Origin of the sequence: Pseudoalteromonas pernae, from assembly GCF_039831865.1 — a bacterium.
Classification (GTDB): Bacteria; Pseudomonadota; Gammaproteobacteria; order Enterobacterales; family Alteromonadaceae; genus Pseudoalteromonas; species Pseudoalteromonas pernae.
In genome coordinates, this window is sequence record NZ_JBDODM010000001.1 from 115,343 (window position 1) to 346,028 (window position 230,686).

Annotated in this window: 200 protein-coding genes and 1 tRNA gene (2 of these 201 cut by a window edge); 112 read left to right on the forward strand and 89 right to left on the reverse strand. The window is 44.6% G+C overall.

All coding sequences use genetic code 11. The features are described from left to right. Together sbcB and V1358_RS00530 are read right to left on the reverse strand one after the other, a co-directional pair. Positions 1-566, reverse strand: partial view of an exodeoxyribonuclease I gene (gene sbcB / locus V1358_RS00525; protein ID WP_347389490.1) — the start only. Its footprint begins 874 nt before the window's first position; only the first 566 of its 1,440 coding nucleotides appear in the window; it begins with the start codon at positions 564-566; the stop codon falls past the left edge of the window. Between the two features lie 311 nt (positions 567-877). Next, positions 878-1,603 carry a substrate-binding periplasmic protein gene (locus V1358_RS00530; RefSeq protein ID WP_347392250.1) on the reverse strand — a complete coding sequence of 242 codons (726 nt, stop codon included), beginning with the start codon at positions 1,601-1,603 and terminating at the stop codon, positions 878-880. A 350-nt stretch (positions 1,604-1,953) separates the two neighbouring features. Here V1358_RS00530 and V1358_RS00535 point away from each other — a divergent pair, with 350 nt between their 5' ends. The 4 genes from V1358_RS00535 to V1358_RS00550 all read left to right on the forward strand — a co-directional run bounded on the left by V1358_RS00535 (position 1,954) and on the right by V1358_RS00550 (position 12,662). Further along, positions 1,954-2,511 (forward strand): DUF922 domain-containing protein, encoded by a 558-nt coding sequence (locus V1358_RS00535; RefSeq protein WP_347392251.1) that lies wholly within the window; start codon positions 1,954-1,956, stop codon positions 2,509-2,511. Between the two features lie 152 nt (positions 2,512-2,663). After that, positions 2,664-4,709, forward strand: a complete 2,046-nt coding sequence (locus V1358_RS00540) for a winged helix-turn-helix domain-containing protein (protein ID WP_347392252.1) — start codon at positions 2,664-2,666, stop codon at positions 4,707-4,709. A gap of 582 nt (positions 4,710-5,291) precedes the next feature. Continuing rightward, positions 5,292-9,044 carry a S8 family serine peptidase gene (locus V1358_RS00545; RefSeq protein ID WP_347392253.1) on the forward strand — a complete coding sequence of 1,251 codons (3,753 nt, stop codon included), beginning with the start codon at positions 5,292-5,294 and terminating at the stop codon, positions 9,042-9,044. Between the two features lie 132 nt (positions 9,045-9,176). Further along, positions 9,177-12,662, forward strand: coding sequence for a S8 family serine peptidase (locus V1358_RS00550; RefSeq protein WP_347392254.1), 3,486 nt, complete (start codon positions 9,177-9,179; stop codon positions 12,660-12,662). 36 nt (positions 12,663-12,698) lie between these two features. Here the strand turns inward: V1358_RS00550 and V1358_RS00555 are convergent, their stop codons facing one another. From V1358_RS00555 to V1358_RS00570, 4 genes are all read right to left on the reverse strand, one after another. Further along, positions 12,699-13,235 (reverse strand): DUF2937 family protein, encoded by a 537-nt coding sequence (locus tag V1358_RS00555; RefSeq protein ID WP_347392255.1) that lies wholly within the window; start codon positions 13,233-13,235, stop codon positions 12,699-12,701. Positions 13,236-13,243: 8 nt separating this feature from the next. Beyond that, positions 13,244-13,942 (reverse strand): lytic transglycosylase domain-containing protein, encoded by a 699-nt coding sequence (locus V1358_RS00560; RefSeq protein WP_347389487.1) that lies wholly within the window; start codon positions 13,940-13,942, stop codon positions 13,244-13,246. Between the two features lie 120 nt (positions 13,943-14,062). Next, positions 14,063-15,409, reverse strand: a complete 1,347-nt coding sequence (gene astB / locus V1358_RS00565) for an N-succinylarginine dihydrolase (RefSeq protein WP_347392256.1) — start codon at positions 15,407-15,409, stop codon at positions 14,063-14,065. 48 nt (positions 15,410-15,457) lie between these two features. After that, complete coding sequence (locus V1358_RS00570) at positions 15,458-15,667, reverse strand: hypothetical protein (RefSeq protein ID WP_347389485.1); 210 nt, start codon at positions 15,665-15,667, stop codon at positions 15,458-15,460. A gap of 583 nt (positions 15,668-16,250) precedes the next feature. Here V1358_RS00570 and V1358_RS00575 point away from each other — a divergent pair. The 7 genes from V1358_RS00575 to V1358_RS00605 are packed head-to-tail and all read left to right on the forward strand — an operon-like array spanning position 16,251 to position 28,180. Next, entirely contained in the window at positions 16,251-16,550 is a 300-nt protein-coding gene (locus V1358_RS00575; RefSeq protein ID WP_347389484.1) for an isoamylase early set domain-containing protein, read from the forward strand. A gap of 9 nt (positions 16,551-16,559) precedes the next feature. Beyond that, positions 16,560-18,548: a 4-alpha-glucanotransferase gene (gene malQ, locus V1358_RS00580; protein WP_347392257.1), complete on the forward strand. Its 1,989-nt coding sequence runs from the start codon at positions 16,560-16,562 to the stop codon at positions 18,546-18,548. After that, on the forward strand, positions 18,541-20,760 hold the full coding sequence (glgB, locus tag V1358_RS00585) for a 1,4-alpha-glucan branching protein GlgB (RefSeq protein ID WP_347392258.1): 2,220 nt from the start codon (positions 18,541-18,543) through the stop codon (positions 20,758-20,760). Before malQ ends, glgB begins: the two co-directional genes overlap by 8 nt. Beyond that, positions 20,753-22,840 (forward strand): glycogen debranching protein GlgX, encoded by a 2,088-nt coding sequence (gene glgX / locus V1358_RS00590; RefSeq protein ID WP_347392259.1) that lies wholly within the window; start codon positions 20,753-20,755, stop codon positions 22,838-22,840. The genes glgB and glgX overlap by 8 nt, the downstream gene beginning before the upstream one ends. 5 nt (positions 22,841-22,845) lie before the next feature. After that, positions 22,846-25,332, forward strand: coding sequence for a glycogen/starch/alpha-glucan phosphorylase (locus V1358_RS00595; protein WP_347392260.1), 2,487 nt, complete (start codon positions 22,846-22,848; stop codon positions 25,330-25,332). 1 nt (position 25,333) lies between these two features. Then, entirely contained in the window at positions 25,334-26,623 is a 1,290-nt protein-coding gene (gene glgC, locus V1358_RS00600) for a glucose-1-phosphate adenylyltransferase (protein ID WP_347392261.1), read from the forward strand. Positions 26,624-26,650: 27 nt separating this feature from the next. Then, on the forward strand, positions 26,651-28,180 hold the full coding sequence (locus V1358_RS00605; RefSeq protein ID WP_347392262.1) for a glycogen synthase: 1,530 nt from the start codon (positions 26,651-26,653) through the stop codon (positions 28,178-28,180). Positions 28,181-28,192: 12 nt separating this feature from the next. Here V1358_RS00605 and V1358_RS00610 read toward each other — a convergent pair whose 3' ends face one another. The 6 genes from V1358_RS00610 to V1358_RS00635 all read right to left on the reverse strand — a co-directional run bounded on the left by V1358_RS00610 (position 28,193) and on the right by V1358_RS00635 (position 31,968). Continuing rightward, positions 28,193-29,227, reverse strand: coding sequence for a GGDEF domain-containing protein (locus V1358_RS00610; protein WP_347389477.1), 1,035 nt, complete (start codon positions 29,225-29,227; stop codon positions 28,193-28,195). Positions 29,228-29,448: 221 nt separating this feature from the next. Continuing rightward, on the reverse strand, positions 29,449-29,892 hold the full coding sequence (gene fur / locus V1358_RS00615; RefSeq protein WP_347389476.1) for a ferric iron uptake transcriptional regulator: 444 nt from the start codon (positions 29,890-29,892) through the stop codon (positions 29,449-29,451). 130 nt (positions 29,893-30,022) lie between these two features. Beyond that, complete coding sequence (gene fldA / locus V1358_RS00620; RefSeq protein ID WP_347389475.1) at positions 30,023-30,550, reverse strand: flavodoxin FldA; 528 nt, start codon at positions 30,548-30,550, stop codon at positions 30,023-30,025. 14 nt (positions 30,551-30,564) lie between these two features. Next, positions 30,565-30,843: a LexA regulated protein gene (gene ybfE / locus V1358_RS00625; protein WP_022946544.1), complete on the reverse strand. Its 279-nt coding sequence runs from the start codon at positions 30,841-30,843 to the stop codon at positions 30,565-30,567. A 2-nt stretch (positions 30,844-30,845) separates the two neighbouring features. Beyond that, positions 30,846-31,067, reverse strand: coding sequence for a DUF2788 domain-containing protein (locus tag V1358_RS00630; RefSeq protein WP_347389474.1), 222 nt, complete (start codon positions 31,065-31,067; stop codon positions 30,846-30,848). Between the two features lie 124 nt (positions 31,068-31,191). Then, positions 31,192-31,968: an alpha/beta fold hydrolase gene (locus tag V1358_RS00635; protein WP_347392263.1), complete on the reverse strand. Its 777-nt coding sequence runs from the start codon at positions 31,966-31,968 to the stop codon at positions 31,192-31,194. Between the two features lie 191 nt (positions 31,969-32,159). On the opposite strand from V1358_RS00635, the gene seqA reads away from it, so the two are divergent. The 7 genes from seqA (at position 32,160) to V1358_RS00670 (ending at position 40,097) form a co-directional block, all read left to right on the forward strand. Then, positions 32,160-32,720, forward strand: coding sequence for a replication initiation negative regulator SeqA (seqA, locus tag V1358_RS00640; RefSeq protein ID WP_347392264.1), 561 nt, complete (start codon positions 32,160-32,162; stop codon positions 32,718-32,720). A gap of 10 nt (positions 32,721-32,730) precedes the next feature. Further along, on the forward strand, positions 32,731-34,368 hold the full coding sequence (gene pgm, locus V1358_RS00645) for a phosphoglucomutase (alpha-D-glucose-1,6-bisphosphate-dependent) (RefSeq protein ID WP_347392265.1): 1,638 nt from the start codon (positions 32,731-32,733) through the stop codon (positions 34,366-34,368). A gap of 95 nt (positions 34,369-34,463) precedes the next feature. Then, on the forward strand, positions 34,464-35,498 hold the full coding sequence (gene astE / locus V1358_RS00650) for a succinylglutamate desuccinylase (protein ID WP_347392266.1): 1,035 nt from the start codon (positions 34,464-34,466) through the stop codon (positions 35,496-35,498). Between the two features lie 290 nt (positions 35,499-35,788). Continuing rightward, a complete protein-coding gene (locus tag V1358_RS00655) occupies positions 35,789-37,006 on the forward strand; it encodes a thiamine pyrophosphate-dependent dehydrogenase E1 component subunit alpha (protein WP_347392267.1) in 1,218 nt (405 codons plus the stop codon). Next, positions 37,006-37,983, forward strand: a complete 978-nt coding sequence (locus V1358_RS00660) for an alpha-ketoacid dehydrogenase subunit beta (RefSeq protein ID WP_347392268.1) — start codon at positions 37,006-37,008, stop codon at positions 37,981-37,983. The genes V1358_RS00655 and V1358_RS00660 overlap by 1 nt, the downstream gene beginning before the upstream one ends. Before the next feature lie 11 nt (positions 37,984-37,994). Continuing rightward, positions 37,995-39,575: a dihydrolipoyllysine-residue acetyltransferase gene (locus tag V1358_RS00665; protein WP_347392269.1), complete on the forward strand. Its 1,581-nt coding sequence runs from the start codon at positions 37,995-37,997 to the stop codon at positions 39,573-39,575. A 159-nt stretch (positions 39,576-39,734) separates the two neighbouring features. Further along, positions 39,735-40,097 carry a DUF805 domain-containing protein gene (locus V1358_RS00670; protein ID WP_347392270.1) on the forward strand — a complete coding sequence of 121 codons (363 nt, stop codon included), beginning with the start codon at positions 39,735-39,737 and terminating at the stop codon, positions 40,095-40,097. 293 nt (positions 40,098-40,390) lie between these two features. On the opposite strand, the gene V1358_RS00675 is transcribed toward V1358_RS00670, so the two are convergent. Further along, a complete protein-coding gene (locus V1358_RS00675; RefSeq protein WP_347392271.1) occupies positions 40,391-42,019 on the reverse strand; it encodes a M28 family metallopeptidase in 1,629 nt (542 codons plus the stop codon). A 108-nt stretch (positions 42,020-42,127) separates the two neighbouring features. Between V1358_RS00675 and V1358_RS00680 the strand changes: the two genes are divergently transcribed. The 3 genes from V1358_RS00680 to V1358_RS00690 are packed head-to-tail and all read left to right on the forward strand — an operon-like array spanning position 42,128 to position 44,928. Next, on the forward strand, positions 42,128-42,958 hold the full coding sequence (locus tag V1358_RS00680; protein WP_347392272.1) for a DUF3025 domain-containing protein: 831 nt from the start codon (positions 42,128-42,130) through the stop codon (positions 42,956-42,958). After that, positions 42,936-43,727, forward strand: coding sequence for an ABC transporter ATP-binding protein (locus tag V1358_RS00685; RefSeq protein ID WP_347389463.1), 792 nt, complete (start codon positions 42,936-42,938; stop codon positions 43,725-43,727). The genes V1358_RS00680 and V1358_RS00685 overlap by 23 nt, the downstream gene beginning before the upstream one ends. Beyond that, a complete protein-coding gene (locus V1358_RS00690; RefSeq protein WP_347389462.1) occupies positions 43,720-44,928 on the forward strand; it encodes an ABC transporter permease in 1,209 nt (402 codons plus the stop codon). Before V1358_RS00685 ends, V1358_RS00690 begins: the two co-directional genes overlap by 8 nt. A gap of 75 nt (positions 44,929-45,003) precedes the next feature. On the opposite strand, the gene V1358_RS00695 is transcribed toward V1358_RS00690, so the two are convergent. From V1358_RS00695 to V1358_RS00705, 3 genes are all read right to left on the reverse strand, one after another. Next, positions 45,004-46,260: an SLC5/6 family protein gene (locus V1358_RS00695; RefSeq protein ID WP_347392273.1), complete on the reverse strand. Its 1,257-nt coding sequence runs from the start codon at positions 46,258-46,260 to the stop codon at positions 45,004-45,006. Between the two features lie 189 nt (positions 46,261-46,449). Continuing rightward, positions 46,450-48,009 carry a peptide MFS transporter gene (locus V1358_RS00700; protein ID WP_347389456.1) on the reverse strand — a complete coding sequence of 520 codons (1,560 nt, stop codon included), beginning with the start codon at positions 48,007-48,009 and terminating at the stop codon, positions 46,450-46,452. Positions 48,010-48,113: 104 nt separating this feature from the next. Continuing rightward, entirely contained in the window at positions 48,114-48,914 is an 801-nt protein-coding gene (locus tag V1358_RS00705; RefSeq protein ID WP_347392274.1) for a UDP-2,3-diacylglucosamine diphosphatase, read from the reverse strand. A 45-nt stretch (positions 48,915-48,959) separates the two neighbouring features. Between V1358_RS00705 and V1358_RS00710 the strand changes: the two genes are divergently transcribed. Next, positions 48,960-49,394, forward strand: coding sequence for a hypothetical protein (locus tag V1358_RS00710; RefSeq protein WP_347392275.1), 435 nt, complete (start codon positions 48,960-48,962; stop codon positions 49,392-49,394). Positions 49,395-49,643: 249 nt separating this feature from the next. Continuing rightward, a complete protein-coding gene (locus V1358_RS00715) occupies positions 49,644-49,877 on the forward strand; it encodes a DUF333 domain-containing protein (protein WP_347389453.1) in 234 nt (77 codons plus the stop codon). Between the two features lie 68 nt (positions 49,878-49,945). Here the strand turns inward: V1358_RS00715 and V1358_RS00720 are convergent, their stop codons facing one another. From V1358_RS00720 to V1358_RS00735, 4 genes are all read right to left on the reverse strand, one after another. Continuing rightward, positions 49,946-51,673 (reverse strand): proline--tRNA ligase, encoded by a 1,728-nt coding sequence (locus V1358_RS00720; RefSeq protein ID WP_347392276.1) that lies wholly within the window; start codon positions 51,671-51,673, stop codon positions 49,946-49,948. A 74-nt stretch (positions 51,674-51,747) separates the two neighbouring features. Then, positions 51,748-52,455, reverse strand: coding sequence for a tRNA (N6-threonylcarbamoyladenosine(37)-N6)-methyltransferase TrmO (gene tsaA / locus V1358_RS00725; protein ID WP_347392277.1), 708 nt, complete (start codon positions 52,453-52,455; stop codon positions 51,748-51,750). 84 nt (positions 52,456-52,539) lie between these two features. Next, the gene (locus tag V1358_RS00730; RefSeq protein ID WP_347389450.1) at positions 52,540-53,016 is read right to left on the reverse strand and encodes an acyl-CoA thioesterase; all 477 of its coding nucleotides are present in this window, start codon (positions 53,014-53,016) and stop codon (positions 52,540-52,542) included. A 113-nt stretch (positions 53,017-53,129) separates the two neighbouring features. Next, positions 53,130-54,776 (reverse strand): electron transfer flavoprotein-ubiquinone oxidoreductase, encoded by a 1,647-nt coding sequence (locus tag V1358_RS00735; RefSeq protein ID WP_347392278.1) that lies wholly within the window; start codon positions 54,774-54,776, stop codon positions 53,130-53,132. A 231-nt stretch (positions 54,777-55,007) separates the two neighbouring features. On the opposite strand from V1358_RS00735, the gene V1358_RS00740 reads away from it, so the two are divergent. The 3 genes from V1358_RS00740 to V1358_RS00750 all read left to right on the forward strand — a co-directional run bounded on the left by V1358_RS00740 (position 55,008) and on the right by V1358_RS00750 (position 57,081). Continuing rightward, complete coding sequence (locus tag V1358_RS00740; protein ID WP_347389448.1) at positions 55,008-55,760, forward strand: electron transfer flavoprotein subunit beta/FixA family protein; 753 nt, start codon at positions 55,008-55,010, stop codon at positions 55,758-55,760. Then, on the forward strand, positions 55,757-56,683 hold the full coding sequence (locus V1358_RS00745; protein ID WP_347392279.1) for an electron transfer flavoprotein subunit alpha/FixB family protein: 927 nt from the start codon (positions 55,757-55,759) through the stop codon (positions 56,681-56,683). The genes V1358_RS00740 and V1358_RS00745 overlap by 4 nt, the downstream gene beginning before the upstream one ends. Positions 56,684-56,769: 86 nt before the next feature. Continuing rightward, entirely contained in the window at positions 56,770-57,081 is a 312-nt protein-coding gene (locus V1358_RS00750) for a DUF2845 domain-containing protein (RefSeq protein ID WP_347389446.1), read from the forward strand. 49 nt (positions 57,082-57,130) lie between these two features. Here V1358_RS00750 and asnS read toward each other — a convergent pair whose 3' ends face one another. Then, entirely contained in the window at positions 57,131-58,528 is a 1,398-nt protein-coding gene (gene asnS, locus V1358_RS00755) for an asparagine--tRNA ligase (RefSeq protein WP_347389445.1), read from the reverse strand. Positions 58,529-59,065: 537 nt separating this feature from the next. Between asnS and V1358_RS00760 the strand changes: the two genes are divergently transcribed. Next, positions 59,066-59,500 (forward strand): ATP-binding protein, encoded by a 435-nt coding sequence (locus V1358_RS00760; protein WP_347392280.1) that lies wholly within the window; start codon positions 59,066-59,068, stop codon positions 59,498-59,500. Between the two features lie 69 nt (positions 59,501-59,569). Here the strand turns inward: V1358_RS00760 and bioA are convergent, their stop codons facing one another. Further along, positions 59,570-60,868 carry an adenosylmethionine--8-amino-7-oxononanoate transaminase gene (gene bioA, locus V1358_RS00765; protein WP_347392281.1) on the reverse strand — a complete coding sequence of 433 codons (1,299 nt, stop codon included), beginning with the start codon at positions 60,866-60,868 and terminating at the stop codon, positions 59,570-59,572. 96 nt (positions 60,869-60,964) lie between these two features. Here bioA and bioB point away from each other — a divergent pair, with 96 nt between their 5' ends. The 5 genes from bioB (at position 60,965) to htpX (ending at position 65,644) form a co-directional block, all read left to right on the forward strand. Next, positions 60,965-62,008 (forward strand): biotin synthase BioB, encoded by a 1,044-nt coding sequence (gene bioB, locus V1358_RS00770; RefSeq protein ID WP_347389442.1) that lies wholly within the window; start codon positions 60,965-60,967, stop codon positions 62,006-62,008. Next, positions 62,009-63,130 (forward strand): aminotransferase class I/II-fold pyridoxal phosphate-dependent enzyme, encoded by a 1,122-nt coding sequence (locus tag V1358_RS00775; protein ID WP_347392282.1) that lies wholly within the window; start codon positions 62,009-62,011, stop codon positions 63,128-63,130. Further along, positions 63,127-63,870 (forward strand): methyltransferase domain-containing protein, encoded by a 744-nt coding sequence (locus V1358_RS00780; RefSeq protein WP_347389440.1) that lies wholly within the window; start codon positions 63,127-63,129, stop codon positions 63,868-63,870. The genes V1358_RS00775 and V1358_RS00780 overlap by 4 nt, the downstream gene beginning before the upstream one ends. Further along, on the forward strand, positions 63,867-64,547 hold the full coding sequence (gene bioD, locus V1358_RS00785; protein ID WP_347389439.1) for a dethiobiotin synthase: 681 nt from the start codon (positions 63,867-63,869) through the stop codon (positions 64,545-64,547). Before V1358_RS00780 ends, bioD begins: the two co-directional genes overlap by 4 nt. A gap of 239 nt (positions 64,548-64,786) precedes the next feature. Then, positions 64,787-65,644 carry a protease HtpX gene (gene htpX / locus V1358_RS00790; RefSeq protein ID WP_347389438.1) on the forward strand — a complete coding sequence of 286 codons (858 nt, stop codon included), beginning with the start codon at positions 64,787-64,789 and terminating at the stop codon, positions 65,642-65,644. Between the two features lie 30 nt (positions 65,645-65,674). Here htpX and V1358_RS00795 read toward each other — a convergent pair whose 3' ends face one another. Next, on the reverse strand, positions 65,675-65,872 hold the full coding sequence (locus tag V1358_RS00795) for a hypothetical protein (RefSeq protein WP_347389437.1): 198 nt from the start codon (positions 65,870-65,872) through the stop codon (positions 65,675-65,677). 74 nt (positions 65,873-65,946) lie between these two features. Here V1358_RS00795 and V1358_RS00800 point away from each other — a divergent pair, with 74 nt between their 5' ends. Then, the gene (locus tag V1358_RS00800; RefSeq protein WP_347392283.1) at positions 65,947-66,426 is read left to right on the forward strand and encodes a GNAT family N-acetyltransferase; all 480 of its coding nucleotides are present in this window, start codon (positions 65,947-65,949) and stop codon (positions 66,424-66,426) included. Between the two features lie 76 nt (positions 66,427-66,502). Beyond that, positions 66,503-68,449 carry an alpha/beta hydrolase family protein gene (locus tag V1358_RS00805; RefSeq protein WP_347392284.1) on the forward strand — a complete coding sequence of 649 codons (1,947 nt, stop codon included), beginning with the start codon at positions 66,503-66,505 and terminating at the stop codon, positions 68,447-68,449. Between the two features lie 27 nt (positions 68,450-68,476). Here V1358_RS00805 and V1358_RS00810 read toward each other — a convergent pair whose 3' ends face one another. Beyond that, entirely contained in the window at positions 68,477-69,013 is a 537-nt protein-coding gene (locus V1358_RS00810; RefSeq protein ID WP_347389434.1) for a TetR/AcrR family transcriptional regulator, read from the reverse strand. A gap of 482 nt (positions 69,014-69,495) precedes the next feature. On the opposite strand from V1358_RS00810, the gene purE reads away from it, so the two are divergent. From purE to V1358_RS00830, 4 genes are all read left to right on the forward strand, one after another. Then, positions 69,496-69,978, forward strand: coding sequence for a 5-(carboxyamino)imidazole ribonucleotide mutase (gene purE, locus V1358_RS00815; RefSeq protein ID WP_347389433.1), 483 nt, complete (start codon positions 69,496-69,498; stop codon positions 69,976-69,978). A gap of 13 nt (positions 69,979-69,991) precedes the next feature. Beyond that, positions 69,992-71,131 (forward strand): 5-(carboxyamino)imidazole ribonucleotide synthase, encoded by a 1,140-nt coding sequence (locus tag V1358_RS00820; RefSeq protein ID WP_347392285.1) that lies wholly within the window; start codon positions 69,992-69,994, stop codon positions 71,129-71,131. Positions 71,132-71,264: 133 nt separating this feature from the next. Next, positions 71,265-72,482: an endonuclease/exonuclease/phosphatase family protein gene (locus tag V1358_RS00825; protein WP_347392286.1), complete on the forward strand. Its 1,218-nt coding sequence runs from the start codon at positions 71,265-71,267 to the stop codon at positions 72,480-72,482. 206 nt (positions 72,483-72,688) lie between these two features. Beyond that, positions 72,689-75,178 carry a S9 family peptidase gene (locus V1358_RS00830; protein ID WP_347392287.1) on the forward strand — a complete coding sequence of 830 codons (2,490 nt, stop codon included), beginning with the start codon at positions 72,689-72,691 and terminating at the stop codon, positions 75,176-75,178. Positions 75,179-75,203: 25 nt separating this feature from the next. On the opposite strand, the gene rrtA is transcribed toward V1358_RS00830, so the two are convergent. Continuing rightward, positions 75,204-75,716: a rhombosortase gene (gene rrtA / locus V1358_RS00835; RefSeq protein ID WP_347392288.1), complete on the reverse strand. Its 513-nt coding sequence runs from the start codon at positions 75,714-75,716 to the stop codon at positions 75,204-75,206. A gap of 161 nt (positions 75,717-75,877) precedes the next feature. Between rrtA and ggt the strand changes: the two genes are divergently transcribed. Both ggt and V1358_RS00845 read left to right on the forward strand, forming a co-directional pair. Further along, complete coding sequence (ggt, locus tag V1358_RS00840; protein WP_347392289.1) at positions 75,878-77,641, forward strand: gamma-glutamyltransferase; 1,764 nt, start codon at positions 75,878-75,880, stop codon at positions 77,639-77,641. Between the two features lie 159 nt (positions 77,642-77,800). Continuing rightward, positions 77,801-79,519 (forward strand): NAD-dependent malic enzyme, encoded by a 1,719-nt coding sequence (locus V1358_RS00845; RefSeq protein ID WP_347392290.1) that lies wholly within the window; start codon positions 77,801-77,803, stop codon positions 79,517-79,519. A gap of 47 nt (positions 79,520-79,566) precedes the next feature. Here the strand turns inward: V1358_RS00845 and V1358_RS00850 are convergent, their stop codons facing one another. Continuing rightward, entirely contained in the window at positions 79,567-79,767 is a 201-nt protein-coding gene (locus V1358_RS00850; RefSeq protein WP_347392699.1) for a hypothetical protein, read from the reverse strand. Here V1358_RS00850 and V1358_RS00855 point away from each other — a divergent pair. The 3 genes from V1358_RS00855 (at position 79,689) to V1358_RS00865 (ending at position 82,211) form a co-directional block, all read left to right on the forward strand. Then, positions 79,689-80,762 (forward strand): sensor histidine kinase, encoded by a 1,074-nt coding sequence (locus V1358_RS00855; RefSeq protein WP_347389426.1) that lies wholly within the window; start codon positions 79,689-79,691, stop codon positions 80,760-80,762. The genes V1358_RS00850 and V1358_RS00855 overlap by 79 nt on opposite strands. After that, complete coding sequence (locus V1358_RS00860) at positions 80,759-81,586, forward strand: LytR/AlgR family response regulator transcription factor (RefSeq protein WP_347389425.1); 828 nt, start codon at positions 80,759-80,761, stop codon at positions 81,584-81,586. Before V1358_RS00855 ends, V1358_RS00860 begins: the two co-directional genes overlap by 4 nt. A 172-nt stretch (positions 81,587-81,758) precedes the next feature. After that, positions 81,759-82,211, forward strand: a complete 453-nt coding sequence (locus V1358_RS00865; protein WP_347389424.1) for a helix-turn-helix domain-containing protein — start codon at positions 81,759-81,761, stop codon at positions 82,209-82,211. A gap of 56 nt (positions 82,212-82,267) precedes the next feature. On the opposite strand, the gene V1358_RS00870 is transcribed toward V1358_RS00865, so the two are convergent. Both V1358_RS00870 and pyk read right to left on the reverse strand, forming a co-directional pair. After that, positions 82,268-83,257 carry an ATP-dependent 6-phosphofructokinase gene (locus tag V1358_RS00870; protein WP_347392291.1) on the reverse strand — a complete coding sequence of 330 codons (990 nt, stop codon included), beginning with the start codon at positions 83,255-83,257 and terminating at the stop codon, positions 82,268-82,270. A 38-nt stretch (positions 83,258-83,295) separates the two neighbouring features. Continuing rightward, positions 83,296-84,732, reverse strand: a complete 1,437-nt coding sequence (gene pyk / locus V1358_RS00875) for a pyruvate kinase (RefSeq protein WP_347392292.1) — start codon at positions 84,730-84,732, stop codon at positions 83,296-83,298. A 441-nt stretch (positions 84,733-85,173) separates the two neighbouring features. Here pyk and gnd point away from each other — a divergent pair, with 441 nt between their 5' ends. Then, complete coding sequence (gene gnd, locus V1358_RS00880; protein ID WP_347392293.1) at positions 85,174-86,547, forward strand: NADP-dependent phosphogluconate dehydrogenase; 1,374 nt, start codon at positions 85,174-85,176, stop codon at positions 86,545-86,547. An 80-nt stretch (positions 86,548-86,627) separates the two neighbouring features. Here the strand turns inward: gnd and ansA are convergent, their stop codons facing one another. Next, positions 86,628-87,638: an asparaginase gene (gene ansA, locus V1358_RS00885; RefSeq protein ID WP_347389420.1), complete on the reverse strand. Its 1,011-nt coding sequence runs from the start codon at positions 87,636-87,638 to the stop codon at positions 86,628-86,630. 85 nt (positions 87,639-87,723) lie between these two features. Further along, a complete protein-coding gene (gene sppA, locus V1358_RS00890) occupies positions 87,724-89,589 on the reverse strand; it encodes a signal peptide peptidase SppA (protein ID WP_347392294.1) in 1,866 nt (621 codons plus the stop codon). Positions 89,590-89,799: 210 nt separating this feature from the next. Between sppA and V1358_RS00895 the strand changes: the two genes are divergently transcribed. The 8 genes from V1358_RS00895 (at position 89,800) to V1358_RS00930 (ending at position 96,190) form a co-directional block, all read left to right on the forward strand. Next, on the forward strand, positions 89,800-91,770 hold the full coding sequence (locus V1358_RS00895) for an FAD-dependent oxidoreductase (protein ID WP_347392295.1): 1,971 nt from the start codon (positions 89,800-89,802) through the stop codon (positions 91,768-91,770). 135 nt (positions 91,771-91,905) lie between these two features. Continuing rightward, on the forward strand, positions 91,906-92,592 hold the full coding sequence (locus tag V1358_RS00900; RefSeq protein WP_347392683.1) for an HvfX family Cu-binding RiPP maturation protein: 687 nt from the start codon (positions 91,906-91,908) through the stop codon (positions 92,590-92,592). A 72-nt stretch (positions 92,593-92,664) separates the two neighbouring features. Further along, on the forward strand, positions 92,665-93,216 hold the full coding sequence (locus tag V1358_RS00905; RefSeq protein WP_347389417.1) for an NAD(P)H nitroreductase: 552 nt from the start codon (positions 92,665-92,667) through the stop codon (positions 93,214-93,216). A gap of 183 nt (positions 93,217-93,399) precedes the next feature. Beyond that, a complete protein-coding gene (locus V1358_RS00910) occupies positions 93,400-93,777 on the forward strand; it encodes a hypothetical protein (protein ID WP_347389416.1) in 378 nt (125 codons plus the stop codon). A 60-nt stretch (positions 93,778-93,837) separates the two neighbouring features. Then, positions 93,838-93,928 (forward strand) — tRNA-Ser (locus tag V1358_RS00915). Positions 93,929-94,009: 81 nt separating this feature from the next. Further along, entirely contained in the window at positions 94,010-94,378 is a 369-nt protein-coding gene (locus V1358_RS00920; RefSeq protein ID WP_347392296.1) for a hypothetical protein, read from the forward strand. A 91-nt stretch (positions 94,379-94,469) separates the two neighbouring features. Further along, a complete protein-coding gene (gene bamJ, locus V1358_RS00925) occupies positions 94,470-95,087 on the forward strand; it encodes a BamJ family beta-barrel-assembly machinery protein (RefSeq protein WP_347389414.1) in 618 nt (205 codons plus the stop codon). A gap of 215 nt (positions 95,088-95,302) precedes the next feature. Then, the gene (locus tag V1358_RS00930; protein ID WP_347392297.1) at positions 95,303-96,190 is read left to right on the forward strand and encodes a GGDEF domain-containing protein; all 888 of its coding nucleotides are present in this window, start codon (positions 95,303-95,305) and stop codon (positions 96,188-96,190) included. On the opposite strand, the gene V1358_RS00935 is transcribed toward V1358_RS00930, so the two are convergent. After that, positions 96,191-96,694 (reverse strand): DUF2062 domain-containing protein, encoded by a 504-nt coding sequence (locus V1358_RS00935; RefSeq protein ID WP_347389412.1) that lies wholly within the window; start codon positions 96,692-96,694, stop codon positions 96,191-96,193. A gap of 102 nt (positions 96,695-96,796) precedes the next feature. Here V1358_RS00935 and V1358_RS00940 point away from each other — a divergent pair, with 102 nt between their 5' ends. From V1358_RS00940 to tcdA, 7 genes are read left to right on the forward strand one after another with little or no spacing between them, the layout of a single operon-like run. After that, complete coding sequence (locus tag V1358_RS00940) at positions 96,797-98,935, forward strand: DNA internalization-related competence protein ComEC/Rec2 (protein WP_347392298.1); 2,139 nt, start codon at positions 96,797-96,799, stop codon at positions 98,933-98,935. A gap of 59 nt (positions 98,936-98,994) precedes the next feature. Beyond that, positions 98,995-100,740 (forward strand): lipid A export permease/ATP-binding protein MsbA, encoded by a 1,746-nt coding sequence (gene msbA, locus V1358_RS00945; protein WP_347392299.1) that lies wholly within the window; start codon positions 98,995-98,997, stop codon positions 100,738-100,740. After that, positions 100,737-101,729: a tetraacyldisaccharide 4'-kinase gene (lpxK, locus tag V1358_RS00950; RefSeq protein ID WP_347392300.1), complete on the forward strand. Its 993-nt coding sequence runs from the start codon at positions 100,737-100,739 to the stop codon at positions 101,727-101,729. The genes msbA and lpxK overlap by 4 nt, the downstream gene beginning before the upstream one ends. Next, positions 101,730-101,927 carry a Trm112 family protein gene (locus tag V1358_RS00955; RefSeq protein ID WP_347389408.1) on the forward strand — a complete coding sequence of 66 codons (198 nt, stop codon included), beginning with the start codon at positions 101,730-101,732 and terminating at the stop codon, positions 101,925-101,927. After that, on the forward strand, positions 101,915-102,664 hold the full coding sequence (gene kdsB / locus V1358_RS00960; RefSeq protein WP_347389407.1) for a 3-deoxy-manno-octulosonate cytidylyltransferase: 750 nt from the start codon (positions 101,915-101,917) through the stop codon (positions 102,662-102,664). The genes V1358_RS00955 and kdsB overlap by 13 nt, the downstream gene beginning before the upstream one ends. Then, positions 102,661-103,326 (forward strand): TIGR01621 family pseudouridine synthase, encoded by a 666-nt coding sequence (locus V1358_RS00965; RefSeq protein WP_347389406.1) that lies wholly within the window; start codon positions 102,661-102,663, stop codon positions 103,324-103,326. The genes kdsB and V1358_RS00965 overlap by 4 nt, the downstream gene beginning before the upstream one ends. A 4-nt stretch (positions 103,327-103,330) precedes the next feature. Further along, positions 103,331-104,131: a tRNA cyclic N6-threonylcarbamoyladenosine(37) synthase TcdA gene (gene tcdA / locus V1358_RS00970; RefSeq protein WP_347392301.1), complete on the forward strand. Its 801-nt coding sequence runs from the start codon at positions 103,331-103,333 to the stop codon at positions 104,129-104,131. Here tcdA and V1358_RS00975 read toward each other — a convergent pair. The 3 genes from V1358_RS00975 to V1358_RS00985 form a co-directional block, all read right to left on the reverse strand. After that, positions 104,128-104,544 carry a SufE family protein gene (locus V1358_RS00975; protein ID WP_347392302.1) on the reverse strand — a complete coding sequence of 139 codons (417 nt, stop codon included), beginning with the start codon at positions 104,542-104,544 and terminating at the stop codon, positions 104,128-104,130. The genes tcdA and V1358_RS00975 overlap by 4 nt on opposite strands. After that, a complete protein-coding gene (locus V1358_RS00980; protein ID WP_347392303.1) occupies positions 104,541-105,752 on the reverse strand; it encodes an aminotransferase class V-fold PLP-dependent enzyme in 1,212 nt (403 codons plus the stop codon). Before V1358_RS00980 ends, V1358_RS00975 begins: the two co-directional genes overlap by 4 nt. A 114-nt stretch (positions 105,753-105,866) precedes the next feature. Next, the gene (locus tag V1358_RS00985; RefSeq protein ID WP_347389402.1) at positions 105,867-107,153 is read right to left on the reverse strand and encodes a citrate synthase; all 1,287 of its coding nucleotides are present in this window, start codon (positions 107,151-107,153) and stop codon (positions 105,867-105,869) included. A 425-nt stretch (positions 107,154-107,578) separates the two neighbouring features. Between V1358_RS00985 and sdhC the strand changes: the two genes are divergently transcribed. The 10 genes from sdhC to V1358_RS01035 all read left to right on the forward strand — a co-directional run bounded on the left by sdhC (position 107,579) and on the right by V1358_RS01035 (position 118,820). Beyond that, positions 107,579-107,956, forward strand: a complete 378-nt coding sequence (gene sdhC, locus V1358_RS00990; protein WP_347392304.1) for a succinate dehydrogenase, cytochrome b556 subunit — start codon at positions 107,579-107,581, stop codon at positions 107,954-107,956. Continuing rightward, on the forward strand, positions 107,947-108,294 hold the full coding sequence (sdhD, locus tag V1358_RS00995) for a succinate dehydrogenase, hydrophobic membrane anchor protein (protein ID WP_347389400.1): 348 nt from the start codon (positions 107,947-107,949) through the stop codon (positions 108,292-108,294). The genes sdhC and sdhD overlap by 10 nt, the downstream gene beginning before the upstream one ends. Further along, positions 108,295-110,067 (forward strand): succinate dehydrogenase flavoprotein subunit, encoded by a 1,773-nt coding sequence (sdhA, locus tag V1358_RS01000; protein ID WP_347389399.1) that lies wholly within the window; start codon positions 108,295-108,297, stop codon positions 110,065-110,067. A gap of 11 nt (positions 110,068-110,078) precedes the next feature. Further along, entirely contained in the window at positions 110,079-110,795 is a 717-nt protein-coding gene (locus V1358_RS01005) for a succinate dehydrogenase iron-sulfur subunit (protein WP_347389398.1), read from the forward strand. Between the two features lie 113 nt (positions 110,796-110,908). Beyond that, positions 110,909-113,722: a 2-oxoglutarate dehydrogenase E1 component gene (locus V1358_RS01010; protein ID WP_347389397.1), complete on the forward strand. Its 2,814-nt coding sequence runs from the start codon at positions 110,909-110,911 to the stop codon at positions 113,720-113,722. Positions 113,723-113,732: 10 nt separating this feature from the next. Beyond that, a complete protein-coding gene (gene odhB, locus V1358_RS01015) occupies positions 113,733-115,229 on the forward strand; it encodes a 2-oxoglutarate dehydrogenase complex dihydrolipoyllysine-residue succinyltransferase (protein WP_347392305.1) in 1,497 nt (498 codons plus the stop codon). Positions 115,230-115,411: 182 nt separating this feature from the next. Further along, positions 115,412-116,578 (forward strand): ADP-forming succinate--CoA ligase subunit beta, encoded by a 1,167-nt coding sequence (gene sucC / locus V1358_RS01020; RefSeq protein ID WP_347389395.1) that lies wholly within the window; start codon positions 115,412-115,414, stop codon positions 116,576-116,578. Further along, a complete protein-coding gene (gene sucD, locus V1358_RS01025; protein ID WP_347389394.1) occupies positions 116,578-117,450 on the forward strand; it encodes a succinate--CoA ligase subunit alpha in 873 nt (290 codons plus the stop codon). Before sucC ends, sucD begins: the two co-directional genes overlap by 1 nt. A 220-nt stretch (positions 117,451-117,670) precedes the next feature. Further along, positions 117,671-118,417, forward strand: a complete 747-nt coding sequence (locus V1358_RS01030; protein WP_347392306.1) for a substrate-binding periplasmic protein — start codon at positions 117,671-117,673, stop codon at positions 118,415-118,417. A gap of 163 nt (positions 118,418-118,580) precedes the next feature. Beyond that, entirely contained in the window at positions 118,581-118,820 is a 240-nt protein-coding gene (locus V1358_RS01035) for an RNA recognition motif domain-containing protein (protein ID WP_347392307.1), read from the forward strand. Between the two features lie 108 nt (positions 118,821-118,928). Here the strand turns inward: V1358_RS01035 and V1358_RS01040 are convergent, their stop codons facing one another. The 9 genes from V1358_RS01040 to V1358_RS01080 all read right to left on the reverse strand — a co-directional run bounded on the left by V1358_RS01040 (position 118,929) and on the right by V1358_RS01080 (position 130,238). Next, positions 118,929-121,715, reverse strand: coding sequence for a M16 family metallopeptidase (locus V1358_RS01040; protein WP_347392308.1), 2,787 nt, complete (start codon positions 121,713-121,715; stop codon positions 118,929-118,931). A 265-nt stretch (positions 121,716-121,980) separates the two neighbouring features. Then, positions 121,981-122,640: a CoA transferase subunit B gene (locus V1358_RS01045; RefSeq protein ID WP_347389390.1), complete on the reverse strand. Its 660-nt coding sequence runs from the start codon at positions 122,638-122,640 to the stop codon at positions 121,981-121,983. Positions 122,641-122,651: 11 nt separating this feature from the next. Beyond that, positions 122,652-123,353 carry a CoA transferase subunit A gene (locus V1358_RS01050; RefSeq protein ID WP_347389389.1) on the reverse strand — a complete coding sequence of 234 codons (702 nt, stop codon included), beginning with the start codon at positions 123,351-123,353 and terminating at the stop codon, positions 122,652-122,654. Positions 123,354-123,374: 21 nt separating this feature from the next. Continuing rightward, positions 123,375-124,289: a hydroxymethylglutaryl-CoA lyase gene (locus V1358_RS01055; protein ID WP_347392309.1), complete on the reverse strand. Its 915-nt coding sequence runs from the start codon at positions 124,287-124,289 to the stop codon at positions 123,375-123,377. Then, the gene (locus V1358_RS01060) at positions 124,289-126,247 is read right to left on the reverse strand and encodes an acetyl/propionyl/methylcrotonyl-CoA carboxylase subunit alpha (protein WP_347392310.1); all 1,959 of its coding nucleotides are present in this window, start codon (positions 126,245-126,247) and stop codon (positions 124,289-124,291) included. The genes V1358_RS01055 and V1358_RS01060 overlap by 1 nt, the downstream gene beginning before the upstream one ends. Before the next feature lie 3 nt (positions 126,248-126,250). Beyond that, entirely contained in the window at positions 126,251-127,027 is a 777-nt protein-coding gene (locus tag V1358_RS01065) for an enoyl-CoA hydratase-related protein (RefSeq protein ID WP_347392311.1), read from the reverse strand. A 9-nt stretch (positions 127,028-127,036) separates the two neighbouring features. After that, the gene (locus tag V1358_RS01070; RefSeq protein WP_347389385.1) at positions 127,037-128,644 is read right to left on the reverse strand and encodes a carboxyl transferase domain-containing protein; all 1,608 of its coding nucleotides are present in this window, start codon (positions 128,642-128,644) and stop codon (positions 127,037-127,039) included. An 8-nt stretch (positions 128,645-128,652) separates the two neighbouring features. After that, on the reverse strand, positions 128,653-129,828 hold the full coding sequence (locus tag V1358_RS01075; RefSeq protein WP_347389384.1) for an isovaleryl-CoA dehydrogenase: 1,176 nt from the start codon (positions 129,826-129,828) through the stop codon (positions 128,653-128,655). A 5-nt stretch (positions 129,829-129,833) separates the two neighbouring features. Next, on the reverse strand, positions 129,834-130,238 hold the full coding sequence (locus V1358_RS01080; RefSeq protein ID WP_347389383.1) for a MerR family transcriptional regulator: 405 nt from the start codon (positions 130,236-130,238) through the stop codon (positions 129,834-129,836). Positions 130,239-130,529: 291 nt separating this feature from the next. On the opposite strand from V1358_RS01080, the gene V1358_RS01085 reads away from it, so the two are divergent. The 9 genes from V1358_RS01085 (at position 130,530) to V1358_RS01125 (ending at position 140,524) form a co-directional block, all read left to right on the forward strand. Beyond that, complete coding sequence (locus V1358_RS01085; protein ID WP_347392312.1) at positions 130,530-131,723, forward strand: thiolase family protein; 1,194 nt, start codon at positions 130,530-130,532, stop codon at positions 131,721-131,723. Positions 131,724-131,786: 63 nt separating this feature from the next. Continuing rightward, entirely contained in the window at positions 131,787-133,277 is a 1,491-nt protein-coding gene (locus V1358_RS01090; protein WP_347389381.1) for a CoA-acylating methylmalonate-semialdehyde dehydrogenase, read from the forward strand. 63 nt (positions 133,278-133,340) lie between these two features. Next, complete coding sequence (locus tag V1358_RS01095; RefSeq protein WP_347392313.1) at positions 133,341-134,498, forward strand: acyl-CoA dehydrogenase family protein; 1,158 nt, start codon at positions 133,341-133,343, stop codon at positions 134,496-134,498. A gap of 8 nt (positions 134,499-134,506) precedes the next feature. Next, the gene (locus V1358_RS01100; RefSeq protein WP_347392314.1) at positions 134,507-135,283 is read left to right on the forward strand and encodes an enoyl-CoA hydratase; all 777 of its coding nucleotides are present in this window, start codon (positions 134,507-134,509) and stop codon (positions 135,281-135,283) included. After that, positions 135,283-136,416 carry an enoyl-CoA hydratase/isomerase family protein gene (locus V1358_RS01105; protein ID WP_347392315.1) on the forward strand — a complete coding sequence of 378 codons (1,134 nt, stop codon included), beginning with the start codon at positions 135,283-135,285 and terminating at the stop codon, positions 136,414-136,416. The genes V1358_RS01100 and V1358_RS01105 overlap by 1 nt, the downstream gene beginning before the upstream one ends. 9 nt (positions 136,417-136,425) lie before the next feature. Continuing rightward, on the forward strand, positions 136,426-137,313 hold the full coding sequence (gene mmsB / locus V1358_RS01110; RefSeq protein ID WP_347389377.1) for a 3-hydroxyisobutyrate dehydrogenase: 888 nt from the start codon (positions 136,426-136,428) through the stop codon (positions 137,311-137,313). Between the two features lie 2 nt (positions 137,314-137,315). After that, positions 137,316-138,089: an SDR family oxidoreductase gene (locus V1358_RS01115; RefSeq protein WP_347392316.1), complete on the forward strand. Its 774-nt coding sequence runs from the start codon at positions 137,316-137,318 to the stop codon at positions 138,087-138,089. A 156-nt stretch (positions 138,090-138,245) separates the two neighbouring features. Further along, positions 138,246-140,045: a N,N-dimethylformamidase beta subunit family domain-containing protein gene (locus V1358_RS01120; protein WP_347392317.1), complete on the forward strand. Its 1,800-nt coding sequence runs from the start codon at positions 138,246-138,248 to the stop codon at positions 140,043-140,045. A 14-nt stretch (positions 140,046-140,059) separates the two neighbouring features. Then, entirely contained in the window at positions 140,060-140,524 is a 465-nt protein-coding gene (locus V1358_RS01125) for a hypothetical protein (RefSeq protein WP_347392318.1), read from the forward strand. Positions 140,525-140,579: 55 nt separating this feature from the next. Here V1358_RS01125 and V1358_RS01130 read toward each other — a convergent pair whose 3' ends face one another. After that, a complete protein-coding gene (locus tag V1358_RS01130) occupies positions 140,580-142,322 on the reverse strand; it encodes a hypothetical protein (protein WP_347392319.1) in 1,743 nt (580 codons plus the stop codon). Between the two features lie 161 nt (positions 142,323-142,483). On the opposite strand from V1358_RS01130, the gene V1358_RS01135 reads away from it, so the two are divergent. Both V1358_RS01135 and rmf read left to right on the forward strand, forming a co-directional pair. Then, positions 142,484-144,301: a protein kinase domain-containing protein gene (locus V1358_RS01135; protein WP_347389374.1), complete on the forward strand. Its 1,818-nt coding sequence runs from the start codon at positions 142,484-142,486 to the stop codon at positions 144,299-144,301. A 475-nt stretch (positions 144,302-144,776) separates the two neighbouring features. After that, positions 144,777-144,947 (forward strand): ribosome modulation factor, encoded by a 171-nt coding sequence (gene rmf / locus V1358_RS01140; RefSeq protein ID WP_347389373.1) that lies wholly within the window; start codon positions 144,777-144,779, stop codon positions 144,945-144,947. Between the two features lie 41 nt (positions 144,948-144,988). Here the strand turns inward: rmf and fabA are convergent, their stop codons facing one another. Continuing rightward, on the reverse strand, positions 144,989-145,504 hold the full coding sequence (fabA, locus tag V1358_RS01145) for a bifunctional 3-hydroxydecanoyl-ACP dehydratase/trans-2-decenoyl-ACP isomerase (RefSeq protein ID WP_347389372.1): 516 nt from the start codon (positions 145,502-145,504) through the stop codon (positions 144,989-144,991). Positions 145,505-145,744: 240 nt separating this feature from the next. Between fabA and V1358_RS01150 the strand changes: the two genes are divergently transcribed. The 3 genes from V1358_RS01150 to V1358_RS01160 are packed head-to-tail and all read left to right on the forward strand — an operon-like array spanning position 145,745 to position 147,891. After that, entirely contained in the window at positions 145,745-146,602 is an 858-nt protein-coding gene (locus tag V1358_RS01150; RefSeq protein ID WP_347392320.1) for a 6-carboxytetrahydropterin synthase, read from the forward strand. Beyond that, a complete protein-coding gene (locus V1358_RS01155; protein WP_347392321.1) occupies positions 146,595-147,458 on the forward strand; it encodes a M23 family metallopeptidase in 864 nt (287 codons plus the stop codon). The genes V1358_RS01150 and V1358_RS01155 overlap by 8 nt, the downstream gene beginning before the upstream one ends. Then, positions 147,451-147,891, forward strand: a complete 441-nt coding sequence (locus V1358_RS01160; RefSeq protein ID WP_347392322.1) for an acyl-CoA thioesterase — start codon at positions 147,451-147,453, stop codon at positions 147,889-147,891. Before V1358_RS01155 ends, V1358_RS01160 begins: the two co-directional genes overlap by 8 nt. A 183-nt stretch (positions 147,892-148,074) precedes the next feature. Here the strand turns inward: V1358_RS01160 and V1358_RS01165 are convergent, their stop codons facing one another. The 13 genes from V1358_RS01165 to V1358_RS01225 all read right to left on the reverse strand — a co-directional run bounded on the left by V1358_RS01165 (position 148,075) and on the right by V1358_RS01225 (position 163,434). Next, positions 148,075-149,391 (reverse strand): Na+/H+ antiporter family protein, encoded by a 1,317-nt coding sequence (locus V1358_RS01165; protein ID WP_347392323.1) that lies wholly within the window; start codon positions 149,389-149,391, stop codon positions 148,075-148,077. Between the two features lie 3 nt (positions 149,392-149,394). Further along, a complete protein-coding gene (locus V1358_RS01170; RefSeq protein ID WP_347392324.1) occupies positions 149,395-151,332 on the reverse strand; it encodes a transglutaminase TgpA family protein in 1,938 nt (645 codons plus the stop codon). Further along, positions 151,325-152,311, reverse strand: coding sequence for a DUF58 domain-containing protein (locus V1358_RS01175; RefSeq protein WP_347392325.1), 987 nt, complete (start codon positions 152,309-152,311; stop codon positions 151,325-151,327). The genes V1358_RS01170 and V1358_RS01175 overlap by 8 nt, the downstream gene beginning before the upstream one ends. A 1-nt stretch (position 152,312) precedes the next feature. Beyond that, positions 152,313-153,221 carry an AAA family ATPase gene (locus V1358_RS01180; RefSeq protein WP_347389365.1) on the reverse strand — a complete coding sequence of 303 codons (909 nt, stop codon included), beginning with the start codon at positions 153,219-153,221 and terminating at the stop codon, positions 152,313-152,315. A 5-nt stretch (positions 153,222-153,226) separates the two neighbouring features. Next, the gene (locus V1358_RS01185) at positions 153,227-153,607 is read right to left on the reverse strand and encodes a response regulator (protein ID WP_347389364.1); all 381 of its coding nucleotides are present in this window, start codon (positions 153,605-153,607) and stop codon (positions 153,227-153,229) included. 350 nt (positions 153,608-153,957) lie between these two features. After that, positions 153,958-154,971: a patatin-like phospholipase family protein gene (locus tag V1358_RS01190; RefSeq protein ID WP_347392326.1), complete on the reverse strand. Its 1,014-nt coding sequence runs from the start codon at positions 154,969-154,971 to the stop codon at positions 153,958-153,960. A 176-nt stretch (positions 154,972-155,147) separates the two neighbouring features. Beyond that, on the reverse strand, positions 155,148-157,028 hold the full coding sequence (locus V1358_RS01195) for a monovalent cation:proton antiporter-2 (CPA2) family protein (protein WP_347392327.1): 1,881 nt from the start codon (positions 157,026-157,028) through the stop codon (positions 155,148-155,150). A 218-nt stretch (positions 157,029-157,246) separates the two neighbouring features. After that, positions 157,247-157,639 (reverse strand): MAPEG family protein, encoded by a 393-nt coding sequence (locus V1358_RS01200; protein ID WP_347389361.1) that lies wholly within the window; start codon positions 157,637-157,639, stop codon positions 157,247-157,249. A gap of 116 nt (positions 157,640-157,755) precedes the next feature. Next, entirely contained in the window at positions 157,756-158,466 is a 711-nt protein-coding gene (locus V1358_RS01205) for an SIMPL domain-containing protein (protein ID WP_347392328.1), read from the reverse strand. A gap of 117 nt (positions 158,467-158,583) precedes the next feature. Next, positions 158,584-160,140, reverse strand: coding sequence for a SulP family inorganic anion transporter (locus V1358_RS01210; RefSeq protein ID WP_347389359.1), 1,557 nt, complete (start codon positions 160,138-160,140; stop codon positions 158,584-158,586). Between the two features lie 140 nt (positions 160,141-160,280). Continuing rightward, positions 160,281-160,739 (reverse strand): Lrp/AsnC family transcriptional regulator, encoded by a 459-nt coding sequence (locus V1358_RS01215; protein WP_347389358.1) that lies wholly within the window; start codon positions 160,737-160,739, stop codon positions 160,281-160,283. A 68-nt stretch (positions 160,740-160,807) separates the two neighbouring features. Beyond that, positions 160,808-161,449 (reverse strand): MBL fold metallo-hydrolase, encoded by a 642-nt coding sequence (locus V1358_RS01220; protein ID WP_347389512.1) that lies wholly within the window; start codon positions 161,447-161,449, stop codon positions 160,808-160,810. Positions 161,450-161,664: 215 nt separating this feature from the next. Further along, entirely contained in the window at positions 161,665-163,434 is a 1,770-nt protein-coding gene (locus tag V1358_RS01225) for a M14 family metallopeptidase (RefSeq protein WP_347392329.1), read from the reverse strand. A 121-nt stretch (positions 163,435-163,555) separates the two neighbouring features. On the opposite strand from V1358_RS01225, the gene V1358_RS01230 reads away from it, so the two are divergent. Next, complete coding sequence (locus V1358_RS01230) at positions 163,556-164,383, forward strand: SDR family oxidoreductase (RefSeq protein WP_347392330.1); 828 nt, start codon at positions 163,556-163,558, stop codon at positions 164,381-164,383. 63 nt (positions 164,384-164,446) lie between these two features. Here V1358_RS01230 and rplT read toward each other — a convergent pair whose 3' ends face one another. The 4 genes from rplT to thrS form a co-directional block, all read right to left on the reverse strand. Continuing rightward, positions 164,447-164,806 (reverse strand): 50S ribosomal protein L20, encoded by a 360-nt coding sequence (gene rplT / locus V1358_RS01235; RefSeq protein WP_022944198.1) that lies wholly within the window; start codon positions 164,804-164,806, stop codon positions 164,447-164,449. A 15-nt stretch (positions 164,807-164,821) separates the two neighbouring features. Next, positions 164,822-165,022: a 50S ribosomal protein L35 gene (gene rpmI / locus V1358_RS01240; protein ID WP_022944197.1), complete on the reverse strand. Its 201-nt coding sequence runs from the start codon at positions 165,020-165,022 to the stop codon at positions 164,822-164,824. Positions 165,023-165,230: 208 nt separating this feature from the next. Further along, positions 165,231-165,791, reverse strand: a complete 561-nt coding sequence (gene infC / locus V1358_RS01245) for a translation initiation factor IF-3 (RefSeq protein ID WP_347389355.1) — start codon at positions 165,789-165,791, stop codon at positions 165,231-165,233. A 63-nt stretch (positions 165,792-165,854) separates the two neighbouring features. Further along, on the reverse strand, positions 165,855-167,765 hold the full coding sequence (gene thrS / locus V1358_RS01250) for a threonine--tRNA ligase (protein ID WP_347392331.1): 1,911 nt from the start codon (positions 167,763-167,765) through the stop codon (positions 165,855-165,857). A 238-nt stretch (positions 167,766-168,003) separates the two neighbouring features. On the opposite strand from thrS, the gene V1358_RS01255 reads away from it, so the two are divergent. The 4 genes from V1358_RS01255 to V1358_RS01270 all read left to right on the forward strand — a co-directional run bounded on the left by V1358_RS01255 (position 168,004) and on the right by V1358_RS01270 (position 171,623). Beyond that, the gene (locus tag V1358_RS01255; RefSeq protein ID WP_347389353.1) at positions 168,004-168,444 is read left to right on the forward strand and encodes a DUF3010 family protein; all 441 of its coding nucleotides are present in this window, start codon (positions 168,004-168,006) and stop codon (positions 168,442-168,444) included. A gap of 73 nt (positions 168,445-168,517) precedes the next feature. After that, positions 168,518-169,057 (forward strand): manganese efflux pump MntP, encoded by a 540-nt coding sequence (locus V1358_RS01260; protein WP_347389352.1) that lies wholly within the window; start codon positions 168,518-168,520, stop codon positions 169,055-169,057. A gap of 163 nt (positions 169,058-169,220) precedes the next feature. After that, positions 169,221-171,065, forward strand: a complete 1,845-nt coding sequence (locus V1358_RS01265) for an ABC transporter ATP-binding protein (protein ID WP_347392332.1) — start codon at positions 169,221-169,223, stop codon at positions 171,063-171,065. A gap of 105 nt (positions 171,066-171,170) precedes the next feature. Next, positions 171,171-171,623, forward strand: a complete 453-nt coding sequence (locus V1358_RS01270; RefSeq protein WP_347392333.1) for a hypothetical protein — start codon at positions 171,171-171,173, stop codon at positions 171,621-171,623. A gap of 45 nt (positions 171,624-171,668) precedes the next feature. On the opposite strand, the gene V1358_RS01275 is transcribed toward V1358_RS01270, so the two are convergent. The 7 genes from V1358_RS01275 to lrp all read right to left on the reverse strand — a co-directional run bounded on the left by V1358_RS01275 (position 171,669) and on the right by lrp (position 179,785). Continuing rightward, the gene (locus V1358_RS01275) at positions 171,669-172,718 is read right to left on the reverse strand and encodes a peptidase M42 (protein WP_347392334.1); all 1,050 of its coding nucleotides are present in this window, start codon (positions 172,716-172,718) and stop codon (positions 171,669-171,671) included. Between the two features lie 172 nt (positions 172,719-172,890). Continuing rightward, positions 172,891-174,186 (reverse strand): serine--tRNA ligase, encoded by a 1,296-nt coding sequence (serS, locus tag V1358_RS01280; RefSeq protein WP_347392335.1) that lies wholly within the window; start codon positions 174,184-174,186, stop codon positions 172,891-172,893. 8 nt (positions 174,187-174,194) lie between these two features. Next, positions 174,195-174,578 carry a fluoride efflux transporter CrcB gene (gene crcB, locus V1358_RS01285; RefSeq protein WP_347389347.1) on the reverse strand — a complete coding sequence of 128 codons (384 nt, stop codon included), beginning with the start codon at positions 174,576-174,578 and terminating at the stop codon, positions 174,195-174,197. Continuing rightward, entirely contained in the window at positions 174,565-175,851 is a 1,287-nt protein-coding gene (locus V1358_RS01290) for a replication-associated recombination protein A (protein WP_347392684.1), read from the reverse strand. The genes crcB and V1358_RS01290 overlap by 14 nt, the downstream gene beginning before the upstream one ends. A gap of 46 nt (positions 175,852-175,897) precedes the next feature. After that, entirely contained in the window at positions 175,898-176,545 is a 648-nt protein-coding gene (gene lolA, locus V1358_RS01295; RefSeq protein ID WP_347392336.1) for an outer membrane lipoprotein periplasmic chaperone LolA, read from the reverse strand. Positions 176,546-176,567: 22 nt separating this feature from the next. After that, the gene (locus V1358_RS01300; protein WP_347392337.1) at positions 176,568-179,183 is read right to left on the reverse strand and encodes a DNA translocase FtsK; all 2,616 of its coding nucleotides are present in this window, start codon (positions 179,181-179,183) and stop codon (positions 176,568-176,570) included. A 119-nt stretch (positions 179,184-179,302) separates the two neighbouring features. Next, positions 179,303-179,785: a leucine-responsive transcriptional regulator Lrp gene (lrp, locus tag V1358_RS01305; protein WP_347389344.1), complete on the reverse strand. Its 483-nt coding sequence runs from the start codon at positions 179,783-179,785 to the stop codon at positions 179,303-179,305. Positions 179,786-179,928: 143 nt separating this feature from the next. Between lrp and ald the strand changes: the two genes are divergently transcribed. Then, entirely contained in the window at positions 179,929-181,050 is a 1,122-nt protein-coding gene (gene ald, locus V1358_RS01310; protein ID WP_347392338.1) for an alanine dehydrogenase, read from the forward strand. A 75-nt stretch (positions 181,051-181,125) separates the two neighbouring features. On the opposite strand, the gene pssA is transcribed toward ald, so the two are convergent. Next, positions 181,126-182,451, reverse strand: coding sequence for a CDP-diacylglycerol--serine O-phosphatidyltransferase (pssA, locus tag V1358_RS01315; protein ID WP_347392339.1), 1,326 nt, complete (start codon positions 182,449-182,451; stop codon positions 181,126-181,128). Positions 182,452-182,707: 256 nt separating this feature from the next. On the opposite strand from pssA, the gene trxB reads away from it, so the two are divergent. The 4 genes from trxB to infA all read left to right on the forward strand — a co-directional run bounded on the left by trxB (position 182,708) and on the right by infA (position 185,422). Continuing rightward, complete coding sequence (gene trxB / locus V1358_RS01320) at positions 182,708-183,661, forward strand: thioredoxin-disulfide reductase (RefSeq protein ID WP_347392685.1); 954 nt, start codon at positions 182,708-182,710, stop codon at positions 183,659-183,661. 31 nt (positions 183,662-183,692) lie between these two features. Further along, on the forward strand, positions 183,693-184,424 hold the full coding sequence (gene aat / locus V1358_RS01325; protein ID WP_347392340.1) for a leucyl/phenylalanyl-tRNA--protein transferase: 732 nt from the start codon (positions 183,693-183,695) through the stop codon (positions 184,422-184,424). Continuing rightward, complete coding sequence (locus tag V1358_RS01330; RefSeq protein ID WP_347389340.1) at positions 184,402-185,112, forward strand: arginyltransferase; 711 nt, start codon at positions 184,402-184,404, stop codon at positions 185,110-185,112. Before aat ends, V1358_RS01330 begins: the two co-directional genes overlap by 23 nt. Positions 185,113-185,203: 91 nt before the next feature. After that, positions 185,204-185,422, forward strand: coding sequence for a translation initiation factor IF-1 (infA, locus tag V1358_RS01335; RefSeq protein WP_023401681.1), 219 nt, complete (start codon positions 185,204-185,206; stop codon positions 185,420-185,422). 84 nt (positions 185,423-185,506) lie between these two features. Here the strand turns inward: infA and clpA are convergent, their stop codons facing one another. Together clpA and clpS are read right to left on the reverse strand one after the other, a co-directional pair. Further along, complete coding sequence (gene clpA / locus V1358_RS01340) at positions 185,507-187,780, reverse strand: ATP-dependent Clp protease ATP-binding subunit ClpA (RefSeq protein ID WP_347389339.1); 2,274 nt, start codon at positions 187,778-187,780, stop codon at positions 185,507-185,509. A gap of 28 nt (positions 187,781-187,808) precedes the next feature. Then, positions 187,809-188,117 (reverse strand): ATP-dependent Clp protease adapter ClpS, encoded by a 309-nt coding sequence (gene clpS, locus V1358_RS01345; protein WP_440589688.1) that lies wholly within the window; start codon positions 188,115-188,117, stop codon positions 187,809-187,811. Between the two features lie 209 nt (positions 188,118-188,326). Here clpS and cspD point away from each other — a divergent pair, with 209 nt between their 5' ends. The 9 genes from cspD (at position 188,327) to V1358_RS01390 (ending at position 197,099) form a co-directional block, all read left to right on the forward strand. After that, a complete protein-coding gene (cspD, locus tag V1358_RS01350; RefSeq protein ID WP_347389337.1) occupies positions 188,327-188,548 on the forward strand; it encodes a cold shock domain-containing protein CspD in 222 nt (73 codons plus the stop codon). A 292-nt stretch (positions 188,549-188,840) separates the two neighbouring features. Next, positions 188,841-191,063: an NADP-dependent isocitrate dehydrogenase gene (locus V1358_RS01355; RefSeq protein ID WP_347392341.1), complete on the forward strand. Its 2,223-nt coding sequence runs from the start codon at positions 188,841-188,843 to the stop codon at positions 191,061-191,063. Positions 191,064-191,120: 57 nt separating this feature from the next. Continuing rightward, a complete protein-coding gene (locus V1358_RS01360) occupies positions 191,121-191,771 on the forward strand; it encodes an rRNA large subunit pseudouridine synthase E (RefSeq protein WP_347392686.1) in 651 nt (216 codons plus the stop codon). Then, positions 191,764-192,198 (forward strand): NUDIX domain-containing protein, encoded by a 435-nt coding sequence (locus V1358_RS01365; RefSeq protein ID WP_347392342.1) that lies wholly within the window; start codon positions 191,764-191,766, stop codon positions 192,196-192,198. Before V1358_RS01360 ends, V1358_RS01365 begins: the two co-directional genes overlap by 8 nt. A gap of 73 nt (positions 192,199-192,271) precedes the next feature. Beyond that, entirely contained in the window at positions 192,272-193,372 is a 1,101-nt protein-coding gene (mnmA, locus tag V1358_RS01370) for a tRNA 2-thiouridine(34) synthase MnmA (RefSeq protein ID WP_347392343.1), read from the forward strand. A 1-nt stretch (position 193,373) separates the two neighbouring features. After that, positions 193,374-193,976: a high frequency lysogenization protein HflD gene (gene hflD / locus V1358_RS01375; protein WP_347392344.1), complete on the forward strand. Its 603-nt coding sequence runs from the start codon at positions 193,374-193,376 to the stop codon at positions 193,974-193,976. Between the two features lie 66 nt (positions 193,977-194,042). Beyond that, positions 194,043-195,410 carry an adenylosuccinate lyase gene (purB, locus tag V1358_RS01380; protein WP_347389331.1) on the forward strand — a complete coding sequence of 456 codons (1,368 nt, stop codon included), beginning with the start codon at positions 194,043-194,045 and terminating at the stop codon, positions 195,408-195,410. A gap of 79 nt (positions 195,411-195,489) precedes the next feature. Next, complete coding sequence (locus V1358_RS01385; RefSeq protein WP_347392345.1) at positions 195,490-196,632, forward strand: JmjC domain-containing protein; 1,143 nt, start codon at positions 195,490-195,492, stop codon at positions 196,630-196,632. Between the two features lie 8 nt (positions 196,633-196,640). Beyond that, on the forward strand, positions 196,641-197,099 hold the full coding sequence (locus V1358_RS01390) for a GNAT family N-acetyltransferase (RefSeq protein ID WP_347389329.1): 459 nt from the start codon (positions 196,641-196,643) through the stop codon (positions 197,097-197,099). Here the strand turns inward: V1358_RS01390 and V1358_RS01395 are convergent. The 5 genes from V1358_RS01395 to V1358_RS01415 form a co-directional block, all read right to left on the reverse strand. After that, entirely contained in the window at positions 197,083-197,499 is a 417-nt protein-coding gene (locus tag V1358_RS01395) for a DUF4826 family protein (RefSeq protein ID WP_347389328.1), read from the reverse strand. The genes V1358_RS01390 and V1358_RS01395 overlap by 17 nt on opposite strands. A gap of 99 nt (positions 197,500-197,598) precedes the next feature. Further along, entirely contained in the window at positions 197,599-198,831 is a 1,233-nt protein-coding gene (locus tag V1358_RS01400) for a lipoprotein-releasing ABC transporter permease subunit (RefSeq protein WP_440589859.1), read from the reverse strand. 8 nt (positions 198,832-198,839) lie between these two features. After that, positions 198,840-199,538 carry a lipoprotein-releasing ABC transporter ATP-binding protein LolD gene (lolD, locus tag V1358_RS01405; RefSeq protein WP_347392347.1) on the reverse strand — a complete coding sequence of 233 codons (699 nt, stop codon included), beginning with the start codon at positions 199,536-199,538 and terminating at the stop codon, positions 198,840-198,842. Further along, positions 199,531-200,739 carry an FtsX-like permease family protein gene (locus V1358_RS01410; protein WP_347392348.1) on the reverse strand — a complete coding sequence of 403 codons (1,209 nt, stop codon included), beginning with the start codon at positions 200,737-200,739 and terminating at the stop codon, positions 199,531-199,533. The genes lolD and V1358_RS01410 overlap by 8 nt, the downstream gene beginning before the upstream one ends. 113 nt (positions 200,740-200,852) lie before the next feature. Beyond that, positions 200,853-201,752 carry a LysR substrate-binding domain-containing protein gene (locus V1358_RS01415; protein WP_347389324.1) on the reverse strand — a complete coding sequence of 300 codons (900 nt, stop codon included), beginning with the start codon at positions 201,750-201,752 and terminating at the stop codon, positions 200,853-200,855. A 92-nt stretch (positions 201,753-201,844) separates the two neighbouring features. Here V1358_RS01415 and V1358_RS01420 point away from each other — a divergent pair, with 92 nt between their 5' ends. Together V1358_RS01420 and fghA are read left to right on the forward strand one after the other, a co-directional pair. Further along, positions 201,845-202,972 (forward strand): S-(hydroxymethyl)glutathione dehydrogenase/class III alcohol dehydrogenase, encoded by a 1,128-nt coding sequence (locus V1358_RS01420; RefSeq protein WP_347389323.1) that lies wholly within the window; start codon positions 201,845-201,847, stop codon positions 202,970-202,972. Between the two features lie 9 nt (positions 202,973-202,981). Next, positions 202,982-203,830: an S-formylglutathione hydrolase gene (fghA, locus tag V1358_RS01425; RefSeq protein ID WP_347392349.1), complete on the forward strand. Its 849-nt coding sequence runs from the start codon at positions 202,982-202,984 to the stop codon at positions 203,828-203,830. Between the two features lie 9 nt (positions 203,831-203,839). Here the strand turns inward: fghA and V1358_RS01430 are convergent, their stop codons facing one another. Together V1358_RS01430 and V1358_RS01435 are read right to left on the reverse strand one after the other, a co-directional pair. Then, positions 203,840-205,360, reverse strand: coding sequence for a BCCT family transporter (locus V1358_RS01430; protein WP_347392350.1), 1,521 nt, complete (start codon positions 205,358-205,360; stop codon positions 203,840-203,842). Positions 205,361-205,516: 156 nt separating this feature from the next. Continuing rightward, positions 205,517-207,412 (reverse strand): beta-ketoacyl synthase, encoded by a 1,896-nt coding sequence (locus tag V1358_RS01435; protein WP_347392687.1) that lies wholly within the window; start codon positions 207,410-207,412, stop codon positions 205,517-205,519. A gap of 127 nt (positions 207,413-207,539) precedes the next feature. On the opposite strand from V1358_RS01435, the gene V1358_RS01440 reads away from it, so the two are divergent. Beyond that, positions 207,540-208,535 carry a GlxA family transcriptional regulator gene (locus V1358_RS01440; RefSeq protein WP_347392351.1) on the forward strand — a complete coding sequence of 332 codons (996 nt, stop codon included), beginning with the start codon at positions 207,540-207,542 and terminating at the stop codon, positions 208,533-208,535. 27 nt (positions 208,536-208,562) lie between these two features. Here the strand turns inward: V1358_RS01440 and V1358_RS01445 are convergent, their stop codons facing one another. Together V1358_RS01445 and msrA are read right to left on the reverse strand one after the other, a co-directional pair. Then, the gene (locus V1358_RS01445) at positions 208,563-209,939 is read right to left on the reverse strand and encodes a mechanosensitive ion channel family protein (RefSeq protein ID WP_440589852.1); all 1,377 of its coding nucleotides are present in this window, start codon (positions 209,937-209,939) and stop codon (positions 208,563-208,565) included. A 219-nt stretch (positions 209,940-210,158) separates the two neighbouring features. Continuing rightward, positions 210,159-211,460 carry a peptide-methionine (S)-S-oxide reductase MsrA gene (msrA, locus tag V1358_RS01450; RefSeq protein ID WP_347392352.1) on the reverse strand — a complete coding sequence of 434 codons (1,302 nt, stop codon included), beginning with the start codon at positions 211,458-211,460 and terminating at the stop codon, positions 210,159-210,161. A 108-nt stretch (positions 211,461-211,568) separates the two neighbouring features. Here msrA and V1358_RS01455 point away from each other — a divergent pair, with 108 nt between their 5' ends. The 6 genes from V1358_RS01455 (at position 211,569) to V1358_RS01480 (ending at position 220,621) form a co-directional block, all read left to right on the forward strand. Continuing rightward, entirely contained in the window at positions 211,569-212,870 is a 1,302-nt protein-coding gene (locus tag V1358_RS01455; protein WP_347392353.1) for an MFS transporter, read from the forward strand. Between the two features lie 73 nt (positions 212,871-212,943). Then, positions 212,944-213,606, forward strand: coding sequence for a 5-oxoprolinase subunit PxpB (pxpB, locus tag V1358_RS01460; protein WP_347392354.1), 663 nt, complete (start codon positions 212,944-212,946; stop codon positions 213,604-213,606). Next, entirely contained in the window at positions 213,606-214,544 is a 939-nt protein-coding gene (locus V1358_RS01465) for a 5-oxoprolinase subunit C family protein (RefSeq protein WP_347392355.1), read from the forward strand. The genes pxpB and V1358_RS01465 overlap by 1 nt, the downstream gene beginning before the upstream one ends. 262 nt (positions 214,545-214,806) lie before the next feature. Then, positions 214,807-216,474: an asparagine synthase B gene (asnB, locus tag V1358_RS01470; RefSeq protein WP_347392356.1), complete on the forward strand. Its 1,668-nt coding sequence runs from the start codon at positions 214,807-214,809 to the stop codon at positions 216,472-216,474. 158 nt (positions 216,475-216,632) lie between these two features. Then, on the forward strand, positions 216,633-218,798 hold the full coding sequence (locus V1358_RS01475; protein WP_347392357.1) for a S46 family peptidase: 2,166 nt from the start codon (positions 216,633-216,635) through the stop codon (positions 218,796-218,798). A gap of 248 nt (positions 218,799-219,046) precedes the next feature. Continuing rightward, positions 219,047-220,621: a BCCT family transporter gene (locus V1358_RS01480; protein WP_347392358.1), complete on the forward strand. Its 1,575-nt coding sequence runs from the start codon at positions 219,047-219,049 to the stop codon at positions 220,619-220,621. 49 nt (positions 220,622-220,670) lie between these two features. On the opposite strand, the gene V1358_RS01485 is transcribed toward V1358_RS01480, so the two are convergent. The 8 genes from V1358_RS01485 to trhO all read right to left on the reverse strand — a co-directional run bounded on the left by V1358_RS01485 (position 220,671) and on the right by trhO (position 230,450). After that, on the reverse strand, positions 220,671-221,378 hold the full coding sequence (locus tag V1358_RS01485; protein WP_347389312.1) for a 3'-5' exonuclease: 708 nt from the start codon (positions 221,376-221,378) through the stop codon (positions 220,671-220,673). Further along, the gene (locus tag V1358_RS01490; RefSeq protein WP_347392359.1) at positions 221,378-223,273 is read right to left on the reverse strand and encodes a DUF294 nucleotidyltransferase-like domain-containing protein; all 1,896 of its coding nucleotides are present in this window, start codon (positions 223,271-223,273) and stop codon (positions 221,378-221,380) included. Before V1358_RS01490 ends, V1358_RS01485 begins: the two co-directional genes overlap by 1 nt. A 90-nt stretch (positions 223,274-223,363) precedes the next feature. Further along, entirely contained in the window at positions 223,364-226,450 is a 3,087-nt protein-coding gene (locus tag V1358_RS01495) for an efflux RND transporter permease subunit (protein ID WP_347392360.1), read from the reverse strand. A 2-nt stretch (positions 226,451-226,452) separates the two neighbouring features. Then, entirely contained in the window at positions 226,453-227,466 is a 1,014-nt protein-coding gene (locus tag V1358_RS01500; protein WP_347389309.1) for an efflux RND transporter periplasmic adaptor subunit, read from the reverse strand. 171 nt (positions 227,467-227,637) lie between these two features. Continuing rightward, on the reverse strand, positions 227,638-227,772 hold the full coding sequence (locus V1358_RS01505) for a hypothetical protein (protein WP_347392361.1): 135 nt from the start codon (positions 227,770-227,772) through the stop codon (positions 227,638-227,640). A gap of 90 nt (positions 227,773-227,862) precedes the next feature. Further along, the gene (locus V1358_RS01510; protein WP_347392362.1) at positions 227,863-228,192 is read right to left on the reverse strand and encodes a hypothetical protein; all 330 of its coding nucleotides are present in this window, start codon (positions 228,190-228,192) and stop codon (positions 227,863-227,865) included. Further along, positions 228,189-229,349, reverse strand: a complete 1,161-nt coding sequence (locus V1358_RS01515; RefSeq protein ID WP_347392363.1) for a serine hydrolase domain-containing protein — start codon at positions 229,347-229,349, stop codon at positions 228,189-228,191. The genes V1358_RS01510 and V1358_RS01515 overlap by 4 nt, the downstream gene beginning before the upstream one ends. A 114-nt stretch (positions 229,350-229,463) precedes the next feature. Next, positions 229,464-230,450 carry an oxygen-dependent tRNA uridine(34) hydroxylase TrhO gene (trhO, locus tag V1358_RS01520; protein ID WP_347392364.1) on the reverse strand — a complete coding sequence of 329 codons (987 nt, stop codon included), beginning with the start codon at positions 230,448-230,450 and terminating at the stop codon, positions 229,464-229,466. Between the two features lie 166 nt (positions 230,451-230,616). Between trhO and V1358_RS01525 the strand changes: the two genes are divergently transcribed. Further along, a protein-coding gene (locus V1358_RS01525) for a DEAD/DEAH box helicase (RefSeq protein WP_347392365.1) crosses the window boundary here: on the forward strand, positions 230,617-230,686 show its start. 1,280 nt of this gene lie beyond the right edge of the window; only the first 70 of its 1,350 coding nucleotides appear in the window; its start codon is at positions 230,617-230,619; the stop codon falls past the right edge of the window.

Below are 230,686 nucleotides of genomic sequence, written 5' to 3' on the forward strand. Positions count from 1 at the left end.
ATAGTGGCTTTCACGTCACTCAGTGCATCGTGCGCATCGGCATGTTCAATACCATTAGCCTTGGTTAAATCTTCAAGACGAAAACTCACACTGCCATCTTCTTTTCGTGGCCAGTTGATACCTTCTGGGCGCAGTGCATAGCATGCACGCACCAGATCGATTATGTCCCAACGGCTGTTGCCGTTTTGCCATTCACGGGCGTAGGGGTCAAAAAAGTTACGATAAAAAGTGTAGCGACTAACTTCATCGTCAAATCGAATGCTGTTGTAGCCGGCCACGCACGTGTTTGGCTGGCTAAATTCTTCGTGGATTTTGCTGATAAAGTCAGCTTCACATAAACCATGACGCAGTGCATGCTGTGGTGTAATACCGGTGACTAAGCATGCTTGAGGATGCGGTAAATAATCTGGCGCAGGACGGCAATACTCAATCAGCGGCTCACCAATAATGTTCAAATCCAAGTCGGTGCGAATGCCAGCGAATTGGCTTGGACGATCTTTTTGTGGGTTTGCACCCCAAGTTTCGTAATCGTGCCAGTAGATTGTGGGCTGGTTGTTATCATTCATATTATTTTGCCTCTATTACTTTGCACTGGTCCATTCGCAACCAGATTAACCGTGTCACGGGTAATCATTATTCTTATTAAGCCGATGCTATATCGCCCTTAGATGATGATTGGAAACAATCGTTTTCTAAGTGCCTAATAACTTTGGGCATGATAAACGTTTTAGGAGGTGAAATCGAGGGATCACAATGGTGACACACTAAAAGCTCGGGTTTTAAACACGAACAGAAGGAAGTGATTTGTTATTCATCGTGAAGTACTAGTGTGGAGGCTATACGGAATTTACATGTGCTAATTGTATATTCTTAAGCGTTACTCGTTACTTGGAATAAACGCCTTCTTAATACTGAGTAATTCACCGGACTCTTTGAGTAATGTTAGCTGCTCATTGAGCAGGGCAGCGCGTTTAGCATTTTCAGCATTGTCGCAAAACTGAAATTGCAAAGGGGCTTTGCCCAATTGCAATTCGATGAAACGGAGGTTATCCCTAAGTTGATTATCGTTGTTGAATAGTGTTGTTGCGACATTACGGTCCATTACCGCCAACCTACGGCTATCAGGTGATGGTCTTAGTAGAGAGCGCAACATTTCCCTTTCGTTGTAACGGTCAGAGCGAATAATTGTGCCGCTATCGAAATAGCCTTGAAGCGCTGGATAGCTGTAGCCAATGTGAGCAATTAGTTCATGGCCAACTAAATCCTCAATGTCTTCGATATGATGATAATCTTCGTTATTCGCGATGAGTACGTCTTCAATCTCAATAATCGGGTGTGACCACAAATACTCATCGGGCGCGTCGCTATAAAGAGCCGATTCCATTCGCGCGTCCACACTGCATTCTTGTAGGGCCTTTAGTGAACGTTTTTCGGGTAGAAATTGAAATTCCATTGTGATCCCAGCGTTTTGTGACGCGCGTTTGATTGATTCAACCAATATTCCTGTAACTTTGGATTCATTGACTATGACATAGGGTGGGTATCCCGCGTCGGGAAGAGCCACTACTAGAGGTTTTTCAGACGCAATGGCGTTAAAACTCATTGCCAATGCGAATGCGCAAACCAAGTTTCGAGTGGATAAAGCGGCTTGTTTTAGACAGTTCAAAATCAATAACTGTTCCGTAATCAATTACAGGGGGGAATACCTATTTCCATCCACCTCCACGTCCTTAAACTTACAAGTCTGAGTTAATATTAGCCGAACAATTTGCTATATGGAGTGATTTCCTTAAATAGAAACAAAGCGTTATAGCAAAGATATATTTCAGTAGTGTGAATAATTAATTCTGTGCGGCTTTTTACTTTGTAATAAAAATGTCTGGTCGGCGTGGTATAAAGCCGTTTAGCCATCTATTATTGAACACTTATCAAAACGTACTTTAAGGAATAACAGTGCGATTCATACTCATATTTCTAGTATCATTTTCGGCAAATGCTGAACTCGAAGTGATTGAAAAAACGAGCAACTATCCAGTCATTGCTGACAGCATAACCGACCTAAAAGCGGCGCTAGATACAGCGTCACCCGCGAAAATAGACGACGATGTGGTACATGCCAGCACCACTTACGACATTGATTTTCAGTTCAGATTTAACAGCCGCTCACGTGTGTGTGAAGTAAACAAAGTCACGACTACATTAGGTTTACAATACACATTGCCAAAACTCGACAGCCAAAATGACGAAGTAAAAAAGGTGTGGTCTAATTGGTTTCCGAGACTGGCACAATACCAACATCAAAAGGGCGAGTTAGTAAAAGCTGCGGCGCGGTCATTGGATGATCAACTGACGAACTTACCTGAGGTAGGAAAGTGCCAAAAGTTGAAGAATCAAGCTGAAGAATTAGCTGCGAAGACTAAAAATGAATTAGCCACTCAGTTGAGATTATTAGATCAAAAAACTGACTTTGGTCGCACCGAGCATGCTTGGTTGAAAGACCACCTTCAGTAAATTAATGTTATTCACTGTAAAAATGTGTGTATTACGTTGTTTTTTTATTCAATTAACAACTTGTTTTCACCTGTACCGATAGGAATCGTAATTACATCTCGTATAGAATGGAAGCCATGTAAAGATAAAGCCTGTATGCATATTACGCTTTTATGAGTTTGACTAATCACACAACACGTAATGACTTTATCATCGAAGATGTGCGTTTTATGCCGTCTCAATCATTGCTAGAAAAAGACGGTAAACAGGTCAAACTTACAGCAAAAGCGACTGAGTTATTGTTATTGTTCTTAAGCAGTAAAGACAATTTAGTCGATTTTAATCATGCTATCTCTAGTATCTGGAATGATAATGAAGAAGTGGGCAAGAAAGGCTTTACCAATGCAGTCTGGATGCTGCGAAAAGGGTTTAAAGAAGTTGGGCTAGAGCGTGATATTTTCGAGTCGATCCCCAAAGTTGGCTACCGCTTTATTGCCAAGTACACAGAGCAGCCCAACGCCAAAAGACTCGCTGGTTTTGAACTACGCTTTGTAGTCGCAGGTGTTTTGTTAATAGGCGTACTGTGCTTATTTTACTTCCTCTTTTTAAATAACCAAACCAATCAGTGGCAAAACACAGCTGTCCACGGACTAACTCGAAGTACTAACTACGAAGGGGTAGAGGAGTTTCCCAGTATTTCGAACAGTGGCCAGTATCTGGCATTCTCATGGATTCAAGAAGGTGAGTTCAGTCAGATTTATATCAAGGATTTACTCAATGCAGACACGCCACTGCGTTTAATTTCAGCGGGCAAAGGAAAAGAAGTCTCACCAGCTTGGTCTCCCAATGATAATTACATAGCTTATGCGCGCATTAACGAGCAAGGAGCGTGTGACGTTATTCGTAATGATATTCTTCTCGATCAAGAGGCTACATTGGTTGAAGATTGCTATTACTTACCCTATCGGCGGGTGATAGAGTGGTCTGATATATCACCGAATAGGCTTATTTATTCAAAACAGCTTCAAGACCGCGTTGCGTTATTTGAATACAATATTGATAGTGAAAAGCAGCACCAAATAACATTTCCTGAAGTGGGCCAAATCGACTTTTCACCGAGAGTGCTGGGCGAAAAGGTTTATTTCGTGAGAGACACTCATTCTCCACTTGGAAGTATCATCAAAGTCACTAATGGCGACCAAACGTCGAGTCGCATCGGTCGTGATATATCGGGAGTGTTAAGTTTAGACGTAGACAAAACCTCACACACTTTGGTCGCAACTCACAATGAAGGGTCTCAGTTCAAAGTAACGGCGCTGGATATGCATGGGGCCACCCGCACACAACTAAGCGCAGGCAAACTATCTTCTAATCTTGATTACTCTGTGATACATAACAGTGTGTTTGCTGTAGAACACATTTCAAAAGAATACGTAGCTATGCTCGATCTCAGTTCCGGCAGAGAGCTTGATACTGTGTCATCCAGCTCAAGAGATATTTATGGTGAATACGATGCTGTAACTCAAGCCTTTGTTTTCTTGTCAAACCGTGATGAGCGTTGGGGTGTTTGGAAAAAAGGTGCTCGCCAGAGTGTTAACATCACCGAAAAATATGGAGAGGCTTCAATACCGCGTATCCATCATGGTACAGGTAAAATATTGGTCAAGATTAGCGAATCCAAGGATGCTGGGCTGTATGTCTTTGCTAACGATACCCATCATGTGATATCCGACATTGAACCCGAAGTGTATGGGTGGTCTTCTGACAGCAACACTATTTACTACAGTGCAACCCATAGCGAGGGTTTAGGTATTCTTAGTTATCATATTCCCAGTGGAAAGTTGGTACCGATGACCAATACCGGAGAAGCTTATGCCCAGGATTTAGATGAACACACTGTTGTTATGTCTCGATTCAACGAAAATGGCCTGTGGCTGTTTGATAAGAGAAATGGTGAAATGTCGTTATTGACTCGAGAACTGGATAAGTCTGATTTTGGTGCATTTTACGCATCTGCTGGTGATATCTATTTTTTGAAGAGGACTAAAACTGAAGATCAAATAGTAAAAATATCAGACTATCTTAGTACCGTGGTTCAGCGCTTCCCTGCAAACTCTATTCGTAAGTTTTATGGCATAGCAAAAGGAGAGGGGAACACTGCAATTGTCACCTTTAAACTTGCTAATCAAGCAGATATATATCAATACCGAGTCCAATAACGCGCGATTTAGGGCGATGTGATACGTTACTGTTTGAATGTATTGGACCGGCATCTCTATTCATATAATCCGTTGTCTCTCTTGCACTCTTTTGGGTGGTTGCTTACTCCCCGAGTAAGCTAGAAGTTCCTCGTCACTTTTAGGCTATCCGAGCAACAAGCATTCCCGCAATCATCTTCCAGATGTCTGCTTGTTGGTACTCGCTCGTTTACTTATGTACTTCATTTCCACTTAATACAATAAAAGTCGCTTAACACTACAGAGCCAAAGGTGACCATGCTTTAAGTAAAACACCTTATTCATACAAATAGACGCTCAAATGTTTTGTAATTGAAGTGTAATTAATTTCATTGTTTGAGGTGTAGCTCTTAATTTTCTATCTCTTAAGTATCTGAAAATTATGAATTAGATTTATATTAGATAACTTTAAATATCGCACAATGTGATCCTTTGTAATTAGAGAAAGATTAGATTTTATATGGATTGCTTTAGATTTGGACAGTCCGTAATAAATGTCCTGTTTGTAATAAAGTCGTTAACTTTTTTGCAGGCCTCAAACCCTACAAACTATAAACAGGAGGCATGATGATTTTTAAGAAGAAGGCAATTGCACTTTTTGTAAGTTCATTATGTATACATGGCGCTTTTGCAGCCACACCGAATTCGAATGATATCAAGCATGTTGAATCGATTAATAACAACCAACAAGAACAACACCAACAGCAATATACAATTACTTTAACTGACCAAAACCAAGGCGGTTCACCAACACACCGTGTAATTGAGCAGCAAAACGAACTAATCAATTATATAAGAGTGTTGGACCCTACATCACGTTTACAAGCACGAGCTAAAATTTTAGGCAATTTTATTAGTGTCACTGCATCAGTAGATTTAGTTGAAAAATTACAGGGGCATGAGTCAGTTGCGTCTATAAGCGCCACAGACGTCGAATATACGCCCCTTGTGCAAAAACAACGACTTCATGCACATGTTAGTAATGATGTTGAAACAGAAAATGTTACTCAACTCACACCTTACAATAATGATGAGAATGCCGGTGAAGGAGCAAGTGTCGCAATCATTTCAACAGGGGTTGATTACACTCTAAAATTGTTTGGTGGGAGTGGCGAGCTTGGTGATGACGGCGATGACAACACTCCTCCGCCAAGTGGGAGTTACCTAGAAGCATTAGAAAATGGCGCTATAGAATATGACGGCTTTCCTACCGATGTAATTCAAGGAGGTTGGGACTTTGCAGGAGAAAATTTCGGTAATGATGCGAACCCCATTGATCAATATTACCAATATGAAAGCTGGAATGGTTGGGTTTACCCGACTGGTTTAGGCACAAAGCTTGCCAGTATAGTGCATCAACTTGCTCCAGGTGCCGCTATTCATGCGTATAAAGTTTACAACGTTGATGAGAACCGCGGTCGTGGGCCGAGTTTAACGCAAATTGTGGAGGCAATAGAGCATGCGCTGGATCCTAACCAAGACGGCGATACAAGCGATCATCTTGACGTTGCGCTTATAGATGGCGCAGGGGCAGCTGGCTTCTATGCTCCAGATGGAACAGCGTCATTTACTCTTAATCAGCATTTGTTAGACAAAGCTGCGGCGTTAGGCCTTACAATTGTTACTGATGCTGGTGGCCTTGCTCAGTGGTCTATGTATGAAGAAGCAGAGCAAAAACATAGGTACTGGCTGTCATCCAACGCATCCGTAACTAGCTCGATTGCGGTAGGGTCAATTCAAAATGAGGATGACGTGTATCGTGTTTCTGACTTTTCACCAAAAGGACCAGTAAGGGGGTCGCAAGCCCTTAAGCCCGAAATAGTAAGTATGGGTGAAGACCAACCCGTTGCATTAATCACTCAGCCTCTGCATAGTAATCCTGAAGCAACAACCGATACTAAGTTTATCTTAGACACTGGTAGCCAGCTGGCAGCGGCACGAATTGCGGCCGCAGCGGCAGTCATTAAAAGCAAGTTCCCATCTGCTGGACCGGCAGAAATTAAGGCAATGCTAGCAAATACGGCGCACAATTCTGGAATTTTAGAATCTGAAAGTGAGCTTGAAGCAGAGTTGTACTCTGTTGGGCACGGCATCGAAGATGTTTCGTCGGCGACGAATACCGCAATTTTCGCGTGGGATGCGCACACTTATCAACCATACCTTCAATTTGGTACACATGAAGTATTGGAAACTAAGCACTTAGTGAAAAATATCACTGTACGAAACGTTACTGATGAAGTGCAAACTTACACTGTGTCCTATGACGCCTTTGGAGAGGTTAGTAGACTTGATGGCGTAACTATATCGCATCCGCAAACGATCAGTGTCCCTGCAAACCAAAGCATTACTTTCGCAGTGGCTGTTGATATTAATGCGGAAATGCTTAACCCATGGCCGTTGAGAAGTGCTGGGGACTTCACTGATGAGAACCTAAAGCGTACCGAACTTAATGGTTACATCACGCTAGCTAAAGAAGGTTACCCAGATGTAAAGCTTGGCTGGATGCTACGTGCGAGAGCAGCATCTAATCTTCTCAAGAAGCCGAATACCGTCGAATACCCTATATATTTAGGCTTCGACCCAGATACGTATCAAACTCAATGGGAGCATTTAGATTTCGCAAGAGAGCAATTTCCAGACGGTGAATATGGCAGTGCTGGTTATACGGCATATATGACTTCAATTGTTAATGAATCTCGCACGGAATCTACGTTTAATGCGTACCCTGTAGTCATTCATAAAAACCACATATCCGAAGACAAAAAAGCGCTCAATGGGCATTTTATTCAAACAGTCGGTGCATCTGTTACTGATGAACCATTATGTGAAGTGTCGGGTAAAAAGTTTTCATTGGCTGTACGTCTTGATAAACCGGCTAACACGACTCTTGCTAATTATATGGACAAAGTGCAAGAAAGGTTGTTCTTCTACGACATATTCCACGAATCAGTAGTAGAGGAAAACGGTTGGGATGATGCATTCAATGGAGCGTTTATTTACGACGAAGCAAAGCTGTTTAATCAGCCCTATGTATCTATTAATGAGCATGGCCAACCACAAACTTACCTTATTGATTACAATAAGGAATACAATTGGAATGAGCCGCGAGGCCGAATTGTAAAATCAAGTTTACCAACCTTGTTCACAAGCGATGGTCGAAACATTGTGTCGCAATTTTGTTTAGAAGATACATTTCACCATGAGATAGACAGTGTCGAGGATTTTGACCAAAACCTAGGCATTCATATTGAGACAGATCGTGATAGCGGCAGAGGCCCAGGTGAGCCGATGGCGCAAATTAATCCTGTCAAAGGCGGGTATGTAAAGTCTGAAACTGTGTGCAATGACTGGGGCTGGTGTTCTGAGCAAGTAACAGACACCCGCACATTAGTTTCGTTTTCAGACGCGAGCATTGAGCCAAATGAAGCATCATGGTTGTCTAGCTACACAGCACAGCCCGGAGAAGAGATAAATATTGTCGCTATTAAAAAACCAGAGATGGGTTTTGGCGGATTATCGACAGATTCGTTGGCAAATGACTCCTTACCTAAATTCTTAGTATTGAGCGAGAATGATGACTATGGACAGCTAGGCTATGCTGGCTATCAAGACGATGATGGCAGCATTATTGCCGATGTGCGCCAAGGTCAAGTGTTCAGTGTCGCAGAAAATGTAGAGTCGGGCACGGTAATTGGGCAATTAGAATTCGATACGTATGGATTCTTTACCTATCCAAATGGCACGAGAGAAACCTTGCAGGTTGACCTAGTAAGTGTTGCTCCTAATTCGCCATTTCACATTAACGATAACTATGAATTGGTTGTCGCTAACCCTGAAGCATTTGACTATGAAAACAATACTCATCTCGTAGTTAAAGCGGTGACTCGCCAGAGTAACAACATAGGCAAGACAGCTGAAGTACTGGTAAATATTATTAACCAAAACGATATTGCACCATCAGTTAACTCTGAGGTTGCGGCAAACCTGCAGTCGATAGATGTTCAGGTGAACAGTGAAGGTGAGGCCTTAATTGAAATTTCGTTTGATGGCCTGTTTTGGGATAGTGAAGGTGACATGTTGACTTACTCTATTGAGTCGAGTTTACAAGGGCTAAGCCTTTCTGGGACTGACCTCTCTGGCGCAATCAACCAAGCCGGTACACACGCTATCACCATTACTGCATCTGATGGTGTTAGCCAAGCGAGTCATACGATCTCAGTCATTGTCGCTGAAATGCCAAAAGAGAAAAGCAGCGGTGGCTTTGGTCTCTTTATCCTACTAGTTAGTAGTTTCCTTCTTTTTAATCGTCGCAAATAGAGGAGTATTAGGGGGCCTAGTCTACTAGGCTCCCTGATTTTATTGCTTATGAAATTAAAAAAACCACTCATACCTTTTGTTTACGTATGTGCGGCTACCCATCTAGGAACGCATGCGCTTGTAAATTCAGACGTGCAACTTAACGCTCAAAATTCAAAAGAGCAGTACCTGATTGATAGCAAGTCTTACAAGCAACGTAACGATAACCTGTACTTTGTAGTGATGAAAGAACCCTCTCTAGTTAGCTATTTGTCAGAGAGTTCATCGCCTTCTATTTTGTCCGGTGAATACAAAAATAATTCAGAATTAAATGTCCATTCACCAAGTGCTCTTGCTTATAAAAATGAATTGGCAAAAAAGCAACGTAGTTTAATCAACACCATGAATAACGCACTGGCAACAAGTGTTCAGCCGACGCATAACTACCAAACAGCAGTTAATGCCATTGCAGTGCACTTAGATAATGAGCAAGTGTCGTTCCTAAAGCGCTCAGAGCAGGTCTTGAGTGTCGAAAAAGTAGGTTTGCATCATATTAAAACAGCAACAGGGCCTGAGTTCGTGGGCGCAAGAAGTGTTTGGCAAGGAGATAATGAGCATCAAGGCACTATGGGAGAAGGAGTCACTGTAGGTATTATCGACTCAGGTATTAATGCATTACACCCATCGTTTGCTGATGTTGGTGGAGACGGTTATGACCACACTAACCCATTAGGAGAAGGAAACTATTTAGGGGATTGTCAGCAATATCCTAAATTTTGTAACGACAAACTGATTGGCATTATCAGCTATCCACAAATCATTGATAGCTACCCTGAAATCGTTAACACAGAGCTAGAGGATATCCAGGATAAAGTTCACGTTGGCTATGACTTCAATGGACACGGAACGCATGTTGCTTCAACTGCCGCTGGTAATGTTGTCAAAAACGTTAACAGGCGTCTAGTAGTTGAAGACACAAGTGGAACAATTTCAAAGCCCAGTGCATATAACTTCGAAAGTATTAGCGGTGTAGCACCACACGCTAATATCGTGTCTTATCAGGTATGTAACGAAAATGGTAGCTGCTTCCCTGAGCTTGCTATAAAGGCGATTGAACATGCTATTGAAAATAACATTGATGTTTTAAATTACTCTGTAGGGGGCGGCGCAAGAAACCCTTGGGGGACGGCTGACGCACTTGCATTTTTGAATGCACGCGAGGCAGGTATTCATGTTGCCGTTGCTGCTGGCAATGCGGGGCCAAGCCCAGAAACCGTTGGCTCACCAGGTAATGCCCCATGGGTGACAACCGTTGCAGCCTATACTCATGACGCCGATTTTACCGATAAAAGTTTAAGCGGGTTTTCTGGTGGGGAATCAGTTCTGTCCAAGATGACTGGAAAAAGCGCCACTGTTGGCTATTCTGCTTCTGTTGTTATCCCCGAAGATACGCAGTGTCTGGCGCCATTTGAAGCAGGTACATTTGACGGAGAAATTGTCGTATGTGAACGCGGAGAAATAGCACGTGTGAGCAAAGGCATCAACGTTGAGGCAGGTGGTGCTGGTGGTTTAATTCTGATTAATGTGGACAATGGTGCGGACAACCTTGTTGCGGATGCACACGTACTGCCCGCTATTCATTTGTCCGCTGAAGATGGTGCAGAGTTAACTCAGTGGTTGTCATCAGGAAACGAGCACTATGCTACTATTGGCGCAGCGTCATTAACTCGCAACCCAGAGCTCGGGGATATAGCAGGGGTATTTTCTTCTCGCGGGCCAAATATTCCATATGCTGGTGTACTTACTCCTGATATCGCAGCACCGGGTGTTGATATTCATGCCGCTTATGCTCAGGACAAACCTTTTTCAGAGAACGCAGAGCAAATTGCCTACGCACCATTGTCGGGTACATCGATGGCAAGCCCGCATGTTGCAGGGGCGCTGGCGTTAATTAAAGCGACTCACCCAACTTGGACGCCATCACAGGCGCAGTCAGCGATAATGTCGAGTGCACATGCGCTGACTTACAAAGATGATGACTTTGATGGTACTAAAGAACGTTCAACTCTTTTTGACCACGGAGCAGGTAGCTTACGTGTAAACCAAGCTATTAATGCCGGCTTATTACTCCACATAGATAAGCAAGATTACTTAAATTCAGACCCAGAATTAGGTGGTACACCCAAAGATTTGAATGGTTCGTCTATTGTCTTGGAACACTGTATATCGCAGTGCACGTGGACACGAGAAGTTGAGGCGACAAAAGATGGTACTTGGAGTGCACGCTACGACTACATCACTCCTGGCTTTGATTTATCTGTGACTCCCTCCAGTTTTTCACTGCAAAAGGGCCAAAAGCAAACGCTAACTTTTACTACTGCCGCAAATGCAGACCTAGCGAGTGAGTGGACACACGGTTATGTTGTGTTCAGCGCGAACAATGTTGAAATCAGTGATACGCACTTTCAAGTAGCAACACGATTTAAAGCCGGTGAAATTGCTTCTGAGGTTTCCGCGACGCTGAATAATGTCGATAATACGCTTGTTATTGAAGATGTATTTACATCAGGCTCGTCAGATTTGCAGGTAAGAGGGCACGGCCTTGTCAAAGCACGACAAGCGACCGGCAGTGCGAGTGGCGCAGATTCGAACTCTGAAAGGAATAGTCCAGCTACAAATTTGCATACTGTCTTTTCACACCCGATCACAGTAAAGCCTTATACAAAGCGCTTGATAGTTAATGTGGCGAATACAACCGCACCAGATATTGACCTGTACGTCGGTATAGATGAGAACAATGATGGTGTTCCAGACGCTACGGAAATGTTCTACTCATTGTTGTGTGTAAGTGGCAACGCTGACTCCAACGAGCAATGTGAACTAGAAAATCCACCAACTGGCAATTATTGGCTCGTGGCTCACAACTACCAGGGTACAACGCCGGGTTTGGAGGATGAGGTTGTTTTGGAATACGCACAGGTTACTTATTCACCCGAGCCGACCTTATCTATTGCCGCCCCGAGTGATGTAAAGACGAATGAGTATTTTGATATCGAGGTTGAAGTGGCTGGCTACCTTAAGGAAGACAGCTTAGAAGCGCTTAAAGAGGGAGAGTCTTATTATGGAATAATTGAAGTAGGTACTCGCCCTGACTTAGATATTAATGTAGGCACAACGCTGCTTAAAGTGAAAGGTAAGGCACCTCAGGAGGTGAATACCGCGCCTATTGTCGTAAACCCAATTACTGATGTTCAATATCAGCTGCAATCAAACTCGGTAGTGCTGGTTGAGATAGATGTTGCAGATGTTTTTGACGATGAGCAACAGGATGAACTGACCCTGAGTGTTTCAGGCGCTAAGCAATTAAGCATTCAAGAACAAAAACTCACTGGTTCGTTCGACGCAGCAGGCACCTACAGCATTGTATTGACTGCATCAGATGGGCAATTAAGTACGTCAACACAGTTTGAGTTAGAGATACTGGCAGCGCCGATTGTTGCTCCTCCCGCCCAAGAGGTGCCTCAATCAGGTAGCGGTGGCAGCGTGTCTATTTGGTTAATGATGCTTATCGCATTTTTAACTAGGGTAAGACAAGCGAAGCATTATCACTCTCGGTATGAGGTTGGCTCTCAGATATAAGTTGATTTGGTTTCCCAACTTATGCAAAGCGTCTCATTATTGAGGCGCTTTTTTAATAAAAAGTCCAGTCATTGCCCGTTGCAATAACAACACAACAAGCAAAAATAGCGCCTCAATCGTCCAACTGACCAGCAGTGCAAAGACTACTGAACTGACGAGAGCTTCGGTATCAAGTTGTATCTGTGGCGTATAGTTGTTCCATACTTGTTTAGAGATGCTGAGAATAGGTGATTTGAGTAAATGAACGTAAGGGTGCGTGTCAAAATCATCTAAGGCCGCTTCAAGTTCGTTTTCACGCTCAAGCAGCAAGGCTAGGTTTTCACCGCCTTTGGCATAAACAGGATCATCGCTTTTTTGATAATGCGCGAGCAGCTTCTCCACCGAGCCGTCAAAGAACTTCTTTGCATCTCGCTCAAACGGCGCCATATTTAATTGCGCTTCAGAATAGGCGCTTCGTAATGCATGGCCATAGTCATTTTTAAAACCAGGTACTTGCAGGCCAACCAGTGCTGCGATAAAAAACACACAGAGTCTCAGGTAGTTACGACACCACCTAACAAAGTCGAACATCATAAATAAACTTACGGAACAGTGAGAGATGTTTCCAGTGTGTCATCGATAGCGATAAATTGCGAGGGCTCTAACCCAACGTGATCGATGTGTTGGCGATAGCGTCCACGAAGAATATCAACCCGTTGCACGAACGCTTCCGTTTGTCTAAAAGGCGGCACTCCACCGTAATGCACAACGTTACTCGGTCCAGCATTATATGCCGCCGCAGCGAGTTTACTGTTGCCTTTAAAGCGTTTTAAAAGTTCGGCAAAATACGCAGCGCCCGCGGCGATATTCGCGCCGGGATCAAACGGATCGTCTACGTTAAACTCTTTGAGTAACAACGGCATCAGCTGCATCAGCCCTTTGGCACCCTTTTCTGATTCCGCTTTGGGGTTGAAACCCGACTCGGCGTGAACAATGGCTTTTAGCAAGGCTAAATCAATACCGTGTTCAAGTGCCGCTGAACGCAGGTGCTCATGATACTTGTCAGTATGAAGAGGCGTGCGATGCCAATCTGCCAACTCAACGTCACATTCATCGCATTTGATTTTGATAATTTGAAAGCCACTGACTTTAGGTTTTACGTCAGTGAATACGGCAACACCATCTTCATTTAGGTAATGATAGACGGTGGTTTGCGCGCAGAGAGGAAAGGAGGAGCCAAACATCAAGATAATAGCCATAGTGGCTTGATTTTTAAGCAACAAGGACATTGTCTTTACCATGGCATCCTCTCGGTTTTTGACCCAAGTTAAAGACTAGCACAAACTCATAAATTAGGATGAGAAAACAATGTACATAAATGTAAAGTGTCTTCTCATCAACGAGTTAAGGTGAATTATTTTTTATATTTGAAAATCATATATCGACCCTAGCGCCATAATTTGCGTTAATTCATCCAAAGCTTGGTAACTTTCGCTGATCAACTGAGGATCGCGAAGGTCTTCTAATGTCAGTCTGTCTCTGTAGTGCTTGTTCACCCAAGAGCACAGTGTGAGATAAAGAGTATCATCTAACAAACACTGCGGGTTAACGCCCGTTAGTTCAGCTTGATTCAACACCACACGTAAACGAAGACAAGCGGGACCCCCGCCATTTTGCATGCTTTGTTTAAGGTCCACATAGTGCACTTTTTCGAGCACGTTGCGCTCTACCAGTTGCTGTAAGTAGCGATTAACACTGTCAATACGTTCACATTCACCAGGTGCAATGAGCGCAAAACCACCATTATTAAGGGTGATGAGTTGGCTATTAAACAAATAACTGCCTATGGCGTCATCAATACTTACTTGCTCATTTTCTACTTGAGTAATGATGAGTTGCTCACCTTGAGTCACTTCGCCATAGGCTCTTTTGATGCCATCTAGCGTTTGGCTTTGATTAACAAACGCTTGTTCATGACAAAACAGCATGCGCTCATTACCGACGGCGATAACATCGTTATGAAATACACCCTGGTCAATAACATCAGGGTTTTGTTGTACAAACAGTGATTGCTGAGCGCCAATCTGATGCAATCTCGCAACTGCCTCAGACGCTTCTTTAGTATGCCTAGCGGGAAACTTAGTAGGGGCAGGAGCTTGCGAATTAAACGCTTCTCGCCCATAAACGAATAAATGCAGACCTTTGCCACCGTGTTGAGCGCATAAACGAGTATGATTTGCAGCCCCTTCATCCGCGAAATAGTCATGCATCGGCAAGGCTGGATGGTGACTAAAATAACCTTCATCGGCAAAGGTCGCTTTGAGTATTTTTGAAGTGAGCGGTGCTTCAATGGCACGATGTAATTTATTACTGAGGTTCGCAGCGGTGAAATGAACCTTACCATCATTGGCGTCGGTTGACGGACAAACAGTCGCGGCGTTAGCTGTCCACATTGCAGAGGAAGAAAAGCTGCTGCTTACTAAGGTAGGGTTGTAAGCAAATGCTTTTTCCACCACTTGGCTATCTGTGCCTGTAAACCCGAGTTTGCGTAATAGGTGTAAAGCAGGGCGGGCATGCGGGGCTATAACGCCTTGGGATAACCCTAGGTCGCTCAGCATCTTCATTTTGGCCAAGCCCTGTAGCGCCGCTGCTTTTGGGTTAGAAGGTTGGCTCGCAAAACGTGCGGAGGCCACGTTACCAAAAGATAGGCCTGCGTAATTATGCGTAGGGCCGACTAAACCATCAAAATTTACTTCTTGATACGACATATGTTTCTCTGTGTGGTCCGACTAAAAGAAATACTAAACATGTATTGTTTAGGTGGCTTGGTGCGCAAGAGCCAGTTCAATACGTTGTAATTCATCAAGCAAGCTCTTTCGCTTTTGTGCCAGTGAACGTTTTTCACTGGCATGTTGGCGAATGGTTTTATAAATGTAGCGCTTTGATAAGTGCGTGCGCTCGGCAGCTTCTGTCACCGTTATTTTATGCGATAACAGCAGTGGTAATAGGGGCTCGAGCTTACTCATGGTAGTCACCTCGATTTGGAAACTCATGGATTTGCCACGTGTCTATGTCCAAGTGCCACAGCAAATAGAGGGTATCTAGAATATTTTTCATGATCGTGTTCCTTTGACCTATTGCGGGTGCACTAAGTTAAAAGAAAGTTTCATGCCACTAATTAAAAGAATCTTAAAAACAATCACTTATGTTTTTCATGAGGTTTATGTACGCAATGCAAGCACTATTTTGGTGAGGAATATTTGTGCTCTGCACAGATTTGGACTTTAGTTTGAATTGCTTTATAACACTCAGGTGTACCTATATAAGGTCTATTGAGGTAAGTGATCCGTCCACTTGCAAGTCCCATTAAAAGGGTCAAAGTTGGCACTTATCCTGCTGAGTAGATGAAGTGGATATCCAAAGCTAATGAAAACATGGAGAAATGACCCATTTTGCACCATATTGGAGCAATCAATGCACTGTCATATAGCATCCATATTTCACTGCTAGGCTAATCACAATACTTTGCAAGCACACCGATTTGCTGAGCAGTATCCATAGCACATTGATGTGGCGGTCAAATACACAACCATTGTTTGGAGCCCAACTATGCTAAAGAAGCGCTTTTTTAAAACCAAAGAAGAAGCTGAAGTCACATTTGAATATGCACACCCTGATGCGCAGGAAGTGTCGTTAGTTGCAGAATTTAACGAATGGCAACCTGTTGAAATGCGCTATTCAAAGAAGGATCAAACCTTCAGAACCAAATTACGCCTGCCAAAAGACAGCGAGTTTCACTTTCGCTACTTAATTAATGACGAACAATGGGATAACGACCATAAAGCTGATGCTTATGTTGCTAACGGTTTCGGTAGCGACAATAGCGTAGTATCAACGTTTGCGAGTTAGTGAGAAATAATGGATGTATTTTCACAAGCCTGCTTTCTTATGGGAGTAGGCTATGAATACACGAGCTACGATGGTCAGTTGATGCATTTTGACGATCAGGTTCGTCGTAAGGCGTTAGCAGCAATGGCCATTGATGCCGATGATATTCCGGCTCTTAATACCTTGAATTTTGAACTCGACGCTCAGCCGTGGACACGATTGGTCGATGACATTGTTTTGGTCCAACAACGAGCACCTGTACTGACAATTAAAGTCAAAGAGTCTGATTTTAACGATGCTTCGGCAAACATCTCGTTGATGCTCAACGATCAGAGTAAGCGTTGGCAGTGGCCTTTATCGCAAGGCGCAGTAAGCGGTGATTATATCATTGGCGAGCAGCGTTATTTGCGTATTGAATTTGCAATCGATTTCAAAGAATTATCTGTTGGGTTTTATGATGCCACAGTGAAGTTTGCAGCACAGACTTGCCACACCCAATTATGGTGGGTGCCTGAGCATGCCTATGATGTGCCGTTTCAAAACAAAAAACACCTAGGTATTTCCTGCGGCTTATACACCATTGCCAGCGAACAAGGTGTCGGTATAGGTGATTTTCAAGACCTCGCACAAACTTTGCAATGCGCAGCGAAGAGCGGTGTCGACTACGTATTGCTTAACCCATTGCATTTGTTGGATACCACAGATGTAACGGCGGTTAGCCCTTACAGTCCGGTGAGTCGATTACTGTTGCACCCTTTGTATATTTCAGTGTTGCTTAGCGACGATTGTGACGATGAATTAAAAGAACGTCATAGCTCAGCTCATAAGCAATACCGCGATGCAGATTATGGTCATTGGCTAAATTATGAGGCTGTATATGCGCTGAAGTGGCCGTTGTTAAAACAGCTTTATCGAAATTTCTGCGATTGTGCCAGTGCACATCGTCGGGAACAGTTTGATCACTTCAAGTTCCAATATGCAGCGGCGCTTGCGTCTTTACCAACAGGCAGCGGTGACTTCGAACAGTATCTGCAGTGGCAGGCGTGGCAGCAGCGTAAACATTGTCAAGAAACAGCGCTTCGTAATGGCATGAAAATTGGCTTAATAAACGATCTTGCTGTGGGTGTTACGCGCAGTTCTGGTGAGTTTGAGAATTTCGCTCATCAGTTCACTGATGGCGCAGAAATAGGCGCGCCACCCGATCCATTTGCTCGTCATGGCCAGAATTGGGGGATGCCAGCGCTCCATCCTAAGCGCATGGCACACAAGCATTTTGCCTACTTTAGAAGCTTACTCGCTGCCAACATGCAGGATGTAGGAGCGTTGCGCATTGACCATGTGATGGCGCTGCGTCGCGTGTGGTGGTGCTTGAGCGAGCAACAAGGTTGTTATGTCTATTACCCATTCGAGCATTTGCTTGCTGCGGTGAAGATTCTGAGCCACCAATATGAATGCGCCATCATTGGTGAAGATTTAGGGGTCGTCCCTCACGAGGTACGCGATGCCCTAGCAGAGGCTAATATCGCCTCAAATACGGTGTATTACTTCTGCCAACAACATGATGCATTTATTGAACCCGATCAGCTAAAACAACTGACTTTGTTGATGATTAGTAATCATGATTTACCTCCGTTTGCCAGTTGGTGGCTAGGTGGAGACGTTGACCAAGGTTTGACTCTGAATTTGTTGTCTGAGGCCCAAGCTAGGCAACTAAAAGATGAACGTGTGGTTGTGCAGCAACGATTAATTACATTGTTGAATAACCATGGTTATGCGGTGAGTCTAAACACAGACAGCGCAGAGATTTATACCGCCCTTTGTAGCGTCTTAGCTAAGTCTCCGTGTGTGCTTTTTACACTGCAATTAGATGATTTGGATGCTCAGCAAATAGCGCTGAATGTCCCTGGAACAGACAAAGAATACCCGAACTGGCGTCGCCAATTATCGCAGCATGCAAAGCTGATACTCAGTGGACACAGCGAATTATTAAAAGAATTAAGTAGGCATAGAAATGGTTGACTCTTCAACAGTACACAGTAAACAACCGCCCTTCGACGATGCAGTCGCGGCACTGGAACGCGCAGAAGTAGGTGAACCTAGAAGCTTGCTGGGGCATCAATGCATAGGTGGGAATTGGTACATCATCGCGTTTAAACCAGGTGCGGACAAATTAGAGGTCGTTTTTAGCGAAAAAACCTGCACAGCTCTGCGCTACAAGAACACGGCACTCTTTTACTTGCCTGTGGAAAAAGATTTTAAGCAATATGAGTTAGTGGCAAGTTACCCTCATAGTCAAGTCCGCTCTCGCGATGCGTTTAGCATGCCTCTTGGTCTTAGTGCGGATGATTTATTCTTCTTTCGCCAAGGCGAGGACCAGCACGCCCAGAGACATTTTGGTGCACACCCGATGTCTATCGATGGTATCGCAGGGGTCCGTTTCAGTGTGTGGGCGCCAAATGCAAAGGCGGTAAGTGTATTTGGTGACTTTAATCACTGGGACAAAAGGCAACACCCTTTGACACGCCTTGACGACAGTGGTGTATGGGCGATTTTTGTGCCTAATGTCGAGGTTGGCAGTCGCTATAAGTATCACTTAGTGAGTGCGATTGGCGAGGTATTGGAAAAGGCTGATCCATACGGGTTTGCTGCTGAAAGACCACCGGCAACAGCATCTATCGTTGTAAAGCAACAACACCCAGTCGAGCTTAGCCCAGTAGCTTACGAACAACGCGAAAAGCGTAATGCTATCGATGCGGCAATTAGTATTTATGAAGTGCACTTAGGTTCTTGGCGGCGCAAGGAAGGTAATGAATATTTAAGTTATCGAGACCTGGCCGCTGAGCTAATCCCTTATGTGAAAGACTTAGGCTTTACCCATATTCAGGTGATGCCTGTATGCGAATTCCCATTTGACGGCTCATGGGGTTATCAATGCGTGGGTTTGTTTGCACCAACCGCTCGTTTTGGCTCGCCAGACGACTTTGCGTATTTTTGTGAGCAGTGCCGAGCCGCAGGCCTCGGACTTTTAATTGATTGGGTACCTGGGCACTTCCCGAGTGATCCCCATGGATTGGCGCGCTTTGATGGCACGCACCTGTATGAGCATGCTGACAAACGCCAGGGTTTTCACCCAGATTGGAACACCTATATTTATAATTATGACCGTCAAGAAGTGCGCTCCTTCTTGGTGTCTAATGCAAACTATTGGTTAGAGCAATACGCAGTCGATGGTTTACGCGTAGACGCGGTAGCATCCATGCTTTATCTCGATTACAGCCGTCAAAGTGGCCAGTGGCTACCCAATAAATACGGCGGCCGTGAAAACTTGGGGGCGATAGCTTGTTTGCAGCAAGTAAACAGCGTGTGTTACGCCCGCAATCAGGGAGTTATGATGGTTGCGGAAGAGTCCACAGCTTGGCCCGGTGTGACCCAAAGTGTTGATGGTGGCGGCTTAGGCTTTGGTTACAAATGGAACATGGGCTGGATGAATGATTCGTTGAAATACATGCAACTGGATCCAATTTATAAGAAGTACCATCACCATGAAATGACATTCTCTTTAGTCTATGCGTTCAGTGAGAATTACGTGCTGCCGCTTAGCCATGATGAAGTGGTGCACGGTAAGGGCTCACTGGTCAATAAAATGCCCGGTGACATGTGGCAAAAATGCGCAAATTTACGTGCGTACTTTGGTTTTATGTGGGCCCACCCTGGTAAGAAATTGCTGTTTATGGGTGGTGAATTTGCGCAGGTTGCTGAATGGAATCATGACCAATCATTAGATTGGCATTTACTCGACTTTGATAATCATAAAGGTGTGCAACAGTGGGTGAAGGCCCTTAATACCACCTACCGAAATCACCGTGCCTTATTCGAAAACGACGGTAACGACCAAGGTTTTAATTGGCTGGACGGTAACAATTCCGAGCACAGCATTTATAGTTTTACTCGTATTTCCAAAGATAAAAATCAAAACGTAATTCAGATAGTTAACTTCACACCAACGGTGCACCACGAGTACCGTTTGGGCGTGCCGCATGCAGGCGTTTATAAGGTACTTCTTAATAGTGATCATGCTCAATTCGGTGGCAGTGATGTGCATGTCGTTGCCGATGAGTCGCGGGAGATTGAAGCACAAAAACAGCCTTGGCATGGGCAAGCGCACTCTATTGTGTTGACTATTCCACCTTTGGCGTCTGTGTATTTGCTGTGGGAGCAAGACGGTGAGTAGTTGGACTGCCAGAGCAGGGCATACAAATAAAATGGGCGCGACAGTTAATGAGGCAGGCGTAAACTTTTGCATGTTTGCTCATCATGCCCAGCACGTTTACTTGTGCTTGTATGATCACAGCGGCCACTCTGAGGTAGCGCGTATCGCCTTGTTCAAAGGGGAAGCTGGTCTTTGGCATGTGCAAATCGATGGTATTAGAAAGGGACAGCTATACGGTTACCGTGTAGCAGGAGAGTTTGCACCAGCACTGGGACACTTACACAATGTAAATAAGTTCTTGGTTGACCCATACAGCTATGCGCTACATGGCGAGTATGAAACCAGTGGACGTCATCAAGTTATGGATGAAATGGGGAAAATGTGCCCCTTAGATAACGCTCACTTAATGCCTAAGTCAGTGGTTGTTGAACACACAATTTACCACGGACACAGACCAAATATATCTTGGGCCGACACTGTATTGTACGAGTGCCATGTGAAGGGATGGTCTGCCCGCCATGGTGAAATTGAGCACGACCAGCGGGGTACTTATTCCGCACTGGGCAATGAGGCATTTATCAGTCATGTTAAAGCGCTCGGGGTGACTGCAGTGGAGCTTATGCCAGTACATGAATTCATAAGCGAGCCTTTCCTAGCACCGCTACAACTAAGCAATTACTGGGGTTATAACACCTTAAGCTTTTTTGCTCCGCACCGGGCTTATAGCTCTAGTGAGCAGGCAACAGGTGCAATTAATGAGTTTAAAGCTATGGTCAGCAGTCTGCATGAGCATGGCGTTGAGGTGATCATCGATGTGGTCTACAACCACACCTGTGAGGGCGCACTGCATGGCCCTAGCTGTCACTTTCGTGGCATAGACAACGCCAGCTATTACCGCTTGGATAAACAAGGTCACTACATCAACGACACGGGATGTGGCAATACAGTTGCTATTGAAAAGCCCCATGTACTGCGCTTGGTTCTAGATAGTTTGCGCTATTGGTATGAAGTGATGGGCGTTGACGGATTCCGTTTTGATTTGGGGGCGATTCTAGGGCGCGACAAACATGGTTTTAACGCCCGCCATGCATTTTTTCAATGTATCGCTCAGGACCCTGTTTTGAGTAAGGCTAAACTTATCGCTGAACCCTGGGATATTGGCCCTGGTGGTTATCAATTGGGTGGTTTTAGCGCCCCTTGGCGTGAGTGGAATGACCAATATCGTGATGTGGTACGTCGATTTTGGCGTGGTGATAACGACATGCTCGGTGTGTTAGCAAAACGCTTGCATGGTTCAGCCGACATATTCAAATCCCGTGCGCCTAGTAGCACTATAAATTTTGTGGTTAGTCACGACGGGTACACCTTGGCTGATTTGGTCAGCTATGAGCAAAAGCGTAATGAAGCCAATGGTGAACATAACCGCGATGGGCACAATGCTAATTTCAGTTTTAATTTTGGGGTAGAGGGCGTTACTTCTGACCCTGAAGTTAAGTCACTAAGATTAAAAGCACAGAAGAATCTATTACTCAGTTTATTGCTGTCCAAAGGTGTGCCAATGCTTAGTGCAGGCTGCGAGATGGCCCATTCTCAAGGGGGAAATAACAACGCCTATTGTCAAGATAACGCCATCAGTTGGTTATCTTGGAATGATGTCAGCACATATCATCCATTATCGCTATTTATTAGCGACTTACAGCGCATCAGAAACGCATTTTCTATATTTAAATATGATCAATATGTGCACGACGACGATCCTCGCTTTGACCTCGGTTGGTATCGCCCAAATGGCGACCCCATGCAAAGTGGCGATTGGCATGATGCCAAATTACATACGCTGATTCATACCATAGTTGATAAGCATGCAAATAAGTATGTGTGTTTGGTATTGCACCGCGCTCAGCACGAGCAGGTCATATCGCTACCCAAATTAGAACAGCCGCCCTTTAACCAATGGCATTTGCTGTTAAGCAGTGATGACACCGTCAACACACATGCAGATAACGCTCAAACCCACTTTGAAACGAGCGAAGAAATCACACTGACCCCATGCAGTAGTTGGGTGTTTAGTAATGTTCAATGGCACCAAGTAACAGGATAGAGACGATGACTACACGTACTGTATGCCATCCAGTAGATTGGCAAGACGCGCCATTATTGGACACACAAACGCTAGCCGATGACTTAGCAAGACATTTTCACTACACCTTAGGCCGCGATAAGGTCGGTGAATCTCAGCATTATCTTTACCAAGCATTGGCACTGACCATCCGCGATCGCCTAGTGGCACGCATGCGACAAACGCGAGAAGAGAACGCCAACAAGCGCTCGGTGGCGTATTTATCGCTGGAGTTTCTTATTGGCCGCAGCTTAAACAACGCTATCTTGAATTTAGAGATGGAAAAGGAAGTTAAAGCAGCCCTCGCTAATTATTGTGCTGAACTTGAACGTGTTGGTGAGGCTGAGCACGATGCAGGGTTGGGTAATGGTGGTTTGGGTCGTTTGGCTGCCTGTTTCCTGGATAGTTGTGCGGCGATGGCGTTGCCCGTAACGGGTTACGGTATTCGTTACGAATACGGCATGTTCAACCAGCGAATCGAAAATGGCTATCAAATTGAGCAACCAGATCACTGGCTCCACGAAGGGCACCCATGGGAATTGCCGGCACCAGATAAAACTGTCCGAGTTAAATTCTTTGGTCATGTTGATGTGCACAAGGACCCATCAGGGCGCTTGCACCGCGTTTGGGTTGATACTCATGATGTTTTCGCCGTGCCTTACGATGTGCCTGTACCGGGATGCGGCAATGATGTGGTTAACACCTTACGCTTGTGGAAAAGTGAAGCGACCGACGAATTCGATTTAAGCGAATTTAACGCAGGTGGTTACGCTGAAGCGGTTGCGAAAAAGAACTTGGCCGAGCAAATCTCCATGGTCTTGTATCCAAACGATTCCTCGGAGAACGGTAAAGAACTACGTTTACGCCAGCAATATTTCCTATGCAGCGCGTCGTTACAAGACCGCATCAATCGTTGGATCACCATCAATGGCGAGGATTTCACAGAGTTTGCTGACTACCACGTGTTTCAATTAAACGACACCCACCCGAGTATCGCCGTTGCCGAGTTAATGCGTTTGTTGGTCGATGAACACGAGTTGTCGTGGGACACCGCGTGGGAGATAACCACTAAAACTATGGCGTACACCAACCACACTTTGTTGCCTGAGGCATTAGAGCGCTGGTCAGTGGCATTATTTCAACGTTTGCTGCCACGGCTGATGGAAATTATTTATGAAATTAATGCCCGTTTCCTAGTCGAGGTTGCGAAAAAATGGCCTGGTTGCAGTGACAAACAACGTGCCTTGTCGCTAATAGAAGAGGGTGATTATCCGCAAGTGCGCATGGCGTACCTCGCAATAGTGGGAAGTTATTCTGTAAATGGCGTGGCTGCGTTACATAGTCAGCTTTTACGCGAGCAGTTGTTCAAAGATTTTTATGACCTTTGGCCTGAAAAGTTCAATAACAAAACTAATGGTGTAACACCAAGACGTTGGTTAGCCCACTGTAACCCGAAATTAGCCGCATTGATCAACAGTAAGATTGGTGATCATTGGGTGAAAGACTTCTCGGAAATTAGCCAGTTGCGTCGCTATTACGATGATCAAGCATTACTTAAAGATTGGGCTCAAGTGAAATACGAGAACAAACAAAAGTTATGTGAGTTGGTTGAGAAACAGTGTGGCGTGAAATTTGACCCTCAGATGATGTTTGACGTGCAAGTGAAACGGATTCATGAATACAAGCGCCAACTGTTGAATATCCTCCATGTTATCCACCTTTATCGTCGTATTTGCGATGGCGATACCGAGGGTATGGTACCGCGCTGTGTGCTAATCGGTGGTAAAGCGGCGCCAGGCTATGACATGGCAAAGCAGATTATCAAACTTATTTGTAACGTAGCGCACACCATCAATGACGATCCCAAAGCGCAACCGTGGCTACGAGTGGCATTTTTACCGAACTATAACGTCACGGCGATGGAAACAATTTGCCCTGCGGCTGATTTATCAGAACAAATATCCACGGCCGGTAAAGAAGCCTCAGGTACTGGCAACATGAAGTTCATGATGAACGGCGCGTTGACTATAGGTACGTTGGATGGTGCAAACGTGGAAATGCTTGAAGCGCTTGGCGGCGAACACTTCTTTGTATTTGGTGCCCAAGTGGATGAAGTTGATGCTATTCGCGCCAATTATGACGCTATGAACATCATCAATAACGACAGTAATTTGAGTGCGGTTATCGCACTGCTTGAAAGCGGTCACTTCAATCTTTGTGAACCAGGTATTTTCAACCCAATCGTGAACGTTTTGAAATCAAATTCAGATCCTTGGCTGACGTGTTACGACTTTGCTTCTTACTGCAAGGCACAAGAACAAGTCGCAATAGCTTATCAGGATAAAAACCAATGGACGCAAATGAGCGTGTTAAATACCGCTGCGTCCGGACCTTTTTCGAGTGATCGCACAATTGCTCAATACAGCCAAGAAATTTGGCAGCTACAACACACTATGAACAGCCAAGGAGAATAATATGCCAAGTTATGCAAACCGTTACATCAGTACATTGACACGTGACACCTATGCGTTGATTTTGGCTGGTGGTCGTGGTTCGAGATTGCATGAATTAACTGATTGGCGGGCCAAGCCTGCTGTCTACTTCGGCGGCAAGCACCGTATTATCGATTTCCCACTATCGAACTGTATCAACTCTGGAATTAGACGCGTGGGCGTGGCAACTCAGTATAAGTCGCACTCACTTATACGCCACGTGAACCGAGCTTGGGGTCACTTCAAGAAGGAACTCGGTGAGTCAGTGGAGATTTTGCCAGCATCACAGCGTTATGGGGATGACTGGTATTGTGGGACTGCTGATGCGGTATTTCAGAACATGGATATTATTCGTCATGAATTACCGCGTTACGTCATGATTCTATCAGGCGACCATGTGTATCGCATGGACTATGGTGCCTTGCTAGCGAAACATGTGGAGACAGGTGCTGATATGACGGTGTGTTGTATTGAAGTCGACACTGATGTGGCTGCGGGTGCTTTCGGAGTGATGACTGTTGATGAAGATAACAGAGTGCGTCGCTTTGATGAGAAGCCTGAACAGCCCAATGAAATCCCGGGGAAAGAGGGGCGTTGTTTGGCGTCGATGGGTAATTATGTATTCAATACCGAGTTCCTATTTGAGCAGCTCAAACGTGACGCGCAAACAGAAGGGTCAGGGCGTGACTTCGGTCATGACATTATCCCAGCGATTATCGACAAGCATAAGGTGTTTGCTTTTCCATTTACTGAGCCCAGTCATAATGGAGTAGAAAACTCGGCTGATACCCAACCGTATTGGCGCGATGTAGGTACCCTAGACTCATTCTGGGAAGCGAATATGGAGTTGGTTTCACCCCAACCTAAACTCGACTTATATGACCCAACATGGCCAATCTGGACTTATCAAGAGCAATTACCGCCAGCAAAATTCATTTTTGATGACGAAGATAGACGCGGCATGGCGGTGGATTCAACGGTATCCGGTGGCTGTATTATTTCCGGATCAACGGTCAGAAAATCCTTATTGTTCTCTAACGTTTATGTACATTCATTCTGTGAGATTGAAGAGTCGGTTATCTTGCCAGGAGCCAAAATCAATCGAAACTGTATCATCAAGCGCGCCATTATCGACCGCAGCTGTCAGATCCCTGAAGGTCTGCACATAGGGGTTAACCATGACCAAGACCGAGCGAATGGATTTAGAGTTTCGAAAAATGGCATCGTTTTGGTTACGCGTGATATGCTCACTGCGTTAGCAGAGAAAAGATAACCTATTGATGATATGGCGTAAAAAAAAATGAGTGCAGTATTATTTGTCAGTGCTGAAAGCAGCAGCATTAAAGGCGCAAAAGTAGGTGGAGTGGCAGATGTTGTCGGCGATGTGTCGCTGGCACTTGCTGCTCTGGGTAAAGAGGTGTACGTAGTGTTGCCTCATTACCAATGCCTAGAACTCGAAGAACAAACCTTGTGCGCGCAGGTCAGTGTTAATTTTGCATCGTGTGCACTGCAATTAGACGTGTACCGCGTACTGCAAAAATCAGGTGTGACACATTACGTGATTAGTCACCCCTGGCTGAACAGTGAACAAGTTTATTTTGATGATACCGATGGCCGCCCATTCGCTGGGGATGCCAGTAAGTTTGCGCTGTTTTCGCTTGCCGTGGCAGAAGCAATTACATCGGGCGTATTTGGCAAATTGTCAGTGCTGCATCTGCACGATTGGCACGCGGCATCATTAGCAGTGCTTAGAGCTTACGCGCCGCAGTATCAGCAGCTACAAGAAATATCGACAGTTTACACCGTACATAATCTCGCCTTACAGGGAACTCGTCCGTTTAGTGGCGACGACTCATCACTGCAACACTGGTTTCCTTGGCTTGGTTACGACGGTCAGCGCATTTGCGATAGGCATTATGCGCATTGTTACAACCCTATGCGTGCAGCGCTGCAATTGTGCGACAAAGTACATGTGGTTTCACCGACCTATGTAGAAGAGGTCATGCGCCCTAGTGATCACGAACGTGGCTTTATTGGCGGGGAAGGCTTGGAATTAGACCTGCAACAAGCTCACCAGCAAGGTCGGTTAGTTGGTATCCTAAACGGTTGCGACTACGATAAAGCCTTGCCTGAGTACACCATGGAGTCGCTGTGGCAGCTTAGTGACCGTGCTTTAATTCAATGGATCAGCGCCAAAAGCCAGCTACAGAGTAATCACTATGTCGCTCATCTGCGTGCACAACAATGGCAAACACAGGGCTTAACGCCTTGGTTATGCTCTGTTGGCCGAATAACCAACCAAAAAGTGGCGTTGTTGGGGGAGCATTATCAGGGCAAGCTGGTGATAGACCACGTATTGGAATTACTTGATAAATATGACAAAACCTTTGTGATGTTGGGCTCTGGTGATGCTCATTACGAGCAACTGTTTAATCGCGCCATGGGTAAGCATGATAACTTTCTATTTTACAATGGTTTTGCACTTGAGTTGGGTGACGCTATTTACCAACAGGGTGAATTATTCTTTATGCCGAGCTCATTCGAGCCTTGTGGGATCAGTCAAATGCTTGCTATGCGCAGTGGAACAGCCTGCTTAGTTCACGGTGTGGGTGGTTTGAAAGATACGGTGCTTGACGGTGATAACGGTTTTGTATTTGGCGGCTCTTCTATTGCTACGCAAATCAAGGAGATGCTTACTAAAATGGACAAAGCCTTGGCGATGTACGATAACGAGCCTAGTGAATGGCAACAGCTGAGTAAAGCGGCAAAAGGCAGTCGTTATACATGGCAAGCGGCGGCAAAGTCCTACATCGCACAGCTGTATTCTTAAATAAAAAGCACATTAAAAGAGGTCGACATTGTCATCGTCGGCCTCTGGCTCTTGATTATTGAGTAAGCCTTCATTGAGCAAATCATCAAAGAAGTGCATTTGGTCACGGCCATTATTTTTTGCGTAATACAAGGCTTTATCCGCATTTTCTAAAACACTGATAGGGAAGTCATACGGGCTTATTTTGGCCATTCCGACGCTCACCGTTAGTTGTTCAACAAATGGGAAGGTGATGGAGCGGATATGATCCATAAACGTAGTCATTTTTTCTTTGATATCTTCTTGAAGGCATGGCTCAAAAATCAGCACAAACTCTTCGCCGCCAAAGCGGAAAATAAGATCCGAGGCACGAAAGAAACTGCGCATTTGCTGCGCTAAAATCAATAACACTTCATCGCCACAGACATGACCATAGCTGTCATTCACAAGTTTAAAATGATCGATATCAACCATAGCTAACCACGAGCAGCTTTCGGGATGACGTTTGCGGGCGTTTTTATCTTTGGCGATAACTTTCTTACTCATCACCTGTTTTTCTAGCAACTGTTTGAATCTACTTTCAAATGTTTGTCTATTGAGTAATCCTGTTAGCTTATCTCGCTCATTTTCGTTAAGGATCGTAAGGTAGTTTTCGTAGATTCGGCAAAACGCATTGAGTAGGACTTGCTGGCTGGAGTTAAGTGGTTTAGTCACCAGTTTTATGGCGACAATGGGTTTGTCGAAAATGGATATTGGTAACCAACGTTGCTCAATACCATCGCTGCTTTGCACAGTTATTATACAGGCTGACTGTAAGCAGGAGATGAGTTCCGGCTCAGGTTCTTCTATAAAGCAATTATCTTCCCAGTGATAACGTTTTTCGTCACTAAAATGCAGCACTAAACTGCGTTCGATGATGCGCTGTCCGGAGTCTTGCATATCTTTATACACAGCAATTTCTTTGCATTGTATAAATTCATGCAATGTCGTGACGAGTGAATATTCTAAGGAGTTTACATCGCGCGTTTTCGTTAGCTTTATAACGGAATTAAGTAGTTCTTCTTGCATGTACCTCAGCCTTTTCGCGTCTCACTCATAATCAAATAAAGCAGTAACTATATTAGTTACAATCAATTATAGTAAAGTTAAGCGTATGTGCCGCTTGAATATTAGTAAAATTTTGGCGGCGAGAGTTTGTGCAATTTTTTAGTTCGCGGGCTTTGCAGGGGCTTTGTTTAGACACAAAAAAACCTGCACAAGGCAGGTTCTCATCAACGCTTTAATTGGACTTAGCCATTTTCTGACGCGTATTGCTTACATGCTTCTGTGTCAACACACTCACCGTAAAGATACAAAGAGTGGTTAGTCAGTTTGATACCGTTAGTATCAGCAATCTCAACCTGACGGCGTTCAATTAAGTCATCTTCAAATTCGATAACGCGACCGCACTTCAAACACACTAGGTGATCGTGGTGCGTTGAACCTGAGAGTTCAAATACCGATTTACCGCCTTCAAAGTGGTGGCGTGTAACGATACCGGCATCATCAAATTGGTTAAGTACACGATAAACCGTTGCTAGACCGATCTCTTCGCTATTATCAAGCAGGATTTTGTAGACGTCTTCAGCGCTGATATGTTGGTTATCAGGTGACTGTAGAATCTCTAGTATTTTGATCCGTGGAAGTGTGACCTTCAGGCCTGCTTTTTTAAGCTCTAGATTATGTTCAGTCATTCAACTTGTTCTCAATTATATTTTTTTTGCACTTCGACGATTACTGCCGAGCGCTCGACGCATTTAAAAATTAAGAATAACGTGCTTAAGTGTCAAGTGTAAAGGCAAGTTACACTTGACTGCTTAACTATTAGTCTTCTAGCTCAGAGAGGCACATTTCTTCATGGATTTGTGCACACCATTGCTTAACGCGTTGCTCCGTCAGTTCAGGCTGTCTGTCTTCGTCGATACCTAGACCAACGAAATGGTCGTCATCAGCGAGACCTTTAGATGCTTCAAAGTTGTAACCGTCCGTTGACCAATGGCCGACAACGATTGCACCACGCTCGGTGATGATGTCATTAACCATACCCATAGCATCGAGGAAGTACTCAGCGTAATCTTCTTGGTCACCACAACCGAAAATCGCACACAGTTTGCCATCGAAGTCGATTTCTTCTAGCTCAGGGAAAAAGTCATCCCAGTCGCATTGTGCTTCACCGTAGTACCAAGTAGGGATACCAAAGAGTAGCAGGTCAAATTCTGCAATTTCTTCTTTACTGCTTTTTGCAATGTCGTGCACAGCAACCAATTTTTTGCCGAGCTCTTTTTGGATCATTTTCGCAACGTGTTCAGTGTTACCCGTGTCGCTACCAAAAAATATACCTACACTTGCCATGAATAAATAACCTTTTAAGTATCAATAGCCAATCGTTCTTGCAAAATGGTTTCAATCAGCGCACTACGGCTAATATTTTGCGCATCCGCCATATCATTCAACGCTTGATACAACTCTGATGAAACTTTAAATTCTACGCGTTTAAGCCCTCGCGCTTTGTCACGCTTAAGCTGGTTACGCTTGTTAACCTTTAACTGTAACTCCCTAGGGAGTGGGTTTGTTTTCGGACGCCCCGGGCGTCGCTCATACTCGAATAAATCGAGCGTCGTTCTATCTAGCTCTGACTTGGCCATGGTTATCCCACACCTGCTCCTTGCCAAAACACCTGAATCAGGCCTTTTGCTATAAAACCGGAGCAACCTAAAAACAACACAAGCCAAACTACATAACGGCCGAACTTAGGCACATCGCCTTTTTTCAGTACGTCTTGAATTGCCATGCCGATGAAAAAAAAGATTCCAGCAAGGCCAAAATATAACCCTAGGGTATCGAGTCCAGTGATAAATTGGTCGACCATTTACTGCTACCTATTTGTAAAACGGCGCGTAGTGTAGCACATTAAATCCGAATAATTTAGGCAATAATGTGCTTTTACACCCCAACATTATAGCGGCCTAGCCACCACAAAATATTGATATGGATTAACGTGTTAAAAAATCACCAATGGATTTATTAACGGCTGCCGGTTTTTGTGCGTGAAGCCAATGACCTGCGCCTTGTATCACCTTCGCTTTAGCATTAGGAAACATAGTCGCGATCACTTCACGGTGTTCGCTAAGTATGTAGTCAGAGTCAGCACCTTTGATGAAAAGTGTATCACATAAACAAGAATCATTTACAGTTGGCTGAGCGAGAATATTCTCATATTGTTGGCTAAGGGCGGGTAAGTTAAATAGCCAATACAAAGTACCGTCGTCTGCTTTGGCTAAACTTTTGGCCAAAAATTGGCGCACGCCGGGTTCTTCAATGAATTGACTCATGATTTCATCGGCTTGATTGCGAGATGTGATGTGTGCAGCCGCAACTTCTTCGAGCGCACGAATTATAGCATCGTGTCGAGCATGGTAATTCACCGGTGCGATATCCATAACCACAAGCTTATCGACTCTATTTTGGTGAAGTAGGGCAACTTGCATGGCAATCTTCCCGCCCATTGAGTGGCCAACTAAATGCGCTTTTTCTATTCCAAGCTCATCCATCAAGGCGACAATATCTTGAGCCATTACGTCGTAATTCATAGTGTCACTGTGAAACGATTTACCATGGTTACGCACATCGACGTTGATCACATGAAACATTTCACTAAGTGGTCTGGCAACCACTTTTAAGTTATCAAGTGAACCAAATAGTCCATGAATCACAATGACTGTTTTAGCTTGAGTGGGTTCAAGACCGCTGATTTGATAATTCAATAACATAGATAGCGCCGACATAATCTTATAAAGGTGGCAATTGTGCCCGAGATACGCTGTTTTTGGCAACTAGCGTTAAACACTCAAAAATTTCATCTTTTTACTCGTACCCTTATGTTGTACGCCCTAGCTTATTCAGGTAACTTGGGTATAATTCTGCATTGCATGAAAGACATGGCAGTAACGACAGGAATATCATGAAAAAAATAGAAATAGACGACGAGCTATATCAATACATCGCCAGTAATACGCAAAGCATTGGCGAAAGTGCTTCCACCATCTTACGTCGTTTATTGAATCTGCAAAGTGTAGACGCCTCTGTGTCTGCTCCAGCAAAGGTTGACGAGCCTCAACCTTCGCAAGAAGCGTCAGAATCAGAAGAAGTTGTTGAAGAACAACCTAAGCCCGCACCGCAATCTCAGGGATCTGTGTTCGATATTCTTAATAAAGAAGAATTGGCGATGCAAAAAGGGGTCGTAGGTCGCTTCTTATTCATTCTTGCTGCATTTCACCGTAGTCATAAAAATACTTTTGATAGAGTGTTAAACATTAAAGGCCGTGACCGCCGCTACTTTGCGACCAGCAAAGAAGAGCTTCAGGCTAGCGGTAGCAGTTTGAATCCTAAGAACATTGATGACAGTCCTTATTGGGTAATGACGAACTCAAATACGACGCGCAAGAAAATGATGTTGCACGAAGTAGCACTGGAGCTAGGTTACTCAAAAGAACAAGCAGAGATTATTCGCGACTATTTATAAGGAGCCATGCATGGCCGTTCACCCAAACGCAGGAAAACCAGCAGCACAGTCTCAACTCGTAAATATTCCTAAGTTGATGAGTGCGTATTATCTCCATGAACCTGATGTTGAACAAAATCCAGAGCACCGTGTTGCATTCGGTACATCTGGTCATCGTGGGTGTTCCTTAAATACGCAGTTTAATGAATCACATATCTTGGCAATTACTCAGGCTATCTGTGATTACCGTAAACAAAACAATATCTTTGGCCCGCTATTCTTAGGTAAAGATACCCACGCATTGTCTGAGGCCGCATTTAACTCTGCAGTTGAAGTGCTTGTTGCCAATGAAGTGCAGGTGATCACCCAACAAGACGGTGACTATTCACCGACACCGGTGATAAGCCACGCTGTGGTCTCTCATAATCGCGAAAATCCAAACGAATTGGCCGATGGTATCGTTATTACACCATCACACAACCCACCAGAAGATGGTGGTTTCAAGTACAATCCACCAAATGGCGGTCCAGCTGACACCGACGTAACTAAATGGATTGAAGACCGCGCGAATAAACTATTAGCTGAAGATTTAGTTGAAGTTGAACTGTTCCCATACGTTCAGGCCATTCGCTCGGGTTTTATCAAATATGCCGATCTGAAAACTCCTTATGTTATTGATTTAGTTAATGTTGTTGATATGTATGCGATTGCAAAATCTGGCATTAGCCTAGGCATAGACCCACTGGGAGGCTCAGGCATTAATTTTTGGCCAGTTATTGCCAAAGAGTATGGTTTAAATTTGACGGTTGTGAACGATGAGGTGGACCCTCGCTTTGCCTTTATGCCTTTAGATAAAGACGGCAAAATCCGCATGGACTGCTCTTCACCGTATGCTATGACCAATCTAATTGGTCTTAAAGACCGATTTGATATTGGTATTGGTAATGACCCAGACTTCGACCGTCACGGTATTGTGACAAAAGATGGATTGATGAATCCAAACCATTTTCTAGCAGTTGCTATTGACTACCTAACTACGCATCGTGATTGGGGCAAAGACGTAAAAGTGGGTAAAACGCTCGTCTCAAGTGCCATTATTGATAAAGTGGTAGCCAGTCATGACAAAGAACTAATCGAAGTGCCAGTAGGTATGAAGTGGTTTGTTGATGGCCTTGCCGATAACACAATATGTTTCGGTGGTGAAGAAAGCGCAGGTGCTACGTTCTTGCGAATGGACGGGACTACTTGGTGTACCGACAAAGACGGTTTCATCATGGGACTGTTAGCGGCTGAAATTTTGGCCGTCACAGGTAAATCGCCATCTGAGTACTATCAAGAGTTAGTTGCGAAATTTGGCTCACCGCTGTACAAGCGCATCGATGCGCCAGCGAATGCCCAACAAAAGAACAAACTTAAAGCGCTTAGTGCGGATGATATCACTGCTACAGAGCTCGCAGGCGATAAGATTATTGCCAAGCTAACCCATGCACCGGGTAACGGCGCTGCCATTGGTGGCCTTAAAGTTGTTACTGAAAACGGCTGGTTTGCAGCGCGACCTTCAGGCACGGAAGATATTTACAAGATTTACTTTGAGTCGTTTAAAGGTGAAGCACACCTCGAACAACTAGAAAAAGCAGCAGTCGAGCTGGTGAATAGCGCTATCGCTTAATTGCAAACAATATTTAAAAGCCAGTCTACGGACTGGTTTTTTTCTATCTTTAATTTATTCCTCATTCGTTTATAACGCTCTCACTAAGGAATTTTATGTATTTACAACGATTAAAAGACACTGGTGATTTCCTATCTATCACTCGTGAAAATGAGTTCAGTCTGCCTGCAGAGCAGTTTACGCTTGAGAATGGCACAAATGTAAAGGTCCTTGACACAGGAGTCATCGAATTTACGCCAGCGCAATTTGGCAACAAAGATTTCGTATTTTCTAGCGCTGTACATGGCAACGAAACAGCCCCTATCGAAATCTGTGACGAGTTGATTAAAGGTATTATCCTTGGCGAGTTGACCTTGCGTCAGCGTGTGATGTTTATCTTTGGCAACCCTAAATCAATTAATATCGGTGAGCGTTTTGTCGACGAGAACTTAAACCGTTTATTCTGCGGAAAACACAGTGTAGGCGACGTAACTAATCCTGAGCGAGACAGAGCTAAAAAGCTGGAACAATATGTTGAGCAGTTTTTTACTTGTCCAGGGGAAGGACGCTACCGCGCACATTATGACTTACATACAGCGATCCGCGATTCTAAGAATGAGAAATTTGCGGTTTATCCATTTTTGCATGGCAAACCACATAAACGCGAGCAACTGCAATTCTTGTTAAGTTGTGGCGTGCAAACTGTGCTGCTAATGGCGGAGCCTGCCTCCACTTTCAGTTATTTCTCATCATTTACCTTTGGTGCAGACGCATTCACAGTCGAACTAGGAAAAGTTCGCCCGTTTGGCGAAAATGATATGGCGCGTTTTGCCCAAGCGAAGCAAACATTAACCGCGTTGATCACTCAAGATGAAGTTGTTTATCCAGAGCTTAATGAATCAGATGTAGAATTGTTTTCTGTATACCGCACTATCAACCGTACTAACGAGAACTTTTCTTTTACCTTTGCTGACAACGTTCCTAACTTTACCGGATTCGCAAAGGGTGAGTTGCTAGGGCAAGATGGCGGCCAAGAAATACGTGCTGAGGTAGAAGGCGAAGCAATCATTTTCCCTAATGCGAATGTGGCACTTGGTCAACGTGCGCTGCTTACTGTAATCCCTACAAAACTAACAGATGACTTCGTCTGATCCGACCACTTTGCCTCGTAATTATATTTATTTTCAATAGGTTATGAGGCGTACACGCAACTTGCCACCCTGTGGTTATGAATGATGCAATAATTCAGCTATGATTAGTTGAATAAGCCTTTACGTTGACGTAAAGTGGCGGCAGCATAATTTAAGCTAGGCGTGAACTGTAGAAATATTATTCTACATATGAGCTACAATTGGATTGTTTATTACTTATCCAAGAGTGTTCAAAAAGTAACAATAACAATTCCACGCCCAGCGACATGACAACAAGAGAAGGGAAGGTTATGACTAACCCCAATAATGTTTCGTTGAACATCAGTCACGAACTCGCGTTTATTGATTCGCACGCGCTCAGCATCCCAACTTACCGAGTTCTTAATGAACAAGGCGAGTTGGCACAAGGCGCAACATTACCAGAAATTGATAAAACAACCGCGCTTAGAATTTACGACACTATGCGTTTTATTCGCGCTTTAGATGAGCGCATGCAAGCGGCACAGCGTCAAGGCCGTGTTAGCTTCTACATGCAGTGTCTCGGTGAAGAAGCGGCGGTGACTGCAAGCGCTGCAGCACTGGATGACGCTGATATGATCATGGCACAGTACCGTGAGCAGGCAGCGCTTCGTTATCGTGGTTTTACGCTTGAACAGTTTATGAACCAGATGTTCTCAAACGAACTGGATTTGGGTAAAGGTCGCCAAATGCCAATCCACTATGGTTCACGCGAACTCAACTACATGACGATTTCCTCACCGCTTGGGACACAAATCCCTCAAGCCAGTGGTTATGCGTACGGTCAGAAGATCAAACACATTGATAAAGCAACCGGCGAGCTTGCAAGCACAATCGATAACATCACTATTTGTTACTTCGGTGAAGGCGCTGCGTCAGAAGGTGATTTCCACGCAGGTATGAACATGGCTGCTGTGCATAAATCACCTGTTATTTTCTTTGCACGTAACAACGGTTATGCAATTTCAACGCCTGCAGAAGAACAATTTGCTGGTGATGGTATTGCTTCACGCGGTGTTGGTTACGGCATTAAAACTATTCGTGTTGATGGTGGCGACGCGCTAGCGGTTTACGCTGCAACAAAAGCAGCTCGTGAACACGCAACCACAACAGGCGAACCGGTTCTTATCGAGTCAATTGCATATCGTCTAGGTGCGCATTCTACGTCTGATGACCCAAGCGGTTATCGTTCTAAAGAAGAAGAAGCAAGCTTCCGTGAAAACTGCCCAGTTCAACGCTTCCGCACCTGGTTGCTTGCACAAGGCTGGTTAGACGAAAAAGAAGACGAGCAAACAAAAGATAAAATCCGCGAGCAAATTCTTGATGCGCTTAAAGTAGCTGAAAAAGTGGCTAAGCCAGCTCTTGAAGAGTTAGTAAGTGACGTGTACGACACGCCAATTCCTAGCCTACAAGCGCAGTACGAGCAGCTTAAAGAACACATTAAGAAATACCCAGATGCGTATCCAATAACAGCAGGGAGAATCAAATAATGAAAACAATGAATATGCTCCACGCTATTAACTCTGCGCTGGATATCACCATGGCCGAAAATGACCATGCGTGTATCTTTGGTGAAGATGTGGGTTACTTTGGCGGTGTATTCCGCGCAACGTCTGGTCTGCAAGAAAAATACGGTAAGCACCGAGTGTTTAATACACCGCTAACTGAACAAGGCATTGCTGGCTTCGCCAACGGCCTTGCCGCGTTTGGTGCACCAGCGATTGCAGAAATTCAATTTGCTGACTATATCTTCCCGGCATTTGACCAAATCGTGAATGAATCTGCCAAGTTCCGTTACCGCAGTGGTAATGAGTTCAACGTCGGTAACCTGACCATTCGTACACCATACGGTGGTGGTATTGCCGGTGGTTTATACCACTCGCAATCACCAGAAGCGTACTTTGCCCACACCCCTGGTCTGAAGATCGTTGTACCACGCGACCCATATCAAGCAAAAGGCTTGTTGCGCGCGGCGATTAAAGACGATAACCCAGTGATATTCTTTGAACCTAAGCGTCTATATCGTGCATCAGTAGGCGAAGTACCAGAAGAAGATTACACAATTGAACTGGGCAAAGCTGAAGTTGTACAAGAAGGTAAGGATGTTACTGTACTTGCCTGGGGCGCACAGATGGAAATCATCAGCGCTGCGGCTGAAAAAGCAAAAGAGCAGGGTATCAGTGTTGAATTGATCGACTTGCGTAGCATTTTGCCGTGGGACGTTGAAACGGTAGCCCAATCAGTGAAGAAAACAGGCCGCTTGGTGGTGAGCCATGAAGCGCCTATTACTAACGGTTTTGGTGCTGAGATTGTGGCAACGATCCAACAAGAGTGTTTCTTGCATCTTGAGTCGCCTATTGCACGTGTATGTGGCCTAGATACGCCTTACCCGCTTGCACTAGAAAAAGAATACATCCCTGATGCCTTGAAAGTGTTTGAGGCAATCAAGAACGCAGTTGAGTTTTAAGGGGCACGAACATGGCTAAAGATTTTATTTTACCCGATATCGGTGAAGGCATCGTTGAGTGCGAAGTAGTTGAATGGCTTGTTGCTGTTGGCGATGAGGTCAAAGAAGACCAACCAATTTGTGACGTTATGACGGACAAGGCATTGGTTCAGATCCCAGCGGTACACAATGGTGTGATCACCGAGCTCTACTACGCTAAAGGTGACATTGCCAAAGTTCACGCACCATTATTCGCGATGGATGTTGACGGTGAAGCACCGGCTTCAGAAGCTCCATCGAAAGAAGTTGCACAAACAAGTTCAGCACAGCCAGCGGCGTCAACATCCGCTCTAGAAGACTTTATCTTACCAGATATTGGTGAAGGCATCGTTGAGTGTGAAATCGTTGAATGGCTTGTAACTGAAGGCGATGACATCAAAGAAGACCAGCCTGTCTGTGACGTAATGACTGACAAGGCGTTGGTGCAAATTCCTGCGAAGTACGATGGTAAAGTGATGAAACTTTACTATCAAAAAGGTGATATCGCTAAAGTACACAGCCCACTGTTTCAAATGGAAATTGCAGGCTCTGGTGTAGGCGCGACCGCAGGTGCGACTGCAAGTGCTTCTTCTGACAACGCAACTGAATCACAATCAACGGCACCAGCAACGACGGCAAATGCCAACAAGCCATCGAGCGAGCCTGTAGCGCAAGGTAAAGCGCTCGCTTCGCCAGCGGTGCGTCGTCGTGCTCGTGAACTCGATATTGATATCAGCACTGTCCCGGGCAGTGGTAAAAACGGCCGTGTATTTAAAGAAGACATTGAGAAGTTTGTGTCTAGTAAAGATTCGGCTCAAAGTGCTGCGCCTGCAAACACATCTGTTGCACAGCCTGCACCAGTAAGCGGTGGAACGCGTGTTGAGCCTATCAAGGGCATGAAAGCGGCCATGGCAAAACAAATGGTGGCATCGGTCTCAACTATTCCGCATTTCACATACAGCGATGAAATCGATTTAACTGACCTTATTGCACTGCGTGGCTCGATGAAAGAGCAATACAAACAGCAGGGCGTTAAATTGACGATGATGCCGTTTTTCATCAAGGCATTGTCACTAGCAATCAAAGAATTCCCAGTGCTTAATTCACAGGTGAATGAAGATTGTACGGAGCTGACGTATTTTGACGACCACAACATTGGCATGGCAGTAGACTCAAAACTTGGCCTACTTGTACCAAACGTGAAGCAGGTGCAAAACAAGTCAATTGTTGAAGTGGCAAACGAAGTATCGCGCCTGACTGATAGCGCGCGTGAAGGTCGCGTTTCACCCGCAGATTTAAAATCGGGCACTATCTCAATTTCCAACATTGGCGCAATCGGTGGTACTACAGCAACGCCTATTATCAACAAGCCTGAAGTGGCTATCGTTGCCTTAGGTAAAGTACAACAATTACCGCGCTTTAACGCCAAGGGCGAAGTTGAAGCTCGTGCAATAATGCAGGTAAGTTGGTCTGGCGACCATCGTGTAATTGACGGTGGCACCATTGCACGCTTCAACAACTTGTGGAAAGACTATTTAGAACAGCCTACAAAAATGTTGATGGCGATGAGCTAATCAGGTCACACCAGTTGTTTCTAACATGAAAAAACCAGCTTCGGCTGGTTTTTTTTATTCAGTTATTGAATTATCATCACTTAAGCCTTTGTACATAAGGCAGAAACGGCAAACTCTCATTCGCCAATTGGAATTAACAATAATCAAATAGGACTTACTATGGAATACTTTACAGATGCGCTAAAGCGATACGCTGATTTTACAGGCCGTACTCGCCGCAAAGGCTACTGGATGTTCATTCTTTTTTATCTAATCTTTGCTATCGTTGCGACTGTTATCGATATGGTACTGGGCACAATGTTCGTTGGCACCGTCTACTCGCTAGCACTACTTATCCCTAGTTTAGCGATTGGCGCACGTCGTCTTCACGATACTGGACGCTCAGGTTGGTGGCAGCTTTTGTACTTCTTGCCACTTATTGGTTTCATCGTGCTTATCATCTTCTTCGTACAAGATAGCCAAGACGGTGATAACGACCACGGTCCGAACCCTAAAGAGTTGGGTGGCGAAGCAGCTGCATAAGAGCGGTTTATGCATTGAAGAAGGCTCGACTACTCGGGCCTTTTTTGTGCCTGATAGATCAGGTTAAAGATATTAAATATCCTAACTACTTCATTAATTTACCTTATTTTATCTTCCCCCTAACCAACGGGACATATTTTATTTTGAACATGAAGTAAAATTGAAGCGAAAGGTGAGCGCGGGCGTCTTTGAATTATTTGCAATAAGAGTAGGGTATAAGAGTAGGGTAAATGCAGTGTGGCGCAACTAAGAGTTAGGCCACACTATAGTTTAGAACCAAGTACTAAATAATATTATTTAGATCTTTGGAACTCAGCGTTAGGGTACCACTGTGGCCACTGCGCTTGTTCAGAAATGTCGAAGCCAACTTTGTAGAACAGTTGTAAATCTTGAACAGCACCTGATAAGTCCCACTCATCACGGTAGCGGTCACACGGCTGGTGATAACAACCACGCAACACAAGACTCATACGTTTACGGTATGTTTCAGTTTCTTCATCACGAGCTTCACTGCCGCCACCTGCGTACATTGCAGGCACACCCATGTTCGCAAACGCGAAGTGGTCTGAGCGGTAGTAACCACCTGAACTTGGTTTAGGGTCACCCGACACTACACGGTCCTGCAATTTCGCTGCTTCTGCAAGCATGTTATCAAGCTCAGACTTACCCATACCCACAACACTGATATCTTTAACTTTGCCTAGTAGGTTCAAGCTATCCATGTTGATATTGGCAACGGTTTTTTCCTGCGCAATAACAGGGTTCGCTGCGTAGTATTTTGCACCTAGTAAACCTTGTTCCTCAGCAGTTACCGCCAAGAAGGTCATTGAGCGATCTGGATTGCGTGGCAGTTTTGTAAATGCCTCTGCAACTTCAATCAAACCTGCAGTACCGGTCGCGTTATCATGCGCGCCGTTATAGATTTGGTCGCCTTTACGAGTTTTATCAGTGCCTAGGTGATCCCAGTGTGCAGAATAGATAATGTGCTCATCTGGTTTAACACTACCCGGAAGGGTGGCGATAAAGTTGTTCGACACTGACTTTTTGATTTCACTGTTTACTTCAACACTTGCAGTTAAATCACCCATACCTACGTGGTACGCACCTTGCGCTGCACGTGCTTTGGCAGTGTCAAAGTCTAAGCCTGCTTTTGCAAATAGCTCTTTCGCTACGTCTACAGTCACCCAACCTTCAACGGCCACACGGTCCATATTGTTATTTTCTTTTTGGAAGCCAAATTGTGGGCCACTCCATGAGTTTTCAACAACAGACCAAGGGTAAGAAGCCGGTGCTGTTTCGTGGACGATGATTGCCCCCGCAGCACCTTGACGACTTGCTTCCTCGTATTTGTAAGTCCAACGACCGTAGTAGGTCATTGCGTCGCCTGTAAATAAATCTGGGTTTTTGGTTGCAAAACCTGGGTCGTTAACGAGCATCACCACGGTTTTGCCCTTTACGTCCAACCCTTCATAGTCATTCCAATTGTACTCAGGTGCATTTACACCATAGCCTACGAATACAAGCTCAGAATCTTTGATAGCTTCTTTGGTGCTAATACGGCTGGTGCCCATTACCATGTCTTTTTTGTATTGGTATTGTTTACCGCCGATTTCCAGTGTCATATTCGGGTCAGCTTCAATCGATACCAAAGGAACTTCTTGTAAGAAGCTATCACCATTGCCTGGCTCGAAGCCTAGGGCTTTGAATTGCTCGGTTAAATAAGCTAGCGTTAACTCTTCACCTTTTGATGAAGGGGCACGGCCACCGAATTCATCAGAAGCAAGCGTTTTTATATGCTCGGCAAGTTCTTCTGCGTTGATGCTGTTCCAGCCTGCCATTACGTCGTCATTTGTTATTTGTGTGCTTGCACAGCCGGCCAAAATGCCTGCGCTGAGAAGCGTAAGAGGGATATAGCGCTTCATAGTTTTTCATTTCATTGCTTGAAAGAGTGAACCAGTATAAGGATAGCGATGAAATTTCACCAGTTTTTGCGCTAAACTACGCAAAATTTACGGCTAATACAGACAAGAATGAAACGTTTTACCCCCTTTGAAAACTGGCAGTCTGATTGTTTGCGAACGGGCGCATTTGCAGATTTAAATGCGTTGTTTTCAATTGCTGATTACAGTAATTGGCCGACGCTTAAGGATCTCAATAACCACGAGATCACTAATGTGAATGGTCATACCATTGAATTTATTGATAATGACGAATTCGAAGCAGACGGCCGCTATTACGAAACCTTTATTTACGAGACAGGAAAAGTGCCCACGCGCTTCGAGAATTGGCACGACTTATTTGGTGCCTATATTTGGCAACTGTTTCCGAAAACCAAAGCATTGTTAAACCAACTGCACATCGAAGAAATGGCCAAACAACCATGCAGCCAGCGCAGCAAAAAGCGCAATGCCTTAACGCTTTTTGATGAATGCGCAGTGATTTTAGCTGTGACCGATGATAGTTGGGTAGAGCCGTTTCGGTCACATCAGTGGCAAGAAGTATTCATCGCACGCCGTGAACAATGGCAAAAATCAATCCGAGCCTACACATTCGGTCATGCCAACTATGAGATGTTGACCCAGCCTTTTATAGGGCTAACGGGTAAGGCGCTGTTTCTAAAAGTACCTTCAGATATATTTTGTAAAGATTTACGTGCCCAATACGACTACCTAGATGAACGTCTGTATGAGATGATATGTAAACAGGATGTGTTGGCAGACAATACGGCGTTATCGCCGTTACCGCTTTTGGGTGTTCCTGGTTGGCATGATGACAACAGCAACCCCGAATTTTATGCAAACACGGACTACTTTAGGCCAAAACGAAGGAAGAATAATAATGATAAGAGTGAACGGGCTTAAGAAGAAGTTCAAGCTCACCAAAGATCATAAAAAAGGGGTGTCGGAAGCTAATCAAGATCCGCGCGAAGATAAGGATTACTTTCATTCCGTGCGCGATGTGGGTTTTCATTGTGAGCAAGGCGAGGTGCTTGGTTTACTAGGGCCCAATGGCGCGGGTAAAACCACGACCTTACGTATGTTATCAACGGCATTAAAACCGGATGAAGGCAGCATCGAAGTCGGTGGTGTGGACTTGGTGAAAAAGCCGCTAGCAGGTCGTAAAGCCATCGGCTTTTTGTCTGGTTCCACAGGTTTGTATGGACGCCTCACAGCTAAAGAAAACGTTGAGTATTTTGCCAAGCTGCACGGCATGAAGGGTGAGGAGCTTAAACAACGTTGTGACGAGCTGTTCACCATGCTTGATATGCATAGTTTTCTAGATAAGCGTGCCGATAACCTGTCTACCGGCATGAAACAGAAAACTAATATTGCTCGTGCAGTAGTTCACAAACCTAAGGTGGTTATTCTCGACGAACCCACGACAGGTCTCGATATTATGACCACGCAAACGGTGATCAACTTTATCAAAAGCCTAAAAGAGCAAGGAACACCCGTGGTGTTTTCAACGCACCATCTTGATGAAGTAGCACTATTGTGCGACCGAGTGTGTGTGATTGACCAAGGTATTAGTTGTTTTGATGGCACTTTAGATGCATTTAAAGAGCAGGGCCAAAGCCAAGAGTTGAATCAGGCGTTTTTGAATATTCTTGAAGGACAGCGTCATGTTTGAAGTATTTTTGAAGGAAATTAAAGAACTATTACGCGACAAGAAAACCCTGATGTTTGTCGTGGCACTGCCATTACTGATTTTTCCAGTAATTTTTGCACTTGTTGGATTCTTGGCATCAAAAGCAGCGATTGAAGCAGAGCAAAAAGTGCATACCTATGCCATCGTCAATGCCCAATATGCTGAACCATTTTCAAAAGAAGTGTTTTTTCACAAAAGCTTTAAATCACTTGAAAAAGAACATACTTACACCAGTGTGGAGGATTTAAAAGCAGCTGTTGAAGCGGGCGATATCGATGTTGGTATTTATATTCCACGTGACGCGAAAGATGCGCTGGATAGTGGTGAACAAAGCAAGTGGCAAATCATTTTCAATGATGCGCAAACGATTAATTTCTTGTTTACCAACCTCAAAGAAGTCGCTGATAAATACGCACAGCAACTGCAAAGCGCCAAACTCATTGAGTTGGGGGTCAGTGCAGATGCGCAAAAGGCATTATTACAACCCATCGCACTTGAGAAGGTAAACACCGCTGACCAACGAGAGAATTTAGGTGAAAAGATAGGTGCGTACATTCCTTACCTCCTATTGCCACTGGTATTAACGGGGGCAATGTACCCAGCAATCGACTTGGGTGCAGGTGAGAAAGAACGTGGCACCTTGGAGACGCTTTTACTTACACCGCTGTCGCGTACACAGGTTGTACTCGGTAAATTCCTGACGGTCTTTTGTAGCGGCATTACCAGTGCAATGGTCACGGTGCTCAGCTTTGGGCTATGGATCACCCTAGCGGGGCAGTTTATTGAACTAGATATGCTCAAAGAAGCGTTTGGATCAGTGATGGTTACTGACCTGTTATTGATTTTGTTATTGCTTATTCCTGTAGCCGCTATATTTGGCTCGTTAGCACTGACCATTTCTATTTATGCCCGTAGCTTCAAAGAAGCGCAAAACTACATGTCGCCGCTGTCGTTCCTAGTGTTTATTCCGATTATCGTGGCTATCATGCCGAATATGGAACTAAACGCGAAAACGGCTTTGATCCCTATTACCAACATCTGTTTGGCTATCAAGGAAATTATTAAAGGCACTGTGGATTTAGGCTTAGTAGGTTTAATCTTTGCGGCTACCGTGGTACTTGCTGGCGCGTTATTGGCATTTTGTACTTATTGGTTTAACCGTGAAGAGGTGTTATTCCGTTAGGCAGTCACACGCAGAATGTAAAAAGGGGAGCATCGATGTATATCGGTGCTCCCCTAAATTTTTGTGCCGTTTAATTTAGCCTAACAGGCTATACAGTAATGCAGATACCGCCAGTGCACCCACCAAAAGAATGAAATAAGTACTCGATTTGCCACGATACTGCTTCAGACTCTCTACCTTATAAACGGCAATCATTGGCATAATAAACAGAATCATCGCAATGATAGGGCCTGATATCGCTTCCATCATCCCCAAGATACTCGGGTTGTAAACCGCACATACCCAGATAGCGATAAACATCAACGCCACACCTAATTTATCCGCTTTTTTATGCGTCAGGTTTGAGTGTTTTACCACTAAGCCATTAAAACTTTCACGAGCACCGAGGAAATGACCAAAGAAGGATGACGTAATGGCAACAAATGCCACTAATGGCCCGACATAGGCAAGTATTGGATTGTTATAAGTGTTAGCAAGATAAGAAAGCACCGAAATGTTTGCGTCCTTAGCCGCCTGTAATTGCTCAGCACTGAGGGCGAACACGCAAGAGAATACAAACAGCAACACGAATGTGATTAACATAATGGCTGTGTATTTCAAAATTGCATCTGCCTTAGGACGCGCTTGCTCACCATAGTGTCGACGCTGAGCATTGGCAAAACTTGAAATTGCTGCGGCATGACTAAACGAAAACACGATCACTGGCACCGCAAGCCAAAGGTTGATGGCAAAGTCCGTTGATGCGACGAGTTCTGTGCTGGGCATTTGCCAATTCGGCATAAGGTATAAAGATAATGCGAATAGAATTGCCACCAGTGGATACACTAATATTGCAAATGCGCGCAGCATGAGCTTTTCGCCACCGAGCATCACGGCAACCATGGCCGCTACCAATACTCCTGAAAGCATAATGCGTGGTGGTTGTGCAAAACCAAGTTGGTTAACGGTGAAGTCGTTAACCGTATTGGTCAGACCTACACCGTAAATAAGTAAAATTGGAAAGATAGAAAGAAAATAAAGTAACGAGATAAGGCGACCTGCACCCTGGCCGAAATGTTCTTGTACCACATCGGTAAAGTCGCTATCGCTTCGCCTGGATGACAATACAAACCTTGCTAATCCGCGGTGAGCTAGATAGGTCATTGGGAAGGCGGCCAATGCCATAATGACTAAAGGCCAAAATCCACCAAGGCCCACATTGATTGGTAAGAACAAAATACCTGCACCTACAGCGGTACCGAATAAACTTAAAACCCATTGGGTGTCATGGCGATTCCATGAACTTGTCGCTGCCGATGAAGTGGCGGCCAGCGTATCGTGAGAGGTGTTCATATACTGCTACCTGAAAACTGCATAAATTTCGGCATAATAATACCTAATTTGCGAAGCTAATTCATATTTATGCGTGAATAGGTGTATTTTTATGTAATCGTCGGAGGAGTTGCAGGTTAATAAATGTGCGTTGCAATAAAAAAGGCCCCTAAAATGAGGGGCCTAATGCATTAGTGTAAATTTTATTGATTACACTTTTTGTTCAGCCGGTTGTTCACTCAACATGGCTTCTGAGTCTGTATTGTCATCACCACGTCCAGCGCGCTCCCAATATTTAGCTCTGAAGTTGAACAGCACTAACACAATGCCCACACCGATGCTAAATAGCGCTATTTGCATATATAGCCCTGGGATTTCTTGTACGTTTTCTGGGTCAAAACTACCCGCAAGCAAACCAGAGATGATGTTGCCAATAGAGTAGGTCAATACGAATACGCCCATCATTTGGCCAACATAGCGAGCTGGTGATAATCGGCTAACAGCACTTAGAGCCACTGGGCTTAAGCATAATTCACCAACAGTGTGCAGGAAGTAGGTTGTAATCAACCAATACGGAGCTACACGTAAGCCCTCTGCTGCATACTGTGCGGCGAAGAACATGACTAAGAAACCCGTTGCCATAATAATTAAGCCGACGGCGCATTTAACGCTATAAGAAGGTGTGATCATACGCTTAGCAAGATTAATCCACAGTGCAGCGAAGAATGGCGAGAGAATGATAATGAATAGAGCATTGGCAGATTGGAACCAAGCTGTTGGGATTTCAAAAGTGCCAATCAGGCGGTCTGTGTAATCTCGCGCAAATAAATTCAGTGAAGAGCCCGCTTGTTCAAAGCCAGACCAGAAACACGCAGAGGCGACACACACGAGAAATAGCGCCCACATGCGTTGCTTCTCTGCATCGTTTAACTCACCGAAGAAGTAGATATAACCAAAGTAAACAAAAAACGTGACTGTAAACACTACTGCCACTGAACCAGCCAGCGCGACTGGGTTGATCACTAACCAGCCTTGATAGGTCGCAACGACGGTCAGAGCTGTGCCAGCGATAAATGCAGCAATAAGTGTCCAGGTTAGCGATTGGCCTTTTTTCGAAAGCGGGTTCGCTGGCTTGTCATTGATACCTGCAATGTTAGGTTGCGTTAGGCGATATTGAATAAGGCCTAAGCCCATACCGACAGCAGCTGCACCAAATGCCCAGTGCCAACCCACATTTTCCATGAAGTAGCCACAAACACCGTACCCAATCACCGAACCTAGGTTGATGCCCATGTAGTAGATAGCGTAGCCACTGTCTCGACGCTCGTCTTCAGATGAATACAGCTGACCGACCATAGCACTGATATTGGGTTTTAATAGACCTGTGCCTGTGGCAACAAAGATCAAACCGATAAAGAAAGAACTTGGATGCGGAATAGCTAATATAATGTGCCCGCACATAATGATAATACCGCCGTACCAGACGGTTTTTTGGCCACCAAACAAGCGGTCAGATAGCCAACCACCCGGTAGACCTAAGAAATATACAGCACCCGTGTACAAGCCATAAATAGCAGCGGCTGATGCAACCGTAAAGGCGAGTCCTTGTTCTTGCAGGGACGCAGTCATGAATAAAACTAGCATGGCACGCATACCGTAGTAACTCATGCGCTCCCACATTTCCGTGAAAAAGAGGGTTTGTAACCCTTTGGGGTGACCGAAAAAGGCCGTATCTAGATTAGACTTTTCGGCATTTTGCTCATCAGACATAGATTCACTTCCATTATTGTCGTTATAGTGAGCAGATATTAGTACGTGAATTGCGCGGCAGATGCAACCTTCTGTAAGCGGGTTGCATCATTGCAGGGATGATTTTACGCCGCTTTATCATTGAGATGACGCAGGTTATTGGTTGCCAGCACCTGTTGGGTGTCAGACCAATGTAACAGCTCCATTCTGCCATCTTTGTTTTCGACTAAGGCGGTACAATTTTCAATCCAATCGCCATCATTGCAGTACACAACGCCTTCACAAATACGCAATTGTGGTTGATGAATATGACCGCATACTATACCGTCATAACCACCTTTCTTTGCTTCGTGAATGGCGGCATTTTCGAATGCTTGAATCGCCTCTTGAGCTTTGTACACTCTCGCTTTGATCCATGATGCCAAAGACCAGTATCGGCCACCATAGAGCCGTCGAGCGCGGTTGTGCCAACGATTTAAAAACAGCAAAAAATCATAGGCTGTATCGCCAATAATGCTTATTAACTTGCTGTATCGTGTCGCTGAGTCGAAATCATCACCATGAAGAATCAAAAACCGTTTGTTTTGAGTTGTGATGTGTTCAAACTGACGGTGCACTTCTACGCCCATTAAGGTATCTTGGTCGTATCGGCGTAAGGTTTCGTCATGATTACCGGGGACATAGATAACTCGGGTGCCTTGCTCCACTTTTTCCTTGAGGGCTTCGAGTACCTGATAATGGCTCGGGTGCCAATAGAAGCGGCGCTTCATTGACCATAAATCGACGATATCGCCGACTAAATAAAGTGTTTCGCACTTTATGCTGTTTAAGAAGTCTAATAAGTACGCGGCTTTACAGTCTTTATATCCTAAGTGAACGTCTGATATAAAAACTGCGCGGTAAAAGGTGGTGTTGCTGTTTTGCATGTTCAGTGATCCCCAGAGTAATAATGAAAAGGCTAGGGAGATGTAATGACAGTAAGAAGTCTAAAAAAAGAACAATCAATGACAGTTAAATACTCTGTTACTGTGCTGTCGGCTTTATTACTCTTTGGGTGTCAGACCCACATGGATGATGGTCATAACCATGATGCTCATAACATTGTTGGAGTCGATTTGCTAAACCAAACCAACAGCACGTTAACTGAGGTTAAGTTGCAGGTTGTTGGCCATGGAGGCCAAGTCAGTTGTAATCACATTGAAGTGGCATCTCAATGTGGCACTGGTTTTCCGGTGAAAAATTACAATAGTGAAGCGTTGCAACTCAGCTACCGTCAAAGTAATGAGCCCATAAGCCATTTGTTTACACTTAAGGTGCCGCAAGAGGGCGGTCATAGATACAGAGTGTCCATCCTTATTAAAGAGGGGAAACCAGACGTATCGGTGATCAAAGCAATGTCCCCATAAAGGGGCGGTTCAGTTTGCATTGGTTAAAACAGTGATGGTGAGACCAAGCAAACAGAAGTTGAATGAGTAATACCAATTCTGTTGAGAGTATGACCACAGACAGCGCTGGATGAATCATCGGGTATCAAAGTGTGAATTTGCACAGGTAGTTATTCTACAAAGTAAAATTTCAACACTGTGAAAGTGATATTTATCCTGCTAGAAAGATTAGCTGATTGAATGAATTGGTATAAGATGCAGGAGGCGCTTATGCGTATAATCGCAATAGTATTGTGTGTATTTGGTTTATTAGCATGCCAAGATCAAAGTGAAGAAATGGTCATTCAACAGGACGTTGATATGCAGAATCCAGCTTTAGCATTTTGTGTTCAGCATGGTGGAAAAGTCGTAAGTGAAGGCAGTGCTTTAACGGAGACGTACTTTTGTGAGCTGGAAAATGGCTCGAGAGTTGACGTGTGGGAGTTCTACCGCGACTACCAATAATGGTTCCAAATTCCAAATAAAAAGCCAGTCAACTAGGACTGGCTTTTTTTATCTGTTGCTTGGGCGTGTTACGCGTTTTGTAACTGCTCAACGATTGCAGCAACTGCTGAATCGATATCCAACATCAGTTTTTCACCTGTACGGCGGTTTTTAAGCTCAACTTCGTTGTTATCCAAGTTGCGCTCACCGATAACTAGGGTGTATGGCACACCTAATAGTTCCATGTCATTGAACATCACGCCAGGGCGTTCTTTTCGATCATCAAACAACACGTCTACACCGGCTTTTTGTAGTTCACTGTAAATGCGCTCTGCGATATCTGGAATACGGTGTGACTTGTGCATATTCATAGGCACAATGGCTACTTCAAACGGCGCAATATTTTTTGGCCAGATGATGCCGTACTTGTCATTATTTTGCTCGATTGCAGCAGCAACGACACGTGAGACACCAATACCGTAGCAACCCATAGTCATGATTTGGTTCTTACCATCTTCACCCAGTACACCAGCGTTCATAGCTTGCGAGTATTTTGTCCCGAGTTGGAAAATATGACCCACTTCGATACCACGCTTAATGCTAAGAGTTCCTTTACCGCATGGGCTAGGATCACCTTCTACAACATTACGGATATCTTCAACTTGGTAACCCGTTACATCACGGTCCCAGTTAATGCCGCTGTAATGAACATCATCTGTGTTTGCACCAGCGACAAAGTCAGCAAGTACGGCAGCACTGCGATCAACAATAACAGGCACGTTAAGACCTACTGGGCCTAATGAACCTGGGCGTGCACCCACAACTGCAAGGATGTCTTCTTCTTTTGCCATTTCAAGGGGGGAGAAGACACCGGCAAGCTTTTCTGCTTTTAATTCGTTTAGTTCGTGGTCGCCACGAAGCACGAGGGCTACTAGGCCACGCTCACCTTGCTCGTTCTCTTCACCGTATACAAACAGCGTTTTCACACCACGGTGCGGCTTAACGCCGTAGTGTTCTTTAAGCTCAGCAATTGTTTTTGCCTTAGGCGTATCAAACTTTTGCAATTCTTTAGAGGGTGCAGGGCGTGCTTCATTTGGCGCTACTGCTTCTGCTTTTTCAATGTTCGCTGCGTAGTCACTGCCATCGCTGAACGCGATAGCGTCTTCACCTGATTCTGCTAAGACATGGAATTCATGTGAGAAGCTGCCACCGATTGAACCTGTATCAGCAAGCACTGGACGATAATCTAGGCCTAGACGGTCAAAGATATTGCAGTAAGCTTGGTGCAACTTTTCATAGGTTTGCGCCAAACATTCTTCAGTCAGGTGGAACGAGTAGGCATCTTTCATCGTGAATTCACGAGAACGCATGATACCGAAGCGTGGACGGATTTCGTCGCGTACCTTAGTTTGGATTTGATATAAAGTAATCGGTAATTGCTTGTAGCTGCTAACTTCGCGGCGGATGCAATCTGTGATTACTTCTTCATGAGTTGGGCCCAAAGCAAAAGGACGTTTGTGTCTATCTTCAATACGCAGTAGTTCGGGGCCGTATTGCTCCCATCGACCAGACTCTTGCCATAACTCAGCAGGCTGGATGATGGGCATCAACATTTCAATCGCACCGGCTTTGTTCATTTCTTCGCGAACAATGTTTTCTACTTTTTTTAGTACTTTTACACCGCTTGGAAGCCAAGTGTATAGGCCTGAGGCCAATTTGCGGATCATGCCGGCACGTAGCATAAGCTGGTGGCTTACTACCTCGGCATCTGAAGGTGTTTCTTTCAGGGTCGCAAGTAAATACTGACTGGTACGCATGAAGGTTCCGTTTTGTTATTAGTAAAATAAAATATTGGCGCTAGTTTAGCAGTGCAGCGAGCGTCGGCAAAGCGCTAAAGCGCAGTAATTTGCTCAACATGGTTGTGCTCACCGTCTACATGCCAGCGGATGTTAAAGTCATACAAGGTCATGCCATAAGACTGAACGCCGTCTTTGTTCTTTTTATAAGCCGGTCGAGGGTCTTGTTGCAGTACTTGGGTGATGAATGTGTGCAATTCCAATTCAGGATCTGTCTTAGCGATGAAAGCTAATGCTTCATCGGAAAAGCTGACAGTCATATGCGTCTGTGGGCGGGTATCCGCGAAACCAGCAGATGCGTGTGTCAGAGCATCGGAGTAGGGAAGATAGGGTTTGATGTCGACAACAGGTGTACCATCAAGCAAGTCCACGCCGCCTAAATGCAATACCACTTTTTGACCTTTACATTCTACACCGAGCAATTGAACAGCACTCATGCCAATCGCATTGGGCCTGAATGTTGCGCGTGTAGCGAACACGCCTTTACGCGCGTTGCCGCCGAGGCGTGGTGGACGAACAAGTGCTGAGTAACCTTTATCTGCGGTTTCATGGAAGCGAAACAACACCCAAATATGGCTAAATTCTTCGATACCGCGAATGAATTCTTCATTGTTAAATGGCGCTTCAAGGACGAGCTGAGCCTTCGCTGTGTCAACCAAGCGAGGTTGACGAGGGATCGCAAACTTCTGTTTATAAGGAGAGCGAATATGGCCAATAGGCGTAATTTCTATGGGTGTGTTCACGGCGCTTAAAAATCATTGCTTTGTATCTGCGCGGCAGTGTATCGGCGGCCGCGCGCAATTACAAGCGCCGGGTATCTTCGCAAACTAACCCTTATCCGCTGTTTGTTGCAGGAGATTTTCGGTTTCAATGGCGATTTCTTTCATACGGATTGCATACTTTTCAAGGCGCTTTTGATCATCTGTTTTTGCAACGAACTCAGGTACATCGATTGGGTAACCAGCTTGATCCATAGCCACAAAGCTAATGACGCAATGGTTGGTTTCCACCATATGTTGCGTTTTAGGGTCCCCACAACGAACTTGAATAAATATTTGCATACTGGTTCTGCCAGTGTGGGCAATAGAGGCTTGCACTTCGACTAGCTGGCCAACCAGTACCGGGCGGCGAAACTTAACGCCCGCCACTGAGACAGTGACGCAATAGTGACCACTCCAACCAGCAGCACAGGCATAGCCAGCTTGGTCAATCCATTTCATCACGACACCACCGTGGACTTTACCGCCAAAATTGACGTCTGTGGGTTCTGCTAAAAATCGAAAAGTCACAGATTGTTGAGGCATGTGTGTTCCTATTATTTTTATGTCTTTAGTTTGAGTATAGTAAATGTATGAATTTAAGCACAAAAAAAGGGGCTGACGCCCCAGTTGCAATTTAGGAAATGAGGTTTAGCTCATTACATGTTTGGATAATTTGGCCCGCCTGCACCTTCTGGAGTGACCCAGGTGATGTTTTGGCTGGGATCTTTGATATCACAAGTTTTGCAGTGCACACAGTTTTGCGCATTGATTACAAACTTTGCTTCATCGCCTGAGTTATCCACTTCGTACACACCAGCGGGGCAGTAGCGCTGAGCCGGCTCATCAAAGCGAGTAAGGTTTACCTTAATAGGAATACTTGCGTCTTTGAGTTGTAAGTGGCACGGTTGCGACTCTTCGTGGTTGGTATTAGATAAAAATACCGATGACAGCTTGTCGAAGCTCAGCTCACCATCCGGCTTCGGATACTCAATTTTTGCTGCTTGATCAGCCGGTAGTAGCGTTGCGTAATCCGGTGTGTTGTCTTCAAACTTAAAAGGTAATTTACCGCCGAATAGATTCTGGTCGATGGTGTTATAAGCGCCACCAAAGAATTTACCTAGTTTATGCATTGCAGGGCCAAAGTTACGTGAGCTGTAGAGTTCATCGTACACCCAAGAGGCCTTGAAACGCTCAGCATAGTCCGCTAGCTCTGTGTGTTCTTTGCCATCTTTAATCGCTGCGAAAATACTTTCAGCCGCAATCATGCCTGACTTCATCGCAGTATGATTACCTTTGATTTTGGCGAAGTTCAAAGTGCCGGCATCACAACCTACCAGTAAACCACCAGCAAAATGCATTTTCGGTAATGAATGTAAACCACCTTTTGCGATAGCACGAGCACCGTAGGCTAAGCGTTTGCCGCCTTTGAGTACATTAGCGAATACAGGGTGATGTTTCATACGTTGGAATTCATCAAATGGGCTAAGGTGTGGGTTTGAGTAGTTCAAGTCCACAATCAGGCCTACGACTACCTGATTATCCTCACAGTGATACATGAATGCACCGCCTGTAGTATCACCACTTAGTGGCCAGCCAGTACCATGAACTACTTTACCTTGTTCATGGTTTGCAGCGTCAACTTGCCAAATTTCTTTAAAGCCGATGCCGTAATGCTGCACTGAACAATCTTTATCCAAGGCGAATTGGTTGATCAGTTGCTTGCCTAAGTGACCGCGACAACCTTCCGCGAAAATTGTGTATTTCGCACGCAGCTCCATACCCGGCATAAAGCCCGGCTTTTCGTTACCGTCTTTATCTAGACCCATGTCACCTGTGATAATACCTTTGACAACATCGTCTTCAATGATCACTGATTGCGCAGCAAATCCAGGGAAAATTTCAATGCCTAACTGTTCTGCTTGCTCAGCAAGGAATCGGCATACATTACCCATGGAGACAATATAGTTGCCATCGTTGTGGAACGTTTTTGGTGCCATAAAGTGAGGGATGGTTTTCGCGTTTTGTTCGTCGCTAAACCAAAGGATCTCATCTTTCGATACGGCGGTTGTTACCGGCGCATTGAGCTCTTTCCAATTAGGCAATAGTTCATCAAGTGCCTTGGTTTCAAACACAGCCCCTGAGAGGATATGCGCGCCGACTTCAGAGCCTTTTTCTACTACGCATATCATTAATTCTTGTTGTTGTTCTTGTGCAAGCTGCGCAAGTTTAATGGCGCTGGCAAGACCGCTAGGTCCTGCGCCTACGATCACCACGTCAAATTCCATGGTCTCACGTTCTACCATAATAATCCCCTGCTATTGATGACGGTATAGTGTTACGAAATGCAAATTAATCGTTACACAAAAGATAGTGTGACAAGGTTATTTTAGGTTGACGTTTACGTCAACAGGAAGTAGGCTGATTTCATCAAAATAAATAGGTTTACGTTAACGTCAGGTTTGTGTGTCGTAATAGATAACATGCAGCTTTTAGCAGTTTAGACACCTTATCCTACGTCTCATTTAGGAGCATATATGAAAGTATTAGTGCCCATTAAACGCGTTATAGATTACAACGTTAAGGTACGCGTTAAGGCTGACAACAGCGATGTGGATCTCGCAAATGTTAAAATGGCGATGAACCCATTTTGTGAAATCGCCATTGAAGAAGCGATTCGTTTAAAAGAAGCGGGCAAAGCGACTGAAGTGGTAGCGGTAACCATTGGTGACAAAGCGTCACAAGAACAACTAAGAACCGCCTTAGCGCTTGGTGCAGACAGTGCAATTCATATTGAAAGCGAAGAAAAATTGGATTCATTGCACGTGGCGAAATTGCTTAACAAACTGATTGATGAGCAACAACCTGATCTCGTTATTCTTGGTAAGCAGAGCATTGACTCTGACAACAACCAAACAGGCCAAATGTTAGCGGCACTGCGTGGTTGGCCGCAAGGAACGTTTGCTTCAAAAGTTGAATTAAATGACGGCAAGGTAAATGTAACACGCGAAGTAGACGGTGGTCTGCAAACTGTGGCATTGAATCTACCAGCTATCGTTACCACGGATTTACGTCTTAACGAACCACGTTATGCGTCGCTCCCAAATATCATGAAGGCTAAGCGTAAGCCTCTGGATGTGAAGGTTGCAGCAGATATGGGCGTCGATCTTGCTCCGCGTGTCCAAGTCGTGACTGTGGAAGAGCCGACTCAGCGCCAAGCTGGTGAGATCGTAGCTGACGTAGCAACGCTAGTACATAAATTGAAAACTGAAGCGAAGGTGGTGTCATGAAATCATTAGTTATTGCAGAACATGAGTACGGCCAATTAAAGCCTGAAACAGCAAAAACAATTCATGCCGCTAGCAAAGTAGGCGGCGATATTGACGTGTTGATCATGGGTGAAAACCTCGCTGATGCGGCTAATGCCCTAAGCAATATTGCTGGCGTAAGCCGCGTATTAGTGGCTGATAACGCAATTTATGCGCATCAACTAGCAGAAAACTGTGCTGATCTTGTTGTTGCATTAAGCGAAGGCTATAGCCACGTGTTTGCAAGCGCAACCACCACAGGTAAAAACATGATGCCACGAGTTGCTGCATTGTTAGACAAAGCGCAAATCTCTGACATCATCGATGTTGTTGATGCTCAGACGTTCAAGCGCCCAATCTACGCAGGTAACGCCATCGCAACTGTGAAGTCATTGGAGTCACAGCACATTATTACCGTTCGCTCGAGTGCCTTTGATGTGGCTGACCAGGGGAACAGTGCGCCAATTGAGACCGTTGACCATGTGGTTGAATCTACAAACAGTGCGTTTGTTGCCAATGAACAAACCGAATCTGAGCGCCCTGAGTTGACGGCAGCGGATGTGATTATATCTGGTGGTCGTGGCATGCAAAATGGTGAAAACTTCAAACTACTTGAAGGTATCGCTGACAAACTAGGTGCTGCCATTGGTGCATCACGTGCAGCCGTTGATGCGGGCTTCGTACCAAACGATATGCAAGTGGGCCAAACAGGTAAAATCGTTGCTCCTAACTTATATATTGCTGTCGGTATCAGTGGTGCTATCCAACACTTGGCAGGTATGAAAGATTCTAAAGTCATCGTTGCTATTAATAAAGACCCTGATGCACCTATCTTCCAAGTCGCTGATTACGGCTTGGTAGCTGATTTATTTGAAGTGTTGCCTGAGCTCGAAGCTGCTCTGTAAAACCTCGGTAACTCAAACAAACATTAAGCTTGCGTTAATTCATTTTGACGCAAGCTTTTTTTATTGAATGACGGCAAGGATAGGTTATGAAAAAAGTGATTTTGTTGGCGGGGCTTTTGAGCTCTTCTGTAGTAAACGCTGGGCAAAGTTTTCGTTTGTTAGATGGTGATTTGGTTCATACAGGTATGACAAAAATTGAAGTCCTTGATAAGTTGGGACAACCGTTGATGAAGGATGTAGAAACTGTCGGTGTTGACCAAGGAGAAGGGCTCAAGGGCAAGAAGGTTGAGTCGTGGTCATACCGTTTAGATGGTTCAATTGGCGGTGAATATCTCGTAACGGTAACTTTCAAAGGCGATAAAGCTACGAGCATCAACTCGATTCAAAGAAATAGATAGCTATAAAAAAACCGCTCATGGAGCGGTTTTTTTATGTTTGGTCAAACGCTTAGTAAGTAGCGCTACCTTTGGTACGAGGGAACGCGATTACATCACGTACGTTGCCCATACCTGTTACGTATGCAACTAGACGCTCAAAACCAAGGCCGAAACCTGAGTGAGGTACTGTGCCGTAGCGACGTAGATCGCGGTACCAGCTGTAGTCTTCTTTGTTAAGACCCATTTCTTCAAGACGAGCATCAAGCACATCTAAACGTTCTTCACGCTGAGAACCACCGATGATTTCACCAATGCCAGGCGCTACAACGTCCATAGCTGCAACTGTTTTACCGTCTTCGTTTTGGCGCATGTAGAACGCTTTGATATCACGTGGGTAGTTTTTGATAACAACAGGTGACTTGAAGTGCTCTTCCGCTAAGTAACGCTCGTGTTCTGATTGTAAATCCACGCCCCATTCAACAGGGAATTCAAATTTCTTACCACACCCTTTAAGAATCTCGATTGCGTCTGTGTAATCAACTTGTGCAAAGTCTTTGCTCACGAATTCTTCTAGACGAGATATAGCCGTTTTTTCAATACGTTGAGCGAAGAATTCCATATCATCACGGCGCTCTTCAAGTACTGCAGCGAACACATATTTCAACATGTCTTCTGCTAGTTTAGCGATGTCTTCTAAATCAGCGAACGCTACTTCAGGCTCAACCATCCAGAATTCAGCTAAGTGGCGTGACGTGTTCGAGTTCTCTGCACGGAAGGTTGGACCAAATGTGTAGATTTTCGACATCGCGCTTGCGTAAGTCTCACCGTTTAGCTGACCCGATACAGTTAAGAATGCCTCTTTACCGAAGAAGTCTTCGCTGTAGTCGATGTCACCTTTGTCTGTTAGTGGCAAGTTTTGCATATCAAGCGTAGATACACGGAACATTTCACCGGCACCTTCACAGTCACTTGCAGTGATGATTGGCGTGCTAATCCACATGTAGCCACGTTCGTGGAAGAAACGGTGAATCGCTTGTGATAAACAGTTACGAACACGCGTTACCGCGCCAATGACATTTGTGCGTGGGCGCAGGTGAGCGTGTTCACGAAGAAACTCAATGCTGTGACGCTTTGCAGCCATAGGGTAAGTATCTGGATTTTCTACCCAACCGATTACTTCAACAGACTCTGCTTGGATTTCAAACGCTTGGCCTTGACCTTGAGATGCGACCAATTTACCCGTCACAGACAGTGAACAACCAGCGGTTAAACGTGTTACTTCATCATAATTATTCAGAGTATTTGGCACGACTGCTTGGATAGGATCAAAACTCGAACCGTCATGGACGGCTAAAAACGAAATACCTGCTTTTGAGTCGCGACGTGTACGCAGCCAGCCCTTAATGGTCACTTGGCTGTCCACTGCAACGGCGCCTTTTAATAGCTCGGCGATTGCTGTATGGCTCATTTTCACTCCAATGATTACTTGTGCCAAAGGTGCTTCTTTATTTCAGCGCACCTTAATTATGATGTAAGTTAAGAGGCCTATCTTAACCGCGATTCGGCGAGAAAAAAACTGTCAATTGGCCTGTTTATGAGTTAATTACCTAAAAGTGTTTAATATTTCACCTAAACTTAAAGGGTACAAGGATTTATGGGAGTATCGGACAATGTTACGTGGTGATAGGAGAGGTCCGTTTCAATTAGTGGGTTGGTGTGCAGGTCTCGGTTGGACGATGTTTATCGTGGTGCTGATACTCATTCATTATGGCCGCCCCGAAGTTGATTACGGTATTTTACGTTATTTTGATGTGCAAACACGTGATCATTGGCTGTTGGAACCAAAAAATTGTGCATTAATTTTACTTGGGCTGTGCAGTCTATGCTGTGTTTGTGGCATTATAAGAGCCAGAAAGATAAATAAAATGATGCATCTAGCGTCACTATCCTTAGTCGCATTGGCGTTTTTATGCGTCAGCTTCACGCTAGCTATAGTGAGTGGTTAATGAAACAAGTTGTTATTCTAAGAGGGTTACCGGGTAGTGGGAAAACCCACTATGCACAAAATCTAGCCGATGATTTGGTTGCTGGTGATGCCAGCCAATACTTCATTTGCAGTACGGACGATTTTTTCTTATCAGAAAATGGTGAGTATCAGTTCGATAAACATAAATTACCGCAATACCATAACCTCAACCTTGCTCGTTATATCAAGGCGTTATCAGAGGGGATCCCACTGGTGATCGTTGATAATACTAATATCAAAAAATGGGAATTTGTTGCTTACGTTGAAGCCGCACACGCTTTGGATTACCAAGTAAAAGAGGTGATTGTTGGTGAGGTGAAAGACAAAGCCATGCAACACCTTTATGCGCAGCGAAATACCCACAATGTAGCACTGCGCGCCATTGCGAAAATGGCCTATCAATTTGAATGGTAGTTGCATCATGAGTATCCCAAGTGTTGGGATACTCGATGCTAAGCAAGCATTAAAGCCGAGAGAGTGAAGCTAATAATGTTTACCATCAATTGCTGTGTATATCGCACTACATAACTGTTCAATGTCGTTCTGGCTACTGATAAATGGTGGCATTAGGTAGACAAGTTTCCCAAATGGCCTGATCCACACACCCTGTTTAACGAAGTGTTTCTGAATCTTAGCTACATCAACATTAGTGTTTAACTCAACGACGCCGATCGCACCGAGTGTTCTGACGTCAACCACTTCATCTAGACATAGACACTTTGTAAGCCCCTGTAACCATTGGTTAATATTGGACACTTGTTGCTGCCAGTCATTTTCCAGTAGCAGATTCAAACTCGCATTGGCAACTGCACAAGCTAGCGGGTTACCCATAAATGTAGGCCCGTGCATCAAAACGCCGGCTTCGCCTTCACAAATGCCTCTTGCGACTTTGTCTGTTGTTAAAGTAGCTGCGAGCGTCATATAACCACCTGTTAGCGCCTTGCCAACGCACATGATGTCTGGACTAATATCCGCATGCTCAACGGCGAATAGCTTTCCAGTGCGCCCAAAGCCGGTGGCGATTTCATCGCAAATTAATAGCACATCATAGTGGTCGCATAATTTGCGCACTGCTTTGAGGTATTCAGGGTGATAGAAGTTCATGCCACCGGCATTTTGCACGATTGGCTCGATAATAAACGCGGCTGCATCTTGATGATGCTCAGCAAAGTATGTGTTTAATTCATTCGCCTCTTGCTCATCAAACGACTCTCCAAAGCGGCTTTTTGGTTGTGACACAAAGAGCTGCTGTGGTAAAAAGCCCTGATACATGCTGTGCATCGAATTTACAGGATCGCACACACTCATCGCTGCAAAAGTATCGCCGTGGTAACCCTTTTTCGGCGTCATGATTTTGTGCTTGCGCTGATTTCCTTGGCTAAACCAATATTGAATAGCCATTTTTATCGCGACTTCAACACTCACCGAGCCCCCATCAGCAAGGAACACTTTTTCTAACGGTTCAGGTGTCAGTTCAACCAATTTTTTGCATAGATCAACGGCAGGTTTGTGCGTAATGCCGCCGAACATGACATGACTCATCTGTTGAGTTTGAGACACCAACGCATCATTGAGTTTTGGGTGGTTATAACCGTGTAATGCACTCCACCAAGATGCCATCCCGTCAATCAAAGATTCACCACCTTGAAGATGAATACGAGTGCCGCTTGCATGGGTCACGGGGTAATTTGGCAATGGCTTGGTCATCGAGGTGTAGGGATGCCAGATGTGCGCGCGATCAAATTCCACATCAATGTGATTATCTGTACAATTATTACTCATATGTAAACTTTAAACTTTGGTTTTGCGTTGACAATACTAAGGCAACTCGTAGACTGATACAAAATTTGTTTTAGTGCCCATAATAAAGAGAACTCTATGGAACAGGCCCAAATCCGTCACAACTGGACCCACGAGCAAGTCAAAGCTCTTTTCGAAATGCCATTTAACGATCTGTTGTTTAAAGCGGCGAGCATTCATAGGCAGAACTTCAATCCGAACGAAGTACAAATCTCAACTTTGTTATCGATCAAAACCGGTGCCTGCCCTGAAGACTGTAAATATTGCCCACAGTCAGGCCACTACAAAACAGATCTAGAGCGTGAACGCTTAATGGAAGTTGAAAAGGTAGTCGAGCAGGCGCGTTTGGCTAAACAAAAAGGTGCGACTCGTTTTTGTATGGGCGCAGCATGGTCAGATCCTAAAGACCGCGACATGCCATACATTGAAAAAATGGTTCGCGAAGTAAAGGAGCTTGGTTTAGAAACCTGTATGACGCTGGGAATGCTTGATAACGATAAAGCACATCAACTGCGCGATGCGGGCCTTGACTATTACAACCATAACTTAGACACATCGCCTGAGTATTATCAGCAAATCATTACTACCCGCACTTATCAAGACCGACTAGACACGCTAGACAATGTCCGTGATGCCGGCATGAAAGTGTGTTCAGGCGGTATCGTTGGTATGGGTGAGCAAGCTAAAGACCGTTACGGTTTACTTATCCAACTGGCTAACTTGCCAAAACAACCTGAAAGTGTGCCAATTAACATGCTAGTAAAGGTGAAGGGTACACCGCTTGAGAATGTGGACGATTTAGACCACTTTGAATTCATCCGCACAATTGCTGTTGCACGTATCATGATGCCGAAGAGTTACGTACGATTATCTGCGGGCCGCACGGCGATGAACGAGCAAATGCAAAGTATGTGTTTCTTCGCTGGTGCAAACTCAATTTTCTACGGTGATAAGCTGCTGACAACTGAAAACCCAGAAGCCGACGCTGATATGAACCTGATCCGCAAATTGGGAATGAACCCAGAAAAGGCGCAGGATTACTCAGATGAAGCTTATGAGGCATCGTTAAGTTCAGCGATTGCCGATAAGGCAGAATCAGAGCTATTTTACGAAGCGAAATAAATGGCCTTTGACTTTATAGATGACGTTTTAAGCCAACGCAATGCGCAACATTTGTTGCGCCAACGGGTCGTGGTCGAAAACGTCACTGGGCGCGCTATCACTGTTGCTGGCAAAGCATATTTGAACTTTGCCTCAAATGACTATCTTGCGCTCGGCGATAAGCCCTTAGCTGGACATAATGAGCGCTCTGGCTCGCATAGTTCGCCGTTGGTTACAGGTTATCACGCCAGTCATCGCGAGTTGGAAAAGCGATTTTGTGAATTGCTAGGTTACGAGGCGGCAATGTTGTTTGCCAGTGGCTTTAGCGCCAATGTGAGCGTGCTCAAAGCCTTGTTCAATGATGCCCCTGAGGGGTTTATCGTACAAGATAAGCTCAACCACGCCAGCTTGATTGACGGCGGATTGCAATCAAACGCACAAATGCAGCGTTTCAATCATAATAATATTGCTCATGTACAAGCACGATTATCTAAGTCCAAATCATGCAATAAACTGGTTGTTAGCGAAGGTGTCTTTTCAATGGATGGAGATTGTGCACCGATGCAAGAGTTGCGAGCGACCTGTGACCAACACCACGCGTGGTTTATGCTCGATGATGCTCATGGGTTTGGCGTATTAAATGAAGGGCTCGGAAGTGCTCGCGATGTGAAACCTGATATTTTAGTGCTCACATTCGGCAAAGCCATGGCGTGTAACGGCGCTATTGTGTTAGCCAAAAATAACGTGATTGATTTACTGCTACAAGCAAATCGCGATTACATTTATTCAACGGCTGTTTCACCATTGCAATGTGATGTGGTGTCACAACGACTAACCCAATTGCTTAATGCCCACCAAGAGCGTGAACATTTGGCGCAATTGATTTGCTATTTGCGTAAACAATGTGAACACGTTGGCTTGGCATTAATGGCATCCGAAACGCCCATTCAACCCTTAGTCGTTGGCGATAGTGAGAGCGCGTTGGAGATGCAACAGGCATTGCGTAAAAAAGGTATCTGGCTTAGTGCAATACGCCCACCAACGGTGGCTCAAAATACTGCACGATTGCGCATAACACTCAGTGCAGCACACACATTTGAAGATGTTGATACTTTGGTCAGTGCATTGGAGCAGTGTCGATGAGCGCAGCACTTAAATTAAGAACGCAAAACCAATTCTCCAAAGCGGCAAGCCAATATCAAGCCAATGCCCGCGTCCAAGCGTCAAGCAGCTCGATGTTGCTTGAGCGTATAGGTCAAAGAGACTTAGGTGTTTGTTTGGACTTAGGTGCAGGGCCTGGAGTCAATAGTTTTGCACTCCAAGCTAAAAGCCAGCGTTACATAGCGCTGGATTTATCAGCACAAATGCTTGCGCAAATCACACAGCGTAGTGAAAGGGTGTGCGCAGATATGGACGCATTGCCGTTCAAAGATAATGTACTAGACACCGTATTTAGTAACTTTGCGATGCAGTGGTCACAGGATATGAACAGTGCACTGGCACAGTTACATCGTGTATTGAAGCCTGGCGGAAGAGCATTTTTGGCAGTGGTTGCTGAGCACTCATTGCATGAAGTAAAACAAGCGTTTGCAAGCGTAGGGCGCACTGCGATTAATAACTTTAACTCACTGGAACAACTACAGCAGATGGCAACGAGCAGCGGTTTTACACTCGCTTGGGTAGAGCAAAAAGTATTGTTCGATTACTTTAACAGTGCCTCAGAGGCATTGAGAAGCTTATCAGCCATTGGTGCGACTAGCTCTGAGAAAAAGCAAAAGCCTATCACTAAATTAGAATATGCGGGCGTGCTTAAAGCGCTGCAACAGCAGGGCGTCGAGGTAAAACTTAGCTACAACGTCGCCTTTTTGGAATTAGTAAAATGAAACAGTTTTTTATTACGGCAACAGACACAGATGCAGGCAAAACCCATGTAACAAGCTTACTATTAAAGCTCGTTGTTCAGCATAAACGCAAAGCGCTTGGGTTTAAGCCTATTGCCGCAGGTGCAGAAGAGGCGTTTGGTCGTTTGGTTAATACTGACGCACTAACGTTAATTGAAAGTGGCAACACCAATGTGCTTTACGAGCAAGTTAACCCGTTCATCTATGCGCCGCCTATTGCTCCGCACATTGCTGCAAAGCAAGTAGGGGAAGAAGTGACAATCGCAAAACTTCACGATGCGTACGCAGATATTAAAGCAGTGGGCGCTGATGTGCTGTTGACTGAAGGTGCCGGTGGTTGGTTATTGCCAATTAATGATGCTGAGCTCATGAGCGAGTGGGTGAGCGCCGCACAAATTCCGGTAATTTTGGTTGTGGGTATGAAATTAGGATGTTTAAACCATGCATTACTCACCATGGAAGTGTTGGCGCATCAAGGCGTTCATGTTGCAGGTTGGATTGCCAACCAAGTGGACCCAGATATGCACTGCTACGAAGAAAACTTAGCGACGCTCAAAGCGCGATTGCCAGCGCCAATGTTAGCCGAAAGCCCTTATGCTGAAGGCACACCTAAGTTACGTATTCATGGTGCTTTATTGGACACATTAGGCTTGCGCTGAGCATAAATCGTTCATTGATACACACAGTTACATTTACACGTCGCACAAAACTTGAAGTAAAGGGTTTTCGCCTATATATATTCAACTACCATCTGTTGTGAATTTCTCACCATGTTGATTGTCCAATCAAATAACATGTAATACGCAGATGTTCACTTCAAGTTTTGAGTGATGCTATCCATTATGAGTCACCTTGCTGACTCCTAATGAATAATCTTACTCGATTGGAGAAATGTAGTATGAAGCGTGTAGTGCTGTTTTTATTGACCAACTTGGCAGTGATGCTGGTACTTGGTCTGGTATTGTCTATCTTGTTTGCCGTGTTCGGTATTTCATCACGAAGCATTGGCGGTATCCTCGTCATCGCAGCCGTGTTTGGCTTCGGTGGTTCATTTATTTCCCTATTCATGTCTAAGTGGATTGCAAAAAAATCTACAGGTGCCTACGTTATTGAACAAGCGCGCACTGACACTGAACAATGGTTGGTTGCAACTGTTGCTGAACAAGCACAGCAGCGCGGCATTAAAATGCCAGAAGTGGCAATTTACGATAGCCCAGAAATTAACGCCTTTGCGACGGGGCCATCAAAGAACAATTCATTAGTTGCAGTAAGTAGTGGCCTGTTACACAACATGACCAAAGATGAAGCGCAAGCTGTTCTTGCTCATGAGGTTTCGCACGTTGCTAATGGTGACATGGTGACTTTGACGCTCATTCAAGGTGTCGTAAATACCTTTGTTATCTTCCTAGCCAAGATCCTAGCCGGTATCGTGGATAATTTCTTAAATGGTGACGAGGAAGAAGGTGGCAGCTGGACTTATTTTATCTTTGATATGATTTTCCAAATCCTGTTCGGCATTTTAGCGTCAGTGATTGTTGCTTACTTCAGCCGTAAACGTGAATATGCAGCCGATAAAGGTGCAGCAGAGCTCGTTGGTGCCAATAAAATGCGCGCAGCGCTGGAGCGCTTAAAGCATAACCATGAATCTCAATTGCAAGGTTCAATGATGGCATTTGGAATTGCTTCAGGTCGCTCAATTGGCGAGTTATTCGCTTCACACCCACCTTTAGATTCGCGTATCAACGCACTTAAATAATAAAAAGGGGCCAATTGGCCCCTTTTTCAACTAGTTATTTTCTCTCGCCTGTTGGTTTGGCAATAGCTGCTCGACAATCTCTTTTGCGGAAATAGTGTACCTCACACCGCCGAACATCACGGATGTATATTCATCGATTCCAGTTATCCCGGTTAACGTCCAGCCTTCACCCCTTTGTGGGCAATAGACGGTCGTCGTAGGCGGCACCATGATGTGTTGCTCTTGCATATTATTACCCTGTTAAGACTTGTATAACTTGCTAGTTTAAGGCAATAATTCCGCAAACTAAATACCCACTTCATATGTTCATGAATGTCGAGCCCAAGTCGGACTTACAGCTCCGTTTAATAAATCATAAAGATGCGCAAGCAATATTTGATTTATTGTCTTTAGCCCAAGTAGCACAGTTCAATGATTATTTTATGCCGCGCGAAAAAGCCGACGCTCGCGAGTTGATCCAGGGCGATATGGAGATGCAGTTTGAACAAACAGGTTGTCGTCTCGGGATTATTCTCCACACTAAGCTCATCGGCACTGTCGGTTTGTATAACATACACGAAGGTGGTGCTGAACTTGGCTTCGAGCTCCATCCGGATTTTTGGGGGCTGGGGTATATGCAATGCGCTGTAAAAATATTAATGAGTACCTATCACCAATATGTAGATACTGACTTGGTAAGCTTAAACGCTCGTGTGCATGAGCAGAACAGGCGTTGCGGCAGAACCTTACGATCATTAGGTTTTATACAAACAAGTAATACTCAATGGACTAAATCTCTGTAACGTACAACATCCTGATATTTGTGAAAATAAATATATTGGGTACAATGCAACCTAAGTATATAAAAGGGATTTTGTTATGAAACGTCCGATGTTTTTGTTGTCCGTGTTACTTATAATCAGTAACAGTGCGCTTGGTCAGCCTGCACCTAAGCTACCTATAGAAAGTTATGCAAATTTACCGCGTTTTAGTATGGCTGACTTGTCACCGTCCAGTGAGCGGATTCTTTTTCGCATGGTCGAAGATGACAAGGATTATCTGATCATAAAAAACTTGGCTGATAACAAGGTTATTGGTGGAGTTAATCTCGGCGATATTAACCCAAGTAGTGCTTTTTTCATCGACGAAGACAGGGTTGTCCTACAGGTTTATCAACATAAACGCTTACATGGCTATCGTGGACGTCACAATGTAAGTACCGCATTTATTTACCACGTAAAGACCAATAACGTCGTTCAACTTTTGGTTCCAGGTAAAGGCATTTTCCTAGGGCAAACAGGTCTAGGTAAGATTGTTGGCATCTCCGCTGATAAGCAATTTGCTTTTATGCCCGCTTATACGGGCGAAAAGCATGTAGATACGCCCCCTTACTCACTTATGCGCGTCCCGTTAGATACCCAAAAATCACCGCGCCCTCGACTGTGGAAAAGGGGTAACAACCATGTTACCGATTACTTCGTTGATGAACAGGGCGAATTGCTTGCGGTTGAGAGTTACGACAATAAAGCGGACTTGCATGTAGTTAGTTCCTATATCAGCGGTGAGAAGGTTGATATTTTTAAAGAAACCACAGGTCTATTGACGAAAAATTTTGTTGGTTTAACGCCAGATAAAGACGCATTAGTGATGCTCAGAAGTGATGAGCACAATGGAGATAGCTACTATAAAATGTCACTGACAGATGGTTCGGTCTCTGATCCTTTGTTTGTTAAAGAAAACAAAGAGATAGATAGAGTTCTTATGGACTCAGAGCGCGTCGTGTATGGCGTTGAATATGCGGGATTTAAACCAAGCTATGCCTTTTTTGATAAGCGTATAGAGAGCTTATTCGACGCGCTGCAAGAGAAAATGCCAAATAACAGCTTTGACATTCTTGACCACTCAGCAGATTGGGAGAAGATTCTGTTACGCGTAGAGGGAGAGTCAGCACCAGCAGATTATTACCTGTATACCAAAGAGGGATTTCAGTTCTTAGCCAGTGCTAGGCCAAACATAGATCCAGCCTACGTCAATCCAGTCGTTGAAACCTCTTTTGCAGCTGCAGACGGTTTGACGATTCCAACGCTTATTACCCACCCAGTAGGGCATGAGTTAACAACTAAAAAGCTACCGACGATTGTTATGCCACATGGGGGGCCGCAATCACATGACAAAAATGGTTTTGATTGGCTGGCCCAGTTTTTTGCCAACCGCGGTTACCTAGTCATTCAGCCTCAATTTCGCGGCTCTTCAGGCTTTGGCAATGAATTTATCGCTAAAGGCTACGGCCAATGGGGGCGAAAAATGCAAAGTGACCTAGATGATGCTTTGCACGCTTTTATTGCTAAACAATATGTAGATGAAAACCGCGTTTGTATGTTTGGTTGGAGTTATGGAGGCTATGCGGCACTCACGGCCTCTGTTACTGCCCCCCAATTGTATAAATGTATTATTGCTATCAATGGTGTGAGCGACTTAGAAGATATGCTTCGCTCCGAACGAATGGACCATGGTAGCGACCATTGGGTGGTGAATTACTGGAATTTGGCGATGCGCAACGGCGATGCCAACGATGATATACTCAAACAGTTTTCACCAATTAATTTCGTCGATAAGGTGCAAGCGCCCGTTTTGATCATTGCCGGTGACATTGACAAAGTTGTGCCTGTAAGCCAATCAAGGGACATGGTCGATGAACTCAAAGCAGCGAAAAAAGATGTGACTTATTTGGAGTTGGAAGGTGAGGGGCACTCTATCTTGAACAGTAATAAAAGCCGCCTAACAACACTCACGGCAATTGAAACATTTCTCGCTAAACATCTCTAGTGATAAGGTGGCGGGGTTTTCCCGCCATCACAACAAGGCCAGTTTTGAGCTTAAGCGACTCACGAGCTGAGAAGTTTTTACCCCATCACTGTTAAGCCCTTCTAACAGAGTCATGAAATAACAATCAATCATCGCTGCTGCGCGCACTTCATCATAACGTTCACAGCCACTGAACAACGACGTCTTTAACTCTTCCATTTGCGCACTAAAGAAATCTGCTTGCCAAATAAGCCCTTGAAGTAACGTTTTACTAAATTCAACATGTTGCAAATAGAAATCGTAGAGGTGTTGCGCATAGTGGCGCATTTTCAGTTTAGGTTGTGCGAATTCGTCAGTTCTTTTTGCTTGTGCGATAACATCTGTCAGTTGCTCTAGCATCAGCTCTCTTAGTAACTGCTCTTTATTTTCAAAGTGAGAAAACAAAGTGCCATTGCCAATATTGGCGTGGGTCGCTATGTCACGAGTTGAGGTGGCAGCATAACCTTTTGCTAAAAACAAGGTCCAGGCACTTTCCAGAATTCGTCCTCGAGTCGCGAGCTTTTTTGGTGATTGTGGTGTACTCAAGGATACTCCATAAATAGCTTGTTGAGCGCGCTCATATTTTTATCGAGCGCGCTCATTATTTCTTTTGAAAAAATAAAATTATAAAAATCAATAACTAACGTGGCTGTGATTTTACCTGTTATCACGGCTGTTGTTTATTATTGTTAGCTATAGTTATATCTTAAGGTGTTTACCTAGGGCAACCTTGATGTACCACTTGGTACGTATTTTCTACCCTTTGAGTGTTTAAAGCCAAGATGGACGTGCAACACGCCAATGTACTAATACGATGAAATGTCAGTACAATTGCCGCTAAATGGTCATGGATATTTTCGTCATGACTATGTGCTTCTTGACATGCTTTTTCATCCACTTTTTTGTATAATGCGCGGCAAATTTGTTGCCATATACAAATGTGGCGATGGTTTTTGCGTACACCCTGAGGCGATATTGCTTCGCGCAAAGACATTTAATTACGTATCGTTTATACCCGAGGAGTAGCAATGAAAGTAGGTATCATCATGGGGTCTAAGTCTGACTGGCCCACAATGCAACACGCAGCGGACATGTTAGACAAATTTGGTGTTGAATATGAAACCAAGGTTGTTTCTGCACACCGAACTCCTCAATTGCTTGCTGATTATGCTTCTTCTGCAGCCGAGCGCGGCATTAAAGTCATTATCGCCGGAGCGGGTGGTGCAGCGCACCTACCAGGTATGGCGGCTGCCTTCACATCTTTGCCTGTGCTCGGTGTGCCTGTTAAGTCTAAAGCACTTAATGGTGTTGATTCTTTATTATCAATCTGCCAGATGCCAAAGGGTGTTGCGGTAGGTACGCTTGCAATTGGTGACCCAGGTGCAGCCAACGCAGGTTTACTTGCGGCGCAAATTTTGGGTTGTCAGCAACCTGAACTATTGGCAAAAATTGACGCATTCCGAAAAGAACAAACTGAGACTGTTCTAGCCAATCCGAATCCAGCTGAATAAGGGCTGCAGTGAAATGAAAATGTTAGTGTTAGGTGCAGGTCAATTAGCGCGCATGATGGCGTTGGCAGGTACTCCGCTTGATATTCATATTTGTGCTTATGATGTTGGCACAAAACAAGTTGTTCATCCTGTGACAGGTGAAGTGTATGCGCTGAGTCTAGAGCAGGCTATTGCGCAGAGCGATAAAATCACGGCAGAATTCGAGCACATTCCTGCGGATGTTTTGGCATTGTGTGAACAAAGCGGCAAATTCTTCCCTGGTAAACAAGCCATTGAATGTGGCGGCGACCGTGCTAAAGAGAAGGCATTACTGGAAAAAGCAGGCGTGCCAAGCGCACCTTACGTGCTGGTTACCGAGCGAAGTCACTTTGACAGTGCAATCGAAAAACTTGGCTTACCTCTGGTGATTAAAACCTGTCAGGCCGGTTACGATGGTAAAGGTCAGTGGCGTCTAAAAGATGTTGCTGATGCCGATGGTATATGGGCCGAAATGGCCGAGTTTTTAGCCAAAGATGAAGCGCACAGTATTATCTGCGAAAAAATGATTCCATTTGACCGCGAAGTGTCTGTGATTGGCGCACGTGACCATCAAGGTAACGTTGCTATCTACCCAGTGACAGAAAATGAGCACACCAATGGCGTGTTAACTTTGTCGATTGCTGGTGTTGTTGCTCAGAGCATTCAACAACAAGCCATTGATGCTTACACAAAACTTGCCAATGAGCTTGAGTATGTAGGTGTGCTAGCGATTGAATTCTTTGACGTTGATGGTCAGTTGTTAGTCAATGAGATAGCGCCACGTGTGCATAACTCAGGTCACTGGACTCAGCAGGGTGCGTACTGTTGTCAATTCGAAAATCATGTGCGTGCGGTAGCGGGTTTGCCATTAGGCAACACTGAGTTGTTGCAGCCCAGTGCCATGATCAACGTGTTGGGTCAAGCTGCGATTCCAAATGCAGTTTTGCAAACTGCCCAGGTGCGTAGTCATTGGTACGGTAAAGGTGTTAAGCCGGGTCGTAAAATGGGCCACATAAATGTCAGTGCGCCAACTATGCATACATTAGGCGAACGTTTGTCTGAACTAACCGAGGTGTTAGCTGAAGAAGACTATCCAGGCGTCGATGCCTGTGCCAAGCGTCTGATTTTGAATTAACGCCCAATATAATGAAAGCCGAGCATTGCTCGGCTTTTTTAATGCCCATCCGTTTTCAATAAATAATATAAATTCATAATCTTACCTGTTATCTTATTGAGTTCAGGAATCATGTGCTTAATATGGAAAAAGTATGAATCGAGTTTCTCTTTTGGCAGCTGCGTCGTCTTTTACTTTAATTCTGGCTGCCAGTGGGTGCACCAATGTTGACATTGACGAGCAGGTCAGTGCGCAATCGTATCCAACTATCCGTGTGGCGACATTTAATGTCAGTATGGATGGCTCTAATTACGATCAAAACTTCACATCCTTGGAGTCGTCGCCATTGCCACTGTTATTAGCTCAAGGTGAACACCCACAAATTCATAATATAGCCACGATTATTCAGCAGGTTAGGCCCGATGTAATACTTTTAAATGAATTTGATTACACCGAAAACTGGCGTGAAAATGTCGCTCTTTTTCAACGCAATTACCTCGGTGTAGCGCACGGCGACTTGCAACCCATTGAGTACACTTACAGCTACAGCGCTCCGGTAAACACGGGTGTACCGAGTGAATTTGATTTTGACGGTGATGGCAAAAAGACGGCAAAGGCGGGTGACGCCTATGGCTTCGGGTTTTATCCTGGTCAATATGGCATGGTATTGCTAAGTCGATACAAAATTGACGAAGCGTCAGTGCGCAGCTTTATGCATCTCAAATGGCATACCCAGCAAGGGAGCAAAATGCCCATGCTTGATGGTCAGCCCTTCTATGATCAACAAACCTGGCAGGCTGCGAGACTGAGCTCTAAGTCTTTTTGGGATATCCCTATTGATGTAAATGGCAACAAAGTGCACGTATTGGCTTCACATCCGACACCGCCTGTTTTCGATGGCCCTGAAGATAGAAATGGGCTGCGAAATTTTGCAGAAATAAAATTGCTCGCAGACTATATCTCAGCGCAGTCGCCTGCCTATGTCATCGATGATAAAGGTCAGCAAGGGGGGATTGAGCAAAATTCTCGCTTTATAATTGTTGGTGATTTAAATGCAGCCCCACAAGGCGAAAAAGCGCGCCCTGAGGCGATTAATCAGGTGTTACATCACGAAGCAGTAAACGCCAGTCTTATCCCTGCAAGCAAAGGCGCTGCGCACAGTGAAGATACCTCTTATGCAAAGTACTACACGGCAAGTTGGCGCGCTCGTGCTGATTATGTTCTTCCCTCCAAAGCTGGGTTATTGCCTGTGGCGGGTGGAGTGTATTGGCCCCACGATAATGAAGCGGGTTATCAGTTGGTTAGTGATAGAAAGTTATCTTCCGACCATAGATTAGTGTGGATGGATTTAAAAATATTGAAAATCGACTGAACTAAACTGGTTAAAAAATGGTCTACAAGATAATGAAACAGGCTCGTAGCTTGTTTTATTGCTAGCGCAGAGTTTTGGTCAGCATCCTTGCTGACCTTTTTTTATTCCCACCTACCTCGCTTTGTGCGAGTTTTGTCTAAAAAGATTGTCAATTCTCTGGGGATTTTGCTTAAATCCAAGCACCTTGGATTTAAAATTCTAATACTATGTTCCATAAATCTTTACTGGCAGCGACTATCGCGTCGAGTTTTTTATTGTCTGGTTGTAAAAGTACAACACAAGAGTCTGTATCTGCACCTGTAGCGAACACACCGTCGCAACCTGAACAAGTCGTGCAAACACCGGTTAAACCGGGCAGCACTGCTATTACACTTGAACAAGCGATGGCAGATCCGGATTGGATAGGTAATCAACCTGAAAACGCATTTTGGGCTGGCGATTCCAGTGCAGTTATTTTCAATCAAAAGCAACAAGGTACAGTACTGCGAGATAGCTTTGTTCAACAGCTCAAAGCTGATAGTGCATCGCAAGTGGAACTCAAAGACTTACATACACTCGGTGACGCCGATGCCGTATTTAGCCGAGATAAGCGCCTGCAAGCGTATGAGTTCGAGGGAGATATCTTCCTTAAAAACCTTACCAATAACACCTTAATTCAGATTACCAAGACTTCTGCATTTGAGTCATCGCCGCAGTTTTTAAATGACAATTCATTGGTTTACCGCGTCGGCAACGTGTTTATGCACGTTGACTTACAAACCTCGTTGCACAGTGAGTTAGTTAATCTTAAGTTGGAAGATAAACCAGTAAAGATTGAAGACCCGAAGTCGTATATCGCTAAAGAGCAACACAAGCTCATCGATTACGTCGCATTGCAACACAAGAATAAACAAGACAAAGTAAATCGCCAGCAGGCGCTCAACGATGCGAATTCGGCAATGGTTGATGCTAATGTTTACCTAGGTGATAACAAGCGTCTAGTTGACGCGCAGCTTTCTCCAGATGGGACGAAACTGATTGTCGCATTGACTGACACACGCAGTTGGCGCAGTGACAGCGACATCATGCCTAATTACATTACTGATGACGCTACTATCGCTTCTGTGCCGGCACGCCGCCGTGTTGCAGACGCAAAACCTCAAGAAACAGAATTGGTTTACATCGACCTAGAAAGTAAACAAAAGAGTACACTGACATATAACACCTTGCCGGGCTGGGACGAAGACGTGCTTGCTGCAGTTAAAGCAGAAAACTATGCCCGTGAAGGTAAGACCTACAAGTCACAGAAGAAGCGCCGCGAAATCAACTTAATGATGGATTGGGGTTGGGATCAAAGTGCCATCGTTTGGAACAACACAGGTAGCCAAGTTGCCGTAATGCTTGAGGCATGGGATAACAAAGATCGCTGGATTGCGACTGTTGATTTCGCCGCTAAAAAATTGGTTAACCAACATCGCCTACATGATGATGCTTGGGTAAATTACACATTCAATGATTTCGGTTGGTTAAACAATAAAGATACTCTCTATTACCTTTCTGAAGAGTCTGGCTACAGCCATATCTACACTAAGCCACTCAATGGTAAAGCGACGCAGCGTACCAAAGGGCAGTTTGAAGTTTCAAATCTGACTTTGTCTGCGGACGACAACTACCTTTATTACAAAGCCAACCAAAAGCATCCGGGAGTCTACGAGGTATATCGATTAAACCTTGAGAATTCGCAAGTTGAAGCTTTAACTGATCTCAATGGCATGACCGATTATGTACTTAGTCCAGATGAGAGCAAGGTGTTGCTAACGCACTCTACCGTGATGACGCCACCTGAGCTTTTTGTTATCGATGCTACGCCAAACAGTGAAGTAACACAGCTCACTCATACTGTGTCAGACCAATTCGTTGCAACTAAGTTAGTCGCGCCGAAAATCGTTGCTGTGCCTTCAAGTCATGGTGAACAATCTGTTTATGCCAAAGTGTATTACCCGACGGACTACCAAGAAGGTGAAACAGGCAAAAACCGCAAAGCTGTGATATTCAACCACGGTGCCGGTTACTTACAAAACTCACACTTTGGCTGGTCAGGCTATTTCCGTGAGTTTATGTTCCATTCGTTGCTCGCTAGCGAAGGCTATGTAGTAATGGATATGGACTACCGCGCATCGAAAGGTTACGGCCGTGATTGGCGTACCGCAATTTACCGTCAGATGGGCACGCCTGAGACTCAGGATTTAGTTGATGGTGTGAAATGGATGGCCGAAAACGCGAACGTTGATGTTAAGCGCGTTGGCACTTATGGTGGTTCATACGGTGGCTTCATGACCTTTATGGCATTGTTCACTGAGCCAGAGCTTTTCCAAGCAGGTGCTGCACTTCGTCCGGTAAGTGATTGGGCTCATTATAATGCGCCTTACACGTCAAACATCTTAAATCACCCAGATGTAGACCCAATTGCGTATGAGCGCAGTTCACCAATTTATTTCGCGGAAGGTTTGAACAAGCGACTATTAATCAACGCCCCTATGGTAGATGACAATGTATTCTTCCAAGACGTAGTGCGATTAGTTCAACGCTTTATTGAGCTTGAGAAAGAAAACTTTGAAACAGCGATATTCCCAGTGGAACCACACGGTTTCGTACAACCATCAAGTTGGCTGGATGAATACCGCCGTATTTACAAGTTGTTTGAAGAAACGCTGTAATTCATCGAGTATAAAAAACCCAAGCTTAATGCTTGGGTTTTTTATTTAATAAGAACTCAATTGCGGCAATGGCGAAGCCACTTAACATCCCAAACAAATGTGCCTCTATCGCTACACGCGATTCAATCAATTGTTCCAAGTCAGCGCTAGCACCAATAAACTGCTCATACCCAACTTTGCCAAGTACCCCAATCAAAAGCAGATAACCCGTTTTCTCTTTGTCCTGAATGTCCTTGATAGCACCATAAGCTAGTAGGCCATGTAAGGTGCCACTAAGTCCGACATATATATCGATGTTATCGCTGAAGATGAAAATGAGTCCAGTGCAGGCAAACGACATGGTAACTAGGTAGAGCCAATACTTGGTTACATTAAAAAAGTGGTGATGCAATAACCATAGAGCGCCTACACCGGCCATATTCATTAATAAGTGGGCATAATTACTGTGAACGAAATTACTAGTAAGAATGCGATACCATTGCCCGTCGATAATTGCACTTCTATCAAAACGTAAATCAATGTTAAAGTGCAAGAGCATGATTAGAGTGCATAAAATAATGAGTAATAACGGGGCTAACAGGGTTTTTCTTTTTGTTATTATTGCCAACATGGTGAACCGAATACAGAAACTTTGCTTTGCATATTGTGCCCGTTTAACTTTAAGATGCCAAACAAACAAAGACAAATAAGCAGTGAGTAATGACATTCTCTAAACCATTTTTATCTCTAGCTATCACTCTTCTGCTAAGCACCGGCTGCTCAGCAACAACCTCAACAACTACTCAAACACAAGTTCTCCCAGATAGAGAGCCTGAAGCAACTACCGCTATCGTTGCTAAGAAGCAAATCGTCGGTGAGCGTTATATGGTTGCAGCCGCGAATCCTTATGCTGTGAGAGCAGGGGAAGCAATTCTTGCCAAAGGTGGCAGTGCAATCGATGCTGCAATCGCTGTACAACTTGTGTTAACGCTTGTAGAGCCGCAATCATCAGGTGTAGGTGGCGGTGCCTTTATTCTTCATTACGATAAACAACACAAGAATCTGACTACCTTCGACGGGCGGGAAACCGCACCGGCGTTAGCTACTCCTGAATTGTTCCTAGATGGCAATGGTAAAGCAGTGCGTTGGATTGATGCCGTGGTTGGTGGTCGTTCTGTGGGCGTACCTGGGGTGATGAAAGCGATGGCAGACGCACATCAGCGCTACGGGACCTTAGCGTGGAGTGAGCTATTTAGCGATGCCATTAAACTTGCGGACGAAGGGTTTAAAGTATCACCACGTCTTCATAATTTAATATCGCGTCGGATTAATCCTGGCGTGGAATTAATGCCAGCCGCTAAGCAATATTTTTTCCCTGGCGGCGAAGCGCTAGCTATCGGCACTATCAAAAAGAATCCTGAGCTAGCCAACTTGTATCGCAAAGTCGCTAAAGAGGGCGTGGACGCTTTTTATAGCGGTGAAAACGCCAAAGCGATTGCCAAAGCTGTGCAAAGCAGCCCTATAGCACCTGGTTTGTTGAACGAGGCTGATATCAATGGATATCAAGCAAAAGAGCGAGCACCAATATGTGTTGGCTACCACGCATACCGTGTGTGTTCGATGGCACCACCAAGCAGCGGTGGAATGGCTGTATTGCAAATTCTCAAGCTGCTTGAAGACAAGGACATGGGGAAGTATGAGGCCAACGACCCTCAGGCACTGCACTATTTTACGCAGGCTTCTCGACTGGCATTTGCCGACCGCGAAGTATTTATGGCCGATCCAGATTTCCAACCTGTGCCGACTCAGGCCTTGCTAGAAAGCCAGTATTTAGACCGCCGAAAAAAACTAATCGGCGATACTGATAGCAAGCAACACCATGGCAACCCGGTAACGGGGGTTGCGTATGCTAAAGACGACGCCTTTGAGCTTCCGAATACGAGTCACATATCGATTGTTGATGCACACGGCAATGCGGTGTCGATGACCACTTCAATTGAAATGGCCTTTGGTTCAACGGTAATGGCCAACGGCTACTTACTGAATAACCAACTTACTGACTTTGCCCTCACACCGAAGCGGGACGGTAAATACGTGCTTAACCGAGTGGAGGGAGGTAAACGTCCTCGTAGTTCAATGTCACCAGTGATGGTTTTCAATGAAGATGGTTCATTACGTCTGGTTATTGGTTCACCGGGCGGCAGTCGTATCATTAACTATGTCGCACAAAGTATTATTGGCGTATTGGATTGGGGCATGACAGCGCAAGATGCCATTAATATGCCGCGGATCACCAACCGTAATGATAAAACAACGTTAGAACAAGGGACGCCACTTGCTGAGCTTAAAGCCCAATTCGAGCGTCGTGGCCACACGGTACACATCGGCGATTTAAATTCCGGTATCCATGCGGTAGAAATCATTGACGGTAAACTATACGGTGCCGCTGACCCTCGTCGTGAAGGTATCGCGCTAGGTCAATAGCAGTGCGCTAAATGTTAATGTGTTTTCAGGGGCTTGTTGTTTATTTGCAAACAAGCCCTAAATCCTACAAAGATTGGTCCTACTTGCCGATTTCGGTTTGCATTTTAATACTAAGCAGCAATAATATCAGGCAATTGTATTCTGCGCTTAGTAGGCATCATGACTGATAAATCATCTGCAAAAGAAAACCACACATCTGATCCAAATTATCTTTATATTCCTTACTCTGGTCCGACCTTACTAGAAACTCCGCTATTAAATAAAGGCAGTGCGTTCACACAAAGAGAACGTGAAAACTTTAATTTAGCAGGTTTACTTCCTCCTCGTTTTGAAACAATTGAGGAACAGGTTGAGCGCTGTTACCAGCAGTATTCAAGCTTCAGAGATAATCTGAACAAGCACATTTACCTTCGTGCAATTCAAGATAATAACGAGACACTTTATTATCGTCTTGTTCGTGATCACATCGACGAAATGATGCCAATCATTTATACCCCGACGGTGGGAGATGCGTGTGAGCAATTCTCAGATATTTATCGTAGCTCTCGTGGTCTATTTATCTCTTATGCCGACAGACACAACATCGATGATATTCTGCGCAATGCCACAAAAGGCAAAGTAAAAGTTATCGTAGTGACTGATGGTGAACGTATTCTCGGCCTTGGCGACCAAGGTATTGGCGGAATGGGCATTCCAATCGGTAAATTATCGCTCTATACCGCTTGTGGTGGCATCAGCCCAGCATATACATTGCCTGTGATGCTAGATGTCGGTACCAACAATGAAAAATTGCTGAACGACCCAATGTACATGGGGGCGCGTCATCCACGTATTGGCCAAGAAGAATACGATGAGTTCCTAGATCTATTTATCAAAGCAGTTAAACGCCGTTGGCCAAATGTGATGTTGCAATTTGAAGACTTCGCCCAGCCTAACGCTATGCCACTATTGAAGCGTTACCGCGACGAAATCTGTAGCTTCAACGATGATATTCAAGGAACTGCAGCGGTTACCGTAGGTACTTTACTGGCCGCATGTCGCGTCAAAGGCACAAAATTGAGCGAGCAAAAAGTGGTGTTTGTGGGCGCAGGTTCAGCGGGTTGTGGTATCGCTGAGCAGGTGATCAGCCAAATGGTTGCCGAAGGTATCAGTGATGCACAAGCTCGTAGTCAGATTTTCATGGTTGACCGTTTCGGCTTACTGAGTGAAGGTATGGAAGGTTTACGTGACTTCCAGCAAGCGTTAGTACAATCAACAGACGCACTTTCTCAATGGACTTACAGCGGTGATTACCCATCATTACTAGATGTGATGCACTGTGCAGAGCCGGGTATTTTAATCGGCGTTTCTGGTCAACCAGGATTGTTCACGGAGCAAGTTGTTCGCACAATGTCTGAAAACTGTGAACAGCCAATCATCTTCCCGCTGTCTAACCCATCGAAGCAGGTTGAAGCGCATCCTCAGGATGTGATCAACTGGTCAAATGGTAAAGCTATTATCGCTACAGGTAGCCCATTCGGAAAAGTATGCTTTGATGACCAAGAATTTGTTATTCCTCAATGCAACAACAGTTATATCTTCCCAGGCATTGGCCTAGGTGTTATTGCAATTAAAGCGAAACGCATTACTGATGAAATGCTCATGGCTGCAAGTGAAACTCTTGCTTCAAGTTCGCCACTGGCAAATGAAGGCAAGGGCAGCTTGCTTCCTCCTTTAACCCAAATTGAAGCGCTATCTAAGCGTATCGCCTTTGCGGTTGCTAAAGTAGCGATTGAGCAAGGGGAAGCGCTGGAAGTGAGCGACGAAGACATCATTAAAGCGATCGATAAAAACTACTGGTTACCTGAATATCGTAATTACAAACGTGTCAGTATCTAACCTGTAGTCGATTATATAAACGCCGCACCTAGTTGCGGCGTTTTGCGTTAAAGGAAAGGTAAAGCAAGACCAAATACAGTGCCTTTTGCATTGGCTTTATTGATAATGATAGTAAGTAGATATGCAACGTGTTGTAAATGCACCATGTTGTCAGGGAGTACAGTGAATTTTGAATTGGCAGCAACTAGTTGATAACCGACAGCGGTTCTTTTGGGTTCTGCAAATAGCTGGATGGATTGGCTACGCACTGGTTAACTACATAGGGTCCAAGGTATTCGAAATGCGTAATATTTACGTATTCGTGATCTTGTTGAACGCCTACGCAGGCTGTTTGATGACCGTGCCTTTGCGGTATTTATACCGTAGGGTTTGGAATGCCAGCCCTTGGGTGTTAGTCCTTGTCGTGTTTGGTGTTTCCTACTTAACCGGCACACTGTGGTCTGTGGTTAAAAAGTTTAACTTCTGGGAGATTTACCGCCATGGTTATCGTCCAGATGAGTGGTTCTATTACTTTGAGCAAGGGCTTGATTCCGTTTATATCATTCTGTGTTGGAGTGGTTTGTATTTCGGTATTAAGTATTACCAATTGCTGCAAGGTGAGCGCCAAAAAGCATTGAAAGCGAACACGATGGCGCATGAAGCAAAGCTAAAGATGTTGCGCTATCAATTAAATCCGCACTTTTTGTTCAATACACTTAATGCCATTTCTACGCTGATCTTGGTGGAAGAGAACAAAGATGCGAACAAAATGCTGTCAAGATTGAGTGATTTCTTACGCTACACACTCAATACGGATCCAATAAGAAAAGTGCCATTAGAACAAGAATTACACGCACTTAGCTTGTATTTGGACATCGAAAGAGTGCGTTTTGATGACAGATTAACAGTCGATATGCAGATCAGTGACGAAGCGCGCCAAGCTTTGGTACCAAGTTTGATTTTGCAGCCATTGATTGAGAACTCATTAAAGTACGCAATCGCTCAGATGACGCAGGGTGGAGAGATTAAAATAAACGCCCAAGTGTTCGCCAAAGAACTGTTATTGGAAGTCAGTGACAACGGCCCTGGAGCCGAACTTAAAAATGGGCAATTAGCACATGCGTCAGGTGTTGGCTTAGCCAATACCAAAGATAGGCTAAAGACCCTTTACGAGAACAATTATTCATTTGTATTATCAGGGAATACGCCGACTGGTTTAACGGTCAATATTCGTATCCCTTTTGAGAAGGCTGTAACAGAATGAATACTATAAAAACCATTATCGTTGATGACGAGTCATTAGCGCGCAAAGGCTTGGCGGTGCGACTAGAGCAACTTGATGAAATTGAGTTGGTTAGTCAATTCGCTCAAGGTAGTGACGCGGTGGCTTTATGTCAGGAGCAACAAATTGATTTGGTGTTTTTAGATATTCAGATGCCGGGTATGAATGGCTTTGAGGTTGCAGATGCATTAACGCATTTACCTGCGTCTCATCAGCCACTCGTGGTTTTTGTTACCGCCTTTGATCGCTATGCCGTGCAGGCGTTTGAAGTACATGCATTAGACTATGTACTCAAACCTGTGGACGACGACAGACTAAAACAGGCGGTGGAAAAAGTGCAATCACATTTAAAAACACAACAAGATAATGCTCACAAGAAGAAGTTGGCCAGTTTTGTTGCTGGTATCACAGGCAACAATTGTGAGGAAATCCTTAAAAAGCTTGCTTCAGGTGATAGTTTAGAAACAAAGAAATACCCTGAGTCGCTTGCCGTTAAAGAACAAGGTGAGATTATTCGTGTGCCAACCAACACGATTCAGTGGGTTGACGCTGCTGGGGACTACATGTGTTTACATTGCAGTGACGGCCAGACGCACATTCTTCGCAAAACGATGAAAGAATTAGAGCGCGAATTAGACCCGAGCCTTTTTGTGCGAGTTCATCGCAGTGCCATTGTCAATTCAAAGCAAATTAGCAAACTGGTAACGCAAGTAAGTGGCGAGTATTTGTTAGTGCTAGGTAACGGTCAGGAATTAAAAGTTAGCCGCAGTTACCGTGACAAGGTGAAAGCCGCATTGGCAAATTAAGAAGCAGTATTTAGAAATGTATCATGTTTAAGAACGAGGCCAAGTGCCTCGTTTTTTTATTTCCCATTTAAACTTAACCTATGTCGGGTAACTGTCGGGGTAAATTCGCCGACGACAATGCTAAGATGTATCTATTCTCCTAAATCATTGAAATGCAGGCAGTAGGCACAGTATGGATTTAAAAAACTTACGGTTGAGTCGACGACTATCGCAAGAACAACTTGCTCAGATGTCTGGGTTAAATGTCCGCACCATCCAGCGCATCGAAAGCGGGGCGAATGCGAGTATCGAGTCTCAAAAGTGTCTAGCTGCAGCACTGAACATTGACATCGATACTTTAAATAAGGAGAAATTTATGCTCGATAAACACTGCGATAATTATCAAGCGTTACCGATATTTATCAAACTATGGTTTGCCTTTAACTTTTTGCAATTGCGCTCGGTTAGAAAAACAGCAGTTAGGATTGAGTGTGTTAGTCATCTATTTGGATATGGATTTTGTTTGCTTGGATTTTTTAACGAAGCGGCACTCGCAGGAGGGATTATTATGTTGACCACAGGCTACTTGTTCACTCTGTTGAAATACCAAGGTGATAAATACCAACTTTGGTATGGAGAACATTAATATATCCGTTACAGTTTCATGAGAGATCGAAAGCTAGGCTTTCGACCTCTGATGGCTTACAAGCGATATTCTTTGAGCTTGGCAACGAAATCGATGTTACGTGCGTGGGTATCAGATGTATCGGCTAACTTGGTTGTTTTTACTTGCCCGTTCTCTACACCTATCATGATTCCAGTATGGCCTAACTTCACGTGTTTTACCGCTTCAATCCCTAACTGGGTCGCGAGGATCCTGTCGCCTGCAACAGGGGCACCTCCACGCTGGACGTAGCCTAATATAGCGCTTCTACTATCAACGCCAGTATGGGTTTTAAGTTGTTCAGCGAGTTCTTGTGCACTAATACTCAGTGAGTGCTCTGCCATCACTAATACGTAACTGTGTGCGGCGTCGTTTGCTAGCGACAGCGCGACATCTTCCTTTAGCTTATCAAGAAACAGCTGTTCATCATCAATGAGTTCTTTGCATATGATTTGCTCAGCACCGCTGGCTAGTCCTGCTTCCATTGCGATAATACCGCAGTCTCGTCCCATCACTTCGACTACAAAGGTGCGCTCAAATGCTTGTGCTGTATCGCGAATTTTATCGATGCAGCCAAGCGCTGTGTCGATAGCGGTGTAAAAGCCGATGGTAGCGTCGGTGCCGTTAATATCATTATCGATAGTACCTGGAATGCCGATGATTTGTCCGGACCAATGCTTTGCTAGGGCTTCAGCGCCTTTAAAACTGCCATCTCCACCAATGACAATAAGTGAGTCTACATGACATTTACGTAGACTATTCGCTGCTTGCAATAAGCCTGATTCGGTATGCATAGCAGGGCAGCGGGCTGATTTTATAATAGTGCCACCACGATGAATGATGTCATTTACATGGCGGGTTGTGAGTTCGGTGTAGTGTTCGTCAATCAAGCCGTTATAGCCACAGTAGTAGCCAATTACTTGAAAATTACACTTCAGTGCTTTGAGTGTGATTGCGCGAATGGCGGGATTCATTCCGGGGGCGTCGCCCCCGGAAGTGATAATTGCGATACGTTTTTGTTTAGACATAAGTCTTTGCGTGTGTTGCTAAAACCTATGTTAACTATTTATTGAACCGTGACAATTTTCAAGGTATTTGTTGCACCTACGGTTTCCATCATATCGCCATGAGTCAAAATAACAGTGTCACCGCTGTGTAGTTCACCCAGCTCAACCAGGCGCGCTAGGGCCTCAGTGGCAATAAAGTCTTTTTGATACTTGGTTGAATCAAAATAAACCGGATATACGCCGCGATATAAGGCTGTTTGACCCAAAGTTTGGCTGTGACGAGACAATGAATAGATAGGTAAGCCTGATGAAATACGCGACATCAATTTTGAGGTGTTACCTGATTCAGTCAATGCAACAATTGCTTTTACAGTGCCTAGATGGTTGGCAGCATACATTGCAGAAAGTGCGATGGTTTCCGCGTTGTCAGCAAACATACTGTCTAAACGGTGCTTGGAAACGTGCGTTTCCTTTTGCGATTCTGCACCTACGCACACGCGAGCCATGGTTTGTACAGTTTGTTCTGGGTAATCACCTGCAGCCGTTTCTGCAGAAAGCATCACTGCATCTGTGCCATCAAGTACGGCGTTGGCTACGTCCATAACCTCAGCGCGTGTTGGCATTGGGTTATCGATCATCGATTCCATCATTTGCGTTGCTGTAATCACCACACGATTGAGTGAACGAGCACGACTGATGATGATTTTTTGTTTGCCTACTAGGGCAGCATCACCGATTTCTACACCCAAGTCGCCTCGAGCAACCATCACAGCGTCAGAAGCTAAGATGATATCGTCGATTGCTTCTACTGTTTCAACCGCTTCAGCACGTTCGATTTTAGCTAAGAGTTGTGCTTTTGAACCGGCTTTCTCAGCTAATGAACGAACGTAGCGCATGTCTTCGCCAGAGCGAGGGAAGGAGACGGCGATGTAGTCAACACCGATGTTTGTTGCAGTAATCAAATCTTCTTTGTCTTTGTCGGTAAATGCTGGCGCGGTTAGGCCCCCACCGAGACGGTTAATACCTTTGTTGTTAGACAAAACACCGCCAACTTTAACAGTACAGTGCACTTGTTTACCTTCAACGCTCTCGACAGTTAGTTGGATAAGACCATCGTTTAATAGTAATAAGTCACCAGGTTTAACGTCGTTAGGAAGCTCTTTATAATCAATACCTACGGCGTTTTCATTACCTTCACCTAAGCCAAGTTCGGCGTCGAGAGTGAATTTTGCGCCTACAGCAAGGTTTACTTTGCCATCTTTAAAGGTCGAGACACGAATTTTTGGACCCTGGAGGTCAGCAAGAATAGCCACATGTACGTTTAAGCGCTTGGCAATTTCACGTACATCGTCAGCACGTTTTTGATGGTCAGCAGCGGTACCATGCGAGAAGTTCAAACGCACGACGTTTGCACCAGCGCGGATAATTTTTTCTAAGTTATTGTCTCTGTCCGTAGCCGGTCCAAGGGTGGCGACTATCTTTGTACGTCTAAGCATCAAATTCTCCCGTAGGCGTAATTGCTCTATTAGCATGGTAGCAAACTCTAATCGTTATGAGACCTTGAGTTTGCATATCCTTATTATTCGTTAACACTATGTCAGCATTATGACACCGGTGTCAGTCGCAGTCAATTATGTCGCAAAACTAAAGTGGGCATCTTTATGCAAAGATTCTGAGTTAATTTGATATAATTCCAAAGCGGGGATTGAATGGCACATAGTTTCGCCTATAATGCCCGCCGTAATCAGGTTATACCCATTGTATTAAGTCGTAACTAGAAGCTCGTGCATTGATACTCTTGCTTTGGCGTAGATAATATCCCAAAGAATTAGAGATAACATTAACTTAGCACGCTGCGGTTGAGTATTTATTACGGCATACATTGATACAATCGGTATCATTTACCAGCCATACGTTTTTACCGAGGAGGAAACTTAATGCAAGTAGCATTAGTAGGTCTGGGAGTGATGGGCAAAAATCTTGCTTTGAACTTAATCGAGAAAGGGCTCACGCTTGTCGCATATGATAAAAATCCAGACGCTGGTGAAGAATTACTAAGCTGCGCCAAAACACAAGGAACGGCTGAGCGCTTGCATATAGTCTCTGATCTTCACGACATGGTGCGTCGCCTAAAGGCACCACGCTCTATCTTATTACTCGTTCCGGCGGGTGAACTCGTTGATCGCGTATGCCAAGATTTGATTGATGCGGGTGTAAGTAAAGATGACATTATCGTCGATTGTGGTAACAGCAATTACAAAGACGGTATTGCGCGTAAGCTTAAATTCCAGAACAAGTTCGAATTTGCCACTATGGGTATTTCGGGCGGTGCAGAAGGTGCTCGCCATGGTCCAGCTATGATGGCCAGTGGTTCAGAAGGTGGTTGGGAGCGCATTGAGTCATCAATGGAAAAAGTGGCTGCCAGCTATAACGGCGAATCGTGTTTCGCACGCGTTGGTCAATCAGCTAGCGGCCATTTCGTAAAAATGGTGCACAATGGTATTGAATATGCGCTGATGCAATTGATCGCAGAAATCTACCATCTTCTTCGTTTGGGTGCGGGTAAATCACCACAAGAAATTGCGGCTATTTTTGATCAATGGTCAGAAGGTGAGTTAAATAGCTACCTACTTGCTATATCAAGCCATATTCTCAAGCTTGAGTCTCATGAAGGCACGCCACTTGTAGATCTAATCGACAATAAAGTAGGTGCCAAGGGCACAGGCCTTTGGACTGCTCAAAACGCGTTAGAGTTAGGCATTGCAGTTCCGTCATTGGTTGCTGCGGTACAAGCTCGTCACCTGACTAATACAGGTGATACACATGCTGCGAAAGAAATGACTTATGCACCTAAAGCGACCGAAAAGGTTGAGTTAGATTTGGATGAATTGAAACATGCATTCCATCTTGCAAGTTTGCTTTGCTACCGCCAAGGTTTAGCGTTAATCAAAGGGGCTTCTCGAGCACATCAATGGAAGGTTGACCTTGCGAAGACGCTACAAACATGGCGTGCAGGTTGTATCATCCGAGCTGATTACTTGGATCAAATCGCACAAGGTGTTGAATTTATCGACACGCTTGATACCCAAGTCACAGCTCTTCGTCGTGTGACAGGTGCAGCAGTGACAACGGGTTTGGCATTCCCAGTGTTAAGTGCGACACAAAACTACTTGGCAACGCTTAGCACGCCAAGCAACGGTCACCTAGTGCAAGCGCAACGTGACTATTTTGGCGAGCACGGTATTAAGACTCACAGCGGCGAAGTATGTCACTTAACTGATTTGGCAGACATTGACGCGAAAGTACGTTAACTGTTCGCTTTTGCACAGACATAAAAAATGCCGCTTATTAGCGGCATTTTTGTATTAACTAACCTGTTAACGAACATCTATTAACGGCTTAACTCACCACGCAAGTTATCCTGCATCAGGTGACGTATGCTTTGCGTCGATACCTTTTTACTCAATAGATAATGCAATTTTGTCAGGCAGGCCTCTAATGTCATGTCGAAGCCACTGATGACACCCACATTGAGTAGAGCATTACCTGTGGCGTAACCACCCATATTTACTTGTCCTTGCAAACACTGAGTCAGGTTAATGATAATAATGCCACGCTCATTGGCGTCTTCTAATAAGCTCAAAAATTCATGATTTTGCGGCGCATTACCCACACCAAAGCTAAGTAGTATAAGCGCCTTAATATCATCATTGATAATTGAGCTAACTACATCAGCACTGATACCAGGGTAAAGGTGTAATACCGCAATCGCTTGCGGCGTAATGCGTGACACCTGTAAGTCGTTGTCTATGTAAGGACTTAGTTGCCCCTCCAATAAACGAATGTTGATCCCTGCTTTTGCCAGAGGTGGCAGGTTGGGTGAATCAAAGGCGTTGAAGCCATCTGCATGAATTTTTGTTGCACGATTACCGCGGAACAACTGGTTGTTGAAGAACAAGCTGACTTCTGCAATCGGGTAATTTGCAGCTAGGTACATGGCATTAAGCAAATTCACCTGACCATCGGAGCGCAACTGAGACAGCGGGATTTGCGACCCTGTTACGATAACCGGCTTGGTCAGATTCTCGAACATAAAAGACAACGCCGACGCTGTATAAGCCATGGTGTCAGTGCCATGCAATACAACAAAGCCATCGTAATCGTGATACTTATTTTTGATGTCATCCGCAATCATTTGCCAGTGGGCAGGGGACATGTCAGAAGAGTCAATCAATGGGCAATACTCCTCTATGTCGAATAGAGGCATTTCGTCACGGTTAAATTCGGCGCTGTTTTTAACTGTTTCAGTTAAGAAACCAGCGGCAGGAATGTAACCTTGGCTCGATTTTTTCATGCCGATCGTACCGCCTGTGTAGGCGATGTAAATGCGTTTACGTTTCATAAAAAAGCCCGATAGAGAGTATCGGGCTAAGTATACAACGAGTGACGCTACGACTTCACGTAACATCAAACTTTATTTACGAAAATTAATCCGTTACAGCACACACTAAACAACGTGCATAGATACCTTCTGGGTCATTAAAGGTTTTCAATGTCGCTACTTGTGACTGTACTTGCTGTACTAAGTTATCGAACTGCATTGCGGCTCCCACAGATGCGCTATGAGGTGCCTTGGCGCTGATCAATGACTTGATTGTGGCACTGCCAAAGAGATTTTGGATGAATATATCTTGAGCTGAAAGTGATTGCTCAATGAGTTTCACATCATAATGTTTGAGGCTTGCCAGCGCTGCTGCGGCTTCGATAGCTTCTTGCTTGTCACCTAGCTTATCTACTAGGCCCAACTCTTTTGCTTGAGTTGCTATCCAAACACGCCCTTGAGCAATTTCGTCCACTTCTTCAACAGACAACCCACGTGATTGCGATACCACTTCTAAGAATCGCTTGTAGGCGTTCTCAACACTCATTTGAATTGCTTGCGCCATCTTGTCATTGAGACCAAGTAAAATAGATGAACCTTTGAGTTCTGTAGTCGCAACACCATCTGAGTGAATACCAAGCTGTGCTGCACTGTTTTCGAACGTCATGATGGTACCGAACACACCGATAGAGCCTGTAATGGTACTTGGTGCCGCCCAAATCTCATTTGCTGCACTGGCAATCCAATAACCGCCTGATGCAGCCACTGAGCCCATCGACGCGATGACTGGTTTACCCGCTTCTTTGAGCGCAATTACTTCACGACGAATTAGCTCAGAGGCAAACATGCTGCCACCGCCTGAGTCAATGCGTAACACCACGGCTTTAACCATGTCATCATTGCGGGCTTCACGAAGTAGGGCTGCGGTGCTGTCACCACCAATTTCGCCTGCTTTACGGTGGCCATCAACGATTGTGCCTTTCGCAACGATAACCGCTACTTTTTCAGTCATTGGGTTATCAAATGACACAGGTAATTTGAATGAAGCAAGGTAGTCGTTGAAGCCGATTTGACGGAACGACTTACCTTCTTCATCTAGCCCGACGAGGTCAATCAGTTGCTCGCGAAGTTGTTGGTTGTTCTTGAGGGCATCAACCCAACCGTACTTCAAAGCATACTCAGCACTGTTACCATCAACAGTTTCTAGCTTCGCTAAATAGCTATCTAGGGTTTCATCAAAGTTAGTTTTCTCGAAACCACGTAAAGCTGCAACTTCATCTTTATACTGCGTCCAAAGATGTGATAACCATTCTTTGTTCGCTTCTTTAGCAGCTTGGGACATGTCGTTACGGATCAAAGGCTCTACAGCCGATTTAAAGGTACCAACACGGAAAACATGTTGGGTGATTTTTAACTTATCCAACGCATCCTTGAAGTACACTGGGTAAACACCAAAACCTTCAATAGAAACGCCGCCGTAAGGGTGAAGATTAATTTCATCTGCATGTGCAGCCAGGTAATATTGGCTTTGTGTGTAGTAGTAGCCTGACGCAATGACTGGCTTACCTTGTGCTTTGAATTCATCAATTGCTTGAGCAATGGCGTCTAGTTTGTTGATATGTGCGCCGCCTAGGTTTTGCACGTTTAATAGCATGGCTTCAATGCGGGCATCTTTGGCAGCGTTATTGATCACTGCAACAACGTCATCGACCAAAATTTCTGCGGGCTCATCAGAACCGCCCATGGATTCTGCTAGTGCGGCATCGAGTGGGTCGACATAGCGTTTCTGTTCAACCAGATAGCCGTTTAGGTTAAGTGTTAACACTGAGCCGTCTGGTACTAGAATTTCGTTGTCGTCACTGCTAATCGAAGCGATGATAGCAATGATGATTGCGATGAAGATGATATTGACCACTAGGCGACGGGAAAAATTAATACCATCCCAGGTGGCTTTTACTGCTTTTTTAATCAAAATCAGACCCTTACTTTTAGATTCTGCTCTACACACTGGTTAGACATCCATATTAGCCCAAAGACTTCAAAAATTTAAACAGAAAAAAGTAACTAAGTATTTACAGGTTGCCAATTCGGTAAACAACCGGGCCGCGAATATACTTGCTGGTGACTCGAAAAATAGTTACTCTCAGACAGGTATGACCAGATTAACCATAAGGGGAACGCCATGTTAGAACAACCATTAAAACTGGCGCATGGAGAAATTAGGAACCGACTAGTTATGGGTTCTATGCACACCGGTCTTGAGGAAGGGTGGCACAATAGAAAACGTCTCGCGGCATTCTACGAAGAGCGAGCAAAAGGCGGTGTAGGCCTTATTATTACAGGCGGCTATAGCCCGAATGTCCGTGGTAAACTGTCGCCTTTCGCTTCATCATTTAATTCTATATTCGATGTCGTTAAGCATAAAAAGTACACTGACGCGGTGCACCAACATGGTGGCAAAATCTGTATTCAATTATTGCATGCTGGTCGCTACGGTTATCACCCTTTTAGCTGTGCACCAAGCGCAATAAAGTCACCAATTACGCCTTACGCGCCAAAAGAAATGTCATTGGCGATGATTAAAAGTACAGTCAAAGATTTTGCCAAGAGTGCGCAACTGGCGCATAAAGCAGGGTACGACGGTGTAGAGATCATGGGCTCTGAGGGTTATTTGATTAACGAGTTTATGGCGCCTCACACCAATAAACGTACAGACCAATACGGCGGTAGTAATGAAAACCGTATGCGTTTTGCCAAAGAAATCGTTTCCGCTGTGCGTGCAAAAGTACCTGATGAGTTTGTTATTGTGTTTCGTTTATCCGTAATGGACTTGGTGCCCAATGGCTCAACGAAAGAAGAAGTTGTCGAACAAGCTAAAGCTTTGGCCGATGCTGGTGTTGATATCTTCAATACGGGTATTGGTTGGCATGAAGCGCGCGTTCCAACAATTGCTTCTATGGTCCCTCCGGGTGCATTTAGAGAAGCATCACAGCGATTAAAGTCAGCAACGTCAAAACCGGTTATTGCGGTGAACCGTATCAATACTCCGCAAATTGCTAACGATATCCTCGCATCAGGCGATGCGGATATGGTGTCGATGGCACGACCTCTGCTTGCTGATCCTGATATTTTCAATAAGTACGCGAGCAACAAATCTGAAGAAATCAATATTTGCATCGGTTGTAATCAGGGCTGTCTTGACCATGTGTTTAAAGGGCAGCGTGCAACATGCTTAGTCAACCCATTGGCGGCCTATGAGCTTGATTTGGCGATAGCGCCGGCCGACAAAGAGAAGAACGTACTTGTTGTTGGCGGTGGCCCAGCCGGTTTAGCTGCAGCGATTTATCTGCGTAAGCGTGGCCACACGGTAACCTTAATCGAGCGCTCGGATACGTTAGGCGGTCAATTCAATCTAGCGATGCGCGTGCCAGGTAAAGAAGACTTTAAACTTGCACTGAAATACTTCAGCGATGAAGTAGTTCGTCAAGGCGTAGATTTGAAAATGAACACGGAATTTAGCCACAGCATGTTAAAAGACTATGACGATGTGGTTTTCGCATGCGGTGTATCTCCGCGCATTGCAAACTTCGAGTGTGCGGATGGTAAGCGTGTTTATCGTTACGATGAAGTGATCCGTGGTGATGTTGAAATCGGCTCTAAAGTCGCCATTCTTGGTGCCGGTGGCATTGGTTTTGATATGGTTGCCTTTTTAACAGAGCAAACTGACCAGAATATCGAAAGCTTCAAAGAGCAGTGGGGTATTGAGCAAGAAGCGAAGCCCCATCGCACAGACAAAAAACTGTACATGCTCAAACGAAGCGAAGGGCGTTTTGGTAGTACCCTCGGTAAAACGACCGGTTGGATCCACCGCCAAGTTGCCAAGATGCAAGGTGTAGAGCAAATTGCAGGTTGCCAATATACGCGTTTTGACAAGCAGGGCCTGCATATCACGGTTAACGGCGAATCACGTATTCTCGATGTCGACACTGTGATTGGTTGCATTGGTCAAACGTCCAACGATTCTGAGCTTAAACAAGCGCAAGAAACGCATATGAGCACTGAAGTGCATGTGATAGGTGGTGCCAAACTTGCTTCTGAAATTGATGCAAAGCGCGCTATTAAAGAAGCATTGATGGTGGCACGAGAAATCTAGGTCAGCGTTAACGAGCAATGACAGTTTTTGGTCATTGCTCAGCCTTACAATTGTTTTTGCTTTGATGAAATATAAGGTGGGCTCGTAAGGTCTATGTGCTATACAAATAGTAAATAGATGAATTACGAGCCTTTTATGTTGCAACGCCCTGCAAGCTTATACGACAACACACTCAGTACTTTTACGTTTCTTGATGGTATTCCGCCGCTACTTATGCGGCTTATCCTCGCGCCAGTGATGATTATGGCTGGATACAGCAAGCTCAATTTAGGTAACGAAGCACTGCCATGGCTCGAAAGACTACTTGCTGACCCCAATGTTGTTGCGTGGTTTGGTAATAGTGACTGGGGGCTGGGTTTACCGTTCGCTGATGTACTGGCTTTTGCTGCCGGTTGGACTGAATTTTTAGGGGGATGGCTGTTACTTGTTGGGTTGTTTACTCGCCTTGTAGCGATCCCCTTGATGATCACTATGGTGGTGGCAATCACTATGGTGCATTGGGATTACGGATGGTTTGCTATTACTCCCACAGATACTCAAACTAGCCCCGCTCGGGTATTGAATTGGGTGGGGATAGAGCAAGCGCAAGAAAGCCTCGATAATTCAGCTGCAGCAAGTGTTCGTCTTGATGCCATCAAAGCAATTGTTGCCGAAAATGGCCGTCCCAGCTATCTATACGACAGGGGGAACATTGTTATCCTCAATAACGGTATTGAATTCGCGAGTATCTATTTTGTGATGCTGCTGTCACTGTTTTTTGTAGGTGGTGGGCGCTTCGTAAGTATCGATTATTACTTATCACCGCGAAGGCGAGCAGTTTAAAGCAACGAGTGTTTATCAGTAAGTTACTGTGATAGTCTTTGGCTATCATAGTAACGAAGTGAATTTTCTAGAATGCTCGCAACTGAATTATTGCTAAATCGCCAATCTGACAGTCACCTTTCTTTTCCTGGGCCAAACGCAAAACAACTAGAGTTAATCCAAAATGCTGCGTTACGGGTTCCAGATCATGCCAATTTAGCGCCATGGCAGTTTATCGTCCTCGAGGATGAAAACCGTACACGCCTTGGTGAAATATTTGAGCAAGCGGCAATCCATGAAGATATGGGGGAGCGTGCTGTATCTCGCGCAGCATCATTACCTGACAGAGCCCCGATGGTGATTGTTTGCATAATGAAATACAAACCGCACGATAAAGTGCCACGCGTTGAACAAATCGCTAGTGCTTCTTGTGCTACATTTGCGATGCAACAAGCAGCTTATGCGCAGGGGTTAAGTGGCATATGGCGTACTGGTAGTTATGCAACATCTCCGTATGTTAAAAAGGAACTCGGGTTAGGTGATGATGATGAAATCATCGGCTTCTTGTATTTGGGCACACCAACAGTCGACTGCCCCAAGAAACGTCGTCACGCCATCTCAGAGTATTTTTCCAATTCTATCTAACAGCAAATTAATAAAAGCCCCATAGTATTGGGGCTTTTTTGTCATCCTAGATTAATCTCGGCTCTGTTATCGTATCTTTTTCGTCACTAATTTCGAATTGGTGGTTTTGTAACTGAACAAATTTTGTTAGGGTAAGTTTTGTACAAAATTGTAACTAACAAAATAATAAGAAGATAAGAATCAATGGGTAACTTATTCTTAAGAGAAAAAGAGCGTTGGGGCTTATGGACAGTTTGGGGCATATTGGGAGCCTTGCTCACCACCTACGTTGCAATGGCAACGAAAGCACCTTTATTTATTACACTTAGCGCCATGACGGTTGTCGTGCTTGTTTCCAGCTGGATGTTATATTCGAAGCGATATGATTTTCTCCGCGCGTTGAAAGTTACGGCATATGTGCTCGGTGTCGCAGTTTTGCCTGCACTTACCTTGGTAATTATACCTGCGAGTAAACAGCATCGTGGTGAACTACTTATTCAAAGTGTTGTGTTTGCCATTGTGGCATTAATTGGCTGTGTGATCTGTGCGTTCATCGCTAAACGACCAAAACAATATTATTGAAATAATTAGTGTTTGTGGTCTTTACATTGATATTAAAAACCACTAGTATGCGCGCCATTCGGAGAGATGGCTGAGTGGTTGAAAGCACCGGTCTTGAAAACCGGCATACGTTAATAGCGTATCTAGGGTTCAAATCCCTATCTCTCCGCCAACTCATTCCTAAAAACCGCCTTCGAGGCGGTTTTTTTCGTTATAGTGATATAACATTTTTAAAATCAGTGGAGTTAAATTGATGGCAGCACCGATGCGTATTTTCTTCTGGTTCGCACTGGCATTTTTCTATGCGATGAGTCTTGATGTTGTTAATTCCATGGTCAATGATGCCCAACTAGACATCCTCTCAACACTGGCATGTTTTGCTGTGTTTAATGCCCTAGTGGCACACCTTATTGCCAAATATGAAACGCAACTTGCAGCCTTGTGTGCGCTATTAACGGGGTGTTTTGGGGTTGTAGTGTTCGGGGTGTTGGTGTGGCCCTGGTTTGTGCAAATGCCGATGTGGTTGTGGGCGTACCTTATCGTTTCATTAGTGGTATTTACTTGGCTGGCGCCAATCCTCGCGAAGAAAATGGCCAAAATATCTGCAAAAGAATCAAATTAATTACTGAAACTGGTCATCAACCTGACGTTCACTGGTGAGTATGTTACCCTGTGTGCGAATTTTGTATTTTAAATAAAAGATGGACGACTTTATGTCTGATAAATTTACGACTAACGCTGATAAAGCGAGCTACGGTATTGGTTTACAAATGGGTGAGCAACTTAAAGCTAATCCATTCGAAGGTTTGAACCTGAATTCTGTATTTGAAGGTATGAAAGATGCTTACACGGGTGAGAGCTTTCAAGTAGAAATCCCTGAGATTCAAGCTGCTTTCGAAGAAATTAACGCTGAAATTCAAAAGCGTCGTGAAGAAGAAGCAAAAGTTCTTGCAGCAGAAGGCGAAGCTTTCCTTGCTGAAAACGCAAAGCGTGCTGAAGTAACTGTGACTGAATCTGGTCTTCAATTCGAAGTAATCGAGCAAGGCGAAGGCGAAAAGCCAACAGCTGATTCAACAGTACGTACGCATTACCACGGTACTCTTATCAACGGTACGACGTTCGACAGCTCTTATGAGCGTGGTCAACCTGCTGAATTCCCAGTAGGCGGAGTAATTAGAGGTTGGACTGAGGCGCTTCAAATGATGCCAGCTGGTTCAAAATGGCGTTTATACATCCCTCACGACCTAGCGTACGGTGAGCGTGGTGCAGGTGCTGCAATTGCTCCTTACTCAACACTTATCTTTGATATCGAGCTTCTAGATATCCTATAAGTGATAGCCTTCACCTAATCGTTAGGTTGAAGGCTTCTTGCGAATCGCTCCGCTAATCTCGGTGGGGCGATTTTAATCCTCTACTTATCCACTTCGTTAATTTACCAATCCATCAACAAGCTTATCTCATTTTACAGCGAGCCTCATTTGTCATTGCTACATTTTGGGTACTATCCTGATAGTAATAACTATAACCCAATTAGCAGAGGCTGCTTTTGCACCAGCATCTTTTTAAAGCCATTATCGAAAACAACAGTGATGCTGTCGTTATTGCTGACATAGACGATGGAATCGTGTTTTGGAATTGTGCTGCACAGCGTATGTTTGGTTACAGTTTTGATGAAGTTAAAGGTCAAGACCCCCATGATTTACTGACTGTTCCGAGCAATAGAGATTTTGCTAAGCATTCCAAGGAAGTCTACAGGTCGACTCGCAAGTCGAATATTCTTGGAGACTTTATTAGGCTTAAAGCGCTTACCAAAGATAATAAAGAGCTTGATATAGATTTGCAGATCAATGCCATTGAGCTTGAAGGGAAAACATATATTTACACCTTTATTCGTGATGTGTCAGATTTGGTGATGTTAGAGCGCCAAACAGAGCACTTGCTCAATACCGACACATTGACACAGATTAAAAATCGCTATCGTTTTACCAATGATATGGACTGGCTGGTGGAGCGCAGTCGGCAGTACAAAACGCCACTGAGCATTGGCATCATTGATATTGATCACTTTAAATCGATAAACGACAGCTATGGCCATGCCGCTGGGGACTATGCATTAAAGACATTTGCTAAAATTGTGTCAGATCAGCTGTGTAATCGTGCCGTATTTGCAAGGCTAGGTGGGGAAGAGTTCGCCATCGCTTTCGCTGATACGTATTGCTATGAGGCGGTGCAAGCGGTTGAGGATATTAGACATCACGTAGAGCAACAAATCTTGGAGTTTGATGGCCAACAATTTTCTTTGACCTTTAGCTGTGGCCTAGCAAGTTTGAAAGGGGAAGAATGTAATTTGGGATCGCTTCTTAAGGATGCTGATAAAGCATTGTATGAAGCAAAAGTGCAAGGAAGAAATCGAACGATATTATTTCGCCATTGATTAACGGCGCGCACTCCAGGCTTTTCTAACACTGCGTCGCCATAACACGTCGACCAAAACGAAACCTAAGAGTGCGGCGACGGCGCCACAGACAACTGAGCCGAGTAAGAACGCGGGACCAATAGTCGTTAAGCTGTCACTTAACCATTGCCAGCTTGGTTCAAAATAGAATTCTTGTTGTGGGTGCCCGAGTATCCATGTACCAACCAAGTATGAAAAGTAGAAAATTGGGGGCATCGTTAGTGGGTTTGTTATCCACACTAGTGCAATAGAAAGAGGTAAATTTACGCGAAATGGAATCGCAACGGCTGCAGATAATAGCATCTGAAAAGGAACAGGGATGAACGCAAAAAACAAACCGACCGAAAATGCGCCACGCGCAGAGCGCCTATTGAGGTGCCACAAATTGGCATCATGTAACAGTCGCCCAAATATACGCAGCGATTTTATCTGCTTTATCTTATTGTGATCGGGTAAGAACCGTTGAATGGTTTTCTTCGCCATTGGATGGGGCCCTGTACATCTAGTGCGGTGTGCAGTGGGTTTTCATTCGGCTGTATTTTGTCACTTTTCACCCCATCACTGCTAGCACTTTTTACAATATTAATGATATTGGTCATTATTCGTATCAAGAATGGTTATTTTATCGGCTGCTTGCGTTTTTGCGCACTCGGAATCGTATACACAATAGTCTATTTTTATATTTTTTTTCATTGGAATGGACCTAAAATAGAGAACTACGAGCATGACGTTGCCGCTGTGGTACATAAAATACGCGGCACTGAGCGACAGGCTTTTGTTACCGCTAAATTGCAACGAATATCTGGGTACAACGTTCCTTTTCATCAGACGTTTCTCGTCTCATTCTCGGTGCCACAAGAGAGCGTGCTGAAAGTGGGTGATGAGATTATATTTCACGCCCGGATCCGCAATAAGGTCTGGCGGGTCAATTATGGGGTTCGTGATTCGCGCCTTTATGGGTTTACCCAACGACTCATTTTTGTAGCCTCTTCACCAAAATCCATGCACGTGCTTGAAGGAACTAAAGCGTCTGTGCGGGTTCGATATCATCAGTGGTTGGATGAGCAACTGGGTAACTTTGCATTATCCGGTGTTTACCTGGCTTTGCTAAGTGGGGATCGCAGTGATATAGCGCCTACGCAATTAACACTGTTTAGAAACACGGGGACAATTCACCTGCTGGCAATATCAGGATTACATATCGCTTTAGTATTTGGCTTGTGCTTCTATGTGCTAAAGATAATGAGTTATCTGTTGGCACGCATATTTATGCGTCGCGTCAATCAACATCAACACTTAAACAAAATGATAACCGCTGTGGCGTTGGCGCTGTGTGGCCTTTTTGTGTTCCTGTGTGATTTCCCGGTAAGCGCACAAAGAGCATGGCTAATGTTGAGCGTCTTTACTTTATTGTACTTGAGTCACGCTCAATACAGTTTGCTAAAGAGCTTATTAGTAGCCTTTACCTCGGTTGTGCTTTTTAATCCATTTTCCTTGCTCGATATCGGCATGTGGTTATCGTTTTGTGCGGTTGCAGCAATATTTGCAACCTTGTCACTGACAAAAGGACGAGCAGTGCTCACACGCTATCTTCTAGTGCAACTGAGCCTATTTTTGATATTGGCGCCCATTACGTTATGGGCTTTTGGCGGAATGTCACTGGTGTCGCCCTTTGCCAATGTGATTTTAGTACCTACGGTGAGCTTTATCGTGTTGCCACTGTTATTGATGAATGTGCTATTTGGGTTCCCTGAGCTGCTTCTTATCTTGCTCGGTTATGTAGATGTTGTACTCAATGGTCTTTTTGAATTAGTTGCTCCCTTTGAGCACAAAATATGGATGGAGCAGGGACAATTTCCGCTTTGGGGTGTGATTGGCAGCTATGTAGTCGTTTTTGTCAGTGTTTATCTACGCTCTGTCTATCCTTGCGTTTATGCCGCTGTCATTACTGTTTCCTACTGTAGTTATAACGCTGTCACCCAGCCTATATGGCGTGCTGATATATTGGATGTTGGCCACGGATTGAGCGTGGTGATCAGTTCAAACGGCAAAGCGATTGTTTATGATCTAGGGGCGAGTTATTTCGGGCAATACTCCATTGTAAAAAACACCCTGTTACCCCATATCAAGTCAAGAGAATTAGAGGTCTCGCATACAATTATTTCGCACAATGACTCTGATCATAAAGGCGGATTAGGGCATTGGTTAGAAGCAGGCTATGGCGATACCTTGGTATTGTTTCACCCAAATGACATCACTCAATGTAAAAAGCAGTCGCTACAATGGCAGGGTTTACACATCAGGGTACTTTGGCCGCAAGATTCACAACGCAGCGACAACGCAAGCTCGTGCGTTGTCTACATCAGTGATGGTAGCCAATCGCTGTTACTGACTGGTGATATAACTACTCGTGAGGAAATGCGCATTGTCGAGCAAGGTGTATTAGAGCGAGTAGATGTTGTCGTAAGCCCGCACCATGGGAGTCAAACGTCTTCAAGCAAAGAGTTTATTGAGGCCATACATCCGCGTCACGTTATACATTCAAGTAGTCACCGTTACGGGTGGCGGATGCCACATGCCGATGTGTTTGCCCGTTATGAAGGCGTTGGCGCGACGCAATGGTTAACAAAACACCAAGGTGGTGTGAAAGTTGAGTTCTATACTGACAGAGTGACGGTTCAAAGCGCAAAACAACTGAAAAAATATTGGTTTATAGCCGATTAAGTTTTGTTTTTTGTCTTGCGAAGATACAATATCCGATAACGCGTTCATTTGAGAAGACTATGCAAGAAAGCGCTACAAATACGTATAAACGCCTACTGGGCTATGTAAAAGATTTTAAATCCGCTGCAATCGTCGCCGTCATTGGCATGTTAGGCTATTCAGCGATGGACGCCACATTCGTTTGGTTAATGCAGCCATTTATCGATGATGGACTGACTGACCGAAATAGTACGGTGCTAACATGGGCACCTTATGTTGTGATTGCCCTGGTCATCGGCCGTGGCACCTTCAACTTTCTATCCAGTTATTGTTTAGCTTATGTTGGCTCGCAAGTCGTACGCTCATTACGTCAGGACTTGTTTACCCATATGCTGAACCTGCCTGTTAGCTTCCATGACAATCATTCCAACGGCGAACTCATTTCAAAAATCACCTTTGACACCGAGCAAGTTCAACAAGCCATTACCAAAGCCTTGCTAGTACTAGTGAGAGAGGGGGCTTACGTGGTGTTCTTGCTGGTGGTGATGTTCAGTGCCAGTTGGAAACTGTCGCTCATATTTTTGGTTATTACACCTATCGTGGCCGTGATAGTGAGTGTGGTCTCAAAGCGTTTTCGTAAGATATCCAAAAATATCCAAAACGCCATGGGCGACGTCACGAGATGTTCAGAACAAATGCTATCTGGGCACAAGGTTATTCACGGTTTTAACGGGCAGCAGCAAGAAACGGAACGATTCGCTCGCGTAAACAACATTAACCGTCTTCAACGCGTAAAAATGGATGCTACCAAGGCGCTGAGTGTTTCTGTAATTCAGATCCTCGCGGCTTCTTCGATGGCGGTCATTTTGGTGTTGATATCTATGCCAGGGATGATTGACTCTATCACCTCTGGTACGTTCGTAACGCTCATTTCGTCGATGATGTTGATGCTGCGACCGCTTAAGCAGTTATCGAATGTAAACAGCGAACTTCAACGCGGAATTGCTGCCGCACAAAGTATATTTGCGGTGTTAGACACGGAAATTGAAAAAGACACAGGTACGGTTGTCATCGAAAAGGCTAAAGGGATTATTGAAGTCAATAACCTTAACTTCACCTACCCAAGTGTAACGGATCCTGTTTTAAAAGGGCTAAACCTGAAAATTGCTGCCGGTGAAAAAATTGCCTTGGTAGGACGTTCAGGCTCGGGTAAATCAACACTGTCGAATTTGTTACCTAGGTACTACGATATTGCTGATCGTGAGGCGATTACGCTTGATGGTGAACCCTTAGACACTTACACACTAAAAAGTCTACGCCAGCAGTTCGCGATCGTGTCGCAGCAAGTTGTGCTGTTTAACGACACCATTGCCAACAACATCATGTATGGCTTAGAGACCCCATTGAGTGAATCAGACTTAATCGAAGTGGCTAAAAAAGCACACGTGTGGGAATTTGTTAAAGATTTGCCAGAGGGATTGCAAACCACCATCGGTGAAGACGGCGTGATGCTCTCGGGCGGCCAAAGACAGCGCATCGCTATCGCTCGTGCGATTGTTAAAGATGCGCCGATTTTAATTTTGGACGAAGCAACATCGGCACTTGATACCGAGTCAGAAAAACTGATCCAAAATGCACTTGAGTCTTTAATGCGCGATAAAACCGCTATTATCATCGCCCATAGATTATCAACCATTGAGCAAGCAGACTGTATTTACGTAATGGATAAAGGGCAAATAATTGAGCAAGGTACCCATGCGCAATTATTAGAAAAAGATGGCACCTATGCCGCACTTGCAAAGATGCAACAAGGTGAGGCGGTATGAGCAATACCCAAGGGGGATTTGCTAAACGCCTTGAAGCATCATGGTTTGAACCGTTTGGCCTGTTATCCGCGGTTATGTTGCCATTGAGTGGAATATTTTGGCTGCTCAGTGCCTTTAATCGTTTGCTTTTTCGTGTAGGGATTAAAAAGGCCTACCACAGCCCAGTGCCAGTCATTGTGATTGGCAACATCAGTGTAGGCGGCAATGGCAAAACGCCTATGGTCATTTACTTGGCTGATTTACTCAAAACTGAGGGCAAACGCGTCGGTATTATCTCTCGTGGATATGGCAGCCAGCCGCCATCTACGCCATTTTCTGTCAACACCGACACGCCAACCAATGTCGGCGGGGATGAACCCGTACTATTAGCGAAGCGTACTGGTTGTCCTGTAGTCATTGGTGGTGACCGAAAAGCCAGTATTGAATATTTGATGTCCGAACATCAAATTGACATCATTCTTAGCGACGATGGTTTACAGCACTACGCGCTTGGCCGAGACATCGAACTGTGTATTGTTGATGCAAAAAGGGGCCATGGCAATGGTTTGCTCATCCCAGCAGGGCCCCTACGAGAGGGCACATGGCGTTTAAATTCGGTTGATTTAATCGTTTACAATGGTGAGCAGGCCAATGAGTGTGCTTATCAACTTGAAGCGACAGGTCTTTTTCAAGTGGCTAACGAGCAAATATTAGCGCCCCCGTTCAAAGCCGGTGTAGCGCTGAGCGCGATTGGCAATCCACAACGCTTTTACGACAGCTTATTGGCTCACCAAGTGTTGGTAACGAAAACCTATCACTTCCGTGACCATCATAAGTTTGTACCTGAAGATATACCCTCAGCAGAAGTGGTCTATATGACGGAAAAAGATGCAGTAAAATGCAGCGCGTTTGCGCATGAGCAATGTTATTATTTACGAGTTGATGCCAAGCCTAACGAACAGCTTGAACAACAACTAACAAAATTATTGAAAGATAAAGGGGTGCTATAAATGGCATTTGATACCAAGCTGCTTGAAATCATTGCGTGTCCTGTATGCAAGGGCAAGTTGCAATTTGATAAAGAGAATCAAGAACTAATTAGTACAGCAGCGAAACTTGCTTACCCAATCCGCGATGACATTCCTGTATTGCTAGAAAACGAAGCACGGGAGTTGAGTAGCGACGAGGTAGAGAAGTGGAATTCGTAGTCATTATTCCAGCGCGTTACGCATCAACGCGTTTACCTGCTAAACCGTTAGCCGATATTAACGGCAAGCCGATGATCCAGCATGTGTATGAACGCGCTATGGAATCCGGCGCGAAAGCCGTTTATATCGCAACGGATCACCCTGATGTTTACGATGTCTGTGTGGGTTTTGGCGCAGAGGTTGTTATGACTCGTGAAGACCATCAATCGGGTACTGAACGTCTGGCTGAAGTAGTTGAAAAGTTGCAGCTCAGTAATGACACATTGGTGGTTAATGTACAAGGGGATGAGCCTTTGTTGGCACCACAAAACGTTAGCCAAGTAGCCAAGTTACTTGATGGCAACGACGCCCCTATGGCAACGCTTTCAACGCCTATCATTGACGTTGAAGAAGCATTAAACCCCAATGCGGTGAAAGTGGTAAGCAATACAGATAACAACGCATTGTATTTTTCACGCGCAACTATTCCTTATCATCGTGACGCTTTATTGGCGAAGCAATGTGATCTTGATATTAGCCATATGCAGCGTCACATTGGCATTTACGCGTATCGGGCTGGGTTTATTAGCCAATATATTACCTTGATGCCATCGCCGATTGAAAAGCTAGAGTCACTCGAACAACTACGCGTTTTGTATCACGGCTACACCATTAAAATTGCACAGGCAAAGGAAGTCCCAGCAGCCGGTGTGGATACGCCAGAAGATTTACAGCGTGTGATAGCGACATTGCAATGAGTTTGTTGCAAGTCATCGCACAACAAGATGATTTCGTTGTAGTTAACAAGCCAGCTGGTCTGAACTTCCACAGTGAAGACGGCGAAGCTGGGCTTGTTGCTCTTGCTGCAGAGCAACTTGGTCAGGACTTTTATCCCGTGCATCGACTCGACAAAGTCACTTCTGGGTTGGTGGTGTTGCCAACACGCTCAGATGTCGCAGCACAGTTCACAGAAATGTTTACATCTCGGGCGATAAACAAGTTTTACTTAGCGCTGAGCGACGCCAAGCCTAAGAAGAAGCAAGGCTGGGTCAAAGGCGATATGGATAAAGCCCGTCGGGGAGCTTATAAGCTGCTGAAAAGCAATGACAACCCCGCGGTTACGCGATTTTACTCATATTCGCTTGCCCCGAAAGTGCGTGGCTTTGTACTCAAACCCTACAGTGGCAAGACACATCAATTACGGGTGGCGATGAAGTCATTATCTGCCCCTATATTAGGTGACAGCTTATACAGCGGTAGCGCGGCGGATCGTACCTATTTGCATGCTTATGCATTAGAATTTCAGTATAAACAACAGCGATTTCAATTTTGTGCAGGCAATTTCCAAGGTGAAATGAGCCCATTCTTTGAGCAGCTTACGCATGAAATTGGTAATCAGCCATGGCAGTTAGATTGGTAGTTATATGACTCAGGATTACGAACTCAGATTTGGTGGCATTGGCCGCTTGTATGGTCAACAGCAAAGTGACTGGCTGAGCGAAGCACATTTTTGTGTGATTGGTATAGGTGGTGTGGGCAGTTGGGTCGCAGAAGCGTTGGCTCGAACTGGGGTCGGCACGATTACATTGATAGATCTTGATGATATCTGTGTCACTAATACCAATCGCCAAATACATGCAAACAAACAAACCATAGGTGTTGCTAAGGTCGACGCCATGAAAGCGCGTTGCGAATTGATCAATCCAGAGATAACAGTGAACGTGATAGATGACTTTATCACCATGGATAATTACCGTGAACATATTCAAGGATTTGATTACGTCATTGATGCCATCGATGCGGTAAAAGAAAAAGCAGCAGTGATCGCGCATTGTAAGCGCAATAAAATTCCTGTGATCACCACAGGTGGAGCGGGCGGTCAAACAGATCCCAGTGAAATTAAATTCGGGGATGTTGCTAAAACTACCCATGACCCGTTATTGGCAAAGGTCCGTTATATTCTTCGCAACCAATATAATTTCAGTAAGAATCCCAAACGTAAGTTCGATATTGATTGCGTATACTCGACAGAACAGCTTGTGTACCCAGATGGCCACGGCCAGGTGTGTAAAGCGAAACAGAGTGCAGATTCAAGCATGAATATGGACTGTGCCACGGGTTTTGGTTCTGCAACTATGGTCACGGGAACATTCGGCTTCTTCGCTGCCGCTAAAGCGGTACGTAAATACTTAGACAGAAAAGCGCGAGCTCTGCAAACGAGTTAAGCGTATTGCTGCGCAAATTGATTAATGCTTTGTACGATGGCCTTTATGCCATTACCACGAGAAGGGCTCAGGTGTTTTAACAACCCTAGCTCTTCAAACTCTTTGTGGGCGTCAATGGCGACCACTTCCGCAGGTGTTTTTCCCAGGTACATGCTTAAGATGATGTAAAGCAGGCCTTTAACTATGCGGGTGTCAGAATCTGCCACGATCACCAATCTGTCTTCGCTTTGATCAAAGTCTATATACATCCAAACGTTACTCTCACAACCGGAGACTTTGGCATCATCAACTTTCAATGCAGATGTCATTACAGGTAATTTTTTTCCTAGCAGCATGAGTTCACGATAACGTTGTTGCCATGCTCCAAGAGCTATAAACTCCTGCTTTAGTGATTCATAGTTACTTGAACTCACGCGATCATCTCCAAAGTGTTAGTGAGAGCGTTGATAAAGGTATCGATATCATTCTTATCATTATAAAAAGCTAGGCTTACTCGCACAGTACCATTTACATTTAGAGCAGCCATTAAAGGTTGAGCGCAGTGGTGGCCATGACGAACGGCAATTCCTTCCATATCAAGCAAAGTCGCAAGGTCGAAAGGGTGCTCACCGTCAATAACGAAGCTTACAGTGCCAATATTATGATTCATATCACCCAGTAGTCGCACTTGCTCAAAATCGGCAAGCTGGGCCTTTAAGTAGTCAAATAAATCCTGTTCATAGGCCCGTAATTCGTTCTTATCGAGTGTGTTGAGGTAATCGATTGCGGATGCAAAGCCCAAAATGCCGGCAATATTGGGTGTGCCAGTTTCAAATTTACTCGGCGGTGGATTGAAAGTAGTTTCTTCTATGGTGACTTTAGTGACCATTTCCCCGCCACATTGGAACACATCCAACATTTCGAGCATATCATAACGTCCGTAAAGACCGCCGACGCCTGTTGGGCCAAGGCATTTATGCGCAGAAAATACGAAAAAGTCACAATCAAGCTGCTTCACATCTGGACGCAAATGCAATAACGATTGTGCGCCGTCAACTAAAGTAAACGATCCGAGCTGTTTTGCTTTTGTAATAAATTGTCGCACAGGTTGAATATTACCCAATGCGTTTGAGGCATGGCTGATAGCTAAGACTTTTGGTCGTAACTTTTCAATTAACTCCAACGATTCTTTGACCTTAAGTACGCCATGTTCATCAATGGGTAAGGCTTTAATTACTGCGCCCGTGCGCTTAGCAAGTTGTTGCCAAGGTACAATATTAGCGTGGTGCTCCAATCGTGAAATAAGGATGATGTCGCCCGCATGGATATGTGGGGTAAGCCCATAGGCCACAAGGTTAATCGACTCTGTAGCACCTTTAGTCCACACAAGTTCGTTAATATCGCAGTTAATAAAACGACTTACCTTCGCTCGTGCGTCCTCGTAAGCGCTTGTAGCGGATTGACTTAAACGGTGCGCGCCTCTGTGAACGTTGGCGTTTTCTTCACTGTAAAAACGGTTAAGTGTATCGATTACGCTTTGTGGTTTTTGACTTGTCGCCGCTGAGTCCAAATACACCAGTTGGTTTTGTGCATGATGGGCAAGGGCAGGAAAGTCTTTGCGAATGGCATCGATATCAAACATAACAATAGGCAACTACAGAAGGGCTCAGTGTGGCGAACATTGTAGAGATTTGCTTTGAAATGGCAATAAAAAAGGCCGCCAATTGAGCGACCTTTTAAATGCTTTTAAGCGATATTAACGCTTGTCAGCTGGTACGTAATCACGCTTAGTTGCGCCTTTGTATAACTGACGCGGGCGGCTGATTTTGTGACCAGGTTGAGATAACATTTCATCCCAGTGCGAGATCCAACCAACAGTACGTGCCATTGCGAAGATCACAGTGAACATGCTTGTTGGGATGCCGATTGCTTTAAGAATGATACCTGAGTAGAAATCTACATTCGGGTAAAGTTTCTTCTCAACAAAGTAGGGGTCTTCTAGCGCGATTTGCTCTAGGCGCATTGCTACATCTAGAAGCGGATCTTCAATGTTTAGCTCTTTAAGAACTTCATGACATGTTTCACGCATCACTGTAGCGCGTGGGTCGAAGTTTTTGTAAACACGGTGTCCGAAGCCCATTAGACGGAATGGGTCGTTTTTGTCTTTCGCCTTTGCGATGTATTCGTCGATGCGATCTACAGAACCGATTTGCTTGAGCATGTTCAAACACGCTTCATTAGCACCACCGTGGGCAGGACCCCAAAGTGACGCGATACCCGCTGCGATACATGCGTAAGGGTTAGCGCCTGAAGAACCGGCGATACGCACAGTTGATGTAGATGCATTTTGCTCGTGGTCAGCGTGAAGCATGAAGATACGGTCCATTGCTTTAGCAAGCGTAGGGCTAACTTTGTACTCTTCTGACGGTACAGAGAACATCATATGTAGGAAGTTTTCTGCGTAGCTAAGGTCGTTACGTGGATAAACGAAAGGTTGACCAATCGTGTACTTGTAAGCCATTGCTGCGATTGTAGGCAGCTTAGCAACTAAGCGGATAGCACTGCGCTTACGTTGCGCAGGGTCTGAAATATCAAGGTCTTGGTGGTAGAAAGAAGACATCGCACCAACTACACCACACAACATTGCCATCGGGTGAGCGTCAACGCGGAAACCTTGGAAGAACGCGGCTACCTTCTCGTGCACCATAGTGCTTAGCGTGATTGACTGAGTAAATTTCTCAAGTTCAGCGTCAGTAGGTAGTTCACCGTTTAGTAGTAAGTAGCAAAGCTCTACGTAGTTTGAGCCTTCAGCCAATTGGTCAATTGGGTAACCACGGTGTAAAAGTACACCTTTAGCACCGTCGATGTAGGTGATAGATGAGTCACAAGAGCCAGTTGACATAAAACCTGGGTCGTAAGTGAAGTAACCGTGTGAACCCAAGGTACGAACGTCGATAACGTCCTGACCCGCAGTGCCTTCATAAATTGGAAGCTCAATTGGGTCGTGTCCATCGATATGAACTGTGGCTTTCTTATCTGCCATCTATTTATCTCCTAATAAGAACAACAGCTGATGCTGTTATCATGATACTAATGTTAAGCAAATTCCGATCATTCTAACGTACAAGAGGGGTAGAAAGTCAATTTTAATGCATGTTCGTATAATAAATATTCCTCATAGATTAAATATTATACCAATGGCTAATTCGCAAACCTCTCACACTAAACAAGAATTGTAATATCCTCTGCAGACTTATATACTGTCTGAGGTTCAATACCGTAACGTCTTTGAGTAAATCGTTAATGACAGCTTGATGAAAATTCGCTTTAAAGTCGAATACATAAAGTGAATGTTTTGCATGTATGCGGTTTATTTATGTGAGCGCATTTATGTAGCGATACATAAATGGTTATAAAAACAATGTAGATGGCTCTATTTTTCAATGTGAGCAAGATGGGCAAGTAACTGTGAAAAAGCAAAGACCTGTAAATCTCGATCTAACGACCATCTCTATGCCAGCAACGGCCAAAGCTTCTATTCTTCACCGCGTCACCGGTGTAGCAATGTTCTTTGCCTTGACCTTTGTGATTTGGGCATGGGCTGAGTCTTTATCTTCTCCGGAAGGATTTGAATTTGTCAAAAGCCTGTTAACCGGGTTTGTTGCCAAATTTATCGCCTGGGGTACCCTCACCGTTCTTTCGTATCACTTCATCGCAGGTGTACGCCACTTAATCCAAGATATGGGTCCGTGGAAAGAATTAGACTCAGCTAACGCAACTGCGAAAGCTGGTTTTGTGTTGTGGGCAATTGTTGCTGTTCTAGCGGGAGTTTGGCTATGGTCTTAAATCAAGCATCTCTTAAGCGCAATGGCGTTCAGGATTTCGTATCTCTTCGTGCAACTGCGTTAGTAATCAGCGCATACGCACTGTTTATTATTGGTTATTTGCTATGCACTCCAGCATTAACCTACGACGCATGGTCAGGCCTATTCGGCAACCTAGCAATGAAAGTGTTCACGCTTGTGGCGCTTGCTTGCATCATGGTTCACGCACGTATCGGCCTTTGGCAGGTACTGACTGACTATGTAAAGAACGCAAAGTTACGTGCGTTCCTTGGTTTCGTATTAAACCTAATGGCACTTACTTACGTAGTAATTGGCCTATTCGTACTATGGGGTGTTTAAGTGAAATATTCAGTTCGCGAATTTGATGCGGTTGTAATCGGTGCGGGCGGCGCAGGTATGCGTGCAGCGCTTGCAATCACTGAATCGGGCAAATCTTGTGCTCTAATCTCTAAAGTTTTCCCAACTCGTTCTCACACAGTGTCAGCGCAAGGTGGTATTACCGTAGCGCTTGGTAACTCGCACGAAGATAACTGGGAATGGCACATGTACGATACTGTTAAAGGTTCTGATTATATCGGTGACCAAGACGCTATCGAATACATGTGTAAAACAGGTCCTGAAGCTATCACCGAACTTGAAAACATGGGTCTTCCATTTTCTCGTTTTGAGAACGGTCGCGTATATCAGCGTCCATTCGGTGGTCAGTCTAAAAACTTTGGCGGTGAACAAGCTGCTCGTACAGCTGCAGCTGCTGACCGTACAGGTCACGCGCTTCTTCACTGCTTATATCAGCAGAACGTTAAAAACCAAACAAACGTATATTCTGAATGGTATGCATTAGACCTAGTTAAAAACGACGATGGTGCTGTTGTTGGTTGTACTGCAATCGACATCGAAACTGGCGAAGTTGTTTACTTCAAATCAAAAGCGGTTGTCCTTGCTACTGGTGGTGCAGGTCGTATCTTCGCATCGACTACCAATGCACACATCAACACAGGTGACGGTGTTGGTATGGCAACACGTGCTGGCGTTTCTATGCAAGACATGGAAATGTGGCAGTTCCACCCAACCGGTATCGCAGGTGCAGGTGTACTTGTAACTGAAGGTTGTCGTGGTGAAGGTGGTTACCTTCTTAACAAAGACGGCGAACGCTTCATGGAGCGTTACGCTCCAAACGCAAAAGACTTAGCATCTCGTGACGTTGTTGCTCGTTCAATGATGACAGAGATCCGTGAAGGTCGTGGTTGTGAAGGTCCTTGGGGTCCACACATCAAACTTAAGCTTGATCACCTTGGTGAAGAAACGCTTAACCTACGTCTACCTGGCGTTTGCGACCTTGCGAAAACATTCGCACACGTTGACCCAGCTAAAGAGCCAATTCCAGTAATCCCAACCTGTCACTATATGATGGGTGGTGTGCCGACTAACGTTAACGGTCAGGTTCTAAACGTAGATGATCAAGGTAACGAAAAACTTGTTGAAGGTTTATTCGCTGTAGGTGAAATTGCATGTGTATCTGTACACGGTGCAAACCGTCTAGGCGGTAACTCACTTCTTGACCTTGTTGTATTTGGTCGCGCGGCGGGTAACTTCCTAGGTACTTACCTCAACGGTTACCAAGCTCAGCGTGAAGCGTCTAGCGACAATATTGATGGCGCACTTGCGCGTTTCAACCGTTGGGAAACGTCAACGCCAGGTCAAGGTGAAGACCCAGTACAAATTAAGAAAGACCTACAACAGTGCATGCAGCTCAACTTCTCGGTATTCCGTGAAGGCGATGCAATGGCTACAGGTCTTAAAGAGCTTAAAGAAATTAAAGAGCGTCTGCAGTTTGCACGTCTTGATGACAAATCAAGCGACTTCAATACGCAACGTATCGAGTGTCTTGAGCTAGATAACTTAATGGAAACAGCTTATTCAACCGCTGTTGCTGCTAACTTCCGTACAGAAAGCCGTGGTGCACACTCTCGCTTTGACTTCCCAGAGCGTGATGATGATAACTGGCTATGTCACAGTATCTACAATCCTGAGACTGAGCAGATGTCAAAACGTGACGTAAACTACGCGCCTAAATTGCGTGAAGCATTCCCACCTAAAGCTCGTACTTACTAGGAGAGATGACGATGGCAACTTTAGAATTTTCTGTTTATCGTTACAATCCAGATGTGGATAACGCGCCACGCATGCAAGACTACACACTAGAAGTGGAAGAAGGTCGTGACATGATGGTGCTTGACGCTTTGCTTCTGCTTAAAGAGCAAGATCCAACGCTCGCTTTCCGTCGTTCTTGTCGTGAAGGTGTATGTGGTTCTGACGGCGTTAACATGAACGGTAAAAATGGTCTTGCGTGTATTACTCCGCTTTCAGCATTGCAAAGCAACGGTAAAGGCAAGATTGTAATCCGTCCATTACCAGGTCTACCGGTTGTACGTGACCTCGTAATTGATATGACTCAGTTCTATACTCAATACGAAAAAGTTAAACCGTACCTAATTAATGACACGCCAGCTGCGGGTGAGCGTCTTCAGTCAATCGAAGAACGTGACAAGCTTGACGGCCTATACGAGTGTATCTTGTGTGCGTGTTGTTCGACTTCTTGTCCGAGTTTCTGGTGGAACCCAGACAAGTTTATTGGTCCAGCGGGCTTGCTACACGCTTATCGCTTCTTAGCTGATAGCCGTGATACAGCGACTGAAGAACGCTTGGCTGATTTGGATGACGCTTTCAGCGTGTTCCGTTGTCACAATATCATGAATTGTGTCAACGTATGTCCGAAAGGCTTGAACCCGACAAAAGCGATTGGACAAATCAAATCAATGCTTCTTAATCGTTCGGTTTAAGGGCATAATAAACGCTAAGAATGGCTAGACGTCTGTCTGGCCATTCTTTGATCACTTACTCAGAAATGAGTAAGCCTAAAATGTAAATCTGCGCTAGATAAAAGGGCTTATAAATGCACGATGGTGTGATGAAGGCATGGCTAGAGTCTTCTCATCTATACGGCGGCAACGTTGCGTATGTTGAGGAGCTTTATGAAGCATATCTTGATGATGTGACTTCAGTGCCAGAGCAATGGCGTGAAGTGTTCGAGCAACTTCCAAAAGTGGAAGGCGTGGATGTTGAAACTAAGCATTCACAGGTTAGAGCCGAATTCGCCGAGCTGGCAAAAAACAAACATCGGGAAGTAGTAATCGCAGAAGGGGGTCAAGGTGATCCTAAGCAAATCAAAGTTCTGCAACTTATCAATGCTTTCCGCTTCCGTGGTCACCAAAACGCGAACCTGGATCCATTGGGTCTTTGGCAGCGTGAGCGCGTACGCGACTTGGATTTAGAGTTCCACGGCCTTTCGAAAGAAGATTTTGACACAGAGTTTTATGTAGGTTCATTCGCCGCTGGCGGTGACATGATGAAACTGGGTGACTTATACCACGCACTGAAAACCACTTATTGTGGTTCGATTGGTGCGGAATACATGCACATCACATCGACTGAAGAAAAACGTTGGTTACAACAGCGTCTTGAATCAGTAACAGCACGCCCTAAGTTTGATAACACCACTAAAACCCGTATTTTAAAAGGCTTAATCGCAGCTGATGGCCTTGAGAAATACTTGGGTGCTAAATTCCCTGGTGCTAAGCGATTCTCACTTGAAGGTGGCGATGCACTTGTACCTATGCTTAAAGAGCTAATTCACCGCGCAGGTGAAAGTGGTCAACAAGAAGCTGTCATTGGTATGGCGCACCGCGGTCGTCTAAATGTGTTGGTAAACGTACTTGGTAAGAATCCATCAGCGCTGTTTGATGAGTTCGCAGGTAAGCACAACGATACGCTAGGCTCTGGTGACGTTAAATATCACATGGGTTATTCATCTGATTTCGCAACGGCAGGCGGAAGTGTTCACATGGCACTTGCTTTTAACCCGTCACACCTTGAAATCGTTAACCCTGTAGTTATGGGTTCTGTTCGTGCTCGTCTAGACCGCCTAGCGTGCGAAAGCGGCTCAAAAGCGCTTCCAATCACTATTCACGGTGACTCTGCAATTGCCGGCCAAGGCTGTGTACAAGAGACATTCAATATGTCTCAAACTAACGCATTTAAAGTTGGCGGTAGTATCCGTATCGTTGTTAACAACCAAGTTGGTTTCACAACGTCGAACCCGGATGACACACGTTCTACTGACTACTGTACTGATATCGCTAAGATGGTTCAGGCGCCGATTTTCCACGTGAACTCGGATGACCCAGAAGCTGTGGCATTTGTTACGCAAATCGCGCTAGATTTCCGTAACCAGTTCAAACGTGACGTAGTTATCGACCTTGTTTGTTACCGTCGTCACGGCCACAACGAAGCTGATGAGCCAAATGCAACTCAGCCGTTGATGTATCAGAAAATTAAAAAACACGCAGTACCTCGCGAGATTTATGCGCAGCAACTAATCAGCGAAGGTCTATACAGTGAAGAAGATATCAAACAGTTGGTAGATTCTTATCGCGCTGGCTTAGACGATGGAAACTGTGTGGTTGAAGAGATTCAAAAAGACACTAAGCACTCTTCAGAATGGTCGAAGTTTGTTGGTCATGACTGGGACACGCAATATGATGCGAGTATTCCAGTAGAGAAGCTTAAAGAGCTTGGCGAAAAAGTAGCGTCTTACCCAGAAAACCATAAAGCACAGTCTCGTGTTAAAAAGATTTACGACGATCGTAAATTGATGGCCTCTGGTGAGAAAATGCTTGATTGGGGTATGGCGGAAACACTTGCCTACGCAACGCTTGTTGAAGAGGGCACTGACATTCGTTTGACGGGTCAGGACTCAGGCCGTGGTACATTCTTCCACCGTCATGCTGTTGTTCATAATCAAACTGACGCGTCTACCTATCTACCACTTCAGAACATTAAAGCTGACCAAGGTAAATTCGAAGTGTACGATTCAGTATTGTCTGAAGAAGCCGTACTTGCCTTTGAATATGGTTACGCAACAGCTGAGCCTACAACGCTGGTAATGTGGGAAGCTCAGTTTGGTGACTTCGCCAACGGTGCACAGGTAGTTTTTGACCAATTCTTAAGTTCAGGTGAGCAGAAGTGGGGCCGTCTTTGTGGTCTAACATGTCTTCTACCACACGGCTATGAAGGTCAAGGCCCAGAGCACAGTTCTGCGCGTCTAGAGCGTTTCTTACAACTGTGTGCTGACCATAATATGCAAGTGTGTGTTCCTTCAACACCTGCACAGGTTTATGCAATGCTGCGTCGTCAGGCGGTACGTCCACTTCGTCGTCCACTGATTGTAATGACTCCTAAGTCGCTATTACGCCACCCACTTGCTGTTTCTTCACTAGAAGAGCTGTCTGAGGGCACGTTCCACAACATGATTGACGAGATTGATGATATCGATCCGAAGAAAGTTGAGCGTGTTGTGTTCTGTAGCGGTAAGGTTTACTACGAACTTCTGCAGGAGCGTCGTAAGCTTGAGCTGGACAACGTTGCAATTGTGCGTGTTGAGCAGCTTTACCCATTCCCACACCAGGAAATGGAAAAGATTATTGAGCGCTACAGCCATGTTAAAGATTTCGTTTGGTGTCAAGAAGAGCCACAGAACCAAGGTGCTTGGTACTGCTCGCAACACCACTTCTGGAATTCAATTCCACAAGGCGCAAATCTAACGTACGCTGGCCGTAAGGCATCTGCATCACCGGCATGTGGTTACATGTCTGTACACACTAAAGAACAACAAGCGTTAGTCGCTGACGCGCTTACCATTAAGAAATAAGGGATAAGAGATGACCACAGAAATTAAGGTTCCTGTTCTTCCTGAGTCAGTTGCTGACGCATCAGTTGCAACATGGCACGTGAGTGTTGGCGACAAAGTAAGTCGTGACCAAAACCTAGTTGACATCGAAACTGACAAGGTTGTTTTAGAAGTTGTTGCACCAGCAGACGGTGTAATCACTGAAATCAAAGAAGAAGAAGGTGCAACAGTATTAGCCGAGCAAGTTATTGCTATCATCGGTGAAGCTGCTGCGGCGGATACTGATGCTGCACCAGCATCATCTGAAGAAACAAAAGCTGCGCCTGCTGCTGGCGCTCAAGAAGGTAAAGACGTGGATATCAAAGTTCCTGTACTTCCAGAATCTGTTGCAGACGCAACAATCGCTACTTGGCACGTACAACCTGGGGAAGCGGTGAGCCGTGACCAAAACTTGGTTGACATCGAAACTGATAAAGTTGTTCTAGAAGTTGTAGCTCCTGAAGATGGCGTAATGGGTGAGCACATCCACGCTGAAGGTGACACTGTATTAGCTGAGCAAGTAATCGGCACAATGAAAGCGGGTGCAACTGCAAGTTCTCCTGCTGCAGCATCTGTTCCAGCGGACCAAGATGCTGGTGATGACAGCGCAGCTGACGTACTTACTCCTTCAGTTCGTCGTCTTATCGCTGAAAAAGGCCTTGATGCTTCTAAAATTAAAGGTTCAGGCAAAAACGGTCGTGTAACTAAAGAAGACGTTGATGCTTTCCTTAAGAGTGCGCCGGCTAAGCAAGAAAGCACAGCTGCTGCAACTCCAGCTCCAGTTGGTAATCGTACGCAGAAACGTGTTCCAATGACGCGTCTTCGTAAGACCATTGCTAACCGTCTGCTTGAAGCTAAAAACTCAACTGCTATGTTGACTACGTTCAACGAAGTTAACATGAAGCCAATCATGGATCTTCGTAAGCAGTATCAAGAAGTATTTGAGAAGCGTCACGGTACGCGTCTTGGTTTCATGTCTTTCTACGTGAAAGCGGTTGTTGAAGCACTTAAGCGCTTCCCAGAAGTAAATGCGTCAATCGACGGTGATGATATTGTTTATCACAACTATTTCGACATCAGCATCGCTGTATCTACACCGCGTGGTCTAGTAACACCAGTGCTTCGTGATTGTGACAAGCTATCACTTGCTGAAATCGAAAAAGGCATCAAAGATTTAGCAATTAAAGGGCGCGACGGTAAGCTAACTGTTGAAGATATGACAGGTGGTAACTTCACTATCACTAACGGTGGTGTATTTGGTTCACTACTTTCAACGCCAATCATCAACTTACCACAGTCTTCAATCTTGGGTATGCACAAAATCCAAGACCGTCCGATGGCTGTAAATGGTAAAGTAGAAATTCTGCCAATGATGTACCTAGCGCTTTCTTACGACCACCGTCAAATCGATGGTAAAGAGTCAGTTGGCTTCTTGGTAACTATCAAAGAAATGCTAGAAGATCCTACACGTCTTCTACTTGACGTTTAATTGTCAAACTTTGCATAAAAAATAAGCTGTAACCCTGTGTTGCAGCTTTTTTTTTGCCACCTTTAGTCTTACTAGGGTTTTCAAGCAATGGCTTGGGATCTATACTAGGTGCGCAATTTGGGATGGTTGAATAAATGCATATTTATTCAGCTCTTTTAGTACAAAAAATTGGATAAAGCATCATGAATTTGCATGAGTATCAGGCAAAACAACTTTTTGCCGAATATGGTTTACCAGTTTCTGAAGGTTATGCATGTGACACACCTCAAGAAGCTGCTGAAGCTGCTGATAAAATCGGCGGTGACAAATGGGTTGTTAAATGTCAGGTTCACGCGGGTGGCCGTGGTAAAGCAGGTGGTGTAAAACTTGCTGACAGCAAACAAGAAATCAAAGAGTTTGCACAAAACTGGTTAGGTAAGAACCTAGTAACTTACCAAACAGACGAGAATGGTCAGCCAGTAGCTAAAATTCTTGTTGAAAGCTGCACAGACATTGCTAACGAACTATATCTTGGTGCTGTTGTTGACCGCGCTTCTCGTAAAGTTGTTTTCATGGCGTCAACTGAAGGCGGTGTTGAAATTGAACAAGTTGCAGAAGAAACGCCAGAACTAATTCACAAAGCTGAGATTGATCCACTAGTAGGTCCTCAAGCTTACCAAGCTCGTGAACTAGGCTTCAAATTGGGTCTTAACCCAACACAAATGAAGCAATTCGTTAAGATCTTCATGGGTCTTGCGAACATGTTCAACGATCACGATTTCGCACTTCTAGAAATCAACCCTCTAGTTATCACAGACGAAGGTAACCTTCACTGTCTAGACGGTAAAATCGGTGTTGATGGTAACGCGTTATACCGTCAGCCAAAAATCCGCGCGATGCACGATCCTTCACAGGAAGATGAGCGTGAAGCTCACGCTGCACAGTGGGAACTTAACTACGTTGCACTAGACGGTAACGTTGGTTGTATGGTTAACGGTGCAGGCCTAGCGATGGGTACTATGGACATCGTAAACCTACATGGCGGTAAGCCAGCTAACTTCCTTGACGTTGGTGGCGGCGCGACTAAAGAGCGTGTAGCTGAAGCATTCAAGATCATCCTATCTGACGACAACGTTAAAGCTGTTCTAGTTAACATCTTCGGCGGTATCGTACGTTGTGACATGATTGCAGAAGGTATCATCGGTGCAGTTAAAGAAGTGGGCGTAAACGTTCCTGTAGTTGTACGTCTTGAAGGTACTAACGCTGAACTAGGTCGTGAAGTTCTTGCGAACTCTGGTCTAGACATCATCGCTGCAGAATCTCTAACAGACGCTGCACAGAAAGTTGTTGCTGCTGCGGAGGGCAAATAATGTCTGTACTAATTAATAAAGACACGAAAGTAATCTGCCAAGGTTTCACTGGTGGTCAGGGTACATTCCACTCTGAGCAAGCTATTGAGTACGGAACGCAGATGGTAGGTGGTGTATCACCTGGTAAAGGCGGTCAAACTCACCTTGGTCTTCCTGTGTTTAACACAGTACGTGACGCAGTAGAAGCAACGGGTGCAACTGCATCTGTTATCTACGTACCAGCACCTTTCTGTAAAGATGCAATCCTAGAAGCTATCGATGCTGGCATCGAGCTAATCGTTTGTATCACTGAAGGTATCCCAACACTAGACATGGTTGACGTAAAAGTTAAGCTTGATGAAACTGGTGTTCGCATGATCGGTCCTAACTGCCCAGGTGTTATCACTCCGGGTGAAACTAAGATTGGTATCATGCCTGGTCATATCCACAAGCCTGGTAAAGTAGGTATCGTATCTCGCTCTGGTACACTTACTTACGAAGCAGTTAAGCAAACTACTGACGCTGGCTTCGGTCAATCAACTTGTGTTGGTATCGGTGGTGACCCAATTCCTGGTACTAACTTTATCGACGTACTAGAGATGTTCGAGAAAGATCCGCAAACTGAAGCTATCGTCATGATCGGTGAGATCGGCGGTACAGCTGAAGAAGAAGCGGCTGCGTACATCAAAGACAACGTCACTAAGCCAGTTGTTTCTTACATTGCAGGTGTTACAGCTCCTCCAGGTAAGCGCATGGGCCACGCTGGTGCAATCATCGCTGGCGGTAAAGGTACTGCTGACGAGAAGTTTGCAGCACTAGAAGCAGCTGGCGTACAAACTGTACGTTCACTTGCTGATATCGGTAAAGCACTTAAAGAGAAAACTGGTTGGTAATCTCTGCGCTTTATTGAAAAAGACCCGCTTTTATAGCGGGTTTTTTTATGTCTCATTGTTGCGCTAATGTATTGTGTTGATAGAAATAATTTCACTGTGAGGGGGGATTAACCTTTAACGGCACTTAGTACAGGTTCGTACAATTGTACCTATTAATATCGCTTTGATACGTAAAGAGTTGGACTACACTTAACGTGGATCTTATTCGCGATAGAGAATCATGAAACGACTATCTCGCACTGTATTTGCCATGATGTTATTCACAGTGTCCCATATGGCGTCGAGCCAATATGGTGATATTCATGTGGTCAGTGAAATGTGGCCGAACTTTACACATGAGAATGGTACGGGGCTGTACTGGGACATAGTCAACAGTGCTTATAATGAAGAAAATATCCTATTAGAAGCAACCACTTATGCTCGCGCGTTTAACCAGTTTGAAGGCGACTATGCCGATATTATGTTGGGTATTTATAGTTCCGACATTGAAGATAACAAATACCTAATTCGTTCCGAAAATTACATTGATGTCGATTATGTTGCTGTATGTATTCGCAACGGCCATAAATTCCCAAGCGTAGAAGAGCTAAAAGCTGGTGTGTCGGCCTGGGTTGTAGATTATGGTTACAACGAGATATTTGATATACGTATGTTTTATGAGGTAGAAGATAGAACGAAGGGGCTAAAAATGCTCGCTAAGGGCAGGGTTGATTTCTTTATTGATGCTCTGAGCGAAATTACCAGTGAACTTGATAAAGACTTGGAGCTTAATGCAAAAATCAGTTGCCAAGTTTTTCATGAAGAACCTATTTATCTTGCTTTTCATAATAATGCCAGAGGTGTTTCATTAAAGCAGAAGTGGGATCTGCGGTTTAGCCAGTTAATTGCTAATGGTGAGCTAGAGAAACTGTTTGCGAAATACAATGTGGCTTATCCATTTTTGCACACTGCCGATGCAGTTAAATAGTGCGTTGGTACATGCTAAAAATCTATAAATCTCGCCAAAAGGGCGTAAATAAATCCATTTTCAGTTATTAAATGCTATTTATTCGGGCTACAAAGGGATATTTACTTGGTTTGTTGACACTTAACTGACACACTTAGCGCGTATCTTAATTTAGGCAAATACAATGAAACTTCTAGTTCGCAATTTAGAGCGTACAACTTCTGAACACGATATCCGTGCTCTTTTTTCAACTCATGGCACAGTCACTGAGTGTAATTTAGTACTGGACCAACTTACTGGTCTGTCAAAAGGCTTCGCATTTGTTGAAATGCCCGATGAAAACGAAGCAAAGTCAGCCGTTGAAAAGCTAAATATGGCGGTAGTAGACAAGAGTAAAATCCGCGTAAAAATCGCTCAAAACTAGTGTTTTAAGCCATGCAATTTGCGTTATATCTGGGGCAAAACATATTTTCCCCGCAACAAAAAGCCCCTAATTAAAGGGGCTTTTTAGTGTACAAATCAAATCTAATATTTAATCAAGGTAAGTAACTTCACCCAAGTTTAGGCTTTCGATCTGATCTTTGATTTTCGCTACGTCGCCAACGATAACCCAAGTCAATTGATTTGGCTTAATGACGTTTTTGGCTTCTTTAGCAATGGTTGCTGTATCAGGTGTGCGTACCAAGCTCGCGTAGTTTTCGAGGTATGTTACGTCACGGCCATTGTCATATGCATCTGCAAGTGCGTTCAATAGCGACCATTTCTTTTCATAACGACCCGGAAGCTTCGCTGTTTTGTTTGATACAACTTTCGCGAGTTCTTCTTCAGTCGCAGGTTTGTCACTGATATAACCGTTAAGCTCTTTCAAGATCTCTTGAATGGACTCTTTGGTTTTATCTGTTTGCACCGGTGCATAGACGAAGAACGGGCTTTGCGCGTCAGTATTCATCAAAATGGTGCGCGCACCATAGGACCAACCTTTATCTTCACGAAGGTTCATGTTCATACGTGATGTGAAGCTACCGCCAATGATGGTATTCATCATATCTAAGGTTACTTCGTCTTGTGCGCTTAGGTCTTTCGCGTTAGGTGCTAACAAACCCGAGATGATCAATGACTGCGGTGACTCAGGCTTATCTAATACGAATACGCGAGCGGTTTGTGCTGGTGCTACATTTGGAATTTCAAGCGTCGGCGTTGCTGATGCTGGTTTTTCCCAAGAAGCCAGTGCAGATTCAAGCGAAGACTTAAGTTGCGCTTGGTCGATATCACCCACAACCACTAATCGGCCAAGGTCTGGGCGGATCCACTTGTTAGTGAAAGCCAGTAGGTCATCACGGCTGATTTTAGCCACAGATTCCTCAGTACCTGAACCTGTCAGAGGCTTACCATACGGGTGATTTTCACCATATAGCAATGGTGGTAATACACGTAGGGCGTTATTTGCAGGTTGCGCTTTTTCCTGTTTAATACCTTGAAGAATCAGCTTACGCACACGCTCAATATCGCTGTCAGCGAAAGTAGGGCGCTGCAAGATATCAGCAAAGATCTCTAGGCTAGGCTGCCAGTTCACAGTCATTGCCGACATTGAAATAGATGTACTATCAAGGCTCGCGCTTGTTGAAATAGATGCACCAAGCTTTTCTAGCTCGCCAGCTAATTGAAGTGCATCATATTGACCCGCACCTTCATCCATCATACCCGCTGCAAAATTAGCTACGCCTGGTAAGTCGTTTGCATCCGTTGCTGTGCCTGCGCTGATGTCGAGGCGCACGTTTACAACAGGTGTATCTGTACGTTGTGCCAATACAACTTCTAGACCGTTACTAAGGGTAAAACTTGATACGCTTGGTAGTTCAAGAGCTGGTACGTCGCCGGCATTAGGCACACCTGTTGAGCGGTCAACACCTTCTTCTTTCGCTGTTAGTTTGTCGAATGGGTGAACCGTAAGTACAAAGTCACCGTCGCTCAACCAACGCTGTGCGGCTTGTTTTACATCGTTTGGTGTAGCGCTTGCCATGATGTCGAAAGCTTCTTTATAGAAAGCCGGGTCATCGTGGTAAACCGCACCTGATGCGAGTACGTCAGATTTACCACCAAAACCACCGACACCTTCAACACGTTTAACCCAACCGGCTGCATTAGCAAAACGGATACGGTTAAGTTCATCAGTAGTTGGACCTTCAGCGATAATGCGCGCTACTTCTTCATCAACGATTGCTTCGATTTTATCGATGTTTGCTTTATCTAACGCATCCGCACCAATCATGATTTGGCCCGCTAGTTTACGCTGATAGTTGAATGCGAATACGCTTGATGCAAGTTGCTCGTCGTATACTAGGCGCTGATAAAGACGTGAGTTTTTACCACCCGCTAACACATCACTAAGCAATGATAGATATTCACCGTCAACACTGCCTTTTTCAGCAGTGTTCCACACTTTAACGATACGTGAAGCAGGAACTCGATCTTGAATTGTTAAACGAGTTTGTTCATCACGCTTTGCGATCCATTTTTCGAGTTTACCAACAGGCTTACCTGGTTTGATGTCACCGAAATACTTGCCTACTTTTTGTTTGGCAGTTTCAACATCAATATCACCCGCTAATACGAGTACCGCGTTATTCGGGCCATAGTAATCTTTAAACCACTGGTGCACGTCTTCAAGTGACGCTGCATTTAGGTCTTCCATTGAGCCAATAACTGACCACGAATATGGGTGACCTTGCGGGAAGGTGTACTTCCAAATGTTGTCCCACATAGTGCCGTAAGGCTGTGATTCACCTTGGCGCTTTTCGTTCTGTACAACACCGCGTTGTTCGTCAAGTTTCTCTTGAGTGATGGCGCCAAGCAAGTGACCCATACGCTCCGATTCCATCCACAGTGCCATATCTAGCGCTGGGGTAGGGACGTTTTGGAAGTAGTTGGTTCTATCTGAGTTAGTGGTACCGTTTTGCTCTGTTGCACCAGCACGCTCGAATGGACCGAAATATTCGTCATCGTAGTTTTCTGTGCCGTTGAACATCAGGTGTTCAAATAAGTGAGCGAAGCCAGTTTTACCGACTTTTTCGTTCTTTGCACCTACATCGTACCACACATTTACCGCAACGATAGGCGCCTTACGGTCTGTATGAACGATAACAGTTAGGCCGTTATCTAGGGTGAAAGAATCATATTTAATGTCTACAAACGGAAGGTTTGCTGCTTGGCTACTACCTTGTACTGTTGAAGCTGTGGTATTGCTGTCTGTCGTTGTGGCACATCCACTAAGTGACAACATTACCGCCATGCTAATCGCGCTGAGCGTCATTTTTTTCATTATATTTCCTTGATTTGACTTGTTGGTCTCCCATTAATTCATGGTTAATTTAACATTGCCTAGGCGTTAATTGAATTGAAAGGAGATAACTAACCGCAACGACAATGTAACGAAATGTTTATAGAGATTTTTAGAAGGATTGATGATTAATTCGCAAAGAAAAAGGCATAAAAAAAACCCCTCAAACGAGGGGTTTTGGGTAACACAGTGCCAACTAGCACTGGGAATGAGGACGGTACATGTGGGCACCTACAGAGGTTTACCCTTAGTCAAAGCTCATTTCTGGTACATCGCCTTCGACGATGAGTTTACCCGCTGTTTTGCTGATTATTTCATCAACACTAACACCCGGAGCGCGCTCTAGCAAATGAAAAGCGCCGTCTTTGACTTCTAACACAGCTAAATCAGTTACGATTTTTTTGACGCAATTTACACCAGTAAGGGGTAACTCGCATTGTTCAAGTAACTTTGAATCGCCATGTTTACTAGCATGAGTCATGGTTACGATGATGTTTTTGGCTCCTGCCACAAGGTCCATCGCGCCACCCATGCCTTTGATTAACTTTTTCGGGATCATCCACGACGCGATATTGCCGTGCTGATCAACTTCAAATGCACCTAAGACGGTCAAGTCTACATGACCTCCACGTATCATGGCAAAGCTATCGGCACTATTAAATATAGCGGCACCTTGTGCAGCTGTAACGGTTTCTTTACCCGCATTAATCATATCGGCATCAAGCTCATCTTCTGTAGGGTATGGACCCATTCCCAATAAGCCGTTTTCAGATTGCAACATAACTTCAATACCCTGTGGTACATAGTTAGCAACCAATGTTGGAATACCAATACCAAGATTAACGTAGTAGCCGTCTTGCAACTCTTTTGCTACGCGCTGAGCGATTTGTTCGCGATTTAATGACATGATCACTCTCCTTAAGCTTGGCGCGTTGTTACGCGTTCAATACGTTTTTCAAAGTTGCCTTTGATCACACGGTTAACATAAATTCCTGGAGTATGAATTTGACTAGGCTCTAATTCACCCGGTTCTACAATTTCTTCAACTTCAGCAACAGTGATTTTGCCGGCAGTTGCTGCCATCGGATTGAAGTTCATTGCGGTGTGTCGGAACACTAAATTGCCGTAGCGATCAGCTTTCCACGCCTTAACGATAGCGAACTCTCCGGTAATCGACTCTTCGAGTATATATGGACGCCCGTCGAATTCTTTCACTTCTTTACCTTCAGCAACAGGGGTGCCGTATCCTGTGGCGGTGTAAAACGCTGGAATGCCAGCACCACCAGCACGCATTTTTTCAGCCAAGGTACCTTGAGGAGTTAATTCAACTTCCAATTCGCCATCGAGCATTTGTTTTTCAAACAGCGCGTTTTCACCCACATATGACGCGATGATTTTTTTGATCTGCTTGTCTTGTAACAAGATACCTAAACCAAAATCATCGACGCCACAGTTGTTTGATACAACCGTTAAATCTGTGGTGCCCATGCGTTTAATTTCTGCAATTAAACCCTCTGGGATACCACATAAACCAAAGCCACCAGCGATGATGGTATCACCATCTTTTAATCCAGCCATGGCTTCGGCGTAACTATTCACTACTTTATTAAATCCGGACATGTCTAAGCACTCCTCGGGTTCTTATTCTTCACTGGCCAATATGGCATTGGCAACTTTGCTCTGAGGCTTTTTACCCAGCGCGTTACAAACTCTCTCGCCAGCGCGGGCCAGTGTTTTTAAATCAATTCCAGTGTCAATGCCAAGCTTTTGCAAAAGATAGACAACATCTTCAGTGGCAACATTTCCTGACGCTCCCTTTGCATAGGGGCATCCGCCAAGTCCTGCGACTGCACTATCCACAGTGCTTATACCCATTTTTAATGCTGCGTAGATATTACTAATCGCTTGGCCATAGGTATCATGGAAATGAACAGCAAGCTGGTTTGCATCTATGTGCTCAAGCAACAAACTCAGCAATGCTTCGACTTCATTAGCAGTGCCCACACCTATGGTGTCGCCAAGGCTCACTTCATAGCAGCCAAGAGCCAATAATTGTTTACACACATCAAGCACTTGCTCTGGCGACACTGGACCTTGATACGGGCAACCCAGTACGCAACTGACATAGCCACGTACTTTGATGCCGTGTTGGTTTGCAAGCTCAACAACAGGACGAAAACGCTCAATGCTCTGTTCGATAGAGCAATTGATATTCTTTTGCGTAAAAGCTTCACTCGCTGCTGTAAAAATTGCAAATTCACCAACCTTGGCATTCAAGGCCAGCTCAGCACCTTTTAGGTTGGGCGTTAGTGCGCTGAATAACACCTCATCGGAACGTTTGACTGCTGCAAACACGTCGCTCGAGTCTGACATTTGTGGCACCCATTTAGGTGACACAAAAGCGCCGCCTTCGATATGTTTAAGCCCTGCATCAATTAGGTCGTTTATGAGTGTCACCTTATCTTCAGTGGTGACACTCTTTTCGTTTTGTAAGCCGTCCCGTGCTCCCACTTCGACGATACGCACACTATTTGGGAAAGTCGTAGGCACAGCCATTAACTTTGCTCCTCGACGACAGCCAGTAAGGCTCCATGGCTTACAAGCTCACCTTCACCATAGCAATAGCTGCTCAACACGCCGTCAAATGGTGCGTTTAATGTGTATTCCATCTTCATTGCTTCCATAACGACAATGGCATCACCTTGTTTGACTAAGCTGCCGACTTTAAGAAGGTGTTTCACAACCGTGCCATTCATTGGCGCGGCGAGGGCATCACTGCCTGCTTGCTCAGCACCAATATAGTGCTTAGAGGTCAATGTGAATGCATACTGGAGGCCATCTAATAACACCGTAAGGGTTTCATCATCAATGGTCGCATCAGCACGCAAACGCTCGCCATTGACCACTGCAATGTAGCGATTGTTATCTAGTTGCTCACCGGCCAATGAGTAAGAGTCGCCGTCTATGTCGAGCTTCAAGCCATTTGTATTGGCGTGTAGAACAACAGTGTGATCAGCGAGTGGTACTTTGATTTCATTGACCGAATTAAGCTTAAAGCCTGAAAGTTGTGTCCACGGCGAGTGTTGCTTTTTATCTTTAGCCTGTAGGTGGCAATAATACACCCAGGCGGCCATCGCCATACTGCGATAGTCAGGCGCTGGCTCTTTAGTTAGCTCGTCGCAATTATTGTCGATAAAGTGGGTGTCCATGGTCGCATCTTGTAAAGGCTGCGCCTGACAAAGAGCGATAAGGAATCCAATGTTCGCTTTTACACCACCGACATAGGTTTCATGCAATGAACGCTCTAGCAGTGAAAGTGCCGCAGTACGGTCTTCGCCTTTAACGATTAGCTTGGCCACCATAGGGTCATAGAATGAGCTTATTTCGTCGCCACTGGTGACACCTGTATCGATACGCACATTGTCGCTTGCTGTTGGGAAGCTCAAATGAGTGAGTGTACCGCTACTTGGCATGAATTGCTCACTTGGGTCTTCTGCGTACAAACGGGCTTCAAAACTGTGCCCGCTGATGACAACTTGCTCTTGAGTAAGCGGCAGTTGAGCACCCGAAGCAACGGCGATTTGCCATTTAACTAGGTCAACACCCGTTACCATTTCAGTCACGGGATGCTCTACTTGCAATCGTGTGTTCATCTCCATAAAGAAGAATTCTTCACCGCATAGGAGAAATTCAACTGTACCCGCGCCGACATAATCGATGGCTTTGGCACAGCGAACTGCCGCTTCACCCATGGCTTTGCGCATTGTATCGCTGAGACCTGGGGCAGGGGCTTCTTCAATAACTTTTTGGTGACGACGTTGTAATGAACAGTCGCGATCGCCAAGATAAACACAATTACCGTGCTTATCAGCAAAAACTTGTACTTCCACATGACGCGGATTATCGACGTAGCGTTCAATGAGCACTAGGTCATTACCAAAGCTACTAATTGCTTCACGTTTTGCGCCTTCGAGCGCGCTCATAAAGTCTTTAGGTTCACGCACTACGCGCATGCCCTTACCGCCGCCGCCATAGGCTGCTTTGATAAGTACAGGGTAGCCGATTTTATCTGCTTCATCTGACAGGAAAGTGGGGTCTTGCTTCTCACCATAGTAACCAGGCACGAGTGGCACATTGGCATCGGCCATTATCTCTTTAGCGCGGGTCTTTGAACCCATAGCCTCGATACTTTTAGCGTAAGGACCAATAAAAGTAATGCCTTTGTCTTCGCATAAAGCTGCAAATGCTTCGTTTTCAGATAAGAAACCGTATCCTGGGTGGATACAGTCTGCGCCTGACTTTTCTGCCACGGCAAACAGCTTGTCCATATCCAAATATGAGGATTTACTCGGCGCCGGGCCAATATGGTAAGCGCTGTCAGCCATTTTTACGTGTTGGGCGTTAGCGTCTGCGTCTGAGTAAACAGCAATGGTATGCATGCCCAGTGCCTTGGCACTGCGGATAACACGACAAGCAATCTCACCGCGGTTAGCTATCAAAATTCGTCTAAGCATGGTTTATCCTTGTTGTTGCCAAGCAGGCGCTTCTTTGTTGAAAAATGCGTTCAAGCCAGTTTGGCCTTCATCGCTCACACGAATGGCCGCGATGCGCTCTGCGGTCAAATGACGTAGCTGGGCATCAATATCTTTGCCTGCGACATCATTTATTAAGCTTTTCGCCGCTTTAACAGCCATTGGGCCATTGTCAGTGATAATGTCGAGGAATTTGTCGCATTCGGCTTGTAGGTCTTCACAGACTTCATGGACTAGGCCCATATCTGCGGCCTTGTTTGCGTCGAACACCTCTGCAGTAAGAAAGTAACGACGGGCGTTGCGCTCACCGATGGCTTTGATCACATAGGGACTGATCACTGCTGGAATTAAACCCAATTTAACTTCCGACAAACAAAACTTGGCTGTTGGATTAGCTAGGGCAATATCGCATGCCGCTATAAGACCCAATGCGCCACCAAACGCGGCACCTTGCACTAAGCAAATAGTTGGGTGCGGGCAGGTGTGAAGCACATGCATGAGTTTGGCAAGTTCCAGTGAATCGGCAACATTGTCATCGAAGCTGTTGTCTTTCATGGATTTCATCCAGTTTAAGTCAGCGCCCGCTGAGAAATGTTTGCCCTCACTGTTAAGCACTAGCGCGCGTATATCTAGAGTACTTGCATGTTCAATTAAACGGATCATTTCACTGATCAACGCGTCATCGAAGGCGTTGTGTTTTTCAACACGTTGCAAGGTAAGTGTCGCTATACGACTTTTGCTGATATTAAGAGTAACTGACATCACGCACCTCTACATTCTGAACACACCGAACTCGGTGTCTTTTTGAGGTGCATTGGCAGCAGCTTCAAGCGCTAGGCCAAGTACTGAACGAGTATCCGCTGGATCGATGATGCCATCGTCCCATAAGCGCGCACTGGCATAATAAGGGTGACCTTGACGCTCATATTGCTCAACAATCGGTTTCTTAAATGCCGCTAATTGTTCATCATTCATCGACTCACCGGTGCGGGCAAGACCATCTTGTTTAACCTGTGCCAATACGCCAGCAGCCTGTTCGCCGCCCATTACCGAGATACGCGCGTTTGGCCACATCCACATCATAGTTGGGTCATAGGCACGGCCACACATACCATAGTTACCTGCACCATAAGAGCCACCAATCAAAATGGTAAACTTAGGGACTTCGGCACACGACACGGCAGTCACCATTTTTGCCCCGTGTTTTGCAATCCCTTCGGCTTCGTATTTTTGACCTACCATAAAGCCAGTAATATTTTGCAAAAAGACTAAAGGTATATTGCGTTTCGCACACAGTTGAATGAAATGCGCGCCTTTTTGTGCTGATTCGCTGAATAACACACCGTTGTTAGCAACAATGCCCACAGGGTGTCCATAGATATGGGCAAATCCTGTAACTAAAGTTTCGCCAAAGTAACGTTTAAACTCATCAAATGACGAATCATCAACGATACGGGCTATCACTTCGCGCACATCGAAGCTCTTCTTAAGGTCACTACCGACGATGCCATAGAGTTCATGGATATCGTAACGTGGCGGTTTGACAGGCTCTAATACCGGCGCAACTGGGCGAACATGATTAATACGGGCAATACATTGACGGGCAATGGATAGTGCATGTTCGTCGTTATCGGCATAGTGGTCGGCGACACCAGACACTTTACAGTGTACGTCAGCACCACCTAAATCTTCAGCACTCACTTCTTCACCCGTTGCTGCTTTTACAAGCGGAGGACCGGCTAAGAAAATAGTGCCTTGCTCTTTTACGATGATGCTCTCATCTGCCATCGCGGGGACATAAGCACCACCTGCAGTACACAAGCCCATTACCACTGCAATTTGTGGAATGCCTTTCGCAGACATGCGTGCTTGGTTAAAGAAAATACGACCAAAATGCAGCTTGTCTGGAAATACTTCATCTTGCTCTGGTAAGTTAGCGCCGCCTGAGTCTACCAGGTAAATACAAGGTAGGTGACAGCGCTCTGCGATTTCTTGAGCGCGTAGATGCTTTTTAACAGTTAATGGGAAGTAAGTACCGCCTTTAACGGTGGCATCATTACCCACAATCATGCATTCAACGCCCTGAACTCGGCCGATTCCTGCTACAACACCGGCACACGGGATATCCTGCTCATACACACCAAACGCTGCGAACTGACCAATTTCTAGAAAAGGTGACCCTTCGTCTAGTAGGTGCTCGATACGGTCACGTACGAATAATTTTCCACGACTCTGATGGCGCTCAACATATTTTGGGCCACCGCCGCCACGCAAGGTGGCAGCTTTGTCGTGTAAATCTTTTACTAGGGCGCGCATTGACTCATCGTTGGTGAGAAATTGCGGATCCTTTGGGTTAATTGCTGAAGTTAATATGGTCATAATGCACCTTATCGGCTTTCAGTGAATAGCTCACGGCCAATTAACATACGGCGAATCTCAGAGGTACCTGCACCAATTTCGTATAACTTGGCATCACGAAGAAGACGACCTGTTGAGTACTCATTGATGTAACCGTTACCGCCTAGGATTTGAATTGCATCAAGCGCCATCTTAGTGGCGAGTTCGGCCGCATAAAGAATTACGCCAGCAGCGTCTTTACGAGTGGTTTCGCCGCGGTCACATGCACGTGCAACTGTATATACGTACGAACGCGCAGCGTTCATCTGCGTATACATGTCTGCCACTTTACCTTGGATAAGCTGGAATTGACCGATTGGCGTATCAAACTGCTTGCGCTCGTGAATGTAAGGCACAACCACGTCCATACACGCTTGCATAATCCCCAGAGGGCCACCGGCAAGTACTACGCGCTCATAATCTAAGCCGCTCATAAGTACTTTTACACCTTCATTGAGGTTACCTAAGATGTTTTCTTCAGGTACCGCACAGTTTTCAAATACCAACTCACAGGTGTTAGAGCCGCGCATTCCAAGTTTGTCTAGCTTTTGCGCTTGCGTGAATCCCGGTGTGTCGCGTTCAACGATGAAAGCGGTAATGCCTTTAGGACCTGCGTTAGCATCTGTTTTTGCATAGATAACGTAGGTGTGTGCATCTGGACCATTGGTGATCCACATTTTATTACCGTTAAGAATATAGTGATCGCCTTTCTTTTCAGCTTTTAGGCGCATAGATACAACGTCAGAACCTGCACCTGGCTCGCTCATCGCAAGGGCACCAATGTGTTCACCACTGACTAGTTTTGGTAGATACTTTTGTTTTTGTTCTTCGTTACCATTTCGGAAAATTTGGTTAACACACAGATTAGAGTGCGCACCGTAGCTCAAGCCAATTGACGCACTTGCGCGGCTGATTTCTTCCATTGCAATCACGTGCTCAAGATAACCAAGACCAGCACCACCGTATTGCTCGTCTACTGTCATACCCAGTAAACCCATTTCACCTAGTTGCGGCCACAATTCGTTTGGAAATTGGTTTTCTACGTCTGTTTTCTCAGCTAGCGGCGCGATTTCAGCACTGGCGAAGCTGTTGACGTGAGAGCGGATCATATCGGCGGTTTCACCTAAGCCGAAGTTGAGTTCTTTATAAAGCGAGATAGTACTCATAATGATTAATCCTGTTGTAAATGTGAGAGTGTTTCGCGGCAGCGTTTTTCGGCCGTAACTAATTCCATTAATACCACTTTGATGTCGTCCATCTGTTGTATTAAGTGTTCTTTCTTTTCTTCGATAAGGTCTAACATGGTGGCCAACTGCTTAGCGCTGGACTTATCAGCGTCGTATAGCTCGAATAAACGACCGGTTTCAGCAAGTGAAAATCCTAAACGCTTACCACGTAAAATAAGTTTCAAACGTACTTTATCGCGCTTGGAATATATGCGTGTTTGGCCATTACGACGTGGGGTGATCAACCCTTGGTCTTCGTAAAAACGAATGCTTCGGGTGGTAATATCAAACTCTTTCGCCAAGTCGCTGATGGAGAAAGTCTGTTCCTGTTGGCTTTGCTCGGTCATCATTATTTAGTCTTATCTACTACAAAATATTAACACCAATATAAGTGAAGTTTACGTAAAGGTAAAGCTGGAATTCGAATCTCTTATATAACTAATTATCTATAGAATTTATAGGCTAATAGCGCGTAAATAGTGGGGTTCGTCACGAATGATAGGAACTGTTAGTTGGGTAAACAGGTTGGTCAGATATGTTTACAGTGACTAATTTGCCATCATTTCGGTTCATCTAATTGACGTTGGCGTAAACGTAAATTTTATGTATGCTCAAGTGAAACTGATTATGGAGAAAGAAATATGAGCTCACAGCTAAACGACAACGATATTGTTATTGTTAGTGCCAAACGTACCGCTATGGGCGGTTTCATGGGGGCTTTAAGTGGTGCGAGTGCCACAGAATTAGGTGCAACAGCCATTAAAGGCGCACTAGAAAGCATCAACATCAACCCGTCTGAAATAGATGAAGTGATCATGGGCTGTGTATTGCCAGCAGGTTTAGGTCAAGCACCTGCACGCCAAGCAATGCTAAAAGCAGGTATGGATAAGCACACAGGTGCTACAACCATAAATAAGGTATGTGGTTCAGGTTTAAAAGCTGTGATGCTAGCGCATGACCTCATCAAAGCGGGAAGCGTAAATAGTGTAGTTGCCGGTGGTATGGAAAGCATGACTAACTCACCTTATGTACTACCTAAAGCTCGCGGCGGTATGCGTATGGGTCACGGCGAAGTGAAAGACCACATGATGATGGACGGTCTTGAAGATGCGTATGATAACTTGGCTATGGGTTGTTTTGCGCAAGCTACCGCAGACCAATATGAAATTACTCGTGAGCAAATGGATGAATTTGCGGTTTCGTCATTAGAAAAGGCCAACAAGGCAATTTCTTCAGGTGCGTTCGCCAACGAAGTGGTGGCACATACTATTAGCACACGTAAAGGTGATGTGGTTGTTGATACTGATGAGCAGCCAGGCAATGCCCGTCCAGACAAAATTCCTTCACTGCGCCCAGCGTTCAAAAAAGACGGTACTATCACAGCGGCAAACTCTTCATCTATTTCAGATGGTGCTGCAGCTTTAGTCGTAATGAGCTACGCAGAAGCACAAAAACAAGGTATGACGCCAATCGCCAAGATCAGCGGTCATAGCACGCATTCACGCCTTCCAGCTGAATTCACTATTGCGCCAGTTGGTGCGATGGAGAAGTTATTAAGCAAGTTGGATTGGGATAAAAACGATGTTGATTTATGGGAAATCAACGAAGCATTCGCCATGGTTACCATGTTAGCTATTAATGAAATGGGCTTAAATAAAGACAAGGTAAACGTCAATGGTGGTGCATGTGCACTAGGCCACCCAATTGGTGCTAGTGGTGCACGTATTTTAACGACACTTATTCATGCGCTTCGTAATCAAGGCAAACAGCGCGGTATCGCATCACTGTGTATCGGTGGTGGTGAAGCCGTAGCGCTTGCAGTCGAAGCACTTTAATTATCCTAAGCGCCCGCATAACAATAATGACTGGGCGCTTTTCTTATCTGGGGGACATGCAATATGCATAAGGTACCATTATATATCGATGGCGAGATGCGCCAATCAGAATCATCACAGTGGTTAGACGTAGTTAATCCGGCTAACCAAGAAGTATTGGCTCAAGTGCCAATGGCGACACAAAGCGAAGTAGCTCAAGCGATAGCGTCTGCCAAAGAAGCGTTCCAAACGTGGAAAGAAGTGCCAGTAAGTGAGCGTGCTCGAATTATGATGCGTTACGCACAGTTGCTAAAAGACCATCATGACGAGTTAGCTACGATTATCTGTCATGAGCTAGGTAAAACGTTTGAAGATGCGAAAGGCGATGTATGGCGTGGTATCGAAGTTGTTGAACAGGCAGCGAATGCTCCATCTAATATGATGGGTGAAACGGTATCAAATGTGGCTCGTAACATAGATACATACTCACTAATTCAACCGTTAGGTGTGTGTGCCGGTGTAACACCATTTAACTTCCCTGCAATGATCCCATTGTGGATGTTCCCGTTGGCGATTGTGTGCGGCAACACCTTCGTACTTAAGCCATCAGAGCAAGACCCTCTAACGCCAATGCGTTTGGTCGAACTATTTGAAGAAGCAGGTGCACCTAAAGGCGTACTTCAAGTTGTACACGGTACTAAAGGCCAAGTAGACCAAATTCTTGAAAGCGAAGACGTACGCGCAATTTCATTCGTCGGTTCATGTGGCGTGGGTCAATACATTTATGACAAGGGCACAGCGAATTTAAAACGTGTGCAATGTTGCGTAGGTGCAAAGAACCACTTGGTGGTGATGCCAGACGCCAACAAGCAAAACGTAATCAACAACCTAGTAGGTTCTTCTGTGGGTGCTGCAGGTCAACGTTGTATGGGTATCTCGGTAGCGGTATTCGTGGGCAGCGCGCAGCAGTGGGTGGGCGAGCTTAAAGAAGCCCTGAGTGTTGTCAAACCAGGCCCGTGGGATAAAGCTGATTCTGCTTACGGCCCACAAACGACAGTGGCAGCCAAAGAGCGCATTCTTTCTCTTATCGCACAAGGCAAGGCAGAAGGTGCAGAGTGTTTACTAGATGGCTCTGATTGCACTGTTGAAGGTTATGAAAATGGTAACTGGGTTGGCCCAACGCTATTCACTAATGTCACCAAAGACATGGCGATTTACCGCGAAGAAATCTTCGGTCCAGTACTTTGCTGTGTGTTCGTTGATACGCTAGACGAAGCAATCGCACTTATTAATGACAACCCGTACGGTAACGGGACGTCAATCTTTACTGCAAGTGGTGCCGCGGCGCGTAAGTTCCAACACCACATCGAAGTTGGCCAAGTCGGTATTAACGTACCAATCCCTGTGCCATTGCCGTTTTTCTCGTTCACAGGTTGGAAAGGCTCTTTCTACGGTGATCAACACACTTACGGTAAGCAAGGTGTGCGTTTCTATACAGAGACCAAAACAATTACAGCACGTTGGTTTGAAGACGACGTAGTAAGTGGTCCGAACATGAGTATTCACCTTAAGTAATTTAATTCTTGCAGTGGGTGGCGTATGGCACCCACTGATAACTGCAGTACAAGAGAGAAAGTTATGGATTTTAATTTATCAGAAGACCAACTTGCCTTTGCCGATATGGCAGAGCGCTTTGCGGCTCAAGAGATGGCACCATTTGCTGCAAAATGGGACCAAGAGCACATTTTCCCTAAAGAAACGATTCAAAAAGCGGGTGAACTCGGCTTTTGTGCCCTGTATACACCAGAAGAAGCGGGCGGTTTAGGCCTGTCTCGTTTAGATTCAAGCATCATTTTCGAACAACTAGCTAAAGGTTGTACAGCGACGACGGCTATGTTGACGATTCACAACATGGCGACGTGGATGGTGGCGAGCTTCGGTACGCAAACCGCCAAAGATATCTACTGTCCGGAGCTGGTTACTGGTGAAAAGCTTGCGTCATATTGCTTAACAGAGCCAGGCAGTGGTTCAGATGCTGCGTCACTTAAAACCAAAGCGGTTCGTGACGGTGATGACTACCTGATCACAGGTTCTAAAATGTTTATCTCAGGTGCGGGCAGCACCGATGTACTTGTGGTTATGGCACGCACCGGTCAAGACGGTCCAAAGGGCATTAGTGCATTTGTAGTACCTGCTGACGCGCAAGGGATCATTTACGGTAAAGCGGAAGAGAAAATGGGTTGGAATGCACAACCTACACGCCTTGTGACTTTTGAAAACGTACGTATTCCAGCGGACCATCTACTCGGTAATGAAGGCGAAGGCTTTAAGTTTGCGATGCAAGGACTCGATGGCGGTCGTATAAATATTGCCACTTGTTCAATTGGTACTGCGCAACAAGCTCTTAATACGGCTAAAGCTTACCTAAAAGAGCGTGAGCAATTCGGCAAACCACTTGCCGCATTCCAAGCACTACAATTTAAACTAGCCGACATGAATACGGAACTTGTTGCAGCGCGTCAAATGGTACGTTTGGCTGCCTTTAAACTAGACTCAGGCGACAGCGAAAAGACTGCTTACTGCGCAATGGCAAAACGCTTTGCCACTGACGTGGGTGTAAAAGTCTGTGATGACGCACTGCAAATCCATGGTGGTTACGGCTACATCAAGGAATACCCACTTGAGCGTCATCTGCGTGATGTTCGTGTACACCAAATTCTTGAAGGTACGAACGAAATTATGCGCTTGATCGTAGCGCGTCGTATCTTGGCAGACGAAGTTAACGAAATTCTTTAGGAGGGACCATGAGCGCACAAATAAAAGTACAAAAGCAAGGTCACACCGCTGTATTAACGATGAGTAACCCACCTGCAAACACGTGGACTGAGCAAACACTGTTAAGTTTGACTAACATCGTTTGTGAATTAAATGCTGATAAAAACATCTTTGCACTGGTTATTACTGGTGAAGGCGAGAAGTTCTTCTCCGCGGGGGCTGACTTAAATATTTTTGCCGGTGGTGATAAAGGCGTTGCAGCGCAAATGTCACAAGTATTCGGTGCGGCATTCGAAGCATTGTCAAACTTCCGCGGTGTATCTATCGCTGCCATTAATGGCTTTGCCATGGGCGGTGGTCTTGAAGTGGCACTAGCGTGTGATATCCGTATCGCTGAAGAGCAAGCTCAAATGGCGTTACCAGAAGCCAAAGTTGGCCTATTGCCGTGTGCTGGTGGCACACAGAACCTGTCTTGGTTGGTCGGTGAAGGCTGGGCGAAACGCATGATCTTGTGTGGTGAACGTCTAAAAGCAGACAAAGCGCGTGAAATTGGTTTAGTTGAAGAAGTTGTTGAGACAGGTACCGCACTAGATAAGGCATTAGCGCTAGCTGAGCAAGTGGGCGAGCAAAGCCCTGTTGCTGTGAGCTTCTGTAAAGAGCTAATTCAAAAAGGTCGTCATGGCGATATCACTAGCGCGTTGCCACTTGAGCGTGAGCTGTTCGTTAAGTTATTTGATACCGCAGACCAAAAAGAAGGTGTGAATGCGTTTTTAGAAAAACGCAAAGCAAATTGGGTGAATGGCTAATGGAATCAATAATCCCTCTAAACAGTAATGATGCAGAGGTGGTGTTTGAGTTAGCCCAGTGTACTAACGGCGCCAAAATCGGATTGGCGACCTTGAATGTGCCAAAAGCACTCAACGCACTTAACCTCAACATGATTCGGTTGTTAGATAAACAACTCAAACATTGGGCCGAAGATGAAGAGTTGGCATTAGTCATTATCAAAGGCTCTGGTGACAAGGCATTTTGTGCTGGTGGTGATGTGGTATCGCTGCACAAAGCAATGGCCACGGGTGAGCCAAAAGACTATGGCAAAACCTTCTTCAGTGAAGAGTACCGACTAGATTACGCTATTCATTGCTATGACAAGCCTATTATCGTTTGGGGTGATGGCTTTATCATGGGCGGCGGCATGGGGCTTATGGCCGGTGCAAGTCACCGCGTGGTTACCGAGAACTCGAAGTTAGCTATGCCGGAAATCACCATCGGTCTGTATCCCGATGTAGGTGGTAGCTACTTCTTGCAGAAATCCCCCGATAATGTTGGTTTATTCCTAGGCCTTACAGGCGCAATCATGAACGCCGACGATGCTCGCTATGCGGCACTGGCCGATCATAGCATCGACAGTGACCGCTTTGACTCTTTACTTAAGACATTAGGTACGCAGAGCTGGGGCAAAGTAGCGGCTCTGAATCATGACAAACTCACGCAAATATTGAAAAAATTCGATAACGACTCTCGTGCTATGGAAAAAGGCGGGCTGCGTAAACATCAAGCAGTCATCGCAAAGCTTGGCGATTACCAAACCCTAGCTGAAAAAGTCAATTATCTCAGTGGAATAGAGACCGAAGATAAGTGGCTTGGGCGTGCGATTAAAACGCTTAAAAACGGCTGCCCATTGAGTGCTCACCTCGTGTTTGAACAGTTAAAACGTGCGCAAGGGCTATCTCTTAAAGCCTGTTTCAAGATGGAATTGGGTATGTCTGTGCATTGCTGCGAAGTAGGTGAATTCCAAGAGGGTGTGCGTGCGTTGTTAATCGACAAAGACATGACACCAAAGTGGCAATATCCAACATTGGACAGCGTACCGCAGGAAGTCATCGAGCAATTTTTTGCGCCTCAGTGGGAAGAAAACCCACTCGAAACCTTAGTTTAGGAGTCAATTATGGCGAAGATTGGATTTATTGGATTAGGTAACATGGGCGCACCGATGGCGCGTAACCTGATCAAAGCAGGGCACGAAGTTCAGGTATTTGATTTAAACCAACACGTGGTAAGTCAATTAGCTGAAGAAGGTGCGACTGCGTGTAAAAATGCAGTTGATGTAACGGTTGATGCGCAATTTGTGATTAGTATGTTGCCGGCGGCCAAACACGTACAACAGCTGTATTTAGGTGAAAACGGCCTGATTGAGTGCTTAAGTCAGGATACCCTTGTTATTGATTGCTCAACCATAGATGCAGCAAGCGCAAAACACGTTGGTGAAACGCTCGAGAGCAAAGGTATCTCATTTGTTGATGCCCCAGTATCTGGGGGTGTAGCAGGTGCAGCAGCCGGCACATTAACATTCATTGTTGGCGGCGATGATGCCCATTTTGAAGCGGTTAAACCGATTCTTGAGAATATGGGTAAGAACATCTTTCATGCCGGGGCGATGGGCGCGGGCCAAGTAGCTAAAATCTGCAACAACATGCTTTTGAGCATTCTCATGGCCGGCACCAGTGAAGCAATTCAAATGGGTATTAACCATGGTTTAGACCCTAAAGTGCTATCGGATATTATGCTAAGTAGCTCTGGTCGAAACTGGACGTTGGAATTGTATAACCCGTGTCCGGGAGTGATTGATTCAGTGCCTTCAAGTAACAACTACGAGCCAGGCTTTATGGTTGATTTAATGGCTAAGGATTTAGGACTAGCCATGGAAGCAGCACAGCACTCTGGTTCAGCGACACCCCTTGGTGCGCTAAGTAAGAACCTTTACACCTTGTTGCAAAACCAAGGTGCAGGCAAACAAGATTTCAGTTCTATTTTCACTTTATTTGAGAAGAAGTAACTATGGATTTAATGAACAAAACCATTGTGGTTACGGGCGGCGCGCAAGGCTTGGGTCTTGCAATGGCGACGATGGCAGCGCAACATGGTGCGCAACTTGCGTTAATCGATATGGACAGCGCATTGCTCGATGAAGCGGTGGCGCAATTGAAAGCTGAAAACATCAACAAAGATGCAAAGGTTCGTGGCTATGTTGCTAACGTCAGTGTGGAACAAGAAGTTGAATCAACTTTCGCAGCTATTGCTGAAGAATTCGGTTCAATTCATGGCTTAATTAACAACGCTGGTATTTTGCGTGATGGCCTTTTCATCAAGGCTAAAGAAGGCAAAGTGATTGATAAAATGTCATTGTCACAATTCCAATCTGTTATTGATGTAAACCTAACAGGCGTTTTCCTTTGTGGTCGCGAAGCGGCTGTGCACATGGTTGAAGGCGGCGAGGGTGGTGTGATCATCAACATGAGTAGTGTTGCGCGTGCCGGTAACATGGGCCAAACAAACTATTCTGCGGCGAAATCAGGTGTTGTCGCTATGACAACGAGCTGGGCGAAAGAGCTTGGCCGATTCGGTATTCGCGTGGGTGCAATTGCACCGGGTGTGATCCGCACCAAAATGACTGACGCCATGAAGCCTGAAGCAAAAGAACGCCTTGTGCAAATGAAGCCTGTGGGTCGTTTGGGTGAAGCTGAAGAAATTGCACATACTGCCAAGTACATTTTTGAAAACGACTTCTTCACGGGTCGTGTAGTCGAAATTGATGGTGGCATTCGTTTGTAGCGAAACATTAGCGTCAAACTAACAGCCCAGTTACATTTTAGTGTCACTGTTCTTTTTTGTACAATAAATGCAATTTTATTGCACTTAAGTCAATTAAACTAGCATTACTCTTACATTACAATCTCTTGGAATTTTAAAATTAATCAAGGGATTGTAATGTCTAAACGTTGTATTTACGGCTTGCTCACAGCGACGCTTTTATTCGGTTGTGGATCAGAAAATGTAGACGATTATAAAGATGGAACAACTTCAACAAAGCCTAGAAATATCATCAATAAGCAGTATCTAATAACTGATGAAGGTCAGTTAGCCTCGTGGCTTTTTAATAAAAAATTAGCATCCCATACCACTATTAAAACAATAAAAGAGCCCGACAGCTTCGAAATTGGTGAAGATGGGAGTTTCATATTTAAGACAAATGGATTCAATGATTCTGACGTAGACTTAGTTATTGAGGCGGAAACACCAGAAGCAATTGATGTTTACAATGTAGACTTCGTTTTGTCTCCTGCGACCATTATCAATGGTTATACATCCGTGGTTCGTAATATAAACGGTAATAACGAAATAGTGAGCGGTTTGTCGGTGTTACCTAATGAGACTATTCGTTTTCATTTATCCACAGACGCTTCTTTAACGGACAAAATATACATTACAGATGTCAATAACGAAATAGTGTCAATCGCGCCAGCCGACTATAAAAAGCAAAAAGCGATGGGGGATGAGCCTTGGGTGGATGGGTTTAACTATGATGTAAGCGCAACTACCACATTAGAGGAGCTTTCTTCGGGTATATACTATGTGAATGGTCAAGAAGAAGTTTTCTTCACCGTTAAGAACCCTAGCAAAAAGGCCAAAATTACTTTGGTTGTGCCAACAAATACTCAAAATGCTTATTCTTGTCATGGTGGCAGGGGACTTTACCCTTGTTATGATCCGCTTACAGGTACAAAAAATGACAAAGCAGTAAGTGTTTCTTTCTTAAGGCCGCAAAGAATAGACACTGAAGTGTTCAGCTGGGCATGGGACGTGATTCATTTAATTCGTCCATTTTTAAACTGGATCGATTCAGAGAGTATGTTTGCCGAAGATGTTCAGTACATTACAGACGCTGACTTAGACAATTATGAAGAGTTTTCTAACAGTGAACTATTATTGATTCCAGGACACAATGAGTATTGGTCAGTCAAAGGGCAGGACAATTTTAATAAGTATGTTGACAGTGGTAAAGACGCGATAATTGCCGGCGGTAACATCATGTGGTGGAACGTTCGATACGAAGACCTAGGTCGGCAGTTAACATCGTATAAGGCTGCACCAGAAGTTGATAAAGACGCTGTGTTTGGCGAAGAAACCACTTATTTTCATAGACTCAAAGACGAAGACGGAGTAAGCAGGGCAGCCTTCCATTCTATAGGTGGATTATTCATTTATGGTGGTTATGAAGGCAATAAATGGGATAAAACTTCTGGTTCAAACCCGTTTAGAATTATTAGACCGAATGCGTCAATATTTGCAGGAACCTCTGTTGAAATGTGCGACGATCTTGATATGTCTGACAATCATGAAATGGACGGCCCCTACATCGATGGTTTTGATGCTAACGGCTTCCCGCATGTTAGATACGACTCGTATAAACATTTATACAATTTCGAAGTTCTCGCTTACACATGGGGCTTTCGTGTTGGTCATACCATTGGCACTGTACATGCACTCCAGCGTAAAATAGATTCAGGTACCGTACTACAGTTTGGCAGTAACGGTGCAGGAGCGTTCGGTTTCACAAATAACACTGGTAAGCTCTACAGAAAAGTCATGACCAACGCGGTTGATATAATGCTCAATGGTAAATATCGTTTTGAATCAGAGGACTTATATCAGGCGGAGCACACGTATGTTATGAAGTTCCCATTTGTGGGTGAAAAAATCCCGAATATTGAAGCATGCCCTAGATAAGGATGAACAGGACTATGTACAAATACTCTTTAATTGGAATGATGTTTCTCTTTCCTACAATAGCTTACTCTTATAATTGTCTTGATAGTGAAAACTATGTAAAGCCAGATGCATTGTTAGAGACAGTACATCTACACAATACTACTGTAAAGCTTAGTAAATCACCATCAAATGAGTTGTTTATAAAGCTTACTAAAGATACTGCTGCAAGCATACGTAGTGTGATAATGAGAGCCGAGCGTGCGAATAATCAATGTGCAACTGCAATCTCTTTTAGTAAACAATTAACAAGTTTGTTTGCTGTTGATGCTCAAACTGCAGAGGTGTCAAAATTTACAATATTAGAAGCTTTCCCAGAGTGTAACTTCTACATTAACTACACGTTTGATTTATTGGAAACTCATAGGCTCGCAAAGTCTTTTGACGTTGAGATGGTGCCAGCCATATTAGCTCTTACAAGCAAACGATATCGGGAATAGTTTAGAAAGATATGAAAAGGCGATCACTCCAATAACAAGTGGTCGCCCTTTTTTATTAGTCTTTACGGATATGTGATGACGAACTCAATTGCAAGCCGTGTTTATTAATATCTGTAGTTACAGAGCTGCTGATATTTTGCTCCGCCAGTGATTTAAATTCAGGCGGTAATTCTTCACCCGATGCTTCAGACGCTTGAACCAACAATTTCATGAAAGGTTCAAGTTGCACAGACACGCCGACTAAACCATTTGCGACAAGGGCTTCGGTTTTTAATGCTTGAGCTGTTTTAGCGGCACTATCACCGCTGTATACCGTGATGTGATTACCATTTACAGCTAATTTAGCATCGATAGGTAATTCCATGCCTTGTGCTAATTCAGAGATAGAAACAGCCGTGCCGTCATCTGGGATTTCAATTTGCGCCAACTCTGGAGCGAAACTCTTAGCTGTGTTAATCAGCGTCATTGGATCGTCTGCACTGAGCGTTACAATGCCGTTGAACTCTTTTAAGTCAGGCATATCGGGGTTGCTCAAATCTAGGTCCATATCGTTGATGCTAACACTGAACCCTTTAATCCCCGAGAACATACCAGTTGCCATAGCAATGGCCATTGGGTTTGCCTGTTTCGCTTGCTGTTGTGCCATTATCAACGGTTCACACTGGAACTCGGCTTTAGTAAAAGACTGCCAAATTGTATTGGTGAACGCTGCCACTTTGCTTACATCGATACCATAACCAACGCTCAGCATTGCCGATTCCGATTTTGTTACATGCGATGGAATAAAGCCACGAATTGAAGCCATGGCACCGAGTAAATCAGCATCGGTGCTTTCCAATACTAAATCAGCATCGAAGTTCGCGTACTTCTCTGTTACTTCTAGGTCTGATGTGCCCCATACAACGGCTGGGAATTTAGCTGCAATTTGCGGTAAATCAGCTTTACAGCCTGGTGTGCGGATCATCGCTAAGGCGTCTGGATTACCACTGGTAGAGAGAATTGTATCGATCATTTGTGATAAACGAGATGGCTTATCATTGACCAAGGCTGATACAAGCGCAGTGTTATCTATAAAGTTTACTGAGCTGCCGTCCCATTCGTATTTGTTGGTGTAATCTTGTAAACGCGTAGTCGCAGAAAGCGCTGTAGCTGGCTTTTTAGTGCCAAGAGCAATCGCTAGGTCGTCTTGATTGTTCAATAATGCCGTATCAAACGTGAGCGTTAACCAATTGCCTTGCTTAGCGACTATCAAATCAATGGAGTTTGTTTCATCAACCGGCATTTTTACGCGAGTGTAGGCAACATTATTCAAACTCTCTTCGCTGTAGCTGACGCCCGATTCATCTGCGGAGGCTTTGACGGTGTCTATAAATGTTTGCGCATTAGCAAGCTCCAATTTTACTACGGGCATTAATCCAATCGCATAACTTAAGTAACGTAGCTCACTGCCCAAGCCCCACACTTCTGCGCCTTGTTGTTTTAAAGTTGCCTGTTCATATTTTGCCAAAAGTGACAACATAAATGCTGCGCTTGGATTAGCATTTCCTTGCCCTTCAAATGCTTTTTTAATCTCTTCGTATTGCGAGCCTAACTCCTCAGCAGAGGTGAGTTGCGGTAACAACGCACTGTATTTTTCATAAGGGAAAGGGGTCAATTGCGAGGCAAAAAACAGCGTATCAGCAGGTACGTAGTCAAGCTCTGCCATATTGATTTGTGCAGTATTGTTATTGGCCTGTTGGTAATACACGCCAGCGGCGATAGCACCAATTGCTACTGCACCAAGTAGGATTTTCTTCATGAGAACTCCATTTCGTTGATTTATTAAATTTATGTAAAAAAATCATACGTTATCACTGCTCACTGAACAAGCAATCTGTGAGTCTATTTTGTTTCCTCTTATTTCAGGATTCACAAAAAAAGCGTAAACTGCGCAGAGAGTTAGGTATATTCGAGGTTTATGTGGCACGTCGGCCAATCACCAATTTTTACATCAATGAAGAGCAATCCATCTATTTGCTCTCACATCGTGATGCCAAAAAGCACAAGCAATGGTTAAATATCTGTATAAAGCAACTGACCATGCTTGGCTATCGTGATGTTGAACTCATTGGTTCCGGTGCGTTTGGATTCGTGTTTGCGGGCGTCGATGAAGAGTACCAGCAATGGGTGTTTAAATTCTCACGGATCACTTTGGCTCAGTCTGTGCGTGACCGCTTAGAAGATGAAGCCTACATGCTATCGCGCTTTAATCACCCAATGATCCCCAAGTTTTTCGCTTTTGAACGCATAAAAAAGCAGGGGATCTTGATGATGGCGCGCTCTAAAGGCCATGATTTAGAATATTTTTCTCTGCGTCAGGGGAAAATCCAGCCCAAGCAAGTGTTAGCTCTTGCATTACAGCTTCACACGCTTTTGTTGGTGCTGCGTGAGCATCGCAACGGTATCACACCAACGCCAGTAGTTCACGGTGACATTAAGCCATCAAACTTAGTATGGGATCCGGTTAGTCGAGGACTTTCATTGGTGGACTGGGGTAGTTCTGTTTATGCTCAGTTGGATGCGCGGCGCAACCCCGTTGGCGCCAATGTCATGGATTTAATGTCTTCAGATATCACCAATACCAATGCTCGTATGGGGGATGTCTATTTTATCGGGGATGAGCAAATGTCTGGGGAGAAATCTTCCCCTAGATTCGATGAGCAAGGAGTCGCATCAACGCTCTATGCGTTAGCGTCTGCGCAATCGTGTCGCTTTGGCGCGCAAGTTATTCCAGCAAGTTCTTTAGGGTTACCTGTGGAATTTGCCCGTGTAATCGACGGCATGCTCTCTAAAGATAAAGACATAAGAGACAAAGCGGGCGATTACTTTATGCGAAATATGCCCGCAATGGCAAAAGCATTTATCCCAGATGTACATCGTGAGCCAACGAAATCATTAATACCGTTTTGGAGTTCACACGCCGACACCTTGCCAGACACTGTGGTATATAGCTCACGTAAACAGTTTTTACGACAAGCGGATAGCGAACATCGTTTGGTCGATGTCAATGATGCACAACTGGAGCGGTACTATCGTGAATTTCTCTTTGATACCGGTGACACCGAAAAAGCATTTTTGGCATCCATTAGCCGTTTAGCTAAATATCCAGTCGTCGGTGGACTGAGTTTCCATTGGAAACAGGACAATCTATTCGTGGAATCGAGTTTAATTCTCTACGATGAGTCTCTGCAACTGGCATTCCAAGACGCCGTTGATAATACCGTTAAATTAGCGCAAGGCATTGAACAAAAGGGCTTGTTTAAATGTTGCTTGTTTGATGCGAGGCAAACGATTCAAGTCGAACGCGACGCGACAGGGGCATTTGTATTTGAGCACTTGCCACAGCTTAGCTATGACATTATTGATATTCCCAGCACTGAGACACTGAGGCCGCATTCCTATTTTGAAGATGGTAAAGACCCTGACGAGCAACTCCAATTACCGAAAAAAATCATCCAATGTGTGTTTGAGTTAAACAAAATACATCACACAGGCTGTATTATTTTCGAGTCTCTATCTCAACGATTGAAAATCCACCATTACTACAGGCTATTGGATGCAACCCAAGAGTCTAGATTTCGAGAATTACTCAATGAAATAATGCAATACGCCATGAGCATAGATGGTGTTGGTGTTGCCGGTTTCATGAAGCTGCCTTACAAAAATACCCGCGAATTCGACTTATGTCCGAAACAGGGTGATCACTTCTTGTCAAAAAACCCAAAAAAACATAGTTGATGCAAAAATTAACATCAATTTGATGTGTAAAAAACTGATTGTGCCACTCGTATGACGGAGTCATTTAATGTGGCAAACCCAGCTGAATTTTTATTTCAAATAGATTGCAAATTAGGGGTTGAAAAGTTAGCTAATTGGGCGCAAATTGAAACTATAGGCAAGGGGAACTATTAGTGTTCTTTCGTTGTCTTCAATACTGAGTGCGAGGCTATTCGTTTTATATAGAGAACGTAACGGCGCAGCATAATCGGTATTTCAACAATACAGAAGAGTCCATGTAATTCGGTCGACAAAACAGAGGTACGACCAAAAATTTTTTTCGAACTAATTTAAATTAACTGTCAGCCAGTTACAGAATGTCAATATGGCTGTATGAATTTTAGACATTGAAAGTGACAGTTTTATTAACTATTCATTACGTGTAGATAATAAAAACTACACAGTACGAAAACTATAAATGGTGAGGACTTTACCTATGAAGAGACAAAAACGTGATCGTCTAGAACGCGCCCATTCTCAAGGTTATAAAGCTGGCTTGGCAGGCCGCTCAAAAGAAAACTGCCCCTACCAACAACTCGATCCACGTTCACAATGGCTAGGTGGCTGGCGAGAAGCCATCGAAGAAAGGTCAATGTTTAAAGTCTAAAGAAGTATTAACGCCGCTTAAAGCGGCGTTTTTAATGAGCTTTAGAAAGCGCTTGTATCTTGGAAAAGACCTACTTTCAAATCTTTTGCTTCATAGATAACACGGCCATCTACTTCAACAGTGCCATCAGCAAGGCCCATAAATAACTTACGTTTAATAACACGCTTCATTTCGATGCGATACGTAACTTTTTTAGCGGTAGGCAGGATTTGGCCTGTGAATTTAACTTCACCTACACCAAGTGCGCGACCAAGACCTGGGCCACCTGACCAACCTAGGAAAAAGCCAACAAGCTGCCACATAGCATCAAGACCAAGACAACCAGGCATTACCGGATCGCCTTTAAAGTGACAATCAAAAAACCAAAGTGAAGGGTCGATATCAAGTTCAGCAACAATATAACCTTTGCCGTGCTCACCACCGTCTTCAGTGATTGAAACAATGCGGTCCATCATTAACATATTATCGCTAGGTAAACGGCAGTTCTCATCACCGAAAAGTTTACCTTCACCACAAATTACGAGATCTTCTTTTGTATAGCTGTTCTTACGTTCCATAACACACTTTATCGTTTTCAAAAATTTGCAGCTACTTTAGCGTACACATGTACGCTAAACAACTCTGAGCAGTGATTTAATGTGCTATTTTTACGCCATTTTTGTGTAAAAAATGTGAAGGTGGTGTTCTTTCGTTGTAATGATAAGAATAATTGCTATTTCTGTAGGTAAAAGGGCAGAAAATTGCTGCCATACTCTGTATAATTTCGCTTAAATATTTGCAGCGTTAAAGGCTAGTACATGACTCTATTCGTTAATAATCTCACGGTTATCGATTTCTCTTATTTTTGTCCAAAACGCGGACCGATTGGTGAAAGTTGGATTGTTGATTTAACACTCGACGGTGAGTTGAATGACGAGTCTATGGTGTTGGACTTTGCACTGGTTAAGAAGCAGGTGAAACGCATTATCGATGCATCTGTCGACCATTCTTTGGCTATCCCAATACAGGCGGATTTGCAGTTCGAAGAAGCTGACGGCTATTGCCAAATTGACGCTACATTTGCTGATACGCACCATTTTGCGATGCGTGCACCGCTTGCAGCTGTTAGCAAAATTGATGCGCCAATTATTAACGAGCAATCAGTGGTTGCCCACTTAACGGCACTCATTCAGCCTGAACTCCCTGACAATGTTAAAGGTATCGGTATTAACTTACGTCCTGAACCGAGTAACAGCTTTTACTATCACTATTCTCATGGCCTAAAAAAGCACGACGGCAACTGCCAGCGTATCGTCCATGGTCACCGTAGCACCATAGGTATCGAATTAGATGGTATGCAGATGCCTCGCTTACAGAAACTGTGGTCTGAAAAGTGGCGTGACATCTATTTATTGAGCGAAGAAGACAAAGTTAGCGCATCCGAGCTACAGCACATACGTGCACATGATGGTGATATTTGTAGTAAATACACAGCTAACCAAGGCGAATTCGAACTCGCTTTAAGCGCGCAATGTGTCGACGTTTTACCCTGTGATACGACCGTAGAGTGTATTGCTGACTACATAGCTCAGGAGTTGAAACGCGAGCACCCTGACAGTGCAATTAAGGTAACCGCCTATGAAGGCGTAGGTAAGGGGTCAATTAGTTATGCATAAAAAGCTGAAATTAATAAGGATGTTACTGGCTGTATGTGGATTAAACGGCGCCAGTTTCGCGCAAGAATCCGATGTGCTGCCGTTTCCGCTGATCAAAGGCAAATTGACCCAAGGCGCAATGCTCGTAGGTCAGCTACCGGATGCTAAAAAAGTCGTGTTCGCCGAGCGTGACCTGATGCGCGATGACCAAGGACGTTTTGTTTTTGGTGTTGGCCGAGATGCTGAACAAACTCAGGTTTTAAAGTGGCAGGACAAAGCGGGTCAATGGCAGCAACTTACATTCGACGTGCAAGCACGTAATTACAAGATCGATAAAATCGAAGGCGTTGAGCAGAAATATGTATCTCCGGCACCAGAGGTCAGCGAACGTATTCGTAATGACGCTGTAATGGTAAAAAATGCCCGCAAAGTTGCATCATCAAGAACTGACTTTTTGGCGCCGCTATATCGTCCTGCACAAGGGCGTATATCTGGCGTGTATGGTAGCCAGCGTTATTTTAACGGTACGCCAAAACGCCCTCATTTTGGCTTGGACATAGCGAACAAAACAGGTACGCCTATTTTTGCACCGCTACCAGGAAAAGTGGTGTTTGCGCATCCTGATTTGTATTACTCCGGTGGAACCCTGATTCTCGATCATGGTCACGGAATTACCTCAACTTACATCCATATGCACAAAATCAATGTGGAGCAGGGCGAAGAGGTTGATACTGGTGAACAAATTGGCCAAATAGGCGCAACAGGCCGTGTCACTGGTCCACATTTAGACTGGCGTTTAAATTGGTTTGATACCCGTTTGGACCCACAAATTTTAATGATAGATACTCTAGCGAGCGAAGCTAAAACGAATGACTAAACCACTTGATAAAGATGCTGTAGTAGCACAACGAATCAAAGACTCTATTACTCACGTTACCAAAACCGTATTTCCTGGTCGAACTAACCATCACAATACCTTGTTCGGTGGTGATGCATTAGCTTGGATGGATGAAGTTGCCTTCATCGCAGCAACGCGTTTTTGTCGTAAACCGCTAGTGACTATTTCCTCTGACAGAGTTGACTTCAAAGAGGCTATTCCAGCAGGCACATTCGCTGAGCTAGTGTCTAAAGTTGTACACGTAGGTAATACGAGCTTGAAAGTAGATGTTGAGATCTTTCTAGAGACTATGCACAAAGATGACAAGCATTTAGCTATCTGTGGCAGCTTTACCTTTGTTGCGGTAGATGAAAACCATCGTCCAACACCTGTAGTGTGCGAAAAAATGCTAAACGGATTTAAAGGCGTTTAATTAAGAACAACGCTGATGGGGAGCTTTATGCTCCTCTATTTGGTCTATACTTTGAACACATCATACTTGGTATTGGGTATATCAATACTCAGCAACAGAGCTCAATATAAGTTAGCTGCTTAACAAAGCGATAGTTCCTAGCTAGACCGGCTGCTAATACATGACAGATGCGCTACACGTTTTTCATAGTACTAAGGCAGCAATCCAACCAAAAATTACTAAGGGAATATTAAAGTGTACAAAGGTTGGCACCACAGAATCCCAAATATGGTCGTGCTGACCATCGACATTTAACCCAGAAGTAGGCCCCAACGTTGAGTCCGAAGCAGGGGACCCTGCATCACCCAGTGCTCCGGCAGTACCAACAAGCGCGACAATAGCCATGGGCGAAAAACCAATTTCCATACATAGCGGTACAAATAGCGCAGCGATAATCGGCACTGTTGAGAATGAACTACCGATGCCCATGGTGATCATTAGGCCCACAAGTAAAATTAAAAATGCGGCCAGCGCTTTATTGTCACCAATTACACTCGCGGTACTTTCAACTAAGGTATTTATGTGGCCCGTTGCCTTCATGACTTCTGCAAAGCCTTGCGCGGAGATCATGATAAAGCCAATCATTGCCATCATGGCAACACCTTTGGAGAATACGTCCTGATTCTCTTGCCACTTAACAACGCCGAACACGGTAAAGACTACAACACCTACCAAGCCGCCTAGTATCATTGATTGGCTCATATATTGCGCAAGTAAAGAAAGCACGATAGCGAGCACACCAACCAGCATCACTCGATGTTGATTTTCAACATTAAGATCATGGGTGTTATTGATGTGCGTAGTGTCGTATTCACGTTTACCACGGTAACTAATGAATACAGCGACAAATAAACCGATGAGCATACCCAAAGCTGGAATAATCATAGCTTGTGGAACCAAACTCTTATCAATAATTAAAGCATTTTCTTCTAGGTTAAGATGCAAAATATTGAACAGGTATATGCCGCCAAAACCATAGGGAAGCACCATATAGGCGGTCGCTAAACCAAAGGTGAGAATACAGGCAATTGCACGCCTATCTAATCTTAGTTTGTTAAAAATACCCAGTAACGGTGGGATGAGTATGGGTATAAAGGCAATATGTACGGGGATCAGGTTCTGAGAACTTAAACCACAGAACAAAATGACTGTCATAATCGCATAGGACAGAAATGTATCGGACGTATCTTCGTGGTGCATCATCTTGAGTAGTTTTTGCGCCAGTAGATTTGTCAGGCCAGATTTTGATATGGCAACTGCGAATGCTCCCAACATTGCATAACTCAGCGCTATTTCAGCACCGCCCGATAAACCCGAATTAAATGCCTCGACTGTCGCTGTCAGCGAAAGTCCGGCAAGTAATCCACTTGCGATAGCGGCAACCACCATAGCAACAATGACATTGACACGAAAAAGAGTGAGTATGAGCATTAATAAAACGCCCACGACGACTGCATTCATTTACTAACCTAATAATTTGATTGATTTGTTGACGGCGCGTTTAAGTGCGGATTGCTGATGTTGTGATAAATCAGCTTGCTCGTATGTTTGTTTAATATACGTTTGCTCAATTTGCTCAATGTACGGCTTAATACTTGGGTTATGTAGGGCTAAGTAATGTAATTGATTCACAGGAGTGAGTTGTTCGCTACTTAGCAGCCCCGATTTATCCGCAGCAGCAAATAGTCTTTGTAATTGTTTGGCACTGAAACTTAAATTTACCTTATGTTGTCGAGAGTTAATCAGTAACAACACAGTGAGGATTATAGCGAGACTCAGCACCACAATCACCATACTGTATTGTGCTAACTTATTCCCCAGCAAATCCTTTAGCATATTGCTTTGCTTTTGTTGGTCAAAACCCAGCACCCATTTAGTCCAGCTATAGTCAAGCTCTTCAAGTTTGATCCGCAACCAACGCAAAGATTCAAAATTAGCAAATTGGATCAGTCCAAAATCAAGATTATCTAAAAACTCTTGTTGTAAGTTTTCGACCTGAGACAATGAGCCATTAAGGCGCTCGGGCGCGACAACAGCTGTGGCGTCAAAGCGTTGCCATTTTTTACCGTCATAATACTCGACCCATGCATGGGCATCATATTGATAAACAGCTAAGTAATTCTTATCGGTTACTTTCTCACCCCCCAAATAACCAGACACCAGCCTAGCTGGTATGCCTGCACTGCGCATAATAAACGCGCTGACGCTGGCGTAATGTCCGCAAAATCCTCTCTGTGTTTGGGTAAGGAAAATATCGAGCGTATCACCACCAGTTATCGGAGTAGGGGTAAGGGTGTAGGTGAAGCCATTAATAGAATAGTGTCGATACAGGGCATCGATAAATTCATCTGTAGTGTTTGTTTGTGCTTTTATTTGTCGAGCTAGTTTTCGCGATTCTGGGTTTCCGTCAACTGGGAGTTGTGTATAGAATCTGTAACCGTATTGACTCAAAGGCATTTCAGGCTGTTCTGTATATCTCAGTGGATATTGGAACGATGAAGCCGAGGGGTCTTTACGTCTGAGCAGACCATGGCGCAGGTTCAAAATACTCGACAAGTTACTGCCGCCATACCCAAGTGTATACAACCATGGGTTGGCACTTTTTTCTAAATAAATAGTCGCTTGATTTTCATAACTTTGAAAATCAATGGATGTATCTGCCGCGATAATTCCTTCGCTTTTAACCCATGCATTGCCATCGAACTCATCGTGCAACATCGCTCGCCAGTAATAAGGAGGAGCAGGTGGGGTGTTTGCAAATTCAGCGCGAAAAACAAGTTCACCTGACTTGGCAAGATTGGCAATATTAAAAGGATCGACACGCTCATTTAATCCCGTCTTTGAGGAGTTAGCGCCAGGTAATTTCCAAAAAGCAGGCATCTTGGGAACAAAAATCAACATCATCGCGGCAATCGGCATTGCAAGCGCTAGGGACTGAATTGCCTTTAAAAAGGAAATGCGAGCGGAGCGCACGCCACTGACAGACGCAAGCGCTGCAGTAAGGGCTATAAAGAATACCCCGACTAAAAATGTACTTATTAAATCTTGTTTATATAAAAATACTGTCGATATACAAAAAAACGATAGCACGATGACCGTTTTTAATTGTTTTTCAGTGCGTGCTTGCAGCAATTTCAAAATACTCGCTTGCAGTAACATAGCGACGAACAACAGCACGCTTTGCTTTAGGTTAATGGAAATAAATAGCACGACCAGTAAGGCGGCGGCGAGTATGTTGGTCAACAAAGCACCAGGGCGGCTTGATCTTTTACTCGCCAACAGTAGGTTCCATAGGCACATCAACAGTAAGACGCTGAGCAACATTGGCGGAAACTCTGCACCAATTAGCGCTAAAATGCCGATGTAAATCAAACTAAGTATCAGACTTGCGAAATTAACCATGTGCAACGCGTCCTTGCTTAAATGTTGCGAGCGCGCGTAGGATTTCTGTGTATTCGGTAGTAGGTCCGTCAGTTGCCAGATGTTTACCTGGAAGTTGGATAGCAATCGGTATGCTCTGTCTTTTTGCTTCCTCTATGGTAAAAGCCATCATACTCAAACGTTGTTCTGTACTGCCAACAAGCGACTCGAAGTCCAATACCTTTGCAGTCTGCGCTTGTGTCACAAATTCTTTTTCTAACAGTTCTTCTCGTTTAGCAAAGTGTTTCCACGATATTCTGCGGTAGTCTACTTGGTGCTTTTTTTCTCTTAATCCCGCGAATTCATCGTTACCCGGTTTATAAAGCGCAGTACTGTCAGACTCATCGCTCTGAGTCAAGTAAGTACTAAGCGGGTGGTTGTGTGCATAGGTAGCAGGGTAAACATAGTACATTTTTTTCGGCTCCAGATAGCTCCACACCTGAGCGAGGCTAAACGGAAACGAAGACATGATTTTCAGTCTTTTTGCTGCATACTTACCACGCGTGTGTTTGTCGCCGCTAATGATCACTTCTTGTGGCGCATTATCAACTGAATCAAGTAGATAACTGACGCCATCCCATTTTAAATTGACTGCGTAGGAGCGTCTTTGCTCATTGGACACTCTTACTCTATAACTCACCGGTTGATTGGCGAAAACGTCCGGAATATCTTGGAAATCAAGCACTAGGCCTTTCATATTGCTATATGCTTGAATCAACGACATCAGCACCAAAATTAGCATCAGATAAGCCGTTACCTGAATTAGGTTGTTCTGATAATTGGCACCCAAAATAAAATTTAATACGGCAACAAGGAGAAATAACATGCCCATTTTAGAGGGCAACACATACAGAGTATTGTGCGATAAAGTAATACGCGACGTTTTGTGTTTGTCGCGTAATAACAGCGATTCGATTTTATTACCAATGGGAGAAAATGCCTTGGACACGAAGGCAAACATGTTAAAGCGGCACCTTTACTCGGCGTAAAATATCGTCACAAACGCTTGATTGACTGTAAGAATCATGAGGATTCATTCGGTGTTCGCAAATACTAGGGAACACAGCTTGCACATCTTCGGGCATCACAAAATCACGCCCCTCAATAAATGCCCATGCTTTTGCTCCTTGGGCAATGGCAATACTCGCGCGTGGTGATAAAGGGTGAGCAATGTCTTTGTCGTGCCGAGTGAGCGTCACAAGCGCCAAAATATAATCGACCACGGTGTTTGCAATAGATACAGCATCGACCTGTGACTGCATGGTCATGAGTTCTTCGCTAGTTATTATTGGCTCTTTTACCGCATCACGCTGAGGACCAAGACCCTTTATGAGTAACTTCTCTGCGTCGGCAGGTGGAAACCCTAAACTGAGACGCATAAAAAAGCGATCGAGTTGGGATTCTGGCAGAGGAAATGTGCCAGATTGATGCTGTGGGTTTTGCGTTGCAACAACGAAAAATGGAGCAGGGAGCGTGTATCTTTCTGAATCAATACTGACTCGTCCTTCTTCCATGGCTTCGAGCAAGGCGCTTTGAGTTTTCGGACCAGCTCGGTTGATTTCGTCGGCTAGTACGACTTGGCTAAAAATAGGCCCTTTGTGAAAAGAAAACTTTTGCTCTTTGGTGTTAAAGATACTTGCACCAAGAATATCGGCAGGTAATAAATCACTGGTAAATTGAATGCGTTGATAACTCATTCCTAAAGCTTGAGCCAAGCCATGTGATAACGTGGTTTTACCCATGCCAGGAAGGTCTTCAAGGAGTAAATGACCCCGAGATAACATGGCACACAGCGCGAGTTTAATTTGTTGCTCTTTACCGAAGATAACATCGGCAAGGCCAAGCGTAAGTCGTGTTAATTTTTCTTGCATTAGCGCTAGTTTAATTCCAATCGTTTCATAACCATGTCCACCTTATTGGCATTAAAGGGCTTACTTATGTATTCCTTTGCACCAAATTCCCAGTTGTGTTCAACATTTTCAAATGAGTTGTGATCAGCACACAGGATAATCTGACAATGTGGATGGGCGGAGGTTAGATAACTGATAATGTCGCAACCGTCACAATCAGGTAAGGCAACATCTACGAATACAACTTTTGGATCAAGTTGAGATAGTAAAGGTTTGGCGTCAGCGATATCAGCACTTCCAGATATCTGGTCATAACCAAGCTCGGTGAGAATGGCGGCTAAAGAACTTCGCATGGACTGATCATCATCGATGATCAGAATCGGCTCTAGGGGACGAACAAATTCCATAATGCATCTTTTTTATTCGTGTTTAAGTTAATACTATGCGATACAGAGTGTTTGCTCAATAACGCTAATACGCTAATAACATTCAAAATATAAAACACCAAGGTGTATTTGGGCAAACATAAAGCAAAGGTATTTGCATAATTAAGAAGAAGTTTGTATTCAAACGCCCAAAATGTCCGATACCGTCTAGTATTGGACATATATAGGTTGTGCTGGCAGTGTTAATTATAACAACCTATAATTTATGTTATGTTAAATAAGTTAAAGATTTATATATCTAACCTTGTTGCCCTGACAATTTCACTGATTTAATGAGTGTTTCTTCCATCATTCACTATCTCATCGTGTAATTATTGAATTGGCTTTTGTGTTTGTGAATCGATTCTATCTAACGACTTACCTGTGTATGTACCGAGCAATAATTGAATGACAGCTTCACCATAGACATCGAACCACCACTTACCCATATCTTTGAGTTTTTTAATGTTGCTACTGGATATGTCATCCATCGCATCATCTGGTGGGTTCATTAAACCAGGTTGCTTTTTCATGTCTGCATTTACCCGTATATAGTTGCCCGGCTTCAATATAGTGAACGCTTGGTATGCCACAACCATTTCATCAGCTAACAAGTCGATGATGTCACCTTTGGTAACCCAGCCGATTTTTCCCCAACGCTGAGATTCGGGACCATTGATTTTACGAGTTCTATAACCAGTGCCGACAGATAGCACTTTGAAATTATCCCAAGATTCTTGGTGCCAAACACGTCGCGCTTCCGCTAAGGCACACATAGTTGGATTATTTGCTGTTACGCCGCCGTCGACTAACCAATGGTCTTGCCCATCTAGTTTTAATTCTAGCGTTGGGAAATACGTGGGTGCAGCGCTCGATACATCCGCCACTACTGAAGATTTAAGATTAAGATGCTTGGGGTTTGTTGATTTTAATACCACAGGTCTGCGTGTGGAAATATCGTAAGACACAGCTAAAACATGCTTTCCTGCTTTAACATCGTTGATAGTCGCTGACTTGAAGTTATCCTGGAGAACCTTCGTTTTGCCACTGGCCTCATATTTTGGCGCGTTGATACCATCCCAATCAAAAAAACCTCTGTTTTCTGTAAAGATTCTTTTTGCACTGCTTCTAGCGTATAGATTATTGATGTCATTCAAAGACATATCAGTTGTTGCCAGCGCCAATGCAATGATACTGCCTGTACTCGTGCCGGCATAAAAGTCGACGCACTGTCTTATCGATGTACCGTGTTTTTGTGTGAGCTCTTTTTCAATAAGCGTCAAAAATTGGGTAGTTGCCGCCCCACGGATGCCACCGCCATCGAGAGATAAGATGATCTTACTCATAACATGCCCTTGTTAACCTTGTGTGTTATTTGTGTTAACAGAATTTAAACATCGTATAAGTGCAACTGTAGTACTTTATAGGGACATTGCAAGACCGCGAAAAATGGAAGCATGTATTTTGCTAAAAAGTTGTGGGCACCTTTGATATCAGCGCCCTGCTTTGTTGTACCTTTTTGCTATTGGTCGTATTTAATGTCTGGCTTAATAGGCCCTTTATCATTAATGATTGCATCGACAGTTTCTTTCAATTGCGGCGCATATTCTTGCATGTAATCTTGCACCAGTTTTACGTATTCATCGTTGTCTTGAAATGGGGTATGTGGGTCGTAAGCATCCGCCGTTACCTGCATCATCTGGCGGTCATAGTCATTGAATAGTGCAATAATCTTTTCTGCCTTTTGTCTGTCTATGCCCAGTGCTTCGTACGCTGAGCGCCCCATCCGCAAAGAGCTGTCATAGGTTTCTCGAACAATGTCTCGACAACCGAGCGACCACAGGTCATACACATGATGCCTATCTACGCCACGGGCTATCACATGAACATGTGGGTAGGTTTGTACAACATATTGGGTGAGTTTTGATATCTGCTCTTTATCGTCCAACGCAATGATCAACAGTTTTGCTTTGTCGATACCTGCCGCGCTCAAAATTTCAGGGCGTGTTGCATCGCCAAAGAAATAGCGTACGCCTAACCTAGCCATGGCTTCTAACATTTGAAAATTATGATCAACGACGGTGGCTTTGAACCCTGCAATCTTCAAGATACGGTCAACCAAACCACCCACTCTGCCAGAACCGGCGATAATTATGTGGCTTTCCTCTAGGAATGTTTCCTCTTTGTTTGGCGTACTTTCTACACATCGTGTAGCGATAAATTTTTGATATATGATGAATAACAACGGTGATGCCAACATAGATAAGGTGACGATAAGCAGTAATTTGTCAGCGATATCTTGTGACATAATGCTGTTACTTACTGAAAACGAGAGCAACACAAAGCCAAACTCACCAGCTTGTGCAACTCCTAGCGCCAGCAACCACAGGGCGTTATTTTTTAAACCTATCATACGGCCAATAATCAGCAGCACAGCAATTTTTATAACGATGAGTAACCCTGTAGCTGCAAGGATTTCACCCGCATTCGCCACTAAAAGTTCAAAGTCGACACCCGCCCCCACAGTTATAAAAAATACGCCAAGCAATAAGCCTTTAAAAGGTTCGATATTGCTTTCAAGCTCATGACGATAAGGAGAGTTAGCTAGCACTACACCTGCAATGAAGGTGCCGAGCGCCGGAGATAAACCAACCAACATCATCAGTAACGCGATACCGATCACTAAAAACAACGCGGTAACGGTAAATAGCTCTCTCAGTCTTGCTTGCGCTACAAACCTAAAAATAGGCCCTGTTAAATAGGTGCCACCAAAAACAACTGCAAGTACTACGGCAAGTCTAACTAACGCACTTTGCCAGCTATTCATGTCTGCTAGTAAGTTAAAATTACCGTGTCCCGTTTCACTTGCCGCACTCACTACTAAATCAGGAGCTGCTAATAAAGGCAGGAATGCGAGTATAGGAATAACGGCAATATCTTGTGTTAACAATACGGAAAAGGACGCTTGCCCACCTTGGGTTTTAAGCAGCCCCCTTTCTCCTAAACTCTGAAGTACAATCGCTGTTGAGGACAACGTTAAGATAAGTCCGATACTAAGTGATAACTGCCAACTGAATCCCATCCACATACACACTGCGCCAATCACTAGCGAAGTAATGATGACTTGGCCGCCCCCAAGCCCAATCAATTGCGTGCGCATCGACCATAACTTTTTCGGTTCAAGCTCTAAGCCGACTAAAAACAACATCATGACCACACCGAACTCGGCAACATGTTGTATCGCAGTAATATCAACATGGAATACAGCTAAAAATGGCGCAATAACTATGCCAGCAATCAAGTAGCCCAATACCGAGCCCAGGCCTAAGCGAGTCGCAATGGGCACGGCAATCAATCCTGACAATAGAAAGATGCAAGCCACGATGAGTATTTCGGTCATCATAAAACCTTTTATGGGAACAACTAGTTAAAGCTAACAGACAATACAACGAAGTGATATATGTAAGCTGAGTTTTGTGAGCAATTATCAGTATTGATAGGTAAATTTAGCCGAAAATGCAAAGGGTAGCCACGGCTACCCTTTGTTACAAATCATAAAATATTTGTTAGTGGTTTCAGCACTAAAGAGCCTGATGCTCAAATTTAATAATGGATTCGCTATTACAAATAGATTCCAATCGTGGCATCTAACAATAAAGAAATTGCGGTGATGATCATCACACTGAATGTTAGCAGCATGCTCAGTACGCGGATTTTTAACTTCTCGTTTATCTGAGCGATATTGCTGGCGTGCAATAAGCGCCCTATCACAAAGACAATCCCCAGAATATGAACATAATGACTCGCCATTCCTTGGTATTCGTTAAGGAATAACAAAATCAACGCAAAAGGCACGTATTCGATAAAGTTACTGTGTGCACGGATAGCGCGGTTGAGCTCTTCATGATCGCCAGTTCCGAGTGACTGGCGTTTCTCGGTCCGAACTTTAACAACATAAAGGCTAAGTTGTACGTAGACCAAAGCTAAAATGGCGGCGTAGATTGACACAATCACAGTAAAGTTCCTGAAAAATATTTAGTTTGTGAAACGTTACAGGTAATTGATTTAAAAGAAAAGCGCCGATGGGAAACAAAAGTGCGTTTCGACATCGGCGCAGGAGAGGACGGTACTTAATTATCGAGCAAAAACACTGCATTCACGGTTGCTGAAACTTTAATTTCGCCAACATTATAAGCATCTTGTACGCTTCTAGCGGCGTCACTTGCCATCATTTTCATTTCTACACGTGGGTATGGCGTAGGTTGCTGGTGTTGGATTGCGTTGATGCTGTATACCTTGCCGACCTTGGCTTCAAAACCTTGAGCGTATACAGATGCATTCTCCTTTGCATCTTTGAATGCTAATTGACGTGCTTTGGCATATAGCTCGTCGTAGTTACTTAATCCAAATTGCGATTGGCCTACCTGGTTAGCACCGGTTTGCACCAAAGCTTGGAGCACGTTGGCGTACTTATCTACGCTTCTGAGAATGACATTCACCGAGCGACTGACTTCATAACCGTCAAATTCATTGCGTTGTGAATCTCTGTTGTAACGAGTTTTACTATGAATATTCAATTGGCTTGCGTGGATATCTTTGGCAGCTACTCCCTGCTCTTTAAGTAACGCTATCATCTTAGCGAGCTTGCCATCAGCAACTTGTTTAGCCTGCATTACATCCATGCTTTGCTCGTTAACACTCACATTAATGGTGACCTGATCTGGCGTTGCCCATACTTCACCTACACCGTTAACCTGCATGTGGGGTTCATCGGGTAATGCTTGCGCATGAACTTGAAATGTAACGGCAGATGCTATTAATACTGGAAGGAGCTTTTTCATATACGGGTCCATTCGAAATTAAACTACCAAAAGTGTAGTCATTTTGGGGTTAATTTCACCTGAACAAAAAAGGCCAACTCGAAGTTGGCCTTTTGCTCTGCAAATTCAGTGACTCGATTATCCTAATTCATCTGATGCAACGCGGTATTTCGGGTCTTCAATAACGTTGATTTCCACTAAATCGCGAGCTTTGTGCAGCAGCTCCTTACAGTCTGGGCTTACATGGCGTAAGTGCAATGTTTTACCCGCTTTATTGTATTTGTCTGCCAGTGTATCAATAGCTTCGATAGCACTGTGATCTGCGACACGGCTGTGCTTAAACTCAACGATAACGTCTTTAGGGTCATTCTTCACATCAAACAGTTCAATGAAGTTCTTTACAGAACCGAAGAACAATGGGCCGTGAAGCTCGTACACTTTAGAGCCTTCTTTATCGATGTAACTCTCAGTATAAATGTGCTTCGCATGTTGCCAAGCGAACACCAATGCTGAAACGATAATACCTACACACACTGCTATGGCAAGATCGGTGGCAACGGTCACTGCGCTCACTAGGAAAATCACAAACGCATCTGACTTTGGTACTTTGCGCATAATACGGAAGCTTGACCATTCAAACGTGCCAATAACCACCATGAACATAACACCAACGAGCGCTGCTAGAGGGATCATTTCAATGTAGCTGGCGGCAAAAAGAATGAACACAAGCAGCAACAACGCCGCAGTAATACCTGATAAACGACTACGACCGCCAGAATTAATGTTGATCATAGATTGACCAATCATCGCACAACCACCCATCGCGCCGAAGAAGCCACAAGTCACATTCGCAGCGCCCTGGCCAACACACTCTTTATTGCTGTGACCACGGGTGTCGGTAATCTCATCAATCAGTGTTAACGTTAATAGCGATTCAATTAAACCGATAGCCGCTAGAATAACTGCATAAGGTAAGATGATTTTCAGTGTTTCTAAGTTAAATGGCACTTGAGGAATATGGAACTCAGGGAAACCACCGGCAATTGTTGCCGCGCTGTCGCCCGTCATGTCTTTTACAAAATCAATTACTGTACGGGCTTCAAGGTCTAAACCGAGTACTAATCCAGTCACAACAACGATAGCTGCTAGGCTTGATGGTATAGCCGTAGTCAGCTTAGGTAAGAAATGAATAATCGCCATTGTTAATGCAACAAGACCGAGCATGGTATAAAGCAAATTACCCTGCATCCAATGCATTTGACCGTCGTCACCTAGGACTTTGAATTGGCCGAGCTGTGCGAGGAATATGACAATTGCAAGACCGTTTACGAAGCCAAGCATGACCGGGTGTGGCACCATGCGAATGAACTTTCCGAGCTTAAACACCCCCGCCAATATTTGCAGGATACCCATCAATAGCACTGTTGCGAACAGGTACTCTACCCCGTGTGTTATAACTAACGAGGTCATTACTACGGCTAATGCACCTGTTGCCCCAGAGATCATTCCTGGGCGTCCGCCAATTAATGAAGTGATTAAGCCAACAATAAATGCGGCGTATAAACCAACTAAAGGGTCAACCTGTGCTACGAAAGCAAAGGCTACGGCTTCAGGTACCAAAGCAAGTGCTACGGTTAAGCCTGACAATATATCGTTTTTAGCAGAGCTTGGGGCTTTGCTGAGTAAGTTAAACATTTATTCCTCGTTTGCGATGCGATTAGAAACAACCTGCGAAAGGGCTGCAAATTCTAGCAAAATGACGGTACATTAACAATTATGCATACAAAAACGCCCACAATTAGTGGGCGTTCAAACAGCGAGTGCTGAATTAGCTCTTACAATGGCAAAGAAGTGGAACGTTTAACGCAGGTCATAGTCACGTTAGAGTGAACTTCTTGAACATAAGGAAGACTTAGCAAGTTATCACGAACAAACAACTCGTAACCTTCAATACCCTTAGAGATAATACGTAGCATGAAGTCCATGGTGCCAGCCATTGAATAGCACTCTGTAACTTCATCGTAGCTCATGATCAATTCTTCAAATTGCGCTAATTGGTCACGACCATGGTTAGACAAGCGTACATGCGCGTAAACTAGCATATCAAAGCCAAGCTTTTTCTCGTCTAACAAGGCGACTTTGCCTTTAATATAACCTTCTTGCTCAAGGCGTGCGATTCTGCGCCAACAAGGAGACTGCGACAAACCAACTTGGTCTGCTATTTCGGCAGTCGATAGGCTTGCATCTTGCTGTAATAATGCCAATATCTGGCGATCAACTTGGTTCAATGACATTGTTTTTTCTTTTTTTATCGTTAATTAGGTGAAATTATACACAAGGGATCGGAAATCGTCTTGTTTTTTTAGCCAAATTTTCCGCTTATAAAAGGGTTGGAAAGCCTTTCATGACCCACCGAAGTGTCTTCCCCATGGCCGCTCAATATGCGGTAATCGTCAGCTAATGACAAGACTTCTCGCTCAATTGAAGCGATTAGCGTTGGTCCATCACCTTTGGGGAAATCGGTGCGCCCAATAGACCCTTTAAAAATAACATCACCGACTAAGGTGATCTTATTGTCGTGGTCAACCAAAATTACATGACCTGGAGTATGACCTGGACACAAACGCACTTCAAATGACAAATCCCCTACAGACAGCTGCTCGCCATGACTTAACCAACGAGTCGGTAAAAACGTTGGGCGCGGCGCAAAGCCAAACATCTGGGCTTGCTGAGGAAGTGCGTCAAACCAAAACTGTTCATCTGCATGTGGACCTACAATATCAATGTTGTAGGCGCTGGCTAGCTCATCAGCGGCGCCAACATGGTCGAGGTGGCCATGAGTCAGCCATACAGCTTGAGGTTGCAATTCTAGCTCGTTGAATTTTTCGACAATTTTCTGTGTATCACCGCCTGGGTCAACAACAACAGCTTGCTTAGTGTTGGTGCACTCAACGATGCGGCAATTCTGCATAAAAGGTGTCACTGGTATCGTATGAATTTTAATAGTCATATCAGAGTTTATTTATCTTTTGGGTTTACTTTTTATGTTCATCTTCATGCCTTTTGACTGCGGCGCGAACCTTCGTAAATTGCATATAACAAAGACCATAAGGCATAAAGATGAACCCATAATGCAGCGTTAGTTGTGTTTTTAAGCACGAGTAGAGTAACTACACCCTACATGCTCTGTCTTGTATACAAATACAAGAAACTCCCCTCCTAGTACTGCATTAAAATTGGGTAGCGTAAATATTGTTGGTCATAATATGGGCTGTTGGCGTAAAGCCATGCGCGCCGTGAATCTGCATCTTGTGCAAATGACTCGTCTTTCAATTTTTGCTCATATTGTTTCGCTAATTCAGGGTTTTGTTTTAGCAAGGTTTCAGCGTACGGTGCTAATGCATAATTTTCTACATACTCTGTACGTTGAAAAATGGTATGCATATAGCCCCATTGGAAGAGTGAATCCGGCGCCTCAGGATGCAACAAGTGCGTTGCTAACAAGCCCAAGCGTTGCTGTGTATCTACTTTCAGCCATGAAGAATCGAGAGTATATGCACCTGTTTTATACTCCATGGTTGGCGTAACACGAAAACGGCCTTCAAATGGCGATTTAGCAAATTCATGCTCAGCGATAATGCCCTGAGTCAGATTCAAAGAGGTTAGCGCATCAACAGTTTGCAACTCTACACCCTGCACTTTGAGCGTATCAATGATTTGGCTGTACTGCGCAGGAATATAAAACGCCTTGGGTATTGCCACCTGTGTTTTGATGTCTTTTTGCCAATAAATAGGCAGCTTTTCATAGTTTTGTGGCTTGCCTAAATAACGAACTTCTTTCGTTTTTGTCGCGTCACTAAAATAGTGTTCATACGCGATACCTTTAAACTCCACAAAGTCAGGCTCTTTTGCATAGCCAAGCTCAACGACTAATTCTTTAGGTTGGCTTTGAACAGATGATTTAACAGCTGCTGCTAATTTATCTGCATTGCTTGCCATCGCATCAATGGCGCCGTCTAACAATACATAGGTGCCTAACACGCGCTGTTTATATGGCTTTAACGAGTGATTCTCAACAAGAATCGTCGGTAAATGGCGAAGTTCACCCCACCCATTGGAGTAACGCGGTCCGGCAACCCACCCTGCGAGGCCGTGCTTGAATTCCATTTTGTCCATCACGAAAACAAGTGGGCCGGGAATGTGACCTTGTTCTTGCAGTTTTTCGTCAATAATGGGTTTTACGTAGGTGTCTAGTGCTTTGGTTACCTTGGGTGTCACACTCACAAACGCTGGGTTATAGCCGTAAGTAACATCATACTGATAGTCGGCGCCATCTGTGACATGTATGTCTATGTACAAATCCGGTCGATATTGATTGACCACATCGGCAACAGCGCGAATTCCTGGCGTATCTAATTTAGTGTAATCACGATTTAAGTTAAGGTTTTGGCCATTGGTACGAAAGCCCATAACCCTTGGGCCGCGTTGGTTGATACGGTTGAATTCACCGCGGCGTTCGTGACCATCTACATTTAAAATGGGTATAAAAAGTAAGTTCACGCGATTGAGAATGTCATCACGCTTGCCATTGGCGATATCACGTAACAACATAAAACCGGCATCTTTGCCATCAATTTCGCCACTGTGAATCCCTGCTTGAATGAGAAGAGTGGGCTTTTTACTTAAGCTGATTGCCTCAGCTGACGCTACACCATCTTGGCTCGCAATCAGCATATCGATATCACGCCCAGCATTACTCTTGGCTATGGTTTTTATAGAAAATTGAGTTGGATTGGCTTTTTGCAATGCGTGCAAGTACGCCACGGTTTGCTCGTAGTTAGGCGAATCAATACCGCCAGACTTTTCAAAATCAGTGACAAGTGGGCCCTGTGTTTGCATTAAATTTTCACTTTGACCCTGCCATTCAATGAGTGGCGGCAAGTGCGCGTCGTTGGCCAAGGCTGCCGTGAGTAATAGACTTGTAAGCATAGTTATATCTTATTATTGCTCTTGTTGGCTTCGAGTATAACAAGCTTAACTAAACACTGGCGAGTACTGCGATGAAATGTTAGTTTGCCTACAGTCTTGCTCATAGGTGTTACATAAAACTATGAAAACAATATTGATTACTGGTTGCTCAAGCGGTATTGGTTATTACTGTGCACAGCAATTACAAAAACGCGGTTACGAGGTGATTGCTAGTTGCCGTCGTATTGAAGATGTAAAAAAGCTCAATGCACAGGGGATCACCTGTGTGCAATTAGATTACACCGATACTAATTCAATTGAACAAGGGTTAGAGGATGCTCTCGCCTATAGTGGCGGCAAACTGGATGCATTATTTAACAATGGTGCTTATGGTCAACCCGGTGCTGTTGAAGATCTGCCCGTAGAAGCCTTACGCAAGCAGTTCGAGACCAATGTTTTTGGCTGGCACCACTTAACTCAGTTGGTGTGTAAGAAAATGCGTAAACAAGGTCATGGACGTATTATTCAAAATTCATCAGTTTTAGGGCTGGTGACCTTGCCTTATCGGGGGGCTTATAACGCCAGTAAATTTGCCCTTGAAGGTCTTACTGACACACTCAGATTAGAACTTCAAGGCAGTGGCGTGCATGTGTCTCTAATCGAACCCGGTCCAATTACATCAAAGTTCAGGGATAATGCCCTGCATGCTTTTTTGACATCGGGTATTGATATTGACCACAGTGCTCACCGCGAGAATTATCTTGCTCAGCAAAGGCGATTAGAATCAGCAACGGTCCCTCAGCCGTTTACTCTTGGTCCAGAAGCTGTTTACAAGCGCCTTGTACATGCGTTGGAGTCTCAGCACCCGCAAGCACGTTACTACGTCACAAAGCCAACCTATATTTTCGGGTTTTTGAAAAGAATTCTGCCAACCAGCTGGATGGATTGGGTGCTAGTAAAATCACGCTAAGTAAAATTTAGGTAATAAAAAAGGAGCCAAAGGGCTCCTTTCTTCTGCTGACACAGGGGTAGATTAAGCTGAAAGACCTTCTTTCGCTTTAGCTACTAGTGCTGCAAATGCAGTTTGGTCATAAACAGCGATGTCTGCAAGGATCTTACGGTCGATCTCTACAGAAGTCTTCTTAAGACCGTTGATGAAACGGCTGTAAGACAAACCATTTTGACGAGCTGCAGCGTTGATACGTGCGATCCATAGTTGACGGAAAGTACGTTTCTTCGCACGACGGTCACGGTAAGCGTATTGACCCGCTTTAGTAACCGCTTGGAAAGCTACGCGGTAAACACGTGAACGTGCACCGTAATAACCTTTAGCTTGCTTTAAAACTTTCTTGTGACGTGCGCGCGCGATAGTACCGCGTTTTACTCTTGCCATTATTCTATACCCCTATTAAGCGAATGGTAACATACGAGAAACTAAGCCGTGGTCATTCTTATGAACCATTAGCTTAGGACGTAGGTGAAGCTTACGCTTAGAGGTTTTCTTAGTCAGAATGTGACGAAGGTGCGCCTGTTTACGCTTGAAACCGCCTGAAGCAGTTTTCTTGAAGCGCTTAGCAGCGCCACGGTGTGTTTTTAGCTTATAAGCCATTGCAATAACTCCAATATGTATTGCTTAAATTTAGCAAGCAGGCGTCCAACTTTCGTTGATACTTTGTTGGCCTTACTTACTCCCAAAACCGGTGAAGGGACTATAAAAGTCCCCTACTTTCAACCGGATAGATACAGGTGCTAAGCAAATTACCGAGGTAATTTAAATAGCTTGTAAACCTGCACTAAATCTTAAGGCGCGCAGTATACTATTTTTTAGCCACTGGCGCTAGCATCATGATCATTTGGCGACCTTCTACTTTCCTAGGGAAAGACTCTACAGTTGCCAAATCTTCTAAATCATCTTTAACGCGATTTAAAAGTTCGATACCAATTTCTTGGTGGGCCATTTCACGGCCACGGAAACGGATAGTTACTTTCGCCTTATCACCCGCTTCTAAGAACTTACGAAGATTGCGCAGCTTAACTTGGTAGTCACCAATGTCAGTACCCGGACGGAACTTGATTTCCTTAATCTGGATTTGCTTTTGCTTCTTTTTCTGTTCTTTCTGCGCCTTGCTCTTTTCGAAAATGAACTTACCGTAGTCCATTACCTTACAAACAGGTGGCTCAGCATTAGGGCTGATCTCAACGAGATCGACACCAGCTTCTTCCGCCAATGACAACGCTTCACTCAAAGACACAATGCCTGCTTGCTCACCGTCAAAGCCAATTAGTCGAACTTCTTTTGCCGTGATGTCTTCGTTAATACGATTTTTTTGAGTCGTTTGTTGACCCTTTTTTCCGCCTCTAATGGTACGTTCCTCCAAGAATATTAAAAATAAAAAAGGGTGTTACCGTCAGTATTTGGCACACCCTTTTTACATTACAGATTAAATTCTATTTTTAATTTCATCTGCAATTTTTGTAATAAAGTCGTCGACTTTAAACTTGCCCAGGTCTTCACCTGTACGTGTCCTTACTGCGACTTCTTGTTGTTCAACTTCTTTGTCGCCAACAACTAACAAGTAAGGAATACGTTTTAAAGTATGTTCGCGAATTTTAAAGCCAATTTTCTCATTTCTCAAGTCGGCTGCTGCACGAATGCCCAGATTATTTAATTTTTGTACAACTTCTTGCACATAATCAGACTGTTTATCAGTGATATTCATGATAACAACCTGTTTTGGTGCCAACCAAGTTGGGAATAATCCTGCGTATTCTTCAGTAAGAATCCCGATAAAACGTTCGATTGAACCTAAAATTGCTCGGTGAATCATCACCGGCGTACGGCGGTCGTTATCCTCAGCAACATAACTTGCTCCAAGACGACCTGGTAACATGAAATCTAGCTGTACCGTACCACACTGCCACGCGCGTTCAAGACAGTCATAAAGTGTGAATTCAATCTTAGGTCCGTAAAACGCACCTTCGCCTGGTAAGTATTCAAACTCGATGTTCTTATCTTGAAGAGCTTGAGCAAGTGCTTTTTCTGCTTTGTCCCAAAGTTCATCTTCACCGATGCGCTTTTCTGGACGAGTAGAAAGCTTAACTACGATCTTTTCAAAACCGAACGTTGAGTATGTATCATACACCATATTGATGCATGACGTTACTTCTTCAAGAATTTGTTCTTCAGTACAGAAAATATGAGCGTCATCTTGTGTAAAGCCACGTACGCGCATCAAACCATGCAAAGCACCTGATGGCTCGTTACGGTGACAACAACCGAACTCAGCCATGCGAAGTGGTAAGTCACGGTATGATTTCAAACCTTGGTTAAAGATTTGTACGTGACCGGGGCAGTTCATCGGTTTGATAGCGTATTCACGCTTTTCAGACTCAGTAGTGAACATGGCGTCACCGTATTTGTCCCAGTGACCTGATTTTTCCCACAAGCTACGGTCCATCATTAATGGGCCTTTCACTTCTTCGTATTTGTACTCGCGTAGTTTCTCACGAACGAAGTCTTCTAGCTCACGGTAGATGCTCCAGCCGTCGTTGTGCCAGAATACCATGCCTGGCGCTTCTTCTTGCCAGTGCCAAAGGTCTAACGCTTTACCGATTTTACGGTGGTCACGTTTTTCAGCTTCTTCTAAGCGCTGCAAGTAGCCTTTAAGCTGTTTTTTATCCGCCCATGCTGTGCCGTAAATACGCTGTAACATCTTGTTTTCAGAGTTACCGCGCCAATATGCACCTGCTACTTTCATAAGTTTGAAATGTTGGCAAAAAGACATGTTTGGTACGTGAGGACCACGACACATGTCTACATACTCTTCGTGATGATAAAGTCCTGGACGGTCATCTTTTGCAATGTTTTCGTCAAGAATTTCCATTTTGTAAGTTTCACCGCGCGCTTCAAATGTATCGCGAGCTTCTTGCCAACTAACAACTTTTTTAACAACATCGTATTTCGTTTTTGCGAGTTCTAGCATGCGTTTTTCAAGCGCTTCAAGATCTTCTTGTGTTAACGAGTGCTCCATATCAACGTCGTAATAGAAGCCGTTGTCAATTGTAGGACCGATAGCCATTTTCGCGTCAGGGTAAAGCTGTTTGATAGCATGACCGATAAGGTGTGCACACGAATGGCGAATAATCTCTAAACCATCTTCGTCTTTAGCAGTGATAATTTCTAAACGCGCATCTTCGGTGATTAAATCACATGCATCAACACGTGAGCCGTTAACACGACCAGCGATGGTTGCTTTCGCAAGGCCCGGGCCGATGTCATTGGCCACATCCATAGTAGAAACAGGGTTTTCAAAAATACGCTGACTGCCGTCAGGAAGAGTAATTACAGGCATGTTTAATCCTTTTACAGTGGTGACACCTACGCCGCGCCACGTGTATTTAATTGTATTTAATAGAAATATTTTAAATCAACGCTTATACCAACAAGCATTACATTGATACTACAGTACAGTCACAACTGCACAAGCGCACTATTTTCGCGTGCAAAGCAGACAAATTCAAGGCTAACCTAGTAATTTTTATAATCATCTCTGATATACTAGAGGGCATTGATTACAAAGGCGTTAAAACATGAATACCTGTGGCGTAGAAATTAAAGGCAGTGAAGTACTACTTTGCTTATTATCAAAAGAAAATGATGTCTTCGATATCCGCGATGTTAGACAAACTCGTTTTGTTTTAAACGATGCAGATGACACTGAGCAAGTGCAGAAATTCTATCGCGATTTTAAAAAGTTAATGGAAGATTACAGTGTTGACTCAATTGCCATCAAAGGACGCCCACACAAGGGCAAATTTGCAGGCGGTGCTGTAGGTTTCAAAATGGAAGCCGCATTACAACTTATTTCAGACCTAGATGTGCGCGTACTTAACGCAACAAGCATCAAAGAACAATTAAAACGCAACCCTCTTCCAGTCGAATTCGAAGAAACTGGCTTGAAGAAGTTCCAAGAGCAAGCGTTTATTACTGCTTACGTTTACATTATGCAGCGTACCTACGCAAAAGAATAATTTATCTTCATTTATTGGTTGGCCGCTCCAATTCGTTTGCGGCTAACCACAGTCACGTCTGTAGATTTGTTTTATGATAGAAGTACTTATTTTAGCGATAGCGCTAAGTATGGATGCATTCGCAGTATCAATTGGTCTAGGTTCCAAACACACCCACGCTACTAAGTCGCTGGCCATAAAATCGGGTATTTATTTTGGCTTGTTCCAAGGGCTTATGCCGTTAATTGGTTACTTAGGTGGCAAAGGCGTACTCGGTTGGGTGGAAGACTATGCACACTGGATTGCCTTCGGTTTACTGTTGTTGATCGGTGCGAAAATGATTTATGAAGCACTCAGCGAAGGAATAGAAGAAGACATTGCACAAATTACGCATAAAGTGATGTTAATTCTAGCCATAGCCACGAGTATCGACGCCATGGCAGCGGGTTTCACCCTAACCTTGCTAGATGTTCATCCGTTGATTGCTTGTGCCATGATTGGTGTCACCACTTTGATATTCAGCGTTATAGGTGTGCTAGTAGGCAATCGCAGCGGCACCTGGCTTGAAAGTAAAGCGGAATTGTTAGGTGGAGTGGTATTAGTCTTAATAGGCTTTAAAATTCTACTATTCTAAATTTAAAAGTGTGTCCAATTGGACCCATTTTCATTTGTGTCATTCATCATTAATGCGGCAAATAAGACACGCTTTGTTGCAAAAAAACCATCACCTCGGCGCTATGCAGTGCTAGCGTTAATAGTTAAACTGATTGATTAAATTCTGTATCAATTAGTTGTCTATGTTTGCATTTTTCGAAAAATTAACTCGCCCTTTTCCCGAACGAGAAACCAAAGCCCCACCCGTCGGCCTGTGGGCATTTTGCCGTTACTACACACAAGGTATGGAGAAGCCTTTACTGGTCATGTCCATCAGTGCTGCACTATTGGCCATTATCGAAGTATCCATGTTTAATTTCATGGGGCAACTGGTTGATTGGTTGAGCAATACAACGCCAGAGCAATTATTTGCCAATGAGTCAGACACGCTCTGGTTCATGGGCTTTGTAACCTTAATTGCCCTACCAATTTTAGTGTTTGTGCACTCTGCTATTTTACACCAGAGTTTGCTTGGCAATTACCCAATGTCTATTCGCTGGTTAGCTCACCGTTATTTACTTAGACAGAGCCTTAGCTTTTATCAGGACGATTTTGCCGGCCGCATTGCCACCAAGGTGATGCAAACGTCTCTGGCAGTTAGAGAAACGGTTATCAAATTACTTGATGTGGCGGTTTATATCATTGTGTACTTCAGCGCTATGCTCATTTTTATTGGACAAGCTGATTGGCGTCTGATGATCCCTATGTTGGTATGGCTGGCTGGGTATGTGTGTATCCAACGCTATTTTATTCCGCGTTTAAAACAGGTCGCGGAACAACAAGCAGAAGCACGCTCGCAGATGACAGGTCGTATCGTAGACAGTTATACCAATATCTCGACTATCAAACTCTTTTCCCATTCGGCAAAAGAAGAGCAATATGCGCAAGAGTCAATGCAGTTGTTCCTCGACCCTGTTTATCGCCAGATGCGCTTAGCTACGGGCCTGCAAGTAAGTGTGCAAGTATTAAACTACGCTCTTGTTGCGGCTACTGCCGCGTTATCAATCTATTTATGGTCTTTCAGTTTAATTAGCGTAGGCGCCATCGCTATTGCTGTGAGTTTGGCTTTACGTCTGAACGGCATGGCGCAATGGATTATGTGGGAAGTGAGCGCTTTGTTTGAAAATATAGGCACGGTCGCCGATGGCATGGAAACATTGACAAAACCCATTGTCATTAAAGATAAACCCGATGCCAATGAATTAGTTATAGACCAAGGTGCGATTAACTTTAGCGACATCTCGTTCAATTATGGCAAGGCACAACACCAAGACCAACCTGGGGTTTTAGAGTCTTTGAATCTTGCAATTAAAGCGGGTGAAAAAGTGGGTGTTGTTGGGCGCTCAGGTGCAGGGAAATCGACACTCGTTAACTTGCTATTACGCTTTTACGACGTCGAAAAAGGTCGCATTTCCATAGATAATCAAGCTATTGATACGGTGACGCAAGAAAGCTTGCGTCAACACATAGCCATGGTGTCACAAGATACCGCCTTACTGCATCGCAGTGTGCGTGAAAATATTGGATATGGCTTAGCCGACGCAACTGATGAACAAATTATAGAGGCTGCTAAACAAGCCAAAGCATGGGATTTTATTTGTGATCTTGAAGACTCAAAAGGTAACAAGGGCTTAGATGCACAAGTGGGTGAACGTGGAGTAAAGCTCTCTGGTGGTCAACGTCAACGTATCGCTATCTCACGTGTGTTACTCAAAGATGCGCCAATTTTAGTGTTGGATGAAGCTACATCTGCGTTGGACTCAGAAGTTGAGGCCGCCATTCAAGCAAGTTTAGACACCCTCATGCAAGGCAAAACAGTTATTGCCATAGCTCATCGCCTGTCAACTATTGCACAAATGGACCGTTTAGTGGTGATGGATAAAGGCCATATCGTTGAGCAAGGTACGCACCAAGAATTAATTGCGCTAGGTGGTATCTATGCACAGTTATGGGCCCACCAAACTGGCGGCTTTATCGGCACAGAGTAATCAATTGTTGCGTATCGCACAATAAAGATTCGACAACGCAGTCAAGGACGACTAGCTTTATTAGCTCAAGTTGCAATACCGCAACCTGATATAAGGAAGCTTATTATGGCTAAGAACTTATTAATGGGCGCGTTGTTTTGTGTTTTTAGTTTGATGTCTATTCAAGTTGTACACGCAGATGATCACGAACCACCCTTTATTGGCGGAAATTACTGGGAAGTGACAGGGATTAAAATTGCGGATGGAGCCGGCTTAAAGTATTCGAAGTGGTTAGCTAGCGAATGGCGCAAAAACGCTGACTTCGCTGTAGAGAAAGGTTGGTTGGTTAGTTACTCAATCATTAGCAATGTCCACGCTCGTCATGATGAGCCAGACCTCTACATCGTCAGAGTGTTTGAAAACATGGCGTCCGTTGCCGAAAATGAAAAGCGGCGCGCTGAGTATTTGGCATGGGCCAAAAAGAGCATGGAAAAAATGCAAGCTGAAAGCGGTAATCGCGCAGAATATCGTACGGTCATGAGCACTGCACTACTTCAAGAAATGAAATTTAGGAAATAGCTAAGCGCATGCAGAGCCATTTAGGCTCTGCTGCCCATATCGATGCTACTCTTTAGATAACGCCGTCAATACAGATAAAAACTTCTCTACCGACTCAATCGCTGCGGATTCTTGCATGGTGTGATACCCCGTTGAAGGGATTTGTATAGTAGTGCCGTCTACAAGTCCATTTGATGCGGCAATGATACGTCCCAGTTCAGTACTGCCGATTGATTTAGGCTCCTCACCTTGTGCAACTAGTTCAGCGTTGGTTTGCTCCATGTACTTATCTTTGAACAAATAGCTAATACTTTCATTGATACAAAGCTGTTCAACCATTTTGGTCGCTTCTTCGTTAAAGGACGCATTGGCGTCTTTATAACGGAGAACGAGCTGTTGACTGTTTGCTGCTGCAACATCAGGAAAAGGGCTGGTATCAACTACGAATAATCGGTTTGTGGAGCCACCAAAGCGGCGGAACCACTCCAGCAAGTAACGCCAGCTTTTACCCGCCTCCTCTTGGGCTGTGAAGAACGCTGTGCCTTGAAAACCATTGGCAAACATATGCACCAACGCAGCAGTGCATAGCACATTATCTAGTTGGCCTGTGAGTCGATTGTCATCGATTTTTAGCTTGTCTTTGAAAGCAACAGGTGTTCCTGCAACGAGCCCTTCTAGACCATCAATTTCGAAAATTAAGTTGTTTCTAAATTCACAGATATACGCATTCTTTATGACACCACCACCACGATACGCGCCCGACCATGGCTCATAGGCGTAGACAGGCTCGTTCTGGAAGCGTTCTGTGATTTTTGTCATCAATTCTTCAGACACGGAGTTATTCAGCAAGTCCGTGCGATTACCCGCAATAAACGCGGCATACTGAAATTCATTGGGTCCAGTACACACCAGACCATGCCTGTCTATATGAGCAGAAAACATGGTGCTAAACGGCTTGCTGCCTTGAGCTACAAGTAACCCTTCATACCAAGTAACGTGCGCACCTCGCTCTTCAAGCTCGCGTTGTAACACACGAAAAAAAGAGTGCTCAGCACCAACCACACTCGGTTGACGGATAATGGTTTTTAGTAAATCTATGAAATCGCTGTTTAACATATGTTTTATAGTGTTTGTTACGCACTTCCGGAGTTAGCTTACAGCGAAATTAGAACAGCTTTTGGAAACAGTCAATTTATTTGCATCCTTTGAATACAAATAAATTGAAGGCTTTTCAGATATAAAAAAGGCCGCGAATACTGCGGCCTTTTTTAGCTTAAAAATCAGTATATTATTTAGTGCTGATCACTTCTACTCCACCCATGTACGGGCGAAGTACGCTAGGTACAACAACAGAACCATCTGCTTGTTGATAGTTCTCAAGGATCGCAACTAGCGTGCGGCCAACAGCAAGGCCAGAACCATTCAACGTATGAAGAAGCTCAGGCTTTTTCTCACCTGCACGGCGGAAACGCGCTTGCATACGGCGAGCCTGGAAATCACCCATATTTGAACACGATGAAATCTCACGGTATGTGTTTTGTGCTGGTAACCAAACTTCTAAATCGTAAGTTTTAGCTGCACCGAAGCCCATATCACCAGTGCACAGTACAACTTTACGATATGGTAACTCTAACGCTTGAAGGATTTGCTCAGCATGACCCGTCAATTCTTCAAGTGCTTGCATTGAATCTTCCGGCTTAACGAGTTGCACTAACTCAACTTTATCAAACTGGTGTTGACGAATTAGACCACGGGTATCGCGACCATAACTACCTGCTTCACTACGGAAACATGGTGTGTGCGCAGTCATACGCACAGGAAGTTCTTTCTCTTCGAAGATTTCGTCACGCGCACAGTTTGTTAGTGGCACCTCAGCGGTTGGAATTAAGCTAAAGCCGGCATCATGTTCACCGAGTTTCTCAGTGTGGAATAAGTCTTCTGCGAATTTAGGGAGCTGACCCGTTCCAAACAAGCTGTCTTTGTTGACAAGATACGGCACATACATCTCGGTATAGCCATTTTTATCTGTATGGGTATCAAGCATAAATTGAACAAGTGCACGGTGCATACGCGCGATTTGACCGCGCATTACGGTAAAACGTGCACCTGAAAGTTTCACGCCTGCTTCGAAATCTAAGCCTTTGTCCAGGGCTTCACCTAGGTCTACGTGATCTTTAACTTCAAAATCATATGATTTAGGCTCGCCCCACTTGCTCACTTCAACGTTGTCGGCTTCATCGTTACCTACAGGCACTTCTTCAGCCGGCAAGTTTGGTAAGCCAGAAGCAATGTCGTTTAACTGGGCAAGTACTTCGTCTTGTTCTTTCTTTGCATTCTCAAGCTCATCACCTAGGTGCGCTACTGCATCAAGCAATGGTTGAATGTCTTCACCTTTAGCTTTTGCTTGGCCGATGGCTTTGGAACGGGTGTTACGCTCGTTTTGTAGTTCTTGAGTTTTTGTTTGTAGCGCTTTGCGCTTTTCTTCAAGCTCAGCAAGCGTCGCTACGTCTAATTCGAAGCCACGTGTCTTTAAACGTGCTGCTGTTTGATCTACGTCCTGACGGAGATACTTTGAGTCTAACATGTGAATTTTTAACCTTTTTGCGTTGTTAGCATGAGGCCTATTGCAGCCATAAAAATACACACCCCAACATTAAGTAGGATGTTTAACGCCACTTTCAGCCACTGGCCTTGCTGCATAAGCAGTAAGGTATCGAGCGAAAATGTTGAAAATGTTGTCAGCGCGCCTAAAAAACCGATTCCTAGAGTTAGGCGGTGTGGATTTGTGAGAATTTCACGATCCAAAAGGCCATATAAAACGCCCATTAACAATGAACCGAGAATATTAACTGTCAGCGTGCCAAAAGGGAATCCCTTTGGCAGTAGTTTTAAAGCTAATTCATTCACCCCAAAGCGAGCACACGCTCCTAAAGCGCCGCCAAGTGCAACCAGTAAATATGTACTAATCGGATTCATAGCGCCTCCGTGTGCTTTGGCTGTCTCTGTCCTGCAAATACTTGAGTTTTTCTGCGATGCGTTTTTCTAAACCCCTGTCACTTGGGTAATAGTACTGAGTATCCGCGATTTCTGGTGGGAAGAAGCATTCACCTGCAGCATAGGCGCCAGGCTCATCATGTGCATACCGATAATCATCACCAAATCCCTGTTCTTTCATTAAAGCTGTGGGCGCATTGCGTAAATGAAACGGCACATCAAGATCTGCTGTTTGCATAGCATGACGCTTCGCTTCGTTGAATGCTTTATATACCGCATTACTTTTTGGCGCACTAGCAAGGTAAATAGTGGCTTGTGCAATTGCCCTTTCACCTTCACTTGGCCCTACTCTGTGGTAGATGTCCCAAGCGTTTAAAGCGACATCCATTGCTTTAGGGTCTGCGTTACCAATATCTTCAGTGGCAATGGCAAGTAAGCGCCTTGCAACATACAAAGGGTCGCCACCGGCGGTAATGATACGACAATACCAATACAATGCGCCGTCTGGGCTCGACCCGCGTACGGATTTGTGGAAAGCAGAAATTAAATCGTAATAATGATCCCCGCCTTTGTCATAACGAGCAACCATCTGCGGAGCAACTTGTTGCATCACTTCTTGAGTAATGGTTCCTTTGTACTGCTCACCTTTGGCTAATTCAGAAGCGACTTCTAACAGATTAAGTGCACTTCGCGCGTCACCACCGGCGCCTTTGCATAACTGCTGCAAACTCGTTGCGTCGATACTGATATTGGCTTGGCGTAATACTTTATCTTGTTCAAGCGCTTGGTTAACTACGAGCTCTAAATCTTCGCCGCTAAGCTTCTTTAAGGTGTATACACGTGCTCTAGATAGCACGGCGTTATTTAGGGCAAATGAAGGATTTTCAGTTGTTGCACCGATAAATATGAAGGTACCGTTCTCAACATGGGGAAGCAGTGCATCTTGTTGCGATTTGTTAAAGCGATGCACCTCATCAACAAATAACAAGCTTCGTTTTCCAGCTTGCAAGCTTGATTGTGCAAGCTCTACCGCCTCTCGAATATCTTTTACACCAGCGCTAACAGCAGAGAGTTCAATGAAATGAGCTTCACAGTGATTTGCGATGATATGAGCAAGAGTCGTTTTTCCCACACCAGGTGGGCCCCATAAAATCAAACTGTGGCAATGGCCAGACTGGATAGCACGATACAAAGGTTGATCGTGGCCAAGGATATGCGATTGGCCAATGTAATCTTCTAAACGCGTGGGACGCATGCGCGCCGCAAGCGGGCGCACATCAGGAGCAAAATCGAAGGAGAAATTATTCGCCACTTACCTGTGTTCCTGGCGTTTGTCTTTGGTCGTCTACGAATACGTTTTCAGGAATGACGAACTCAAATTGCTCATCATTGATGTCTTCGTTTAATACAGGAGCTTGGAATGTAAAGCGTGAGCGTTGCCCTGATTGGTCAATCACTTCTACAGCTGCGACTTGATTGTCAGCATTGAGCAGTAAAGTCAGCTGTTCCACTTGGCCCTGCTCTTTGGTCAACGGAGTGACAGCGTAGCCACCATCTACTTTTGCAATCGCAAAGTTTTGCCATAGTGCTTCATCGCTCGTAGTGAGCAAAATGAAAGGAGTACTATCGATTAACTTTTCAGTATCAAGCAAGGTTACCTGCTCTGCGAAGGGGTCGAAATAAAAACTCTCCTCGCCGTTAGACACAAATAGCGTTTCATCTGGAGTGTGTTGCTGCCATCGAATCTTTCGCGGTTGCTCAAGCTGCAGTTGGCCTGCACTTTCACTTACGACTTCACCTTGTGGGTCGAATACTTGTTGATTAAACCTAGTATCTAACGACGTTAAATTGGATAAAACCTTCTTTAAATCATCAGCATCACTGGCCGTTGCTAACGCGCTGGTTAGTGCAGAAACTGAGAATAGGGCTGCTGTAAAAATCTTTTTCATCTAGACCTCCATTTGGTGTCTGTTAACTGGCGTTATTCTTCACCAATACTTCTCGGGCACCATTATGTCCCGGAGGGCTTACTAGCCCAGATTGTTCCATTTGCTCAACTAGGCGCGCAGCGCGGTTGTAACCTACACGCAATTTGCGCTGTACGCTTGATACCGATACGCGACCGCTTTCAATTACGAAAGCAACAGCTTCGTCATAAAGGGGGTCCGATTCGCCGTCTTCGCTCTCAGCTACTTCGCCGGGCAATAATACATCTTCCACTGCGTCACCATTGAGGATTTCATCCACATAGTTTGGCTTACCACGAGCTTTCCAATCACTTACTACTGCGTGTACTTCATGATCGTCTACAAATGCGCCATGGACGCGGATTGGTACGCTGGTACCTGGTGGTAGATACAACATATCACCCATACCCAGCAGATTCTCAGCACCTTGTTGGTCCAAGATGGTACGCGAGTCAATTTTAGACGACACTTGGAACGCCATACGCGTCGGGATATTTGCTTTAATTAATCCCGTAATGACATCTACAGACGGACGCTGAGTTGCTAACACTAGGTGAATACCAGCAGCACGTGCTTTTTGCGCGATGCGAGCGATTAACTCTTCTACTTTCTTACCAACAATCATCATCATGTCGGCGAATTCATCAATGACCACCACAATGCTCGGTAGCTTATCTAACTCTTGTGGGCCATCAGCCATGCCGTCGGTGTCTTTGAACAGTGGGTCCATTATCGGTTGACCCGCAGCTTTAGCATCCAATACCTTTTGGTTGTAACCCTTGAGGTTACGAACGCCTAAAGCAGACATCAGTTTATAACGGCGTTCCATCTCTCCAACACACCAACGCAATGCGTTAGCTGCTTCTTTCATATCAGTGACAACTTCACACAGAAGATGTGGAATGCCTTCGTACACCGATAGTTCAAGCATTTTAGGGTCAATCATGATCATGCGCACATCTTCCGGTGGCGACTTATACAACAAGCTTAAGATCATGACATTAACGCCCACTGACTTACCTGAGCCGGTTGTACCCGCCACTAGCAAATGTGGCATTTTTCCAAGATCAGCAACCACAGGCTGGCCAGCGATATCTTTACCTAGCACCATGGTTAATGGCGACTTGTTTTGTTCGAATTTAGGCGCGTTGATCACTTCGGACAAACGCACGACTTCACGATGCTTGTTTGGTAGCTCTAAGCCTACATAAGTCTTACCGGGAATAACCTCTACTACGCGCACACTCACCGCCGATAGAGAGCGCGCTAAATCTTTTGCAAGACCGGAAATTTTGGCAACCTTTACACCCGGAGCGAGATCCAATTCAAATCGAGTTACTACTGGCCCTGGGTAGACGCCAACAACAGCGGCTTGCACGCCGAAATCTTGTAACTTTGATTCCACTAAGCGTGAAACTGCTTCTAATTCTTCTTCAGATATAGGGTTCTGTTGCTTATCTGGTCTGTCTAGCAAATCGAGTGAAGGCAGCGGGTCCATAGGCGGTCGCTCTTCTAGTAATTGCTCAAACTTTTCTTTAGCAGACATCGGCCTTTGTGGTAAATGCGTTACATTAGATGTCTGCGACTGATCAGTATTTTGGTGAACATTGGCGTGCGCTGAGACTTGCTTCGCATCGGTTGATGGCGGCAATGGCTGTGATTTATCGAGTTCATTTAGCGCGCTGACTGTGTCAAAATTTTCATCATCGATGGCGCTGAAATTCATTTCATCTGCAAAAATATCGTCTAAATCATCAAATGCAGGATGTTGCTCCGCACGCTTTGCAACGTCGGGTACAGCATGTTCATCGTCTTTTTTTATTTCTGGCGCAAACATCGCTGCTGCTTTGTCTAGCAAGGCTTTGTGGTTATCTTGCTGCGCATCGATATCGTCTATATCACCGAGGGATATATCAGGTTCACGCGTATCTGCAAATGACGCAGAAGCTGATTTTGTGTCCGCTTTAGTCACTAGCTTTGTAGGTTCTTGCTCGACAGTTTCAGCGTTGGCCATTTCTTCTTGCCATTGGTCACGTTTATTATGGAACCATTGCCACACCCAACGACATGCAGACATCACCCATGCACCTAAGGTATCGACGAATTGCACCCAAGATATGCCTGTTAACAAGGTTAATCCGGCGAAAAAGAAACATAGTAACAGGATAGAAGTGCCAGTGAAGTTAAAGGCAGGCATCATCGCACTGGCTATCACATCCCCCACTACCCCGCCGGAAGAAAAATAAAAAATATCGTCAAAATTGATTGAGCTGATAGCGCAGGCACTGAGCACAAATAGCACTAAGCCAATGAGTCGTAACGCCAATGTAATGTAATCGAGTCGCAGTACTTGGTGAGGTCGCTTGAATGCAAAGTAGCCAAACATTTGAATCGCTGCAGGCACTAAAAATGCCAGCCAGCCAAAACTGAAAAGCAGTATGTCTGCCAACCACGCACCGGCTGTGCCAGTAATGTTACTGACTTCCATAAACTCGCCGGTTTGCGACCATGAAGGGTCGGCAGCGTCAAAGCTGATGAGCGCACATAAAATGAAAATGGCAAATGCAGTGCTTATTATTAAGCCTGTCTCAAGCAGTCTTTGTACACCATTTAGGCGCATATTCCATTATCCTTATATTTTTCTTGGTACTTCAGCGCAATACCTTTAACCATAACAATTCTTTGCCAATTTTGCACTGTGTTTATAATCAGTGATGTGCGTAGAAAAGCGTTGTTCTCTTACTCAGGTACTTGAGGTCGAATAATGAGTGCCTCTTCCCCTTTTACCTCTTCCATTACAACATAAGTTCTGCTTTCAGAAATATTAGGAAGCTTAAGTAATATATCGCCTAATACCTGACGATACTCAGACATGTCAGTTACACGCGTCTTTAATAGGAAATCAAAGTTCCCTGAAACAAGGTGGCATTCAACAATTTCGTCGTGTTTTTTAACCGCTTGATTAAATTCATCGAATACATCAGGCGATGTTTTGGTAATAGTCACTTCAACATACACAAGTAATGCTTGCCCAAGCTTGGCTGGATCGACAACGGCTTTGTAGCCTCTTATGTACCCTTCTCTTTCGAGCTTTTTCACTCGCTCTAGGCATGGCGTAGCACTGAGCCCAATACGTTTTGCCAGTTCAACGTTAGAAATACGGCCATCGCGCTGTAATTCGACTAAGATTTTACGGTCGATTCTATCGAGTTGTTGATGCATATAGAATATTAGATGATTGCACTGAATTTGAGATTAATAAAGTGTAATACACTAGCAGGATATCGTAAATCAGTGAGACACACTATTTCACCATGAGTACAATAGTGAAAAATTTTCTTGTTCAATTTAAGGTATAGTTACTTATGATTATCGGTGTACCAAAAGAGATTAAAAACCACGAATACCGCGTAGGTATGATTCCAGCTAGCGCTCGCGAACTGATCAACCACGGTCATGAAGTTATCGTTGAAACTAACGCGGGTCTTGGCATCGGTTTTACGGACGAAGACTATATTGAAGTTGGTGCTAAAATTTTACCAACTGCTGCTGAGGTTTTTGCTCAAGCAGAAATGATCATCAAAGTGAAAGAGCCTCAAGCTGTTGAGCGCGCAATGCTTCATGAAGATCAAATCCTATTCACATACTTACACCTAGCACCAGATCTTCCGCAAACTGAAGACCTAGTAAAAAGTGGTGCTATCTGTATCGCATACGAAACAGTAACTGACGCAAAAGGTGGTTTACCACTTCTTGCGCCAATGTCAGAAGTTGCAGGTCGCATGTCAATCCAAGCTGGTGCTCAAGCGCTTGAAAAATCAAAGCACGGTCGTGGCATGCTTCTTGGTGGTGTTCCGGGCGTTGAGCCAGCTAAAGTAGTTGTTATCGGTGGTGGTATGGTTGGCCGTAACGCTGCTCAAATGGCTGTAGGCTTAGGTGCTGACGTTGTTATTCTTGACCGCAACATCGATGTGCTACGTAGCCTTAACGCACAATTCGGCTCTCAAGCTAAAGTAATCTACTCTACCGCTGATGCCCTAGAGAAGCACGTACTTGAAGCTGACCTTGTTATCGGTGGCGTATTAATTCCAGGTGCAGCAGCGCCTAAGCTTGTTACTGCTGAGCACATCAAAGCGATGAAGCCAGGTGCAGCAATCGTAGACGTAGCAATCGACCAAGGTGGCTGTATCGCTACATCTAAGCCGACAACTCACGATGAGCCTACTTACATTGTTGATGAAGTTGTTCACTACTGTGTTGCTAACATGCCAGGTGCGGTTCCACGTACTTCAACGTTTGCACTAAACAACGCAACACTGCCTTACATCATCAAACTAGCGAACAAAGGCTACAAGCAAGCCCTTCTAGAAGACAAGCATTTCCTTGAAGGTCTGAACGTGATCAAAGGTAAAGTAACCTACAAAGAAGTAGCAGAAGCATTCAACATGGAATATGTTGACCCGCGTACTGCTGTTGAAACGCTTTAATTCTAGCGTTTGAGAATTGAAAAACCCGCCAAATCGGCGGGTTTTTTGTTGCCTACATCGTGGTAATTACCCAAACTAAATAAAACGTTTGATTATAAAATCGACTTTTACGCGTTTCGCTTTACCCAATATTTTCTGCACTGCTGCAGGATAATCACTGACTTGCTGTAACTCTGTGTAGTTTGTCAAACGCGTACAGTTAGCCAAGATGGTTTGCTTTTCTTTAGCTATAGGTTCTATAAGTTGGCCATTTTTATCATCGATAAAAATACCGTTTTCAACATCTAAACCCCACGCTCGCGGATTTAAATTATGACCACTGAGTAGATGGTAGCGATTGTCAGAACAAATCCCCTTAAGGTGGAATGAGTTTTTACCATGTTTCCACAGATATACATTCAGGTTACCTTTATCGACAAATCGTTGCTGATTCTTGAGGAATTTGGCAAGAATCGTTTCGTAAAGGTACGGCAGTGCCCCTACTTTTGAAAACTTCTCTTCAGGCGGAATATAAAAATCATTCGCTGTTTTATCGCCGACGACGATAGTCACTTGTTTGCCTTGGCGCAGTAAACGACGTAACGCCCTCAAAAGTGGTGTCGGAAAGTTAAAATACGGCGTGTAAAGCACAAGTTCTTTCTCTGTGATATCAAATAACTGTTTGATAAGACGATTGAGTTTGTTGTTACGCCGACCTAAACCAATAAATGGACGTACAGTAAGCGCGCCTTCTGATTTTTCGTTACTTACTTTATAGCTCGCTCGCTTAAGTGCTTTAACTAACTGTTTATGAGCACCCTTGATATCGACATATTTTGGAATGGGTCGCTTATCTAAACGCGGTACCGCATCACTGGCGATTAACGTTTGCTCTGTGAATTCAACAAAGGCATCGCACAACTCGGGTTGGCGAATAAGAAAATACCGGTCTAAGCGATAACGCTCTTCGTATTGCAAGTACACATTGTTTAGGCTAGCACCGCTGTAAAGTAAGGTGTCATCAATAACAAAACCTTTTAGGTGCAAGACCCCAAACAATTCCTTGGCTTTTACGGGGACGCCATAGACTTCAACGTTACTTTTGTGAAGCTGTAGACGTTGCAAATACAGTGAAGCATTTCCTTCGCTGTGTGCTTCACCAATTAACCCGCGTTGCGCTCGGTGATAATCAACAAGTACTTTTATATCGAGTTCAGGGTTTTTAAGCGAAGCTTGATGCAAGGCATCAAGAATTTCACGCCCTGCTTCATCGTCCTGTAAATAAAGTGCCGTGATATAGATACGATGAGTCGCATTAGCAATAAGCTCTAAAAGTGTTGAGCGGTAACTTTGAGCATCAAGAAGTATGTCGATATCTTGTTCTTGCAGACTATAGCCCGCCTGATATTGCCAAAAATACATAAGGCCCTTTTTTCTTATTTCGCAGCGAGAATATCTCAGCAAACGAGTTTGTAATTGCCTAGAACATAGCAAAAAAAATATCTAAGGTCATGAAATAACGTTTATCGTGTCGCTATTTGCTGTTTAAACAAACAGTACAGTTATTTTGACACCTAGCTAATTTGCGCAATTTCAAAATTAGGAAAAATATTTACTTATGTGTTGTTTTTCTTAGAATCACCCGCATAACCAAATTCTATGAAATAAATTGAGACGTATTATGAGCGCCAAACATTGTAAATTACTTATCCTTGGCTCTGGTCCTGCGGGTTACACAGCAGCAGTTTATGCAGCACGTGCAAACCTAAACCCAGTGTTAGTTACCGGCATTCAACAAGGTGGTCAGTTGACCACGACTACAGAAGTTGAAAACTGGCCAGGTGATGCACACGGCTTAACAGGCCCTGCTTTAATGGAACGTATGAAAGAGCACGCTGAGCGCTTTGAAACTGAAATCGTGTTTGACCATATCAACGAAGTTAATTTAAATGTTCGCCCATTTGAATTAAAAGGCGACAGCGGCATGTACACCGCAGATGCGTTGATCATCGCAACGGGTGCTTCAGCTAAATACTTGGGTCTTGAGTCAGAAACTGCATTCCAAGGTCGTGGTGTGTCAGCTTGTGCAACCTGTGATGGTTTCTTCTACCGTAATCAGAAAGTTGCTGTTGTAGGTGGCGGTAATACTGCTGTTGAAGAAGCGCTATACCTTTCAAATATTGCGTCTGAGGTTCATGTAATTCACCGCCGTGATAGTTTCCGTAGCGAAAAGATCCTTGCTGACCGCCTAATGGAAAAGGCACAAAACGGTAACGTAACTATCCATTGGAACCGTGAGTTAGACGAAGTTCAAGGTGACGAAATGGGCGTGACAGGCATTCGTATCAAAGACAGTCAGTCAGGTGCCACTGAAGAGCTAGATGTAGCTGGTGCGTTTATCGCAATTGGCCACAAGCCAAATACTGACATGTTCGTTGGTCAGTTGGAAATGAAAGATGGCTACCTTGTTGTTCAATCAGGCCTAAACGGTAATGCGACTCAAACTAGCATCGAAGGTGTGTTTGCCGCAGGTGACGTATCTGACCACATTTACCGTCAAGCAATTACATCAGCCGGTACAGGTTGTATGGCTGCACTAGATGCAGAGCGCTACTTAGATAGCCAAAAATAATTAGAAGGGGCGTAACGCCCCTTTTGTTTTTATGACTCAATATTTACATCACCTTGGCACCATTGCCGAAGGGTTTCCAGACCCTAACACTGCATTGACGCAACCAGACGGCTTATTGGCTATTGGTGGCTGTTTATCGGTGCAGAGACTCTCTCAAGCATATCAAAACGGTATATTCCCTTGGTACAGTGAAGGTGAACCTTTGATGTGGTGGTCCCCTAGCGAGCGCGCCATTATTGACCTTCAGCACTTCCATGCCAGTAAAAGCTTACGTAAATCAGCAAAGCGTCTGCGTCCTCGTATTACAATAAACACCTGTTTCGCAGATGTTATCGCCTCTTGTAAAGAGCAACGCATGTACACGGAAGGGACATGGATCACAGACGCCATGCAATATGCCTACATCAAGGCTCATCAAGAAGGCCTCGCGCATAGTGTCGAAGTATGGGTTGATGACCAACTCGCTGGTGGCCTCTATGGCATTATGCAGTCACGTGTATTTTGCGGCGAGTCAATGTTTCATCGTGTTACAGATTGTTCAAAGCTTGCCATGTGGGCACTTGTTGAATTTCTGAAACAGCACAACGCAGCATTTATCGATTGCCAATTAATGAACCCCTATCTCTGTCAGCTTGGTGCTACGGCGCTACCAAGGCATGAATTTTTAGCTAAACTAAAAAATAACAGTACTCAGGCGTACGACCTGTCGTTTTGGCAAAAAAGTGAGTTAGAAAATCCCTATGGCCCAACACTTACCAATTAAAATAGGCCTAAGTCAGCGTTTTCAGTGCAGTTACATAAGTGACCGAGAAGAGCAACTTCTGGTGATCCTTGACCCAGGATGTTATAGCCCACAAGGTTTCGAAGCATTATTAAAACAAGGCTTTAGGCGCAGTGGTGAGCAAATCTATCGACCACACTGCCCTAGTTGCAATGCGTGCTCTTCAGTAAGAGTGTTGGCGAAAGATTTTACACCTACGCGTTCGCAAAAGCGTAAACTTAACAAGGCAAAAAGTTACCGCGTTTGTATCAGTGAAAAAGAAAAGCCAGAGTACTTTGCGTTATATGAACGCTATATCAATGAGCGTCACAGCGACGGAACCATGTATCCACCCGAACGCTCTCAGTACGATAGCTTCTTATTTTGTAACTGGATGCATATTCATTTCATTGAGCTGTGGCAGCGCGATAAATTAATTGCGGTTGCTGTAACTGACGTGATGGATAACGCTCTATCAGCCATTTACACATTTTTTGATCCTGACTATGCCCATTTAAGTTTGGGCAGTGTCATGATTATGAAACAGATTGAGCATGCTCAGCAAACCAACAAAGAATATGTGTATCTTGGTTATCAAATCGACGAATGTAAGAAGATGCGTTACAAGTTGCAGTTCCAACCTGCTCAACAATTGAAAAATGACCATTGGATAGATGTAATTTGCCTGTAAAATCGACAAATTAAGTGCCTTGGCTTTACATATCCTTTGCTTTTCGGCACAATCCCATGCGTTTAACTATCACAGAGGTGTTACGCTAGATATGGCGAAAGAAGACGTAATTGAAATGCAAGGTACGGTTTTAGAAACCTTGCCAAATACAATGTTCCGTGTAGAGCTTGAGAATGGTCACGTGGTTGTGGCTCACATTTCCGGTAAAATGCGTAAAAACTACATTCGTATTTTAACTGGCGACAAAGTAACTGTGGAACTTACGCCTTACGATCTATCAAAAGGCCGTATCGTTTTCCGTGCACGTTAATTTGTTTGCACGCTAAGCCGATTTAGCAAAAAGCCCAGCAAGTGCTGGGCTTTTTGTTATCTGATATTCGCTCAGATATCGCTATTAAGCTGGGCTCATTTGAGTGACGAAGTCGAAGCTAAGCTTGTCAGTCTTCTTATCAACATCCACTCTGACATCACCGCCATCTGTGAGGCTTCCAAAGAGAATCTCATTGGCCAGAGGCTTCTTAACCTGCTCTTGAATTACACGCGCCATAGGGCGTGCACCCATAGCTTTATCATAGCCTTTCTCAGCAAGCCATTTACGTGCAGCATCGCTAAGTTCTAGGTTAACCGATTTCTTATCCAACTGTGCTTGTAATTCCACAAGGAATTTATCAACCACCTGCATAATAATTTCGGTATCGAGATGATTAAACCAAATAATGTTATCAAGTCGGTTTCTAAACTCTGGCGAGAACACTTTATTGATTTCACCAAGTGCGTCATGTGATGTGTCTTGGTCAACAAAGCCTATCGCATTTTTCACTGTTTCTTGCACGCCGGCATTGGTTGTCATCACTAACACCACGTTACGGAAATCAGCTTTACGGCCGTTATTGTCCGTTAGCGTGCCGTGATCCATCACTTGCAGTAGGATGTTGTAGATATCACTATGTGCTTTTTCAATTTCATCAAGCAGTACCACAGCATGCGGATGTTTAATCACAGCATCCGTCAATAAGCCGCCTTGCTCATAACCCACATATCCTGGTGGTGCACCAATTAAGCGGCTAATAGCATGGCGTTCCATGTATTCAGACATATCGAATCGCAAGAACTCAATGCCCATGCACTTAGCAAGCTGCTTAGTCACTTCGGTTTTACCAACACCCGTTGGTCCAGCAAATAGGAAGGAACCGACGGGTTTATCCTCGTTAGCCAAGCCAGAGCGAGATAAGCGTATAGCCGAGGACAACGCATCGATTGATTGATCTTGGCCAAACACGAGCATTTTAAGATTACGGTCTAGATTCTTCAGCACTTCTTTATCCGAAGAGGACACACTTTGCTGTGGAATACGCGCGATCTTTGCGATGATCTGTTCTATATCTGACACGCTGATTGTTTTCTTGCGCTTTGACACTGGCTGTAGACGCTGGTTTGCACCGGCTTCGTCTATTACATCAATGGCTTTATCGGGCAAATGGCGCTCATTGATATATTTAGCACTTAGCTCGGCCGCAGCCCGCAACGCTTTTTGCGTATAACGAATGCCGTGGTGTTCTTCATAACGCTCTTTCAAGCCATTGAGTATTTTAGTGGTGTCTTCAACACTCGGCTCATTGATATCGATTTTTTGGAATCGACGTACTAAGGCTCTGTCTTTTTCGAAAATATTTTTGAATTCGTTATAGGTTGTTGAACCCATGCAGCGCAATTGCCCGCTGGAGAGTAACGGCTTAATTAAGTTTGATGCATCCATAACACCACCTGATGCCGCACCGGCACCAATAATGGTATGAATTTCATCGATAAAGAGAATAGCCCCCGGCTCTTGTTGCAGTTGTTTTAACAAACTTTTCAAACGCTTTTCAAAATCGCCACGGTATTTAGTCCCGGCCAACAAAGCGCCCATATCCAATGAATAAACAACACCATCGGCGATAACTTCTGGCACTTCGTTGTTAACAATGCGATAGGCAAGACCTTCTGCAATCGCAGTTTTGCCGACACCAGCTTCACCAACAAGCAACGGGTTGTTCTTTTTACGACGGCAAAGCACCTGAATAGTGCGCTCTACCTCTTGATCGCGGCCGATAAGCGGGTCTACCTGGCCGTTTTTAGCTTGGATATTTAAATTCGTTGTGTACTTATCAAGGATGTTTTGCTCTTCAGAACCTTCCGAAGTGAGCTCTTCAGGAATGTCGTCGTGATCATCAATGTGCTCACTGTCTTCATCAGAACTTGAAATCCCGTGAGAAATGAAATTAACAACATCTAAACGGTTAACGTCATTTTTCTTGAGTAGGTATACCGCCTGACTTTCTTGCTCAGAAAAAATAGCAACGAGTACATTTACGCCTGTAACTTCGCTTTTACCAGAAGATTGAACGTGGAAAACTGCGCGTTGAAGTACGCGTTGAAAGCCTAACGTCGGCTGTGTTTCTCTTTCTTGCTCCAAATCAGAAATTACAGGAGTGGTTTCGTCAATAAACTCTGATAGCTCAGAGCGCAACACGTGTAAATCAACGCCACAGGCTATGAGTGCCTCGTTGGCTGAAGGGTTATCCAATAATGCCAGCAACAAATGTTCAACAGTCATGAACTCATGACGGCGGGTGCGGGCTTCTTTAAACGCTTCATTTAATGTAATTTCTAAATCTTTGTTTAGCATCGGCAACCCCCTAAAACTAAAATACTCGTTATTCCTGCTCACAACTGCAAAGCAGTGGATGCTCATGCTCTCTGGCAAAACGATTTACTTGCTCAGTTTTAGTGTGGGCAATATCCGCAGGATAGATACCGCACACCGCTCTACCTTCATGGTGAACTTTGAGCATCACATCTGTTGCCTTTTCACTGTCCATGTTGAAGAAAGTCATTAAAACTTCAATAACAAAATCCATAGGTGTGTAGTCATCGTTATTTAAAATAACCTTGTACTTACGTGGTGGCTGCAACTTTTCCCTCTGTTCGTCGCGGCTACGCTCTACAACACCCGAATCTTTCATTCCACTCATAACTAAATATAGTCTTCTTTTACGGATCTCAAGCAACCCTGAAATCAAAAATAAACAAACTGTTAAAAATTTGCACAAAACACTTGACTGAGTGATTAAATAAACTACAGTCAAACTAGGCTGTCTACCTAATGAGCAGTCTAACAAACTATCAGGTTTAGATTAACTAAATTAGTCAACTTATAGAAGGATGTAGAAGTATGGCTTGTGGAAAAGTCAAATGGTTCAACAACGCCAAAGGGTTCGGTTTTATCCAAGAAGTAGGAAGTGAAGATGACATTTTTGCACACTACTCCACCATAGTCATGGACGGATACAAAACACTCAAAGCTGGTCAAGATGTAACCTTCGAACTGCAACAAGGTCCTAAAGGACTACACGCCACAAACATTTTACCTACCGACGGCTCTGAAGTCGTTTGACGGAAAGTGAACTGCGTCCAGCAGTAGCAGCCTAGCTGTTTTTGTTACATCGAAGAGCGAGCACCCAGCTCGCTTTGATCTATCTAGACCTCAATAATTTTAATATTCCACGTAAAGTTCTGTCCTTTTTTGTAAACTAAACTTGAAATTTTTACACTCGCCCTAACCTAAGGTTGAATGGAGCTTTTCTCTTTTGCTTGGTAAACTGCATTGCAGTGACAGCAAATATCAGCTTGTTGGGACGAATTCGTTCTTACGAACTGAAATACACAACGATAAATTAGGACATAAAATGACCTCGAAAATCATTTACACTAAGACTGATGAGGCGCCAGCACTGGCTACTTATTCCTTGCTTCCTGTTATTGAAGCATACTCAAGCGTTGCCGGCATTGATGTTGAAACGCGCGATATCTCTCTCGCTGGCCGTATCATCGCAGTATTCCCAGAATTCCTAACTGAAGACCAGCGCATTGGCGATGCCCTTGCGGAACTTGGTGAGCTTGCTAAGACACCAGAAGCAAACATCATCAAACTGCCTAACATCAGTGCTTCAATCCCACAGTTAAAAGCTGCTATCAAAGAATTACAAGCACAAGGCTACGCGCTACCAAATTACCCAGACGAGCCAAAAGATGAAAAAGAAGAAGATATCAAAGCTCGTTACGACAAAATTAAAGGCAGTGCAGTAAACCCGGTTCTTCGTGAAGGTAACTCTGATCGTCGCGCGCCAGCTTCAGTTAAAGCATATGCACGTAAAAACCCACATTCAATGGGTGCATGGAGCAAAGATTCAAAGTCACGTGTTTCTTCTATGCAAGACGGCGACTTCTTCGGTTCTGAAAAATCAGTCACAGTTGAAGATGCAACGAGCGTACGTATCGAACATGTAGATACTGCTGGCACAACGACGATATTGAAGCCGGAAGTAAAACTTCTAGCTGGCGAAATTATCGATGGTTCACGCATGAGCGTGTCTAAGCTACAAGCATTCATCGCAGAGCAAATCGATGCAGCTAAAGCAGAAGGCATTCTGTTCTCATTACACATGAAAGCTACCATGATGAAGGTTTCAGACCCAATCATCTTCGGTCATGCTGTAAAAGTATTCTATAAAGACGTATTTGCTAAGCACGGTGAACTATTCGCCGAGTTAGGAGTTGACGTACGAAATGGTATCGGTGACGTTTATGCGCGTATCGAAGGCTTAGACGATGCTAAACGCAAAGAAATCGAAGCGGATATCTTAGCGGTTTATGAGAGTCGTCCACGAGTAGCTATGGTTGATTCAGACCGTGGCATCACCAACCTGCACGTTCCTAGTGACGTAATCATTGATGCATCAATGCCTGCTGCAATTCGTTCTTCGGGTCAAATGTGGAATGCAGATGGTCAATTACAAGACACGGCGTTTGTAATTCCAGATCGCAGCTACTCTGGTGTATATGATGCTACAGTTGAGTTCTGTAAAGAGCACGGTGCTTTTGACCCAAGTACTATGGGTAGCGTACCAAACGTAGGTCTGATGGCTCAAAAAGCGGAAGAATACGGTTCACACGATAAAACGTTTGAAATCAAGAGCGCTGGTAAAGTTCGTGTTGTCGATGCAAACGATAACGTGCTTATTGAGCATGACGTAGAAGCCGGTGACATTTGGCGTATGTGTCAAGTTAAAGACGCACCAATCCAAGACTGGGTAAAGCTTGCTGTTAACCGTGCTCGTGCAACCAATACACCTGCTGTATTTTGGCTAAACGAAGAACGTGCACACGACGCGCAGTTAATCAAAAAAGTAAATTCGTATTTACCACAGCACGATACTGACGGCCTAGAGATCTTAATCCTAGACCCTATCGCTGCGACTAAATACTCACTAGAGCGTATCAAAGAAGGTAAGGATACAATTTCAGTAACTGGTAACGTGCTACGTGACTACCTAACTGACTTATTCCCTATTCTTGAGCTTGGAACAAGTGCGAAAATGCTGTCTATTGTTCCTTTGATGAACGGTGGTGGCTTATTCGAAACGGGTGCTGGCGGTAGTGCACCTAAGCATGTTCAGCAGTTCCAAAAAGAAAATCACCTACGTTGGGATTCACTAGGTGAGTTCCTAGCACTTGCAGCATCATACGAGCACCTAAGTGCGCGTACTAATAATGCCAAAGCACAAGTACTTGCTGATACGCTTGACCAAGCAACCGCGAAGTTCCTTGATGAAAATAAATCTCCGTCACGTAAAGTGGGTGAAATTGATAACCGTGGTAGCCACTTCTATCTGACTCTTTTCTGGGCAGAAGCACTAGCGGCACAAGATGCGGATGCAGACCTTAAAGCACGTTTCACAGAGGTCGCCGGCCTACTTCGTGAAAACGAGCAAACAATCATTTCTGAGCTTAATGACGCGCAAGGTCCGAGCATGGATATCGGCGGTTATTACCAACCAAATGATGAGCTTGCATTCAAAGCGATGCGCCCTAGCAATACATTCAATGCGATTCTTGCTAAACTAGCTTAATCGTATCGATTTGCAAAAAAGGCATCCGATTGGGTGCCTTTTTTATTTTCTAAGAACATGAAAAACGACGTTTCAAAACCCAAATATGGTCAGAGCTACCGCTCCAATAAACCACGCCAAATTCAAAGAAAGTCCGCCAAACCACGCCTAGCCCCACGCGAGGTGAAAATAGTGCTATTCAATAAACCGTTTGACGTGTTGTGCCAATTTACCGATGACAATAATCGCCCAACACTGGCTGATTATATAGACATCAAAGACGTTTATGCGGCGGGCCGTTTGGATCGTGATTCTGAGGGCCTATTATTACTCACAAATTGCGGCCAACTTCAGCATAAACTGGCGAACCCTAAAAAAAACACCTTCAAAACCTATTGGGTCCAAGTCGAGGGTGCAGTGAGTGGTGAGGCTGTTGAGGCTCTTTGCAAAGGCGTGGAATTGAAAGACGGTCTTACCTTGCCCGCAAAAGTTAAAATCATCACAGAGCCCAGCGGTTTGTGGCCTCGAAATCCACCGATTCGTGAACGAAAGAATATCCCAACAACCTGGCTGGAAATAAGTATTCGCGAGGGCAAGAATCGCCAAGTGCGCAGAATGACCGCCCATGTTGGCTACCCTACATTGAGGTTAATACGCGCAAGCATCGGCCCCTATCGTCTCGATGATTTGGAAAACGGTAAATATAAGGTAATTTCAGCCAATGCATAAGCCTAATGTCACCGTTGCTATCGTACTTAAAAGTAATGATCGCTACTTATTGGTAGAAGAAATCGATAAATTCACAGGCAAACGAGTTTTTAACCAACCCGCTGGGCATCTTGAACAAGGTGAAACCATTACTGATGCATGTTTACGTGAGTTAAAAGAAGAGACCGGACTAAGTGCTGAGCTGTTAGGGTTAGTAGGAATATATTCACTGCATGCGCAAAATGGCGTTCATTATCTACGCTTTTGCTTTTACGCTGAGTTGGATACTCCCGTGCAAGGTGCAGCGCAAGACAGTGACATTATTGCCTGTCACTGGTTAACCCTAGAAGAAATTAGTACGCTAGCGCTTCGTTCTCATCTTATTAGTCAATGTATCCAAGACTCGCTAAATCGACCTTTGATAAGTCTTGATTATTTGCATCAATAGCGCACTTCAAGCCCTTGCCTAAGCGTGATATAATTCGCGCCCTCGAAGCAATGTGATGTGAAATTCAAATCCTATGAGCGACAACAGCCAAATAAAAGTTATCGTCGGTATGTCCGGCGGCGTTGATTCATCCGTATCCGCTTACCTGTTAAAAGAGCAAGGCTATCAAGTCGAAGGCTTGTTCATGAAAAACTGGGAAGAAGATGACAATGATGAATACTGCGCAGCGGCTGAAGATTTAAAAGACGCGCAAATGGTATGTGAAAAGTTAGGTATTGAATTGCATACCGTTAACTTCGCAGCTGAATACTGGGATAACGTGTTCGAATACTTCCTTGAAGAATATAAGGCTGGTAGAACTCCTAACCCGGACATCATGTGTAACAAAGAAATTAAATTCAAAGCATTCCTTGAATTTGCTGCAGAAGCATTGCGTGCAGATTACATTGCTACTGGTCACTATGTACGTCGTGAAGAGCGTGATGGCAAATTTGCTATGCTGCGCGGTGCAGACGATAACAAGGACCAAAGTTATTTCCTGTACACTTTGAGCCATGAACATATTGGTCAAACACTTTTCCCTGTGGGTGAGCTACCAAAACCACAAGTACGAGAAATTGCAGAGCAACAGGGTTTAGTCACCCATGATAAAAAAGACAGTACAGGTATCTGCTTTATCGGTGAGAGAAAGTTTAAAGACTTCTTACAGCGTTACCTCCCTGCCCAACCAGGAATCATTGAAGATACCGAAGGTAATGAAGTGGGTGAACACGAAGGTTTGATGTATCACACGTTAGGACAACGTAAAGGCCTTCACATTGGTGGTCTTAAAGAAGGGTCAGGTGAACCTTGGTACGTTGTTGATAAAGATATCGAACGTAATGTATTGGTCGTTGGCCAAGGAAAAGATAATCCACGCTTATATAGCAATGGCTTATATGCCAATCAGTTACACTGGGTCGACCGTGTTGGACCCAAAGGTACAGCTCGCGTTACCGTGAAGACGCGTTATCGTCAAGAGGATATCTCGTGTACTTTATTAGTAGGTGAAGACGGAGTTGCCCGTGTCTTGTTTGATGAGCCACAAAAAGCGGTTACGCCTGGCCAGTCTGCAGTGTTTTACGACGGCGAAGTGTGTTTAGGTGGCGGCATTATCGATTCGGTGATTAAATAATATGAATGCGAACCAGGTGATGGCACTGGCAGCAATGTGCCAAGTCGCCATTCAAGTACAGAAACTAGCTAAATATGGCCAGTCTCAACAGCATGAAATTGAACCACTACTTGAATCTTTACTCGCGACTGATGCGAAAAACGTCGATGAGATATATGGTTCTCGCGCAAATTTAAACAGTGGCTATCGTGCACTTATCAGTCAATTATCAGCTGGAACAGAAAAAAATGTAGAGCTGGTTAAATATGTCGGTGGCATGGTCCAATTAGAACGCATCTTGACTTCAAAACCGGACGCCCTATCAGCGCTTGGCCGTGATATAGATGCAACAAAAGCCAAGCTAGACCATTTAGAGCTGCTTGATGAATCAATCATCGCGGCATTCGCAGATACCTACGCACGCATTATTAGTCCCCTTGGGCAACGCATTCAGGTATTTGGCCAACCAGCATTATTAAAGCAAGCGAGTATTCAAAACCGCATTCGTGCACTACTTTTAGCAGGTATTCGTGCAGCGGTACTTTGGCGGCAAATGGGCGGTAAGCGTCGTCACTTTTTGTTCGCAAAGCGCAAAATATTGGCAATTGCCAAAGAACAAGTTTAAACCCCATCTCGGCTTAATAAGCGAGTAAATTAAAAGATAATCGTTCAACGTAACTTAGGAGTTAATATGGAGCTTTCAGCGTTAACCGCGATCTCTCCGGTAGACGGGCGCTACGGTAGCAAAACTACAGAACTACGTAGCATTTTTAGCGAATTCGGTTTGATCAAATACCGCGTACAAGTTGAAGTTCGTTGGTTACAAGCGCTTGCACAAGCTGCTGACATTGCTGAAGTTCCAGCTTTAAGTGACGAAGCTAATGCCCTACTAGACAGTATCGTTGATAATTTTAGCGAAGCAGATGCGCAGCGCGTAAAAGACATCGAGCGTACAACTAACCACGATGTAAAAGCTGTTGAATACCTACTAAAAGAAAAAGTAGCTGACAACGCTGAACTAAACGCCGTAAATGAATTTATTCACTTTGCATGTACTTCTGAAGACATCAATAACCTATCGCATGGTTTGATGCTAACAGAAGCTCGCGATAAAGTGTTGCTTCCTTACATGGATCAGCTTTTAGACGCCGTAAAAGAAAAAGCGATTGAATACAAGTCAGTTGCTATGATGACACGTACTCACGGGCAACCTGCTTCACCTTCAACTATGGGTAAAGAGTTTGCAAACGTGTACATGCGTCTTAAGCGTCAGCGTGATCAAGTAGCGCAAGTAAACATGCTCGGTAAAATCAATGGTGCTGTTGGTAACTACAACGCTCACCTTAGTGCTTACCCAAATTACGATTGGCATGTACACGCAGAAAAATTCGTAACTAGCCTAGGCCTTACGTTCAATCCTTTCACAACGCAGATCGAGCCGCATGATTACATTGCTGAGTTATTCGATGCAGTTGCTCGTTTCAACACTGTACTAATCGACTTTGACCGTGATGTTTGGGGTTATATTGCACTTAACCACTTCAAACAGAAAACGGTTGCTGGTGAAATTGGTTCTTCAACCATGCCACACAAAGTAAACCCTATCGACTTCGAAAACTCTGAAGGTAACCTTGGTTTAGCAAATGCTATCTTTGGCCACCTAGCGCAGAAATTGCCTATTTCACGTTGGCAGCGTGACCTAACTGACTCTACGGTTCTTCGTAACCTTGGTGTTGGTATGGGTTATGCGCTTATCGCTTACCAAGCAACACTAAAAGGTGTAAGCAAGCTAGAAGTAAACGAGCAACGTCTTCTTGACGAACTCGATCAAAACTGGGAACTACTAGCAGAGCCAATTCAAACGGTAATGCGTAAATTCGGTATCGAAAAGCCATATGAAAAACTCAAAGAGCTAACGCGTGGTAAGCGTGTTGACCAAGCAGCGATGGCTGAGTTTATCGACACACTTGAGCTTCCAGCTGAAGTAAAAGCACAGCTTAAAGAATTAAGTCCTGCTAATTACATCGGCCGTGCTGTTGAGTTTATCGATAACCTATAATCCATATCGGTAATTATTTATAAAAGCGAAAGGCTGGCTGTTTTAAGCAAGGTCTTTCGCTTTTTTATTTGGAGTAAACATGTATACGCTGCACATTAACGAGTTAAGCGAAACAGAATTTCTAAACCAATACTGGCAAAAAAAACCTCTACTCATCAAAGCTGGATTTAAAGATTTTGCCGACCCGCTTGATGCCGAGGAATTGGCAGGATTAGCGATGGAAGAAAGTATCGAATCTCGAATGGTAACAAACCATGACGGTTGGCAATGTGAAAATGGTCCTTTTGAAGACTTCAGTGTGTTAGCTAATGACCACGCTACCCTACTCGTTCAGGCTGTTGACCACTGGCATCCTGAAGCCGCGCAACTCGTTGAACCGTTTCGCTTCATCCCTAATTGGCGTATTGACGATTTAATGGTGAGTTATTCTACCCCAGGCGGCGGCGTGGGACCTCATCTAGATCAGTATGATGTGTTCATTATTCAAGGTAGTGGCAAACGCCACTGGCGTGTAGGTAATGTCGATAAAAATATAAAGCAATTCAGTGCTGACAAGGCTCTTTTACAAGTCGGTGAATTTGAAGCTGTAATCGATGTAGTGTTGGAGCCAGGTGACATTCTTTACATACCACCTAGTGCACCGCATGAAGGTTATGCAGTTGAGCCTGCTATCAACTACTCAGTTGGATTTAGAGCGCCAAACCAAACTGATTTACTCACAGCTTTTGCCGATCACTTAATCGACCTTGATTTAGGCCAAGCTCGTTACAGCGACGCTGACCTTAATATCCAACAAAGTCGAGGCGAACTTACTCTGCCAGATATTACCAAACTACGCCATTTAATGATTGATGCAATCAAAGACGACAATACATTTTTGCGTTTTATTGCTGAGCAATTGAGCGAGCCTAAGCATGACAAAGACTTGTTACCACTTGAACCAAAGCTAGAGCCAAACGAACTCGCCGACTTCCTTCGCGAGTACCCAGTTATTTACAAAGCAGGCGGATTACGTAGCATTTATATTGCACAAAAAGACAGTGTGTTACTTGCCGTAGAAGGGCACAGTTTTAATTTACCGAGCAAACACTTAAGCATTATTGCAGCCCTATGTGACCAACAATACCAGTACACAGAGCAACTTTTAGCACACTCAGACTGTTTACTTTTCAGACAAACCTTGTCTACACTTATCAATGAGGGATATTGGTACGCAGATTAGGAGGGTACATGCCCTATCGGATCCACCAAGTCGACTGGGGGTCTCAGGACAACCCAATCCGCCAGATTCGTGAAAGAGTGTTTGTTTTTGAGTTGAATATTCCAAAATCGGTTGAGTTTGATGGTCGCGATACAAGTGCTTTGCACTTCGTGGCCTACACCGAGCAAGGAGAAGCAGTAGCAACAGCACGGTTATGCGAAGATGGTCTATTGGGAAGAATTGCCGTGCTTCCAGATCACCGCAACCGCGGAATCTACAACGAAATGCTCAGTTATATACTTACCAATGCGGCCAACTTTGGACTGCGATCGATTTGTATTAATTGCATACTTGATGAAGTCGAACGCTTCAAGCAAAAAGGCTTTTCGCCGTGTGGATGTGTATTCATGGAAGCTGGCATTCCAAGGCAACGCTTAGAATGCCCAGTTGACCACTGTGATAGCAGTCCGTTTACGATGGTTCATTAGCCCACAGTTGGTCATTATTGTAGAGCTCATATAAACCGTGAGCTCTTCTTACCAACAACTCAGCAAATTCACGTTGTGTCTTATCAACGCGAGGACTGCTCATGATTTCTTCAGCCTTTAATTGCCATTGGAATGAGAAATAGCGCATTGCTTCTCTGGCATTTGATGCAGCGTTAATTTCAGCATGGTCCGTGGGTAAATTTCCACTCACAACCCAGTATGAGCGACCATTTTGTGCTTTAAATTTCCACACTGCACATAACGGCGCTAGAAAACGGCTGTCTTTATCTGCAACCGTCTGAGGAATTATGCCCTTTTGGGCTAAATGCTTTTGTGCAGACTCAAACGTTTCGCGTTGAAACGCACGGATTTGTTCTTCTTGGTTTTGTTGTTCAGACATAATACTACTTTTATTGTTATCTTTGCTGACACTTTACGAAGATACGCCAGTGCTTGCAAGAGGCTATCATTCGTTTCTATGCTTAATTACGGTAACAAGCTAATTTCCAAGTACTTTTGCAGGGTCTACTTTTGCGGCTTGCCATGCCGGGTAAATAGACGCCACCACTGTAATGGCTAAAGTAATTGAAGAGACCCAAATAACATCTTGCCACTGTATTTTCGATGGTAAGAAGTCAATAAAATAGACACCCGCCAGCTTATTTTCACCTATCAATGTACTCCACCAAACGAAAATGTCGGTAATGTTTATCGCCAAAAACAAGCCAAGCACACAACCAAAGGCGATGGCAAAAATAGCTGATACCACTCCCTGTAATAAGAAGGTTTGCATAATGATAAAGTCACCCGCGCCCATGGTTCTTAAAATAGCGATAGCACTTTGCTTTTCCTTCACTTCCATAAACAGCGACGAAATAATGTTGAAGCTCGCTACCGAAATAATTAAAAACACACTTAAATAAACAATAGTGCGAACCATTTGAATATCTTGGTATAAACTGCCCTGCGTTCTAACCCAGCTATTTACATAGACATAATCATCTAGCGTACGGCCAATTCGCATCGCTTCGGTTTCGGCACTAAACACATCATCCAAAGTAATGCGTAAACCGGTAACTTGGTCATCACGCAAATCAAACAACGACTGCATGTCATCCAAGCGCATGAATACTTGTTGCTTGTCTAATGGGCCATGACTGGTAATAAGTCCTACAACTTCTGCGCTGTAGCGCACTGGTGCTGCCAATCCCTTTTCCTTGTTATGCAAGTCAGTCATTAGTAAAGAAATTGTATCACCAACCGTGACGGACAGTTTTTTCGCAAGCTCTGCCCCCATTATCAACTGGCCAGATTGCAGCGTACTCAGATCGGCTTCAGAGATAAATTGGTTAACGATAGATACTTTGCTTTCAAGTGCCGGGTCTATCCCTCGTAATTGCGCCGCCTCTAACTGCCCTTTTGATTGTGCCATCGCGTTAACGCCGATAAATGGAGCAGCGGCAAGTACGTTGCGCTGTTGTTCAAGTCGCTGTTGCTTCACTTGCCATTCATTTATATAGCCGTCGGCACTGACGTATTCGACATGGGGCACGAGCGACAACAAGCGCTCAACCAGCTGTTGTTGGAAGCCGTTCACCACAGATAAAGCGACGATGAGGACTGCCACGCCTAATAAAATACCTAGGCTCGAGCTTTTCGCCATAAATCCCATTAAACCACTATTACGCTGGGACTTACGAAATCGCACAGAAAGCAAGTAACTAAGCTTCAATGCCTTCATCAAGCCATTTCTCCGTGTTCTGACGCCTGTAATACGCCTTCGTCGAGAACCACAGTACGCGTCAGTTTGCTGGCCAATTCCAAATCATGAGTGACCACTATGAAACTCGTGCCTAGATCATTTTGCAGCGCCATCAATAACCCATAAATGCGCTGTGCATTCGCTTTATCAAGGTTCCCCGTTGGTTCGTCAGCCAACACTAAATCCGGTTCTGCGACTACCGCTCGTGCTATCGCAACACGTTGCCTTTCGCCGCCAGATAACTTCGCGGGTTTATGAGAAGCTCTGTGTGACAGCCCTACTTTATCGAGCATCTCCTTTGCTTTTTGCTGTGCCGTTTTGGCATCAACCCCAGCAATAAGCAATGGCATGGCAACGTTTTCTAACGCTGTGAATTCCATTAAAAGATGATGAAATTGATAAATAAAGCCTAAGTGTTTGTTTCTAAAAGCTGCTTGTTGTTTTCTATCGAGTTTTGCCACGTCCTGAGAACAAATCAATACTTGTCCACTGGTGGGTTTGTCTAAGGTGCCTAATATGTGTAGCAAGGTACTTTTACCTGAGCCTGATGACCCTACCACAGCGATGCTCTCGCCTTTTTGCACATCAAGTTGCACGCCTTTTAATACTTCGACTTGCTCAGCAGCATCTTGGTAAACTTTGACTAAATCCTGACAATGTAAAATCAAATCACTCATATCTTAAAACCTCTGCAGGACGCACTTGTGCCGCTTTTTTTGCTGGATATAAAGTGGCGATAAAGCTCATTAAAATTGCCCCAAGAACAATCATGCTTAATGTTGAAAAGGAAATCACTACGGGTAACGATTGCTGACCGAATAAATTAAGGCCAACTGCTTGAAGGATCTCATTGAGGTTATAAACCACAATTAAGGCCAACACTGACCCTGTGATACTGCCAACCACACCGTTATACATTCCTTGTACCATAAACACTCGGGCGACTTGTTGATGACTTAAACCAAGGGTTTGCAATATTGCCACTTCACCTTGTTTTTCACGCACCATCATGGTGAGCGATGAAACAATATTAAATACTGCGATGATGAAAATGAGGCCAAGAAGTAAACTCATGATCCGTTTTTCCATGGCTACTGCGGAAAACAAACTGCCCTGACTTTCACGCCAGTCTGTTACACCCTCGCGTTGGGAAGGCTCTAAACGACTCAATACCTCATCGCTGACAAAAGCATCATTTAACATCACTTCTAAGGGCGCAGCACCCGCCTCTTTGATGCGCATAACACGTTGTAACGATTCACCCGAGGTAAACATGGTGTACATATCAAGCTCTGAACCACTGCGATATATCGCGCTAACAGTAAATAAACGCTGCGCGGGAATACGCCCCATAGGCGTGTAGGTGGATACCGAAGGCACAGTTACTCGCAGGGTGTCTCCAACGGAAACGCCTAATGAACGTGCGAGATAGCGACTAATTGCTATATGGTAGCGATTATCGAAAATACTCTGCTCACTGCCCACATCAATACTCTCGTTTACACTTTGTGGAAGCGATTCATAAGGCGCTTGCAATAAAATTCCTTGGATATCTTGAGCACTTTGAACAATTGTTTGCGCTTGATGGTAACGCTTTATGGAAGTCACTTCTTTTTGCGCTTGTAGTGAGGTGATCAGCGCCTGTTGCTGTTGTTTGTCGCGTTGATCCATTTCAAATTGAAGATGCGGGATCATCGACAACATTGAGTTTTTTAAATTGCTTTCAAATCCACTCATTACTGAGATCACAGTAAACAACGCGGTGATCCCTAAGGCGATACCTGCTATCGAAAAAAACGACACAAATGAAACAAAAGCACTGCCTTTTGATAAGCGAGAATAGCGAAGACCAATAAATAAACTGACGGGCTTATACATCAACGGCTTAACTTATTAATTACGATTGCAAGATGCTAACATAGGTGTTCGTCAATGGGTATGCATTGCCTTGATTGACAAAACAATTGGGAATAGTTTGCTGCTATTTCATTCTAAGGTGTCATTATTCCTTTACTGAGTTGGCTATCGAGGTTATCCGCTAGGAATTCGAGTAACGTTTTGGTGGCATTGGCTTGATACAACTTCGCCGGCGTGACCCCCCAAATAGGTTCTTTACGAATGGCGAACGGTAGCAACACTTCACTGAGTTTGTCTTGTTCTAATGCAGAACGCACATAATAGTCTGGTAGCTGCACCAGACCTAAGCCACGTAATGCCGCGTCAGCCAAGGCCCATCCACTGTTGCACCTTAGTCGAGTTTTGGCGATTTTAACATGACGAACACGCTGATTTTCGTAAAATCGCCAATAGTCCGAATGCCCTAGCAAACATTGATGATGACTCAGTTCACTCAACGCATAAGGTACGCCCTGCTCGGCTAAATATGCTTTGCTGGCACACACAATAACAGCACGAGAGGATAATCGCCGTGCAGTGAGATTTGAGTCTGCCATTTCGCCTATTCGTATTGCTAAATCAATATGCTCGCCAATAAGGTCTAGAGTTTGATTGGTCAACACCATAGACACGCTCACTTTAGGGTGCATGGCCATAAATTCATGGACTAAAGGCATAATAAAATGCTCACCAAACATAACTGGCGCTGTGATCCTTAATTGCCCGCTGGGTTGTGCCTGTTGTTCTTTTAGAGCCCATTCACCTTGCTCAAGAACACTTTGCGCTTTCTTCGCATGATGCAATAGCAATTCACCTTGTTGAGTTAAGACAACTTTGCGCGTGCTACGAATAAACAACTGTGTGTTGTAATACTCTTCAAGTGCATTGATTGTTCTGCTTATATGAGCCACTGACGTACCGACTTGCTTTGCTGCCGCAGTAAACGACTGCGCTTGGGCCGCCGCAATAAATTCAACCATGCCTTGCCAACGCATTATTACACCTATGTAAAAGTCATTTAATTTGGGAAAAACTCTATCATACTGTGTAATAATTTCACCTCAATCTAAAACAAGAGAATAAAAACATGGCAGAATTTATTAAATCAAAGGCCGCAATCGCATGGGGTCCTAAGCAACCACTTTCAATTGAAGAAGTGGACGTGATGATGCCAAAAGCTGGTGAAGTGCTGGTAAAAATTCACGCAACAGGCGTGTGCCATACTGACGCATTTACGTTATCTGGCGAAGATCCAGAAGGTATTTTCCCAGCAATTCTTGGCCATGAAGGTGGCGGTGTTGTTGAAGCTGTGGGTGAAGGTGTCACCAGTGTTGAAGTTGGCGACCACGTTATCCCACTTTACACACCTGAGTGTGGTGAATGTAAATTCTGTACATCCGGTAAAACGAATCTTTGCCAAAAAATTCGTGAAACTCAGGGCAAAGGGTTAATGCCTGACGGCACTACGCGTTTTTATAAAGACGGTCAGCCAATTTATCACTATATGGGCACATCGACTTTCTCTGAATACACAGTTTTACCTGAGATTTCATTGGCAAAAGTTAATAAAGAAGCGCCATTAGAAGAAGTCTGTCTATTAGGCTGTGGTGTCACAACGGGTATGGGCGCAGTGCTTAATACCGCAAAAGTTCAACCTGGTGATAGCGTGGCTATTTTTGGCCTAGGCGGCATTGGCCTTTCAGCAATCATCGGTGCAAAAATGGCAGGTGCTGGTCGTATCATTGGTATTGATATCAATGAAAGTAAGTTCGAGCTCGCTAAAAAGCTTGGTGCTACTGACCTAATCAATTCAAATGACTACGATAAACCGATTCAAGAAGTCATCGTCGAGATGACAGACGGTGGCGTAGACTATTCATTCGAGTGTATCGGTAATGTCAACGTGATGCGTAGCGCGCTCGAGTGTTGCCACAAAGGCTGGGGTGAATCTGTGATCATCGGTGTTGCTGGCGCAGGCCAAGAGATCTCAACTCGTCCATTCCAACTAGTGACTGGGCGTGTATGGCGTGGCACTGCATTTGGCGGCGTAAAAGGCCGTTCTGAGCTACCAGAAATCGTCGAGCGTTATTTAAATAATGAATTTGCGCTCAATGACTTTATTACTCACACCATGGGCCTAGAAGACATCAACGAAGCATTCGAACTGATGCACGCCGGTAAGAGTATTCGTAGCGTTATCCACTACAACAAGTAAGGACATGTTATGAGCTTAGAGTTACTCAGTAACAACAAGGTTCATGGTGGCTGGCATAAGCGTTATTCACACTCATCGAGTGTGAATAACTGTGTAATGACGTTCGCAATTTACCTCCCACCAGGCGTAGATGAGAATAGTAAAGCACCGGTTGTTTATTGGCTCTCAGGACTCACGTGCACCGATGAAAACTTCATGCAAAAAGCTGGGGCGTTCAAAGCAGCTGCTGAACTTGGGTTGATCATCGTCGCGCCAGACACTAGCCCTCGCGGGGAAGAAGTTGCTGATGATCCAACGGGTAGCTACGACTTTGGCCTCGGAGCGGGTTTCTATGTTAATGCCACACAAGCACCTTATGCGCAGCATTATCAGATGTATGATTATGTGAGCAAAGAGCTTCCAGCGTTAATCAATGAACACTTCCCGACTAATGGTAAACAATCCATCAGTGGCCACTCTATGGGCGGCCATGGCGCCTTGGTGTTAGGTCTGCGAAACCCAACAACTTACGCCAGTATCAGTGCTTTTGCACCTATTTCCAATCCCATAAATTGTCCGTGGGGACAAAAAGCGCTTTGTGGATATTTGGGAGAGGACAAAACTGCATGGGCTCAGTACGACAGTTGTGAGCTCCTCAAAACTGTTGAGCAACATGTTTGCCCTCCTATTTTGGTTAGCCAAGGGCTAGCCGATAATTTCTTAGAAGAGCAATTACTATTGCCAAACCTTAAACAAGCGCTCTCCACTGCCGGCATTACTGCGACAGTAGACGAGCACGCTGGGTATGATCATAGCTACTTCTTTATCAGTAGTTTCATTGACCAACACCTTGCCTTTGCCGCAAGCGCACTGAAGTAATCGCAGCCCCTATTCAATAGGGGCTTTTTCATCACCCTCACTTAGCAATTCTTTACTCAATGCTTTAATAAAGCCAACAACTTGCCATATAAAGATGAATGCAAAAGGCAGTGCACCGATAACCGCAATATTGCGATTGAGCTTTTCGTCTGCAATGACTACTAGACCTAAACTAATCAACGTCATAGTCAATGACCAAATCAACAAAGACCGTTTACGTGACAACGTTGAGCACAACTGACGAATTACCAGTAAAGCCGAATCAGCACTGGTTGCGACAAACACCACCAATAAGAAAAAGCTTAGCCAAGTGAGAATATGCCCCATTCCCCCAAGCTCGGCAAAAAAGATAAACACGCCTTTGGTGTAATCCTCATTTACCGCGCTAATCAAACTTGCGTGTGAAGAACCGTCTAATGCTAATGCCGAACCACCAAGCACACTGAACCACACTAAGCTCATCAGACTGGGAATAAACACCACGCCCAAAATATATTGCCAAAGCGGTCTTCCGCGAGAAATGCGAGCAAGAAAAATACCCACGAATGGACCCCACGCTAACCACCAAAAGTAGTAGTTATACGTCCACACGTTCGCCCACTTTGAGTCTTTAAGCTGAGAGTCCAACTGCCAAGCACCAGAAACGATCAACATTGCATAATCTTTAAGTGCAACCAGCACAGTTTTGACGATGGGTGCTATCGGCACTACAAGCACCACCAGCACTAGCATCACAAATGCGAGATAAATATTTATGATACTGAGCGTCTGAATACCGCGATGTAAGCCCAGTTGCGATGACATAAAATAGATAAAAGTAATGATAAGCAGCACAGCTACCGCTATCCATGACTCGGCGATGTCGAAACCCATGCTGGTGAGCGTCATTTGCGCGCCATTATGCAAAAGCATGCTGGCATTTGCGATTGTGCCAACCACCCCAAAGAAAATAGCCACAATAGCAATGAGATAAATGACACTTTGCACTGTAGGTTTTAACCGCTGCTGAAGATGCGTAGGGAGTGCATATAGTGCGGGCGCACTAATATCGTCAGTCGTTGATAGCGCTTTGGTAACGCCACCAAGCAATAAGCCAAATGCGCCGTATAGGGCCCACGCATGCACTCCCCAATTAAGCATAGTTAGCGCCAGCGATGCGCCAATGTTGTCAGGATACAAGCCTTGTTTGAGTGGCTTCTCGACACTGTGTATCACCGGCTCCGCGACGCCCCAAAAAACCAGACCAGAGCCCATCCCCGCAGCGAATAACATGGCAAGCCAGCCAAATGTAGAAAATTCAATTTTAGCTTGTTCGCCACCCATTTTCTTTTTTGCCAATGGGCTCAAACACAGGAGAACCAAGGCCAGTAATATGAAATTTACAAAGACAAAAAATCCTCCGCCAATCGTTGAGATTGCACCTTGAACGATAGGTTGAACCACTTTTTTGAGCGCGCTCGGCCATACCAATGCAAGGGATGCGATAGCAATACAGATAACGAGCGCGTGACGCTCCAACGAGAATTTCACAGATTAGTCTTATATTTGGGGAAAACGCGTAGTGTAACTAACAAGCGCGCAACTAAGCAAACGGTGATGTGGAGCTAAGGTGAAATTAGATTAGGCACAGAAGTGTCATGCTGAACACAAAAAGAACCGCTGAGACAGCGCTCAGCGGCTAACTATTTACTTAGACATATCCGCAAACGGATTATCAATTTTTAGTGCAATTGGTTTATCAAAACCTGGGATCTGCATTTGTTCGGTGTCGAATGCAATTGCATCCTCGTCAATCAAACCTTCACCAAAACGGTAAATCAAGTCAAATTGACCCTTCTGCGCATTGTCAAAATACACAGCTTGTTGCTGCTTAGTTGCCTCGTTTGCTTTGGCATGTTGATTCATCGCAGATTCGCCATGACGAGCTGCTAACATTTCCTTGGTAATGCTTGGACTCAGAACCGGCGCAGTAGCGTTATTGCCGCCAAACCCCTTAGAGTTAATGAAAGCAACGTCCTGAGGCTCACAAGCTTGGTGAGACAAGCTAATGTTTAAACGATCGCTATACACGTCATCGGCCACTTTATCGATAGTCGTTACACCCGGCATAATGTTGTCTGAAAACACGCCAATAGCAAACGCCAACTGGTCGCCACTTGCAGGTGCTATGGTATGGCCTACAAACGCTTTAGGCGCCACTACAGGCCAATTATTGATGTCGTATGCCGTAGCGATACGGTCGTAAATAGCCGATTCAGTTACACGGTTTTGCGGTGTACTAGAACCATGGGCAAGAATAAACGAGCGCTCTTTAATCGACTCCTCACCAACAATAGCCTGTGCTAAAGCCACAGCCTTCGCCATCGTGATGTAGTTACCCGGGCCAGGTGCAGTGATCGATTTTTTGAAACCGTCTGCATTTACATAAACGTCCGGTACACTACCTAAGATATCAGCACCAAGCTCAAGCGCTAAGGCATCGTCCATCAAAATAGTAACTTGCGCGCCTTCACCGATAGTAAAGCCACAGTTTTCACCGAACGGGCGAGAAGTACGGCGATAATCGACTTCATCACTGTTATCTAGCTTTTTCAGATTGTCATCATTGGCCAAGGCACTCATGTTACCGAAACCTTCGATTATTTCTGGCTCAATAGCACATTCGCTCGACGCTACAATGGCAACACGGGTACGCCCTGCTTTAATGTCTTGAACCGCTGCACGCATATTATACAAGAACGTTGCACACGCACCCGATGTGGTGAATGTCGTTCCAACATTGCCTGTTACATATGCATTAATGAAGTCGGTAGACATAGTATTCAAACCAAGCGCTAGTTGCTTGGTGCTAACACGTTCTCCTAACAAACGTGCTTTAAACAAACCGCCTAGGCCTTCGCTATTAACTTGACCTGCTACAGAGGCGCTGTAAGTACCAATTTGGTCGGGTGCAACTGAGTTCATGACCTTTTGCCAATCCAGGCCACTGGCGTGAATCGCATCGCTTGCGGCAAAGATAGTCGCTTGCAAGCCACGCGGCTGATAACGACTGTTATACAAAATGGCAGGATCAAATCCTGTAGGAAATTGCCCCGCGGCTTTAATTGGGTTGTCGCGATAGGTGTCATGCTTTATTTCAAACTCACCACAAATTGTGACTTTTACCTGACCTTTTTCCAACTCCGTTACTTCCCAGTTACTCGGAAGTGGTGTCGGTAGTTGGCGAGCCTTAGTGACAAAGCGAATTGGCTCGCCTGCATTGGCAGAGATTTTTTGCTGCCAGTGGGTCGCGTCAACATCGAAGAACGTCTTTTCAATACGACGGATCAGTGTGCCAGCTAGGATTTGCTCACCTAATTGGGCTTCCACGTTATCTGCGGTGATTACATCACCTGCTTCACTAACCAATTGTCCATCAACATAACTCACAAGATTCATTAAACTTGCTAAGCCTAAAAGTGTTTCTTGGCGTTGCTCGCTGGAAAGAGCGTCTAAAACGACTCGACGAAAACCCTGATTAAACGATGTACGTCCTGCGGCATTGATACCGCCCATTGCGACTATTACAGGTAATGCACTCATAAACCTTTGACTCATAGAATTGTTCGTTACGAAATTGGCACTAGTGTAAGTGGAACACACCCAGCACTTTATGCTTTAATGGCCACATACTTATTTATTTTGGCCAAATGTAAGTGGTCGGATGTATATGAAGAAATTTAATGTACTGATTGCGTTATACCCGAACATGCTAGCCACCAGCCTGACACTGCCATTTGAGATGCTCAATGCTGGCTATGCATTCGCCAAACGCCATGTTGAGCATGCACCCAAGTTAAACTTAAAGCTGCTCAGTCACAGCCAAGAACCAGTGTGCGCGCACAGTGGCTTACCATTTATAGCGAATGCCGGACTAACCGAGCTCGAGCAATGTGATTTACTCATACTTCCCAGTCTATGGCGCAATCCCCGCCTTGTGATTCGCCAACAAACGGCGTTGATAGAAAAACTGTCGCAACTTGACCCTAAACGTTGTGCTTTGATTGGTGTCGGCACGGGTAATTGTTTTTTGGCCGAGGCTAAATTGTTGGACGGCCACCCCGCCACAACCCATTGGCATTACGCTAATCAGTTCAAGCGTGACTACCCTTTAGTTGATCTAAAGCCAGAGTATTTCATCACTCAAGCCGAAGGCTTATACAGTGTCGCGAGTCTCAATGCTCTCGCAGATGTCATTGTATATATCCTGGAGAATGTTTATGGCAGAGAATGTGCCTTGCATGTACAACGCAACTTCTCTCACGAAGTAAGAAAGCCGTATGAGCAGCAGCGATACTTAGAAGGGATGAATGAACGCCATCCTGATGAACTGATTGCACAAATTCAGTTTTGGATGAAAAACAACTTGGGTGATGAGTCATCTATTGCCGACATCGCGCAGCAATTTGATGTCGCCCAACGTACATTAACCCGACGGTTCAAAGAAGCCACTGGGTTAAGCCCAAACCAATATCGCAGAAAGCTCAAAGTTCAAGGTGCGCAAGATCTCTTAGCCAATTCTAATTTGAGTATCAATGATGTGGCGTTTGAACTTGGCTTTAATCATCAAAGCCAACTCAATAAGCTGTTTGACCAACAACTTGGTCAAAGCCCGAGTGAATATCGAGCCTTGGTACGCAAGAAGTTATTTGGTAGTGATACATAAGGCTATGTTAAGTCATAGGCCTATCTACTAATCGCCTTTGCGGTCTTCGTGTGCTTTAAGTGCAGACAACTCTTTATCATTAAGCACGCGCACCTCTCTTTGTGGGAATGGGATTTCGATGTTGTGTTTACGCAGCGTTTCGAAAACGATTAATAAGAGATCGCCACCGACGCGATTTTTGCCATCATCAACGCCGTACATCCAAAACTCTACGAACATGTTAACGCCGGAATCACCGAATGAGTCAATTTCACAATCTGGGCGCTCTTCAAACGGGATGTCGTCGCCACTTATTACCTGTGGATGTTCGGCAACCGCAGCACGAATAATGTCACACATAGCTCGGATATCCGTTTTATATGCCACACTAAAATCAATACGATAACGTTGTTTTGGGTCTTTGTGGGTCCAGTTAGTCAGTAAGGAATTTATAAATTTTTCATTAGGGACAAGAATATCTTTGCCATCATAGGTTTCCAGCACGGTGTAGCGCATTCTAAATTCGCGTACAAAGCCTTTACTGCCATCCTCTAGCTCAACAAAATCACCTATCGTCAGTGAGTGGTCGAGCAGAATAATAATTCCTGAAATAAAGTTTGAGGCGATAGTTTGTAGACCTAAGCCTAAACCAACACCCAGAGCACCACCGAATACAGCAAGCGCTGTAAGGTTGATGCCCATGATGTTGAGTAACACCAAAAACCCGACACAAAACAGCGCCACTTCAAATACTTTGGTAAACACCTCTTTGGTAGTGACATCAAGGTTTTTATGATTGCGTATGAGGTTGCGACCAACCATTCTAAACGCTCTACCAAGCCAAAAAAGAATGATACCAAAAACAAGCACCCGACCTATGCCGTAGAAAGACACCTCGACGTTGCCTATGTTTATCGCCACCGTCTCTAACACCGAAATAATATGTGGCAAAATGCCGACTAAATGGAGAAACACTAATGGCAACATCACCCATCGCATGAATGCAATGAGGTTCTCACCCTCAACAACAGCCCCCACTACCGTATTAAGAAACGCTAACACGGCGATAATCAGTACAGTATTGATAAGCCAGGTTTCAATGTCATAACGCTCACCTAACAAGGTTGCTAAGGTTAAAAACGAAATCGCAAGCATGGGAAACACGACATCCAAGAAACGATTCACGACGGACTGCAATGAGTGCGTGCTGCTGTCTGCAGATTCTTTTATGGGGGATATCTTTTTTCTTAAGCGGCTGGCGATGAGGTAAGAGAACAAATAAATAGATGCAACAATGCTTAACTGCACCACAAACCCCATGCTAGTTAGGGCATCCTGCGCTATCACAAAATAGTCGTTCAACATCGCCGTTAACGAATCTTGTGAAATACTGTTGATGGTCTCATTGGTGCTAATTAGTGTCATGATCTCTGTGCTTAATTCGTTGCATGTACCTCCTAACTATAATGCAATTGTTGTGTTATTAAATGCGAATGCGATTAAGTGTTTGTTTTGGCGTTTTTTTCAGCGTTCTTTTCTGACTAAACGCATAGACAACATGTGATAGCTAGATTTTGACCAAAAGAAAAACAAAAAATTGGGCACTGCCTCGGTGTTCAGTGCCCATCACTTCGACAATATTGTCTAGCCTTTGTTATTTTCTTGACGACTTTCATTAAAGTCATCACGAGCCACGAACTCTAAGACTGTGGCATTGATACAATAACGAGGTTTGCCTCCTGGCCCTTCTTTATCAAACACATGGCCAAGATGGATCCCCGACGACGCAGAGCGTATCTCGACTCGCTGCATCCCATAGCTGTTATCTGCGTGACGGGTGACTTGATTTGCTACGGGTTTGGTGAAAGAAAGCCAGCCTGTGCCTGAGTTAAACCTGTCACGCGTATCAAATAAAGGTGCCCCAGAGAGTTTATCTACAAAAACACCATCAGGCGTATTTTTGAAAATTTCATATTCCTTACAAAATCGCCCATCAGTGCCCTTATTAAACGCCACTCTATATGCTTCTGAGTCTCCCAGTTTAAAGGCCCCGAGTGCTTGATAAAACAATGTCGGTTCCATATAGCCTTGATAACCCGCCACTTCTTTACCATTTTCTAAAAACAACACCGTCGGTGTAGCAAATGTTTGTGAGCTAATTTGCAGGCCATCTAGTTGCGAGGCGTAACGCAGATGCACGGGTATTGTACCGTGATAACCATTGAGTACCTCTTTTTTAAACTTCTCGCAGTACGGGCAATAGTCACGCGCATCCAATACCACTATATGCTTTCCAGTTTTTAGTGCTTCATTATCAACGGTATCGAGGTCACTGTTAGCAAAACGCACCCCAGTTGAGTGGTCAGGGCAATAACCATTGGGGTTCTTTTGTAGATAGTCTTGATGATAAGTTTCCGCTAGATAGAACTTCTCAAGCGGCTTAATTGCTGTAGCAATCGTTCCATACCCTGCGTTAGTGAGTAAAACTTGATACTGTTCTTTCACCCTCTGTGCTGTTTTGTATTGCTCATCACTGGTGGTTAAAATGATGGAACGATACTGGGTGCCCCTGTCATTTCCTTGCCTATTAACTTGAGTCGGATCATGCTGCTCGAAATAATATTGCAGCAATTGCTCTGCACTGATGGCATTTGCGTTGTAGGTTACTCTCACCACTTCGGCATAGTTGTTTTCATCAAAGCGACGTTTATTGGCAATAATGTTTTTGTAAGTAGGTTTAAAGCCACGGCCATCCGCATATCCCGCTTCGGCATTAAGTACACCGTCCATCGCTTCAAAACGCTTTTCAACACCCCAAAAACACCCTGCTCCCAACACGATTTGTTTAGTGGCATCAGACATTCTCTTTGTCTCATCTGCACCTTGGGCGTGGGAAAATGTGCCCAAAGTTAATAAAATCACGCTTAAAAACAGCTTGTTAAACATAATAACCTCTTTACACTAACCAAGAGAAAATCAACTAATCTAATAAAGGTACGAAAGCCCGCTCTTTTTAGATGACCGTACAAACAAACTATTTATTCGAATGAGCCTATGAAAAAGAAGCTTAGCCCAGAAGAAATTTACAACCGACTCGCCAATGTCGAAGATGCCCGAGCCTGTAAAGGTATCGATGAAAATGCCTGTACTTCCGTTCCTGGTAATTACGTTACTTTGCTCATTTCACAAATCCTCAGCCAATTCGCTGATGCCCTATTAAACCCTAAAGTAACATTGCCTTGGTTAATGCAATCCTTACAGGTGCCTAGCGCGTTCATCGCTTGGCTCGTGCCTATTCGCGAATCAGGCTCACTGCTGCCGCAATTAGCAATCGCCGATTATGTGCGCACACTGGCTGTTCGCAAATGGGTATGGGTTTGTGGCGCCATTATTCAATCTCTGTGTATTCTAGCTATGGTGGCTGTTGGGTTGTTTCTGCAAGGCGATGCGGCGGGCTACGCTATCATTACCTTGTTAGTCGTATTTTCACTTGCGCGAGGATTCAATTCAGTCGCGGCGAAGGATGTTCTGGGTAAAGTTATTCCTAAAAAACAACGCGGCAGTCTATCAGGGTATGCAGCCAGTGCAGCCGGCTTAGCAACCATCACTTTTGGTTTAGGCTTGTGGTATTTCCAACAACAAGGCGACAAGATTTCCGTCTTACTTGCGCTTGGCGCTGGTGCACTCGTATGGCTTTTAGCCGCAGCGTTTTATGCAAAAATCGACGAATACCCTGGTGCCACCGAGGGCGGACGCAATGGTCTAAAGCACGCCATAAAGAAATTAAACCTGTTAAAAGAAGACACACGCTTTGCTCATTTTGTAATTACACGCGCATTATTGCTGTGCTCTGCACTCAGTGCTCCGTTTTACATTATTGTTGCCTCTGAGCAGTCATTTAACTTCTCGTTGTTAGCCTTATTTATGGGCTTATCAGGTTTGGCATCCTTAGTTTCTGGGCCAATTTGGGGGCGACTAAGCGATTTATCCTCAAAGCGTGTGTTGGTGTTTGCTGCATCATTGGTGAGTATTAATGGTGTCATTGTGTATTTGGTTGCAACGTATGCTAACTCGCTACTTGCGTCACTGGCATTTATGCCCAGCATGTATTTGCTCCTGACTATTGCGCATCAAGGTGTACGCTTGGGTCGCAAAACTTACTTAGTTGACATGGCTGACGGGAATAAACGCACAGATTACGTTGCGGTTAGCAACACTGTAATTGGTGTTTGTTTGCTGCTATTTGGCAGCCTTGGCTTCTTAGGTAACTGGCTTACAAATGCTGAATTGATCCTAATATACAGTGTAATGGGTATAGCTGGGGCCATCAGTGCGATGTTATTACCTGAGGTATAAGTTATTTCATTAAACAAACCTTTTGTGGAATAATAAATTTACAACAACTAACTAGCCAGAGGAACAGGCATCAATGTCAGAAACAATTCCAAAGCCCGACTTCTATGCGCTCAATGACACCTGCCTAGTATTGGACTGCGGCACTTTAGGTGATCTAGAGCACGTTCAAAAACAACGTCTTGTGAATTTTGTTGCCAAAAAGATGTTGGCTGAAGATACAGTAATTGATGCCGTCAGTGCAGATGAAAGCGTCACATTCTATTGTAGCACCAGCACAGATCTTGTGACAATCGAACGTCAGTGTTTGCGTTTATGGGAGCAATTCGATTCCACCAGCCTAGTTGGTCAACATCATGTCATCCCTGTTATTTATGGGGGTGATGGCGCATTTGACTTACAGAAAGTAGCGAAACACTGTGGCCTTAGCGAAGCGCAACTCATCGAGGCTCACTGCAGTGTGCGTTATGACGTTGATTTTATAGGCTTTCAACCCGGATTTGCTTATATGAGTGGATTACCCAAGGCCATCCAATTACCGCGATTAGATTTGCCCAGAACACTGGTACCTAAAGGCAGCGTCGCGATTGCTGGAGACAAAACAGCTATTTATCCGGCTAACTCTCCGGGGGGCTGGCATATTATTGGTCATACAAAGGTGAGCTTGTTCGACGCCAGTAGAAATCCGGCATCGTTGTTTGCTCCGGGCGATACCGTCAGCTTTGTGGAGGAGAAGTAATGCTAGAAGTCATCAAACCTGGTCCGCAATTGAGTATTCAGGACCAAGGTCGTGTGGGTCTTCGTCACTTAGGGATTTCTCAAAGTGGCGCCCTCGATAGCGATGCGCTGAGCATAGCAAACTTACTTGTAGGGAATGAAGAAAATTCCTCGGCGCTGGAGATAACCTTGGGCATGGCAAAGCTACGGTTTCACTCGCCGACGTTATTTGCCCTCAGTGGCGCAGATTTAAGCGCCAATTTAGATGGGCAACGCATCGACGTTGGTTGGTGTTACTCAGTCAAAGCAGGACAAGTGCTCACCTTTGCTACATCAGCAAAAATGCTTCGTTGCTACCTTGCAATCGCCGGCGGATTTGATTGCGACTCAACCTTAGGCAGCGCCAGCATCGATATGATGGCGCAACTTGGCGCTAATAACGGGCAACTGCTGCAAGCCGGTGACACACTCGCTTATCAGCCAACATCGCGCAATCGCTCACTTTGGGGAGCGCACCTGCCACAACGACACGGCCCTATTCATTTTGTTGTCGACCCTCGTGAACATGGATTGGATGTAGGCGCGGTTAAGCGTTTCTCGCAGAACTCTTGGACGGTGTCCGCGCAAAGCAACCGCATGGGATTAAGACTCGGCATTGAAAACGTTGAGCAACGCCTCAGTCATACGCTAAGTATTCGCACCACTGCGGTATGCCCTGGTACCATTCAAATACCCCCCAGCGGTGAGCCAATTGTATTACTCAATGATTGTCAAACAACAGGCGGCTACCCTGTGCTTGGACAAGTAATTCATGCTGATATACCGCGCCTGGGTCAATTTCGCGGTGGTGACATTGTGGACTTCGAATCTGTATCGCTAGAGCAAGCGCTGCGTTTAAACCAACAACATCAAGCCCACCTCAACAGGTTGCGCATTGCCCGCAATCATAAACAAGATTAAACCGCAAAAGCCCTCACAAGTATTTGTTCCTTTTTGGTGCACGCGAACATCGTGATGCACCATCCTTTATGCCTGTGATCACCTAACTTTTGATTGCACTTTAACCTTATCGACTTTGAATGCACCACCATAGTGCGCAGCAATATTCGACGCTTCTCAATGGTGCATAAATTTTCCAAATTATCCGCTACTCGCCGTGTGACTTAGCTTATTTTTTCTGTTACAACAGAGGTGAAGTAATTAGGAATGAGGAAAACCTAGTATGTGTTCAATTTTCGGGGTGCTGGATATCAAATCCAGTGTCGAGCAATTGCGAGAACAAGCAATTGATATGTCAAAATTACTGCGTCATCGCGGTCCAGATTGGTCCGGTGTATACAGTAGTGATAATGCTATTTTGGTGCACGAGCGCCTGGCGATCGTTGGCGTTCAAAGCGGAGCTCAACCACTTTATAACCCACAAAAAACTCATGTATTGGCCGTAAATGGTGAGATATATAATCACAAACAACTCGCCGCTGACTTAGATATCGACTTTGAATTTCAAACCCAGAGTGACTGTGAAGTTATTCTTGCTCTGTATGAGCAAAAAGGCAGCCAATTCTTAGATGACCTCAATGGTATCTTTGCCTTTTGTTTGTATGATGAGCAAAAGAACAAGTATCTTATCGGCCGTGACCATATTGGTATTGTACCTCTTTATACCGGCCGCGATGAACATGGCAATTTTTACGTTGCTAGCGAACTTAAAGCACTGACGCCTATTTGTAATCACATTGAAGAGTTCCCCCCTGGGCATTATCTCGACAGTGAAGTAGGTGAATATGTAAGCTATTACCAAAGAGATTGGCAGCAGTTCGACGCGGTTCGTGACAATGAAGCCAGCCCAGAGGAAGTCAAAGCGGGTCTTGAAGCTGCAGTAAAGCGCCAATTAATGTGTGACGTACCTTATGGCGTGTTGCTGTCTGGCGGTCTGGATTCATCTGTTATTTCAGCAATCACTCAAAAATTTGCAGCAAAGCGCATAGAAGACAATGACGCCAGCGATGCTTGGTGGCCACGGTTACACTCATTCTCTATCGGTCTTGAAGGTTCTCCAGATTTAGCCGCAGCTGCCAAAGTAGCTGAGCAAATTGGTACCATTCACCACCCTATTCACTTCACTGTGCAACAGGGTATTGACGCTTTGAAAGAAGTGATTTATCACCTTGAGACGTATGACGTAACCACTGTGCGTGCATCCACACCCATGTACTTAATGGCCCGTCAAATCAAAGCCATGGGTATTAAAATGGTTCTCTCTGGTGAAGGGGCGGATGAGCTATTTGGTGGCTACCTCTATTTCCATAAGGCGCCAAATGCACAAGAGTTTCACGAAGAGTTAAACCGCAAAGTCTCCAAGCTGCATATGTTTGATTGCCTACGCGCGAATAAATCAATGGCTGCATGGGGCGTTGAAGCACGCGTACCGTTCTTGGACAAAGAGTTTGTAGATATTGCGATGCGCGTTAATCCAGAAGCGAAAATGTGTAAAGACGGCCGCATCGAGAAACACATTGTACGCCAAGCGTTTGAAGGATATTTACCAGATGATGTCTTGTGGCGCCAAAAAGAGCAATTCTCAGACGGTGTTGGCTACAACTGGATTGATTCACTCAAAGAATTTGTTGAACAGCAAGTGAGTGACAGAGACATGCAAAATGCGCATTACAAATTCCCGGTCAATACACCCGAGACTAAAGAAGCGTATTTCTATCGCAGTATCTTTGAACAGCACTTCCCAGGTGGCGCTGCAACACGTTGTGTACCCCATGGTAAATCGGTAGCGTGTTCAACTCCCGAAGCACTGCTTTGGGATGAGTCATTTCAAAATAATGCCGACCCATCAGGTCGCGCTGCAAACATTCACAACTCAGCTTACAAAGCCTGACCGTCCTTTCATTGTAAAGCACAGCATTGGCTGTGCTTTTTCTTTTGTAGCGTAGAATATAATTTACACGCTGAAACATTCTGTAAAGGTAAAAAGTTGCACAGTTTCTTAGTGTGCGCGACACTGCGTCCCGATATAACAATAATCAGGAAGAAACTATGCGTTTATCTATTATCGGCGCTGCGGTACTCGCGTCTACTCTCGCTCCTGCTTTTGCAGATGAAGGTATGTGGCAACCTCACCAACTACCAGAATTAGAATCCGTACTTAAAGAAAAGGGCCTTGAAATAGACCCTAAAAATATTTCAAAACTCACTGAGTTCCCCATGAACGCAGTGATCAGCCTAGGCGGCTGTACTGCTTCGTTCGTATCTCCAAAAGGCTTGGTAGTGACCAACCATCACTGCGCATATGGCTCGATTCAATATAATTCAACGCCAGAAAACAACATCTTAAAAGATGGTTTCCTTGCTAAAACATTCAAGGATGAGCTCCCTGCTTCCCCGGGCTCACGTGTGTATGTAACTGAAGAAGTTAAAAACGTGACGGACAAGGTCAATGCAAACCTGTCGGACGATATGAATGGTAACGAACGTTATCTTGCTGTCGAGAATGCTGAGAAGTCGCTGGTCGCTGAATGTGAGCAAGACCCAGGATACCGTTGTAACGTTTATACATTCCATGGCGGCCTTGAGTATTACCTAATCAAGTCGCTTGAAATCCAAGACGTGCGTCTTGTATACAACCCGGCATTGGGTGTAGGTAAGTATGGCGGTGACATTGACAACTGGATGTGGCCTCGCCACACAGGCGATTACTCATTCTATCGCGCCTACGTAAGTAAAGACGGTAAACCAGCACCTTACAGTGAAGACAACGTGCCATTTAGCTCAGATTCGTTCTTGAAAGTGAGCGCTAAAGGTGTTGAAGAAGGTGACTTTGTTATGGTGACAGGTTACCCAGGGCGCACTAACCGCTACCGCACAGCAAGTGAAGTGACACACCAATTCAACAGTGTATACCCAACGGCGAAAGCATATCGTGAACAATCTATCGATATCATCAAAGAGAATGCACCTGAAGGGTCAAAAGCACGCATCGCGTATGAAAGTACACTTGCTGGTTTGGCTAACTACGCTAAGAACTACGGTGGCATGATTAACTCATACCAAAAAACCGACATGCAAGCGCGTAAAGACAAACTAGCAGTCGATTTGAGCACGTGGATCAACGCAGACAAAAAGCGTAAAAAGCAATATGCAAGTGTGCTTAAAGAACTCGATTCTTTGATTGCCAAATCACAAGCAGACAGTGAGTTAGACCTAATTCTAGGCTACATGGGCCGCAGTGCTATGATGTCTACAGCAACACGTTTATATCGTCTAGCCAACGAGCAAAAGTTACCTGATGCGCAACGTGAGCCGGGTTACCAAGAGCGCGATATGACGCGCTTCAAAGCAGGTATGACGAGCCTGTCACGCCGTTATGACGACAAAGTTGATATGGCATTGATGGCGCACTTTGTTGATTTATATGCGCAGTTAGACAAAAAAGACCGTATTGCTTCTCTTGATAAAGCCCTAGGTTTAAACAAGAAATACACTAAGGAAGATATGTTAGCGCGTCTAGCGAAGATGTACGAAAACACTTCACTAAATAACGAAGAGCAACGCCTTGAGTGGATGGAAAAATCGGTTGAAGACTTCCAGCAAAGCAATGATCCATTTATTGCGTTAGCGGTTGCAACCTATGACGATTTCCAAGCTCGTGAAAAAGAGAAGAAAATGCTCAGTGGTGAACTGAGTGCAATTCGCCCTCAATATATGGCAGCAATAATCGCCTACAACAAAGAACAGGGCCTACCCGTTTACGCAGATGCCAACAGTACCTTACGTGTAACTTACGGTACAGTTAAAGGCTATACGCCGCGTGACGCAGTAACCTATACACCGTTCACGACGCTTGAAGGCATAGCTGAAAAATATACAGGAGTCGAGCCGTTTGATGCGCCAAAAGCGCAAATGGAAAAAATCGCTGAAAAAGTATATGGCTCATACAAAGTCAAGGATTTGGGCTCAGTACCAGTTAACTTCCTAAGTACTGTTGATACCACAGGCGGTAACTCAGGCTCTCCTACCCTAAATGGTAAGGCTGAGTTGGTTGGTCTGCTTTTCGATGGTGTTAGTGAAAGTATTATTGGTGATTGGGATTACGACCCAAGCCTAAATCGCTCAATCCACGTAGATACACGCTACATGCTGTGGATCATGGAAAATGTCGACAATGCCCAAAACCTAATCGAGGAAATGGACATTGTAAAATAGTTTCACTAGAAACCATTTAAATTTAAAAGAAGCGCTTATGAGCGCTTCTTTTTTTGCTTCGTATATACTCATTATGAACACAAAGTGAGCAATCGTTTGCAGGGGAATTTACATTTGTATATAAACCTCTAAACTATTGTACTCATAACGGGGTCTATTTTAGTTAGTCTACAAACATTTATTATGATGACTGGATTAACTCAACTAGGTCTTACCAACGAAGTATGGCTAACAACCTAGAGGTATACATGAGTGAATATCATGACAAGTACAGCATAGAAAACACTGACTACACCGTCGGTCAAGACAACATCCAGAAGTGGGGGTTTGACGTCCACAATCCAGTATTTGGCACCAGTGCAGCATTGATTATCCTGTTTCTCATTGCCATTTTGGTCACAGATGCAGCCACAGCAAAAGCCGCACTCGATGGTATAAAGTGGGACATCATTAATAATTTTGACTCCTTGTTCATGTGGTCTGCGAACATCTTCGTGATTTTCTGCCTTGCTCTTATCGTCAGTCCTTGGGGTAAAATCAAGTTGGGAGGTCAAGATGCCGTCCCTTCTCACTCTCGAATTTCCTGGCTTGCTATGCTGTTTGCTGCAGGTATGGGCATTGGCCTTATGTTTTGGGGCGTAGCCGAACCAGTTGCCTACTTCACCGGGTGGTATGAAACGCCACTTGGTGTCGACGCAAACACGCCTGAAGCAGCAAAAGCAGCAATGGGTGCGACTATGTTCCACTGGGGCCTACATCCATGGGCTATTTACGCTGTCGTTGCGTTATCACTCGCTTTTTTTGCCTACAACAAAGGGCTACCTCTTTCAATCCGCTCCATTTTCTACCCACTTTTAGGCGATAGAGCATGGGGTTGGCCTGGCCACATCATCGATATCCTTGCAGTGTTAGCAACGTTATTCGGCCTCGCTACATCGTTAGGATTGGGCGCTCAACAGGCTTCTGCGGGCTTTAATCATGTTTTTGGTACCGAAGGTGGCATTGGCCTGCAAATTGGTGTCATCGTTGGTGTGACGCTGCTGGCTATCATTTCTGTGATACGCGGTATAGATGGCGGCGTAAAAGTACTAAGTAATCTCAATATGGGCTTGGCGTTTATATTGCTTATTTTTGTTGCGCTGGTTGGTTTTGCCGCTGCTGTAGGCAATCTACCCAACACAGTGATGGGTTACATGGAAAATATCATTCCTCTGAGCAATCCGCACGGCCGAGAAGATGAAACCTGGATGCATGGCTGGACTGTGTTTTATTGGGCATGGTGGATTTCTTGGTCACCTTTTGTTGGCATGTTTATCGCGCGCGTGTCTAAAGGCCGCAGTATTCGTGAATTTTTAATTGCCGTATTGCTCATCCCTACACTTGTAACTGCACTGTGGATGTCTATTTATGGTGGCATTGCCATTGATCAAATCGTTAACGGCGTAGGTACACTAGGCGAAAAAGGCCTAACTGATGTGCCTTTGGCTATGTTCCAGATGTTTGATGCTTTGCCTATGACCAGCGTTCTCTCTTTTATCGCTATCGTGTTGGTATTGGTGTTTTTCATCACTTCATCGGATTCAGGCTCGTTGGTTATTGATTCAATCACCGCTGGCGGTAAGGTCGATGCCCCCGTTCCTCAGCGTATTTTTTGGGCTACTATTGAAGGTGCAATTGCTGCAGCGTTACTTTGGATCGGTGGTAAAGAAGCTATCGAGGCATTACAAGCCGGTGCTGTATCGACAGGCTTGCCGTTCACTATTGTGCTCTTGCTAATGTGTGTCAGTCTTGTTCTAGGATTGCGCACAGAGCCTCGGTCCTAACCTAACCCCATGATAAAAACGCCGCCTATACGCGGCGTTTTTTTACGCCTTAAATCCACAATTGATGAATAGGTGTATCGCTGCGATAGTGATAGCTAAGTTGGGCTTGAAGCAACTCTGCCGTTGCAAGAGCATCTGTCATTGCATTGTGGGCTGCATAATTGGGTAGATTGTAGCGTGTACGACAATCAGCTAACCGTAATGAGCCCAGCTTTTCTCCAAACAATTTGCCAATGAAACCACGGCGCATACTCAAAGCTCGGCGCTCCAACTCCATGGTGTCGACCACTGCAAATTGTACTCCTTCGCCAATGCGCTTTAACAACGCATTAGCTAAAAATGGGCGTTCAATTGCCTGATAGTGAACCACGACAACTTTACCTCTGAGCTTCATAAACAGCTGCTCGATGAGCGCGCTCAAATCTGGTGCATTCTCAATCTCAGAATGCGTTATGCCATGAATCACAATGGATTCTTCTGCCAAATTTTGTGCGGGTTTAAGTATCCAATATTTTGATTTGTTGCAAAAAATTCGCTGCCAATTGAACGGTACTAAACCAATGCTGACAATATCATCTTGATCGCTGTTTAAACCCGTGGTTTCAAAGTCCATGGCGACAAACTCGACATCGCTGATGGGCGTGTCCATCGCAACAATCCCCGCTTGATAAAATTCATTAATGAGCGGATGCGCTGCCCTGCACGCTAATTCTTCATAGCGAGATTGCCAATCGATGAGCGGTTGCTTTACAAACACTAATTGAGTCCATTGTTGGTTTGGTATCTGAACTTTAGAAAGCTCTGTGCTTTTTCTAAAATCGCGAATGCCTCTTTTAGATTACGCTGTTCAAAAGGCGACAATAAATTTGGGTCTAAACTATTGTCGGGCTGTTCCCCCTGCTCTATTTGCCATGCCTGATGGCGAATACGGGTCATTGCGATATATTCTAGGGCGTCACGTAAATCTTGTGCCTTACCTGGAGGCAGTAATTTAGCATCAATAATATCTTCTAAACGTTCAAAGGAGTTTTGCTTACGAGAGCCCACTGCCAAAGCGTGTACGCGAATAACGTCACTCAATGGAGCGGTACCTCGGCGTTTTAAATTCATTGCTCGTTTATGTGCCCCGTCATGCTCTAGCACAAAGCCTTTGAAAAAGCCCAGAGGAGGCGTACGGTTGCGCGCATTGGTCGCAAGATTTGCCAAGAAACGTTTATTCGCTCGCCCTTGGGTAGCAATAAAAGATTTAAGTTCGTCCGCCCATTTGATTTTGCCCCACACACCGTCTAAATCAAAAAATATAGAACTGTGAAGTAGCGCCTGTGGTTTTGGCTCTGCAATCCAAGATGCAAATGTTTCTCGCCACTGGCTGCGGGTTAATCGCCACTTTTTAAATGATGCCATGATCTCTCCGTCACAATACGCGTAACCGCATGCAGCTAGGCCATCACAGACAAAATCAGCAAGTTGTTGAAAATAGTCACCGTGTTGAGCTTCATCATAACTGTCGTCTAAGATCATAGCGTTGTCCTGATCAGTCACGATCAGTTGCTCGTCGCGTGCCATAGACCCCAAAGCAATAAAGCAATACGGAACAGGTGGCGGACCAAGTTTTTCTTGCGCTAATGCAAGTAGTCTCTGTTTGAACGTTCTGCCAATCACTGCCATAGCGGTGCCTATCATATGGGAGTTAGCATCTTCATTGACCATACGTACAAAAACATTGGGGAGTTGATTGGCGTAATGGGTGAGATCTTCCACACTTTGCTGAGCCAAAATACCGCGCACCAATAGTAAGCTGCTTTGGGACTCGTAGCGCAGAATGTCAGACAAGGTGATAACGCCAATAGGTTTACGTTTATGAACAATGGGTAGGTGATGCTGCCCTTCCCTTAACATGGCTAAAACAGCTTCAAACACATAGCTATTGGCATCGAGTAAGATTGGCTCCCTTGTCATCACATCGCCAGCGACAACATCTAATGACAGCCCCTGTGCAACGACCTTAGAACGGATATCGCGATCAGTGATAATGCCAACAACTTGACCATCGTCCTCTTCAGGGTCGTTACTGATTGGTTTATCTGGGTCGGTTACCAAAACACTGGAAGTGTGCTCTTCTGTCATTAAAGATGCGACTTCTTGTATCGAGGTATTAAGGGTCACGGTGACCACATCTCGGTGCAGTAACGATTTCACCTTTGCGGTTGTTAAGTCGTTGCTATCAGCATGCTCTGTGACTGCTTGGTGCAGTCTAACATTGCCTTCTGCTTCAAAATAATCGGCAAATACTTCATATTTATCACAGTACTCACTGAATACATCAGCATCGATGCAATAAACCAGGGTATCTTCAATCGCTGTGACAGGAAAACGAACTTTGCGGTTCATCATCAGACCCATTTGGCCGAAAATGCCTCCGCTGTCCATACGATTATAAAGCTCACCACTGCGTCGATAAGACTCTACCGCACCTGAGCGAATAACGTACAAGTCATTGATGTCTTCGCCATAATTTAAAATCTCTGTGCCAGCGCGATAATAGGCAACTTCGACCTGGGTAGCGAGATTGGAAAGTGCTTCTTCAGGTAACTCATCAAAGGGGGAATGCCCTTGTAAGAATTGCGCTATCTCCAACTGTTCAATTTGCATGAACCTGTCCCTAAACTAGAGCTAATAGCTTGAAGCTTAATATAAAAATCAGCAAAAAAACATGCCCGCTCATATGAGCGGACATCTTTATTACTTAGCTTGTGACAATTCCGACGCCAACTTTTTACTTTCATCAGCTCTTGGTGCAGTGAAACGTGCTAAGCCGAGATACACTACGGGGGTCAAGAATAAGGTGAACAACACGGCCAAAGCTAACCCACCAAACACTACCCAACCAATGGCGTTGCGCGCTTCGGCACCCGCTCCCGTTGATAGAATTAAAGGTAAAGCGCCTAACAGAGTTGATACCAAGGTCATAGCTATAGGTCGAAGGCGAACAAGTGCCGCTTGCTCAACCGCTGCTCTTACCGCATGACCTCGGTCACGGAGTTGATCGGCAAACTCCACCAGCAAAATCGCATTTTTGGCTATCAAACCTATCAACATCACCAAACCAATCTGCGAAAAGATATTGAGCGATGTACCAGTTAAATAGAGCGCAAGAATTGCACTGGTTATACCGAAAGGTACTGTGATCATCACCACGATGGCGCTATTGACGCTTTCGAACTGGGCCGCCAACACTAATAAAACAATGATGAACGCTAACACATAAGTGAGTAATACTTCATTGGCGGTTTCTTCAAAGGTCAGGGCTTCGCCCTTAAACGCCAAAGTAACGCTTGTTGGCAAGTTATCCTGCGCTAGCTCACGTAGTTGGTTTACTAAATCGGCCATGCTCATGTTCGGTGGAAGTTCCATATCCACTTCGATGGCTCTGCGCTGAGCGTGACGTTCCAACTCAGCCGCAACCCCTTCTTCACTGATGGTCGCCACAGAGCTAAGTGGCACCAACATACCATTTGCACCACCAACATATAGATTAGCTAGATCTGTTGGTGAGTTAATGACGCGATTTTGTGCCTGTAACATAATAGGAATGGACTGATCGCCGACGTTTAGATCAGCGATATCGTCACCATTGATGGCCGAACGCAACGTGATTGCTATATCACTGAGCGAAACACCCAGCTCTTTTGCACGCCTGCGGTCTATGTTGACTCGCAATTGTGGTTGTGACGGTTGGTAGGAAATACGCACGGGGGCGACTTCAGGAATTGCAGCTTCCACGACTTTAGCAAAATCCTGAGCAGCAGCAAAAATCGCTTTATAATCTTGGCCTAACAAAGCGAGCTCAACACCTCCGCCTTGTCCGCGCAGGTTTAAACTATTTGAGCCAAACGCGCGTGCCGGTGCGCCAGGAATGTCTCCAAGCGGCCCACGAATTTTATTAATGATTTCTTGCTGTGAAAAATGCCTTTCGTCCCAATGCTTGAGCGGCACCGTAATAAATACAATATTCGGGTCCCATTGCCCCACCACAGTGTAAATAGATTCTATTTCGCCGCTTTGTACATAGGGTAACAAGATATCTTCCATTTTCTGTGCTTGCCTATCCATGAAATTAAGGCCAACCCCATCTGGCCCACGGGCAAAGATACGAATTTTACCCCTGTCCTCGCTAGGCAATAACTCATTCTCTAGTTGCGTGTACAAAGCACCTGAGGCGAGCGCCACTAAGACACATGCTGCAAACACCATCCAAGCATGGTCAAGCACCTTAGCGATACACCATTTATACGCATTCGCTAACGTGTGCCCTAAACCCGAAAAAATATGACTGCCCCCAGATTTGAGCTTAAGTTTGGAGGTAAGTGCAGGCACCAGCGATAGCGCCACAAAACTAGATATAATCACCGCCCCTGCGAGTACCCCACCAAACTCTCGGAATAATCGCCCTGCGGTTGACGGTAAGAATGCTATGGGCACAAACACAGCCGCTAGCACCGCTGTCGTTGCAACCACAGCGAAAAACACTTCACGCGTGCCGATAACAGCAGCGGCACGTCTTCCCAAACCGAAGCTACGTTGGCGTTGGATGTTTTCACTGACCACGATGGCATCATCAACGATTAAACCGGTGGCCAACACCAAGGCCAAAAGTGTCAGAATATTAATGGAAAAGCCCAAGGCCCAAATCAAAGCTAAGGAACCAATAAGCGCTACGGGTATTGCAAATGCAGGCACTAAGGTTGCGCGCCATGAACCAATGAATACCCACAGGGTGATGACTACTAGCACAATGGTCAACGCTAACGAATTGAGCACCTCATCCACTGAACTACGAATAAACTGCGCGTCGTCTGATGTTAGGGTGAATTCCATTTCCGGGAAGCGTTCACGCATGCGCTCCATCAACATCAAAACCTCATCTGAAATTTCAATGGTATTTGACTGCGCTTGGCGAATGACTTCCATACCAATCACTGGCTTGCCATCGAGACGCACCATAGAACGAGGATCAGCTGGTCCAAAATAGACGGACGCAATGTCAGCAATGCGAGTATCACCTCTGACGATGATATCGCCGACTTGCTCAGCATTGATGGATGTTGCGTCGGCTCTGACAATCAATTGCTGATCATTAGATTTTAAACTACCCGCTGGCACGTCAAAAGGCGCCTGCCGCAACGCATCAGCAACGTCAGGTACAGTAAGGTTAAAACTGCTCAGTTTGAGCGGGTCAATGCGCACTCTTAACACACGCTCACGATCGCCATTGAGGCGTACATCAGCGACACCGGGTATGGTCAAAAACTGTGGCGCTAAATCAACTTCAACCCTCTCAGTGAGTGCTTCGAGTGATAACGTTTCGCTACTGACCGTCATTGATACCACCGCTTCAGCATCGTTGTCAGCCTTTATAATAGAGACCCGTTCAACTTCTTCAGGTAACTCGCGCTGCACCCGCGATACCGACTCTCGTGTCTCATTAGCGGCATCGTCGAGATTCACACCTGGTCGGAATTCGACAACAATACGGCTGCTGCCTTCTTCGCTTTGTGCCCGAATAGATTTAACGCCGCTGACTCGTGCTACCGCACCTTCGAGTTTGCTCGTCACCTCAGTATCGACAGTTTCGGGGGATCCTCCGGGGAAAGACGCTGATACGGTAATTCGTGGACGGTCAACATCCGGCAGTTCACGCACTTCAACGCCTGCAATAGCTGCAATACCGGCGATGATGATCAGTAAGTTGAGCACCACAATAAGTACAGGTCGACGAATAGCCATCGATGGCAAGTCTTGCATTTGTTGCGATGATTGTTCACTCATTGTTAGTACTCCTGAGCAATCTGGATTTGCTCAAAGGCGACTTCTTGATTAGGTCTTAGCCTTTGTATTCCCTCAACAATAAGTAATTCTCCTGGGGCTAAGTCGCCACTGACGAGTAATCGCCCAGATAAGCGCTGGGCGATGTTTACGTCAACGCGTGTTGCGACGTTGTCGACGCTCTTCCAAACGTAAGGGCCTGTCGCTCCCCACAACATCGCCGCCTCTGGCACGACAGCATATTGCGCGCCTTTCATTTGCAAATAAACACGAAAACTCATTCCCGGAAGGAAAGTATTATCCTGATTATCTATTTTTGCTTTTACACGTATGGTGCGATTTTGCGGGTCTATTCTTGAGTCGATCTGGGCGATGCTTGCTGTCACTTTGTTAGCGCCCTGCCAAGGCTCGACGCTCACTTGTGTACCACCGCGGAGCATAGCAAGTGCTGCCTCGGGGGCATTAAAATTAACGTATAGCGCCCGGGTGTCATCAATACTGGCTATTGGAGTTTGCTCTGTGATTCGGTCCCCGACCTCAACATCGGTAAGTCCCATTACACCACTAAAAGGGGCGCGAACTGTTCTGTCTTCAAGTTCCGCTTTGGCCTTGACCACCAATACTTTGGCTAGATCTCTGGCTGTCAGTGCATCGTCTAATTCACTTTTTGGAATAGCACCTTTGTCATAACTATTTTTTAAACGGGCTAAGGTTCGCTCGGCATCAGCTAAACGAATTTGCGCTTCATCGAGTGCGGCTTTTTGTTGGCGAGCGTCTAACTCAACCAACGAGTCACCTTCTTTGACCTCTTGCCCAGGAGTAAAGTGCACAGCGGTGACTCTATCCCCTACCGCAGGATAGAGCATCACAGAGCGCACAGCCTGCGCGCTGCCAACAGCCTGCACCTGTTGCTGGCTACTTTCCGTTGCAACTTGCTGCACAACCACATTCGTTGCCTTTGCTGACGCAATGGGAGAACTGACGAGGAATGTTAAAGATAAAAGTACGAATAAACGCAATGTACACCACCCTGTAGAGATAATTCGTAAAAAGTTTTGTAAATCAATTGTGACTATACGTAGTGTAACAGGCCTATGATCAGCTTAGATTTATACGCACGTTCAAATCACATGACCGTGCGATAGATTGCAGGGAGTGAATTAAAAGTAGTTCGTTTGTTGCAACAATAATCAATTTTGTGGTTTGTCGAGCACTCCCTTGGTGTGCAATTGGCGCTCTAGACGGGTGAGCTTAGAAAAGGTGATTAACGCAAAGGTCATGCCTAGCGTGCCGAATGTCATCCCCATGATTGCAATGGCTTCCATAAAACCTCCAAAAAGTAGTTGCTATGTATTGTCAGTGTCTAAAGGTAGTTTGCAATATACATCAGCGCCAAATATGACCCTTGTCTGCACCTATTCTTGCTTTGTCAGTGTTACGCCATCCACGGTCATTACCCATTTCCCATCGATTAATTGCGGTGTCTGGCTAACAACAAAACGAGTATCAAAAAAGCCAATACCAACGATGAAGTCATCACCTTCAAAGGCTTTTAACGGCGCATTGATTGTCGTTGTACCGCCATTTTTAATGCGCTCGTAATCCACTGTGCCGTCGCTAACAATCAAAAGACGCATCTCAGGGCTGGTCCAAAAGCCAACATAAGCTTGTTTATCTTCAGGTAAAGGTTTTGAGCAACCGCTTAACAACAGTATTAAGAATACGACTACGCTCGCTCTTATCATCGCGACTCTTCTTGTTTGTTGAGTACTTCTGCAAATACCAAATCTCGTATCTCCTTATAAGCACCGAATACTTTGTCATTTGATACATCATTACACATCAAGCTAAACGATAACTTAAGCTCTGGATAACGAGCAAAGTAGGTAGACGTACCCAACCAACCTCCAGAGTGAGCATATTCAGTAACACCTTGGTATTGCTTTACAAATTGACCATTAGCATAGCTGACGTCAGCCGCCGGTTTTAGAGTTGCATTAGCAGTATTCATCATTGCCACAAGGGCTACTGGGTCTTGGCCTAGTTGTGGTTCATTGAAGTGCTTATTCCACAGCAGCATGTCATCTAGGTTTGTATGTAAGCCGCCATCGCCAACCCAAAACAAGTTTGTCATGTCTGTAACATACTCGCCTTTGTCATTTTTTTTGTACCCAGAGGCACGATTTTTGACAATCTCGACCGGGTTATCGCTGAAGAATGTGTGTGACATGCCCAGCGGTTTGAACATAAATTCGTTGCTAAATTGACGTAGTGATTTCCCGGAAACTTCTTCTACCATCATAGCTAACAAAAAGTAGGCAAGGTTTGAGTATCTAAACTCCGTATTAGGCTCTAAAGCGAGTGGTACCGTTTTAACCACTTCATAAAACTCGTCAATCGTTAAATAATCTTCATTGCCGAGGCGAAACTGCCCACCTGCTGCAGACTTTAACTCTATCGCTTGGTCGCTTTCCTCACCCTCAAAGGATGGCGCGATAAGGTCGTAATCTCCCATGCCCGCAACATGATCTAGCATTTGGCGCACCGTTACCCTTGATGGGTATTTACGTAAATCCGGGATATAGGTATGAATATCTTTGTCTAGGTCAATATGACCTTGCTGGGCTAGTATCAACACCGCCATTGCCGTGAACTGCTTAGAAACAGACGCCATTCGATGTACTTGATTACCATCGAGTGGCACACCTAACTCTAAATTCGCTAATCCATATCCTGCTTTGTGAATAAATTCATTGTTATGTGTTATCCCTAAATTGCAGCCGGGTGCGGAAGGATTGATAGCACTATTCATTAATGAGTCAATCCGCTCGCTCACAGGTATAGTGCTGGCATTAACATGCAACGTCATGAACACGCTAACAACAATCAGTGTAGTTTTCATAATTTCCCTTTTCCTAACTAGCTGGTTTCTTTAACCTTTAGTTCAAGGGTATGCGGTAGGTATAAAAAAAGGAAGCAATTGTTGCTTCCTCTTTCTTGTAAGTTGGCTGAGAACTTATTTATTAGCAGCGCGTTGTTGCTCTTTAAGCTGCTGCTTGAGCTCTTTACGCTTATGCAGCATTTCTTGCGCCTCATGGCCGATATGGCCTTCACCGCGCTGTTTGGCTAGCTCAATTTGCTTTTGGCGTTCAGCAAAACGTGCGCGCTGCTCTTCAGTTACGCTTTCGTGACAGTGATGGCAAGAAACGCCCTGCATATACTCAGGCTTTTGCTTGTCGTCTTCAGTAATTGGCATACGACACGCGTGACATTGGTCGTATTGGCCTTTGTTTAGGTCGTGGTCAACGGCAACACGGTTATCAAATACAAAGCACTCACCTTCCCACATGGTTTCTTCTTTAGGCACTTCTTCTAAGTACTTCAAGATACCGCCTTCAAGGTGGTAAACCTCTTCAAAGCCCTGCTCCTTCATATAGGCAGTCGACTTTTCACAGCGAATACCGCCAGTACAGAACATGGCGACTTTTTTATGCTTTGTAGGATCGAGGTTTTGTTGAGCCCAGCTTGGGAATTCACGGAACGTTTTGGTTTTAGGGTCAACCGCGTTCTTGAATGTACCGATTTCAATCTCATAGTCGTTACGTGTATCGACCAATACAACTTCTGGATCGCTGATTAATGCATTCCAATCTTTTGGCTTCACATACGTACCAACGACTTCACGAGGATCGATTCCTTCAACGCCCATGGTCACAATTTCTTTTTTCAGTTTTACCTTAGTGCGGTAGAACGGGCATTCGTCATCAAATGACTCTTTTGTGACGATGTTATCAAGGTTAGGCTGTTTATCTAGCCATGCTAATACCGCATCGATACCTTCGCGCTTTCCAGCAACTGTACCGTTTATCCCCTCATTCGCGAGTAATAATGTTCCGCGAACATCATGTTCCAGCATTACATCTAAAAGAGGTTGACGAATTTGTTCAAAATTTGGCAGCGCGACAAACTTGTACAGCGCACACACGACGTATTGTTGTGACATTGAAGTACCTTTTAAGTGCTTTTAACTAAACCGAATCGCAAATCCGGCGCATTTGGGTCGCGTATTTTACTGAATATAGCGAAAAACGCAAAATTTGCTGCCAGCCTAACGTAGCAATACGTTATAATAGCGCTGTATTAACAGTAATTTTTATTGGAGAGTGAATTTGCAATTTAGTGATTTGGGTATCGATACGCGTTTGTGCGCACAGATGACACACCAAGGCATTACCACAC

What these genes read in the sequence shown, in the direction of transcription:
- V1358_RS00530 (WP_347392250.1), bottom strand. Translation starts at nt 1,603, where the DNA reads ATGAGTTTTAACGCCATTGCGTCTGAAAAACCTCTAGTAGTGGCTCTT.
- V1358_RS00540 (WP_347392252.1), top strand. Translation starts at nt 2,664, where the DNA reads ATGAGTTTGACTAATCACACAACACGTAATGACTTTATCATCGAAGAT.
- V1358_RS00545 (WP_347392253.1), top strand. Translation starts at nt 5,292, where the DNA reads ATGATGATTTTTAAGAAGAAGGCAATTGCACTTTTTGTAAGTTCATTA.
- V1358_RS00555 (WP_347392255.1), bottom strand. Translation starts at nt 13,235, where the DNA reads ATGATGTTCGACTTTGTTAGGTGGTGTCGTAACTACCTGAGACTCTGT.
- V1358_RS00560 (WP_347389487.1), bottom strand. Translation starts at nt 13,942, where the DNA reads ATGGTAAAGACAATGTCCTTGTTGCTTAAAAATCAAGCCACTATGGCT.
- astB (WP_347392256.1), bottom strand. Translation starts at nt 15,409, where the DNA reads ATGTCGTATCAAGAAGTAAATTTTGATGGTTTAGTCGGCCCTACGCAT.
- V1358_RS00570 (WP_347389485.1), bottom strand. Translation starts at nt 15,667, where the DNA reads ATGAGTAAGCTCGAGCCCCTATTACCACTGCTGTTATCGCATAAAATA.
- V1358_RS00575 (WP_347389484.1), top strand. Translation starts at nt 16,251, where the DNA reads ATGCTAAAGAAGCGCTTTTTTAAAACCAAAGAAGAAGCTGAAGTCACA.
- malQ (WP_347392257.1), top strand. Translation starts at nt 16,560, where the DNA reads ATGGATGTATTTTCACAAGCCTGCTTTCTTATGGGAGTAGGCTATGAA.
- glgB (WP_347392258.1), top strand. Translation starts at nt 18,541, where the DNA reads ATGGTTGACTCTTCAACAGTACACAGTAAACAACCGCCCTTCGACGAT.
- V1358_RS00595 (WP_347392260.1), top strand. Translation starts at nt 22,846, where the DNA reads ATGACTACACGTACTGTATGCCATCCAGTAGATTGGCAAGACGCGCCA.
- glgC (WP_347392261.1), top strand. Translation starts at nt 25,334, where the DNA reads ATGCCAAGTTATGCAAACCGTTACATCAGTACATTGACACGTGACACC.
- V1358_RS00605 (WP_347392262.1), top strand. Translation starts at nt 26,651, where the DNA reads ATGAGTGCAGTATTATTTGTCAGTGCTGAAAGCAGCAGCATTAAAGGC.
- V1358_RS00610 (WP_347389477.1), bottom strand. Translation starts at nt 29,227, where the DNA reads ATGCAAGAAGAACTACTTAATTCCGTTATAAAGCTAACGAAAACGCGC.
- fur (WP_347389476.1), bottom strand. Translation starts at nt 29,892, where the DNA reads ATGACTGAACATAATCTAGAGCTTAAAAAAGCAGGCCTGAAGGTCACA.
- fldA (WP_347389475.1), bottom strand. Translation starts at nt 30,550, where the DNA reads ATGGCAAGTGTAGGTATATTTTTTGGTAGCGACACGGGTAACACTGAA.
- ybfE (WP_022946544.1), bottom strand. Translation starts at nt 30,843, where the DNA reads ATGGCCAAGTCAGAGCTAGATAGAACGACGCTCGATTTATTCGAGTAT.
- V1358_RS00630 (WP_347389474.1), bottom strand. Translation starts at nt 31,067, where the DNA reads ATGGTCGACCAATTTATCACTGGACTCGATACCCTAGGGTTATATTTT.
- V1358_RS00635 (WP_347392263.1), bottom strand. Translation starts at nt 31,968, where the DNA reads ATGTTATTGAATTATCAAATCAGCGGTCTTGAACCCACTCAAGCTAAA.
- seqA (WP_347392264.1), top strand. Translation starts at nt 32,160, where the DNA reads ATGAAAAAAATAGAAATAGACGACGAGCTATATCAATACATCGCCAGT.
- pgm (WP_347392265.1), top strand. Translation starts at nt 32,731, where the DNA reads ATGGCCGTTCACCCAAACGCAGGAAAACCAGCAGCACAGTCTCAACTC.
- astE (WP_347392266.1), top strand. Translation starts at nt 34,464, where the DNA reads ATGTATTTACAACGATTAAAAGACACTGGTGATTTCCTATCTATCACT.
- V1358_RS00655 (WP_347392267.1), top strand. Translation starts at nt 35,789, where the DNA reads ATGACTAACCCCAATAATGTTTCGTTGAACATCAGTCACGAACTCGCG.
- V1358_RS00660 (WP_347392268.1), top strand. Translation starts at nt 37,006, where the DNA reads ATGAAAACAATGAATATGCTCCACGCTATTAACTCTGCGCTGGATATC.
- V1358_RS00665 (WP_347392269.1), top strand. Translation starts at nt 37,995, where the DNA reads ATGGCTAAAGATTTTATTTTACCCGATATCGGTGAAGGCATCGTTGAG.
- V1358_RS00670 (WP_347392270.1), top strand. Translation starts at nt 39,735, where the DNA reads ATGGAATACTTTACAGATGCGCTAAAGCGATACGCTGATTTTACAGGC.
- V1358_RS00675 (WP_347392271.1), bottom strand. Translation starts at nt 42,019, where the DNA reads ATGAAGCGCTATATCCCTCTTACGCTTCTCAGCGCAGGCATTTTGGCC.
- V1358_RS00680 (WP_347392272.1), top strand. Translation starts at nt 42,128, where the DNA reads ATGAAACGTTTTACCCCCTTTGAAAACTGGCAGTCTGATTGTTTGCGA.
- V1358_RS00685 (WP_347389463.1), top strand. Translation starts at nt 42,936, where the DNA reads ATGATAAGAGTGAACGGGCTTAAGAAGAAGTTCAAGCTCACCAAAGAT.
- V1358_RS00690 (WP_347389462.1), top strand. Translation starts at nt 43,720, where the DNA reads ATGTTTGAAGTATTTTTGAAGGAAATTAAAGAACTATTACGCGACAAG.
- V1358_RS00695 (WP_347392273.1), bottom strand. Translation starts at nt 46,260, where the DNA reads ATGAACACCTCTCACGATACGCTGGCCGCCACTTCATCGGCAGCGACA.
- V1358_RS00700 (WP_347389456.1), bottom strand. Translation starts at nt 48,009, where the DNA reads ATGTCTGATGAGCAAAATGCCGAAAAGTCTAATCTAGATACGGCCTTT.
- V1358_RS00705 (WP_347392274.1), bottom strand. Translation starts at nt 48,914, where the DNA reads ATGCAAAACAGCAACACCACCTTTTACCGCGCAGTTTTTATATCAGAC.
- V1358_RS00710 (WP_347392275.1), top strand. Translation starts at nt 48,960, where the DNA reads ATGACAGTAAGAAGTCTAAAAAAAGAACAATCAATGACAGTTAAATAC.
- V1358_RS00715 (WP_347389453.1), top strand. Translation starts at nt 49,644, where the DNA reads ATGCGTATAATCGCAATAGTATTGTGTGTATTTGGTTTATTAGCATGC.
- V1358_RS00720 (WP_347392276.1), bottom strand. Translation starts at nt 51,673, where the DNA reads ATGCGTACCAGTCAGTATTTACTTGCGACCCTGAAAGAAACACCTTCA.
- V1358_RS00730 (WP_347389450.1), bottom strand. Translation starts at nt 53,016, where the DNA reads ATGCCTCAACAATCTGTGACTTTTCGATTTTTAGCAGAACCCACAGAC.
- V1358_RS00735 (WP_347392278.1), bottom strand. Translation starts at nt 54,776, where the DNA reads ATGGTAGAACGTGAGACCATGGAATTTGACGTGGTGATCGTAGGCGCA.
- V1358_RS00740 (WP_347389448.1), top strand. Translation starts at nt 55,008, where the DNA reads ATGAAAGTATTAGTGCCCATTAAACGCGTTATAGATTACAACGTTAAG.
- V1358_RS00745 (WP_347392279.1), top strand. Translation starts at nt 55,757, where the DNA reads ATGAAATCATTAGTTATTGCAGAACATGAGTACGGCCAATTAAAGCCT.
- V1358_RS00750 (WP_347389446.1), top strand. Translation starts at nt 56,770, where the DNA reads ATGAAAAAAGTGATTTTGTTGGCGGGGCTTTTGAGCTCTTCTGTAGTA.
- asnS (WP_347389445.1), bottom strand. Translation starts at nt 58,528, where the DNA reads ATGAGCCATACAGCAATCGCCGAGCTATTAAAAGGCGCCGTTGCAGTG.
- V1358_RS00760 (WP_347392280.1), top strand. Translation starts at nt 59,066, where the DNA reads ATGAAACAAGTTGTTATTCTAAGAGGGTTACCGGGTAGTGGGAAAACC.
- bioA (WP_347392281.1), bottom strand. Translation starts at nt 60,868, where the DNA reads ATGAGTAATAATTGTACAGATAATCACATTGATGTGGAATTTGATCGC.
- bioB (WP_347389442.1), top strand. Translation starts at nt 60,965, where the DNA reads ATGGAACAGGCCCAAATCCGTCACAACTGGACCCACGAGCAAGTCAAA.
- V1358_RS00775 (WP_347392282.1), top strand. Translation starts at nt 62,009, where the DNA reads ATGGCCTTTGACTTTATAGATGACGTTTTAAGCCAACGCAATGCGCAA.
- V1358_RS00780 (WP_347389440.1), top strand. Translation starts at nt 63,127, where the DNA reads ATGAGCGCAGCACTTAAATTAAGAACGCAAAACCAATTCTCCAAAGCG.
- bioD (WP_347389439.1), top strand. Translation starts at nt 63,867, where the DNA reads ATGAAACAGTTTTTTATTACGGCAACAGACACAGATGCAGGCAAAACC.
- htpX (WP_347389438.1), top strand. Translation starts at nt 64,787, where the DNA reads ATGAAGCGTGTAGTGCTGTTTTTATTGACCAACTTGGCAGTGATGCTG.
- V1358_RS00795 (WP_347389437.1), bottom strand. Translation starts at nt 65,872, where the DNA reads ATGCAAGAGCAACACATCATGGTGCCGCCTACGACGACCGTCTATTGC.
- V1358_RS00800 (WP_347392283.1), top strand. Translation starts at nt 65,947, where the DNA reads ATGTTCATGAATGTCGAGCCCAAGTCGGACTTACAGCTCCGTTTAATA.
- V1358_RS00805 (WP_347392284.1), top strand. Translation starts at nt 66,503, where the DNA reads ATGAAACGTCCGATGTTTTTGTTGTCCGTGTTACTTATAATCAGTAAC.
- purE (WP_347389433.1), top strand. Translation starts at nt 69,496, where the DNA reads ATGAAAGTAGGTATCATCATGGGGTCTAAGTCTGACTGGCCCACAATG.
- V1358_RS00820 (WP_347392285.1), top strand. Translation starts at nt 69,992, where the DNA reads ATGAAAATGTTAGTGTTAGGTGCAGGTCAATTAGCGCGCATGATGGCG.
- V1358_RS00825 (WP_347392286.1), top strand. Translation starts at nt 71,265, where the DNA reads ATGAATCGAGTTTCTCTTTTGGCAGCTGCGTCGTCTTTTACTTTAATT.
- V1358_RS00830 (WP_347392287.1), top strand. Translation starts at nt 72,689, where the DNA reads ATGTTCCATAAATCTTTACTGGCAGCGACTATCGCGTCGAGTTTTTTA.
- rrtA (WP_347392288.1), bottom strand. Translation starts at nt 75,716, where the DNA reads ATGCTCTTGCACTTTAACATTGATTTACGTTTTGATAGAAGTGCAATT.
- ggt (WP_347392289.1), top strand. Translation starts at nt 75,878, where the DNA reads ATGACATTCTCTAAACCATTTTTATCTCTAGCTATCACTCTTCTGCTA.
- V1358_RS00845 (WP_347392290.1), top strand. Translation starts at nt 77,801, where the DNA reads ATGACTGATAAATCATCTGCAAAAGAAAACCACACATCTGATCCAAAT.
- V1358_RS00860 (WP_347389425.1), top strand. Translation starts at nt 80,759, where the DNA reads ATGAATACTATAAAAACCATTATCGTTGATGACGAGTCATTAGCGCGC.
- V1358_RS00865 (WP_347389424.1), top strand. Translation starts at nt 81,759, where the DNA reads ATGGATTTAAAAAACTTACGGTTGAGTCGACGACTATCGCAAGAACAA.
- V1358_RS00870 (WP_347392291.1), bottom strand. Translation starts at nt 83,257, where the DNA reads ATGTCTAAACAAAAACGTATCGCAATTATCACTTCCGGGGGCGACGCC.
- pyk (WP_347392292.1), bottom strand. Translation starts at nt 84,732, where the DNA reads ATGCTTAGACGTACAAAGATAGTCGCCACCCTTGGACCGGCTACGGAC.
- gnd (WP_347392293.1), top strand. Translation starts at nt 85,174, where the DNA reads ATGCAAGTAGCATTAGTAGGTCTGGGAGTGATGGGCAAAAATCTTGCT.
- ansA (WP_347389420.1), bottom strand. Translation starts at nt 87,638, where the DNA reads ATGAAACGTAAACGCATTTACATCGCCTACACAGGCGGTACGATCGGC.
- V1358_RS00895 (WP_347392295.1), top strand. Translation starts at nt 89,800, where the DNA reads ATGTTAGAACAACCATTAAAACTGGCGCATGGAGAAATTAGGAACCGA.
- V1358_RS00900 (WP_347392683.1), top strand. Translation starts at nt 91,906, where the DNA reads ATGTTGCAACGCCCTGCAAGCTTATACGACAACACACTCAGTACTTTT.
- V1358_RS00905 (WP_347389417.1), top strand. Translation starts at nt 92,665, where the DNA reads ATGCTCGCAACTGAATTATTGCTAAATCGCCAATCTGACAGTCACCTT.
- V1358_RS00910 (WP_347389416.1), top strand. Translation starts at nt 93,400, where the DNA reads ATGGGTAACTTATTCTTAAGAGAAAAAGAGCGTTGGGGCTTATGGACA.
- V1358_RS00920 (WP_347392296.1), top strand. Translation starts at nt 94,010, where the DNA reads ATGGCAGCACCGATGCGTATTTTCTTCTGGTTCGCACTGGCATTTTTC.
- bamJ (WP_347389414.1), top strand. Translation starts at nt 94,470, where the DNA reads ATGTCTGATAAATTTACGACTAACGCTGATAAAGCGAGCTACGGTATT.
- V1358_RS00935 (WP_347389412.1), bottom strand. Translation starts at nt 96,694, where the DNA reads ATGGCGAAGAAAACCATTCAACGGTTCTTACCCGATCACAATAAGATA.
- V1358_RS00940 (WP_347392298.1), top strand. Translation starts at nt 96,797, where the DNA reads ATGATATTGGTCATTATTCGTATCAAGAATGGTTATTTTATCGGCTGC.
- msbA (WP_347392299.1), top strand. Translation starts at nt 98,995, where the DNA reads ATGCAAGAAAGCGCTACAAATACGTATAAACGCCTACTGGGCTATGTA.
- lpxK (WP_347392300.1), top strand. Translation starts at nt 100,737, where the DNA reads ATGAGCAATACCCAAGGGGGATTTGCTAAACGCCTTGAAGCATCATGG.
- V1358_RS00955 (WP_347389408.1), top strand. Translation starts at nt 101,730, where the DNA reads ATGGCATTTGATACCAAGCTGCTTGAAATCATTGCGTGTCCTGTATGC.
- V1358_RS00965 (WP_347389406.1), top strand. Translation starts at nt 102,661, where the DNA reads ATGAGTTTGTTGCAAGTCATCGCACAACAAGATGATTTCGTTGTAGTT.
- tcdA (WP_347392301.1), top strand. Translation starts at nt 103,331, where the DNA reads ATGACTCAGGATTACGAACTCAGATTTGGTGGCATTGGCCGCTTGTAT.
- V1358_RS00980 (WP_347392303.1), bottom strand. Translation starts at nt 105,752, where the DNA reads ATGTTTGATATCGATGCCATTCGCAAAGACTTTCCTGCCCTTGCCCAT.
- V1358_RS00985 (WP_347389402.1), bottom strand. Translation starts at nt 107,153, where the DNA reads ATGGCAGATAAGAAAGCCACAGTTCATATCGATGGACACGACCCAATT.
- sdhD (WP_347389400.1), top strand. Translation starts at nt 107,947, where the DNA reads ATGGTCTTAAATCAAGCATCTCTTAAGCGCAATGGCGTTCAGGATTTC.
- V1358_RS01005 (WP_347389398.1), top strand. Translation starts at nt 110,079, where the DNA reads ATGGCAACTTTAGAATTTTCTGTTTATCGTTACAATCCAGATGTGGAT.
- V1358_RS01010 (WP_347389397.1), top strand. Translation starts at nt 110,909, where the DNA reads ATGCACGATGGTGTGATGAAGGCATGGCTAGAGTCTTCTCATCTATAC.
- odhB (WP_347392305.1), top strand. Translation starts at nt 113,733, where the DNA reads ATGACCACAGAAATTAAGGTTCCTGTTCTTCCTGAGTCAGTTGCTGAC.
- sucC (WP_347389395.1), top strand. Translation starts at nt 115,412, where the DNA reads ATGAATTTGCATGAGTATCAGGCAAAACAACTTTTTGCCGAATATGGT.
- sucD (WP_347389394.1), top strand. Translation starts at nt 116,578, where the DNA reads ATGTCTGTACTAATTAATAAAGACACGAAAGTAATCTGCCAAGGTTTC.
- V1358_RS01030 (WP_347392306.1), top strand. Translation starts at nt 117,671, where the DNA reads ATGAAACGACTATCTCGCACTGTATTTGCCATGATGTTATTCACAGTG.
- V1358_RS01035 (WP_347392307.1), top strand. Translation starts at nt 118,581, where the DNA reads ATGAAACTTCTAGTTCGCAATTTAGAGCGTACAACTTCTGAACACGAT.
- V1358_RS01040 (WP_347392308.1), bottom strand. Translation starts at nt 121,715, where the DNA reads ATGAAAAAAATGACGCTCAGCGCGATTAGCATGGCGGTAATGTTGTCA.
- V1358_RS01045 (WP_347389390.1), bottom strand. Translation starts at nt 122,640, where the DNA reads ATGTCATTAAATCGCGAACAAATCGCTCAGCGCGTAGCAAAAGAGTTG.
- V1358_RS01050 (WP_347389389.1), bottom strand. Translation starts at nt 123,353, where the DNA reads ATGTCCGGATTTAATAAAGTAGTGAATAGTTACGCCGAAGCCATGGCT.
- V1358_RS01055 (WP_347392309.1), bottom strand. Translation starts at nt 124,289, where the DNA reads ATGGCTGTGCCTACGACTTTCCCAAATAGTGTGCGTATCGTCGAAGTG.
- V1358_RS01060 (WP_347392310.1), bottom strand. Translation starts at nt 126,247, where the DNA reads ATGCTTAGACGAATTTTGATAGCTAACCGCGGTGAGATTGCTTGTCGT.
- V1358_RS01065 (WP_347392311.1), bottom strand. Translation starts at nt 127,027, where the DNA reads ATGTCAGTTACTCTTAATATCAGCAAAAGTCGTATAGCGACACTTACC.
- V1358_RS01070 (WP_347389385.1), bottom strand. Translation starts at nt 128,644, where the DNA reads ATGACCATATTAACTTCAGCAATTAACCCAAAGGATCCGCAATTTCTC.
- V1358_RS01075 (WP_347389384.1), bottom strand. Translation starts at nt 129,828, where the DNA reads ATGAGTACTATCTCGCTTTATAAAGAACTCAACTTCGGCTTAGGTGAA.
- V1358_RS01080 (WP_347389383.1), bottom strand. Translation starts at nt 130,238, where the DNA reads ATGATGACCGAGCAAAGCCAACAGGAACAGACTTTCTCCATCAGCGAC.
- V1358_RS01085 (WP_347392312.1), top strand. Translation starts at nt 130,530, where the DNA reads ATGAGCTCACAGCTAAACGACAACGATATTGTTATTGTTAGTGCCAAA.
- V1358_RS01090 (WP_347389381.1), top strand. Translation starts at nt 131,787, where the DNA reads ATGCATAAGGTACCATTATATATCGATGGCGAGATGCGCCAATCAGAA.
- V1358_RS01095 (WP_347392313.1), top strand. Translation starts at nt 133,341, where the DNA reads ATGGATTTTAATTTATCAGAAGACCAACTTGCCTTTGCCGATATGGCA.
- V1358_RS01100 (WP_347392314.1), top strand. Translation starts at nt 134,507, where the DNA reads ATGAGCGCACAAATAAAAGTACAAAAGCAAGGTCACACCGCTGTATTA.
- V1358_RS01105 (WP_347392315.1), top strand. Translation starts at nt 135,283, where the DNA reads ATGGAATCAATAATCCCTCTAAACAGTAATGATGCAGAGGTGGTGTTT.
- mmsB (WP_347389377.1), top strand. Translation starts at nt 136,426, where the DNA reads ATGGCGAAGATTGGATTTATTGGATTAGGTAACATGGGCGCACCGATG.
- V1358_RS01115 (WP_347392316.1), top strand. Translation starts at nt 137,316, where the DNA reads ATGGATTTAATGAACAAAACCATTGTGGTTACGGGCGGCGCGCAAGGC.
- V1358_RS01120 (WP_347392317.1), top strand. Translation starts at nt 138,246, where the DNA reads ATGTCTAAACGTTGTATTTACGGCTTGCTCACAGCGACGCTTTTATTC.
- V1358_RS01125 (WP_347392318.1), top strand. Translation starts at nt 140,060, where the DNA reads ATGTACAAATACTCTTTAATTGGAATGATGTTTCTCTTTCCTACAATA.
- V1358_RS01130 (WP_347392319.1), bottom strand. Translation starts at nt 142,322, where the DNA reads ATGAAGAAAATCCTACTTGGTGCAGTAGCAATTGGTGCTATCGCCGCT.
- rmf (WP_347389373.1), top strand. Translation starts at nt 144,777, where the DNA reads ATGAAGAGACAAAAACGTGATCGTCTAGAACGCGCCCATTCTCAAGGT.
- fabA (WP_347389372.1), bottom strand. Translation starts at nt 145,504, where the DNA reads ATGGAACGTAAGAACAGCTATACAAAAGAAGATCTCGTAATTTGTGGT.
- V1358_RS01150 (WP_347392320.1), top strand. Translation starts at nt 145,745, where the DNA reads ATGACTCTATTCGTTAATAATCTCACGGTTATCGATTTCTCTTATTTT.
- V1358_RS01155 (WP_347392321.1), top strand. Translation starts at nt 146,595, where the DNA reads ATGCATAAAAAGCTGAAATTAATAAGGATGTTACTGGCTGTATGTGGA.
- V1358_RS01160 (WP_347392322.1), top strand. Translation starts at nt 147,451, where the DNA reads ATGACTAAACCACTTGATAAAGATGCTGTAGTAGCACAACGAATCAAA.
- V1358_RS01165 (WP_347392323.1), bottom strand. Translation starts at nt 149,391, where the DNA reads ATGAATGCAGTCGTCGTGGGCGTTTTATTAATGCTCATACTCACTCTT.
- V1358_RS01170 (WP_347392324.1), bottom strand. Translation starts at nt 151,332, where the DNA reads ATGGTTAATTTCGCAAGTCTGATACTTAGTTTGATTTACATCGGCATT.
- V1358_RS01175 (WP_347392325.1), bottom strand. Translation starts at nt 152,311, where the DNA reads ATGTTTGCCTTCGTGTCCAAGGCATTTTCTCCCATTGGTAATAAAATC.
- V1358_RS01180 (WP_347389365.1), bottom strand. Translation starts at nt 153,221, where the DNA reads ATGCAAGAAAAATTAACACGACTTACGCTTGGCCTTGCCGATGTTATC.
- V1358_RS01185 (WP_347389364.1), bottom strand. Translation starts at nt 153,607, where the DNA reads ATGGAATTTGTTCGTCCCCTAGAGCCGATTCTGATCATCGATGATGAT.
- V1358_RS01190 (WP_347392326.1), bottom strand. Translation starts at nt 154,971, where the DNA reads ATGAGTAAGATCATCTTATCTCTCGATGGCGGTGGCATCCGTGGGGCG.
- V1358_RS01195 (WP_347392327.1), bottom strand. Translation starts at nt 157,028, where the DNA reads ATGATGACCGAAATACTCATCGTGGCTTGCATCTTTCTATTGTCAGGA.
- V1358_RS01205 (WP_347392328.1), bottom strand. Translation starts at nt 158,466, where the DNA reads ATGAAAAAGCTCCTTCCAGTATTAATAGCATCTGCCGTTACATTTCAA.
- V1358_RS01210 (WP_347389359.1), bottom strand. Translation starts at nt 160,140, where the DNA reads ATGTTTAACTTACTCAGCAAAGCCCCAAGCTCTGCTAAAAACGATATA.
- V1358_RS01215 (WP_347389358.1), bottom strand. Translation starts at nt 160,739, where the DNA reads ATGTCATTGAACCAAGTTGATCGCCAGATATTGGCATTATTACAGCAA.
- V1358_RS01225 (WP_347392329.1), bottom strand. Translation starts at nt 163,434, where the DNA reads ATGCTTACAAGTCTATTACTCACGGCAGCCTTGGCCAACGACGCGCAC.
- V1358_RS01230 (WP_347392330.1), top strand. Translation starts at nt 163,556, where the DNA reads ATGAAAACAATATTGATTACTGGTTGCTCAAGCGGTATTGGTTATTAC.
- rplT (WP_022944198.1), bottom strand. Translation starts at nt 164,806, where the DNA reads ATGGCAAGAGTAAAACGCGGTACTATCGCGCGCGCACGTCACAAGAAA.
- rpmI (WP_022944197.1), bottom strand. Translation starts at nt 165,022, where the DNA reads ATGGCTTATAAGCTAAAAACACACCGTGGCGCTGCTAAGCGCTTCAAG.
- thrS (WP_347392331.1), bottom strand. Translation starts at nt 167,765, where the DNA reads ATGCCTGTAATTACTCTTCCTGACGGCAGTCAGCGTATTTTTGAAAAC.
- V1358_RS01255 (WP_347389353.1), top strand. Translation starts at nt 168,004, where the DNA reads ATGAATACCTGTGGCGTAGAAATTAAAGGCAGTGAAGTACTACTTTGC.
- V1358_RS01260 (WP_347389352.1), top strand. Translation starts at nt 168,518, where the DNA reads ATGATAGAAGTACTTATTTTAGCGATAGCGCTAAGTATGGATGCATTC.
- V1358_RS01265 (WP_347392332.1), top strand. Translation starts at nt 169,221, where the DNA reads ATGTTTGCATTTTTCGAAAAATTAACTCGCCCTTTTCCCGAACGAGAA.
- V1358_RS01270 (WP_347392333.1), top strand. Translation starts at nt 171,171, where the DNA reads ATGGCTAAGAACTTATTAATGGGCGCGTTGTTTTGTGTTTTTAGTTTG.
- V1358_RS01275 (WP_347392334.1), bottom strand. Translation starts at nt 172,718, where the DNA reads ATGTTAAACAGCGATTTCATAGATTTACTAAAAACCATTATCCGTCAA.
- serS (WP_347392335.1), bottom strand. Translation starts at nt 174,186, where the DNA reads ATGTTAGACTCAAAGTATCTCCGTCAGGACGTAGATCAAACAGCAGCA.
- crcB (WP_347389347.1), bottom strand. Translation starts at nt 174,578, where the DNA reads ATGAATCCGATTAGTACATATTTACTGGTTGCACTTGGCGGCGCTTTA.
- V1358_RS01290 (WP_347392684.1), bottom strand. Translation starts at nt 175,851, where the DNA reads ATGCGTCCCACGCGTTTAGAAGATTACATTGGCCAATCGCATATCCTT.
- lolA (WP_347392336.1), bottom strand. Translation starts at nt 176,545, where the DNA reads ATGAAAAAGATTTTTACAGCAGCCCTATTCTCAGTTTCTGCACTAACC.
- V1358_RS01300 (WP_347392337.1), bottom strand. Translation starts at nt 179,183, where the DNA reads ATGCGCCTAAATGGTGTACAAAGACTGCTTGAGACAGGCTTAATAATA.
- lrp (WP_347389344.1), bottom strand. Translation starts at nt 179,785, where the DNA reads ATGCATCAACAACTCGATAGAATCGACCGTAAAATCTTAGTCGAATTA.
- ald (WP_347392338.1), top strand. Translation starts at nt 179,929, where the DNA reads ATGATTATCGGTGTACCAAAAGAGATTAAAAACCACGAATACCGCGTA.
- pssA (WP_347392339.1), bottom strand. Translation starts at nt 182,451, where the DNA reads ATGTATTTTTGGCAATATCAGGCGGGCTATAGTCTGCAAGAACAAGAT.
- aat (WP_347392340.1), top strand. Translation starts at nt 183,693, where the DNA reads ATGACTCAATATTTACATCACCTTGGCACCATTGCCGAAGGGTTTCCA.
- V1358_RS01330 (WP_347389340.1), top strand. Translation starts at nt 184,402, where the DNA reads ATGGCCCAACACTTACCAATTAAAATAGGCCTAAGTCAGCGTTTTCAG.
- infA (WP_023401681.1), top strand. Translation starts at nt 185,204, where the DNA reads ATGGCGAAAGAAGACGTAATTGAAATGCAAGGTACGGTTTTAGAAACC.
- clpA (WP_347389339.1), bottom strand. Translation starts at nt 187,780, where the DNA reads ATGCTAAACAAAGATTTAGAAATTACATTAAATGAAGCGTTTAAAGAA.
- clpS (WP_440589688.1), bottom strand. Translation starts at nt 188,117, where the DNA reads ATGAAAGATTCGGGTGTTGTAGAGCGTAGCCGCGACGAACAGAGGGAA.
- cspD (WP_347389337.1), top strand. Translation starts at nt 188,327, where the DNA reads ATGGCTTGTGGAAAAGTCAAATGGTTCAACAACGCCAAAGGGTTCGGT.
- V1358_RS01355 (WP_347392341.1), top strand. Translation starts at nt 188,841, where the DNA reads ATGACCTCGAAAATCATTTACACTAAGACTGATGAGGCGCCAGCACTG.
- V1358_RS01360 (WP_347392686.1), top strand. Translation starts at nt 191,121, where the DNA reads ATGAAAAACGACGTTTCAAAACCCAAATATGGTCAGAGCTACCGCTCC.
- V1358_RS01365 (WP_347392342.1), top strand. Translation starts at nt 191,764, where the DNA reads ATGCATAAGCCTAATGTCACCGTTGCTATCGTACTTAAAAGTAATGAT.
- mnmA (WP_347392343.1), top strand. Translation starts at nt 192,272, where the DNA reads ATGAGCGACAACAGCCAAATAAAAGTTATCGTCGGTATGTCCGGCGGC.
- hflD (WP_347392344.1), top strand. Translation starts at nt 193,374, where the DNA reads ATGAATGCGAACCAGGTGATGGCACTGGCAGCAATGTGCCAAGTCGCC.
- purB (WP_347389331.1), top strand. Translation starts at nt 194,043, where the DNA reads ATGGAGCTTTCAGCGTTAACCGCGATCTCTCCGGTAGACGGGCGCTAC.
- V1358_RS01385 (WP_347392345.1), top strand. Translation starts at nt 195,490, where the DNA reads ATGTATACGCTGCACATTAACGAGTTAAGCGAAACAGAATTTCTAAAC.
- V1358_RS01390 (WP_347389329.1), top strand. Translation starts at nt 196,641, where the DNA reads ATGCCCTATCGGATCCACCAAGTCGACTGGGGGTCTCAGGACAACCCA.
- V1358_RS01395 (WP_347389328.1), bottom strand. Translation starts at nt 197,499, where the DNA reads ATGTCTGAACAACAAAACCAAGAAGAACAAATCCGTGCGTTTCAACGC.
- lolD (WP_347392347.1), bottom strand. Translation starts at nt 199,538, where the DNA reads ATGAGTGATTTGATTTTACATTGTCAGGATTTAGTCAAAGTTTACCAA.
- V1358_RS01410 (WP_347392348.1), bottom strand. Translation starts at nt 200,739, where the DNA reads ATGTATAAGCCCGTCAGTTTATTTATTGGTCTTCGCTATTCTCGCTTA.
- V1358_RS01415 (WP_347389324.1), bottom strand. Translation starts at nt 201,752, where the DNA reads ATGCGTTGGCAAGGCATGGTTGAATTTATTGCGGCGGCCCAAGCGCAG.
- V1358_RS01420 (WP_347389323.1), top strand. Translation starts at nt 201,845, where the DNA reads ATGGCAGAATTTATTAAATCAAAGGCCGCAATCGCATGGGGTCCTAAG.
- fghA (WP_347392349.1), top strand. Translation starts at nt 202,982, where the DNA reads ATGAGCTTAGAGTTACTCAGTAACAACAAGGTTCATGGTGGCTGGCAT.
- V1358_RS01435 (WP_347392687.1), bottom strand. Translation starts at nt 207,412, where the DNA reads ATGAGTGCATTACCTGTAATAGTCGCAATGGGCGGTATCAATGCCGCA.
- V1358_RS01440 (WP_347392351.1), top strand. Translation starts at nt 207,540, where the DNA reads ATGAAGAAATTTAATGTACTGATTGCGTTATACCCGAACATGCTAGCC.
- V1358_RS01445 (WP_440589852.1), bottom strand. Translation starts at nt 209,939, where the DNA reads ATGACACTAATTAGCACCAATGAGACCATCAACAGTATTTCACAAGAT.
- msrA (WP_347392352.1), bottom strand. Translation starts at nt 211,460, where the DNA reads ATGTTTAACAAGCTGTTTTTAAGCGTGATTTTATTAACTTTGGGCACA.
- V1358_RS01455 (WP_347392353.1), top strand. Translation starts at nt 211,569, where the DNA reads ATGAAAAAGAAGCTTAGCCCAGAAGAAATTTACAACCGACTCGCCAAT.
- pxpB (WP_347392354.1), top strand. Translation starts at nt 212,944, where the DNA reads ATGTCAGAAACAATTCCAAAGCCCGACTTCTATGCGCTCAATGACACC.
- V1358_RS01465 (WP_347392355.1), top strand. Translation starts at nt 213,606, where the DNA reads ATGCTAGAAGTCATCAAACCTGGTCCGCAATTGAGTATTCAGGACCAA.
- asnB (WP_347392356.1), top strand. Translation starts at nt 214,807, where the DNA reads ATGTGTTCAATTTTCGGGGTGCTGGATATCAAATCCAGTGTCGAGCAA.
- V1358_RS01475 (WP_347392357.1), top strand. Translation starts at nt 216,633, where the DNA reads ATGCGTTTATCTATTATCGGCGCTGCGGTACTCGCGTCTACTCTCGCT.
- V1358_RS01480 (WP_347392358.1), top strand. Translation starts at nt 219,047, where the DNA reads ATGAGTGAATATCATGACAAGTACAGCATAGAAAACACTGACTACACC.
- V1358_RS01490 (WP_347392359.1), bottom strand. Translation starts at nt 223,273, where the DNA reads ATGCAAATTGAACAGTTGGAGATAGCGCAATTCTTACAAGGGCATTCC.
- V1358_RS01495 (WP_347392360.1), bottom strand. Translation starts at nt 226,450, where the DNA reads ATGAGTGAACAATCATCGCAACAAATGCAAGACTTGCCATCGATGGCT.
- V1358_RS01505 (WP_347392361.1), bottom strand. Translation starts at nt 227,772, where the DNA reads ATGGAAGCCATTGCAATCATGGGGATGACATTCGGCACGCTAGGCATG.
- V1358_RS01510 (WP_347392362.1), bottom strand. Translation starts at nt 228,192, where the DNA reads ATGATAAGAGCGAGCGTAGTCGTATTCTTAATACTGTTGTTAAGCGGT.
- V1358_RS01515 (WP_347392363.1), bottom strand. Translation starts at nt 229,349, where the DNA reads ATGAAAACTACACTGATTGTTGTTAGCGTGTTCATGACGTTGCATGTT.
- trhO (WP_347392364.1), bottom strand. Translation starts at nt 230,450, where the DNA reads ATGTCACAACAATACGTCGTGTGTGCGCTGTACAAGTTTGTCGCGCTG.